A 228,571-nucleotide genomic window follows, 5' to 3' on the forward strand; every position below is an offset into this window, starting at 1 on the left:
CCAGCGAGGAGCGCATCCGCGAGGCCTTAGAGGACACGGACGCCGGCCCGGACGTCGACCGTTTCGTCGTCGCGTGCCCGATGTGCATGACGATGTACGAGGACGGCCGCAAAACGGGTGGCTACGAAGACGACATCGAAATCACGGACGTCACCGAACTCCTCGTCGAAGCAATCGACGCGAAAGAGAAATAGGCGTATACAGGAGGTAATATCGTCCTTTTCGTGACGAGAAGATGGCTGTGCAGTTGGAGACTTCTGGCATTACGTTAAACCCGAGTCCCAAGACAGAGATTCCGTGTGCTCGACGAGAGAAAAGCAAGCAGTCCCGAACACGAGAAGATGAGGTTGTTAAGCGGTCGGCGGGACTATCTTGATTCGTGAAATCCCGGTGCCGCAATCAACACGATTCTTGAGCACCGCCAGACCAAACTTAGCCGGTTCTCTCTTGGTCTTCGGTAAACGCAACCCGTCTGGCAGAGCAAATTTTTATTAGAACTTGCTGTGAGCATGTGTGATGTGTACCAAGTACTACTCCCGGTAGGAGAGAGCGAGGAACGAGCGATGAAAGCGGCGGAGATCGCTTCGAACCTTCCGAATGCCGAGGAAGCGGTCGATGTCGTCATTCTGAACGTCTTCGAAGAGTTTGACGTCACGGGTGAGGGTGGACAAGTCAAGTCCGAGGACGTGTGGGACGAATCCGACTATCCGGATAGCGTTGCAACCGTTGAGAACTATCTGGATTCGCGCGTCGCGGCGGTGTCGAAGCGACGTGAGCATGGCGACGTCGCGAAGCAGATCCTAGCTATTGCTGACGAAATCGACGCTGACAGCATCGTAATGGGCGGCCGCAAGCGGAGTCCGACTGGGAAGGTCTTGTTCGGGAGCACGACGCAGTCAGTGATGCTCTCGGCGAAGTGCCCGGTGACAGTTTCGTTCAGCTAGTAGTTCGAGTGCAGTCTGTCCGGGCGCTGTCTCTGGTTTTTCCACGTATATCGGTGGGCGGAAGTGAGATGCTATCTGGGCTGGATCAGGTATATTTTTGTTGCAATACACGAGAAGAGCGACTGTGCCATCGAAATCCATCGAAACGTTGAGGGAGACTATCGGCGAGACGTATCGAACGGTCGAAGACTTTGAGGTCGAGCGCGGGAAAGTCGCAGAGTTCGCGCGTGCGATCCACGATCCGGCAGAGATTTACTTTGACGAGACTGCCGCAGAAGAAGCGGGCTACGAAACGATTCCCGCGCCACCTACGTTTCCGCGGACATCGTACTTCCCTCGTTATCGTCCCGAGGGCGTCGATTATAGCTTAGGATTCGATCTCGGCTTTGACCGCGCCCGCGTGGTTCACGGTGAACAGAAGTACGAGTATAACCGTCCACTCTACGTAGGCGATGTCCTTGTTGGGGATACCACCATGGAAGAGATTTACCAGCGGGAAGGCCGCAATGGTGGGACCATGACGTTTGCCGTCCTATGTACAGAGTTCATGGACGAAGCTGGTGAACATGTACTGTCGGCGTATAATACTCGTATCGAGACGGGAGGAGCTATCTCAGGTGAGTCAGAATGACTGACGAGTTTACGGTGGGCGATTCATTCGAGCATACTGTTGAGGACGTTGGCCGGACGGATTTTGTGAAGTACGCTGGCGCGAGTGGCGATTTTAATCCAATCCACTACAACGAACCACACGCGAAGCAGGCGGGCTATGATTCCGTGTTTGGACAGGGAATGTTCACAGCAGGGGTCGCCTCACGCTCCGTCCGCGAAGCTCTCGGTCTCCAGTACCTCGATGAATACCAGACACGATTCAACGCTCAGGTCTGGCCCGGAGATACGCTCTCTACCACAGTTGAGATAACAGCAGTAAGCGAGACAGATGAAGGAACGCGCGTCGAAGCAGATGTCACGGTCATAAATCAAGACGGCGAAAAAGTGGTTACAGGAAGTGCTGTTGCCTTCCTGTGATATCCTCCGCGCCGTGAACCGTGGTCTTCTCGACATGGGAATACCGGCTAACCACCGATAGCTTGGTCCAATCGACCCTGGACAGGAAGATTGCTCGTTAGTTGCTAAGAACAGGTCGCAAGAGAAAGTTCGTAGGCGCTCTTGGTCTCAGAAGAGTACTGTAACTAGTGTATTTGGAATTGCCTTCTTGTTGTGTGGAGCCAAGAATAGTCTCGTTTCTTAATAGGAAACAATCTATAGATTGATTTAGGTTCGGCATATTCGATGAATACCGGATGCAGAGCGAATATATCTATAACGTTGAAAAATGGTGCAACTATTCTACTATTAATTCAAGGAATAGGTTATCTATGACGGCAGATGCATTGTCGTTACGTTATGTGTTTCTTCGCCTCCTCTGCTAGGTGATATCTTATCGGGCAGAGTTTACTACTATACCTCTAGATCGGCTCACTCAATATTTGCTTACAAGTATATGGCTGTAATTCCAGCAGTATAATATCGGCCAGTACATTCCCATTACAACCATATAGTCGTAATTCTATCGGAGAGGATGAGAGACGAGTAGTGAAAGGCATATTACAGGAACCCCGCTCATATATGGGAAAACAATATTCAGAACCTTGATCTGTTCTCCATGGTCAATTTGAACGCTCTCTAATGGACATACATCCGCTATACGCCCTAAATAACATCTTGGAACGATATCTTCCCCACATATAATATCTGTATCCGGTTTTCCTAACCAGAAACAGAATTGAATCACTCATCCCTACCGCGATTGCTGCGATTGCGTCGTCCTATGGACCGTAGGTCAAACGTGTTTGAGAACTGTGCAGCGCTGTATTCTCCACGTCACGCGCCCACTACGCTCGTTCGTTGAGGAAGGCAACTTAGCACCGCAATTCAGGCAAATCCGATAACCGAAGGTTAGGAGTGAGCAATATTGAGCTCGATCTCATTAACGAGACTCAAAAGAAGATCGGGATACTCGTCATCCATCGGCGACCCACGCATTCTGTGGTTCGGACCCGAAACGACGATTGCACCGAGTACTGTGCCATCGGGCTTAGTCATAGGTGCAGCGACAGCATAGAGACCCCGTGTGCTTTCCCCAACGCTATAGGCGACACCGCGTTCCCGGATCGTTTCAAGTTCTTCGACCAGCGCGTCACGGTCTGTGATAGTGGCTTCAGTCGCACGAGGAAGGCCATGACGGTCGATTATTTCGTCAACACGCTCAATCGGGAGTTGTGACAGAATTGCTTTCCCTGACGCGGTCTGGTGCAAGTACATCTGTGTGCCTGGCCGCGTTCGCGAGGGAACCCCATTGGTCCCAGCTTCTCGATAAAGAACGACTGATTTACCATGCTGTTCAGTCATACACTGAGCCACCTCTCCCGTTTCAACGGCGAGTTCTCGCACCTTCGTCTTGACAATATTCGTACTCGGGAACTGGTCTCGAACGTAGCCCCCCAGATCCAGAAACTGAAGGCCCAACTGGTATCGGTCACCTTCCTTGACGACGTATCCATGTGCTGCCAAAGTCGTGAGATGCTTGTGGACCGCACTCTTCGACAGCCCAGTCTCCGCCGCAATTTCGGTGACTCGACCGCCATCATTCTCTTTCAGCGCGTCGATAATTGTGAAGGCGGTTCCGAGACTCTTGATCGGTACGTCAATCTCGTCGCCCTTCGTCCGATCCGGTGTATCGTTGTTCATACCCTAGCAGTGATCTGTAGTTATGTGAGTGTTTCCCATTCAGAAACGCCTGCCAATTCTGTCTACCTGTAACCCCCTCTATCACCTACCCGAAATCAACCCAATCGTAGCAACAATTCCTATCTCAAAGAAACGTCCGCGGTTCGTTGGCTCTCGTACCCAACTAAATTCAGCGGTAGTACCCTCTTGGCCGCTACCACCTGTCGGAACGCAGGCTGTTTAAAACCCAATACGGCAGAACAAGAGTGACTCACCGCACCAGTCCCAAGCGATGGCTACTCGCCGGTAAACTCTGGGTCTCGATCCTCGTAGAACGCTTCAATACCTTCCCGCATGTCCTTCGTGGCGAACAAAGAGGTGAACAACTCCAATTCGTAGTCCAACCCAGCATCTAAATTCATCTCCGCACTCGCAGAGAGGGCACGCTTACCGTGTTCGAGTGCTTTCGGGCTCTTCTCTGCGATAGTCCCCGCCAACTCCGAGAGACGCTCCTCAAACTCACCCTCAGGATGGGTTTCCTCGACGAGACCAATCTCTTCTGCTTCCGTAGCATCTACCAGCTCTCCGGACAGTGTAAGCTTCTTCGCCTGACCCATCCCAACCACTTGTGGCAGTCTCTGGGTACCGCCACCACCCGGAATAAGACCAAGGCCAATCTCGGGCTGGCCAAGCTTTGCGCCCTCTTTGGCGACACGAATATCACACACCAACGAAAGTTCACACCCTCCGCCAAGCGCGTGACCGTTGACCGCAGCGATAACAGGAAGCGGGAATTCTGCAACACGCTCGTAAATGCGTGGCCGGGCACTCGCTTCCCGCTGGTCGAACTGATCGCGCTCCCGGAATTCGCTAATGTCCGCACCCGCGACGAATGCACCGCCTTCGTCGTCGCCCGTAATCACTAGCACGCGGACGTCCCTCTCAGTATCCTCCAATGCGTCAATCGCCGTCTTCACCTCCGACCGAACCGTCCCGTTCAACGCGTTCCGCGCATCCGGCCGGCTAATCGTAAGCGTAGCGACGTGCTCAGCGATCGTATCGAACTCAACAGTCACCGTTTCGAACTCGTCAAACTCGCTCATCGGTGATCCTCCCCGGCAGGGCGGACAGCTTCACCGTCCTCCCAGACGTAGAACCCCTCACCAGATTTCTTCCCGAGTTTGCCGGCACGGACCTTTCGACGAAGAATCTGCGGTGGGCGGAACCGCTCACCTAACTCCTCGGTCAAGTATTCCGCAATATCTAGGCGGACGTCAAGCCCGACCACGTCGGTTAGCTTCAGCGGTCCCATTGGATGATTGTATCCTTCCCGCATCGACGTATCGATATCGCTGACGCTTGCTACCCCAGTTTCGACCATCCGCATCGCTTCCAACCCTAGAATGACGCCAAGCCGGGAAGAGGAGAATCCGGCGGTGTCGCGGACGACAACTGCTTCCTTCCCGAGGTTTTCAACATAGTCGACGGTGGCCTGCTCCGTTTCCTCGTCAGTCTGTTCCGCGATAATAACCTCCACGAGTGGCATGATGTGCGGCGGATTAAAGAAATGCACACCGACGACGCGCTCGGAATGTTCAAGCGCACTCGCTAATTCCGTTACGGACAGCGACGACGTGTTCGTCCCGATAACAGCGTTTTTATCGACGATCTCCTCCGCGTCCGTGAGCACGTCCTTCTTCAGTTCGATGTCCTCTGGGACCGCCTCAATCACGAAATCCGCATCCTCGACAGCAACTTCGAAGTCTGCGCTCCCCTCAATGTTCTCTAACGTAGTTTCGCGCTCCTTCTCCGAAACCTTCCCTCGTTCGACGCCTTCTGCAAGGTTGTTCTCAATAGAATCCAGCCCATCTTGTACACGCTGTTGATTCACGTCGTTTAACGTCACATCATGGCCGGCAGCGGCCGAAACTTGCGCGATGCCGTGGCCCATGCTCCCCGCACCAATAACTGTGATACGCATGAATTGAGAGGGATTGGGGATACCGATAAACGTTACGCTCGTTCGCCGGTTGACGGTGACCGACGAGATAGTGACACCCCAGATGGCGGCGGAAACAGTGCAGCGACCTGCTTGAGACTGTCTCCGTGGAGAGTAGTCGCTGGATATCTTAGCTGCTTAGACGACTTTGTCGCTCTGGAACCGGGAGATTTCCTCGTCGCTGTATCCCAACTCTGCAAGTATTTCGTCGGTATGCTCTCCGAGCATCGGGGGGGCTTGACTCGTGTCCGTTTCAAGACCCTCGAAATTCACGGGGTTGCCGGGCGCTTGAAAGGTTCCAAGGTCTGGGTGTTCCATCTCTGTAATCATATCGGTGGCCTCGATGTGGGGGTCGTTGACGATGTCCTCAACCGTATTCAGTGGTGTCGACGGAACCCCTTCGGCGTTGAGGCGATCCATCCACTCTTCGGTCGTTTGCTGGGCGAAAATCTCATCGAGAGCTTGGTCAAGTTCGGCCCGATTTGAGACGCGGTCGGTGAATGTGGCGTATTCCTCACGGTCCAGCCATTCCTCGCGGTCGATCGCACGACAGAAGGGTTCCCAGTGTCCCTCGCTGATGACGCCGACGACGAGGAAGCCGTCTGCCGTCTCAAACGCTTGGTACGGCATCAAGTTCGGATGGCGAGTTCCCATCCGCTGGGGATTCTCTCCGGTGGCGAAGAAGGTTGTGACGTGATAGAGCAGAAACTGAAAACTCGAGTCGAGCATCGCCAACTGGATGTGTTCGCCTTCCCCGGTGCGCTCACGGTGGTAGAGGGCGGTCGTAATCGCGTACAGAGAGGTCATTGCCCCCGCGATATCTGATACTGAGATACCCACGCGCGCGGGCTGGTCTTCGGTTCCAGTGACGCTCATAATGCCGGACCGACCCTGCAGCACAATATCGAACGCTTTCTGGTCGCTGTAAGGACTGTCTTTACCGTAGCCGGACACGTCGCAGTAGATGATCTCGTCGTTTAGTTCGGCGACGGTATCGTAGTCCGCATTAAACTTCTCGGCGTCTCCTGGACTGAAATTCTGTATGAATACGTCCGCTTTTTCGAGCAGCTCGTGGAGGATATCCTGCCCTTCGTCACTGGTCAAATCGAGGGTGAGGCTTCGCTTGTTCCGATTAAGGCTGACAAAGTAGGCCGAAAGTTCGTTGTATTCGGGCGTGAATGAACGCGTCAGGTCACCGTGAGTTGGATGTTCAATCTTGAGAACCTCGGCCCCGAGATCACCGAGCGTCTGCGTGGCAAACGGTCCAACCAAGGCTTGTGTCGCATCAACGACAGTAATGCCCTCTAATGGCTGCATACTTGAGCGTAAGGACCGTTCTTCTTAGTCGTTACGACGACTGTTGACCCAGGCACCATATCCCTGAAACAATGACCGCGTGCGCTCGAATAGATGCACCGATCGTCTTCATCTGGAATCCCCCAGCCTCAATCAAGGTAGAAGTCGACCAATGGACCAAACCTTTATTGTTAATCATTCATGTGGTGGTACTATGCCTCCTGTTAGCAGACGGGATGTGGTGAAGGCATCGGGCGGTTTAACAACATTCGCACTGGCTGGCTGCCTCGGAAACGGAGACGGCGGTGGCGGCGGTGACGGCGGTGACGGCGATGGTGGCGACAACAACGGTGGCGGAGGCGGGACGACTTCCATCGGCGTCGGCATTCCGAGTGCCACTACCACGAGCGGTTCGGCAAGTAACTCCCTCCAACGCGTTGTTGAGGAAGTCTCAGGCGAAACCGAACCAGCCGGTGAAATCCGGTGGAACAACCAAGAGACCGGTGGTGACCCCCCGAGTCTTCGACAGTACAATCAGGGGAACGTGCGAGCAATGACCAGCGGGAACTTCGTCATCGCGTCAGCGATGCAGGACGCACCGCCTTTCTCGGAGCGTCCAGTAGACGAAATTCCGCATCAGCTGTTCTCCCTCGCAACGCTTCACATGCACATCCTCGCAGTCGACGGATCGGGGATCGAGACAACCGATGACCTCGCTGGGAGCAATTTCTGGCCACTTCCGCCCCAGTGGGGGCTACGCTCACAGGCAGAAGTAGTGCTTCGGAACGCTGGCATCTGGAGTGACCTCCAAGACTCCGACTCGATCGTCAACGCTGGCACGGGGCAGGTCGCCGGTCGAATCGAGGAGGGAAGCGTCGACGCCTTAATCAGCTACGGGTCTGGATTCGCTAATCTCCCCGGCTGGGCAACTGAAGTCGACGCCAGGGCCGATCTTCATCCCGTCGAATGGAGTGACTCGTTCATCGAGGGCGCCAATTCGACCCGTGGTACCAATCACAGCGAAATCGAGGCCTACGGCTGGGAAAACCAGGACTTCAACGGAGAAACCATAGACGTCTACGGTGCTGACTTCCAGTTCTTCCTGAGCCCGTCGATTTCGCGAGACGTCGGCTACGAACTCGCGCGTATTAGCCACGAGAACGCTGGATCAATCCAAGACGGACAGCCCGCCTACCGTGACCACAGCGACGCGGAGACGATGGCTTCGCTTTACCTCGAAGATCAACCGGTCCACGCAGGCCCGTACGACTTCCTTGAAGAGCAGGGCGTCGACATGAGTGCCTACACGCGTGGCGAAGTCCAGGACTAACGTCCTCCACAACACCGTCCATAGTTTATAATGAGTCAAAGAGAAAGTGAACCATCCGTATGGTCGCCGCTAGGATTTGAGCGCGAGCATCTGCTAAACAACCTCCTCACAGTAGTTTCCCTGCTTTTCTGGGCGCGGATCGTCTTATACGCCTGGAATCAAGAAGTGCCACGAGCGAAGTTTGCCGCCGTATTCCTCGCTGGCGGGATGCTGATTTACGTTGTTGAGCAACTGCGTGATTTAGAGGAGGGAAGCCTACTCGAACGGCTCTGGCTATGGTTCTGTGCAGCGATGAGCATTATCGGCCCCGCCTACGTATGGTGGCACTACAAGGTACTAGAGACCCTTCGTATCGGGTATGCACTTCCGCGAGAGTACGCCCTCGGTGCAGTGTTCGCGGTAGTCGTGCTCTACTTGACCTATCGAGCGTTCGGCACAGCCTTTGTCGGCGTCGTCATCGCGGCGATCGCTTACGCATACTTCGGCTACGCAATCCCGGGAATATTCGGGCACAGTGGGATTGGAGAGCGCCAGATAATCAATCTACTAACGATGGAGTTCGACGGGTTCTTCGGGTCGATCACACAAACTGTCGCCGTCAAGGTCTCGATGTTCCTGCTGTATGCAGGCCTGATGCGGGGATATGGCGCGTTCGACCTGATTATGAAGCTCTCATATCGAACGACGAAGTACCTGCGGTCCGGGGTCGCCCAATCAGCCGTCTTGTCAAGTCTCATCGTCGGATCTATTAACGGTGCACAGACGGCGAATGCTGCTATGACGGGCTCGTTCACCATTCCGCTGATGAAGGAAAGCGGAATGAAAAAGGAGACTTCGGGCGGTATTGAAGCCGTTGCGTCGTCCGGTGGACAAATTATGCCGCCGGTGATGGGCGCGGCAGCCTTCGTGATGGCGTCACTCGTTCCCTCCGTTGGGTACGTAGATGTCCTCGTCGCTGGTATTGTGCCCGCGCTTGTCTTCTATATCTCAGTCGCTATCGGTGTCCACTATATGGCGATCAAGCAGCTCCCAGAAGAGGGGATTGATCTTGAAAAGCGCATCAAGGAGATCTCGGACGGGTATCATCCAGTGATCGAAGCGCTGCGCTTCGGTATTCCGTTTGCCGTGCTGCTTTACACGCTTGGCATTGCGCAGTGGACAGTCATTTCCTCCGCGCTGTACACTTGCGCAGCGATGGTTCTGACAGGATCTGGTCTTCCCATTCTCCTGAGCTTCGTGCAGAGTGGGCCAAGTCCTGTTGAGACAGTCACAGATGTGTTCAACAGCACAATCTCCGGGTTCAAGTTCGGTGCAATTGCGATTGCGCCAATTACGGTTATCATCGCAGCAGTCAACGGTATTGTTGACCTGCTGAACGCAACTGGGATGCCCGGAAAACTGTCGATTGCACTGGTCAGTATCGCGGGTGGTGTAATGCTGTTCACCGTTATTCTGGCGATGATCATTTGCCTGATTCTGGGTCTAGGCATGCCGACGGTAGCAGCGTATACGATCGTTGCACTACTCATTGCCCCAACCATAATCACCAACTTCGCGGTGCCAACGTTAGCTGCACACTTCTTTGTCTTCTATGCAGCCATCCTCTCCGGAATCACCCCACCAATTGCAATCGCGGTAGTCGTTACCGCTGGAATCGCGGAGGCAGACTTCTGGCGGACAGCTCTGGAAGCACTCAAGCTTGGACTACCACTGTTCATTCTCCCGTTCACGTTTATCTACAATCCTGAGATTGTAACCGGTGGGTTCGATCTTATGACCGCTGGATCCGGCCTCGTCGTCTTGCTCGGTGCAATCACGATTACTCACGGTCTGAACTGTGCACCGAAGCCGTTCGGTATCCCGTCGCCGTTCAGTTACGGTGTCCGGGCTCTGTTCGTGCTATTGGGCACGCTTGCGATGGTCTGGCCGGGGATGGCGCCGCGCATTGGTGTCGTTGTTGCCTCGGTGGTGCTTATCCTCGCACAGACTCAGCTCCCCCGATTCCGATCCGTGGAGCGCGTCTCGGGAAGTGACTGAAGCGAGGATCATTTTCCTCGCTGATTTCGATTTACCAGAAAGAAGGCGAGAATGCCCCTTCCTCAACAAGCGAACGGCGTCAGCCGTCAGCGAGTAGGGTGGGGTAGTTCACGACGATAAATTATTTACCTAATGACCGCATCCATTCTGGCATGCGAGACGTGTACGTAGTCGGGGCTGCCCAATCAAAATTCGGCACCTTCCCCAACGAATCTTATCGGTCGCTGTTCAGCTCAGCGTTCGAAAGTGCTGTCGAAAGCGTTGATGGCGATTTCGACCGCACCGAAGTAGATGAGGCCTTTATCGGGACACTTGGCGTCGGGGGTCGTCAACTCGGCCTTTCTGGCCCAGCTGTCACTGAGTATGTTGGACTTGATGGGACGCCCTGCACCCGTGTCGAAAATGCTTGTGCAGCGAGCGGCGTCGCACTCCGTCAGGCTCTCACATCTATCCGAGCCGGAGTTTCCGACATCGCAGTCGCAGGCGGGGTTGAAATCATGACTGACATGAGTAGCGAACAAACTCGCTACTGGCTCGGTGTTTCCGGAGAGACAGAGTGGGAGCGAATGGCCGGCACGACGTTCGCTGGGGTATATGCACAAATGGCGTCGGCACACATGGATGAGTATGGGACAACTCGTGAACACCTCTCTCGGGTCGCCGCGAAAAACCACGGAAATGGCGCAAAGAATCCCCACGCACACCTTGGATTCGATTGCTCGCTAGAGGACGCGATGGAAGCAACGACGATAGCTGATCCGCTGAATCTCTACGATTGTTGTCCGACGTCAGACGGTGCGAGTGTTGCCATACTAGCGTCCCGTGAAGTGGCAGAGGAACTAACTGATTCTCCGGTCCGACTTACTGGAAGTGGACAGGCCAGCGGGACCGTCGGTCTGTTCCAACGTCCGACCATCACTGGGATTCCAGCTACAGAGGATGCAGCAGAGCAGGCCTACGAGGAAGCAGGTGTCGGTCCTGAAGATATTGATTTCGCGGAGGTTCATGACTGCTTCTCCATCGCTGAACTGATGGCCTACGAAGACTTGGGTTTCTGTGAGAAGGGAGAGGCTGGCCCGTACATTGCATCTGGAGCGACTGAACCGGACGGTGAACGGCCGGTTAACCTATCAGGCGGGTTGAAATCCAAGGGTCATCCGATCGGTGCGACTGGGACCGGACAGTGCGCCGAGGTGTTCAAGCAGCTACGGGGTGAAGCCGGTGACCGGCAGGTTGACGGCCTTGAACGAGGTCTCTCGCATAACGTCGGAGGGTCTGGTGGCGCTGTCGCTGTTCATATCTACGAGGAGGGATGGGCATGAGTGCCATCGAAAGCGCTGGGACGTACGTTCCGCGATACCGGATCACTGCCGATACCATCGCCGAAGCATGGAACGGCTTCCATGCTCGCGGTGTGCATGAGAAACGTGTGGCCGCAGGCGACGAGGACGCAGTCACCATGGCTGTCGAAGCGGCAAAAGACGCGCTCGCTGCGTCGGCTCACGGACGCGAGGACATCGAAACATTAGCGCTTGGCACGACCACGCCACCAGTAGAGGAAGGTGATATCGGGGTCCAAGTCGCTGAGATTCTTGGACTGGACAGCTCAACCGAAGTAGTGGTCCATAGTCAGTCTACGCGGGCCGGAACGCGCGCACTGGTCGCCGCGCTCCGCGCGGACACACCTGGTCTCGTCGTTGCCGCCGACTGCCCGCTGGGCGAGCCTGACGACGCTGTTGACCACGCAGCAGGTGCAGGAGCCGTAGCACTACTCGTCGGTGACGACGGCGCGCAAGTAGTCGATACAGCGACATACACAAGCGAGTACCCCGGTACGCGGTTCCGACGACGCGGCTCCGAAACGACTGAAAAGTACGATGCTACCGCTTACGAGCGCGATGCGTACACGACGGTGATCGGCGGCGCAGTCGAGAAACTTGCGGAGTCACCGGCAGCAATCGCGCCAACAGCACCCGATGGGTCTATCCCTAGTCGTGCAGCGAGCGTCGCTGACGGCGCGACTGTCTACCAGTATGCCGATGAGCTCGGTGATACCGGCGCGGCGAGTCCGCTGTTCGGCCTGATCTCAGCGTGGGAGAACAACGAGAGTCCCGTGACTGTCATCGGTTTCGGCGACGGCGCCGGGGCTGACGCCGTCACAATCGAGGGATCGCTGCCAGTTGAGATTGATCGGGCGGCGACTGATATTTCCTACGCGGAGTACCTTCGGAAACGTGGGCATATTCTTCCTGACGGAGGTGATGAGTGATGGGAGCTTATATCAGCGTCCCGACGTGGTGGCAGAATCTCGACAGCCGCTACCGGTTGACGATTGGCGAATGCGGAGAATGCGGTGCGACAAAGTTCCCGCCGGAAGGTGCCTGCATCAACTGTGCTGCCCCTGGCAGCGCCCTGGAACCGGTCGAACCGGAGGGAACCGGAGAGATCGTTGCTCACACGGTTATCGAAGGAGGAGAACCGCCAGAATTCTCGGAGCTTATCAACACCGAGGATGCCATCGGGGCGGTCCTCATCGAACTCGATGAGGGCGCGCGCGTCCCTGGGATGCTTACCGACTGTGACCCGCATGAATTCGGTCGCGGCGACCGCGTGGAGGCGACGGTTCGACGCATCTACGAGCAGGAAGGTGTTGTCCGCTACGGTGCGAAATTCCGACCGAAAAACGACTAGAGGTAGACCCCGTCGGGGTCCAACTCCTCGCGGATCAGTCGGAGTTCGTCTTCAGTTGGCGGTTCCGTTTCATCAACATCGCCCGCAAATTTGATATCCCAGCCAGTCGCCTCCTGCACATCCTCGCGATCGACGCCGGGATGAATCGACTCAACAACCATCTCCTCGTTTTGGAAGCCCATCACAGCCATATCCGTAATGACGGCCGCGGGGCCTCCCCCTTGAAGACCATGCTTCTCGCGGCCTCCCTCGCCGTCGATAAAGCCAGGGCTTGTGACAAAGTCGACTTCCTCCGGGAAGCGCTGGCGCTGGTGGGATGTGGTGATGATGGTTCGTTCGACGTTGCTCGCGATTTCGCAGGCCCCGCCGCTCCCGGGAAGGCGAACGTCCGGGTCGTCATAATCGCCGATGACAGTGGAGTTGATGTTTCCGTGCTTGTCGACCTGTGCACCACCAAGGAATCCAGCGTCAATTCGGCCTGCTTGCAGGTAGTAATTGAAGCCGCCGTGCAGGGACTCGATCGATGCCGCACCCGAAGCCAGCACAGGATCCCCGATAGAGAGTGGGAGGCTTGAAGGGTCGGAGTCGATGGTCCCTGACTCGTAGATCATCCGGAGGTCCGGCGCGTGTGTTCGCTTCGCCAGATTCGCTGCCAAGTTGGGAATCCCGATGCCAACGAGCACCGAGTCCCCGTCTCGAAGCTCCTGTGCCGCTTTCACAACCATTAGTTCCGTGTCGGAATAGCTCATTCAGTTCTCACCCATGTTGATCGGCTCTGAGTAGGCATTTCCAGTTTGCAAGTCGAGCAACCGGTCGCTGGACAGTTTACGGATGTACTCATCGCGGTCCGCTACGCTGTAAACCCACTCGTCGAGCCATTCCTGGGTACTCTCATGGGTCTGAGACACTTCATCCCAGTTCAGGTACGCATCGTTGTCGCGGTCGTAGTATCCCTGGGCATAGGAGGGATGTGAGCCATAGGGTTCCTCAACGATGTAGTCTATGTCGTCGGCTGTTACGAGAGTCCGATTGGGATCCGAGCGGATGACTGACTCGTCAACAATTTCTTCGACACTCAGGATAACCGTGTCCGACGCCAGCGCTGCCTCTTTGTGTTCACCAGAAATACCCCAGAGGTGCACGTTGCCGTTCTCGTCGGCTCTCTGCCCACGAACAACAGCTACGTCGGGGTTCAGCGGCGGGACAGCGTACACTTCCTCGTCGCCAAAGGGCGATTGAACGGAACGGATATTGTCATTTTCCGCGGGTAAGTCCGATCCTGAGAACGTTTTGAGCGGGACAAAGGGAAGTCCAACTGCGCCGGCGTATAGCCGCATTACCAACCCGAAGTGCGTATACTCCTCTAGTTCAATCGGATTCGGAACGCCGTCCTCGATGGCACGACGGAACGCTCGAAGGCTTCCAACACCTGGATTACCAGCCCACGAAAACGTGACTTTCCCGACGCATCCTGCAGCGATCATCTGGTCGTAAATGAGATCTGGTGTTGCGCGCACGACCTCGAGGTCCGTGTATTCTTGACGGATTATCTCGTGGCCGGCAGCGAACGGGATTAGGTGCGTGAATCCTGCTAGATAGACCCTATCACCGTCGCTAATGGCCGTTGAGATGGCCTGTTTCATACTTGTGACTTTACTCATTGGTATACTTCCCCATGTTGCTCAGTACACTGATGGAAAGGGCTTAAATTCTCTTGTCCGAGCTTAACTTTCCACGGGCGGAGCAGGAATGCCTCGGAGCGTGACCTCGAGGTAATTCACGCGAAAGCCTCGGGTTAATCCGCGAAGCGAGTCGCATGCCGAAAATAATAAGCACCGGTGACAGAATTTGATAGTATGGGATTTCGCCTCTCAGACGAGCATCGTGCAATCCGTAAGGCGGTCCGAGAATTCGGCGAAAACGAGATTGAACCCGTCGCTCGAGAACACGACGAGGAAGGATCCTATCCGAAAGAGATCATCGAGAAGGCTGCGGAACTCGACCTACTCGCTCCGAGCATCCCGATAGAATATGGCGGTCCCGGTATGGACTCGCTTTCCTCGATTATTGTCACTGAAGAGCTCTGGCGTGCCGATCCGGGTATCGGCTCGGCCGTCGGTTCTCGTGGATTTGGTTCGGATATGATCAAGGAGTATGGTGACGAATGGATGAAAGAGAAGTGGCTTCCCCGTATTGCGAATGGCGAATCCGCGTGCTGTAGTTGTATCTCAGAGCCCGCACATGGTTCAAACGTCGCGGGGATTGAAACGCGCGCCGAGAAGGACGGCGATGAGTACGTCCTTAACGGCGATAAGATGTGGATTACGAACGGCTCAGTCGCCGACGTTGCTGTCGTAATGACTAAAACCCGTTCCAACCCGGAGAACCCCCATCGCGGGATCACGGCGTTTCTTGTGCCGACTGACACCGATGGGTTCGAACCGACGAAGATCACGAACAAGCTCGGGATCCGGGCTTCTGACCTCGCAGAGATCAAGTTGGACGACGTCCGGGTTCCCGAGGAGAACATTATCGGTGAACTCAATGAGGGGTTCTACCAGCTTATGGATTTCTTCGCGTCTGGGCGTTCGAACGTCGCAGCACAGGCTGTTGGTGTTGCACAAGCTGCGATTGACGCCGCTGTCGACTACGCGAACGAACGTGAACAGGGTGGCAAAGTGATCAAGGAGTACCAAGCCGTCTCGCACAAAATTGCAGATATGGCGGCAAACACTGAAGCAGCGCGTTCGCTTACCTATCGCGCTGCGAGCCAGATCGAAGCGGAAAATGACCAACTCGCTACGAGGTTTGCGTCGATGGCGAAACTTTTCGCCTCAGAGAATGCTGTTGATGTGGCCGATGACGCGATTCAGGTCTTCGGCGGGGCTGGGTATGTCTCCGATTACCCAGTTGAACGATACTACCGCGACGCCCGCATCACGAAGATCTACGAAGGAACGAGTGAGATTCAGCGGAACATCATTTCCGACCAAGTGCTGTAATGGGGGCGCTTGTTTGGATGTCGGTTTCTCTTCGGCTGACGTGTGTCACCCTCTCTGACTGACTGTCGAGAGGGGTCTGTGGGGCCGGCGGATCCGCCTCGAGACCGCTGATTTGTATTGTCACTATTTGGGTAGATTTTTAGTTCCACCTTCTAAATTATACTTTATTGGAAGTCAGTTCTCATGACGAACTATGTGGAATCAGAGTTGAACCGCTGCAGAACTGTCTGGATATACCTAAGCGTGAGAAGCCACTATCATAGTTTCTATAACACCATATCTCTGGACCCATAGAAATACAATTAGCCGATACGGATCGCTAGAGAATACAAATAATACAGATTATTCGAGAGTATTTAATGGAGATATGCAGAAGTAAACTAGCCGATTCGGATGATTTTGTCAACTTATCCGAAGTTAGTTCAACGCCACTAACGAGCTGTCGGTCAGCAATCTACGCCAGGTCATAGACAGCTTTTCCTGAATGAATTTCCGCAAAGTTCTATGATTACAATACTATATTTGGATTTGATAGAGCTGCTGTTGAATAATCTCCCGGAGATCCGTCCCCCCATTCGCCCACGATAACAACTCGGTTGCATATGGTTCGTATCCACCCAAAACGTGAGAAAACCTCCAAGAGTCGCCACAACACAGATCCCTGCTAAGCAAACCGCCAACGACCAACCAGCAGTGGCCGGGAAACCCACACGACAATTCACGCTCTCGATGAGGTTCTCTTGACGCTGTCTGCCGAATTCGGGGTATTTGTGTATGACGGGGTTCTCTCCTCGAAACAAGATAGGGATTATGGCCTGTGCGAGGCTAAAATCTCGCCCTTCAGGGCGGGAAGGATGTCAGCTGTCGGATAGTAGTATCCGCACGAACCACCGCCTCAAAGCACCTACCCTACTCGCTTTTTTCGGATGCGAGGGCGATCAGTCCCATGGGGCCGACGACGAACACCTGACCGGCCGCGATGACAGGAGATGAATACGCGGCTGCGTGGACTGCCGCGAACTCCCATCGCTTCCGGTCGGGAGCAAGAATCCCGCCTGTGTCCCGGCGGAACGCACGCACGTCTCCGGATACAGCGAGGACGGATTTCTCAGTCACGACCGGGGCGGCGGTGCCCTCGCTTGGGAGATGCGCTTGCCAGTTCGTCTCGCCAGTCGCTGCGTCGAGTTCATGCAGGTCGCCGGCGATGACGTAGATGTCTCCGTTTGCGGCGACGGCGGCAGCACCACGACTGTGTAGGTCACGCCGCCAGCGGACTTCACCGGCATGATTGACCGCAACGGTCTCCTGATGGCCGGTCTGGATGACACCAGCGTCATCAATGACTGACGCAGCGTAGGCCGTATCGACGGTGACGCGCCAGCGTTCGTCACCGGTTCCGGGGTCGAGTTTCACAACCGCGTTCCGGTCAGGGACATATACGCCGTCTTCAGTCACAGCGGGGGTGATTTGTGTCGCGGTGGAATCACCGAGGTTATACTCGTCGTAGATGAGCGGGTTTAGCGGTTGTCGCCACTGCTCGGTGCCGTCTGGTGCGAGCTTGACACAGGCGGTCGCATTCCGCGCGTAGATATCGCCTTCTGCGAGACTGACGCCGTAGGTTCGTCTGTCGCCAACGCGAAACGTATGCTTGATCTCGCCATCGGAGAGCGAGAGCACAGTTACAAACGCCGGTGCCGGGTCTGGCCCGTTGCTCGTTTGGACGACCCGCGTCGGCACGTAGAGCCGCTCCCGGGATGGGTCAAGGGCTGGTGCGCCACAGACTTCGGTGTCAAGCCGCCGCGACCACTGTTCATTCCCATTGACCGCGACAACCTCGCGGCCAGCCGCGAAATACACCACATCCTCGTGGACGACCGGCGGCGCATACGGCCAATCACTCGACGCCAGCACGTCATGCGCCGCTGGCTCTGGCATCCCACTTGCGACGCGATTCGCATTCGCCGGCCCATTGCCATACGAGCGCCAGTCACCGTCGTGGAACGGCTTCTCATTCGAGTCGTTGTTCAAACGTTACAACCAGCGAGAGTGCTTGTCGCCGCCGTCCCACTGAGCGCGAGGACCGCGCGCCGCGACACACGCTCCGAGTTTGATTTACCCTGGGACGAAGGGGACTGCGACAACGAAGACTGCGTGGAGGACTGGTTACCGGGGGCCATTATGATATCCGTTCAACCAATCACGGAAAGTATCTTGTGTCTCACCAACCACGCGAACGAGTCCCCTGTGCAGGGCTCGTACGTCCCATTACAGTCCGTCTCAATCCAGTGCACAAGGATACCGATGCGTGCAAAGCATCACCTGCCATCCCATTCTAGGTGGTTCGAGAGTATACTCAGATATTCCTAGAAAATCGAAAGTACAGACTATGTGCTGAACGTAGCGAACACGAATTCGTCGAAGAGCTTGGAATAGTATCCACGTCCAGTTCGTTCCAGTCTGATACGGTGTGGAATGTCCGCTAAGTAGATGCCAGCAGCGCTCAGGCAAAGACGCTGCCGTCGGTTGAGCGACGGTCGGTGTCGACGAACTGCTCGGCGTTGTCGATTGAGAGGGCGCCGTTCGCGAACGCGAGGTTCCGGCGGAGCGTCTTCTACTCCCGTATTGTTTCTGGATCGATCTCGTCCTGTGGGGACCCGGACTCGGTGAGAGTCTGATTCGTCTGGTTGACCGCCAATTCTTCGGTTGAGTCGACACCGAATTCGGAACGATACTCGGTGAGCTGTTCGCACATTTCTTGGATTCGTGTGACAAGTTCGTCGGTCGAGACTTGGTCAAGGATGTCGGCAGCCTGTTCGACGACGAGTGATTCCGGTGAGCGTGGATACAGCGTGCCACCGTGCTCGCCGGGTGACGTCTCGACGAACCCCTCATTGGCGAGAAGTGTGTGGGATAACGTGTTTGATCTGTCTTCTCACCCACGCGATCAGATTCTACCTAACCGATAAGATCCTGAAATCATAGGTAATATAGTACTATCCTGTTCTGTACCATCTCGATTGGCGACGTTCCATCGAAATCTTGATTTGGTCTTGTCGGTTATAGTAATGTCAATATTGCTCAAGACAATTGCGGTCAATCAACTGGCTCCTCCACCTACGAATTCTGGAAGTGTTCGATTCGGCACTGTTCAGATTGAGTGATTTTGGATGAAGGCGGTGGTTTGGAGCCATGTTTCGACGGTTGCTGGCTGAGTGCGCCGAAAATGATTACCAAACTGGTTGGTTCTTCGTTTTAATTTTTTGCAGACACGTTCTGCAGCGTTCCGCTCCCCATGTGTTTCATGTCGGAAGCGGAGGCCGTGGCGATGAAGCGCAGGCTGCAGCCACGGCACTCCATCGACCAAGAATGTTGCCTCCTCGACGTGATGTTTTTCGCGGGGTTCACGGAGAAACATCTCAGTAAGAGCTTGTGTTCGTGTCGTAAACAGTCTGGTATGGGGGTATAGATTGGTTGCTGGATCGACAGCAGCAGACAGCCAGTAGCGCTGATCGTTGAGTTTGAACACGGTTTCGTCGATCGCAACGTGATCCGAGTTCTTCCCATCAGTCGGCTGTAAGCCGGCTTTCTGCACCCAATTATGGACGGTTGATCGAGCGCGATTGACACCAAACTTATCGAGAATTGAGATGGTATATGAAAGTGATAGATCGGCCGCATGGAGATCGATACCGAGTTTCATCAGCTCGCGCGGTGTCTCCTCACGCTCCACAAACGCTCACTCAATCCAGTCATTATCACCGCTGAGGCGGCTGATTTCTGGCATAGGCACCAAGAAATTCTGCCGCCTCGTCCTTCAATCCTAATCTGAACAGTGCCGGGTGTCCAACCATCAAAATTCAACTTGTGCCAAGGAATAATGTAGTATTTAAGCAATACTGATAACCGTTGATCTTGATTTCAGTTTTATCAACGGCAGCCTGCTTCGACTGTGTCTCAACCAGCCAATACTATTAAATAGGTGATGTATATGGTGGGTGGTAAATTGAAGATAGTATTCTGCATCCACCAACTCAAAGTGAGCCGCCGATTGGGCTGGACAGACGGCGGGCGCTCTGACGGCTTACCCCGTCCGCACATTCTCCCAATCCTCTTCAAACCCATACAGCTCTCGCTGATTCGGACTGCGGACATATCCAATTCTTTGACCCGCAGCTCCTTTCTCAATCTAACTCACCCAGACAGTACCGTGGCTAAAGGTGAATCTTCATTCCGAACGGGTCGTGACCGTGACTGGCCCGGAGAAGTTGAGAATGATTTTCTGCGCGACGTCACCCATTACCAGTTTACTAGCCGGAGAGCGACGCCGCCCGCTAACGAATATGTGGCCGACGTCCCGTTCGCTTGCCACTTCAAGGATATCCTCAGGGATCATCCCGAGTTCTCCTACTGCAGTGAAGGTAATGTCGTCATTGAAGGCATCTGCGCCGATTGCTTTTGCCGTCTCCTCAGCTGCAGACTCAATCTCGGTGATCGTCTCGGACGTGCGTCCCGAGCGTGCTTTCTGTTGAACGTCAGCTTCGAAGTCATCCCGGTCGTGAATACGATAGAGGATAACTTCGGTGTCCGTTCCTATAACGTACTGTTTGGCCGCGTCTAACAGGACGGGATCTGGCTCATCGCTCGTCAGGACGACCAGTATTCGCTCCATACACACTCATGTAACCCGAAGCAGTATAAGAACGGCGACGAGACCCGAAGAGTTTACGGGATGCGTGTCGTACCCATACGACGATGAAGACCAGCGTTCTCTCCGACGTGCAGGAGCTGTCCGTCAAGCAGCGAGAGGAACCAGATGTCAACGCTGACGACGTCCTTATTGAAGTCAATCGCGTCGGCATCTGTGGATCCGATCTCCATTACTACCAGCACGGCCAGAACGGCGACAACGTTGTCGACTTCCCCCACGTCCTCGGTCACGAGGCCGCGGGAACAGTCGTCGAAACCGGCACTGGCGTCACTAATGTGTCGGTGGGTGACCGCGTGGCGATCGACCCTGGCAAGCCCTGTGAGTCCTGTCGGTACTGCGAGGAAGGAAACTACCACCTCTGTGAATCGATGGAGTATCTCTCCTCGCCGCCGACGGACGGAGCGCTTGTCGAGCGACTTGCGTGGCCCGCCAAGCACGTCTACCCGCTCCCCGAGTCCGTCTCGTTACGAGAAGGCGCGCTCTGTGAGCCTCTGAGTGTCGCAATACACGCGTGTCGGCGTGCCGGCGTTGAGGAGAACGACTCCGTCCTGATTACGGGCGCCGGCCCAATCGGACGACTCGTCGCTGAAGTCGCTCGCGACTTCGGCGCGGACCAGATTGTAATGACAGATCTCGTTGAGGACAAGCTCATGGAGGCCGAGACGGCGGGAGTTGACATCACTGTCAACGTCTCCGAGGAGGACACCCTAGAGGTCATCAAGTCGGAGGTCGATCCGCGCGGCGTCGATGTCGCCATTGAGAGTTCTGGCGCTGGCCCCGCGGTGGAGACGGTCGTCGACGCCATCAAACGCGGCGGCATCGTGACGTTTGTGGGAATCCCTCCTGAGACAGAAGTCCCGCTCACGGTGGCAGAGACCATCGACGGGGAGTACGACGTACGTGGGTCGTTCCGGTTCAAGAATACCTATCCGGACGCAATTGCCGGCCTCAAAGCCGGCCGCTACGACGTTGACAGCATCGTGAGCTTTGAGGAATCCCTCGAACGGACACAGGAGGTCTTCGAGCAGGCAACGGAACCCGAGCACGTGAAGGGTGTCGTCCGTATCAACGACGAGTAGCCTACTGAGAACTGTCGTCGTAACCGCCGTCAATCGTGATGATTTCGCCGGTTGTGAACGAGGCCGCATCACTCCCAAGATAGATGGCGGCACCGCTGATTTCGTCCGGCGTCGCGACACGCCCCATCGGGGTGCGCGCGTCAACCGTCTCGCGAAACGCCGATCCTTCTTCGAGCTTTGGTCCAGCCATCTCCGTTTTCACGAATCCGGGTGCAATAGCGTTGACACGGACGTCGGGTGCGAGGTCGGCCGAAGCAGCACGCGTCAGGCCATTCACACCACTTTTGGCCGCACAGTAGGACGGACGTTCCTCCCGAGATTGGTCGGCGGACATCGAGGAGATGTTCACGATGCTCCCCGTATCCATCTCGCGGCCGAACACCTGGCACGCCCGAAAGACGCCGGTAAGACAGACATCGATATCACGTGCCCAGTCCGTTTCGGACATTTCCGTAACACTCGCCTGTGCCACAGCGCCTGCGGAGTTCACAAGGATATCTACTCCTCCAAGAGTCTCCTCCGTGGCCTCGTAGAGATCCTCGATCGACTCTGACTCTGTGACGTCACAGGTCACCTCAGTCGTCGTCGCGCCGAGTTCACGTAGTTCCGCTGCCGTCTCCGCAACTGATTCCGGATCGCGGCTGCTGGCCACGACGTCCGCACCGTCCTTTGCGAAGTCATGGGCAATCGCGCGTCCAATACCGCTCGTCCCACCGATGACAACTGCGTTCTTGCCTTCGACAGTCACCTTGGCTGCTGATTTACTAGTCACACCGGAGCGTCACGCTCGTCGTACCTTATGATTACGGTTGGTGCTAGTCCACTCCAAACTACTGAATGAGTGCTTGGAACGACGGGAAATCGGTGTGGGCGCTCCCCCTTAGAGCATGCCCATCGAACGCGGTAGCCAGAGAGCGACGTTCGGGAAGAGAATGATTAGAAGGAGTGCGATTACGAGCGGAATATAGAACGGAATCATATTCTTCGTAATACGCTCGAGGGACACGCCAGTTACAGCGTTAAGGACGAAGAGAATGACGCCAAACGGGGGCGTGAGCAATCCGATCATCAGCGTAATGATCATCACGATACCGAAGTGAATCGGGCTGATGCCGATTTGTCCGATGACGGGGAGGAAAACCGGTGTTAGAATGGTGATCGCAGCGATAGTCTCCATCATCAGCCCGACGACGAATAGTACGCCAGTGATGAGGAGCAAAACGATGAGGGGGTCGGTCGAGAACGAGGTGATTGAGGTGGCGAGGATCTCTGGAAGCTGAGCACGTCGAACAAGGAAGCCGTAAAGTGCGGCGGAGGCGACGATGAAGGTGAGTGACGCAGTCCGCGTCATGCCCTCGTCGAAGCTTGTGACGAGTTCGTCTACTGAGAACCCCTCGTAGAAAATGGGGCCGATCAACAGCGTGTAGAAGAGCGCGACGGCGCCAGCTTCAGTCGCTGTGAAATACCCTCCAAGAATTCCGCCGATGACGACCGCAGGGGTGCCGAGGGCGGGCGCTGCTTTCAGGAACGTCACGCCAATCCGTCGAATCGACCACCAGTCACCTCTCTCGTAACCATGTTTGTGTGCGTAGTATGTACAGAGCGCCATCAGACCGATCCCCATCAGAAGACCAGGGACGATGCCAGCGATGAACAGCGTACCAATTGATACCTGCGCGAGGACGCCATACATGATGAGTGGGACGCTTGGCGGAATGATCGGGCCAATAATCGAGGACGAACCGGTGACTGCGATGCTGAATCCATCCCTGTAGCCTTCCTCTCGCATCGCTCGGTACTCGATGGCGCCGAGACCAGCGGCGTCAGCTGCTGCAGTCCCGGTCATTCCTGAGAAGATAATGCTCGCTACGACGTTCACGTGCGCGAGTCCGCCCCGAACCGGGCCAACGAGCTCGCCAGCAAAGTCAAAGATCTCGTCGGTCAGTCCCATCGAGTTCATCAACAGGCCGGTCTGGAGGAACAGCGGAATTGCGAGCAACACGAACGAGTTACTCCCGTACACGATTGTCTGTGCGACGAGGAGTGGCTCAAACGGGATGCTCGTGGTGAACATCAGGATGAGGCTTGTGAGTCCGAGGGCGTAGACGACGGGCACCTCGATGAGGTAGAGGGCGAGCAGGATGCCGATGAAGAGGGCGAAGAGAACGACATCAGCCATTACGACCACCCTCCGACTAGCATCTGTTCGCGAATTTCAGCTGTGTGGATCATGTTAGTTATCATCGTTTGTCTCTCGCTGGAGGTCATTTAGAATCGTCTCCGGTGTGAAGAGGAGTTGTGCGAAATCGCGCAGGCCGTACACGATGATGAGGCATCCGCCCGTGAGGGCGGCGATGTAGAGCCAGCCTCCGGTGAACGGGGCGGTGTTTGGCAGTGTTCCGATTGATGTCGTGCGATTTGCCACGTAAAGTGGGTATGCACCTTTGATGAGAACGGCGATGAAGCCGAGGATTGCGAGTGTTCGAATGCTCGCGAGGATACGGAGTGTGCGGTCGGAGAGTCGCGAGACAAGCAGGTCGAGTGAGATGTGCTCGCGCTTCCTGCTGGCAACCGCGGCACCGACGAAGGTCATCCAGACGAGCAGGTACTGTGCAAGGTTGACCGTCCAGGGAAGACTCATGTCGAAAAGCGGCTCAAGGATCCAGCGGGCACTGATTTGTAACCCGACAGTCAGAATCATGAGCGCGTAAATTCCCAGGGCGACGGCCGTCACAGTACGGTTAAACAGGGACCCTACTGAGAGACCGGCTAATTTGGTTTCCATACGAGACACTGTGTGTGATTTCCCCTCAAATGTTTCGGACTTCCTCAAGCGTGGGTTCCCAATCCGCTTCGAACTGCTGCTGGAGTGGCTCTTTCGCGGCGGTGAGCCATGCGTCGCGGTCCGCTTCGACGACGTTCATGCCGTTGTCCTTGAGTGACTGAATCGCTTCCTCCTCGGAAGCGGCGATATTCTCGCTCAGGTTGTTGATCTTCGTCTCAAGCGTGCTGGTCACCACATTCCGGTCCTCTTCGGACATATTCGAGAGCGTGTTGGTGTTGATTGTACACCAGCCCGTGGAGGCCAAGTGCTTTGTCAACGTGTAGTAATCCTGTACCTCGTAGAGCGAAGCGGACAGCATGGTCTCAGCGGGATTCTCTTGGGCGTCGACCACGCCCTGCTGGAGCCCGCTGTAGAGTTCATCGAATGCGACCGTAGTTGGGCTGGCGCCGATACCGTCCCAAATATTGACCCACGGGTCGAGGCCGGGGACACGGAGGTTCACATTCTGAATGGCCGAGGGATCCTTGAAGGATTGATTACCCGAGGTGTGTCGGTAGCCCCGATAGACCGGCGGGCCGATGAGCGCCTGGTTCCCCTCTTCACGGAGGCGCTCGCGGCCGTCTTCGAGGTACTCCGATTCGAACGCTCGTCGCTGTTGTTCCCAGTTTTCGAAGACGAATGGGGATTCGACCCAGAAGTTCTTCGGGTCGTAGTCGATGACCCACCGTGTACCGATGAGCGTTCCCTGAATCGCGCCGATTCGGGTTTGTTCCATGACTTCCTTCTCGCCCCCGAACCCTGCTTCAATCGTGATGTCAATGCGGTCATCGGTCTCCTCAGCGACGGTCGATGCCCAGTCCTTCGCCATCTCGTTGATCGCGTGGCCGCTGGGGTAGACGCTCCCAATAAGTAGGGAGACACTCTGGCTGCCAGAGTTCGTGCTGTTCCCACTATCCGATGGCTGACTGTCGCTCGAGTTCGATGTGCAACCTGCGAGCCCGACTGCGGCGCCGGTTCCGCCGAGGACACCGAGCTGTTCGATGAAACTACGCCTGTTTAGGTCTGGCATGCGTTCCATCATGTACAATAGGGATACTTATATCTATCTGTCTATATACTTACTATTCTATTCGTGATATTAACAAGAGATGTCTCGCAACATCGGCTGAAAGTGACGTTATCAGGCAGATGGGCCAATCATAGGAATTGTTAAGAGGAGTGCGTATAATCCTGAGTTACATGCAGCGAGACGAAGCTACTGCTTTGAGCGAAAGATCGATCGATGAACTTCCGATGCGCGTGGGGGTCGGGCAGTTCATGGCACCAACTGAGGAGCGGCTCCAGTTCATCAAGCAACTCGGGGTGAACGACATTCTCCTCAACATGTACGACACACCGCTACTTGCCGACTCTGAGAAACCCCTGACCGGCGAAGAGAAGTGGTCGTATAAGGAACTGCTCCACCTCCGCACCCGCGTCAACGACGCCGGGCTTCGGCTCAACGCCATCGAGAACCTCCCGATCTCCTTTTACGACAAGGTAATGCTAGGCAAAGAGGGTCGTGACGAGCAACTACAAAACGTCAAAGACACGATCCGCAACCTGGGACGAGCTGGCATCCCAATTCTCGGCTATCACTGGTCGCCTAGTGGTGTTTGGCGGACCTCCACCAATCGGCGAACACGCGGTGGTGCGATTACGACTGCATTCGACGCCGACGAGCTCGGGGATGTTCCGCTCTCCTTAGACCGAGAATACAGCGAGGAAGAACTCTGGGAGAACTATGAGTATTTCCTCGAAGAGGTCGTGCCCGTCGCAGAGGAAGCTGGGGTCACGCTCGCGCTCCACCCGAACGACCCACCTGTCGAGGAGATTGGCGGCGTCCCCTTCCTCTTCCGGAACTTCGAGAACTTCAAGCGGGCGATGGAGATTGTTCCGAGTGAGAACCACGGGCTCGAATTCTGCATGGGAACGTGGTCGGAGATGCACGAAGACCTGCAGACGGTCATCAAATACTTCGGCGAACGCGACAAAATCGTCTATATCCACTTTCGCGACGTGGACGGGAAAACGCCTTCATTCACGGAGGTGTTCCTAGATGAGGGGAACTACGACGAGTATGAACTGCTTACTCTCCTCGACGAGGTTGGGTTTGACGGGCTTATGATCCCGGACCACGTGCCGAAGATGGAGGGTGACGGTAACTGGAAGCATCGGGGCCGGGCGTACACCGTTGGATATCTGAAGGGGATGGTCAAGTCCCGTGGCATCGACTTCTGCTGAAACGAATCGTTCGTGCAGGCTCGATTAATGTGTCTGGTGAGCGCGCCAGTCCAACGATGGTAGAATTTATCCAGTAGCGCGGTAAGAGTATGGTATGAAACGAACTGCGAATGGGGACGGGGGAAAGCAGGTCGAATCAGTACGCCGGGCGTTCCAAATTATCGACGCCTTGGATGACAATGGGCCGATGCAGCTTCCCGGACTAGCGGAGCGCCTCGATATGGCCGAGAGTACGGTCCACGTCCATCTTCGTACGCTTCAGACCGCAGGCTATGTCGTCCACAACGAGAGTGGATACGACCTCAGTCTCCGCTTCCTCGAGAAAGGGATTGCCACCCGCCAGCACAGAGCCGTCTATGCAACCGCACAAGACGAACTCGATGACCTTGCCGAAGAGACGGGCGAAGTGGCTAATCTCGGCGTCGAGGAGAGTGGACAGCGAGTTATTCTCGACCAGTCCGAAGGCAGTGATGCAGTCTATGATAACGCGCCGATCGGCGAACACACACATATGCACTGGACAGCCCTGGGAAAGGCGATACTCGCCGAACTGCCGGTAGATGAGGTCGAGGAAATCGTCGAGTCACGGGGTCTCCCGACAGCGACAGAAAACACGCTCTCGACTCGTGAAGAGTTGTTTGCGGCACTCGAGGAGGCACGGGAGCGTGGATACGCGATTGAGAACGAGGAACGACGTGTCGGCATCCGTTCGGTTGCTGTTCCGATCATGATGGACTCAACAGTTATCGGCGCGATCTCCCTGTCCGGCCCGAAAGAGAGGTTTTCCGACCAAAGAATCGAAGACGAGCTAGTTCCGGCTCTCCAGAGTACATCAAATATCGTCGAGATCCGGTATAACTACGAATAGTTGTACTTTGAGGCCTTCTTACTGTAACATACTTCCTAACGACAACGACTAGAATTACGCCCCTATGTTTGTAATACCATTCCGCCGGTTAGTCATGGCTGTTTGAACGAACAATTCGGTCAGAGCGTCAAGATCGGCTATAATGAGCACGAACTACCGACTCTGTCTCCAAGCTACCGTTCAAGTGAACTCCAAGAGGTGGTCCAAGATTATTGGATCACATACAACAGCAAGGGGTTCGAAGAAACGGACACAGAAACACGCGTAGCGCTGTCGCGCCACATCCCGGTCAGAATCGATAGAAACGGCAATCTTTGGCTGGTTATCTGCACTGACTGGTTAAGTGGTGGATGGTGGCCTCCATCAAATGCTTCGCTGTTCGCTTCCATCAGACCAGTTGTTCACTCGAAAAGACAACAGCAATTTATCGAAGTTGGATGTTCTACTTCCTCTACAGTAATTCAGAATTAGGAACATCGTATAGTTGATAGTAAATGCAATCCAACGACTACGATGACGTCAAGAATCATTTTTAACGAGTCACCATCAAAATCAACGGCGGATAGTTTTGCTCTTATATTGCAATAATACTGGTTCAAAGTTGATAACTTATGTCGCGTTATTTGGGAGATACGACACTGATTCTGTGACTGCGTTCTGCATCACTTCCAAGGAAAGCACGGCGTCACCAAGGCTCCGTTTTCACTAAATGATTCGACTATCGTCCTACTCTTCACCGGTTAGGATTGATCGATTGTTCCGACTACACTGACCAAACCCTGATCAAAAAGTAGTGTCACACGCTCAAATATGATTAACCAAGTCTATAATTCATACGGGGGGAGTCGGACAAACCACGACAGCATCTTGATTGATTGATGAACTACTATAACAGTCAGATGCCGCTCTAAGATCCTAATGGAAAATGCGGATTGAGCCCTCCATATTATTAGTTTATTTGGATGTTTATTCCAAATTTCAGTTTAGAATATTGTCTGCTTTATTTTGAGATGTTCGGGAAAGTGATCCACGACTAGGAAACCGATCTGGGTGCGGGAACACGCCTGCACCTCGTATGGGTTTGAAGCGGATAGAGACGCGAATGCAGCGTGGAACATCTTTTCTCGTGGTCTCGAAGATATAAGGTAGTGGTTCACTTCGAATCGACGCCTGTGGAGACTGCGCTCCCTGTGGCACCGTTGTGTCTGCAAAGTGTGTCGTCGAAACAGGAAGCCCCAACCTCAAGGAGCGAACCGCGTCAGCGGTGAGCGAGTAGGGTGGGGTAGTTCACTCGCAGTTCTCAGTTTTCGTCACCGAGTCCGTCGTTGACCCGGAGCAGGCGCTCCTGCAGTTCCACCGGTGACTCGGCAAACAACCGACACATAGCTTCCTTCCCGACGGCGCCGCGGTCATAAATTGCGTCGGGAACCGTTTCACGATCGGCCATCGCCCGCTCGACGGTCCAGGCCATCGTCCCGCCCTCGCGCTCCTCAGTAGGGTCGGCGTCCGGCTCGGCCGTGCGGTCCACCGCGACAGCGTCCAGTCGCTCGTCGACCACTCCAGCCACCGCATCGTCCAGCCGGACGTTCGCCGCGGCCGCAATCGACGGATCATAGTGCCGTGCGGCCAGCAGGAGGCGGGCGACGTGGCTCGACGCGCCAAGCCAGGGCGGCCCCGCCGGGACGAGACCGTCGGCCGTGCGGTGGACGCGGCCTTCGACCGCCGCCACTTCGCCAGTGTCGACGGCGTACGGCGTCGTAACGGCGACGTTCAGCCCCACTTCGGGGACGAGTACTCCGGCGTCGCGGTCCCGCAGAGCCCGCAGTACCTCGCGGACCTCGCCCAGCGCGTCGGCGCGCGCCGCGTCGTTGCGTAGCCCCGCCATGTGGTGGACGGGTCCGGCGCCCTCGCCGACGTCGAGGCCGTAGCGGACCGCCCGGTCAAGCAGCGCCTCCGCGCGCTCGACAGCGGTCTGCAGGTCCGCGCCGCCAGCGAGCCCTGCCGCGACGGCCGCGGAAAGGGTACAGCCGCTGCCGTGGGTGTTCGGGGTGTCGACACGGCGCTTCCGGAACGTTTTGGTCTCGCCGGCAGCGTACAGCACGTCGACCAGTTTGTCGCCCCGTAGGTGGCCGCCGGTGACGAGGACGGCCTCGGGTCCGCGCTCTGCGATTCGCTTGGCGACCGAACGCATCTCGGCTTCGTCCGTTACGTCAGTTCCCGTCAGCATCTCCGCCTCTGCGAGGTTCGGTGTCACGAGTGTCGCCTTCGGGAGCAACTCCTCCCGGAGCGTGCGCTCGGCGTCCTCGGCAAGCAGCCGGTCGCCGCTCTGCGCGACCATCACGGGGTCGACCACGAGCGGGAAGTCGTATCCCGCCAGCCTATCGGCGACGGTTTCGATGATGGCCGCGGAGCTGAGCATCCCAGTCTTCGCGGCGCCGACGTCGAAGTCCCCGGCGACGGAGCCGATTTGTGCCGCGACCACGTCGGTCGAGACGTCCTCAATAGCGTCGACGCCCTGTGTGTTCTGGGCGGTAACGCTGGTGAGCGCGCTGGTGCCGAAGACGCCCAGCGCCTCCATGGTCTTTAGGTCGGCCTGGACGCCGGCGCCGCCGCCGCTGTCCGAGCCAGCGACGGTCAGCGCCACGGGGGGCTGAACCACTGCTTGTCCTTCCCCGTTGCTTTCGGCCCGATCGACGGACGGTGCCCGCGGGGGACGGTCGGCATCGCGCACTCAGACCCCCTCCACCGCGACCGTCGCACGCTCGTGGGGCCAGTCCTCCTTGGCGTAGGCCATCTCCCAGAAGGCGTGCTCCAGCTCGGCGCTCCGGCGGAAGGCACTCTCCATCTCCCCGCGCAGCGACGGGTGCTCTTCGGCGCAACGGTCGACCAGATCCCGCATCCAGGCCACCGACTCGCGGAACTCCTCGCTCGTGTACTTCTCGATGAACGGCGTGTAGCGGTGCTCGCCGTCAGCGATTTCGGCCATGTGCTCGGCCACGTCTAGATACCCTTGGCCGCAGGGGTAGACGGCCGCTGCGCCGACGGGGAGCGGACGCCCCCGGGCTGTCCGCAGGAGGTAGCTGGTGTAGGCTTCGCAGGTCGGCGCCTTACGCACCGCTTCCAGGTCCTCGCCCGTGAGGCCGTAGTCCGCCGCGAACGATCGGTGCAGATCCATCTCGTCGTCCACGATGCTGTTCGCCACGCCGAAACAGTGCGCCATCGTGGATTCGTCGGTTGCCTTCGTCCCAAGGGTGGCGAACGTCCGCGCGTAGTCAAGCAGGTAGTGGTAATCCTGTTCAAGCCAGGTGCGGAACGCCGCCTCGTCGAGCGTGCCTGCGGCGAGCTCGCGGACGAACGGGTGGTCCATCTGTAACGCCCACAGCTCGGTGCCGCTGTCGAGGAGTTGGTCACTAAACCCCATGTCCGTCCCCACGGTGAAACTCCGCGAATTTATAACTGCTGTATACAACCGACTAATTTCCATGGGGTTGTGCTGGCCGAGCTGGTTGGACTCGTCCAAGAGTACAAGGACTGCGGCCTTATCGGTGCAGCCCATGAGGAGCGAGCCCGCGATGATTCCCCTAATCCCGGTCGGTGGCCGCGGCCGCGGAGCTGGCAACCTGGCTCGCAGCGGCGGCCGTGGCGTAGGCCGCAGTCACAGCTCCACGATCCGGTCAGCCCACGCCCGCAGCGCCTCGAGTGCGGCTCGCTCGTTCCGGGAGACGGGATCGTCGACGCCGAGTTCGTCGCTCTCGAAGGCGTTGCACACCGCCGCGTCCGCCCGGTCGCAGTAGCCGGTCAGTACTCCGGGATCGAACCCGTCGGGGCCATCGGCTTGAAACGGAATGGTGGCGTCGTTGACGAAGACGGCCCGCGGCGACGCGGGTGCTGCAGACACGATGCGCCGAGCGCGTCGCGCATTGGCCGCCGCGAGCGACAGCGACTCCGCGTTCGTTTCGCCGCCAGCCCGGGGCACGTGGGCCTCCAATACGCCGCGCCAGGCCTCCGCCGGCACGTCGGTGAACCGGGTGAGCCGACCGCCGAGCAGCGTGCCGTCCCGCTCTAGTTCGGGGGCGAAGTCGAGGACGACGACCCCGTCGGCGCCGTGCTCGGCCACCCAGGCGTCGAGCGCGCGGGCGGTCAGCCGCGTCTTCCCAGCGTTTGAGGGGCCGGTCACAAGCGCCGTCCCCGTCGGCGGGAGTGGGAGGTCGGTCATCTCAGTCCGCCGGCTCGGGGGTCATCCCGGTGCCGTTGAGCCGACGCCGGACGTGCTTCACGACCAGCCCTGCGATGGCGAGCCCAAGCAGGACGGCGAACGCCAGGACGCCCCCGGAGAGCGGGGTGACGCCGGCCGCGACCTGCTCGCGGACGAAGTTGGCGGCGAGGATCCCCGAAACCAAGAGCAGCGCGAGCCCGCTGAGATTCGTGAGTGTGGCGGTCGGCCGGGGTACGGCCGGTGAGTTCAGCAAGTAGAGGACGACTGCGATGGCGAAGGGAGTCCCGACGGTGCCCAGCGCCAGCACGAGTACCAGCTGGCCGAGCACCTGACCACCAATGGACGCGCCGAACGCCGAGAGCAGCGCGACCGCGGCCACCAGAGCGCGGTATCGCGCGTCCGCGACGGTTGTCCCCCAGCCCAGCTTGTCCGCGAGGACGAACGGCGGGACGATAGTGTTCCCACCCAACGAGGATATCGCCGCCCCGCCGAGCCCGAGCAGGAAGAGCCACTTGGCGTGCTCGCCGACGAGCGGGCCGAGCGCCTGTGCGGCCCCGACGGTGCTGAGGTCCGGCTGAGTGAGGACGCTGGCGGTGACCAGAAAGATGGCGACGCTGTACACGCCGAAGGCGACGAGCATCGACGCGCCGATATCGACGGTCGCAATCTCATAGTCGTCGTCAGTCCATCCCTTCGCCCGCATCGTGTACGAGTGCATCGTGATCAGGGTAATGTGGACCGCACCGCCGAGGATGCCCGCGGCGACGAGCGCACTCCCGCCGGGGAGCGTCGGGACGAGGCCGCCAGCGGCGGCGCCGACGTCAAGCGGCACCACGAACAGCGACGCGACGAACGCCAGGACCACCGCGGCCACGAGGATTTTGGCCGCGGCTTCCAACAGCCCGTAGCCTCGGCCGGCCAGTCCCAGCGCGAGCACGGCCGCCCAGACGACACCCCAGATCCAGGCCGGCGCGCCAGTGATGGTCGCGGAGACGCTGGCCAGCGTGTTCATGATGACCAGCTGCGCAACCCCCGAGGCGAGCACCACGTCGACGACAAGGAGCCACGCCCACCACTCGCCGAGATACTCCTCGACGACCTCCACGATGCCCCGCTCGGTGAGCAGGCCGAGACGCATCGCGAGGTACTGGGCGAGCGCGCCGGCGAACGCCGAGAGCACTACGACCCACAGCAGGCTGTACCCGTAGGCGGCGCCGGCGGTGATCATGGACGCCATGGTCGCCGGGCCGGCTGCGATTGCCCCAGCGACCCACGATGGCCCCATCTCGCCGGTGAATTCGCGGATTCGTTCAGCGACCGCCATCTACACGCACCCCGGGAACTCCTCGCCGGCGATGTGCAGGTTGTCGACCCACTCCGGCCGGTTGTCGGTGGTGAACCGCGACCGCGACCGCATGTACGCGACGATCATCGCCCGGCGCCAGCGGTCGCTCTCGTTGGGCGCAGTGTAGTGGGGAGCGAGGCAGTGCTGGAACAGCGCGTCCCCCGGCTCCATCGGGAGCGCAACGGTGTCGCTCTCGTCGTAGTCCCGGGAGTTAATCGTGATGTCCGTGTCGTACTCCATCGCCTCGTGTTCGAGGAGGCCGTCCGTGTGGGCCTTCGGGACGACCTGCATGCAGCCGTTCTCGGTTTTCGACTCATCGAGAGCCACCCACACCGTCACGTGGTCCATCGGGTGGATGGGGTAGTAGGCCGCGTCCTGATGGAACTTCTTCGCGGTCCCGACCCCCGGCGGCTTCAGCATGCCGGCACAGCGCAATAGCTTCAGGTTCGGCCCCTGAAGCTGGCTGACCACCTCCACGATGTCGTCGTGGTACGCCAGCTCCCGGAACACCTCGTCCTCGCGGGCCATCCCGACACCCTCGAACTTTCGGACCGGTTGCCCCTCGTGGTCGAACTCCTCGGCGTCGATCGACGGCTCCAGCATTCGATCGAATTCGGTCTCCTCTCGCTCGCCGCGGACGTACTCTCGGAGGCGATCTTTCACCTCGGTCACCTCAGTCGCCGACAACACGTCCTCGACGACGACGTATCCCTCCCGTTGATACTGCTGCATCTGTTCGTCGGACAGCGCCATACCACTCGGTGTTATTTTAAGGTAATAAAGCCTTGCGCTCCGGCGAGGCGCGGTGTTCAGATAAGGATGAAGAGTGAGGCGGTTCTTTTCTGGGTGGTTATACCGGAAACAACTCCCTCAACGGATGTTTAGACGAGATCAACGTAGCGTTTGTTGAACGAGAAGCGACACCTCGATTGCTGATGAAGCTCAGTATTCTGCTATATCTTGCTGGACTCTCGCTTTCGAAATACTGTCTTAATGATTGTGGTATTCGGTGTCAAACGCGTACGCTCCACCGCTCATAACTGGGTGCAGAAAGCCGACCTACAGCCTGAGTCTGGACGAACTCCAAATCACGTCGCCGTTGACGAAACCGTGCTCCGACTCAACGACGAGCAATACTGGCTGTACGCTGCTGTCGATCCAGAAACGACCAAATCACTCTATATAACGCTTGAACCGGTGCGTACGTACGTGATTGCCGCTCGTTTTTCGAACAACTCCGCGAAAAATACGACGTCGATAATGCTGTGTTTCTCGTTGATGGCGCACCGACACTGAAAGACGCCTGCCAACGACATGGCCTCCGATTCCAGTCTGAAACACATGGAAATCAGAATGCTGTTGAACGCGTCTTTCGAGAGATAAAACAACGAACCTCCTCGTTCTCAAACTGTTTCAGCAACGCCACAGCAGATACCGCCGACGAGTGGCTCAGATCCTTCAGCTTTGCATGAAATCAGCTAATCTGAACACTACCGATCTCGAGAGCCTGAGGAATTATGTGTCTCGGCATCCAAAACGAAGATGTACAGATGCCTCAACACGCCCCACGCGTCACGCAGAACCTCCTCGATGAACCCCACATCGAGGGGCGCCTCATTTCGGTGCTCCAGCTGCACGATCGCGTCAAGGAGCTCGGGGCGGACCCGGAGGACGTCGCCGACGAATACGCCCTAGACGTCGCTGACGTGTATCGAGCGTTAGCGTATTACTACGAGAACCCGGAGGAGATGAAGGCTGTCCGAGAGCGTCGTGAGACCGACCTGCGCGACCTGCGCGAGAATATCGCCTCGAACCGCCCGGACGGCGTCAGTCCGCCGACTTGATATCAACCGACCCGACCACGACACCTTCTTCGACGCCTACATCGCAGCCTCAACGACGCCATCACCGACCTCGTCATCAACAGCCCCAAGCTCATCCACGAACTCACCAGCGCATTCAACGACGCCCTCACAGAATACCGAAATCAGTAACGAACTCGAAGAGCGTTGAAGGTTGCATTCCCGAGGTATGTGAACTAATTTAAGAACCAGCAGTTCCCGCTTGTTTTTTCATGTGGTAGAGTCTGGACAGGTATATGACCCTTGACACCACGGCAGTGCGCGCAGACTTCCCCGTGCTCGACAGACGCGTGAACGGCCATCCACTCACATACCTCGACAACGCTGCCACCACCCACACGCCCAGACAGGTGTACGACGTCTTCGAAGAGTTCTACAAAGATTATAACTCGAATATCCACCGCGGAATTCACGAACTTAGTCATGAGGCTTCAATCGCGTACGAGGAAGCCCACGACCGTGTTGCCGACTTCCTCGGCGCAGACGGCCGTGAGGAAATCGTCTTCACAAAAAACACCACCGAGAGCATCAACCTCGTCGCGTACGGCCTCAGCCAGCATCTCGACACCGGCGACGAGATTCTCACCACGGAGATGGACCATCACGCCTCGCTGGTGACTTGGCAGCAGATTGCGAAACGAACAGGTGCGACCGTCCGCCATATCCCCGTCACGAGCGACAGCCATCTCGACATGGACGCCGCCGACGACCTCGTCACCGACGACATCGAGATCCTCTGTGCGCCTCACGTCTCGAACGTCCTCGGAACCATCAACCCGATCGGGGATCTCGTGGAGCTCGCACACGATCACGGCGCGTACGCAGTGATCGACGGCGCCCAGTCTGCCCCAACCCGGCCCGTCGACGTCGGGGAGATGGACGCAGACTTCTTCGCGTTCAGCGGTCACAAACTCGCCGGTCCCACCGGCATCGGCGGGCTGTACGGGAAACGCGCCATCCTCCAAGACCTCGACCCCTTCCTGTTCGGTGGGGAGATGATCAGGAACGTCACCCTCACTGACTCCACGTGGAACGAACTCCCCTGGAAATTCGAGGCGGGCACCCCACCCATCGCGGAAGGCATCGCGCTCGGCGCGGCCGTGGACTACCTCGACGACCTTGGCATGGAGAACGTCCGCACCCACGAGAACGACCTCGCCCAGTACCTCCTCCGCGAACTCGCTGAGCGAGACTTCGTCCAAACGTATGGCCCTGACATCGGCGAGAAACGCACCGGCCTCGTCTCATTCAACGTCGAGGGTGTCCACGGCCACGATCTCTCCAGCCTCCTCAACGACCGCGGTGTCGCGATCCGCGCCGGCGACCACTGCACCCAGCCTCTCCACAACCGCCTTGATATCCCCGGCTCCGCCCGCGCTTCCTTCTACATCTACAATACTTGCGCAGATGTCGATCGCCTCCTTGATGTCGTGGACACTGCTCGTGACGACCTCGACGACTACCTCGCCTCCGAGCGCTACCACGACCTCGTCAGCGAACACTATCACGCCTCCCACAACCAGGAAGGCCTCAGCGACCCGACGTTCGTGAAATCCTCCGAGGAAACCACGTGCGGTGATGACGGCGAATTCCACGTCACCATCGCCGACGACCGCATTGAGGCGATTGCCTTCGAGAGCCAGAGCTGTGCAGTCAGCCGCGCCGTCGCCAGCCTCCTCTCCGAACACCTCGAAGGGATGCAAGTCAGCGAAGCCGCGGAACTCAACGGCTACGTCCCGCGCAAACTTGACGGCCAGTACCCCGACCTCCGACGCGAATGCGTTGAAGGCCCCGAAGAAGTCATCCAGGAAGCCATCCGCGAGTACCTCGCAGAGGAACAGCAAACACCATCATCCGCGTAAATCCACACGTCGAACACCGCTTCGACGTGTTGCGAGGGTTAACCTGCACGACTTCGATACCGTGTTCTTTGGCCTTGTATTCGACGTACTTGGAGAGGCGTCGGAACGCCCAGACGTGTTGCCACGTCGCTTCGGGAATGTTCTCCCGAATGTGGGTCAAGTCCTCGAACACGATGTGCGAACAGTCGTTCTCGACAGCCTCCTCAATGAGTTCGTTCGCTACTATGTGCAGGTTGGTCTCGAAGCGTCCGTACTCTTTCTGCCCAACACGCTCGATGAACTCGCTGTCTAGACGGGCCAGGTAGGAAGCGAAGGATTCCCATTCTCCCAGCGAATCCCCTCTACTGCCGCCGGGAACTGCTGCAGTCGGTCATCAAGGACGGCGAGCGGGTGCGCATCAAGAAACGTCGCGCTATGCCGATCAACCGGCGTGTCTTCGTGATCGAGTTGGATGTGGCAGGGCCCAAGATCCGGATGGTCGGCGTCCTGGTGGAAGCCGAGCATCAGGTTCCGGTTCGGTTCGACCCAGTTGATGCGGTAGTATTCGTGGTCGACGCCGGCGGGGTACCAGAAGCGAATCTCCAGGCGTGCGGTCGCCGCATCGTAGGAATGACTCAGGAACGTTGTCGGATCGACATCCGTGATGACGTACCGGGGTCGGCGTCGAGACGGGCGATAGCGGACGTCCTCACACCCCGCTTGATTCGTCAATCGGTCGTGAATGTCGCAGAGGAGGGTCCGCTGTATATAGCGGTCGCGGCCGGCAAGAAAGATCATTCTGTGAGAGAAAGGATTAGCTCGTGGCGCGGTCAGCCACGTCGGTCATCTGTTCGCGGGCGGCTTCGACGTCGGAGTAGAGTTCCAGTGCGTGCTTGATGAGGCGGCGATCCTCCTCGTTCTCACGCCAGAAAGCGATGACGTCGCGGCGCTCGCGGAGTTCAGCACTTGCGAGGTCGCCGTTGGCGAGCGACTGTTCGAGGTCCTCCCACGTCTCGACATCGTAGGTCGCCTGCCACTCCTCGATTTCCTTGGTGATCGCTGCCAGTTCGTTGCGTAGCTCCTCGCGCGTGTTCTCCTCGATGAGCGTCCGAATTTCCTCGAAGAGCAGTCGTGTGTAGTCCGGCTGGTAGCGCGTGGTCTCGCCGGCCTCGACGCGGCGCAACTGGCCCTGGTCGACGAGATCCTGGAGTTCCTCGTTGGTTGTACTCCAGGCGGCGTCGGCCTGCTCGCTGATCCAGTTGACTGACCGCGGTTCGGGAAGCGTCTCGGCGACCGCTCGAATGCGGTCGCGGGCGCTCATCGACTCAGCCCACGTCTGAACGCCATCTCGCGAATATTCGGACATACTTGGCACCTCTCGCAATAGTGTTAGATCCGCACTCCCATATATGTTTGTACGCTCTCGCATAATTGAAAACCCATTGCGAGCGAAGCTGTCAGTGTCGCGTTCCCCAGCGTCCTTGATGACGGCGTCAGTGACTGGCGGACCACCCACCCAGCCAAACTCGCCTCCTACTGCGACGACCAAGCCATCCAACTCTACTCGTACAAACACGAGAACCACACCTCCGTCACCCAGCCATTCACCCCCGGCGACTACGTCATGCGGTACCACAAGACCTGCAGAAAAATAGTACGTTGGCATAAGCGTGCATACTGAATGTAGTGTGGCGGCACACTAGGTTTTTCACACCACGTCACCTACCGGGAGGTATGAGCAGCGACAGAATCGACGCCGAAAGCAAGGTGTCTGGAAACCAGGCTAACATCCCTGCTCGGATTCGGCGGGAACTCAACATCGACGATGGTGATCAGCTCCGTTGGCATCTCGAAGACGATGGGAGCATTCGAGTCCAGGTTCTCCAACAGCAAACGGGCACGTTCGCCGATTTTGACGGCTACGCTGGTGAGGAGTCGACCGATGTAACGAGCGAGCATGACGCCTGGGGCGTCGACGTCGAGTAAATGCCTCGTGCACTCATCGATACGACAGTCCTTTTTGCCGCCGCATACCAGCAGGATGGATCCCATGATGCCGCGCTTCCCGTGCTCTACGGCATCGATGATGGAACGCTCCCGGAGGCAGTCGTCCTCGACTACGTACTCGCTGAAACGCTCAACGGCCTCACGACCCACGCCGGCCACGACGCAGCCGTCGATCTCCTCGATCGTATCGAAGAAAACGCCCGCTTCCACATCGACTCACTCACCACCGACGCCCTCGCGACAGGGAAGGCCCTCTTTCGCCAACACGAACCGCTCTCCTTCGTCGATGCCTGCATTGTCGCGTATATGCAAACCGAGGGGCTCGGCTACCTGTATGCATTTGACGACGATTTTGACGCTGTCAAGGATGTCTACCGACTCGATACAGCAACGAATCCCTACGATCCGAACTGACACTGGGAGACCCCACGGCTGGTGACGATGTTCGGTCTCAGGAAAGACCATTCTGTGAGAGAAGCGGATTAGCTCGTGGCGCGGTCAGCCACGTCGGTCATCTGTTCGCGGGCGGCTTCGACGTCGGAGTAGAGTTCTAGTACGTGCTTGATGAGGCGGCGATCCTCCTCATTCTCACGCCAGAACGCATTGACATCCTCCTCCGTGTGAACGCGGAGGAATCCCGAGCGGTGGGAGTTTCAGGTGTGCAGTCCAATCACCGGACTACCAGACCTTTCGGGCGCGGGTAGTCCCACAACATCGGACTGGTGGACTGCTGGCGGTGCCAAACCGCCGTTACCCCTATCCTCAACCGTTTAGGGCGTCCCGGTGTTGTTTTGGCCACGGGGACGCCAGCGGGCGTCAGCGGACTCGGGGGTATCGTCTGGTTTGCTTTGAGCAGTCAGCACGTTGGCACACCCTTCGAAGATGTGGCGTTCACCGCCTGCTCTTCCGGATACTGCCTCGTTACGAGGGCGGACAGGCCGCCTCCGTAGGACGGTTCGGAATCCGCTCCGTTCCGACCGATTCCTCCCCTATAGTACGGCGGCCTGCCACTTAAACGCCGGTATTCTGAAACTCAAAAGAGGGCGTCGAACGTGGATTTTCTCCCAAGTTGACGGCGCGTATCCAGGCCTGAACGCCGTGGTATTGCGCCTTCTCAGCCTATAACGTCGCGGCGGTCACGGAGCTCCGGACTTGCGAGGTCGCCGTTGGCGAGCGACTGTTCGAGCTCCGCCCACGTCTCGACGTCATAGGTTGCCTGCCACTCCTCGATCTCCTCGGTGATCGCTGCCAGTTCGTTGCGTAGCTCCTCGCGCGTGTTCTCCTCGATGAGCGTCCGAATTTCCTCGAAGAGCAGTCGTGTGTAGTCCGGCTGGTAGCGCGTGGTCTCGCCGGCCTCGACGCGGCGCAACTGGCCCTAGTCGACGAGATCCTGGAGTTCCTCGTTGGTTGTACTCCAGGCGGCCTGCTCGCTGATCCAGTTGACTGACCGCGGTTCGGGAAGCGTCTCGGCGACCGCTCGAATGCGGTCGCGGGCGCTCATCGACTCAGCCCATGACTGGGCCCCCGTCTCGCGAGGATTCGGACATGCTTGGCACCTCTTACGACAGTGTTACCTCCATACTCTCATATATGTATGTGCTCTCTTGCATAATCGAGAATGCGTTGCGAGCGAAGCCTTGGCTTCCTCCCACTTCTGAAGGGGTGGGCTTCCGCTAACACCGCTGTCACCAGCGTCGACAACAACGACATCATCGTAGTGTTTGAGCACTGTATCGAGAAAGCGTATCTGGAGCCTAAGCACCTCGCTGACGTCTGCGAGAAACACGACCTCAGCCAGTACTCCTTCACTAGCGAGGAGCTAGCGTTCGAACCCCAGTACTGACCGGATCGGTGTCCCGCAGGTAGGGGAGGGGTGTTAGCGTCTGCCAGACTAACTACTAGGTTGTTTCCGAGGTGGCGGTTTGGCCTGACGAAACCAGTCCCCGGTACAAGCTTCGCTAGTTAACCCAGAACGACTAACCCGGGGGCGAACGACGTCCGGGGTATGTCTCTGCGACGACTACTCGCTGTTTTTGCGGTGGTTGGGTTGGTTGTCCTTGCGGGGTGTGCTGGTGGGATCGACAATGGTGAGCCGGCGCCGACGTCTGGTGTCACCGAGCAAGCGTCGACAACCGTCGCAACGACGGAAACAGCCACACCGACGGGTGAATTGGTCGTCCACCAGTTGAACGTCGGACAGGGGTCCAGTACACTCGTGGTTGGCCCGGATGGGGAAACAATCCTGATCGACACTGGTGATTGGATTGATGATGGCGAGGACGTGATCGCGTATCTCGAATCGCAGGGGGTGTCACGAATTGATCACCTCGTGACGTCCCACCCTGATGCAGACCATATCGGCGGGCATGCCGCGGTGATCGAGCACTTCGAGACCAACGGGGACGGCGTTGGGGCGGTGTACGACCCCGGGATTGCATCGAGCTCGGCGACCTACGAGGAATACCTCGACGCAGTCGAGGCACATAACGTGACGTTGTACCAGACGCAGGCCGGGGATTCGATCCCGATGAGTGGAGGTACGGCACGGATTCTTGCGCCACCGGAGGGCTATCTTGCGAATAAAGACCGGAACGAGAACAGCATCGTCGTCCACCTCCAGTTCGGCGCCTCAAGTTTCTTGCTGCCCGGCGATGGGGAAACGGCAAGCGAAGAATATCTCGTCGAAACCTACGACAACCAGCTCAATTCGACGATGCTTGCTGTCGGCCACCACGGCAGCCGATCCAGCACCAGCGAGGCGTTCCTTGAGGCAGTGTCGCCACGAGTGGCTGTGATCTCGAGTGCGTATGACTCCCAGTACGGCCATCCGCATGAGGCGGTCTTGGAACGGCTGGCAGCGCGGTCGATTCCGACGTACTGGACCGCAACCCACGGCACGATCACGTTCACGAGTAATGGCTCTGCAGTAACGGTCGCCACACAGCAAGACGCGCCGACGACTGCCACTGAACTCCGTTCGGGAGACCCGGTCAAGCCCGGGACTGGTGGTCTAGTCGATCGGCTCGTGATCCCGGCGGCTGGCTCCAGGACAGCCCCAATCACTGACCCAGCCGGAACGACTGAACCGCCGGAAACGACGTCGACGAGTACCGCCAATCGTCTTGATCTCGTCGAAATTCACGCTGACGCGGCCAACGATGACGCGGAGGATCTGAACGGCGAGTACGTCACCATCGAGCATACCGGGACGTCATCGCTAGAGCTCTCCGGGTGGACGCTCGCCGATGCGGCCGGGCACTCGTACACGATCCCTGAAGGGACCGTCCTTGATCCAGGCGACCAACTCACTATCTACACGGGCAGCGGAACCGATACGGAGACCGCGTTGTACTGGGGGCAATCGTCACCCGTCTGGAATAATGGCGGTGACACGGTCATCCTTCGCGATGCCACTGGTACAACCGTAATCGAGGAGGCTTACTATCGATGACCACCGAACAGTTCACTGGCGTCCTTGATCGCTTCGAGGACGGTCTCGCGGTCATTCTGCTCGAAGAAGCGGGGGACGTCGTCGATGAGATCGTCGTCGAGCGTACGGACCTTCCCGAGGAGGCAGCCCATCCGGATGCAGTCCTCGAGGTGACGCTCACCGATGGGGACGTAACTGACCTCGTGTACGATGCGGCTGCGACTGCCAATCGGAAGGAGCGCGCCCAGTCACGGTTCGATCAACTCGCAGAACGCCCGCCCAATAACGACGAGGACTCTTGATTCCCCTCACCCCTGAAAGGGCGGGATTTCCCCTCGTTACCACTGTAAACTCGCCGGTGTGGCCGCCCTTCGGCCGGAACTGGAGTCTGCACTGGGATCTGTCTCTCTTTGGCTGGTGACAAGCAAAGGTCTATATATGATTCCTCGGTTGTCACATGGTGAATGGAACGGGCGACTCGGGAACGTGAAACGGAACAGAGTGAGCAAGCACAAACGAATGACGAGGCACAGCAGTGCCCGGAGTGCAACTCATCCAACGTGATCACCGATCAGAGCGAACGAGTCTGTGAGGACTGCGGGCTCGTTCTTGAGGACGACCAAATTGATCACGGCCCGGAGTGGCGGGCGTTCAACTCCTCAGAGCGCGACCAGAAATCACGCGTGGGCGCGCCGACGACGAAGACGATGCACGATAAGGGGTTAACGACCCAGATCGACTGGAAGGACAAGGACGCCTACGGTCGCTCACTTGACTCGAAGAAACGCAACCAGATGCACCGCCTCCGCAAATGGCAGGAGCGCATCCGCACGAAGGACGCGGGCGAACGCAACCTCCAGTTCGCGCTCTCGGAGATCGATCGAATGTCATCCGCGCTTGGCGTCCCACGTAGTGTTCGCGAAGTCGCATCGGTCATCTATCGGCGCGCGCTCAAAGAGGACCTCATCCGTGGGCGCTCCATCGAGGGTGTCGCAACTGCCTGCCTCTACGCCGCCTGCCGCCAGGAGGGCATCCCGCGAACCCTCGAAGAAGTAACGGAAGTCGCCCGCATCGACCAGAAGGAAATCGGACGCACGTATCGCTACGTCTCCCAGGAACTCTCCCTCGAAATCCAGCCAACCGACCCCAAGGAATACCTCCCCCGCTTCGCAAGCGACCTCGACCTTTCCGAGGAAACCACCGCAAAGGCCCGCGAAATCATCGACACCTCCGCCGAACAAGGACTACTCTCCGGGAAATCACCATCCGGATTTGCGGCCGCCGCCATCTACGCGGCAAGCCTCCTCTGCAACGAGAAGAAAACCCAGCGCGAAGTCGCCGACGTCGCGAACGTCACCGAAGTCACCATCCGCAACCGCTACCAGGAACAGATCGAAGCGATGGGCTTGGGAGTGTAATCTTCTATTCGCATCCACCCGAGAGACGTTACCTTGTGTTCAAGCGCGTCGTGGATCTCCTGGCCCAAACCTCGATCAACCTCTAGTCCGTATTGCCCGCGATCGGCAACGCCGAGTAGTTCGTCGATAGCGACTCTCGCTCGATTGACGATGCGATCCTGCCTGAGCAATACATCGAACCCCTCCCCAAGGCCGACGGCGATTCCGCACTAGCTTCGTTTCATCTGTGGAACTAGGGACATTCCAACCTAAATGGCGAGTTTACGTCGAAGAGCGAATCGAAACGCTGTGGGAACGGCAGTAGGCAGCCAAGAGAACAAAATATTGTCCCACAGATTATTATGCTGCCCTCTCGTTGTTTGGTATATCATGTCCGAGGAGATGGCCCCAGCCAATCGAATGATTCCGGATGGCGGGACCGAACACCGCGACGTAAACGATGTCGTCGAAGAAGACTGGATTGAGGAGACGACGCCGTTTGAACGAGTGTACGAAATCATCCGCACTACCTACGACCCTGCGTCCGCCGGAGAGATCGCCGACCGCGCCCGCGTCTCGGCAACCACGGCACGGAAGCACTTGCGAACGCTCGAAAGCGCTGGCGAAGTAACAACCTCCCAAGACGGGCAGACGACGTGCTATCGACGATCGGAAACAGCGATTGTCACCGAACATGCACAGTCGCTGCTCGCGGAACTGTCCCCCGAAGAAATCGCGTCCGGTATTGCTGATATGAAGGCACAGATACAGGAATGGCGTGAGGAGTATGATGTCGATTCACCCGAAGAATTCGCCCGCGAACGAGACGTCGACGACGTCGATAGCGACTACGGTGCCCGCCTCACGGAATGGCAAACGACGCGACGCAACCTCGCACTCGCACAAGCAACACTCGCAATCGGTGAAGCAAGCAATACGGGCCACCTGACTGGCACAGATCCCGACGATGAGGGCGATAGCGATACCTCCATCGTCGTATGACCAGCGACGAGACCCCCTCTCAACAGTCTCAGCCGGTCGAGCAATCCGAGGTATTTGGGCCTATTGACCCCGGGGCGTTGCGTGAGATTCGAGACCTGATCATGGAGCAGGAGCCGCTGGCCGAGACAGCGTCACTAGACGATCCGTTGAATCCACAGACGCTCTCGGTCGAACTGTCCGATGGAGTCGGTGCAGCGTCAACCGCTCGGATCGACATCCGGTGGAGTCTAACCGAAAACTATGCGGTCCACTACACGGACGACCGGAATCAGAATTTCCGGTTCGATTGCCATCCAAAACCGGACGCGCCGAAACGACACTTCCATCCACCACCCGACGCTCCGAGTCGTCCCGTCGAGGAATCCTGTATTGCTGTGTCTGAGACCGGCCTTGTGACACGAGCGATTCTCCAACGATGGCGATACGCCTATACCAACGAGACGTTCGAAGGGATCAACGATGCTGAGAACCCGCCATAGCTTGATTCTTAGACGATAGGCGTGTCCGCCTTGTCCTACTGGCGGGGGACTCGTGTTTTCGGAACGGGTACAACTAGCCCTCAGACGATTGGTTCGAGCGATTTCATCGAGAAATCCGACTTCGAGCAGTACTGTTCTGCAAGTTCCATCAACGCTCGAGTTCGTCGGATATCGGCGACGTTGTGGATGATGAGTGGCTCGTAGGCGCCCTCCTCCCACGCAGTGACTGCCTCACTACTGTCGGTAAATGGATCGACCTCGTTCATTCCGGCGCCGATCAGTTCCTCGTAGACGCCACTCAGCGTATCCTCACTCGTATTGAAGCGTGTCTCGAAGACATCCATCACGTCGACGTATGGCAGCGTTCCAAAGGGCCACTCGAGCCCGTGGGTACAGAGACGAGTCCGGAGAAACGGCAAGTCAAATCCCCCGTTCCACCGTTCACCGTTGTACGCGACGAGCTTTGCATCGCGTTGGGTGAGTGTCGACGTGACGAACGTCGCCAGTTCGTTCAGGAGTTCCTGTTCGCTGTCGTGGAGTGAGAGCTGTATGGGTGTCTGGAGGGTGTCGTTGAGCCGATCTGTGAAGCCTGCTTGTGGTGTCGTTCCGTCTATATTGAGAAACACTCGCGACGAGACCGTCGAGTCGAACCCAACTACTGTGAGTTCGTCATCGGTCTCGAACCCCGTTGTTTCGATGTCGAAGGCGATTGTCGTCAACTCAGTCATTCTGCACCTCCAGTGTCACCTTCGGCAGGCGATTGCTGCTGTTTTCCTCCAGTTTCCGAAAGCCGTTCCTCAAGCTCTGTCAGGCGTTCCTCGTGGTCGTCGAGGCGGGCCTCCTGTTCGAGATCGATGCTAAGCAGCGACGGCAGCAGCGGATTCTGGTGGTTCAACAGCCCGCTCGCGTCGGCGTGCTCGCGGGCGTACTCGAACAGCCGGTCAAGGCGCGGCTGGTCGCGACGCCGCAGTGCCCGCCGGAACTCCGCCCACCGCTCTTCGATGGCCCGCAGTGCATCCCGGTACGTCGGGTTTGTGCGCCCCATCGCTATCGGCCTCCTGTCCCGGTCGCGGTCCACGCATCGAGCAAGGGGTCCGCGGTGGCCGCCACCGTCTTACCGTCAGCTGTGACGCCCTCCGGGGTCGGCGTCGACGGCGTCGGCGTCGTCGGTTCCACGCCGACCTGCGTGGCGCGTGCCGCGAGCAGCTGCCGCCAGTACGCGAATGTCGTCTGGTAGTACGCGCCGTCATCGACGGGATAGACGAGTGTCTCGAAGTTCTCGCCGACGACCCGTGGCCCCATCCGAGTTTGCTCGCACTCGAGGTGCTGGTCGGCGACCGTCGCGATTGACTCGGTGAATTCGTTTCGTTCGTTACGCGTAACGAGCACCGGGATGTCGTACCCCTCGGCGTAGGTCGCTAACCGGGCAAGGGTGCGGGCTTGGAGGGTTTTCGCGTGTGTTTCGCCGAGGGTATCGTCGGTGCGATACTGGGCGTCGACGGCCGGGGCGACGATGAGGGCGGGTGTGTGGGACGACGTGTCCTCGTCACGACTCGGTTCCCCTCGACCGGCTGCCCGGGCGTCGGCGGTGGATGTCTGGATTACCTTATTCACTGCCGTCGGGAGATCACAGACGGCGCCGTAGTGTTGGTAGGCGGTAAATCCACGGGCGACGTGGATTCGGTTGAGCAACCGTTGACTAGGGGCGATTTGGGCGAGTGTCGTCGTCGTCGCGTGTCCGTTTGTGTCGACCCAGAAGGCGGGCCCGTCGTGTAGGAGGAGATGGTCGAGCACGAGCGACTGCAGGATCGGGACGCCGCGGCCTCCTTCGACGTCGAGCAGGGTGATGCCGTTGTCGAGCTGCGGCAGCAGCATCTCGTCCGTAGCCGGATCGGCCTGGTCAGCGAGGGACCGATTGCGGTCAGCTCCTCGTGTCGGCTGGTCCACCGCTAATCGGTTCGACGTTGAGTGTTCTCTCATACTCGACTAGTTGTCTACGTTCCCGATAAGCCGCGGCGTGGCGCTTCCGCGTTTCAGGGAAGGCACGAGACAGGTGGGAAACTTGTTCCCAGTCGTCGGGTTTCTGTGGATAGCTAATGGTTTCCGAGAACGTTTCCAGAACTGAGTTCCCCCGTATTGGAGAGTTAACCAACAAAACGAGTTTTCGTGTATTCTGTTGGTTAATACGTCACAGCTGGTTTCGCTGCTCGGCTAGGAACGAAACGAGGTTGTCAACCGCGTCTGCTGGCAGTTCCTCTTGTCGGAAGACGCCCTTGAACGAGTCTTCGAACCCATCTTCTTCAAGTCGATTCAGGACCATCTCGATCTGTTTATCGAGCTTCTCCGGGTCGCCACGGTGGACGTGTCGCTCGATGCGGTCGAAATCCGCACGCAAGCTAATCACGACGAGGTCGCGGGTATCGGCCTTTCGCCCGCTGTGGAGTTTCATCGCGAACAGCAGGGCCGGTTCCGGGATTCGCCCGTCCAGGTCGTCGGCGACGTCAAGTGATTCGATGGTACTGTGTTCGTGAAGATAGCGGTACGACCACTCCGCGTCCGTCTGTCGACATCCCATCGCATCTACGAGTGCCTCGAATTTGACGGTGTTCGCTCCGACCCCCTTTGTGTATTGAACAATTCGCCCGTCGTACTCGTTCGAGACGTCCTGCTCGAACTGTTTCTCGTATCCGAGGTCACGAAGGAGGATATCGTAGTCGTCGAGTGCAGTGTCCGGAATCACGGTGTCGATATCGGTCGTAAACCGTGTTTGGAACGCGGACACTGCCCAGCCGCCAACGAGAACATACGGCAGTTCGGCATCCTGGACCGCGCGATGCGTGTCAATCAGCTCGGATTGTCGCTCGGGAAGACTCATTCCATCTGTTCGTTCGCACTTATGGCACTGTGATGTGATGCATCGATGTCCCTGTTGTACTCGTTGGCGATGATCTCCAAGGCGGGCTCGTATGCTGGCCGATTCTCCATCATCTGGCTGACGGTATCGTCCAACGGGATGACGGGGTTACCGTCGACCCACTCGGCGTCGATCTCGCCGGTCTTGGGGAACAACACGTAGTGAACGTTTCCGTCGACGTCGTTGGCATCCGGGCGCTCGTTGATCGTCGTGTCGACGCCAAACTGCTGGAAGAACGCAATCCACCGTTCGACGTCACGGTCGTGCACTTCGATGAACACCGGATAGTCGTCGTGGCTCCGCGCGATCTGGAAGCCGCCGTGTGTCCAGACGTATGCCGCGTCAATTTCCGTGTACGCGAACTCCATTCCGGCGAAGTGTGGAATGACGTACGCGTCTTCCTGCGAGATGGTGTCGCGGCTGTACAACGCAGCCATCATCTCGGCGTACTGCTGGCGCATCTCGTGATCGACGACCTGGATTCCATTATCAGTATTAGCGATAACTTTTGCGTCATCTAATCGCTCAATCCAGTCGTACACCCACGAGTACGAGACGTCGATTTTGCTCGCGATACGGCTGATAGAATCGCCACGCTGGACTGCTAACACAATTTTCGCAGCTGTGGCATCCATTAACTCGTTCATTATTGAAATCGCCTCTTGCTCGCGCTGTCGGTATCGCTTCTAGCTATCTCTAAAGAGATACCACTACATAGAATTTCCGCCTAAATCGGCTACCTGCGGGACGTGCGTACGCGACCCTTTTCCGGTCACTGCATCGGCGACGCGGCTGCTGAATCGACGAGCGCGTACTCCCGATCCCGACTCGTGCCCTCTGCCTCGATGAGATTGTATTGCTCCATTTTCGAGAGGTACGTCCGGACGGTCCGTTTCGTCCGGGGGTCATCGACCTCCTCTGTGTAGCGGTCGTGAATCTCGCTTGGTCCGAGCGGGCCGTGCTCGCGAACGATGTCGTAGACAGTCCGCTGGTGCGGCGTGAGCGAATCGAGACTTCGTTGTTTAATCTGAGCACGGGCGTCGTCGGCTGAATCGCGGAGGATGTCGTCAGTAATCTGTTCTTGATTTTCGCGGTCGGCCGTGCTGGCTGCCGTCCGGAGGATGCCGATTGCGAGGCGGGCGTCGCCGGCGGCCGCGTCGGCGATTCGGTAAAGCTGGTCGTCGGTGATGACGTCCTCGTTGAGGCCCCACTTGGCGCGAGCACGCAGAATGTCGTACAGCTGCTCGTCGTGGTACTTGTCCATCCGGACGTGTTCGCTGGAGCGCAGGCGACTCACGAGGCGGTCGTCGACGCGGCTGAACAGCTCCTCTTCCTTGTTCGCGATGCAGATGATCGCGAACTGTGGGAGGCTGTGGAGGTCGTAGATGACGCTGGGGTCTTCGAGCTGGTCGACCTCATCGAGGATGACGACGGTTCGTGCGCCGTCGTGCTGTTGGAGGCGGTCGACGAGTTCGTCGTGGGGCGTCGACTGGCGGTGGATGTCGATGGTCGCGCCGAGGTCGTCGAGGATTTGGTAGAGCGTGCGGAACCGAGTGTAGTTGCGCCAGCAGTTGACGTAGATGGCCTCAACGTCGAGAACTTCTTCCCGAAGTCGTTCCGTGACGAATTTCGAGATACAGGTTTTCCCCGTTCCGCTGGGTCCGGTGACGATAGCTGTGTCGGCTGGTTCTCCGTTCGTGATGGGCTCGAGAACGCTGGAGAGGTGGTTGACTTCGGCGTCGCGATGCTCGACTTCTCGAGGGACGAACCCGGCGCGGAGGACGCGAGCATCGCGGATCATCTGTCTGTGGTCGTCTCATTTTTCGTCTACCCCTAAAAGCGTGACCGGGTCGTTTCCGGAAACGACCCAAGTAACACCACAAGAGCAATCTCAATTCCTACGCTGTCACTCGATTCCTGTTTACGGAAAACTAGGGCTTCCGGGAATTTCAGGAATCGGATCTCAGCCAATAAGCATCTCATCAGATGGGGAAGAACGCGTTACATCAGGGGCCCTAGTCGGCGGCTTTGTACCCGATAGTGTGGCTAAGGCCACCAATTCAAAACACTCCCCACGCCCCGCTCAGCCTCCAGCCGAAACCGGCCCCAGACACGCAGTCCCCTCGGAAATCCTGCTGAAAGAAGCACGAAATAGAGAACCTAACTCCATAGGGTGGACGTTTTTCCACGGCCGTATATTGTCCGTGGATAATGGCGTTTGCGACCTGTCCAAACTGCGGGTATCGGCTGGTGAAGGCGAAACGCCGAGAGATTATTGAGCAGGAACCGAGCTATATTTTCGAGTGCTCCGAATGCGGACACGAATGGTCAAAACCGATTTTGTGACCGTGAAGGCCGATACGTAACAGCACTTCTCTACAGGACTCCACGGGGTTGCGCGTCGTGGCCGGCGATTTCTGGTATGTACACACGAAACCACGAATCTCGTGTGAACGAGATATCTTGTAGATCGACCCGGAGATACGCTTTCACTCTTGTTTTCAGAAATGTATGGCTGTGGTAGTTCTGCTGTTCACACGACGGGCAATCCACGAGTAATTTGAAGCTATTGAGGTAAACCGAACTTAACCAACAAACTGAGTGAACTACACCAGATGTTGGTTAAACTCTCTATGGGTATCTAACGGCTTCGTGCTCCCTATCACTTACCCGTCCGGCGTGGCAATCGACGATCTCAGATGGACCTCGGAGACTCGCTGCACCACGACTCAGCTGTAAACCAGGATCTTCCCCCGATGCAGTGCGATGCGTGCGAGTCAGCCCTCCAGTCCCCAGACCGGCATATGCTGTCATTCCTGCTTCTCGACCAGCTTACAGCTCCACTTATCGGCTGTGACGACCACCTACAGCAGTTCGCTTCGACCTGTGGATACACGTCGGAGGCATCCGCTGACCTCCTCAACCACCGGCCTGCTGGCGGCGTGAGCTGTCCCAGTTGCGGCCTCGCAGCACATACGCCACACCAGCCGCTCGTCCCGGTTGGGGACGGTGCTGTCGCGATTCTCACCTGCCCGAAGCATCAAACCGAGATTATCAACCGATTCCATACTGGTCTCGACACACAGCAGCAACTGACAGCCCAAATTAACACGGCTGCCCACCATGACGTTTCATAGCGAGGTTGTTCACTCGTCTGCTAGCATTTCTAGGTCTTCAGACATGTCCGCAGAGCTCCGCCACTGATGCATAGTCCTCGTCATCAAGTGCTAGCAGAAATGCGAGAAGGTCATCTCAAAGAGAAGGCTCACGTTGTCAATGTTTTCCAAATCTATCGATGCGATTTTCGTGAGTTCATCGATTTGGACGAGTGGTGCAGAATCTTTGTCAGCCATTTTGTTCAGGGCTACCGTCACACTGACCCGCGGTAGTCTATCCGCTATTCCCCCCCTCTATATCGAGCGACTGTTTTAGGTTGAACTCTGAATAAAACCTCAGCAGTCCCGGGGTGAAAGTGAAAGACGCCGGTGCTAATCGAGTTCGCCGTACCCGTCCTCACGCATCAATTCTGCCACCTCTTCGACGTTGTTGAACGCCGCGAGAAGCGCATACTCGCGAGCATCCGTCTTCGCGATGTCATCGGCCCCCAATTCCGACGCGAGTTGACTCCGAAACTCCGATTCCTGGGAGACGACCTCGTCGCGTGCGAACAATTCCAGACGGTTGTCTCGCTCGTCTCCGACGTTGCTCCGACGCACGAAGTATGGGTACCTCGACGAACCCTCGCTGGAATTTGACTTCGTTTCCTCCGTGGCCGTCGATGCACCCGGTCGTCCTGCATCATCTCCATTCGGGCCATCGACCGTCACGTCGGTCTCCTCCTCGGTGCTGGTTGCTTCGGACTCTTCGTGTTCCTCGCTAGACTCGGGTTCTGGACTCTTGTCCGAGTCGTCGTCCTCTTCTCCGAAATCGAGGTTGCCAGACCCCTTCTTCATACCCCCCATCAGTTAGTCACCTCAGGCTCTTCACCGAATGAGGGGCGGAGAGTCACATTCTCGTGGTCCTGAATCTCTAGCGTGAGCTCTTCTGGGATGTCCGCATCGAACGTCTCTGTCCCGATGAAGTACGCCAGCGTCCAGAGATCTTCCAGGGTATCTATCTCACGGTCAGGAACGCGGCGCTGGCCCGGTTCAGAAACCATCTTGCCGTCGACCTCGTGGGTCTTCCAGCGTTCTTCGACTACCTTGAACGCCGACCCACGTGCTTCCCACATCTCGTCCATCATACTCTCGCGGTCAGCTATCGAGACTGGCGTCGCGAACTCTTCAGTCCCCTCGAACTTTTGCTGATACTGTTGGTGGGCGTTCGTCTGCCCGACGCCGCTCGGAACCACACAGGAGAGTCCGACTTGGATATCCAGTTTGTCCTCCATGCCAGTGACCAGCTGTTCTAGGCCGTCGAGACTCAGGTTCCCCTTCCCGGCTGGTTTGACAGGCGCAACGAGAGTTCGAAGGGCGTAGATCGCGTTGTAGAGGAGGTCTTCTGCACGCGCGTTCGGGTCGATGAGAACAGCATCATACTCCTTCTGGAGTTCCTCTTGTTCCCAGAGGAGGTTGTAGAGAAGCTCGAACCGCGGGTAGTCCTCTTTGTCCATCCCCTCCATCTGAGCCTCGTAGGATATCTTCTGTTCGAGATTGCTTGTGAAGTCACCGAGCATATCGTGACTCGGGACGACGTCGACGCCTTCACTGCTCGTCTTGATCAGGTCCTTGAATGGCCCCTTTGGTCGCTCCAGAATGTGACGAACGATGTTGTCTGCGTCGGGGTCGCTACGGTCTTCACCGACGTCGAAGAGGGTGGTGAGGTTCCCCTCTTGGGGGTCCAGGTCGATGACGAGAGTATCAAGACCTGCGCGCTGGAACGCATCTGCGAGGTTTCCGGTCGTAGTGGTCTTGTACGTGCCTCCTGATTCGGAGTAGACGACGAGGGATATCATACACTCCTTCTATTTGGGTGCCTGTTACATATATCTGTGTCAGACAATCGGGCCAGCAATCTGTAACAGCAGTCTGTATCAGCCATCTGTAATAGAGGTAATTTATGCTATAGTACGTCCGAGCGGCCCATATGAGTGCATTTCCCGAATATTGGAAATTAAACCCTCTGTCTGGAATTGTTGACTGTAATGGTAGTCTGTAATTTGTCTCTGGGGCCTATTGCTGTAATCTGGCACGCGACCGCGGGACGAGCTGTCTGATACAGATGGGCGTTACAGATATCTGTAACAGCCAGTAGTTACAGCCGTCCGTTACGAACATTCGGTGACGATAGCCAGCTGGGTTCTCTGTGCGGGGCAAGACGGGACAGAGGCCTGTTACAGAAATTCGGTACAGACGCTCGTCTGGAACTTCACGTCCACGGGGCCGGGGCTGACGCTGGATAGAGGCGAGATGCAGAAACCCCTTACAGACGCCTGTAACAGGCAACGTATTCTGGATTGGTTCTGAAGATGTGGATCGGTCTGCTTCAATTCTCGAGAGTTCTAATGCCGAGCAAGGGTTCAACGCCGGCGGTCGAGAGTCACTTTCGAGGGCGAGGCCTCTGTACCCGCTCTTCGTCCATCTCCAGTGGGAAAACGCCGGAGTAGGCTGTTGTAGCCGCTCAAGACCAGCTTTCTCGGGATTTCGCCGTATCTGACGCTACCAACAGAAGTTGAGACTGGTTGTCTCAATGCATACGGCTTTGAGGCGGATCAATCCCAGAATCTATCAATTCCTCTGGGTCCGTCGTAGGCGCTATTCAGGTAATACACTCGGCGGAAGGTTTTCCTTTACCGCTGTCACCGCTTCGCCCGGCGTGTCTAGGTCGAGTCCCGGCACTGTGTACACAGGCAGGTCGACCATCGATTCGAGTACGTCGGGGTTCGTCCGCTCGGCGAGCGTTTCGCCAGCGTAATCGTTGAGGACGACACCGCACACGTCAAGACCGCGCCGTTCGAGAGCCTTGACGGTCAGCGCGCTATGATTGAGCGTGCCGAGTCCCGAGCGTGCGACTACGAGCGTCGGTAACCCGAGATCGGCGGCTAGGTCGACGACCTCCATCCCCTCAGCGAGCGGCACCCGGAGACCGCCAATCCCTTCGACGATACCCGGGTCAGCAGCCTCTAGTTCGCGCCGACAACCCTGTAGGATCTCGTCGTAAGAGAGGGCGACATCTTCTACATCTGCGGCAACTGCCGGGGCAAGCGCGGGTTCGAGATAGCGCAGGCAGACACTGGCGTCCTCGCTTCCCGCGGCTTCGGCGACGAAGCCAGCGTCGTCGTCCGGTGGAAAGCCAGTCTGTGCGGGCTTGATACCGACTGCATCGCGGCCGCGGTCGCGGAGCCAGCCCACGAGGCCGGCAGTGATGACAGTCTTGCCGACACCTGTCCCGGTGCCAAGCACGAAGAAACTCATCGCAGCCCCACCTCCTCGCCGGCGGCCTCGAACGCGTCGAGACAGCGGTTGAGTTGCTCGCGCGTGTGTGCGGCTGTGGGAGCGACGCGCAGCCGTGACATCCCCACCGGAACGGTCGGCGGGCGGATGGCAGGGGCGAGCACCCCGCGGTCGCGGAGCGCTTCATCGAGCGCGACCGCATCCTCCCGGTCTCCGACCAGCACGGGCAGGATGTGGGTCTCACCGAGCACCTCGAAGCCGAGGTCCTCAAACCCCGACCGGAGGTAATCGGCGTGATTCTGGAGCGTCTGGGGCCGGTCCGTCTCCCGTGCGATACGTAGCGCCTCCTGTGCGGCACCCGCCGCAGGCGGGGAGAGCCCGGTCGAGAAGACGAACGAACGGGCCGCATTCGCCAGGTACTCGATGAGCATCTCATTCCCGGCGACGAACCCGCCCTGGGCACCGAGCGCCTTCGAGAGGGTCCCCAACTGGACATGAACCCGATCTTCGAGTCCCAGCTGACCGACCATGCCGCCGTCGTACACGCCCGTCGCGTGGGCTTCGTCGACCATCACCCACGCGCCGTGGCGCTCGGCGGCCGAACATATCATTCTGAGTGGAGCGATGTCGCCATCCATGCTGAATACCGAATCTGTCACGACCAGCCAGGATTCCTCCCCATCTGCTTCGCGGGCACGGCGATCCATGGTCGCCCGGAGGTCGCTGGCGTCACAGTGGTCGTACACCTCGATATCGGCGCCGGAGAGCCGACAGCCGTCGATGATGGAGGCATGGTTGAGTTCGTCGGAGAAGATCGCGTCGGGGGCGAGCGCCGTAATCGTCCCAATGTTGGCGGCGTACCCCGAGGAGAACGCCAGCGCACGCTCGGTTTCTTTCGATTTGACGAGTGCGTGTTCGAGCTTGCGGTGAGCGGATGTATCGCCCACGACGAGCCGGCTGGCGCCCGCGCCAGTGCCGACTTCATGGGCTGTCCGGGCGGCTGCCTCGGCCAGTCTGGCGTCTCCCGCGAGCCCGAGGTAGTCGTTGGCTGCGAACACCAGCATTTCCTCGGCATCGGCGTCGAAGGCCGGTACGTCGGCACCGGGGTCGGGCACCCGGCGAGCCCTCGGCTCGACACGGTCGACAGGAGCGAGGTCGCGACGGAGCCCACGCTCTTCCCGGGACTGGAGGCGTGCTTCGAGGTCGAACCCTCGATCCATCTGCTGCTGCACGGTTCAGAACCCGGGCATGAGCTCGGCAGGCCCGTAGACGCCGTAATCGCCGGTCCAGTTGCGGCGGACGGCAGCCTTCAGGTAGCCGAGTGCAGGGCCGTTCACGTTGGCTTCCATGCTCGTGTCGTCGTCGAGTTCGAACGTGTTGGTACCGACCTCGCCATCGAACGTGCGACCGGTGACTTTGACGGTCGTCGTTGTGGGCTTCTCGTCGTTGCGAAGGTCAAGGACGCCGCCGACGGTCACGTCCTCAGCGTCGCAGATACCCGCCCGTTCGAGAAGCACGTCGTCGGCGTGCTCCATGTCGTTGAACTCGATGACGCCGTCGTGAGCGTCGACGATTTCCTCGATCTCCTCGTCCGAAAGGGCGCGTGCCGATTCGATGTCGTAGTCGGGGAGGTGGGCGATGTCCTCGCGGACGGTGCCGCGGTTGTCCTCGTAGCCGGATTTGAGGCCGACGCCCCACCAGATTTCGACCTCCTCGATCTCGATGAACGACTGGGCGGCGAGTGCCGCCGCGCCCGTGAGGAGGCCGGGTGTCGCGCCCGCACCGCAGACAAATGTGATGCCTGATTCTTCCAGTTGTTCCTCGCGGTCGTCGAGCATGACGATGACACGTGAACGCTTGAGCACGTCGACGAGGACGCCCTCGTAGCCTGCGTTCGCGAAGCGCTCGGCGACAGTCGGAATGAAGTCGTGTTCGAGGTTCGGAAGCGCGATGAGTACCGCGTCGATGGCCTCGTGTTCGGCGATGATGTCCTCGATGGGCGTCTCCGTCGGCTCGGCCTGTGCGGAGGCGACGACGCCCTTGTCGTCGCCGTGTTCCTTGATGTCGTCACCGCCGGATTCAACGGTAGTCCCGCCGTCGGAAGCGATGTTCCCCTCCGTTGCGGCCAGCAGTTCGTCCACATCAAGGCCGTCGTGGTTGACGGCAACTCCATGGCGGTCGCAGGCTGCGATAGGGGTGAGTTCGTCTTTGTCCGCGGAGACTTCGAGTGCGCGACGGCCGATACCACCAGTGCCGAGAACGGCGAAGTTGATGTCGTTCATAGCTGTTGCTGTATCTCTGTGTTAGTCATCAGACAGTTCCGCCTTGCTCGTGGCTGTCCCGACCGCCGTACCCGCGGGGTCGGCCGAGTCGCCATCACGGGATTTCACTTCTTCCGGGTCGAAATCGTTGACCTCGGTATTGGGCTCCATGCCGGCCTGCTCCATCATCTCGATGTCGTCGCCGGGGGACTGGCCCTCGGTTGTGAGGTAGTTCCCGGTGAGGATGCCATCCGCGCCGGCCTCGAAGGGAAGGTGTTGCTCGTCCTCAGCGAAGTTGACCTCGCGACCGCCGGTGAGCCGCACTCGCGCGTGCGGGTGGAGCAGTCGGTAGACCGCGATGGTCTTGATGGTCTCCGCCGTGGAGATGAGTGCTTCCTCTCGGTCGTCGAACATCGTCCCGGCGACCGGATTGAGGATGTTGACGGGGAGCGAGGAGACCCCGATGTCCTGGAGCGCGATGGCCGCGTCCACGCGGTCGGTAGGCGATTCGCCCATGCCCAGGATAACGCCGGCACAGAGGTCCATACCGGCTTCCTTGGCGACTTCGAGCGTCTTCACGCGGTCTTCGAAGTCATGGGTCCCGACGATTTCGGGGAAGAAACGCGGCGAGGTTTCGATGTTGTGGTTGTAGTGATTGAGCCCTTCGTCCGCGAGAATCGCGGCCTCTTCTTCGGTGAGGATCCCGAGGGAGGCGTCGACTTCGACGTCGGTTTCGTCTCGTACTAAGCGGATTGCGCGGATGACGTCGTCCCACTCGTCGGGGCGTTTTTCCTTGGAGACGCCTTTCTCGGCGACGACGACGCCAAAGCGCTGGGCGCCGTCGCGTTCGGCTTGCTTGGCCGCCTTGAGAATTTGTTCGGGGTCGAGAAAGCCGTAGGTGTCGATACCAGTGTCGAAGTGGACTGACTGCGCACAGAACCCACAGTCCTCTGCGCAGTTGCCCGCCTTCGCGTTCACGATGGAACACGCGTCGACAGTGTCGTCGCCGAGCTGGGAGCGGACGTAGTCCGCTCCCTCGGCGAGGGGCTCGACCGTCTGGGCAATCAGTGCGAGTCCATCCCGGCGGTCGAGTGTCTCGCCGTCGAGTACGCGGGCGACAGCGTCGTCGACGGTGCGATTTCCTGTCTCGTAAACCATGCTAGCCAAGCCAGTTGACGAAGATATAATTCTTGGGTTTCCATTCACGGCAGTGCTCAGATAAGGATGGAGGGTGAGGCGGAGCGAGGTCGAGGCGATTGATCTTGCGGAGACAGTGAGTGCTGGCAGACCATTCCAACAGCCGATACGACGCTGGTCACCGACACAGAGCAAACAATTCAGGCTGATGCGAGTCGGCTCCGGCAAGGGTGGAGAATTTGATTTGGAATGCGGTCGAATACGGGATTGCGGACGTGCCTATGACGATTGGTGAGTTGGAGGACGGCTTCTACGTGGCAGCCGCTGGGCCGGGTATCTCTGAAGACGTAGGTGAGCAGGTGTTTGAATTGGAGGACTCAACCAACGGTGAGGGCCTGGGCTGTATATCGTCAAGCAGTTCGTTGACGCTCACGGGTGGGAGATCACCGTGACCGACAGCGACGAGGAAGGCGCACGATTCGAAATTACTAGTGTCCAGACTGATAGATAGACGCTCTGAGTCGGTCACGCTACAATGGTTGAAATAGACCGAGAGGAATCGGTAAGTACAGGATACATAGTCAGCACAGGTTTCGAAGTCGCGATCACTCGTATTGAGTGGCCCAAAAATAAATTTCAGAACTGTTGAAGGTTAATCGTCTGCGTGTGATTCTGCAGGAGTAAATGTGACACCATTGATTTCGACTTCATCAGGAACGCGACTCGTGTCATGGGTTCCAACCGGCGGGAGATTCACATCCGCAGCAGGCGAAGCGTCAAGGTTAGTCTCGTCATCAATCGAAGACATCTCACCGTCGGCATCCCGTGCGTCCTGATCAATTCGCATCGAGCAGAACTCGACACCACACATCGAGCAGAAACGAGCTTCCTTGTAGTTGTCGCCAGGCAATGTCTGATCGTGGTATTCTTGGGCACGCTCGGGATCCAGTGCGAGTTCGAATTGCCTGCGCCAATCGAACTCGTAGCGCGCTTCGGAAAGTGCATCATCCCAGTCACGTGCACCCGGAAGATCATTCGCGACGTCAGCAGCGTGGGCTGCAATCCGATAGGCTGCGAGACCGTCTCTCACGTCCTCTTCGTCAGGGAGACCGAGATGTTCCTTCGGTGTAACATAACACAACATCGCCGCTCCTGCACGAGCAGCCTCGGTCGCCCCAATCGCGCTTGTGATATGATCGTAGCCCGGCGCGACATCGGTGACTAGCGGGCCGAGGACGTAGAATGGTGCACCGTCACAGACGTCTTGTTGGCGTTCGACGTTATCGGCGATCTCGTCTATTGGGACGTGTCCGGGGCCTTCAACCATGACTTGAACGCCGTGGTCCCATGCGGTCCGAGTCAGTTCGCCGAGTGTGTCGAGTTCGGCGAACTGGGCTTCGTCGCTCGCATCTGCGAGACAACCGGGACGGAGGCCATCGCCCAATGAGAACGTCACGTCGTGTTCCGCGAAGATTTCGCAGATTTCCTCGAATTTCGTGTACAGCGGGTTCTGCATCCCATTCTCTTCGATCCACTGGGCTAATATAGACCCCCCTCGCGAGACGATTCCAGTCTTTCGGCCGTCTGTCAGTGGAAGATGTTCCATCAGCACGCCTGCATGGATAGTCATATAATCGACGCCCTGCCTGGCTTGCTTCTCGATAATGTCGAGCAGCAGTTCGTGGGTGATCTCGGCGGGACTGTCAACACGCTTGACAGCCTCGTAAATCGGGACGGTTCCGACCGGCACGGGTGAATGCTCGATATTAGCGCTACGGATGTCATCAAGATCCTCGCCGGTTGAAAGGTCCATCACAGTGTCGGCACCATAGTGGACCGCAGTGTGGAGTTTCTGGAGTTCGCCTTCGATACCACTAGTCGTGTCGCTATTGCCAATGTTCGCGTTGACCTTTGTAGAAAATTCCCGTCCGATAATCATCGGGTCAAGCGATTCGTGCGCATGATTGTTCGGAATGACGGCTTGTCCGTCGGCAACCTGCTGTCGAACAAAGTCCGGATCACAGTTTTCGCGCTCGGCAACTCGTTTCATAGCAGATGTGATTTCGCCTGCTTTGGCCAGCTGGATCTGAGTCTTTGCCATCAATAACCAAGTTATACTACTAAGTAATATAGCCTATGGGAAGGACGACTTGTATTCGCCACTCTGTAGCGGAGTGAGATTTGAGTAAAACTACTTTCTGCGAGCGTGTCATAGAAAAGTTCACGCACAGTTTCTTTCGGGGTAGTAACTAGCGAATCTCCTGCTAAACTCTCCCGCACACCGACCTCTTGCTGCAGTCGCTCGCGTTGCTCGCTCCTTGGAAAAAGCTCGACCAAAAGCCTGCGAGCCTCCCGATGGTCGGCTCTTGGCCTCGCCTTCGGCGAGCGAACCGGCGACCTTCCGGGTCCTCCGGACCGCTCGGTCGCCGGACAGCTGCGGTAACTAGATCCTCTATACTGATCAGTTAGACGGATTCTTGGCCGGGTCGTGGCCAGTATCTCGTAGTGGTTGCGACCTGGGAGTCACAGCGCACGGTCTTTCGACGAATCGCTCAACAGCCGTACGTCCAGTGGCCAGTCTATGATTTGACGCCGTTGTACGATCAAACCTCACTCGCCGGATTAGAATCGGATATTCAAATCGTCTCGGAAGTCTGGTTTACTCACCACGAACACGACTCACTGGAGCAGTTCATCTGCACACTCCCAATAGCCTACTTCAGATTCGAGGCCCACGACCGCTACAGAAGATCGACATGCTACGAGATGGATACCCTCTTTCGTGTGTTCATGCTGAAAGAACTCCACGGATGGAAGAACGAAACAGCACTCCTCGAGTACCTTGATAGCCATCCCGAACTTTGTGAACGCCTAGAGTTGGGGACGGTTCCCGATCAATCGACACTGTGGCGCACATGGAACGAGCGCTTCACGCGAGATCTTCGGGACACTGTCCAGAAAGCGGCTCGAACAATCCTGATCAAAGCACAGAACGCAGGTGTCGCGGTACCACGCGAACCAGAACGAAACCTCCCGGGGCGAGGCGACGACGCTACTGAATCGGACCCAAACGACCAAGCCATCCTCGACAAGGCAGGGAAGATCACCGACCACATCAGTCGCGTCGTGTTCCCCGCGTTCTCGCTCAACCGGGGCGAGGGCTGTGAGATTCCTGAGAACGCCTACTGGGGCTTACAGACCTATCTGGGGCTCCGTGAGAACTTGGCCGCCAACGAGGGCGCTCAGAGCTTCATCCACGAGTCGACGCGTGATCGAACACCACTCGGACACGGCCACCGCGACCAGATTCGTGACCTCCCTATCGAGCAGATCCGCGAGATGTACCGACAGGCCGTCCAGCAACTCACCAACGAACTTGCGGGGACGGAGGAGTTCTTCCGAGCTGGAATCGTCGCGATCGACATCACTGAGGACGATCCCTTCACGGGCGACCGAACCGGCCACGAGGACGAGATAATCGGAACGAAGGAGAAGAACGACGAGTACGCCTACCAATGGGCGACCGTCCAGCTGGTCGGCAACGCTGTTCCGCTCGTGCTTGATGCCCGCCCAGTTCGACGAGGCGAGTCACGAAAGGAGATCGTCAAGGACCTGCTCAACTCCGCTGAAGAGCTCGTTCACGTCGATAACGTGCTAATGGACCGAGAGTTCGATAGTCAGCACCTCTTGGAGATGATTAGCCAGCGGGGACTCTCCTCTGTTGTCCCAAAGCGGATGCAGGCTAGCGAGAAAGCCCAGGCAAAACGACTCCTCCAACGGGGGCAAGACCGGTACGAGACCGACCGGAAGCTCCATCTCGGGAAGAATGAGTGGCACGAGACGACGCTGATCTACCGACGTAAAGAGAACTCTGAACACGACGATCACCGGCAGTACTCGGTGTTCATGTCCAACCGAGGTGGCGGCTTTCTCAGTGAGTACGGCCATCGGTGGGAGATTGAGAGTGGCTATCGGTCGATCAAGCGATTCATGGCTGCCACGACGTCGACGAATTTCGGACTGCGGTTCTTCTACTTCGCGTTCGCCTGTTTATTGTACTCGATTTGGCGAGCAGTCGACCTACTCGTCCAAGTCGAGTTGACGGGTGAGTACGAACACTCACCCATTGTGACGGCCGACAATACGCTGACGCTGCTGAAGAAGGAGACTGGAATTGGATAGGGCGGTACTCGGTCCGGGGCAATGCGGATTCCTGAGTGGCAACGCTGTCGGGGATCTCGGAAACTCACCGATCTGGTCGGTAGTACGACACGAGAAGATCCTCGAAAGAGGATTCGAAGCGTCCTCCCCTCACAAATTCGCCCGAAACCACGCATTACAGCCCCGCTAAACCCGCCGTAGTCTCACCTTCCAGGGCCCGACAGTAGTTGAGACAGGTCGTCTCAATGCATATGGCATTCTGGCACAGTTCATAAATAGTATGAAAACGTAGTCTCGGATAGAACGATGGCACGAATCACCGGCTCCTATCCAGACGATCTCGACCTCCTCATCGAGGGTGCTGTCGAGGCAGGTGTGTTCGGGGGAAAGAGCGATGCGCTGCGAGAGTTCGTGCGTGAGTACTTCGAAGACCACGAAAACGAACGCATCGCTGCTGCAGTCGCCCTCTACGAACGCGAACGAATTACGCTCGGTGATGCTGCGAGGCTCGCTGATGTCGACCGCTGGACGATGCGGGATATTCTCCGTGAGCACGGTGTGGAACTCCGACTCGGGCTCGTTGACGAAGACGACGCAGCCTACGAGGTAGAGGCAGCACCCGAACTCGAATTCGATGATGAGGACTCATCTGATGAGGAGTCACGTGTTAAATGACAGGTGACGATCTCCCAGCGAACCCGAGCGTCTTGAACACGACTGTACTCTCGAATTTTGCGTACATCGATCAGCTGTGGGTAGTTGCTTCCCTCTCTGGAATCTGTACGGTACCAGTCGTCCGTGAGGAGCTCGAACACGGCGTTGATAACCACTCATATCTCCAGTCAGCACTCGATACGCTTGACGACGAAATCCCAGTCGCGACTATTTCGGATACTGTCGCAAACAGAGAAGCCGTTGTTGGTGGGCATCTCGACCCCGGGGAAGCACAGGCGTTCGCCCTCGCCGACGCACACGACGGTCGACTGCTGACAGACGACGGAGATGCCCGGTCGTTTGCGAAAGACCAGGGTGTGACCGTTGTCGGGTCAGTTGGCGTTCTGTTGGCTGCAATCGATGCGGGGAAGATCGATGAATCAACCGCTGACGAGTGGCTGTCGACGTGGATCGACGAGATCGGCTACTACGTCCCGTATCGAACGATCTCCGAGTATCGGTGACTGATTTAGAGTTCGAAACACCTGATTAGTGTGCTCGTGAACACGTCTATTACCGATGAGTGAAGCCGACAGACGGCTGTCCGAGGAGAGCGAGCAACGGTTTCTAGACCTGTACGCTCATCTGTTGGTGTATGTCAACGACCGATTCGAGGTCATCGAAGAGATTGAAACGGTCGCTGATCTTGAACAGCACTATACTGACGAGCTTCTCCCGCTCCGAAACACGCTGTACAACGAGTCGACGACGGACCTGATAGAAGACTTTGTTGAAGAGAATCCTCCCGACCTGTCGGAGACTGATCTCGAACAGGTCGCAGCGTGGACTGACTTCGTCGCCGGAGAGTTCGTCGTCGTCCGCTATCGCGAGGACGACGCGATCTTTCTCGATTGGACAGAACCGCCAAAAGCATACGCAGTCCGCCCGGCTCGGCTTCCGTTCGCCGAACTATGGGACGAGTCCGCACTTCCAGTCCCGGTTTCGAGTGTCGTCCTATTGCCGTTCGAGGACCAGATCGTCTACGATGGATGGATCGGTGTCAAGAACATCATCTTCGGGGGCTCGCTCAGCACTGACATCGACGACGAGTATGAGGAGGCCAAACATCGCTTCGGCATAATCGACTCGCTTCCAGCACCCGAGGAAGCCGAAAAGACGGATGCTGAGAAGTTGCGCTTCTACATGAAGAACAAGCGCAACCGAGAGCGATACGCGTCGGAGATCGAGCAGTTACGGGAGAAAACCGACAAACTGGAGCGGATTTACCATCAAGAGATGGGGAAGGCCCGAGCTCGAAGTTTGGGTCGCGAACTGCGCGAGTTGGAACTCAACGAAGCCTATGTAGCGATCTACGATGATCGGATCATCACCAGTGCCCCCTCCGAATCCGAGGTTCGCGAGCTACTCGAAGAGATTATGCCCGCTGGGAAGGCTGACCACCCCTACATCTACCACTTCGATCCCTGACCGAGAGTCCACAGCCTACGAATGGAGTTGCGTGACAGTCGATGCGATTTCGCTCTTGGTCGGTTCGCTTGAGAACTCGAACACGCTGTCCCCGACACCGAAGGCGTACCTCTGGTAGGGGACGTCGACGTGAATCCAGCATTCGACATCGCTGTCTGTCCCCTTATACTCGGCTTCACCTGTATTCTCTCCGTGCTTCAGCACATCGAGCAGGTACTCTTCGATATGTGGCGCATTCGCGATCCGCAAGAGATGGTCGGCAGCGACGTTGTCCAACACGTCTGCTGGGGTTCCGTATCCGTCGCCGACGAGATAGAACTTGCCGTCGTACTCGTGTGACTCGATCTGAACACGGAGTGCGTACGTCTCAGCCATATCGGTATTTCCGAAGAGCCACGTATCAGACTGTCTGTTGAAGAGATGACCCGCTAGTGGCCGTGTCGTGAACAAGATTTAGTCGGAATGGCACGCAACCACTGTATATGTCTTTCACCGCCAGCTGGCACACGCTTCTCGAGGAACTCGACGACCTCCCCGAGAGTGCGACGCTCATCACGTCACTCTCCCATCAGCGATTTCGTATTACTGACGTGCAGGACGCTCGCGTCATCATTCAGTTCGAAGACAGCAACGAGACGCGGCCACTCCAGCGCGACCAGTTCGAAACGCTCTATCGACGAATTGAGGACGCCCCCGACGGGTTTGACCTTGATCGTCTCCCGCCGGATGCCGACCCATACCCGGCGGTGTGGAGTGTCCATCCACGATTCGAGGTTGATGAGGACGCTGGCATCATCACACAATCAGCGGTTGCGACGGCAACGCAGGTGATGGGTGCAGAGCAGGAACCAACGGACGAGGAACGAACTGAACCCGACGGACTTGATGTCTACTCGGATGCGCTCCTCCTCATTGACGCACTCGAACGTCACGATGTGACTGATCTCTCTGAACTGGAGACGGACGCGTTGGTGAATCTCTACACTCTGCTTTCGGATGTCCAGCGAGATGCTAACGAATTCCGCAAGGAGATCGCGGATGTCCTCCTCGCTCGGCTCCATCACGACCGTCCGGTTTCCGGGCAGTATGGCTCCGTCCAACGGACGAGTCGCCGTAACCGCTCGCTCAAAGACGATGAGGAGGTACTGGAACGCCTCGAGAACGCTGGCATCGACCGCGAACGTGTGCTGAGCGTCGACCGCTCGAAAGTCGATGAAGCGCTTGAAGTCACCACGCTCTCCGAATCCGATGTGTATGAGGTCGAAGAAAGCGAATACGTTCGCAAAGCAGAGGTCGATGAAGATGTCAAAGAGTCCCGATTGCAGGGGTTGAAAGACCGCCTTGCTGCCAGCGAGGACGACGAGGCGAACCAGCTCCGAGAGGAGATCGAGGACCTCGAGCAGCGTATCGACGACCTCACCAGCTTCCGCACAGGTACGGAGATGCAAGGATGACTGCCTACCGCTTTCGCGTCAAGTTCGCCCCCGACCCCACGTCGCTGTGGCGGGATATCGTCGTTGGTGCGGACAGAACGATCGCCGAGTTTCAGTCGGCGATCAACCCTGCGGTCGGACTCGATCAGGGCCACCTCTGGTTCGTCGGGGAGGATGAAGACTACTGGGACAGCGCCGTCAAATACCAGTGTCCGCAGGAGTACGAGGAGTCGCTTGGTGGTGATCCGGTATTGCGTACGGAACGGATTGAGAACGCTGACGAGGTGACGATCAGCGAGATGACTCGCCAGCTCGGCCTCGAACAGTATGACCGTATCTGCTACCTCTATGACTACGGCGACGAATGGCGGTTCTACGCAATCTTGAAAGAGATTCTCAGCGATGATCCGAGCGACAAACCACCCGAGGGTATGAAAGAGAAAGGCGAGTCCATCGACGACCAGTACGACGCACCAGGAGCCGCTGAAAGCGATTCGCCTCTCCCTGACCCACTCTATTCAGTGCTCCCTGAAACTGCTGTCCCTGTTACGGATCTGCGTGAGTTGGAGAAGCGAAATGGTATCGTCCACGTCATACCACTGCTCAGTCTCGAAACCGGATTCGGGGCGGTCTGCGAGCGGTTCGCGATTCAGTTCGAAGAGAGGGGATACGTCCTCGAAAACTTTCAGCCGGGGTGGCAGGTCGTCGAGGAAGTCGACGGGGTAGACAAGACGGAGGAAGAACTCCTCGCGGCCCTTGCGGACGCAGTACGTGGATGGCACGCTGAAATCGCGGAGATATCGGGGGCGATGACAGGGCAGCATTTCGACGAGGAGACTGTCGAAGCGATGCACGTCGAACTGGAAGCAGAACTCGAGCGCATAGGATACGGCCACCTGTAGGCTGCTCTCTTGACTGTCTGCCGAAGAGAACGAGTTCTTGGCTGTGAAATGTCCAGCGTCTCGTAGTGGCACCAACCTGTGAGTCTCGCCGGAGTGTCTTTCGTGGGATCGCCCGAAAATCGCACGTCGCGTGGCCGAAGTACGACTCGACACCGTTGTATGACCGAGGTTCGCTAGCCGGACTGGAGTCGGACGTTCGTACTGTTTCGGAAGCGTGGTTCGATCATGACGCCCATACCTCCGTTGAGCTGTTCGTCTGTACGGTTCCGCTGGCCTACTTTCGATTCAACCCTCACGATCGCTACGCGAACTCGACACGCTATGAGATGGCCACGCTCTTTCGCCTGTTCGTGCTGAAAGAACTCCACGGGTGGGACCACGAGACAGCACTCGTTGAGTACCTCAAACGTCGTTCTGACATCCGTGAGCAACTGAGTATCGAGTCGATTCCCGATCAGTCGACGCTGTGGCGAAGTTGGCACACACGCTTCACGGAAAATCTCCGAGAGACTATCGAAACGGTTGCTCGAACGATCCTCATCACCGCTCAGAACGCGGGCATCACGGTCCCGCGTGAACCGGATCGAACGCTCCGGCACCACGATACTGAATCCGGTCAGCCGGCGCCAGACGATGGAGACGTTCTCGACCAGGCGAGCAAGATCACCGACCACGTCAGCCACATCATCTTCCCCGCGTTCTCGCTTAATCGTGGTGAGGGCTGTGAGATCCACGAGAATGCGTTTTGGGACTTGCAAACGTATCTGGGATTGCGAGAGAATCTCGCCGCGAACGAGGGAGCTCGCAGTTTCATCCACGAGTCGACTCGTGACCGGACTCCGATGGGACACGCGCACCGTGACCATCTTCGTGATCTCTCGATCGAACAGATTCGAGAGATGTATCGGCAAGCGGTGGGTCGCCTCTTAGAAGAGGTCGCAGCGACGGAGGCGTTCTATCGTGCCGGGATCGTAGCGATCGATATCACTGAAGCCGATCCCTTCACAGGTGACCGAACGGGCCACGAAGACGAGATTATCGGGACGAAGGAGAAGACCGACGAATACGCCTACCAGTGGGCGACAGTCCAGCTAGTCGGCAACGCTGTCCCACTCGTCCTCGATGCTCGTCCCGTGCGGAAAGGCGTTACACGCAAGGAAATCGTCGAAGACCTGCTTGACTCTGCGGAGGACCTCGTTCACGTCGATAACGTGCTGATGGATCGAGAGTTCGACAGCCAGCACGTCTTGGAGATGCTCAGCCAGCGCGGGCTCTCGTACGTCGTGCCGAAACGAATGCAGACCAGCGAGAAAGCCCAGGCCAAGCGCCTTCTGCAACGTGATAAGGATCGGTATGAGACCAGCCGGAAGTTGCATCTCGGCGATAACAAGTGGCACCACACGACGCTGATCTACCGTCGAAAGGAGAACTCCGAGCATAACGATTACCGACAGTATTCGGTGTTTATGACGAATCGGAGGAGTGGCCACCTCACCGAGTATGGGTATCGGTGGGAGATCGAGAGTGGGTACAAGTCGATCAAGCGATTTATGGCCGCAACCACGTCGAAGCATTTCGGCCTACGGTTCTTCTACTTCGCGTTCGCGTGTCTCCTGTACTCGATCTGGCGAGCGGTGGATCTGCTCGTACAGGTTGAGTTGACCGGTGAGTACGAGCATTCGCCCATCGTCACAGCCGACAACACACTGACGCTGTTGAAGAAAGAAACGGGAATCGGATAGTGAGGGGACTCTCCCCGTGGTAGCGCGGCGTCTGAGTGGCTACACTATCCGAAGCCTCGGAAATGCCCCGGGTTAGTTTCCAGTTCAACAAGAACACGCGTTTCGAGAGCGATCTGAGGCAGATTCCGTTCGTCAAATCGGTCGAAACTACGCATCACAGGCCCGCTAAACCCACTGTAGTCTCAACTCCACGGGCCCGAGATTTTGTATAGCGATATACGATATACAATTTCCTGTAGTGCGGAATTCCGACGGTAAGAGACTCTAGACTCCCGAATTCTTCCGGTGAGCCGAATACAGCAAGTGGTCCTGATTATGCCAATAATCACGACCACTTTGAAGTACCCCGCCGCCGTCGGTGAAGCACGAATGCTGCAACCGCCTCACGACGGCGCTTCCCCCAGGGTAGAGGCACCGAGACCGGGCCCGCAGGCCGGTGGAGGGCCGGTGGATGCCTGATCGAGCGCTTTCGACGCCGCTCGACGACAGCTTCGAGCGCTACCTCCAGGACAAGGGGAAAGGCCGCGGTGGCGACGGCGGGAACTATCGACGCAACGCTGCACGCGAACTCGAGCGGTTCGCCGAGTGGGCCGCCGGCGACCGCGGCGACGAGGACTGGGCCGGGATCGTCCCTGACGACGTCGACCGAGAGCCGACCTTCTATGACCTCGACGAACGCGTGTTCCGGAAGTACGCCCGGCATCTCGGCGGAGATCGAGGACTCAAGCAGAACACGGTACAAACCTATTACCGCTATATCTCTGCGTGGTGTGGCTGGTGCGTCAACGAGGGGTATCTCGAGGCGCACTACGCGCAGCGGGCGAGCGCGATGGCGCCGCTGCCAGAGGATGACGGCCGCAAGCCCGGCGACCAGCAGGCCTGGACGTCCGAGCAGCGCCATGTGCTTACCCGCCACGTCGACGAACGGGCCCGCGACGCCATCGAGGCGTACACGACACTCCCAGAGGGCACTGACCCCCTCGACAAGCAGCGAGCGCGCTACGCGGCGCTGAAGGCGGCTCGCGACCGCGCCCTCGTGTTTGTCCTCGCGTACACGGCCGTCCGCGTCGGTGAACTCCTCCGGGACCCGAACGACCCGCGTCGACGCGGTGTCCGCTGGGAGGACCTCTCCCTCGACGAGGGGGTAATGGACGTCTACCGGAAGAAACAGCAGTGGGACGCCGCGAGTCTCCCTGACCCGGTGATCTCGCCGCTGCGAAGCTACCGCCAGCTGATGGACCCCCCTACAGAGCGCTGGCCAGTGTTTCCGACGTTCGACCAACGGACGCTTGCAGAACTCGTAATGGATGAACTCACCGACCGAGGGGAACGCTTTGAGGCAATTACTGAGCATCGTGAAGAATACGCTCGAGACCTACTGCTGGCGCTTGATGAGGATATCCGGCCCCCGTCGATTACCACGGACGGCGCACGGTCGATTCTCCAGCGACTCTCAGAGGCCGCAGAGATCGACATCGACCATCCGAAACACGACTATCTGGCGCCCCACGGTGGTCGACGTGGGATGGGTGAAGTGCTCGTTCGAGCCTTCGGATATACCGTCGCCGCCCGGTATCTCGATAATTCGGAGGAGATGGTTCGTGAGCGGTACTCGCATATCGAGGCCGGCGAACTTGGCGATGTGGCGACAGAAGCACTCGACGAAATCGAACCACGACCACAGAGCTGAACGACCGAACTCAGCCCTCAGTTCTCACTCGTCGGGTTCCCTCGTAGAGGGCCGGGAGACCGAGGGGGAGTGCCAGTATGCCGAACCCAATTAGTGCATACTTGGTTCCGCGTGTACGCTGCAGCATCAGAACCGTGGCAACGGCGCCGAGAAGCGCAATCAGGAACGCTGCGTCACTCCAAATAACGTCGTAGGTCGAACAGTACAGCCAGCAAACGAACGTGTATGCCGGGGCGTTCCAGGTCGGAGGCTGGAGTTTCGGCCAGAAGAACCGACAGTACGTCGTCCAGCCCAACATCGCGATGGTCGGCAACCCGATGAGCCACACCGCTGCCCCTCGGTTCCCGTCACCGTATCGCCGGTATCCAGCGAGGAAGAGTGCGGGAAAGCAGAAGACCCACAGCCAGATGCCGACCGTATACGTGACCGGCCAGTGCTCGATCCGGGGCTGTGTAATCGGCAGGCGTAGTGACTCGGGCAGCGTCGCCCACGGAAACGAGGGGTCAGGAATCGGATTCGTGAGGAAGGCGATCAGGCAGAGTCCCGTCCCGACGAGGAGGCCGTATACTCCCAGCGTCGTGTATCGGTCAAGCCATGCTGGAAGCTGCGGACGGGTCGACTGTTGACGGTGATCAGGGAAGCTGGCCATGCTTCATCTGTGTCGGGTCAAGTGTCTCGTTCGAGTGCCTCGCGTCGCTGTTCGTATTCCTCGTCAGTCAGCTCCCCGCGAGCGTAGGCAAGCCGAAGCTCTTCGAGTGCGTGGTCTGAGTCACTCGCATCTCCCGTGACCGCGCGATAGATGAGGTACCCACCACCGACGAGGGCGCCGAGGAACAGGAACTGCATCACGATGCCGACGATGAACATCCAGCCTGGCATCGTCCCGTCGCCCCACATATGACCGCCCCACGTACCACCCATCATCGGACCGAACCCCATCATCCCGAAGCCCATGAAGAACAACGGGAAGATGAATACGGCGCCGATGATGGCGAGGGGGAGCGTAACAAGTCGCGCGTGTGAATTTGTCGGCATACTGTGATCCCTCCGTGAGTTTGGGTTCTCAGGTTATACTACGCACTAACTATTTAATGCGGTTGTGCCTTTTACCTGCGTGTTCCACCCACCGCTATTCTTTTGAATTCCTACTTACTACGGCTCTGGCCCGAACTATCTGAGGGAAAACTGCAAAAAATGACCCCGCCGATGATACATCTATGCAGGTGACGATGGTCGAGGGCATCTTCGAAGCCCTCCGAATCGGTGTCGGATTCCTCTGGACGGCGGCGTGGGCGATCATCATGGGCCTCACGATCACGAGTCTCGTCCAGATCTACGTCTCCAAGGAGCGGATGGCGCAGGTCCTCGGCGACGGTGATCTGAGTGGCCTCACCAAGGCGACTGCGTTCGGCGCGGCCAGTAGTGGCTGTAGTTTCGGCGCCGTCGCTATCGGGAAGGGCTTGTTCAAGAAGGGGGCGCACGGGGTGAACTTCCTCGCGTTCATGTTCGCGTCGACGAACCTCATCGTCGAACTCGGGTTGATGATTCTAATTCTGCTCGGCTGGGAGTTCCTGGTCGCAGAGCTACTGGGCGGACTCATCCTCATCGCCGTGATGGCCGTCATCGTTCATCTCACGCTCCCGGAGAACCTCTTCGACGAGGTGCGAGCGACGCTCAACGAGCGCGACCGTGAGGCGGGCGTCACCGAGGATCCAACCTGCGGGATGGAAGGAAAGGACGAGTACGCGCTTACGACCGACGGCGGTGAGACGCTCAAGTTCTGCTCGGAGGGCTGTATGGAGACCTACCGCCAGGAGATGTCGAGTCGCGGCGGGTGGCGCGACGAGTTGCTGTCGTGGGGTGGCTGGTACAAAGTCGGGAATCAGTACCGCAAGGAGTGGTCGATGATCTGGAAGGACGTCATCGCCGGCTTCCTTATTTCGGGGTTCGTCATCGTCTTCGTCCCCCAGTGGGTGTGGAACACCCTGTTCATCCAGGGCGATGGGCTGCTTGTGACTGCCGAGAACGCGATTATGGGCGTCGCCATCGCCGTCATCAGCTTCGTCGGCAGCATGGGCAACGTCCCGTTTGCCGTCGCGCTCTGGGGCGGCGGTATTAGCTTCGCGGGCGTCATCGCGTTCGTCTACGCCGACCTCATCACGATTCCCGTGTTGAACGTCTACCGGAAGTACTACGGCTGGAAGGTCATGCTGTACATTCTCGGCGTCTTCTTCGTCACGATGGCGTTCACTGGCTTCCTCATGGAACTGCTGTTCGACGCGCTGGGAATAGTCCCGGATTTGGCTGGTGGGGAGACAGCGACCGAGCAAACGTACTTCGAGCTCAACTACACGTTCTACCTCAACCTCATCGCTTTCGCGCTCTCCGGGTTCCTCCTGTACGTTTATCGTCGCGGCCTCGGTGCGCCTGGCCAGTACCGTGACCCCGTCTGCGGGATGCGGACTAACGACAGCGAGCCATCGGCGACCCACGACGGTGAGACGTACTACTTCTGCTCGCAGACCTGCAAGGAGACCTTCGAGGAGGATCCAGACGAATACGCCACCGGGCATCCGATGGTGATGGAGGGACACGACCACTGACGGACAGCTCGTCGAGGGTTCACAGTATCGATTGAGTCCGTCCGTCGTATTTGGACACATCCGCTGACGTGGCCATAATGAACATGCTCCCGTGACTCTTGAGCGGAGAGAATTGGAAGCCGAATTTATGGTACCCGCCTTTGAATTCCGACTGAATGTACGACCGAATTCTCCTGTCGACCGATGGAACCGTTGCGTCTGAAGAGGCTGAAACACACGCACTCGAGCTCGCAGCCGCCCACGACGCAGTCCTTCATGTGCTCTACGTCGTCGACGAGGATGTCGTGACTGCATACAGCGGGGACGAGTACGTCGACGAAGCCGAAGGTCCCGAACACGGCCTCGAAGAACACGGCGAGGAAACGCTTTCCGAACTCCGACGTCGAGCCGCAGAAACCGATGTCGACGTCGAGACGTCGATGCAACATGGCCGCCCCGCTGAGACTATCGTGAATCACGCAGACGACTGTGACGCCGATCTCCTCGTGCTCGGTACCAAACGCCGGCCGGACGAATATCGTGCGTTGCTCGGAAGTGTCACCGACCGCGTTCTCCGATTGACAACTCGTCCGGCCACCGTCGTGAAAACTGAAGCCAGCGAGTAGGAAACTACCGTCAGCTACCGTTCATTATCTGGTATGAGATGGGGGCGCGGTATCTCGCTCAGCAGGTCGATCGTCTGGCAATAGGACTTCCCGGGTTTGATTCTGAGTGCGTGGAGCGTGAGTATCGTCCATTCGGCGAGGTTGGATCCTCGGAAACTGTTTTAGTCCGAAGATACGCCTGTGGAGACTGCGACCGCTGTGTTAACTGACGGTGGCGATTGCTCGTCCGTCGCTGGGTAGGGCGGGGTCGTTCACAATTTTGTCCCTGTTGTATGGTAGCTATCTGTGAGGATTATGAGAAGGAAATTGCAACGGATCAGGGATGCTCCATCGAGGATTTGAACCTCGGTTCTGGGCGTGAGATGCCAAGATGATTGGCCGAGCTACATTAATGGAGCACTTGTAAAGTTATCCGCCGTGGAACAGATTAATACTGTTGACTGTAACTCCGGAAGTATTCGCCACCAGGGGTAGCAAATTCATTCACGCGCTTTGAGACAATATTATCACTCTATTCATATTTATCCGAATAGCAATACAAACAACAAGAGTGCAAGGACTAATACAATAATGGCAATCGATTGCCTGATTCCTGCTCTAAAAGTACCTAGTGTTACATTTTCGTCCCGAGGCTTAGCAACGTTTGATTGTTTCACAATAGCCGTGATACGTCGGACTCCTAACTCGGGATTATTAAGGAGCCATCGAGTCCCTGTGGTGAGATGCACCACAAATTGATCGATGCGAGCAAACGAGTTGGTGGCTCCGTAAACTATTGCTTTGGTCCCAAAGAAAACGGCGGGATTGTAAACATCGTCGAAATCTGGAATGCGACCAATTCGCTTGAGTGGCCGACGTAAGATAGCGAATCCAAGAACACCCGCTATCGCAAGCGCGAGACCCTCACCGATATGACCCAAGGTGAATGTTTCATAATGAATCTCTGACCCGAAGGGGACGATACTGAACAATCCACTGGGGTACACTCCAAAGAGAACACACAGTCCTGCTACTATCCCCATCGCAACTTTCTGTCCTCGGGTTGCGTCGTGGATCTCGCCGTCGTAGTTGCCGTGGAAAAACACATAATAGCCCAGTTTGATAAACGAAAGGAATGTTCCTACGCCGCCAAGTATCAATAGCCACCAAAGGGTCTCCATCTCCCCGTACTCGGCGGCTGATAGAACCATTCCTTTGCTGACGAATCCATTCAAGCCCGGGAATCCTGCGATTGAAAGTGCCGCGATAGAAAAGGCTACGGTCGTCACTGGCAACTTCCTCGCGAGCCCGCCGACGCGTTCCAGACTTTCTTCGCCAGTTCGATAAATCACGACGCCGACGGTCATAAACAAGAGACTCTTGTAGAGGATGTGATTGAAGACGTGACCGAATGCACCAGCAGTGGCGAGTGTTGTTCCTATCCCGACCCCTGCTATCATGTATCCAACCTGTGATTGAATATGATAGGAGAGAAGCCGTCGCATATCACTCTGCATCAGAGCCATGAATGCCCCGAAGACGGCCATTCCGCCACCCATATAGGCAACTGCGAGCTGTCCCTCCGGAAATATTCGATACATCACATAGACTCCTGTTTTCGTCGTATAAACACAGAGAAAAACGCTCGCAGCGATGTGGGGCTTAGGATATGTGTCAGGGAGCCACGTGTGGAGGCCAATGAATCCGACCATAGTGCCGACACCCACGACAGCTAGTACTTGAGGGACAGTGCTGACGATGCCATCAGCCGCCGTAAACAGAAACGAATTAACAGTTGCGTATTGCCAAGCTATCGCTGCCAGTAACAGGCTCCCACCGATTCCATGCCAGAGTGCATACCGGAAGCCCGTTCGAACCGCTTGCCGGCCGTAATGCCAGACAAGCAGCGTACTTCCGATCGACATTAACTCCACAAAGAAAACAAGCGTCAACCAATCACCTGCGAACACGGCCCCAATGCTAGTTCCAACGTAACTGAGGGCAAATGCTGTCTGAACGGTATCGGCATCACTCGCATATGAATAAATAATCCCGATTGAGCCAATGAATGCGAAGATCCCGCCCATCAACCGAGTGAGTGAGTCGACGTACAGGAAAATGGTCGAAAAGCCGAATAAACTTCCAGATATAAGTGCGCCCTCCGGGAGGAGCCATATGTACGGTACAACGACAGCAGTCGCGACCAGGCCGAGAGCATGACTAATCCGGCGGGAGAAAAACGGCGAAAGAATCGCGACGAGCAAGACAGGCACGAACGGTGGTATCAGTGGTAATGTCATTGGCTAGAACCGTCCCGATTAGCTGGTAGTAACTCGTTTACTCCACTGAAGGCGGCGGTGTGCATCTTCGCGGAACAGGAGTTGGCCAAGCTCAACATTGTCTTATTTTCACTTGTATATAACGTGGCGTTCAATCAATTCATTTATGTTGTAAAAAAGGATTCCGACCGAGACAAGTGTCGTGACGAGGTAGGTGATCAGACTGAGCGGCCCACCAACTGCTGTCCCAAGGATTCCACCTGTGAGGCCGACGATTGTGAGTTCAATCCATGTTACGATGATCCGAGACAATAGTTGCGGTTCGGGAGAGAAACGCGTTGCAGTCATCGCACTTGGTCTCGGTTGAACGCAGTCCAAGTGTTATAGTCCCTAGACACCATATTGTTTCTCCATACACTGGTCGGTCGTTGGGTCTGAAGTCGTCTCATTAGTATGTTTCCTCGATATTGATCGGTCCGCTGAACGCTGAATAGAGCACGACAAAGTACACGAGTACGATCGGGAGCAGCACGCTCGCCATGATCGACATGAGATTGAGCGGCAGCGTGGAGATGATCGCCTCTCGGATAGTGAGTCCCGCGGTTCGATCAACGAAGGGGAACAAAAGGGTTGCGACGAGCCCAACGAGTCCGAAGACGAGTGCGGCTGTCGCCGCGAACGCAGCGTAGTACCGACGTCTGCGAAGCGCGACGACATAGATCCCCGTCAAGGTTGCAGTAAGGATCACAAGTGCGACGATGAGGGGTGATCGGAACGAGGAGCGCAGCCCTGGTTCGGTCACGTATATCGCCCCGAGAGTACTGATCGCCACACCAAGATAACCCACGGCAGCTTGAACACCGTAGGTCCGCATTTCGCCTCGCAGCGCGCCGCGGGTTTTCACCCCGAGGAACGCCGCCCCGTCGACGACCGTGAGGACAAGGACTGTGACACCGCCGAGGACCCCTACTGGGGTGATGAGGCCGGTCGCTCCGACCAGCCAATTCATCACGAACAGACCCAAGAGGAACGGCGTAACGGCACTTCCAATAACGAACGAATAACCCCAGAACGTTCGCCAGCGGTCGTCCTCACGTTCCTCATACATCTCTGGGGCGAGTCCTCGGAGGCCAAGTCCTGCGAGAATCGCGAACATCAGCAGGTAGTACCGGCTGAAGAGGTTCGCGTAGACGGACGGAAACGCCGCGAATAATGCCCCACCGAAGACGACGAGCCAGACCTCGTTCCCGTCCCAGAATGGCCCGATGGCGGCCAACAGATGTTCTTTCTCGTGGTCGTCGTCACGGGTCGCAAACAGGATTCCCACACCAAAATCGAAGCCGTCGAGAAAGAGGAACATCCCAAAGATGAAAAACAGCAACGTGAACCAGAGCTCGGCGAGCGGCAAGCCGAACAGCGGCTTCGTGGCCAGCCATCCGAGGTTACTCACCGGACGTCACCTCTGATTCTAAGCCACGGGAAGAATCACTTTGCGTGAGTTCGTCTTTCGAGGGTGGCCCCGATCGGATGATACGACCGACAACGTACGTGTAGAGGCCCAATAACAGGAGGTATCCAGTAACGAATCCGAGGAGGGTGAACGTTGCTTCTGCACCTGTGAGATTTGGAGAGACGCCGGCACCCGTCTTCATCACCCCCTGAATGACCCACGGTTGTCTCCCGACCTCGGTGACGATCCAGCCGACCTCTACGGCGACGAATCCTAGGAGAGAGGACGCCATCAACGCTTTGTGTAGTAGGTCGTCCTCGAAGAGTTCCCCACGCCACCATCGATAGACACCCCAGACGGCCAGCAGAATGAACCAGAACCCGAGCGCAACCATAATCCGGAACGCCCAGAAGACGATCGCTACAGGTGGGGCTTTCGTCGAGAAAGAGTCGAGGCCGCGTATCGTCGCCTGTGGATTTCCGCCGCTAGCGAGCCACGAGGCCCCACCCGGAATGCCAATACCAAAGAGATCTTTCGTGCGTGGGTTCAGCAGATCGCTGACGTCCGTCGGGAACGCAACGATATACTCGGGGACGTAGGAGTCGGTTTCCCAGACGGCTTCCATCGCGGCGAATTTCTGCGGTTGGGTTTCGGAGACATGGCGGGCATACTCATCCCCTTGAATCACCTGTAGTGGGGCCGTGATAATCAGGACGACGAGCGCGATTTTGAGCGTCTTCTCCCAGACATCGATGTGTTCAATCGGGTAGTCCCAGACGTGGTGGCGGAACACGTAGTAGGCGGCGACGCCGGCCATGAAGAGCGCGACCGATTCAACGGCCGCGTTCTGCATGTGGATGAACATATAGGAGAACCGCGGATTGAGATAGGCTGCGAGCGGGTCCGTAAGCTTCACGATTCGCTGGCCGTTCTCGACGACGATTTCGAACCCACGCGGCGTCTGCATCCAGGAGTTTGCGATGAGGATCCAGACGGCCGAGAGCCACGTGCCGAGCCCGACGGCGATACTCGACAGGAAGTATAGCCAGTCTGACACACGGTCACGGCCGAAGACGAATATTCCAAGGAACGTCGCTTCCAGCATGAACGCCATCATCCCTTCGAGGGCGAGTGGTCCACCGAACAGCTCTCCAGCGGTTGTCGAGAATGCGGCGAAGTTCGTTCCGAATTCGAACTCAAGAACGAGTCCCGTTACGGTTCCGACGACGAAGCTCACCGCAAAGATTCGTGTCCAGAACCGACGAAGCTGCTCGTACACTGGCTGTCCCGTCCGAACCTCTTTCCATGTGAAATAGATGAGAAACGGTGCGAGGCCCATACTCATCACTGGGAAGATGATGTGGACGATGGTGGTGAGCGCGAACTGGAGACGGCTCGCAAGAACGGGATCAACCATCGGTTTCCCCTCGGCGGATATTTCTATTGGTCTGAACGATGATCCGCAGACCGAGTGAAAAATGGACCCCTGTCGGATGGAATGCCATCATTCCGACTTTGCGACTTCGGTATGTCAAATGAGGGCGGTGTCCTACGTATTGGGAATCCGCGTTAGCCCCTTATGCTGGGGTCTTTGATAACGAAGATATGGAGCGTCGTCAGGTGCTCAAGACAGCCGGACTTCTCGCAACAGGTGGCGTAACCAGTCTCGCAGGATGTAGTAGTTCAGGGAACGGAGATGGTGGTGAGTCGACCACGAGTGAGTCACAGGCGACCGATGGCTCGAGCGGTTCGAATACGGTTATGATGGTTACCGAGGGTAGCAACTATTACTTTGATCCCATCGGCCTATTCGTTGAATCCGGGGAGACGGTCACGTTCGAAATTCAGAGTGGGAGTCACTCGGCGACTGCCTACAAAGAAGGAACAAGTTCGGCATCGGTAACTCGGATACCTAACGAGGCAGAAACGTTCAATAGCGAAATATTGAGTGAACAGGGCGCGACCTACGAGCATACGTTCGAAACTACAGGTACATACGATTACTTCTGTATCCCACACAAACCTATGGGGATGGTCGGTCGAATCGTCGTCGGCGAACCAGAGGGTCCTGCCGAAGGGAGTATGCCGCCGGATGGAGATGTTCCTGAAAGCCAGACTATCGTCGATCAGGGTAGCGTCTCGTACAGTGAGTTCTCTGGGTAGGTCAGTAGTAGCTGGCAAACACGCCTTGCCCGCGTAGCCACTGGTCGAAACTGAGGATACTGTGTACACAACCATAAATTAACCCCGGCTATGACTTCCGGATCCCTTTCTTGGCCGACGTGTTTGGAATCTGCCTTTGAGAGCGTTCGGAGAGAGCGACGCGAGGTTGAACGTGAGTGCCGGGCTTTTCGACGGCTTCGCCAGCGCATCCGGAGTCTCGAAACAGATACGCACAAATTGAACAGCCATCCGACGCGCCGTTCAAGCCACTAACGGCTGCGTCAAACACTGGAAACAGGGCAAGCGCGTGAGCCAACCGGAGTTCACGTCGTGGACCATGCTCTACGATGAACGGAGTGTTACGTTCTACCGGGACAAAGTCTCACTCCCAACCGTCAACGGATGTGTCGAGTGTAACTACCACTCCCGGCGGATAGTTCGACGCCATACGAACGGTATGTGGTCTCGGAGGCGTTCGCGTTCCGAGCAAGCACGCTCCAGTACGATGCACTCACATGCCAAAACCAAATATATCCGACAGCAAGAGGGTGTCAGTCGTCGTTTAGATCAACGCCCTGGTCTTCGTCTTCTCCGAAGATACGCCTTGAGATGATTGTCCCGTCGGACGACGTGTCCGTTTCCTCGCGGCGGACGAAGCGCTTCTTCAATACATCATAGCAGAAGATCCCCGACCCGAGAATGATCAGGATGTCACCTGGGAGCCGCGCCCAGAAAAGATTCTGGACGATGCTCTGGTTGTAGAACGCCAACGAGCGTGCGGCGTCGTATCCTTGTGTAAAGACAGTCTCGAGCTGGAGGAATCCAATAGGTATGTCACCGATAATTACCATCCACGCAAGGCCGATGTTCAACAGCCAGAACGAGCGACGAAGGTTCGTCTCTGTCCACTGTCCGGGCTTCGTGGTGAACCGGAGGATGTAGGTTGCCATCCCTAAGGCGAGGAATCCGAACGCACCGAACATCGCTGCATGGGCATGTCCGACTGTCAGGAAGGTGCCGTGTTCGTAGTAGTTGACCAGTGGGAGATTAATGAAGAATCCGAGGACACCCGCACCGACGAAGTTCCACACGCCGGAGGCGATTATAAACATGAACGGAAGCGTGTACGGGAAACTCTCGTCGGCAGTGGACATCACCCGATATTCGTTGAGCGCCTCGTAGAGGATGAAAACCAGTGGGATGAACTCAAGCGTCGAGAAGACTGTTCCAATCGGTACCCAGTATTCCGGGAGGCCGATCCACCAGTAGTGATGGGAAACCCCGATAACGCCTGCGCCCATCACGAAGAGCGCTTCAAATATCACCGCTTTCTCTGCACTCCGTCGCTTGAGGAGGTTCATCGAAACAAGCGTCACGCTGATGATTACTACGATAAAGAACTCGAAAGCACCTTCAACCCACATGTGAACGACCCACCACCGCCAGAATTCGGTGACGACCATCGACGTCTTCGGCGTGTAGAGCATGCTCGCCGAGAACAGGAGTCCAATTGATCCACCTGCGTACAGAATGAGGTGGGCGAGCCCGTACCGACTTTCTTCACGTAGCATCGGCTTGAAACCGCGAGCGACGAGGGCTGTCCAGAGGCCGAAGCCCGCGAGTAGGCCAATCTGCCAGAGACGACCAACTTCGAGATATTCGAGCCCCTCGTTGCCGAGAATCCACCAGAGTGCGCCATCAATATACCCCTGTGCGCCAAGCCAGATTCCAAGTAAGCCACCAACTACGACCACGAATAGCGCACCTAGTAGGACGTGAACGTATGACTTCTGGTTGTCTGGCTCAGTTCCGGTAAGTAACGGCGGCAAGAAGAGGCCGATACCGAGCCACAGTGTTGCGATCCACAGGATTGCCAGGTCGATGTGCCAGGCCTTCGCGATGGAGAACGGGAACATCTGCACAGCGTCGAAGCCAAGAGCTTTTGCGATGCCGTAGAACCCCTGCCGCTCGATATAGTAGTGTGCCATTAGCCCGCCGAGCAGGGTCTGTACAACGAAGAGAACTGCCGCGACAGGAACAAATCGAACTGCTGCAAACTGACTTGGGAACAGTTCGATTTCCTTGGGATGGGGGACGTCGACCCCGTCAATCTCTGGCTCCGGAAGTTCAACCGATTTGTATAGCCAGATTCCGAGGCCACCACCACCTACGAGAAGAACCATCGATACTACACTCCATACCAACGATGAAACAGGCGGCGAATTACCTGCACCCGGATTGTACGGCCACTCGTTTGTCCAGGAGATGTCGCTGTTTGGACGGTCGATAGACGAGAACAGCGCGGTCCAGAGTGCGAAGTCAGCAAACCGCTTTGCATCGGTTTTTGACTGAACGAATTCTGCGGGAATGCCGTGTTCGGGTGCACCGCCGTAGTAACGCTCAATATACGATTGACGGACTTGTTTATACGCGTATGTTTCTGCGCCAGTGAGCTGAACGGCTTTCCCGAACTCACCGTTCTGGAGTTGGCGCTTCACGGTCGAGTTTACCGCCGCTTGTTTCGATTGAGTGAGTTCAGCGTACGCCGTTCCGTACCGCTCTCGCGCAACGTATCGACGCATGTTCGTCACTAACCGCTCCTGAGCATCTGCCGTGTAGTCAGCCCCGAAGTAGGCGCCATTACCAAGGATCGATCCCAGGTTCATCAAGCCATTCTGCTGAAAAGCAGCTTTTCCTTGGACGATATCTTCGTTTGTGGCAAGGGTATCCCCCTGGGCCCCAACTATTTGATCGGGGCGTTCGGGCGACTGCTGGTATGCGAAGTACGCACCTGTTCCCATAAAGACGAGATTGAACACGAAAATTGCTAAAAGCGCCTTCGCGAGCGTTTCTTTACGCACTTTCATTCTCACTACCCGTGTACTCCATGAGCTGTTGGAAGATGTCCGCATCCATGACGGACCGATAGACCAGGCCGGTGAGCATTCTGCCGGGATAGAACGTTCCGTTCATGACGTGGTTGACTTTGTGGCAGTGCATGAGATATATGCCAGGGTCAGCGTCAGCTGTGAACTCGATCGCGTTTCGTGCCGTGCCCGTTGTGTTCGCATCGTTACTTTCCCGCCCTGGTCGTCAACGTCGACGACTGTCAGGGAACTGGTAACGGGGAGATTAGCCGGTACGGATTGGGTTCCAGTTATTGTCGTTGAGGCCGCCTCTGGCTTGGTTGCTCTGCCTGCTTTACAGCCAGCTAGCGCTGAGGCGATGGTGACGCCAGTTGCGGCAAGAAATTCTTGACGTGACAGCCCGGCTCTGGGAGTCTCAAACCGTTTCATCATGGAACAGCCAGGATTTTGGACTGCCTAACTATAGGCTCCGGGTGGTATCCCAGTTCACGGGACAGTAGCCGGACATATTCGACAAAACTCGGATAATAGTCCAGTAGCCCAGTGCCGGTTCAAAAAGCACTTAGACGCGGGCGCGGTGGTTCACGGTGATGGAATTCCTGGTGCTGGTGTCTTGGTTACTCATCATGGCGGTGCTCACCACCCTCGGGGCACCCCTGGCGGTCTTGGCCTTCCGATCGCTACCCCGGAGAGGAGCGGCCTTTGCACTTCCGGCAGCGCTGATCCCCTTTGCGATACTGGTTTTCTGGGTCGGTCAGTTCACGTTCGGAATCAACACCATCCTGCTATCGGTTGTTATCATCGCTGGCGGAGCGTCCCTTGCCTATCGTCTCGGCGGACAGCCCGATTGGCGGGCTGTCGCGCGGATGTATGGCGTCTTCGTCGTTGGCTTCGGGATTATGGTTGTTTTCAGGGCGTCCAGTCCTTCGATCACGCCCGCCGGCGGCGAGCAGTTCCTTCACTTTGGGCTCGTCAACGCCCTGGAGCGGGCACCGTCACTGCCGCCGGAGGACTTCTGGTTTGCCGGGAAATCCCTCCGGTACTACTACGGGACGCAGCTGCAGGTCACTAGCTGGTCGATGTTGTCGGCGACGCCTTTGCGCTACGGATTCAATCTCGGCATCGCGACGTTCTACGGTGTCCTCTTTGTCGCCGCCTACGGACTAGTTGCGGACATCGTCCATATTCGGGGGTACTCCTACCGTCTCGGCGGCACGCTTGGTGCCGTCTTCGTCGCCTTTGCGGGGCCGATGACAACGCCGATCCGTCTCCTTACGCCGTACCTCCCCAACGGTATCCAAGGACCCGTCGCACAGGGCGCCTTTGGATTCGTCGCCGCACGATTTTACGGCGGCAACCTGACCAAGACCGTATCCGAGATCGCGAATCCATTAGACTGGTCGTGGTGGTACACCCGTTACGTGGTCCCTGGCACCATCCAGGAGGTTCCGCTTTACTCCTTCGTCAAAGGAGAACTCCACGGACACACCCAGTCGACGGGCTACGTGCTCTTTGCTGCGGCCTTAGCCTATGCCTACTACCGGACGCCCAAGGAGGCGCGGCTCCGGCGCGCAGCCATCCTCTTCGGTGGCCTCGGCTCCGTTGCTGGCGTCTTTGGTTTCATGAACACGTGGTCGCTGCCGACGGCGGGCGGCCTCGCTGTTCTTGCGGTCGCAGCGGCCGACCCACATCCGGCAACTCTATTGCCCTCGGCGGTCAGCGATGTTCTCCAGCCTTGGAAGGGTCGTCGAGAGAGAGTGTTTCGGGTCTTCAGCGAAGTGTGGCGGCTGGTCTTGGCAGGCGCCGTCGGCGTCGGGGTAATTCTAACCGGCGTCGCTATCGCTTCGCCGTTTCTCGTCTTTGGCCAAGTTCCACGAAATAACGGTATCGGCTTCCTGCCGCCACGTAGCGCGCTCGGTCCGTTTCTAGTCATCTACCTCGGCCTGCTGTCCGTAGTTGCTACGTACGTGGCGCTGCAATACTGGCCGCGGTTGCGGCAGTATCGCCGCGGCGTCTTAGCAGCGGGTGCAGTGGTCCTCTTTGCGGCTATGGCCACGACGACCATATTCTTCGACTTCGCCGTGCTCGCGATTATTGGTCCGATCCTCGTCGGGGCCTGGCTGCTGTTGCGAACCGGTAGCGACGACTTTGCGCTAGTCCTGATTGTCGCCGGATTGGGGCTGTTACTGTCCTATGAGGTCGTGTACGCCCGACTCCCGGCCACAGATCTTGCGCGGTGGAATACCGCCATGAAGGTCTCCGTTCAAGGTTGGATCCTCGGTGCCGCGGGTGCGGGTGCAGCGGCTGCCACAATCATCTCGCGGGCTAGCGATCGGATCTCTTCTGACCAGCCCCCAGTGGATGGCTCCGGTGAATCCGCGGATACCGATGGCTTGTCTCTCGGTGCTACCTTCGCCGTCGTTGTTGTTGTCCTCGCGCTGGTATCTGGCCTAGTCTTCCCGACGATGGTTGTCGGTCAGGAAATCGGCGGCGAAGTCGCGGAGGGGTCATGGCAGCCGACACTCGATGGGCTGGACAGCCTTGAGCAGTGGAAACCGGCCCAGGCCGAAGCCATCCACTGGCTTGACAACCGCCCCGGGACGCCGACCATCGTCGAAGCAACCGACGATTCCTATCAGTTTACTAGCCCTGCATCGGTCTTCACCGGATTGCCGACTGTCGTCGGATGGGATCATCAAGCCGAGTATCGGGGCTTCACTGCGTATAACCGACGGGTTGACGATGTCCGAGAAATATACACCGGCACTTGGCTGACAGCCGCAAAAAACCTTGACCGGTACGATGTCCAGTACATCTACGTCAGCCCAAATGAACGGGAACGGTATGGAGAGGATCTTCGTTCCTTCAGCCGGTCATCTCTCTCGGTCGCCTTCAGCAACGACAAGGTGACGATCTACGCGGTAAATCAGACTGTTCTCCCCGACGGATGACGTACGTACTCTACCGCAAGCAACAGTGACATGAATCCGCTGGTACCGATGGTGTCGAAGTAGTCCCGATGTCCCAGGCCTCCTCTTCGATTACTCGCTCCCGTCCGCGGCGTTCACCTGCACTTGTTCGAACTCGATAGTGACTGGCACGTCCTCTCGAATCAGTTTGAGAATGTTACAGGAACGTTCCGTATGCGTGAGTACTGTCTCTATCTGATCGGCGGGCTGCTTAGTAGCAATCTGTATAGCGAGGTAAATCTCCTCGACGAATCCGGTCTCAGGCCGGGCGTTTCCGGTAATGTCTAAGTGGTTGAAATCGAAGTCGTGTTTCGAGGCTTCCGTGCGAAGCGTTACGGCAAAACACGCGCTCAACGACCCGAGGAGGTGATCGACCGGGGTCGGTGCTGTCGACGAACCACCTTTCTCCGGCGGTTCATCGTAGTGCCAGACGTACTCACTCAGTTCAACTCGGCCCGATACGCCGTCTTCAGTCAGCAGCCGTGCCTGACGCCCTGGCATCTCCATCTCATCAAGCCGGTCATTCATATCAGGCTTGTTTGGTTGTTTCGTCGTTGTATCTTCGGGCCAGCGTCGGACAGATCAAGTTGACGTTCGCCCCGTGAGCGTTCGACCGAACCGACATTCAGCTGGGGAATGTTTCGGCGGATAGTAATCAGTCGCCATGTTCGGTTGGGCGAGCGTACGAATACTCACTGAGAATATCGACGGTAACATGATTGATGTCGAATTCATCGTGGAGCAGTTCCGTGATCGCTCGCTTGAGCTCATCACGCTCCTCAACAGTTTCGACATCACTGGTAACGTGAACTGTCGCCACGTCGAGTCTACTGGACAGCGACCAGACGTGGACGTCCGAAACCGCAGTCACGTCGTCGAGGGCTTCGATGCGTACTTCGAGGTCCTCGACTGATATCGGGCTGCGCTGGAAGAAAATAGCGCCACTCTCCCGGAGCAGTTTGATCGCCGACCAAATGATGATAACAGCGATGAGCACCGCCGTAATCGGGTCCGCGATGTAGTAACCGCCGAACTCCACGAACAGCATCGAGACGATGACAGCGATTGATGCGCCTGCATCCCCGAGGAGGTGATAGAACGCGCCACGTTCGTTCAGCGACATTTCACCGCCCTGGACGACGTACACGGACGCGAGATTCACGACCAGACCTCCAGTTGCGAGGAGGATAGTCATCCGAGGGTTGATGTCTACTGGTGAGAGGTAGCGCTGGTAGGACTCCCAGACCAGGAATATCACCATCGGAACGAGTAACACGCCGTTCAGGAACGCTGCGAACGGCTCGACGCGTCTCAGGCCATAACTCCAGTATTCGCCGGGTTCGGATTTGGTTCCCATATAGGCCGCGACGAGAGCCATCACGTACGCCAGCGAGTCGAAGAGCATGTGGAACGCGTCCCCGACGAGCGCGACGGATCCGAACGCCAAACCCCCCAGGAGTTCAATAACGAAGCCGGCGAGATTGATAGCTGCTACCGCGCCGAGAGTACGAACACTGGCATCCTCGCCGTGCCCGTGACTGTGGCCCTTGGAATCCATACTATATCTCGTGCGAGATTCCGGAACGCCTTCAATCCCACCGACGGAGGGCAATCCGTACTCCGGTAGTAGTGATATTCCCCGCACACCCAATACCATAGGACACCCGGTTGGGAACACCGTGATCAGAATGATGGTTGCGTTGGGGCACCAGCAGTTAGTGCCGCCGGCAACGAGACGTTGTTTCATCCGAGCGTACTGTAAGCCGCTGCGTACGCGATGGCCCCAACTGTGACTGCGGCGAGCCCTGTCACGAGCGTTTCACCGCGTCTGTGTCGAGCGAAGGGTCGGGCCGGAATCCCAACTCCGACGATAGCGAGCGCAAGAATACTGAAGACGAAGGGTGGAGCCGTATGAATCGTCGGCGTAGGAATCACGAGGACAGCAGCCGCGTACCCGCTTCCGGCCACGGCACGCGGGCGAAGCAACCCGCGGATTGGAATCCGCTGTAACCGCGTGTACGCGACTATCGCTAGCCAAATCGTCCCGAGTTCGAGGAGGAACGCGGCCAGCAAGTGCACTGTCGGGTCCGGATGCAACGCAATCCGACTGGTCACCAGCACGATGTCGAATGGATAGAGAAAGTCGGCAGGACCGCCCGTGAATAGGTCTCCGAATGGATGCGATACCAGGCCGATTAGAGCCGCTCCAAACAGCCAGCCCGTCGAGCTTCCCTTCCGACGTGCCCACTCTCCGATTGCGAGCCCTGTAGCTACGTACACGACTAACACCCCAGCGTTCACGAGGCCATCGATGACAGCTCCGATAGCGATGATGGACAGGAAGCCGCCGACAGCAGCAATTCGGCTGACGCGCGCCGGAACATTCCATGCTGCGACCGCGGCAGCGAGAATCGCACCGATAACGAGCGAGTGTGTGGCTCCGCGATGAATCGTATTCGCAGTCCCCCAGAACACATCAGGCGACACAGTTTGGACCGACCGTACGAGCAATCCGATGGGTGCGTACACGATATCCACGTCGGGGACGAATGCGAACAGTCCGGCGACGACGCCCAACTGTATCGCTCGCTCACGGCGACAGCCCGCCACCGTCGCTAGAAACGCAACGAGGGCAAACGCTCCGAGGCCGTGCCCGACGAACATGGGGCTACTACTTCGCTGATAGCAATAAGTGGCGTGTGACACGGGAACACACGAATTATTTCAGAACTGAACTTGCCGCCGAAGCGATTGTGGATTCTTAAGACCCGAAAACGTAGCTCCTAGCCGCAAACGTGGAACCAGAACCGTTTCAAACCGCTGGACAATAGTATGAGATAACTGGCTAAGGGCTATGACAACTGTTCAAACTACAGTCCCGCCGAACGACTCGTCCGAAGTCTGCCAATACTGCGGTGAGCCCTTCCCGACTGTGGAACGCCTCACCCTTCATCGAGGTCTCGAACACTGGTCTGACATCGGTGAAGCAGAACGAACCGCCTTCCACGATGCACGAGCAGACGAACAAGATGCACTAAGTTCGTTCCGGCTGCGGGCGCTCGCCTGCATCGTCGCCCTATACTTCGGCTTCCTCTTCCTCTATGCCACCTTCGCCATCTAACGCTGGGGAAGCGTCGGCCGACGAGCGAGACGCTGAAAATGACAACACAATACATACGATTCTGGGCACAGTGAGGTCGTACAGCCTCCGAGTCGGAACCCAAGCGCTGGTCTGGACAGTAGTGCTGGCAGCGCTCATAGACGTGGTTGCGGCCTCGAACGGGATGACGCTCTCCAAGCAGCCACGGGAAACGCTAGCTATCCCTCGGTGGTTGTATCTGGCGACGGGGGGTGCTACGATCGGCGCGTCGGCACTTCTCGCTAGTTTCGTCACCGATCGGGCATTCATCTACGCGCTCCACTCATGGTCCGTCCGCCTTCCCGGTGTCCCAACTATCCGCCGTTGGGCGGCTAGATTCGGCCGGCTGCTGGCTCTAACTACCCTCGGTTTCATCGTCTACGTGGGATACACTGGCCCGCAACTCCCGGCTGCGAGTCTCACAGTTCTCGTAACGTTCGTCGGTGTACGCGGTGGACTCCCGGTTATCGCGTATCTCATCGGGAATCCGTGGTCCGCGATTAACCCATGGCGTGCTCTCACGACGTTCCTTCCGATTCGTTTCATCGAGTATCCCGACTCGTTCGCTCGCTGGCCAGCTGTCGTGGGCGTCCTCGCGCTCGTCTGGGCGGAAGTCATCTTCCCCGTCAGCACCGTCCCACGAGTGCTGGCGACAGCTATCCTCGGCTATTCGCTGTACACAGTAACCGGGGCAATCGTCTTCGGCTCTGACGCCTGGTTCGAGCACGCTGACCCACTGGCCGTTTTGTTCCGGTTCTACGGGGCGGTCGCACCGATTCAGGTACGCGACGGATCATTTGAGGTGTCGCTCCCGGGGAACGACCTTGCAGACTCGGACATCGTGACCGACGAATCTGACGTCGCCTTCATTATCGCCCTCGTTTGGGAACTCACGTACAGTGGATTCATCACGACGACCGCCGGTGCGCAGACTATCACGACTGTCGTGGAGTCCCCACTTGGTGAAGTGCTTCCCACTGTCCCCGTCGCTGTACTCGCCTATACGATTCTCTTCGTTACAGGTTACGTCGTGTTCCTCGCGGCGTACTGGTACGCTGGCACAGCCGCTCGGCGACTGACAAACACGTACGTTACCGGCCGCTCAATCGCAATACGATTTGCACCGCCGCTTCTGGCTATTGCTGCCGGCTATCATCTTGCTCACTACGCTGGCCTAGTCGTCTCATTAAGTCCTGCGCTCACGATGGCCGCTGTTTCCCCGCTTACGCCACCTGCAAATCCACTGGTGCTCGCACCACCTGGCTGGTTCACCGGCCTTAGTATCGGATTCGTACTTGTCGGTCACTTGCTCGCCATCTGGGAAGCGCACGCGTCCGCTTACGATCTCTTCCCAAGCCGACTTGTTGCGATCCGGAGCCAGTACCCGTTCATTCTCGTGATGATTGGATATACTATCATCAGCCTCTGGATTCTCTCACTCCCCGGCGCAACACCACCGTATCTCGGATAGACGCCGTCGGTTGCGTCCGGACGCACACGAAAATCGGGTCTTATCTACCACATCGCTGCGAATCCTCCTGAGTTGATTTGTGGAGAAACAGCCGCTCCGTGGGTGATGTCGGTAGAGTAAACATCTTCTACCCATTAGGCAGATTATGACTGTTTTGCAGGTGTCCCCAATTTTCCTGCTTTACGTTATAACGTTCCTCGTAGCTGCTCTGGCCTGTTTTGCAAGCCTTGTACGCCTTCAGCGTATCACTGACTCCGATACCCGTCGCGGGTTGCGGGCACTCCTCTTGACCAGTGGTGGCTGGGCAACCGCTCACGTTGGATTTCTCCTCTCCCCAACAACACAAATGAAGACCGGATGGTATCTTCTCGGCTTGGTAGTTGGCCTCGCTGCCGTCGGCGCATGGCTGTACTTCTGTTCTGCGTACACTGGCCGAAACTACCACCGGAACCCGACGTATCGCCGTCTCGCCATCGCTGTCTATCTCACACTTGTCGCAGTGAAAGTCACGAATCCGCTCCACCACGAATACTTCACCGCGACGGTCATCGCCACGCCATTCCCACATCTGTCCGTGTACACCGGGCCACTTCACTGGACGGCGATGGGGCTGTCATACGCGCTTGCGTTCGTCGGCTACTTCATGCTACTCGAACTGTTCACCGAGATTGACCTCAACACACGACCCCTCTTCGCGCTCGTCGCCATCACCGGCCTCCCCGTCGTGTTCAATCTGATGGGCTACACGACGCCATACCTCATCGACATCACCTACGAGCCCCTTGGGGTGGCAATCTTCGCTGTTGGAGTCACATTCGTCTACATCGACCGATTCGACGCAGTCCAACTCGCCGCCGAACGGGACGCTCCCATCATCGCGGTTGATGCAGACAACTACATTCGAGACACGAACCGCGCTGCCCGAACCGCCTTCCCGAACCTTGCCGATGCAGAAAGCGCCCAGCTGGATACCACACTCCCACAGATAGCAGACTGCCTCGACAGTGACGACCCGATTCTGAAGCTCCAGCACCACGGAGAAACACATTATTACCACGTTACCGGCACCCCCTATGGGACGGCGAACGCCGGGCTTGGTCGAACAATCGTATTCACGGATGTAACAGACCGCGAGCGGTCCCGCGAGGAGATAGAGCGACAGAATGAACGCCTTGAGCAGTTCGCCAGCTTGGTGAGTCACGACCTTCGCAATCCACTCAACGTCGCCCAAGGTCGCTTTGAGCTACTGCGCGAAGAGATCGACGGAGTAGCAGAGAATGATAACGCAGCGGCTGTTGAGCGGGCGTTAACCCGGATGGACGAACTGATTGCCCAAATTCTCGGACTTGCCCGTGATGGGGAACCTGTCGAACAGTGGGATGCAGTGTTGCTCTCGTCGGTCGCCCGTGAGTGTTGGGAGATGGTTGAGACACACAGTGCTGAACTACGGATTGCTGAGGAGTTAACGTTTAAAGCAGATGAGGCGCGGCTACAACGCCTGTTCGAGAATCTCTTCCGGAACGCTATCGACCACGCCGGTCCGGCCGTGACGGTTACTGTCGGAGCGCTTGCTGACGAGTCAGGATTCTACGTTTCCGATAACGGCCCCGGCATACCGATAGAGAATCGTGAGTCCGTGTTTAATCCGGGATATACGACCCGCGAAGAGGGAACCGGGTTTGGACTCGCAATCGTCGCCGAAATTGTGACTGCACACGGGTGGGAGATTCAGGTGATAGAGAGTGATACCGGCGGAGCGAGATTTGAAATACGCGGCGTCGAAGCCCAAACAAACCAGAATTAAGGCGTTCTAATATTGGACCGCCTTGTTTGTTGATCTATTACTTCGCAAATCAACCGCTTGGTGAGGGTGCGAGTCTCGCTCTTGAAGGGAAACCGTCTTACTCGCGGGGAGGGCGAAACCACAGGGATGTATCTGGTTACGTTTCGCCTCGACCCCGGGGAGTACGACGAGGAGTTCCACGAGCTAAATGACGCGATACAAGAAGCTGCTGAGGACACGGAAGGCTATCTTGGCAAACGGACGTGGCACGCTCCCGAGAGTGAGGAGGTTCTCGTCGTGTACTACTGGGAGTCATTAGACGCGCTTGAGACGTTTGGCGCATATTCAGAACATAAAGAGGCGAAACAGCGGTGGACGGAGTGGTACGACGCTTACGAGGTCACCATCACGGAAGTTATCGAATCGTATGGAAGTGGATTCGGTGACGACGCAGACCCACCTGCGTAGTGTATTACCTGTACTTACCGCTGCAATCCAGTGTGCCGACGGTTCGATGATACCTTATCGAAGCAACCATGCTTCGGGGAAGTGAATAACTGGATACGATGGTCTCTCGTTACGTCCCCGAGGCGCTGTCCTCGCGGTTGTCACGGCGACAGGTCCTCGCGACGGGTAGCATCGTCGCTCTGAGTGGATGTCTCGGCAGCGGTGGTTCGGATGGGCCGTCGGGAGCAAAGGTAAACGAGGACGTCGCTAATGCACCTGTTCCAGATTCACCGGATTCGTTCACGTACGCGACAACAGGGTCTAGCACCTCCACAGTCACCTACTACGGGAGTTGGAAATGCCCGTATTGTGCGGAATTCAGTACAGGCCTCCTCGGAGAGCTGGTCACCGACTACGTAGAGAGCGGTGATATCAGTCTTCAGTTCCGCGCGCTCGCATACGTCGACGACAAGCCGTTCCTCGGGGCCGATGCCTCTCGGGCTGCTCGTGCTGGTCTTGCAGTCTGGAACGTAGATCCGGAGATGTACTGGCGCTACCACGAATACGTCTTCGCTAATCAACCTCCGGAAAGTGAAACATGGGCAACGACCGAAAAACTCGTTTCGTTCGCCGAATCCGCAGATGTGCGTAACCTTGCCCGCGTTCGAGAGCAACTCGATGCACAGACGTACGAACCCGCAGTGCAGAAGACGAGCGAAGCGGCAGCAGCGGCGAGCGTCTCCGGGACGCCCACGCTCATCATCGACGGTGAGACTGTCAATCCTCTGAGCGACGAGTCACGGGTTCGAACGCTCATCGAAGACCTCGCCGATGGCTCCTGACCAAGACCGAATTATACTCGGTGTAGCGACACTCGTCGCTGCTATCGCCACGTCAGGTAGTCTCTGGTTCAGTCTTGGTTTAGGATTAGTTCCATGTGACTTCTGTTGGTATCAACGCATCCTGATGTATCCACAAGTAGTCATCCTTGGCGTGGCGACGCTCGAAACCCGGATCGGAGTCTGGCGGACTGTATTACCGCTCTCAGTACTCGGGGTCATTATCGCCACGTATCACTCACTCCTTCAGGTGACGACAACAACATGTACATTTGAAGGGTCTTGCGCCGTTGTGCAGTGGCAGTCGCCGATACTTGGGTTGGCCATCCCGAATCTCTCGTTAATCGTGTTCGTACTGTTGACTACACTTATTCTGTCGTTCCCTCTGGCGAAAACGCCCTCTAATCAGCATTCAGGCGAGTGAAGCAGTTGCCCGTCGCATTCAGACGGTAAACTGGACCGCGGACATCTGCATGAATGCGGTTTCGTAGCCGTCGTGACGAGACACCTGTGGTGGTGTCTCAATTCGAACGGTGACGGTATCGCCGCGCTCGACTTCCGCAGCTGTCGTCCCGTAGTAGTAGCCGAGATCAGGGTCGAGTGTGCCGTCCAGTCCCGTCTCCAGAACCGCTTTTCCGTCACGCTCAACTACCATCGAGAGCGACATTCCCGGGAGCAGAACGCGGTTATAGGGCGTCCGGGGAGAGACGACGAGATACGGTCCGTCTGTCTCCGGGAATCGCCGTTCTTCATCGACCAGACTCGTGCAGAACACAGCATCGTCAGCGGACGCCTCGCCGAGTAGTCGTCCGGGGAGCTGTTCTTTCGGTGGCGCGACCGGGGCCGGTACGCCGTCCATTTGCATCAGTTCTACTGTCCCACGGGTGCCCGCCTTGTCATCGAGACGGCGGATCGGGAGGTCATACGTTTCTGACGGCTCAAAGGTGAACTGGAGTTGCGCGGTTCGCGTCTCCGTAAACCGACCCTTGAACGGGCTGGTCCGTGCTGCCTGAACGGGCGCAATCCGGACTGTCACCTCATACTCACCGCTCCCCGATAGTGCCACGTTATCCCCGTAGTGGAACCCCATATTTGGGGAGAGCATCGACCATAGATTCGTCGTCGAGACATTCCCTTCCTCATTCTGAATATCCACTGAGACTGCGGTCGGGAGTACCGTCCCGGATTCGACATCCCAGACGCTCGCCATCAAATGCAGCGAGTCGTCCGACGAGACAACGACTTTTGTTTTGTTCGGCCCGGTCACCGTCCAGAATCGGTGGGGGAACGAGTGCATCAACGCGACGCCGATACCATTGACGGTCGTCGTTTCGTATACGCCCATCCCCTCAACAATCGCCGGATAGTAGACACCGTCTGGCCGGTCTTCGACGAGCGGTGGATCTCGCCACGCGGACTGTGTCTCGAATCCGAGTCGCTGAAGACACCCGGAGACGCCAGCTACGCCGACCAGCCCACTCGTGGTTTTCAGAAACCGCCGCCGGTCCATGTATTGTAATTCTCTTGGAGATTGAGTAGGTGTTGCGATTTTCGTTAGGCCGTCGCTATCATCCCTTGATATGAAAAAAGGCAGCGAGAGTTCCACGGGTCACCTGACTCGTGGTTGTTAACGTGCGAATAGAGCGCCCGGATGTGCTGGATCCCGAGGAAGCAGCAACATCAGCGGGGTCGGTTGGGTAACGTGCCAGCTTAATCAAACCAGAGTGATCTCGGCGGCTAGAATGTGTAATCCCACTCGTCTTCGTCGTCGAATTGCCCCGGCGGATGCTGGGTGTCTTCAAGCTGCGCCAACACAGCTGGACGGACCGGACTTGCTCGTGGGGCTTCATCCACGACGCCCCCGAACCGAATCCCCGGCATCGTCTGCTGTAATTGTCGTATCAATTTGAGTGCCGGTGCTCGTGCCAACGTCGGTGCCCCAGCACCCCCATCTGCGACCATTCCGACCGGTCCTGTCGCGCGGAACGACCGGGAAAGTGAGCCGTCACCGTCGGTATCAATACCGGGTGCGCCCCGCCAGTAGTTCCCCTCCCAGACGTGCAACACGTTGAACCGTGCTGTCGCGGCGTACCGTCGGTTATACGCGATGTCGTTGTCGGTGACGCGGTTCGTCGGGAACAACGACATCGCTCGAATCCCAACCCGATTGAACGCTGCGACATTCTCCTCATAGACTGAATATTGGCCTTGCACGACGACGCCGTGCTGGTTATGCGTCACAACATTCTCCGCGACGTAGCTCGACCGCCCGAAGACGAGGACGCCGTTCTTGCTGTTTGTGACGGTATTCCCTGTCACGACGTTTCGGTTCGATCGGTCGTGGATGTAAACGCCGACGTACGTGTCCTCGATATCGTTGTCAGCGGCGAACGCTCCTTGAGCGAACACGCTGAACACGCCGATCATCATCCCCTCCATCGAGGAATCTCGAACAGTGAACGACTGCGTGTCGTGGGCAAACACACCGACTTTCCCGCCGTAAAACGTCGAGTTCTGGACGAGCGCGGGCGCGCCGAGAATCGAAACCCCGAGGAACCCATCCTCCCAGTCTCGCGTTCCCCGAACCGTGAGGTTTGACACGGTGAGATTCGGGCTATTCCGCGCGATAATACCATTTGCGCGTGTCCGTATGTGAACGTCAGAGACCAGTGATCGGGTGGACTCCTTGAAGACGATACCTGCGTCACCGTAGCCATGCGTCGTCCAGTAGCGTTCCCGGAACGACTCATTCCTGACCGGAACGCCCGTAATGTTCGCTCGGTCGCGGGTCCGCACTGTGCCGATGCCGGACATCGAAAGATCCGTAATCGCAACGCGTGATGCGTTCACGTAGATGACACTGCGGTTTTCGTCCCCGATGATGCGCGTCTGGTTGACCCCATCGCCACGAATCGTCAGGGGTTTGTCCACCGTGACATTGGAGACAGAGTGATTCCCGCTTGCCAGCTGGATGGTCGTGTTGGGTGCGGCACGCCGAATCGCTGCAGTCAGCGACTCGTTTGATTCTACGGTGGTCGAAATCGGGCGGTCGAGGAGCGACCGCGCACGGGCGGCCGTCCTGTTCCCACGTGCGCTTCGTGCATCACTAGTCCGCTCCCATTCAGCGGAGGTGCGGCCCGCAGCGCCGATAGCTAGCTGTTGGACCGCGTCCCACTGTTCGACGCGACCACCGTACTGTCGAGCGAACGCCGTGGCATCACTCCGGTTCGAGAACGGGACTAACGCTTGCCTCCGAGTAGGGATGCTGGCAGTGCTGTTGACGACGAAGTACGCCGTACTGGCCGGCATCCACTCCGTATCTGCGTCCATCGGGGCTCTGAGTAATTTATCTTCTCCGACGTAGACGCCAGTCCCGGAGAAATCCGAGACGTACACAGTCATCGGCCGCCCGAATTCGCGCTCCGTGCTCTCCTGCAGCCCTGCGACCATCGACGTGATGCCGTAGTATCCAACGGTGAATTTGAACTGGGAGAACGAGACTTGCCCAGTCGGCAACGCAATCGTCGATTCGTAGGCACTGACGACGACGCTTTCTGGAACACCCGTTGACTTCGTATCTGACATCGGAACCGCAGCTGCCTGCTGGCTCCCACCGCCCACGGCGAATGGCCCGACGACCGCCGCGAACACGAGGAGGCCAACAGCAGCCACGTGCCAGAATTCCATAGGCGGCGATACGTGGGGAGCCGCAAAGAATGATGGGGCAATACATTTTTTCGAGTGGCACAGGAATCGCTATCCGTAATGAGTGATCGTGGGGCGACAGTCCGCGATAACGACGATACTGAGACGGCGGCTTCGGCTGTCGTTGAAGCGTCGGCACTCTCGAAATCGTTCGGTGACGTCGATGTTCTCAACGGTCTCTCCTTCTGGATTCCGGATGGTGAAGTCACCGCGATTATCGGGCCGAATGGATCTGGGAAGACGACGCTCGCGGAACTTGTTACGGGCGTAGAGAGTACGACGGCGGGCGAACTCACACTCCACGCCGGTGGGGAGCGCCCCGTCGGGTATCTCCCCCAAGACCCGCGGTTCCAGCCGTCGGCGACGGTCCGGGAGACGGTCGCGTTCTACGCCGCCCTGCTCGCCGGAGAGACCGACGTCGATGCCGCACTCGCTCGCGTCGGCCTCGAAGCCGCGGCCGACCGCCGAACGGACGCACTCTCCGGAGGTATGCGCCGCCTCCTGGGAATTGCAGTGAGCCTCCTTGGGTCACCCGAACTGGTTGTCCTCGACGAACCGACGAGTGGACTCGACCCGGAGATGACCCGCCACGTATACGACGTGATTGCGGGGTTGACCGAACGTGACCAGGCCGTCGTGCTGACGACGCACGACCTGTCGCGCGCAGCAGACGCTGATTATCTTCTCGTGATGTCTAATGGTAACATCGTCTCAGCGGGGTCCCCAGAAGAAGTGCTTGCAGACACGGAGGCGGAGACCCTAGAGGACGCGTTTGAGACAGCAGTAAGCGGTCGCACGGTCACCGCCGAGGGAGGCGATGACCATGAGTGACGCCACCCAGCAGTTCACTGCGGTCTTCGAACGGGAGTTGCGAGCACTCGCGCGGTCGCGGTCAGTCTGGCTGCTGGCCGTCGGGTTCTTCGCACTCGTCATGGCAATTGCAGCCCTCGGCGGGCAAGCCGGCTACGTACCGCTCGTGCTGGCGCTCCTCACGCCGGCCGAGGTCCTGGTGCCGGTGCTGGTGGTTGCGCTCGGATATCGTGCGATTCTCGGCGACCGGTTACGGGGCGAACTGAAAGTCCTCGATACGTTTCCGATAACGCCCATTCGGTACGGGCTCGGCGTCTACTGTGGCCGACTCGCAGTCGCACTCGGGATTATCGTTGCGACGCTGCTCGCAGCAGGGTTCGTTGTTCCACTTTCGGGGGGCACGCCGAACGTGCTCGCACAATCAGGCGGATTAGACTCGCCAGTGTACTACGCGCGGTTCGTCGCGGTGACGATGGTATTCGCGGGCGTTGTTCTCGCCATCACACTATTGATTTCGTCGGTCGCTCGGTCTGCCCGTCGTGGGCTCGTGTCCGCGGTCGGCTTGTTGCTCGTGGTCGTCATCGGCTTTGACCTCGTGGTGATTGCTGGGGTCGGGCAAGGCTGGATCGTCGAACGAGGCCTAAGCGAAGCGCTCGCAGCCAGTCCAGTAAGTGCGTACCGTGGACTTGTGATGACGTATGCTGTCGAACCGGCAGTGACGATGACGGTTCGGGCGGCATCGCCGATTGCAAGCGTGTTCTCGCTGGCTGTGTGGACGTCCCTGTCGCTGCTCACCGCCGCGGCGTTAACCGGAATCGAGTGATTGCCGAACGGCTTAGTGATGACGAGGGCGCGTCAATCCAGCCGTAGTAAACAGCGACTGTAGAAAAGGTTAGGTGAACGCGAGATACGCGACAGCGAACTGGCCGGCGTTGTACGTGCCGTGCACGACGACCGGCGCGAACAGGTCGTCTGTCTGCTCGTAGGTAGCTCCGAGTACGACCGCGACACCGAAGACTCGTGCGAGCGTGACGAGGATCGCACCCGGTGTGGTACCCGTACCGCCGTACGCGAGGATGTGGCTGGCAGCAAACACGAACGACGCGGTGATAACAGCACTCCGGCGTGAATACGCACCGTACAGGTATTTCTGGAGGGCATTTCGCGCGAGTAATTCTTCACCTGGTGCGACAACAACGAACGAAAGGACGATTAGGGGAAGCAGGATTTCGGGAGTCGTTTTTGCTGCCTCGATGAGAGAGTGGGATGTTTGTGGAAGTGAGAATACAGAAACCGTGGCGGCCATTATTGCATGTAGAGTGAAAATTGCGAGTATCCCGCCTGCTGCCACGACAAGGTCGCGCTGAGTCAGCGTGCTCACGTCGATACTACTGTTGGTAGATTTGATGAACACGACGCCAACTATCGCATAGGCGATACTTGCGACGGCAGTGGAAACTGAAACGCGAACCACCGGTGTCGAGGGGACAAGAGAGACGGCAATACTATTGAGGAGACCCCCCACGACGAGCGCGAGTGCGGAGACGGCGAGTGCGAGGAGAGTTCGACGCTCCCGTATTTTGACTGCTGACTGGTTCAATTTGGTGATGGCAGCACCACCCGCTCCCAGCCCACTGAAGCCAGCCAGCAGCGAGATAATCGGTCCGAGTACTGTTGCTGTTTGGAGCTCGAGGACCGCAGCCGCTGCTCCGAGCGTCAGGCCAGCGGTGGCCGCCGTTGCGACAGTGTCGACCCACGGCGGAGCAAGCCCGTGACGTCGGACAGTGAAAGCCAGTACGGCGACCACTCCGGACACACGAGTAGCTTGTACCGTGAAGTCTGTTGTTGCAGGCCACGAGAGGAACGTCCCAACCAGTCCGATCCCAGCAAGTACAACCCCAACTGAGTGCGCGTACTGTTGTTTCATAAGACGAGAGCTACCACGTTTTCCGGCAGCACTTCCGCTCAGTATTCATTTCACTCATTCTTAGTTAGGTGAGTCGGAGGACGAATCCTGTGAGGAATAGTGCGAAGACGATCCCTACAAGAACCGCCATCATGAGGAATTTATCGTTCATAGCCGATGGTTAGGGCCACATGTACCTCTTCGTTTCGAAATAGTGAAAACCGAGCCGTTTTTGCTGTTGTACGGAGAGAATCGCTGAAGACCCTTGCAAAGACGGGCGCAGAGAAACCGCCTATCAACAGGGTAAGATATACACCTCACTTCTGAGATGATCCGCGACTGAGCGGGAATACTACGAACTTGTACGATATTCGTCGTGTTTCATTCCGAGGAAGAACGCCAAGACCGAGAAGACAATCATCGAAGGTAGCACCATCAAGAAGACTGTCGAGGCAGCCATCACTGACGTCAGTGCGACCGCAGCGATGGCGACGATCACGACGAGCGGGACTACCGAGCGCGGGAAGTGGAACTCCACACGTCACGTTGGGACTGGACGGACACAGTCCTTAACCTGGGTTGGTGACTACTGATATCGACTGGTAGTTCTGTCGTTGTCACACGGTAGTGTCGTCGTATCGGCTGGCATACGAGATAGCGAGCAGTCCGAGACCGAGAAGTCCACCTACTGCCACTAAGCCGAAAATTGCCAAATTTGGCGGGTTTAGTTCGAACACAATTGGGCCGATTTTACCGTACTGTGCTGCTGGCCCACCGTCGGTAAGTGGTCCCGACGGCCCACCATTCCCGTAGATGATAACTCCCAGCACGTACCCGAAGATACCCGCGACGGCAACCGCGCTGAGATACATCCACATAACGACTCCGCGCCCGTTGGTTACCTGACTGTCTGCCATTTGTCTAGACCTATCGTGGGGTTCCAGATGCAACAATAGCCCGGTTTCAGTTAAACGTTCGATGACATATCTCCGGAAACTCCTTCCCCCTTCTCGATACTGAGAGCAGGTATTAGGACTTCTTAGACGTTGATAGCGTAACATGAAATGGATATGCTTGCGAAACCAGATTGGGACGAGAAACGCAAGTCATACACCAAATGCAAAACTGCCAGTTGCTGCTCAAGTAACCTGTGCGATAGCTATATTGAGAATTAACACCCAATTATACGCAAGGGCCCTGACGGCAATTTCCGTTCGTTCTTGTGGCCAGATGGTTACGTTAAACCGTTTGCCGCCATTTTGTCCTTTCTTAATTGCCGTAATCAATCCTGTAACTCCGACGAATGCCCAGCCAAGCAGTCTAATAGAACCTAGTTTAAGTGATCAGGTAGCAGCAAGAATCCCTGTGGTCGGAGCTATAAGGAAAAACGTCTGCTGTTGGTCGTTGTGGGGGTGAATTTAATTCGCCCCATTACTTCAAACTTCCAGAGTAACCACTCCGAATATCCGAAACCGTGAGACAGAGTTGGCGTAGTTATGCCTGTGAGTCAGACGATCCCGTGGCTAAATCCCGGGTTACCATTGCTATAAGTGTGAATAGTAGAATTAACAACATCACAATGCTGGCCACGACGAACATGCTAGCTAACCCACCTTGGGTGTATCCGGGGGTCCTAACGTATATAAACGTAATTGCAACCAACAGAATCAGCATCGTGACGACGATACCGTCTCCTAATCTCTTTCTCATATTCGGACAAAGGCGGTCAATCAGTATAATAGGCTCGGAAACGGGTAGCGAGAACGCCGGACCGTAGTGATAATCACACGATTGTCGGGTGAAGTTTTGCCGCCAGCGTCGTCGAGAGCAGACAAAGAAGAATGAGGATGGCGACGCCAAGATGGGCTGTGACGATTATTGGTTGGAGTTCCCGGGTAACAGTCAGCCCGCCTAGTAGCACCTGAATTGGAAGCAGAATAAGAGCGGTCATCGCTGACCACTTGATGAGCGATTCTTGTGGGCGAAACAGCCATCCTGTAACTGCTGTTGCCAGAATTAGCAGTCCCGCAATGAATGCGAGTCCGCGGTGGGCCCACTCGGCGAAGATTTGGAGCGCGGAATACGGCGAATTAGCGATAATTTCGGGCTGGAGAAACGGGAGCCAAGTCCCGTAACAGGTCGGCCAGTCAGGACAAGACAGCCCAGCGCCAATCGCGCTGGTATATGCGCCGAGAAGCATCACAATATAGGTTACCACCAGTGTTCCTCCAGCAAGGTGTACGTATCGTAGTCGAGAACGCCGTATACGACGCGGAATTGTAGTTTGTCTCATCTTTCTTTGAGCGGTTTTTCGATAAACGAGGGTTAGAAGGGGCTACTGAAACGTCTGAACCGGTATCCCAAATTCTGGGATACCGCCCCACACTCATTAGCTGAGACTGCTTGTCCCTGAATCGGAGCAACGCTACTGTCGAAACCGAGTAATGCCGAGGAATGATGGAGAACCGGAAGATTCCCACACGAATGAGATGACAAAACCGCCGCAAAATCAGGGTTCAGAAGAACGATCAGTCTGCCCGGAGTGTGGTGGGCAGATTCGTTACGACGATTCGCAGAGTGAGGTAGCGTGTGAAAGTTGTGGCTTAGTCACCGACGAACAAACTATCGACCATGGTCCAGAGTGGCGATCGTTTAGCGACGAACAACGACAGAATAAAAGTCGGGTCGGTGCACCGACGACGCCGCTGATGCATGATAAGGGGCTCAGCACAACTATCAGTTGGCAGGACAAAGACGCGCGTGGCCAATATCTCTCCAGTCGGAAACGAGAGCAACTGCAACGTCTCCGCCGGTGGGACGAACGATTCCGCACGAAGGATGCCTCAGAGCGGAATCTCAAACAGGCATTCGACGAAATTGATCGGATGGCATCGGCACTTGGCCTGCCTGAAGCAGTTCGTGAGACCGCCGGCATTCTCTATCGGCGTGCCGTCGAGGAAGGGTTGCTTCCGGGCCGATCCATCGAAGGGATGGCAACGGCTGCGCTGTACGCGAGCGCGAGGCAGCATCAAACTCCGAGGTCCCCTTTTGTCGTCGAAACGGTAAGCAGAGTCGAAAAGAAACGCTTTCAGCGAGCATACCGATACCTCTCCCGGGAGCTTAACCTTGAAATAGAACCGGAGTCCCCGGATCAACATCTGCCGCGGCTCGCGTCGTCGCTTGACGTGACCGACGAGGCACTCCGACGTGCGCGAGAACTGCTCGACGTTGCCCAGCGGAACGGCATCCACAGCGGGAAAAGCCCGGTAGGCATGGCGGCATCCGCGCTGTACGCAGCGACGTATCTTACAAACGAGAAACTCACCCAAGAGACTGTGAGTTCAGCGGCAAGCGTGAGCAAGGTCACGATTCGAACTCGTTACCAAGAACTTCTCGATGTCTACGCCGAGCACGAGTAATGAACAAGCATACGAGCCAAATAGAGACGGACATCGTGGAGTCACTTGCTGGCGAATCAGAGACTCACGCGGTTGAAATTGCGGCCACGATAAATCGACACCCAGTGCACGTCGAGCAGGTATGCATCCAGCTTTGCGAACAAGGAGTTCTCAACTCGAACCGACGCGGATTCTACGAACTCACCGATGGTAGTTCCCAACAGTTCGAATGCCGGTGACCCAGATTCCGATAGGCAATGCGCTGCCAGTATGCGTATCAACCAAACTGCCACGAAGAGGCGCAGCTATCAACTCACGGCGAACAGTTGGATATTGTCACGCGGAACGGCGGCCGGGAATCATACAACGTATCCTACGAAAAACCGAGGAATTCAGCATGGTGGATGATACAGCGACGTCGGACGATCAGCCATCCCCTGAACTCGTCCTCGACGCGCTGGATGATCCGGGCTGTCAATCAATACTCCGCGAAACCGCCGATCCAATGACTGCTACCGAACTCGCCGAAGCGTGTGACATCCCCCGTTCGACGCTGTACCGGAAGCTTGAACAGCTCAGTGACGCCGCACTCCTGCGGGAACACGACAAAATAAACCCTGACGGTGGGCGAACGTCGTACTATCAGCGAAATTTCGAGAACGTGAACATCACGATTGACGAGGACGACACATTCTCCGTGACAATCGAACATGGACGGCAAGGAACTGACGAGCGACTTCGAGATATCTGGTCGAAGATGGGTGACGAGCTATGAATGAGATCATGGCTGCGATTGTCGCCGTGAAAGCGCTCATTCTGGGCCTTGGAGGTGGAATTACGTATATCGCACACAAAGCATACCGTCGGACGGGTGACCCCTCACTCGGACTCCTCCGAGTTGGATTCGGGATTGTGACGTTCGGTGCACTGTTCACCGGTATTGCTAACGTGGTCTATTCGGTATCGCTCGCAGTCGGCGTCCTCGTCAACAGCACCTTCGTGGCCGCCGGTCTCGCTGTGATTCTGTATTCGCTGTACGTCCAGGACTGACGACGCTCGTACATAATCATGCTACAGGGATATTTCCAAAATCAAAGCGAACGAACCACCGCTGTTGCACAAAAACTGAACGAACGCAGTTCAACTCCCGCACAAAGTGGAGACAATCGCGGTACGGCTCGCTTCGGCTCTCTTCTCGCGTTAGTCGTCCTAGTAGTTCTTGCACAGATTCCGGTTGTATCAGCCCATGGCGGCGAAGGCCCACTCGTCATCTCGCAGCAGGCGAGTATCGCCGTGACCCTCGGCGGAATTGGACTTGTCGCTGGCTGTGCGTTATTGAAGCGTCACGAACAGGTCTCGCCGACAACAGCGCTATACGGAATTGGAGTCGGACTGTTCGTCATTATTCTCGGGATCATCATTTTCGACGGGGTCACACCAGATCCGACCTATGCGGCCAGTTCGATGCCGTTCCCCCGCTCGTGGTACGAAGTGCTCGGGCTCGGTGTCGGCGTCAGTGTTGTAGTAGCGAGTTTCGGTATTGGAATGCTTCGGTGGCCGACTCGCCCACGGTACACGTTCCTCGGCATTCTCATGGGCTTGTGGATCTCGTACCCATACGTAATCCGTGGCTCAGCGAGCTACACCCACCCGCTGGGGTATCTCATCGTACTGGGCACACCGATTCTCGTCGGATATGTTGTCTGGACGGATCGAGGGGATGTCGTCCGTGCAGCTCTCCGGGATCGTGTTGCGCGACGGTTCGGTGCCATCGTTACGCTTCTCTCCGGGATATTCTTCCTTTCGTCAAGTGGGTATCTCTCGTTCTTCTGGGAGGAGGGGCTGCCGCGTGAGCGCGTCATCACGGTCTTGCCAGTCAATTATCAGCTTGTCCAGTGGGACACGCTCGAAATCGTGCTCCCGCAGATTCCCTTGACGGTGGCTCTCTCGATTGGGGTAGTTACGATAGTCGGGCTGTTGAGCGTCCTGATCGGAATGAACGCCCTCCTGATTGCTTGGCAGTGGCGACTTGAAGAGGGTGCGGGAATAACCCAGGGAACAGCCGGCACAGGGTCTGTTATTGGTGCCTGCACGTGTGGCTGCTGTGGTCCACTCGTCGCCAAAATCGCCGTACTAGCGGCCGGCCCCTCCGTCGCAGCACCACTATACTGGGTGTTCGTTGATTCCTCTTCCCCACTTAGCGCGTTATTTATCGTGGCCACGGTGGTCATCTTCACTGCCACGCTCGTCCATTCAACTGAGAAAATGGACACAGGAGTGTCCTAACCACGACTTTCACGAGAAAGACGCAGTTATATTGGATGCCTCCTCGATTCGGCTGGTTCCTGTCCTGCCCCAGCGCTCCTAAGATGCGGTGCAGGCGGTTAGCGCTCGGAGGTCGAGCGTCGATGTGTTACGCCCCCTGCATGTCCATCGGTCGGAGCCAGTGGTACCACACGAATAGTATCATCCCACCGTATCCCGCCGCCCAAACAATCTGGCCGAGCGTATCTGCGCCGACCTCGGAGAGGAAGTAACTAGTTACGCCAGGGATAGCGACACCTGCGAAGACGATTGCGCCGAATACGACTCGGTCGTCGAGATCCATTAGGCGACACCTCGTCCCCGAATCAGACGAGGACCGATACTCGCCACGCCAATACTGATGCCGCCTGCAATCAATAATGATGCCCCACGGAATGCCACGTTGTAGCGGACTAACAGCAGGCCGGCAATTGCTGCGAGTGCGCCGAGCGTCGCCACTGTATAAAATGGACGTGTAATATGCTGTGACTCCGTTAGAATCCCCGCGATAGATCCAATAAACAGCAGCAAGCCGCCGACGGTTACTGGGCGCAGTCCGAACACAACACCCAATTCCGAGGTGACGAGACCGAGCGCGACGAGTGGTGGCCACGGACTTGCGCGGGGATAGACGTCACTTAGTCCTGCTTCACTCATGCTGACACCTCGTCAGAATCCGCCTTAGTAGGCGTGATACGGGAGAGCCGCATCGCATTCCCGGTAACGCCAAGCGTCATGCCAGCATCCCCGATCAAAACAGCAGCCCAAATCGGGACCAACCCGAACGGCACACCGAGTGCGAGCAGTCCTTTGGCGCCCAGACTCGTCCAGATGTTCTGCCGGATGACGCTGTTCGCGTCGTGGGAGAGTTCGTAGAGGTACGGCAGCTTCGACAGGTCGTCGCTCATGAGCGCGATGTCTGCCGTTTCGAGGGCAGTATCCGTGCCAGCTGCACCCATCGCAACGCCGACGGTCGCCGTCGCGAGCGCGGGTGCGTCGTTAACCCCGTCGCCGATCATCGCGACCCCGTCGTACTGCTCGTCGAGTTCCTTGATCGCTGTGACCTTCTCGTCGGGCAGGAGTTCCGCACGGAACTCGTCGACGCCGACCTCATCGGCAATCGCCCGGGCGGTCCGCTCGTTGTCGCCTGTGAGCATGACGACGTGCTCGACGCCCAAGTCGTGGAGCTGCTGGATCGCCTGCTTCGCCCCGGGGCGAATCTCGTCGGCCACGGCGATCACACCCTCGATCTCATCCTCGGTTCCCACGAGGATGACGGTCTTTCCCTGTGACTGGAGTTCGGGGACAGTCTCTTCAAGAAGGTCGAGGCAGTCATTCTGCTCACACATCTGCTGGCTCTTCGTCGTAACGACACCGCCGTCGGTTGTCGCGTGGACGTGTTCGAGATCGAAGCCTAACTCCTCGAAGAATCCAGGTTTGCCTGCATAGTGTTTCTTGCCGTTGAGAGAGGCTTTGACGCCCTTTCCGGTGATACTATCGAAGTCATCGACTGTTGGCGCTCCGATATCACTATCCTCGGCGAACTCGACGATTGCATCGCCGATGGGGTGTTCGGACCGCGATTCCAAACCACGGGCACACTGGAGGACATCGTCTTCAGTGTTATCGTTCAACGGAACGATATCGGTGACGGTGAGTTCGCCTTTGGTGAGCGTGCCGGTCTTGTCCATCGCAATCGCCTCGACTGCACCCATTGCTTCGAGATGGTTACCCCCCTTAATGAGGACGCCGTTCTTCGCGGCGCTGGTGATCCCCGACACAACGGATACGGGCGTGGAAATGACGAACGCACAGGGACACGCTAGCACGAGCAATGTGAGCCCATAAACGATGAACGTCGGCCACGATGCCCCGAACAGGAGTGGCGGAACGACCGCAACCAAGACCGCGAAGCCGACGACAACCGGCGTGTAGTACGAGGAGAACCGCTCGACGAACTGCTCGCGTTCGGTCTTGTTGGACTGGGCGTCTTCGACCATCTGGATGATACGCGAGAGCGTGTTATCGCCCGCTTCAGAGGTAACCTCAACCTCAAGATACCCCTGTTCGTTGATTGTCCCGGCGTACACCTCATCACCCGGTGTCTTGTCCACCGGCACGCTCTCGCCTGTGATCGGGGCCTGATTGACAGCACTCTCCCCGTCGAGAACCTCGCCGTCCATCGGGATTTTTTCGCCCGGACGCACGACGACGATGTCGCCGACAGCCACGTCATCGACTGGAACCGTCACCTCTTCACCGTCTCGTTTGACCGTTGCCTCATCAGGCGAGAGGTCCATCAGCTCTTGGAGTGAGTTCCGGGCGCGGTCCATCGAGTAGCGCTCGAGCAGCTCCGCTATGCTGAACAGGAACGTAAGCGTGGCGGCCTCGAAGTAGAGCGCTTCCCCGAAGACGAGGCTGGCGATGATGGCGCCGCTGATGGCGATGCTCATCAACAGGTCGATATCGAGATTACGGTTCAGCGCGGAGTAGTAGCCGTTGCGGAAGATGACCTGGCCAGCGGCCCCAACGGCAACGAGGAAGAGGATATCGGCGAGAAGTAACTCGCGACCGACGAGTTCAGCCACGAGGACGTTCTGGCCGGTGAGGAAGAACTCGAAGAGCAGGCCGAATGTGACGACCCCTCCGCTAATCCAGGTTTTGATCGCCCTCGAACTGGTCCAGACGCTCCCCCGGTCGTCAGTAGCACTCTCCACAGTGTCTGCGTCGGTCGCAGTTGAGTCAGTCACCTCGTAGCCAGCATTCTCGATCGCAGCAGTGATCTTCGATGGTGAAATGGAGTCACCATCGTAGGTTGTAACTACCTTCCCGGTCGTCGGCTGTGTCTCGTAACTTGAGAGCTCCTGGACGTCATCAAGCGCATTTTCAATTTTCCCCGCGCAGGAAGGACAGTCCATCTCCGGGACAGTGAACGTCGCAGTCGTTTCACTCCGGTTCTCGATGGTATATCCGGCCTTTTCGACGCGCTCGGCAATCGCGTCCGGCGACGTTTGATCTTCCTCGTAGGAGACCGAGAGCGTTGCCGTCGTTACCTTTGGATCGACACCGATGATCCCGTCAAGCTTCTCGACGCTATTCTCGACTTTCCCCGCGCAGGAGGGACAGTCCATCTCCGGGACGGAAAACTGGACAGCGCTGCCCTCCTCGAACGAGGCGTCATCGTGGTCGTGGTCGTGATCGTGGTCGTGGCCACCTTCTTTTGGTGGTGTCATTATGTAAGCGGAGGGGCCACAGTCTTATTAAATCAGGTGCTATAGAACGGCCATTTGTTAATTGCTATTATTAAATAATGAAGGGCGAGATAATATATCTAATGCCTTATAGTTATCCGCGGCACGCCCTCCAAAGCTTAATTCTACAATTGCAGCCGGCAATTCGGGGATAAACTACGAAGCAAAACCCGTTCAGCGGTGCTAACAACGATAATCTAGGCGTACCGAAGTGCGAGATCCTCGACGCGCTGGGGGAGTGGGGAAAGATATCTGGGCAGACGAGTCGTGGTTGCTGTGGGTGTGGAAGGCATTCGTCTCACCCAATTACATCCCGGCACTGTCGTTTCGCCGGTTCGTCATGATGACCCCACTGAACAGCATCAGGACTGCGAGCGCGACCATCCCGAGGTCCCAGCCCATCCCGGCAGTCATGGTTGAGCCCATACCGCTGCTCATTCCGCCACCCATCCCGCCGTTCATCCCGGACCCCATTCCACCGCTCATCCCCCAGTTCATACTCCTAGTAACGCCGACGACCGCCTGATTAAGCAACATCACCAGCGAGTACCCGATCATTAGCGGCCCACTCGCGTTCCCGAGCCGACTCGCGTAGGGCGTGAGCAACACGACACCGTGAACAACGACTATCACGCCGAGGAGCGCCATGAGGAGGCCGCTGTTAGAGCTCATCATTCCGCTGCCGGTGGTCGCCGAGAGCAGCGAGTAGACTCCCGAAACGAGTGCGATTGCGGCTCCGTACTGCCGTGTCGTACCGTCTGTGTTCATCGTATCCATATCAGACCCCGAGCATCATCCGAAGTGTCCCACGGACGCCCATCGGCAGTCCGATTGCTCCGGTGAAGAACGTCATGAGCCACCACCAGGTGTGATTCATCTCGTCTTTCGCGTCCGCGAGGTACCACACGATGCCGCCGGTTACGAGGAGTTTGAGGACGAACGTCGACCCCGAGAATCCAGTCGCCTGATACACGAGATTCGTGACGACCAGCTTCGGGGAGTAGCCGAGGAACGTGACACCGATGAGGTTCTGCGCTCCGTCCCACGTTTGTCCAAAGACGGCCAGCAAGAACATCGGATGGCGGAGATGTGCGACGTCAACGAGACGTGCACTCCAGTAGTAGAGTGCGGTCACGCCGAGGGCGATCCCCGTCGTCGCAACAGGAACCCACAGGCGGAATGTCGCCGCCGTTGAGAGTCCATACCAGAGTGCCCACCCGACGGCACCGATCGCCCAGACCGACCCAACGAGACCGACTATCGACGGGATGGACCCGATATTCCGGTCACGACCGAGTGCGCCGACGCCGAGTGCGAGGACGGTGACGGCGGTGACGACGAAGTAGATCGAGGGTGTGATGAACCATACTGCGTAGTCGCCGAGCAGTCCGATGTCCTCGAGGGCACGCATTACTCCGCCGGCGACGATAATCGGCGCGAACCCGTATGCGAGCCGGGCATCGAACGTGACATCGAGGTAGTCGAGATATGCCCAGAGTCCTGGGAGGCTGTACACGACCGCCGCGAGATAGGTCACCGTGTTCACGGTGTTGTATCCGCGGACGGCCTGTATTCCCTCGTGTGTGACAGGCTGGCCGGCAGCGTCGGCGACGACCGGACCCCAGAGATACTGCCAGACGAACCGGTCGTAGACGAGCGACGGGAACGCGAGGAGTGCGGCACCGACGAGGACGACCGGGGCAAGCAGATACAGCACCCACCATTCTCGGGTTCCGGTGTCGGGGAGGACGGTTTCGACGCGCCGCGCAACGATACTCACGACTCATTCACCTCGACTCGCCACGTCGTGCTCTTCGAGCGTCCCCACTGTTCGAGTGACATAGCTGAGAGATCGTCCTGAAGCTGGCTGAGGTACTGTGCGACGGCTTTCGGCGACCCGTCGAGGTCACTGGCGATATCCCGAGCCCGGAGGTACGTGGGCTCAGTATCGGCTTTCTCGACGATATACGCGTGTACCGTGCGGCGGGAAATAGCTGACATGGATCGAGGGCAGTGGTGTTCAGCGGAGTTTTCCGAGCAGTTTGTAGTCGTGATCCGGGGTGTACCGCCGGAACAGCAGGCTGTTCGACAGCACCGACACGCTCGAGAACGCCATCGCCCCGGCCGCCAGCACGGGTTGGAGTAGACCCAGCGACGCCAGCGGAATCATCGCCGTGTTGTACCCCAGCGCCCAGACGAGGTTCTGCTTGATTTTCTGGAGCGTCGCGTCCGAGATGCGGATTGCCTTCACCACGTCGAGCGGGTCGTCGCGCATCAGCGTGACGTCCGCAGCTTCGATCGCAACGTCGGTGCCAGAACCGATGGCGGTTCCGACGTAAGCGACGGCGAGGGCGGGCGCGTCGTTGACGCCGTCGCCCACCATCATCGCCTGCCGCCCCTCGTCCTGAATGGCCTCAACGGCGTTGGACTTGTCCTCGGGGAGGACCTCCGCGCGGACGTTCTCCGGGTTGATGCCGACCTGTTCGGCGACGGCGCGGGCGGTGCGCTCGTTGTCGCCGGTGATCATCATCACGTCGACGCCGCGCTCCTGGAGCTGGCTCACCGCGTCTTTCGCGCTCTCTTTGATCGTGTCGGCGTCGGCAACCACACCCACGAGTTCGCCCTCGTAGGCGACGAGCATGGCTGTCTTCCCCTCGTTTTCCAAGCGCTCCATCGTGTCCTGCGCGGGCGACGGGTCGATTCCGTTGTCACGGAGGAGCTTCCGATTCCCGACCAGCACCTCACTGTCACCGACGGTCGCTTTGATGCCATGACCGGGGACGTTCTCGAAGTCATCCGGGTCGGTCACGTCGATGCCGCGCTCTCTGGCTCCGTCGACGATTGCGCGGGCGAGTGGGTGTTCGCTCCCGCTCTCTGCGGTGGCAGCCAGTCGCAACACGTCGTCCTCGCTGAGGCGGTCATGGGCGGTCAGTTGGCCGCCATCAGCAGTGGGTTCACCACCACCATCCGAGACGGGCTGGCCGTCGTTATCGAAGACGACGACGTCGGTCAGCTCCATCTCCCCCTTCGTCAGCGTCCCGGTCTTGTCGAAGACGACCGTGTCCACGTCTTTCGCTCGTTCGAGGATGTCACCGCCCTTGAACAGGACGCCGTTCTGTGCGCCGATGGTCGTCCCGACCATCGTCGCAGCGGGCGTCGCCAACCCGAGCGCGCAGGGACAGGCGATGAGTACGGCCGACGCGAACACGATGATCGAGAACTCGAAGACGGTGACGGTCCCGCCGGCAATTGCAGGTCCTCCTGCCACGGCACCCCACAGCGGAAGCCACTCAACGAAGCCTGCGAGGGCTCCGGGGAACAGATACCAGACAACACCCCAGAGAACGGCGTTCGCGATGACCGCAGGGACGAAGTACGCCGAGATGCGGTCGGCAAGGTTCTGGATGTCGGGCTGGCGCGACTGGGCTTCCTTGACCGTCTGGACGATCTGCTGGAGCGCAGTGTCGTTCCCAACCTTCGTCGCCTCGACGACGAGCACGCCGTTCTCGTTGATCGTCGACCCGACCACCTCGTCGCCCTCACTTTTCTCGACGGGGACGGATTCGCCGGTGACCATCGACTCGTCGACCGCCGACTGACCGTCGACGACGACACCGTCGGTCGGAATCTTCTCGCCGGGTCGGACCTTCATCCGGTCGCCGACCTCGACGTCTTCGAGCGGAATCTCCTCCTCGTTACCGTCTTCGTCGACGACGGTAGCCGTCTCGGCTTCCATCTCCAGCAGTTTGCGGAGTGCTTCGCCGGCCTGGCCCTTCGAGCGGGCTTCGAGGTAGTTCCCGAGCGTGATGAACACAAGGATGAGCGCCGCCGTGTCGAAGTACAGGCCGCCCGCGATCAGTCCGGAGAGGACGGCCACGGAGTAAACGTACGCGGTGGTCGAGCCCAGTGCGATCAGCACGTCCATGTTGGCGCGGCCGTTCTTCACGAGTGCCTTGTAGGAGTTCTTATAGAACGGCCAGCCGAGCACCAGCTGAACGGGCGTGGCCAGCAGGAACTCAACCCAGCCGAACTCGAAACCGAAGACCGTCTCGGGAACGACTCCGCCGCCAAGGAGGAATTTCTCAAGCAGGAAGAAGAGAAGCGGAGCGGCGAGTACCGCACCAAACAGGGTCAATCGAAGCTGTTTGCGGATTTCGGCCTGTCGTGCGGCGTCGCGCGCGTCCTCACCGGAGTCGCTGTCGTCGCCGTCCTCTCGGACGGGCGAGTAGCCCGCACTCTCGATGGCATCGTAGAGTGCATCCAGCGACGTGTCCGCGGGGTTGTACCGGACTTGGGCTTCGTCGGTGGCGAAGTTCGCCTCGGCCGCGATGACACCGGGTGTGTTCTCGAGAGCAGTCTCGTTGGTCTGTACACAGTTGGCACAGGTCATATCGGAGATGCCGATGGTCACCGTGTCAGACACCGCACCATATCCGGCATCTTCGATCGCTTCGTATATCTCTTCGAGCGATACCTCGTCGGGATCGTACTCGACGGAGCCTTCATCCGTGGCGAAGTTCGCGTTCGCCTCGACGACGCCGTCGAGGGACTCTAGCGCATCGCCAACTGTCGCCGAACAGTTAGCACAGGTCATCCCTGTGATGTCGAGATGTGCAGTTCGCGTTCCCATTCTTGTCCTATACTACGTGGTCCTTCCTTAGTGCAGTTACTGTTTCGAGACCAGTGCTTCAGACCAGTATAGAGTTTAGATTCAAAGGTTCAGTTCCGTCCCACTACCGAAGGATACCCATATCGACTCTCTCGACCTGGAGCGGAAATCGCGGCTACAACTAGACTCCGTCTTCGAGACGTTGATACTGGTCTTCGAAGCGGCCACGGCACGACGGACAACAGAAGTGATAGACATCATCGTCGATTCGAACGGATTCACCCTCGCTGTCGACCGTATTCCCACACTCGGCGCACGTGATTGCGAACTCGGTGCCGTCGAGTGAGGGTGTCCATTCGAGGTCGTCGACGAGCGTCACCGAGTAGTCCGTCGATGGCGCGTCTTCGAGGAGGCCGTCGATCCACCGGCGAACGTTCTGCCCTTCTGCTCGGCCGTAGAACCAGATTTTCCCTTCGGCAGTGACGAAGAGGTGTTCGATACCATCTGCATCTCGGAGTCGGCTTCGAAGTGACTCGATGGCAGCTGTGTCGTTTTCGAGCTGGACGAACACCGGAACGCCGGCTCGCAGTTGTGCGCGGTTCACGTCGATGGTGAAGCCGTTGATGATGTCGGCTTCCTCCAACCGTTTCACGCGATCCGACACGGCTGGCCCCGAGAGATCTACCTCCTCACCGATGCTGCTGAACGAGCGCCGTGCGTCCGCTGCCAGTAGCGAGAGGATCTCCATGTCCGTCTCGTCTAAATCACGCATACCTATCCGTAGAACCCCCGCATCACAATATGGTTTCCCAGCGGTTGGCTTTCGAATTCCAGTTTCCTCCCTCAGGTAGACTTTGGATTCGAAGCAGAAACTGACAAAGATGTCCCTCACGTATGTACTATGTGTATAACTCAGACCATCACTGTCGAGGGAATGACGTGCGGTCACTGTGAACAGACCGTCGAGGAGGCGCTTCGAGAAGTGAGCGGCGTGACCGACGCGACTGCCGACCGCGAGGCCGAACAAGCGAATGTCGATGGCGATGCTGACGTCACGGCACTCGTGGAGGCCGTCAAAGACGCAGGATACACCGCTCACGCCTGAGTATCGCAATCTACGGATAGCACGGACCGCTTCGAAACGACGGCTTAGCATTATCTTTGGGGTTTGCCTACGCTGGTCCTGCTTGTACTATTTCAGGGGGTAAAGATTCAGGAAGCCGGCGAATCCACTTTAACAGAGAACATGACCCATGGACGATCACAAAGATACACCTGAGAATTCCCCCGAAGGGAAAGACCAGCAGGACACCAGCAGTCACCAGCACGGACACGACGAGCACGATGAAGCAACCGCCGAGTCTGACGAGCAACGGGTAGAACAGGAGTTACTGGAGGACGAGACTCACCCTGCTGCGGCAGGTGAGATGGCGTCCAACGAGCAGCACGAACACGCCGGACACGAGGGCGACGGGCACGCCCACGGTTCCCACGAGGGACACGGCGAGGGTCATGGCGGAATGCACGAAGGCCACGAACAGATGTTCCGCCGGCGCTTCTTCGTTTCGACGCTCCTGTCGATTCCCGTCCTCCTGTACAGCGAAATGCTGCAGGAGTGGCTCGGCTTCTCTGTCCCTGCATTCCCGGGGAGCGAGTGGATCAACTCCGTCTTCGCGGTCATCGTCTTCGCGTACGGTGGGATCCCGTTCCTCCAGATGGCACTCCCGGAGCTGAAAGACCGGTCGCCGGGGATGATGACGTTGATCTCGATGGCAATCACCGTCGCGTTCGTCTACAGCCTCGCGAGCGTGATTTTCCCCACACAGTCGGCGTTCTTCTGGGAACTCGTCACGCTGATCGACATCATGCTACTCGGCCACTGGATCGAGATGCGGTCGGTCCGGCGGGCCTCCAGCGCGCTCGACGAACTGGCGAAACTGATGCCAGACACCGCCGAGCGCATCACCGACGACGGGGAGACCGAGGAAGTCCCCGTCAGTGAGCTCTCCGAAGGCGACCTCGTGCTCGTCCGGCCGGGCGCGAGTATCCCTGCTGACGGCACCGTCGAGGAGGGCGATTCGGACGTCAACGAGTCGATGATCACCGGCGAGTCCAAGCCCGTCTCGAAGGAGCCCGGCGACGAGGTCATCGGCGGCACCATCAACGGTGACGGCAGTCTTCGTGTTCGCGTCGGTGCGACGGGCGAGGAGACCACACTCGCGGGCATCATGCGCCTGGTCGAGGAAGCTCAACAGAGCAAGTCCAAGACGCAGGTGCTGGCCGACCGCGCGGCCGGCTGGCTGTTCTACGTCGCGCTCGGGGCGGCAGTCGTGACCGCAATCGCGTGGACGGTCGCGGTGTCCTTCGATGCGACCGTCATCGAGCGCGTCGTGACGGTGCTCGTCATCGCCTGCCCACACGCCCTTGGGCTGGCTATCCCACTGGTCGTCGCGATCAACACGTCGCTCGCCGCTCGGAACGGCATGCTCGTCCGCGACCGCATCGCGATGGAGGACGCACGGAATCTGGACGCCATCATCTTCGACAAGACAGGGACGCTCACCGAAGGCGAGCACGGCGTCGTCGACATGGCGACCGTCGACGGCGTCGACGAGGACGACGCACTCGCGCTGGCCGCGGCCGTCGAGATCGACTCCGAGCACATGATTGCCCGAGCGATCCGTGAGGCCGCCGACGAACGAGACATAACTACTCCTGACGCGACCGCCTTCGAGGCGATCAAAGGACGAGGGGTCCGGGCGAACGTCGACGGAAACGAGGTGTACGTCGGTGGGCCGAACCTGTTGACCCAGCTCAATATCGAAATCCCCGACCATCTCCAGCACTTCGCTGACGAGGCCGGCCAGAACGCCCAGACAGTGGTGTATCTCGTTCGTGACGGAGAGCTGATCGCCGCCTTCGCGATGGCCGACGTGATCCGCGAGGAGAGTTTCCGCGTCGTCGACGCACTCCACGATCTGGGCATCGAGGTGGCGATGCTGACTGGGGACTCCCATGACGTCGCCAACGCCGTCGCCGACGAACTGGGCATCGACACGGTGTTCGCGGAGGTACTCCCCGAAGACAAAGACGAGAAAGTACAGGAACTCCAGGACCAGGGCAAGCTCGTGGGGATGGTCGGCGATGGTGTGAACGACGCGCCGGCGCTGACGCGGGCCGACGTCGGCATTGCGATCGGGAGCGGCACCGACGTTGCGGTCCAGTCGGCCGACGTCATCCTCGTCCAGAACAACCCGATGGACGTCGTTCGGCTGGTGAAGCTCAGTAAGGCGAGCTACCGGAAGATGCAGGAGAACATCGTCTGGGCGGCCGGCTACAACGTGTTCGCGATTCCGCTTGCAGCAGGCGTGTTGGCACCGGTCGGGATTCTGCTGTCTCCCGCCGTGGGCGCGCTCCTGATGTCACTGAGTACGGTCATCGTTGCCATCAACGCTCAGCTGCTCCGCCGCGTGGACTTGTCCATTCCCGAGCTTCCGGGCGGGACACCAGCGACTGACGCACAACCTGCAGACTGAAACGCTCCCGATCGCTTCGGTGCTTCTTTCAATTGAGTTCGGTTGGTGGACAGCAAATGGCGACACTGCGTAATTTCGGTGGGTATCGCTACGTGGTCACCGGTTCCACAGTTTTCCCGAAGGGTGCATAGTTCGGTATACACAGACGCTCGTCTGATGGGCTACATTGCTGCGTCAGCACTAGGTTTATACCGCTTGACGGACTTCTTTCCAATATGAGCCTCGAAGAGACGGTTGACTACCTCGCCGAGGAACTCGACCTCGAGCGAAGTGAACACGTCCGTGAGGTTGGTCAGTCAGTCGCCGAGCTTCGCGACTGATCAGAACATTTCTCTGAAGTCCCGTTCGACCAGTCCGTCCTCCAGATACGTGATGAACTCTTGTTTCGTTGGTCCTTGACGGTCGAGCAGATCGTCCCGCTCTGCTCGTTCGAGAACTGACTGTGCAAAGTCCGTACAGTGGGATTCGTGCTGCTCAGCGTACTCTGAGAGGGCTTCTCGCCAGTGCATATCCAGCTCGAACTCGGCTAATCGGATTTGGATCCCGTCTTTCCGTTCGACGAGGTCGACGTTCAGCTCTTCGAGTTGCTTGAAACGGAGGTTGTTCCGGCGGACCGTGATGAGCCGCTTAGAATCAACAATATAAGGATCAACCCACTCTCGCCAGGTATCGTCGTCGACGTGCGTTCGTGGCATCTCAAAATCCGGCTCCACACTCTCAATACAGAACTGCAGCATCGCGATGCCAGTTCGATGATTCGCATTCGGGAGGGAATGTCGTAGGATCAAATTCGACATCACCTCTCCAGCGACGGTCGGAAGTGGTGCTCCCCAGGAGACGTGATCGAGTGCCTGCTGGATCTTTTGTGGTTCGAACTCCTTGTAGAGCCGGAACTCATCCTCATCGCGAACATCGACCGCGGCTTCGAGCAACTCTACTAATCGGAATGCGACAACCTGCCCAGCACGGGGGAGGTCACGAATACGGTCGCTCAGCCATTCCTGATCGAAGTCGATGTCTTGGGCAGATTCGATCTCTGAATCGCCTTCGTAGAGCACATAGACCGGTGTTTCAAAGGGGTACCCGATGAGCTTTGTCGACTCGTCGGATTGCTCTCGCTGAGACAGGATTTCTGCCACCGATGCCGAGCTAAATTTGAGGGAGAAATTCTCGGCCTGTGGGTGGTGATAGAAGACGAGCCGAGCCATCTTACTGTGGATTCGTGGGAAGTGGGTAAAGCAGTCCCGCTTTTATAATGATTCTACGACGTAGTGGGTGCGTTCACATCTTCTAAATACTGACTTTCCCACTCACGTCGCGCCTCGATTTCCCGCAATCCGCGTTGCGTGACTGTGTACACGTTCGTCCGCTTGTCGAGTTCGCCCTTCTCCAGCAGTCCTTTGTTGACGAGATCGTCGAGATTCGGATAGAGGCGGCCATGATTGATCTCCTGCTCGTAATAGTCGTCGAGTTCGTCCTTGATTGCGAGGCCATGTGGTTCCTCGAGCCCGGTGGTTACGTACAAGATATCCCGCTGGAACCCAGTCAGATCGTGCATCTGTCTGTTTCCTGTTTTTGAGGGGTGGCATATGTTCTCTCTGGTGCTCAAAGGCCAATATTCGATACGACGAGGCGAGAACCCTGCGTGAGAACTTCGAACCTTTATATGGTGGACAAGAGAAGTCCGCGATGGAATGTCTGACCTCATCGTCAAAGCAGCCGTGAAGGACGCACTTTCGGACCACAACGTCTCGGCAGATTTCTACGACGCCCTCAACGAAGAGGTCGCCGAACTGCTCGCCGACGCCGCAGAGCGCGCCGAGGCCAACGACCGCAAAACGGTCCAGCCCCGCGACCTGTAGCACCGCCGTTCGAGAACAGCCACCTTCTCCGAAATCGACAGTATCAGTCCGTTCGTGCGAAAATACAGCCATGTATCCGCCAGTTTCCGGCTATCTTACGGAAGTGCAAGGAGAAAGCCCCGCCGTTCACAGTAGTTGCCGAACCTGACTGAAGCTCTTCACGCTGGGCTGTGTTGGTCAACAGATGATCCAGACAGCTGAGGCGAAACAGGTTTGCCGTGCTGCGTCGACGGTGCTGTTTCCGAAACTCGAATGCGGCGTGAAACCGTGTGGGAAGTACATGAGAGAGGATTCCAAGAAATCCTCTCTCGGATCACTTTTGATCAGAAGTTTGTAAATACGGGCGGGAAAACGCTCCAGCTTGAGCGTGACGAGCATGTCGATGTCACCGCTACGGCTCGAAATTCGCTCGCTAAATCGCTGCTATACCACTTGCGAAATCTCTCACCAGACGCTATCACCGACCAGTTCGATGGCGTCCGAGATCGATTATTCGAAGTCCTCCGGTCTCAGCGCCGACTTCCTGCGTTCGTCGATGTTGCCATCGATCTCCACGAGTGGCGATTCTACGGGTCTGCCGACACTGATCAGAGCGGGGCGGATGTCAAGGCTGGCGAGCGAGAAGCAGAACCATTTCAAGCGAATGTACGGTAGCACAACGTGATCTATCGAGGGAATGTCCACTGTTCAATCAACCGTTCCATCAGGCGACTCACCGGAGGTCTGCCAGTACTGTGATGAGCCGTTCCCAACTGAGGACCGCCTCACCCTCCACAAGGGCCTCAACCACTGGCCAGCCCTCACTGAAGCTGAACGAACCGCCTTCCACGATGCGCGAGCGCACGAACGCGACGCCCTCAGCTCGTTCCGGCTGCGGGCGCTTGCGTGTATCGTCGCAGTATACTTCGTCTTCCTGTTCCTCTATGCCATCTACGCCATCTAACCCCGAGAACCCTTCTGGAGACGAACCAACGCCGGAGACGACCACCCTGGCAGACGCCAGTTCGAAGCGGATGCCGTCGTTCGGCATCCGCTTCGGCGCGCAAGTACTCGCTTGGATAGCAATCCTGACCGTTCTCGCCGATAGTGTCGCCGCTGCGAACGGGATGACTCTCTCCAAGCAACCACGTGAAGCGCTCACTATCCCGCGGTGGCTGTACTTAGCGACGGGCGGTGCGACAATTGGCGCGTCGGCACTGCTTGCCAGCTTTGTCACTGATCGCGCGTTCATCTACTCGCTCCATTCCTGGTCGGTGTCTCTTCCAAGAATGCCTGCGGTTCGACGGTGGATTGCTATCCTTGGCCAGATACTGGCTGTGGTCGGGCTCGGTCTCGTGGTGTTCCTCGGGTACACCGGTCCACAGCTGCCATCGGCTAGTCTCACCGTCCTTGTCACATTTGTCGGCGTTCGCGCCGGCCTCCCTGCTGTTGCGTATCTTGTCGGCAACCCATGGCCCGCTCTGAATCCCTGGCGCACCATTACAACGATTCTCCCAACCGGTTTCTACGAGTACCCGGATTCATTCGACAGGTGGCCAGCCGTCGCCGGCATCCTCACGCTCGTATGGGTCGAGGTCATCTTCCCTGTTAGCACTGTTCCGCGTGTGCTCGCAACGGCTATTCTCGGGTACTCGTTGTACACCATCGCTGGCGCTGTCGTCTTCGGCTCCGACACCTGGTTCGAACACGCGGACCCGATAGCGGTTCTTTTCAGGTTCTACGGTGCGGTTGCACCTATCCAGCTCCGTGACGGGTCCGCGGAGGTTATACTCCCGGGGAGCGACCTCGCGCAATCAGATGTCGTAACCGATTCCTCGGACATCGCCTTCATCATCGCGCTCATCTGGGAGCTCACGTACAGCGGTTTCATCACGACGACAGCCGGCGCACAGACCATCACAACGATTGTTGGGTCACCGCTTAGTGCCGTGATGGCAGCCACGCCGCTCGCTGTCCTGACCTATACGACTCTCTTCGCTATCGGATACGCCGTCTTCCTCGCGGCGTACTGGTATGCTGGCACTATCGCTCGCCGGCTCACTAATACCTACGTTACGAGCCGTTCGATCGCCTTACGGCTGGCTCCTCCACTTCTGGCGATTGCGGCTGGCTACCATCTCGCCCACTACGCAGGACTGCTCGTCTCGTTGAGTCCGGCGCTGACGATGGCAGTGGTGTCGCCGCTGTCACCGCCTGCGAATCCACTCGTACTTGCGCCACCCAACTGGTTCACTGCCCTCAGCATCGTGTTCGTGCTCGGAGGCCACTTGCTCGCGATCTGGGAGGCGCATGCGGCCGCGTACGACCTCTTCCCCAGCCGGCTCGCCGCCATCCGCAGCCAGTACCCATTCGTCCTCGTGATGATTGGGTACACCATCGTCAGCCTCTGGCTGCTCTCATTACCAGGCGCAACGCCCCCGTATCTCGGGTAGTGTTCGTTGGTGGTCGTCAGACCTGGAATTGGATGGCGGTCATTTTCATGAATGCAGTTTCGTAGCCATCGTGGCGAGACATCTGCGGCGGTGCCTCGGTTTTGATCGTGACTGTATCACCGCGTTCGAATCGATCCGCAGTTGTTCCGTAGTAGTACCCAAGGTGGGGGTCAAGTGTACCAGTAAGTCCGGTTTCCAATACGGTCTTCCCGTCGCGTTCGACGACCATAGAGAGCGACATTCCCGGCAGGAGAACGTGATTGTAGGGTGTGCGCGGAGAGACAACGAGATGTGAGTTGTCTGTGCCCGAAAATCGCTGCTCGTCAGTAACGAGCGTTACGTAGAATAGGGCGTCGTCAGCTGAGGCTTCCCCAAGTAGCTGTCCGGGAAGCTGTTCTTTCGGTGGCGCGACCGGAGCTGGCACGCCGTCCATCTGCATCAAGTCTACTGTCCCGCGGGTGCCTGCCTTCTTACTGAGCCGGCGAATCGGAAGGTCGTACGTCTCAGACGGCTCAAAGGTAAACTGGAACTGCGCAGTCCGCATCTCCGTAAACCGACCTTTGAACGGGCTGGTCCGTGCTGTCTGAACGGGCGCAATCCGAACTGTCGCCTCGTACTCGCCGCTCCCCGAAAGTGCCACGTTATCCCCGTAGTGGAACCCCATATTTGGGGAAAGCATCGACCACAGATTCGTCGTCGAAACACGACCCTCCTCATTCCGAACATCAACTGCAACCGCAGTCGGGAGCACCGTCCCGGATTCAGTATCCCAGACGCTCGCCATCAGATGTAGGGAGTCGTCTGATGAGACAACGACTTTTGTTTTGTTCGTCCCGGTCACCTTCCAGAACCGATGGGGGAACGAGTGCATCAACGCGACGCCGATACCATCGACACTCGTCGTTTCGTACACGCCCATCCCCTCAACAATCGCAGGGTGATAGACACCATCCGGTCGGTCTTCGACGAGTGGGGGGTCGCGCCACGCGGACTGCGTCTCGAATCCGAGACGCCGAAGACATCCGGAGACGCCGGCCACGCCAACCAGCCCACTCGCAGTTTTCAGAAACCGACGCCGGTCCATGTAGAAGATATGGACTAGCGACCGAGTAGGTGTTGCGGTTCTCAACAGGCGCAGCAAGCCCAGCGCCTCCACGTCCTCTTGGTGCCTTCACATCGTCAGCTACGGTGATCTGACCGAGGACGAGGTATCTGAGCAAGGTTCGCCACAGGGAGTGTATTGATACGTCGCACTCAACATACTCACTATCATAGGTGGGCGCAGTGAGCCAGGGCATTATTTCAATTCTCTTCGGCGATCCGTTCGCGGTGATGAACACAATCGGGCTGGTGGCGTTCGCCCTCGTCGGATCTTCGAAGGCGATTCGCGAGGAGTTCGACGTGTTCGGGATTGCTATTGTGGGGTTAGCGATGGCGTTTGTCGGTGGTGCAACCCGCGACCTGCTCGTCACACGAGTGCCGTTAGTTCTTCAGTCTCCAATCGAAATCGTACTGGGGCTCCTCGGCGTCGGGTTAGCAATGGTTCTGAGCGTCGTCTTAGAGTCACCGGACACTCATCCAGTTACGCTCGTCGCAGACGCGATCGGCCTCGCTGCCTTCGCGACGACGGGTGCTATCGTCGCGACTGATGCAGGTGTCTCGGCGTTTGGTGTCGTTGCAATTGCAATGATCAACGCTGTCGGCGGCGGAGCATTCGCTGATATACTGCTTGATAGAGCGCCGTTCATCCTCTTCGAAGACTTCTACGCGAGTTGCGCCGTTCTGGGTGGCGCGGCATATTGGTTGACCGGCGTGGTCGGCGCAAGTGGCAGTACGGCTGCCGGCGCGTGTGCAGTCGTGACTGTCGGAATGCGGTTAGTCGCGGTCACGTACGATTGGCATCTCCCGACCGTACAACGATTAGAACTGCTCCGTGAATAATTGAATACTCAGGCGAGTTAGGGCCAAAGGCCGCGCGTTTCGTGGGCTTCGGCAATCCGTGAGAGCGCGACGATATACGCCGCGTCGCGCCACGTGACGTCGCGTGTCTCGAATTCTGTTTGGACATCCTGCCAGGCTGCCAGCATCTCTGTTTCCAGTTCATCGTTGACGCGTTCGAGCGACCACGCGCGACGATTGATGTCTTGGAGCCACTCAAAGTAACTCACCGTCACACCGCCAGCGTTAGCCAGAATATCTGGAATGACCGGGATGTCTCGTTCAGCGAAGATCGCGCTCGCGGCGGTCGTCGTCGGCCCATTAGCGCCCTCGATGATGATGTCGGCAGCAACATCGTCGGCGTTGGCTTCCGTTAGGACGTTCCCGATTGCCGCTGGAATCACCACATCGACGTCCAGTTCGAGTAACTCGTCGTTGGTCACCGTTTCTGGTGCCTCGTGAGTCATCACCGCTTCTGGCTCCTCGTGATGCGAGGGAATCGAGTGTGTATCGAGGCCGTTTGCGTCGTAGATGCCACCATTAACGTCACTGACGGCGACGACGTTTGCGCCCCAGGTGTCGAGTAATTTCGCTGCGTTCGACCCGACGCTCCCGAAGCCCTGGACGGCAATCGAGGTTTCTTTGATGTCTTTGTCGTAATAGTCGATCGCTTCACGGGTGATGATCGCGACGCTCCGCCCTGGCGCTGCATCACGGCCTTTGCTCCCGCCAACGATCGGTGGTTTGCCGGTGACGACGCCGGGGATTGTTTCGCCTTCCTGCATGGAGTAGGCGTCCATCAACCACGCCATCGTTTGCGGGTCCGTCCCCATGTCGGGTGCGGGGATGTCCGTGGTCGGCCCGATAACCGAACGGATTTCGTCGGTGAATCGGCGTGTCAGCTGTTCTTTCTCGTCCTCGCTGAGGTCTTTCGGGTTGACGGCGATACCGCCTTTCGCGCCGCCGAAGGGGATGTCCATCACGGCGCATTTCCACGTCATCCACATGCCGAGGCCGACGCATTCCTCGCGGGTGACCTCGGGGTGATAGCGGAGGCCGCCCTTGAACGGGCCGCGGACGCTGTCGTGTTGCGCACGATACCCAGTGTAGACCTCTACGTCGCCGTTCTCGCGTTCGATTGGAACGGTGACTTCCTGGACTTTCTTGGGGTGTTTGAGTCGCTCGACGATGCTCGGGTCGATATCGAGGTGGTCAGCGGCGTGCTGGAGTTGGCGACGTGCGGTCTGCAGCGCCGACTCCGGTTCACTCGGCTCTTCGGCCGTCTCGTTGTCGTCGTGCTGGGTTTGTGTTGAGGCCATTATTCGATGGGTGTGCGTCGGTTTCGCATATCGCCAGCGCAGTCGGGGCACTGGCCAGGGTTGTCCTCCGCAAGCACGACGTTCCCGCACTCGAAGCACTCGTACGGTGATTCCTCGGTTGAATTCTGGTTGACGTCCCTCATGGATAGGTGAGCGTCCCGGCAGTGCGTTGCGGGATGCTCTACATACGGATAATGAGTGTATAAGGGAATATTCGATAGTTGAGTACCGAACCCCACGCCAGCCAGCATGGTTTACTATTCAACCATTTGCGAAATCGGGGCGCGGAGGGAGCCCTATCGCGCGATTACACTGCTAGCGTCCGCTTCGAGAGTGATCAGTCCGCGTGTCGAGTGACCACCGGGGCGTGGTCGTCGATCAGCGCCGCGAAGAGTTTCCGCTGCACCGTTCGGATATGCTGGTAGAACGCCTGTGGGGAGATGTCCAGTGACTCCGCAACGGCTTCACCAGTCACCGTCCGCGGCGACTCGAAGAACCCACTGTAGTACGCTGTCTCCAAGACCTCCAGTTGCCTGTCAGTCAGGCTATCCAGCACTGACGCGTAAAACCCGTGTTCGGACGCCTGTTCGCGCGTCTGCTTCGACGTGAGCTCAACGTCCTCGAAGCGCTGAGTGACGAACTTCGTGACGTTTCTGGCCTCAACACTCCCGGGGACGTCAATAACGAATGCTGTTCCCGCCTGCGAGGCCGTCGCGCTCTGCAGGACAGCACCGTGGTCGGCCAGTTCCGTCGCAAGGAACGGCTCGGCCAACCGGAGCCGCAACACGCCTCCAGTCTCACCACCACGAATCCGCTGGACGTCCTCGATCACGCGGAGGTCAGCCGCCACGTCGACGACTGCGTCAAGCGGCGCGTCCTCGACCGTGACGAACACGTAGTTCCCATTGACAGTCTGCTGGACACCGCCCTCATAGGTAATCGTGCAGTCGGCAGCCTGCACCAATTGCGCGAGCACAAACGACGGATCAGCAACCGTGTACTCGACGCGAGTCATCGACGTGGTGAGCAACGCGCGCTTGCGCTCACTGGCGCTAATCGCGGAGGCAATCGTCTCACCGAGCTCCGCCAGCACTGTCTGAATCGTTTCATCGAAGGCGTCCGGCGTCTCCGCGTACACTGTCAGAACGCCATACGAGAGGTCGTTGTACACGAGCGGAATACTCAGCACGGACAGTAGGTCGCGTGCAATCGCGTCCTTGCGCCACGAAGCCGCCCGGAGATCAGCCGCGACGTTCGAAACATGCGTCACCTCACCAGTCGCCGCAGTCCGACCCGCCGGTTCAACAGCCTCAGCGGCAACCGGAAACGACTGCGTATCGAGATAGCCCTGATCAGTTCCAGCCCACGCTTGGGGAGTTACGGCGTCGTTCGTGCTATCGTGGGTGCCGATCCAGGCGAACTGGAAGCGGCCATCCGCAGTGAGGCGTTCACAGACCGTGTGGTCGATTTCCTCGCGGGTCTCCGACTGCACCAGCGCCTGGTCAATCTCGCGAATCGTCTCGTTAATTTGGTTGAGTGTCGTAAGTTGGTCGTTCTGTCGCTGGAGTTCACGGTCCTGCTCGCGAAGCTGGGACTCACGGTCGACGCGGTCCAGTGCTGCCTCCGCGGTCGCCGCCAGAAGGTCCGCAAGTTCCCGCGTCACATCGTCGAAGGCACAGACATCGGTCGATCCAGCGACGAACACGCCGTGGCTCCCGAGCGGAATGTACGCGACACTCCGGAGATCAGTCGCAGGATTGGCGAGGCGGTCGGCATCGTGGACATCATCGAAAAACCGGGGTTCGTTCTCGACGAAACTGTGAGTAGTGAGATCGCGGCCGTCCGCATGCACATCTGGGAGGGGGCCGTGGGCGTCCCGCATCGACTGGGAGTACGCAGTCGGCTGGAGGTGATTGTCATCCGCGTCGAAGAGGTAGACGGCACTCGCATCGAGGTCGAGAACGTCGGGAGTATCGTCGACAACGTGGTGGGCAATTTCGTGGTGTGTTTCGGCATACAGGAAGTCCCGCGCGGTCTCCTGAAGGGTTGCGAGTGCACGTTCGCGCTGCTTGCGCTTCGTGATGTCACGACAACTGTACAGCAGCGTGCCGTCCTGAATGGAGACTTCGCGAACGTTCACCAGCAGCGTGTGTTCGCGACCGGCTTTGTCCGTGGCCGTCGTTTCGATGTTCTTCAAGACGCCGTCGTCAGCGAGATCCTCGCGGTCAAACAGGTCGTCGCCGAGCAAGTCCTCAATCGTTCCCAGGTCTCGGATTTCCTCGGCGGTGTACCCGAAGATGAAATGGACGTTCGGGCAGACATACGTGTACTCGCCGTCCTCGTCGGTCATGAGGACGGTGTCAGTCATGTTGTTGAGCGTGACGCGGTGGAGTTGCTCGGATTGGCGGAGTTCCCGTTCGAGGTCCACACGCTCAGTGATATCGACGCTATCGACGATGATTGAGACGAGGTCGCCGCGTTCATCAGTAACCGGCTGGACGGAGAGTTCCAACACTTGCTCACCAGTCACACCATTCTGAGTGATGACAGCGTGCCCGAACTCACCGCGTTTTGCTGACTCAACAAGGCGACGAATGTCAGCGCTCGTTTGGCCCTCGTCAAGCCACCATGGCAGCGTCCAGAAGGGGTCGCCAACGACGTCGTCGGCGTCCACATCGATCATATCGCGAGCGGTTTGGTTGACGCGCGTGAGCGCGCCAGCAGGGTCAAGCACCCACGTTGCGGATCGAGTGTCGTGAAATGTCGCGTCGAACTGTCGTGCCCGTTCGCGCTGTGTCTTCGCCCGTTGGGCGTCCCGGAGCGCCTGCTCGGTTCGCTGCACGGCATCGGTTACAGTCTCGTCTAGTGAGTCAGTGACAGCGATGTAGTCGGTAACGCCCGCTTCAATCGCTGTACTAGCGATTGTTTCGCTGCCTTCGGCCGTCCCCAGAATAATCGGGAGTGTGGCGGTTGTCTCCCGGATGCTGCGAATGAAGTCAATCCCCGTTGTTTCGGGCAGGCGGTAGTCAGCCACGACGCAATTGATTGCCCTCTGTTGCAGCATCTCGTGGGCTGTTGCTGGCGAAACGTGATGAACAGTCGCGTCAGACTGTTCTTGGAGCGCATCAACGTAGGCCGTTAGCCACTCTGTGTCGCCAACAGCGACGATCACAGACGTATCGAGAATACTCCGTGATTTTGGGTTCATATGTGGAACACTCGGCCCCGATATCAGAACGCGATTCCATACGCGTAAGGGGTAGTATTATCAATTACTTACTGTAGATGCAAAACGCTCGTTGTTTATTGTTCAACCCTACGTCCCCCTCATCGTTGTAGATCAAAAGGCGATCGAGAGGTCCCCGACCCAGGATAGTTTGCGTTACGTCCGTGTCTCGCGGACGCCGTTCCGGTCCCGAGTCATGTCCTCGCAGTTCGGGCACACGCGAGGGTCTTCGACTGTGTCCGGCGTAAATACGCGCACGTAGACATCCGTGACGTGGCTGCCACAGTTCTGGCACTCCGGCATACATGTAGCAGCCGCTTCCTCTTCCATAGACTTTCTGACGACGTCGAAAGGATTAGGGGAACAAATATCTATCCGCCGAAATTTAAGTATGGCATTCACCGAATACTTCATGTCAGGAACCCACGACTCAAGTCGTGGGTTTCCGCCTCGAACTTCTATGAGATCGACGTAGAAGCCACTGAACGTCTCAACAGACGAGAAAATCAAACCTACTTCCAGCGGGGCCCGTACGTGCTCGCCCATTCCCAGACAAATTCGAACGCAAGCCAACATAATGCCCACACGCTAAACACACCAGCCACGAGTAGCACGCCGGCAAACGGTACAAATACTTGGGTGAGAACAACCAGTTCGGCGTAGAGAAGACCGCAGAGAAGCCCCGTCACAGCCAAGCCAGCGAGACTACAAGTGTAGTGTTCGATAGCGCTAACTGTTTCACTCGTGTTTGGGTCTGTTCGTGGCTGTCGACGACCACTTCCACCGTGTGTTGTTACCATCCCTCACACCTTGCTGGGGACTATGTACCCCACACGGAAATTCTTACCGGACAATCATTAACGTATTTTCGAGGGCACCGATCGAGAATCGGAATAATGCCCTAATTCTTGGAGGATATCTGGAAAAACCTCCCAACTCTCGGGCAACCGCGCCGTGAGCGGCGCGAAGGATGTCATCACGTACCTTCGCGTTATCCGTCAGCCTCAATCTTTCTTCGAGGAGGGATTTCCAACGGCCACGGCGAGTCGGGGGTCACCTCTTGAAAGCTGCCTTGGGCCGCTTCGTTGTTTGGAGGACGTCAAGACAGTGTTCGGGTACCTCCACCCTACAGTGGTTGACCAAGTGACTCTTCTAGCTGCCTGTGAAAATGCGCGAATGACGCGGCCCAGAGTTGTCGTATAACCCAGATGGCTCAGAATGGGAGGCGTGCTTCGAATTGTTGGACAAGGTCTTGGATCGTGTCCTGGTTACGATAGCCGACTACGGAGAGGACAACGACCACACCCACAAGGAGTAGTCCACTCGTTAGTTGGTCGTCTGCGAATTCACCGCCCGCAAAGACCGTGAGAACGTATGCTGGAAGACGACCGATACTGATGACTGCGATGAATGTCCGGAGGCGCCACGTGGTGAGCCCAGCAAGAAAACAGATTACGTCATCCGGAAGGCCAGGAATGAGGACAAACGCGAGCAGCCCTGGAAGTCCAACTCGCGACACAAACCCATCAAACCTCGTTACCACGTCCTCGTGGAGCATCTCTTCGACGAGCGCTCGGCCATATCGCTTCGCGAGACTGAACGCGACGGCACTCCCGATCAGGACGCCAGTAAGACTGTAGATGGTCCCCGGGATGGAGCCGAACAGATAGCCGGAGACTAGCGCCACAACTTGCCCGGGAATTGGCGCGACAACCACCTGGACGGCCTGAACCACGACGAAAACGAGCGGCGCGAACACACCAAACTGGCCGATCCACGTCCGAAGTGCAACGACATCAAACATGAACGGCGCATATCGACGAACAGCTACATAGAGGGCGGCCAGGCTGGCAACACCCACAACAAGGATGAAGAGCGCGCGCCGTCGGTCGTCACGCGAGGAGAAGACCCTCATATACGTTCGGCTAGCATCAGCTTCGCGTTAAAACCCGTTGTCCTGATCACAGTGAGTATTCACGAAGTTCCGAAGTGGCTCGACGTCTGCCGAATCGCTGAGTCGGTCGAGAGCATGCGTGGCCTCTCTGAAGTGTCGTGCGCCGTGCTGACGGAGTGCCGCCTCATCGAACCGTGGTGGCGCAATCGTCGGCACGGCACCGTCACTGTCTGCATTAAGGATTCGGCGGACCTGATATGCTGTACTGAATCCGCGTCCAAGCGTCGCAAAGTCCTCCTTCTGGGTGGTATCCCCGCCTGCGAGCGTGATGCCGATGACCGCGGCGCCCTCACCAATACTGCCGACCGTGTCATCAAGGAACGAGTGATCGTCGGCTGATCGGACGTACCTCGCGTCGAATGCGTCCACGAGTGACTCGGAGACAGCGATGAGCGCCTGGAGAGCGTCTTCAAGGTGGTGGTTACCGGTTTTGGCGAGGGCTGTGTAGGCCGCCGAGTTGAGGTAGTCTCCTGCCAGCAGCGCGTTCGCTGGGTCTCCAGTCAGTGAATGGGCGCGGTTGTCGGCAAGTTGGATGAGCAGCTCGGTGCGCAGTCGGCAGTACCCGCGGAGCAACTCGATAGCTGCAGATGCGGGCAGTACTGCGTCGGCGGTCGGTTTGTCCGCAATTGCATCGTGTGTGAGACAAACCAGCTGTCCGTACCACCGGTCTGGACATGCATCCATGGTTGAAACCGCTGCCAGCGGGCACTCGTCAGTTCGCTCTAACGTAGCGTCAAGATATCGGTCGATTTTGGTACGGCGTTCCGCGATTGTTGTTGCTGGTGGCATGATCCGTTAATCGTCGGTTGCCGACACGTCGACAGCAGGGTTGTCGACGTCCACGTTCGATTCGGTGAGGTCAGCAGTACGCCACGTTCCACGCTGGAACCACGCGTACGCGATAATGGCACCAGCAACGTTCGAGATAGCGAACGACAGCCAGATGCCGGTCTCGGCAAGTGGGCCGGAAGCTACCCATGCAACGGGGAACCGAATCACGCCGAGCGTCAGCACCGAAATCGCAGCGGCGGTAAGCGTCTTGCCGGCACCGCGGAAGCTCCCGGTGTACGCCCGCATGATGCCGATGAACCCGAAGGTGAGTGCGACATAGCGCAGGAACTGTGCGCCAGCCGAGACGACCTGTCCAGCGGCTGCTTGGTCTGCGCCGACGAACACTGAGACGATCGGTTCGGGGAACACGAAAACGATGACGCCGGCGACGCTAAGGATACCGAAAAGCACCTTCGCTGCGAGGGTTACGGCCTGTTCGGCGCGGTCGGGTTTGTCGGCGCCGATGTTCTGTCCAGTCATCGTCTCTACACCGCGCGCGACCGCGATGGCTGGGAGGAAAATGACCGAGAACACGCGCGTCCCGATACCGTATGCTGCGACGATCGGGTCGGAGAACGTCGCGACGATGAACAAGAGGAGATTCATCGAGAGCGCACGCCCAGTCCCCTCAATAGACGCGGGCACGCCGATACGAGCGAGGCGGCGCAGGTAGGCGAACTCCGGAACCATATCTCGCAGGTGGATTTCGACACCACGGCGTCCACGGAACATGATAGCCAGCCCGACGACGAGCGCGAGTGCTCGAGAGAAGACCGTGGCGACGGCGGCACCCTGGATCCCCATCTCGGGGAATGCCCACCAGCCGAAGATGAGGAACGGGTCGATGATGATGTTCAGAACTACTGACCCGAACATCACGAGCATCGGCGTAATCGTGTCGCCGTACCCGCGCATTAGCGCGATGAACACGGCGAAGCCGAACATGAATGTCAGACCAAGTGCGACGACTTCCATGTAGCTTGATGCCAGTGGCAGGACGTCCGTGGATGCCCCCATCAAGGAGAGGAAGTCCCCGACGAAGAAGTAGCCGACACCACCTAACAGGATCGACGCGATCACAGCGAACGTCATCGTCTGTGAGGCGGCGAATTCGGCCTGTCGTTCCTCGCCAGCGCCGGTGTACTGGGCGACCAACACGCTGCCCGCTACGGAAATCCCCATCCCCAGCGAGATGAGCAGGAACACCATCGGGAACGCGAAACTGATAGCGGCGAGTGCGTCCGTGCTGTACTGGCCCAGCCAGAACGTGTCCGCGAGATTGTACGCCGTCTGGAAGAGGTTCGTCACGACAATCGGCATCGACAGGAAGAACAGTGGCTTCCCAATGCTACCGGCGGTCAGATCGAACTCTTCGCGGCCTTTGAATAGCGAACTGATACTACTTCGAATGCTCATGCTGGCGGTGCCTCCGCTGGGTCGTTGGCGAGCAAGTAGGTCTGGATGTAATCGGTCATCGGGACGGAGAGGTGCTCAGGGGGATGATTGACGGTGACTTGGCGTGTATGCGCGCCTTTGATTATTGTCGTGAGGAAGTCAGCTGCTGTCGACGGGTCTACTTCGTCGTTGAACTCACGGGCCTGGATACCCGCTTCAATAATCGCTTGTAATCGGTCGGAGAGATACGCGTCGAATTCAATGAGTTGTTCTTGAACGGAGTCGTCGTACGGTGCTTGTGCTTTTACCTCGAGTATCGCGGTCTGGAACGCCTGCTTTGCAGGTTCGGTTGGGTTCCACAGGAGGATGTCCAGCAGCGAGTGAAGGTGCTCGAGAGGTGTTTCGCCGCTGGCGGCGTCGATTTGAGCGGTGTACTGGTCATAGAGGTAGTCGAGGAATGCCGAAAAGAGGGCTTCTTTCGTTCCGTAGTGATAGTGAATCGTGGCTTTGCTTTTGGCTGATTCGGCAGCGATGTCTTGGATTGTGAGGTCAGCATAGCCGTGTCGGCAGAGTGCGCGGTGAGTTGCCTCCAGAATGTCAGCCATCGGGTTGTCTTCCATCTCGGTTGATACAGTACTTACTAACCAGTTAGTCAAAAGGCTTTGGAATGGTTAGGTGTACACACACCGCGGTAACAGGTAATTCAACGAGACAAATTCCCAACCCGAAAAAGGAAATCTGACGAGAAGGTCAACAGCATTATCCCGGTAACGCCGAATATACGACGTAATGGCTGATTCGCCGAACCGCACCGCCGCTGATCCAAACGAGGAGATCATGCGTGCGACATACCGAGCTCTCCAAGAGCACGGCTACGCCGACTTAACGATCAAACGAATTGCCGAGGAATACGGCAAGTCGACAGCTGCCATCCACTACCACTACGACACGAAAGACGACTTACTCGCGGCCTTTCTAGACTACATCCTCGACCAGTTCCAGAATACTGTCCACGAAGTCGAAACTACCGATCCTGAACAGCGACTGGACCTACTGCTCGACAAACTACTCGTCGACGCACAGGATCACCTGGATCTATTAGTGGCGATACTAGAGATGCGGAGCCAAGCACCATACAAGGAAGCGTTCAGGGAACGCTTCCAGCAGAACGACGAGTACGTCCGCTACATGCTCAGCACCGTAATCGATCAGGGCATCCAAAACGGCGTATTCAACGATGTGGATGCCGAGCATGCCGCACGCGCGCTAATGACGATTGTCGACGGAGGCCGCACTAGGGCGGTCGTTTTCGATGAGGAAGCGTCGCTTGCAACGGCGCGACAGACCGCCGAAGAATACGTCACAGCTGTACTGGCAGTCGAGCAGAGCGGAGACGGCTAGGTGTACTTGTCCGGCCGTTCCGCCGGGCTCGCTGTTTCAGTGTGCGTGAGGTCTGCGGAACACCACTGACAGAAATCCAAATCAAGGCCAAGTTCCTTCCCGCAGTGAGGGCAGTGCGTGAGTTCCCCATTTTGGTTCGGAGTAAACCTGGCCATCATATTCTGTGCGTGTGCCACGAAATAGGCGTCCACGACGCTCAGAGCCCCGACGACGAGGACTGGCGCGACCGACAGTAGGTCGATCGATTGCCCGCGCATGAATGCCTCAAGTGCTGCCGGGTCGACGAACAGGGTCGCCGCGCCGAATAGGGCTGTGATCCACCCAAATGCGCGCCACCAGCGTCGTAGGTACGCGTGCCCTAAGCCGATTGCAAGAACGTTGAGCAGGGCGGCGAGCCACGGTCGCTTTCCGGAGAGTGACTGGCTCATATGATTACTAATTAGTTAGTAAGTTATAAGCCTTCTTGACCAACCCGATTTGATTGGTGACGAGATGATGTGGCGCCATCTGGAATGCCGAATTGATGACGTTCTCCGCGCCGTGAACAGCGAGGCTTCCGCAAGCGTTGGGATATTCGCCGGTTTACGGGCGAACCTGTTCTTGAGGGGCGACTTGCCCCGTTGATTTATCGAACAGGCGCACCGCTGGCGGGGCCAGACAGCCGTTACACCTATCCCGTGAGGGACTCGGAGTTACCGTCGCTCGCATATTCTTCGCCGCGTTCAGGTCACTATTGGCGACCAACTCGCAGTTCTCACAAACGTACAACCCACGTTCAATACGGTTTGCATCCGCTTTCATCCCGCACTCACAGCACGTTATACGCGGAGCAGGCGCAATACCACGGACTTCAGGCCGTGGATACGCGCCGTCACCCAGTGGCCCAGTCCACCGACACTAACAGGGCTGGATATTCCACGCCAAACACAGACTTTAATATACTCTGTTCCATAACTAGTTATGAACACAGTACGATGCTGGAGACAACCCGCACCTACGTTGCACGCATTACGAACCACAGTCAGGTTCGTGACGACCTCGACCAGTGCGGGTTCGCAGCATCCAAACTGTGGAACGTTGGACGCTACTACATCCAAGAACGGTGGGACGACGGCGGTGAGATACCCGACGAAGCCGAACTGAAATCGGAGTTGAAAGACCACGAACGCTACAGTGACCTCCATTCGCAGTCAAGTCAGTGAGTTCTCGAAGAACTTGCTGAAGCGTTCACTGGTTGGTACAACTCTGACGACGGCAACAACCCACCGGGCTACCGGAAACGTGGCGACCGACACCCCCGCTCCACCGTGACGTGGAAGCAGAAAGGCATCAAACACGACGATAAACACGGGCAACTCCGCCTCTCGAAAGGCTTCAACCTGAAAGAGTCACGGTCTGACTTCATCCTCGCGGAATACGAAACTCGACCCGACGTAGTAGTCGAGAACATTCAGCAGGTGCGTGCCGTCTACAACGGCGACAAGTGGGAACTCCACCTCGTCTGCAAGACGGAAATTCCCGTTGAGGACGCTCCCGGTGACAAGACGGCGGGTATCGACCTCGGCATCAGCAACTATCTCGCCATCGACTATGAAGACGGCCCTTCGGAGTTGTATCCGGGGAATGTGCTGAAAGAAGACAAGCACTACTTCACTCGCGAGGAGTACCAGACCGAAGGCGAGAATGGGCCAGCCAAGCGGGCGTTGAAGGCTCGGCGGAAACTCTCCCGCCGCAAAGACCACTTCCTCCACACCCTCAGCAAACACATCGTTCAACGCTGTGTCGAAGAGGGCGTGGCAGAGATAGCAGTTGGCGACCTTAGTGACATCCGCGAGGATGAGAACGGCGACTCGCGGAATTGGGGTCAGTCGGGGAACAAGAAGTTGCACGGATGGGAGTTCGACAGATTCGCCCGTCTCCTTGAATACAAGGCCGAGGAATACGGCATTCTCGTTGACCGCGTAGACGAGGAAAACACCTCGAAGACATGTTCGTGTTGTGGGCAGATTCGTAACTCGAATCGTGTGGAGCGTGGGCTGTACGTCTGTTCGTCCTGTGAGACGACGATAAACGCAGACGTCAACGGTGCAGTGAATATTCGGCGAAAGATAACTCAGAGTCCCCCGACGGGGGATATGAGTAACGGCTGGTTGGCACAGCCTGGAGTCTTCCTGTTCGACCGCGAGAGCGGCCGGTTCACACCGAGAGAACAGGGAAACTGCAAACCCTAAGATCCCAACGCTCGGGAATCCTCCGCCTTCAGCCGGAGGAGGATGTCAAGCGGATAGAATCCCGATCCGACTTCTCCCGTAGAGGTTCATTCCCGTTCGAGATAGAGCGAGTACATGATGATGCCCAGACCGATCGCCACCAGGACGCTGTTGATCAGGATTCCCATTTCCAGCGATACAGAGAGGATTTGATGGGCGATACCGGCGAGCAACGCGCCGAACGTAATAATGCCGAACCCGATCCCAAGCATCCGAAGCGAGGGCACCCCCGTGCGACGATAAGCCCGATACGCGATATACGTGATCCCGCTCCCTAGCAGTAAGATCACCGTTTTCACGACGACGATAGCCGTTCCCACCCACATCATAGTTCATCCCCCATCTTCGACCAGATATCCTCAAGCCGTTCGTCGGCATTCCGCGGCGGTCGTTCCACTGTCACCGAGAAGCCGTCGTCATCCATGGAGATCATCACGTCGTCAAAATCTCGCTCGTATGTCGTGGTTCGACCCCCGCCGGGGTTGATCGTATCCTGTTCATGGACCAGCGAGGCGTCGCTGAGGCGGTCCAGTTTCCGATACACCGTCGATTTGGGGATGTCACATACATCCATGAGTTCGTTCGCGGTCATGGGTTCAGCTGTTTCGCGAAGAATCGCTCGACAGTCGGCGTCGTCCAGCGCATCAAGGATATCCCGCAACGATGGCGAGCCCTCGGATGACGCTGAATCGCGCACCATTATCTGAACTTGGGACGTATCTGGGATATGCTATCCGGTTGATGTACCTAGCGGCGAGACGAGCAAGCCTGCGACTCTTCTCACCGCTCGCTGTCTGTATCGGACTCAGCCTCGAGCAAGCGACGTCCGGCGTCGGTCAGATCATATCGTCCTCGATCGACTGGACGGATCAGCCCCTGCCCGTGGAGTCGCGCACATGTTTGGTCGACTGTAATCGGGTGGTATTCCGCAGTGGTGGCGATGTTCATGACATCACGAGGTGACACAGCGACGAAGCACGCGAGGATCTCCCGGTCGGTTTCGCGACCGAGCGCACGCAGTCCGTCACCCCTTGACTATCGGTCGCTACCTCTGCGTAGCCGGGTTGTCTTGGCTCGGTCATCACGCAGACTCCCCGTGTTCCGCGTAGACATCGAGCAATTCCTGATAGCGATTCCGGATCGTCATCAGGCTCACGTTGGCTGCGTTACTCACTGTCTTCTGTGTCAGTTGCTCGTTTGTAAGATGGGTTGCAGCATAGAGGGCGGCCGCTGCGAGACCTGCCGGGCTCTTGCCACTGTGTGCGTTCTGTGCTTTGGCGGTGGTGAGCAAATCGCGAGCCTGACGCGTTGCCTCGTCGCTCACATCGAGTGCGGACGCAAACTGCGGCACGTATTCTAACGGATCCGCCGGTTCAATTTCGAGGGCGAGTTCCCGGGAAACGTACCGATAGGCCCGCTGAATCCGGAGCTCTTCGACGCGGCTGACTTCAGCGAATGCGGCCAGCTGCCGTGGCGTTCCGTGTTGTCTGGCTGCGGCGTACAGGGCAGCTGTTGCCATGCTCTCAATTGACCGGCCCGGGAGGAGATTTTCGTCGACCGCTCGGCGGTAGATCGCCCCTGCTGTCTCTCGAACTGGGTCTGAAATATCGATAGCAGATCCCATCCGATTGATCTCGCCAAGTGCTTGTTTGAGATTCCGCTCGTGGGCGTCTTTCGTTCGGAATCGTTCGTCCCACCTCCGTAGCCGCTGTAGGCGCGCTCGTTTCCGATCGGAGACCGATTGCCCATACGCATCCGTGTCTTTCCTGCTAATTGTTGTGCTGAGCCCCTTGTCGTGCATGAGTTCCGTGGTCGGCGCACCGACGCGACTTTTTTCGTCCCGTTCGTCGCTGTTGAACGCTCGCCACTCGGGTCCTCGATCGATTGACTCTTCGTTGAGGACTAGCCCGCAGTCTTCGCAGGTCGTTTCCCCGTGCTCATCGTCGCGAACGATCTGGCCGTCGCACTCCGGACACGACGACTGTAACCGGGACTTGGCGGTCGAATGCTGTTCGTCAGTGTCCGCTTCCCGAATGTCGAGTGATGTGTTGGACATACGTGCTGGACCTTGAATTTCTGCTCTCGGTGCATCCGAGTGGTTCTCGCTAGCATACTGTGGGTGGCCATCCGAAGAGCACGATGCGGGTTCCCAAGATCTGGGAATCCGCCAATCTGGGTTTGCGAGTGCCGAATACATGGAAGTAGAGCGACCGAGCGCCCTCGACTCGAGAAGCATGACCCAAGTAGATTCGATCTTGACGCGGATTCAGGAACGTGTCCGGGCTTCTCCAGCCTCATACGTCCATCTATCGGCCATCACCGCTCACATAGAATTTGCAATCCATCCCTCAAATCAGGGCGCAAACGGAGACTAACTAGTAAGATGGATACCACTTCACGCACGAACCAAGAGTATGACCGGTGACGATGGACCCCGCCCGGATTCGACATTCCTCCCGGATGTGAAGACCGTCGAAGTCCTCCACATCGATGACGACTCGAGCTTTGCCGATCTCGTTGCGACGTTTCTCGAACGTGAACACGAAGCGTTCACCGTCCACACTGAGACCGATCCCCGAGACGCCCTTGCAGTCCTTGAAACGAGTGAGCGCTCTGTTGATTGTGTCGTCTGTGACTACGATATGCCAGGCTTGGATGGACTGGACGTCCTCGAACGTGTGCGAGATACTCACCCGGACCTCCCGTTTATTCTCTACACCGGCAAAGGCAGCGAGGAGATCGCCAGCGAAGCGATTAGCGCAGGTGTCACCGACTACCTCCAGAAAACCGGTGGCACAGAACAGTATAGCGTCCTCGCCAATCGGATTCTGAACGCTACCGAGGGATACTGGGCTGAGCGATACCTGAATCGTGGCCTCGAAGCCATCGAAACCGCACAGGACGGCATCAGTATCCTCAACGAAGACGGCTATATCGAATACGCGAACACTGCCTGTGCAGAAATGCTCGGCTACACCCGGGAGGAGATTATCGGTCTCCACTGGGAGACGTTCTATCACGACGACGATGTCGAGGACGTCTACGATGTGCTCCTCCCGGAAGCACGCGACGGTCGCTGGCACGGGACCACGACGTTCGTCCAGAAGAACGGCGAGAAAATCGATATCGAACATACGCTCTCGTACACGGAGGATAGGTCACTGATCTGCACGCTCAGTCCACAACCAACGATTGACGCAGACACGACGAATTTGTCTGCAAAAGAGCAAGCGATGGACGAAGCGCCTGTCGGGATCCTCCTGACCGACCCCCATCAGGAGGATAACCCAATCATCTACGCGAACGACGAATTCACGGAACTCACTGGCTACGAGAAACGCGACGTTATCGGCCGAAACTGCCGGTTCCTCCAAGGCGACGCGACTGCTGACGAACCAGTTCAAAAATTGCGGACTGCGATCGACAATCGGGAATCGGTAACCGTCGAGTTACGGAACTACCGGAAGGACGGCACTGAGTTCTGGAACCGCGTCCGCGTCGCACCGCTATTCGATGACGACGGAGAGATCGACCTCTTCGTTGGGTTCCAAGATGACATTACGGAACGTAAACAGTACGAGGAACAATTGCAGTCCCACAGCGCACGGTTGGAGGCGGTGTTCGAACACTCGCCGGACATGTTCGCAGTCCACGACATCGACGGTGTGATTCGGGATGTTAACCAGCGGCTGTGTGACGAACTCGGCTATACCGAATCAGAACTTCTCGGACGAAAGGTCTGGGACATCGACCCAACAGCCGACCCGGGTCGGGCGTCGTCGTTCTGGGATACGCTCCCACCGAATACCCCACACCGCTTTGAGGGCGAACTCGAACGAAAGGATGGGTCGACGTTCCCCATCGAGGTGCATCTCATCCGTCTGAACTTGGATGGGGAAGACCGGTTTGTGGCGATGGACCGCGACATCAGCGACCAGAAGCAACGCGAACGCGAGCTCGTCCAGCAGAACGAACGCTTGGACCGGTTCACGAGCGTGGTGAGCCACGACCTGCGAAATCCATTGCAAGTTGCGGAGGGGCGTCTCGAGTTACTGCGTGAGGACTGCGACAGCGACCACATCGACGAGATTGACCACGCGCTAGGCCGCATGGATGCGTTAATCGAGGATTTGCTGGCGCTCGCGCAAGCAGGCGAAGAAGCGATGGATCTTGAACCCGTCTGGTTGCCGGAGCTTGTCGAATCCTGCTGGGAGACACTCCCGGAGACGACGGCAACACTAACAATTGAGACGGAGCGGACTGTCAAGACCGACCGCGATCAACTCCGTCAACTCGTGATGAACCTCCTTCGGAACGCGATTGAACACGGCGGACCAGACGTGACAATAACGGTCGGTGATACAGATGACGGGTTCTACGTTGCCGACGATGGAGTTGGACTCCCTGAACCAGTGAGTGGAAGCGTGTTTGAAGCAGGCTATACAACTGCTGACGACGGAACGGGATTCGGGCTCAGTATTGTCGCGGAAGTTGCCAGTCGACACGGTTGGAAGATTTCGGCAGCAAACGGACGGAACGGCGGTGCTCGCTTCGAAATTACTACTACTTGCTGATTCGACGGTCTTGGTGAGACAGACGAGAAACCGAGTTCAGAAACGTCGTTCACTCACGAAGTCCGACATCCCTCTAGGCTGATAATATTGTGAAGTGCTAGTCTGTCAAGAGCCGGCCATCGGCTTTTTCGATATCGGGATGCGCGATGGCTTGCATCATGTTCGTTTCTCTCGGACTCCTTCGCGGCTGCGGGTCATGTCTTCGCAGTTCGGACATACACGTGGCTCGTCGATAGAGTCCGGGGTGAATACACGGACGTAGACGTCTGTGACGTGGCTGCCACAGTTTTGGCACTCCGGCATACCAGTAGCAGTCATCTTATCGGTCATAGGCTTTCTGTCAGCGCCGAAACGACCGAGTGGAACTGCAGAAGCGTCCACAACCGTTCCAGACTTAGTCTTGGGAAGCTCACAACTCAATACCTTGTCGCATAGATCGCCTGGCTATGGAGTGACACATTTGGCGCTGTTGAAATCCTATTGATCAGATACTATGTGCGGTGAAACAGCCGGTAAGTGAGGATGCGTATCGTTCTCCGATTCAGTCCTCTTTCCAGATGAGCCCGTCGATGGACGCCTCCATCACCGTCTCGCCGTCGTCATTGGTACAAACAACCAAACTCGTCACCGTGTAGCGGTCTGCTCGTTCCTCGACGGACTCGTTCGTCCACTCGCACGTGATTGTGTTCCCCGTATAGACTGGTTTCCGGAACTCGAACTCCATCGTCCGAGCGATATAGCTCAAATCACCTCCGATTTTCGTCGGAAGTGTCGCTGTGAGCAATCCTTGGACGACGAGACGTCCCTCGTCGTCAGGATCGGTGTGAATCGCCTGTTGGTCACCCGAGACCTCGCCGAACTGGCGAACATCCTCTTTCGTAAACGTTCGTTCGAAGGTGTACACTTCATCTTCTTCCGGTGGCGAGGATATCGACATGAGTGCTTCATCTCGAAGTCGAGGCGCACCGATTAAAAGTCACGGCGCGTCAGAGGTCTGTTCTCCAGCGAACGGGGAATGACTCGTCTGTACGTAGCGAGAATTACACGCTAGCTCCTCAAGGCCAATAGCTGGGACAACCGTCCATAGACTGGGATGAGATGGATATCAGGGACTGGGAAACAGTTATACCGGCGAGCGCGTAGGTTTAGTTGAACTATCTATCGCTCATTGTGGGCGACAAAAGCCGTCGCCAGAGCTCTTCTGGCGAGTAATCAAATCCGACAGTCCCAACCCACGAGTAATGCCAGCATTCCCAACCAACGCTCCGCCGTCCAGAGCTACGAGTATCCACCCGGTCAGTCTACGTGAAGTCAGTACGCCACCACGACGCTTGACGCGACGTACGGCCTCTACTGGGGACGCAATTGCTCGCCAAGAATTCGGTTTCACTGACGTTGAAGCCCTTGACGACGTGACAATCACCCACTACGGCCCCGGGACAAATCAGGCGATCAACTCGATTCTTGTCCCTATCGCGGGCGGCCCGAACAGCGATGCTGCTGTGACGCTCGCCAGCAGTATCGCCTCGGAGTGGGCCGCGTCAATTACGCTGCTGACAGTCATTCCAGAAGGCGCAACCGATACTCAACGACAGGCAGCCAACCGGCGACTAGAGACGTACGCTGAGAGTGTGGCTGACAGTTCGGTTGTGACAACCCTCGTTCGTAGCGACGATGTCGCCTCCGCAATCGCAACGGAAAGCGTCGCGCATGAACTCCTTGTCATCGGAGCGTCCGAACGGTCACTGTTCAAACGAGTTTTTCGTGGGACAATTCCTGAGCAACTCAGGCAAGAAACACACGCACCAATATTCGTAATCAGTCGGTAACTCACCACCGCTGAATACTGCCGAACGAATGGAGCCCCCAAATATTCCCCTCGGCAGCGACAACCCCTTGGTATGGTTGAGTACTGTGATAAGTGTGGGACGGAACTTGACTCATCTCAGGAACGCCACCAGCAGTACCGAATCGAGCATCCGTCGGATTCCGTCGAGACACTGAAAGGGCGTCTGTGCTCGGATTGTTTCTGGGAGCTCAAAGAGTGGCTCGAAACAGAGAAAGTCACGTAACGGCGTTCCCCGATTGAGCGATACAGCGTCTGCCCTTGCCAATCTATGCTCGAATTTAATAGACGTTAAGGGTTTCAACAGAGCCACGAATTCTCACCCGCCGTACTTTAAGTGAGTTGTCCGACGAATACCCTGTATGAGCACGCTGGCGGACACAATCCAAATCGAGAACGTCGTTGCATCCAGTGATCTCGGCCAGGAACTCGCCCTCGACCAACTCTCCACAGACCTTCCCGGCGCCGACTACAACCCCGAGGACTTCCCTGGCATCGTCTACCGCCTCCAGGAGCCGAAGTCAGCCACGCTGATTTTCCGCTCGGGCAAAGTCGTCTGCACCGGCGCGAAAAGCGTTGACGATGTCCACGAAGCCCTCGAAATCGTCTTCGATGACATCCGCGAGTTAGGCATCGATGTCGCGAGTAATCCGCCGATCGAGGTGCAGAATATCGTCTCTAGTGCCAACCTGAAGCAATCGTTGAACTTGAACGCGATTGCGATCGGCCTGGGGTTGGAGCAAATCGAGTATGAACCCGAACAGTTCCCTGGTCTTGTCTACCGGCTTGACGACCCCGATGTCGTCGTCCTTCTGTTCGGCAGTGGGAAACTCGTGATTACCGGCGCAAATGAATCTGAGGACGCCCAGCACGCGCTAGTACACGTCAAAGACCGCCTCACCGAACTCGGCCTGCTTGAGTAATCCCCCGTCTATAGAACGACTACCACGCGAAAGGAGCTGTGTTGCTGGGGCGAGTGGCATCCACCCGTCCCTGATCGCTGGGGACAGGGGTGTTACTCGCTGAAGTCGACGTACTGGGTTTCCCAGTCACGACGAGCAGCAATTTCTCGTTCTCCACGCTGTGTGAGTGTGTACACGTTCGTGCGCTTGTCGAGTTGTCCCTTTTCGACGAGGCCTTTGTCGACAAGGTCGTCGAGATTCGGATAGAGTCGGCCGTGATTGATGTCTTGCTCGTAGTAGTCCTCAAGTTCGTCCTTGACTGCGAGTCCATGTGGTTCGTCGAGCCCGGCGATCACGTACAAGATGTCCCGCTGGAATCCGGTTAGATCGTGCATTCGTCTATTTCTCTTCTTTTCGTGGGTGGATTAAGTGTTCTCTGGTGCTCGGAGGGGAATATTCGAGACTATTTGGCGGGAATTCCGCGTGAGGATTTCGAACCTTTATCTGGTGGGCGGGCGAAACCTGCGATGGAATGTCTGACCTCATCGTCAAAGCAGCCGTAAAGGACGAACTTTCGGAGCACAACGTCTCGGCCGATTTCTACGACGCCCTCAACGAGGAAGTCACCGAACTGCTCGATGACGCCGCCGACCGTGCCGAAGCGAACAACCGGAAGACGGTCCAGCCCCGCGACCTGTAACCCCGGATTTCGCGAGTTAACTCGTCACTCGAAGATACCGTTTTGTTGGGCCTGTACGAATTACCAGTAGTTGTCAATACGGCATCTTTGTTCAGAGTTGGGAATATAACCGCCGCTACGTACAGAGGAGCGATGTAACAGGTCATTTAGTCAGTTTCATCTGAAAGGAAGAATACAGAGAGAAAGTATTTACTGGACCAAGGCAGAGTCCCAATATGCCCTCTACATATACGCGCAGACGCTTGATTTCGAGTTCCGCGCTCGCCCTCACCACAATACTCACCGGCTGTTTGACGGACTCACCATCAAACAGAACCTCGCTGTCAGATGCGGAGGCGAAAGAACAGGCGCTCCAGGCAGAAGAAACCTATCTTGAGCGCCACCTCTCCAGCGCGAGTTGCCTCGACGATTGGGGCACAACTTCAACGACAGTTCGCAAAAGCGCGACTGTTACTGACCAACCAGCAGAGGGAGTTCGCGTCGAGGTGGTTCATCCCTACTGGTTCACGAGAACGCGGACTGAAGCAGGGTCAAACAAGTCCATTAAGACACACGCAGACGGCGGTTCACGCGCTCAGTACCTCGTGACACCGGAAACTATCGAGCGACTCAGTGGCGACTCTCTGTCTCCTTGTTAGGTTCAACAGCTCTCGCATTGATTTCACCCTATATATCATGAAAACTGCCTAGTCGTCGGATTTGACATCGATGATCTCGAATCGCGTGCCGCCATTAGGCCCCTCAGTAACGTAGATACCCCAGTCGTGTGCCTCAACAACTTGGTTAACGATTGCTAGCCCTAATCCGGTTCCGTCCGTCGCCGTTGAGTACCCGGACTCGAAGATATCCGTCTGCTCCTCCGACGGAATACCGCAGCCATCGTCCTCAACGTAGAACCCGTCTGGAAGACCACCAACAGTAACGGTTACATCATCTCCACCGTGTTCGACGGCGTTCCGAAAGAGGTTCACCAAGAGCTGTTTGAGTTGACTTCGATCTGCTCGAATTCGCTTCGTACTGGCGTTGTCTAAGGTGGCACGCTTCGTTTCGATATGGTCCCAGCACTCCTCACTGAGATCGTTAAGCGATACTGACGTTCGATCCTCAACCGGATCTGGGTTACGCGCCAACGTCAGGAGATCATCGATCAGAGCACGCATCCTGCCGTGAGTCTCGGCAACAGTGTCAATATGGTCGCTCTCGCAGTCCTCCTGGGCAAGTTCGAGATGACCTTCGGCGACGGTCAACGGGTTCTGCAAGTCGTGTGAGACGAAGCTTGTAAACTGCTCAAGGCGTTCGTTTTGTCGTGCTAACTCAGCCTCCCTGTTTTGGAGTTGCTCCGTCTGTTTGAGGGTATCTACCGCGACTGCAATCCCTTTTGCAAGTAACTTTCCGAGGACGAGATCTTCCTCATCGAACGCAGCCACCGTCGGCGATCCCGCGACCAAGATCCCATGTTCGTCGAGTGGGAGATAAAGTTCACTCCGTATCGGTGTCTCCGGATTGTATATATCTGGATCCGTACGTATATCGTCAATCGCCTGTGCCTCTCCCTGCTCAAAAGCCCGCCACGCAATACTATCTCCATTCGAGAACGCTGGGGGTGACCCGATAAGGTCGTCAACCTCCGACGTGCTACTTATCGGTACTAAGACATCGTGATCGTCGTCGTAAAGATTGCAGACGTTTGCATCCAACCCAATGATGTCTCGGGCGGCTTCGACACCTATCTCTGCGATCTTCTCGCGAGAATCGGCGGCCAACAATTCGTATGTCGTCTCGTGGAGGGCTTCCAATCGACGCTCGTGTTCTTTTCGCCGAGAGATATCTCGCGTCGTCAGTACATACCCATCAATCGAGGTCTCCGTCTCATTGCTACCGACGGTCTCGACCCAAACCCACGACCCATCCGCATGCTGAAACCGATACTCAACCCGTTCGGCTACTGGATCGGATTGTTTGATCATCTCGAGGAACGCCTCTGAGACACCTTCTCGATCGTCGGGATGAAAATAGTCGAAAGCGTTCTCGCCCTCTAAGTCTGCTGGCAAGTAGCCGAACAGTCGTTCCGCGGCAGGACTCACAAACTGCAGTTCTCCGGTCTCATCAACGACAGAGAGGAGATCGGAAGCGTGCTCGATAAATGCTTGATAGCGGTCTGTGAGCCGGGCAAGTTCCTGCTCACGAGCTTTCCGTTCACTAATGTCGCGTGAGAGTACAACGAACCGGTCGTTATTAGCTAAATCAAGCCGCACAACGTGGACCTCGACTGGGACCGTCGATCCATCTCTCCGCCGGAATTCAGTTTCTACCCGAAACCGTTCGCCGGTCTCTGTCGTTGCTAACTGTGCCTGGAGTTCATCCGGCTCGATAGTCGGATCGATTGTCCACACACCATCCCCCAGAATCTCTGACTCATCATATCCGAGTTCTTCGCAGAAGCGCTGATTTACATCGCAGATGACGCCATCCGCGTCGTGGGTATTGATCATATCCGGCGAATACTCGAATAATGCTTCGAGACGGGCTTGTGCTTCCTTGAGTTCTCGTGCCTGTTTGATTTCTGTGGTCGCATCACGAACCGTACAGACAAGTTCGTCGTTGTCGGTCAACGCGAGAGCATGATTCTCGATGAATGTTTCCCCACCAGCTCGAACGCCGATTGTCTCCCCACGCCAATACCCCTCTGAATCAACGGTTGGCAGAATTTCGGTCCGGATTTCTTCGGTATCTTCATCACGATACAGCAGCTCCCAACTCTCACCGATAAGGTCGTCAGAGTCATAGCCATAGAGGTTGGCGTACGCTTGGTTTACATAGACGAAGCGGCGATCTTCGTTGAGAATACTGATCCCTTCGCGTGCTGTTTCAATCGCGTCAAGCTGGCGTTGCTGTTCAGCCTGTGCCCGCACTCGATCGACGGCATTTCGAATGCGGTTAGCCAAGACCGTGTACTGGTCGGTTCCGGCTTCTTTTTGAAGATAGTCAGTAACACCGCCAGAGATCGCATTACTTGCGACTTCTTCAGAACCTTTTCCAGTAAATAAGATGAACGGAAGGTCTGGATAGTCGTCGCGGACAGCGTCAAGAAGTTCCAGGCCGTTCCGTTCGGGCATATCATAATCGGAGATGATACAGTCGAAGCGATTCTCAGTAAGCTTGTCAAGAGCGGTATCCGCGTTCGATGCTGTGTCGACGCTGAAGCAGTTATCCTCTCGTTCAAGAAACGTTGCGGTGAGGTCCGCAAGGTCATGATCGTCGTCGACGTGGAGGACACGAATGGTTCCGGAAGCCATACTCATAACTGGTCTTACTCTGGGGAAATAGGTGAGTCAACATATAAGACTTCGATTGATTCCCATAGAAGAAGAATTGGAACCCGAAATCCGTCGAGAATGTCGTAGCCATGAATCGCTTGATCGACCGAAATCCACTCACAGTCTCCGACTGATACTGCCTTGTTGCACGCAATACAGCATCGGGAGCAGGCAGTTTTCTACAGACTCACAGCATCAAAGAAGAGTTTTTGAACTCAGAAAATGCAGTCAGCCGGCACTCGCCGAGTCTACTGAAAGGGCAAAACCATGGTATCTAGGAGAGGGTGACTGAAAGGATGTGTCGCCGACGGATGGGTGGATGACAGGTAATATGACGGCAGTGGTCTCATTTCTGACGCCGAACTGGCGACACACTCGGGTAGTAGCTACTAGGGTATCGTAGGTTTTCGGACTACTACAAGTGTTTCCACGAACTGCCAGTATCGGGCATCAATCCGGGTAACAAAGCGGGTGTCGCTGGAGGTTGGGGGTGACAGGCGATGCCGACGTCAGAGGTATGTCAGCCGTTAGCGTCCCTCCAGCGACACGATACACTGCACGGTCGCTGTATGTAGGCGTTATGGTAACAAACTACCCCACCGCGCCTCAAAGAGCGTCCACCGCCGACTCTCCACACTCACACATGGTGTCGAGAGTTCCGCAAACTCGTAGTGACCGCCGCAGTCTACAACCTCGACAAGCACTCAAACAGTGAACCCCCGCCATCATCGGATTCAACAAAGCAGACGTATCAATATCCTCACTCCTTGAAGCCGGAGGCTCCGCCTCAAAACTGGTGAAATCCGGTGATCGTTCTGTCCGCCCCACCAACGATATCCTGCCACAGTAACGTCGGACCGGGGTCGAACTTGACGCGAAAGCGGTAGGCAGTCATCCCTGCATCTCCGCTCCCGTACGGAAGCTGGTGAGATCGTCGATACGCTGTTCGAGCTCCTCGATCTCCGCTCGGAGCTGGTTCGCCTCATCGTCCTCGCTGGCAGCAAGGCGGTCTTTCAACCCCTGCAATCGGGACTCTTTGACGTCTTCATCGACCTCCGCTTTACGAACGTATTCGCTTTCTTCGACCTCGTACACATCGGATTCCGAAAGCGTGGTGACTTCAAGGACTTCATCGACTTTCGAACGATCAACGCTCAGGACACGTTCACGGTCGATACCAGCGTTCTCGAGGTGGTCCAGCACCTCCTCGTCGTTTTTGAGCGAACGATTTCGGCGACTCGTCCGCTGGACGGAGCCATACTGTCCAGCGACCGGACGGTCGTGATGGAGTCGAGCAAGGAGGATATCCGCGACCTCCTGGCGGAACTCGTTGGCATCTCGCTGGACATCTGAAAGCAGGGTGTAGAGATTCACCAACGCATTCGTCTCCAGTTCAGAGAGATCAGTCATATCGTGACGTTCGAGTGCGTCAATAAGGAGGAGTGCATCCGAGTAGACATCAAGTCCGTCGGGCTCAGTCCGTTCCTCATCCGTGGCTTCCTGCTCTGCACCCAGCACCTGCGTTGCCGTCGCTACCTCTGATTGAGTGATAACGCCAGCGTCCTCATCAACCTCGAATCGGGGATGGACACTCCACACCGCTGGATATGGGTCGGCATCTGTCGGGAGACGATCAAGGTCAAACCCATTGGGGACGTCCTCAATTCGTCGATAGAGCGTTTCGAACTGGTCGCGCTGGAGCGGCCGCGTCTCGTTGCTGTCTTCGAACTGAATGATAACGCGAGCGTCCTGCACGTCAGTAATACGAAATCGGTGATGGGAGAGCGGCGTGATGAGCGTCGCACTCTCGGAAAGGCCGTCGAGTTCATCAAGGAGCGTGTGCCAGCTAGCGGTGAAAGACATATGCAGTAGTTGTGCGCCATCCCGATTAAAACCCGCTTGCTGTTCGAAACGTATCCGAAGTATCGTCGCCCATCTCGCACCGGACCGCCTACATCTCGCGGGCGTCGCGGTTTTCGGCCCGCACGCCGATTGTGCCACATTCGGTCAGCAGCGGTCAGAGTCACGGCGGCCGTGATCACAGTAGTTACGAACGACAGAGTTTATGAACTGCACCAGGCTGTCATATGTATTGAGAAGAGCGCCCTCAACTTCTGAGCGGTAGGATTTCCGATAGCAGCATTTGATTATTGGGGGATGTATTCAAGTTCGATGTCGGGGAGACCATAGGTTGGGGGATGAAGCTCTGCGAACGATTCATCGGCAGTGTAGATGGTCGGCTTTTGGTGCTGCCATCGATACGCCAAGCAAAACACGGGGACATCTTTCGGTTGGATATCGAGCAGATGTCCGAGCAGGTTTACTGGTGGGGCCTCTCGGATTGCCTGAAGGTCCATCTCTTCGACAGCTGCTTGATCGGGTTCCACAATTGATTGCGGTTTAGCAATTCGAACAGCGAAATTGGAGATCGTCTGTTCAACATCAGCCGCATCGACATGCTCAGATCGGTAGAAGGCTTCTCGCACCTCCTCAAAAATGTATGCGTCCAGCACGACTTGGCGGTCGCCGACTTCCGCACCGTTCACAAGCCCGGTAGCTTTTGGATGTGCTTCAGTGATTCCTAAAACCCAAATATTACTGTCGAAAACGTCCATCTAGGAGCCCGGCGTTACTCGTCGATGGATACGCGTCGCTCTTCGTCGCGCAGCTCGGGTAGCATCTGGTGAAGGTCCCACTCCACCCTCTCGTTGATCTGGCGCTGGGATCGCCGTGCTTCTTCAGTAGTACGGGTCGTCTGTTGCGCCGCCCGCAGTACTTCAGCGCCCTGTTCGGTCATAGTCATCTCATCCTATTAGGTCAAGATGCATTATTCTTGTGCAACCCGGCTTGACATCCTCCTCCGCGTGAACGCGCCACCCTTGCCCGCTACGACTTCCAGCTATTTCTGAGAACCCTTCAACAATCTGCTACCCAAGACCGTGCTGGTGGACTACCCCCTACCTACTCGCCGCCTTCGGCGGTTCCTTAAAGAAGGGGGGCTTACCGCCTGTAATTTGCTGAAGTATTTGACGACGTCGTCGTGTGGGACGCCGGTCGCGATAACGCTTGAGATGGGTACGTTCGTATCAAGAACCGGCTTCATTCACCAGATCCCCGCGCTTCATGCACTAACTCATCAACCTCCTCCATCGACAGTTCGACTGTTTCGGCTCGCTCTTCGACCCGCTGTTGGAACTCTTCGACCGATGGGAGTTCAAGTTTCTTCAAGACGAGCCCGTAGTCGGTTGGGACGACCATCAGCTTCGTGCCTCTTTCGAGGCCGAATTCCTCCCGTAGCCGGCTTGGAATCGTGATCTGGCCTTTCGATGTTACGGTGGTTACTTCAGGATCGTCAGTACTCATTAGATAGTTCTACGTAAGGATTTCTTACGCATTGGCTTGGATCCATCGGCCATCCACTACTACGAGCCACCACGGCCACGCACCGACAGACACCACCTGTAGTCAGCGACCCACCGCTGAAGGGGTGGGCTTGTCGGTGGACTCCCGTTCTGCCGACACCGGGGTGTCGGACGCCACTTCAGTAGCGCTCACGGTCATGATCCCCGACTTGAGGGCGTACTGACAGAACGCCCCTCCAGCGGGGGACTTCTGCCCCCGCTGGAGTTTGAGTGCGAGCTTCCGCGCCACATTCTTCGCCGCATTATAATCCGCGTTCACCGAGTACGAGCAATCCAAGCACACGAACTGTTGGCCGTCACGATTCTCCTCCAGCGTACACCCGCACTTCGAGCACTGCTGGCTCGTATACGACGGTTCGACTGTCTCGACAACGATCCCAGCCAGTTCTGCTTTATTCGCTGTCTGTTCCTGCAGTTCGCGGAACGCCCACTGCTGGAACTTCGCGCCGTCGCTGATGCGCTCTCGAATCCGCTCCAAGTTCTCGAAGGCGATATGCGTGCAGCCGTGGCGCTTGGCTTCCGCAACGAGTTGTTTGGAGCACTGATGGAGGTAATCCTCACTCCAGCGGCCGAACCGGTCACCGATGCGCTGATACGTCAGGTGGGCACTTCGCGTGCCAGTTTGTTGGAGGCTGGCGCGGCGCTTTTCGAATTCGCGGCGTTGGTGGTTGAGATAGTCGGCGTTGCCGATGAACGCGCCAGTGCTGGTGGTGGCGATGTGGTCGTCGACGTTGCAGTCCACGCCCAGGACTCTCGAATCTTGGGCTTTCTCAGGACGACTCGCGTCGACCTCTTGCTCCATCGCCGCGTGCAGGTAGAACTCGTCGCCCTCACTATCGTAGTGGACGGTGCTTGTTGAGAATGAGTAGTCGTCGTTCAGGAGGTACTGGCCGTGTGGTGTGCCTTCGGGGTTGTCGGGCAGGATGTAGTCGCATTCGACGCGGCCGTTGACGGTGGCGAGACTCACCTTCTCGCGGTAGTAGGTTGCCGCGCGCTTGTCGTAGACGATGCTGAACGTGTCGTATTCGGGCTGGCTGGTGTTCTCACCCTCGGCTAGTCTATCCACGCAGTTGCCAATATCGTCGGTGGCGCGTTTGATGGCCTTCTGGACGAGGTTGGCGTGGAGATAGTCGGTTTCTTCGCGGAGGTCGTCGTAGATGGCGGCTTCGGCTTTGTTTTTGCTGGTGATGCAGTCCTCGTCGGGATAGCGCCACGCCCACTCACTGGTGCGGTTGGCACAGTACTGGAATTTCTTGTTGGTGGCGTGGAGGTCGCTCTTACGGTCGTCGGGTACGTCAAGGCGAACCCGCACCGTTCGCGTTACCTCCCACACCATGTACGTCACAGAAATCTCTATACCTTATTAATAGCTTTGAATCCATTGGGGGAGTCGGCAATGCCGGTATCGGCGGGTTGTCGCACAAAACGTACGCGCTTGCTCCCACCCCTGAAGGGGTGGGCTTCCGCGCTGCTACCGCTGTGAACCCCAACCCAAGCCATCACCAAAACGACAGCAAACTACACCCCTTCCTCGCTTACCGCTGTGGCGGTTCGCTCGCCGGGAGCTTCTTGCTTCGTGCGACACGATCCCGCCGCATTTATCGGATTCAACAGAGGGGAGGGGGTGTCGGAGTGTAACGAATCGGGCTACTCGAGTTGTGTGGTGATCTTACTCAGTCGGTCGTCTTCACCGACCTTATCAATGACTAGGTCTGGATCAACCGAGAGACTGTACATGTTCGTCATGCCACGTCCACGACCTCGGCCACGACGGTCGCCTTCGAGGATATTTCCATGGACAAGATCGTTGAGTTTCTCCCGGAAGGTTCCTTGTTGATACGTAGCCGCGCCGATCTGTTTCGTGAAACGCTTGTATCGACGATAGAGTTCTGTCGTTCCTTCGGGGGCGTCTCCGGCGCGCTCTGCTTCGAGAACAGTAAGAAGAGCAATCTTCCGCTGCGTCGTCTCACCGCGAATGCCTTTCCCGATGGTTTCTTCTTGGATTTCTTCGCGGGCCTCACGGACGTGGGACTCCTCAACAGTGTCACTGCCGTTGTCCAGAGCGAGGTCACATGCGGTCGATAGGAGATGAATTGCTTGGCGGGCGTCACCGGTGTCTTGCCCAGCAAGCGCAGCACAAAGTGGTATTACATCGTCTGAGATTACGTCGCTACGGAGATACTCGGAGTCTCTAATGTCGTCCTCAAAGTACGTATCGCGAAGTGCACGGCATGCGCGTCGGGAAAGAATATCGCGAAGCTGATTAGCGTCGTACGGACTGAAGACGACTTCGCGACTGCCGAGCGATGACCGGATATCCGCGTCAAGGTTCTCGTGGAACTGGTAGTCATTCGTGATGCCAATCACACCGATTGAGATACCGTCTATCGACGCGCGAGGGAGCTCGTAGAGGACGTAGTTATCCTCTTGAATGCCGTCAATCTCGTCGAGGACGATGATGACCATGCCACCAATCGCCTGAAGGTCGTCCGAGAGCATCTCGAACAACTCGACTTTCGTTGGGCCGCGCGGTTTCTCGACCGTCTTGTCGTAGCGCGCTTCACGAGCCTGTTTGACGAGATCCGCGAGGACGTTCCACGATTTCCCCGCGCCCTTACAGCTAACCCGAAGGACGGTGAGCGTGACGTCACCCTCCGTGTCGGCCCATTCCTGAAGTTGTTCCGTCTTCAGGTTGACCCCTACTGTCTTCCCCTGTCCCGTTGGACCGTAGACGAGGATGTTCCGAGGCGATCCACCGAGAGTGATTGGCCGGAGAGCAGAATGAATGCGGGAGAGTTCGTCCTCTCGCTCCGGAAGCTCGGTCGGTTTGTATGTATCCGGCTCCGGGTCGAGGACGTCGACATCTTCGTAGATTCCCTGTTCGGCGCCGAACGGTTCCATGATACCGACCCAATACACTACATTATGATAAAACCATGGGAGTGAACAGAGTGATGAGAGTGAACAGAGTGATGGAGGGGGTATCGGAGTGTATCAGGATCTGCACGAAGACCGAAGGGACAAACGGGGAGGTGAGACTGATCCGACTGGATGCTTGAGATTGAGGGTACCGGAGGGGGAGGGGGTATCGGAGTGTAACTCTCACGAAGGTCTTTCCCAGTAAGGACGAAAGAACGAATGCAATAGAAGCTGTGAAACGGCTCAAAAGAGCTATTTAGGGACTGTTCTCTACGGAACAGTTGTTTCTCCATGCATGGTAGCATGAGCACAGTTATATTATTATAACGTTTTCTATTAACGTTAAGTAAGTAAGTAATAGTGTAGAGTAATTATAGAGCCTAGAAGACCTATTCTAACCAGTATTAGAATATATACAATGTCCCTGTTTTCCCGCTATTCTACTGGTCTTTATATTATCCGATCATTCGGTCCGAATTCCCTCCACTCTCGCTTTGATTTACACTCCGATACCCCCTCCCCCTGTCACCGGGCTGATTAACCAACAAGCCTGTCTTTTCGCAGATCTGTTGGTTAATCCTGATCCGATATCGTATTCAGGAGTTACCGCCAGCTCGTTGACCGTCTGGAACTCACACTCGGTGATATCGGCATCACCGTCGAGCAAGTGACTGAGTGTGCGTCGAGTAGCGAGTGCCCCGCGTGTGGCAGCGATAATGTCACTCGTGAGGGCAACGCGTTCCGCTGCCATGAGTGCGAGTTAGACGCGCATAGTGACGTTGTCAGGGCGTGGAATCTGCTAGAAGCAGAGGTTGGGCCGATGGCGCGGCCCGCTGCCCTCGCAGCTGAACGCCCGAGAGATGCACCCAATCCTGGGGCGTACTGGGAGTGGAATGGATACGACTGGACACCCATGAATTTTGGGGAACAGTCGAGCATCGTGTTTAGTTTAGTGAGTTCCACCAGACGGCGAAGGCTTGCAACCACGATTCCGCTGTTGTTGGCTCGACGTGGCTGAAACTATTACTGAACGAGGAAGTTCGACGTTTTATCTCTCGAAAGATACGTTCGACAGCATTCCGATTCCCATGCCGAACGGTCTGGAATCGAAGCCCGACTCGCTGGAGTGCTGTTTTGAGATGCTGGGCGTGATCAACTAGAAACACGGCATCTTCAACGTCGTGTTTCTCGCGTAACTCCTGCAGGAATCGTTCAGTCAACGCCGTTGTTGTCGTCGGAAACAGCCGTACGTGCAGGAATCTGTTTGATTCGGGATTGACGGCAGCGTACAGCCAGTACTGCTGGCCGTCGATGCGGATCACCGTTTCGTCAACCGCAATCTGATCCGGACTGGCATCGCTGGCGGGCTATAGATCAGCTTTCTGCACCCAGTCATGGATGGCTTTCCGCGAGCGTTGGACACCGAACTTCTCAAGTTCTTTGACGGTATTCGAAAGTGAGAGTCCAGCCAGATGGAGGCGAATACCAAGCTGCATCAGCTCGCTCGGTGTCCGCTCTCGCTCCACAAACTCTAACTCGATCCAGTCGCTACAGCCACTGAGGCGGGTGATTTCTGCCATGAACCAGCTGAAAATCACTCTCGCCTCACTTTTCAGCCTTAACTAAACACGACCGTGCTTCCCTACCCCACATTTTCCCCTCTGCGTGGTGATAATGTATTGTGAATCACCCGTCTCTCCGGGGTTATGGAGCGGTCCTCGTTGTTGGTGTCGCGGTCATCTGTATGGGCGTGATTGCGCTCGGCTTCATCATGCCCACCCGACTCTTCGAAAGTACGGTGGGATTAGTCGCCTTCTTCGCCGCCACCCTCCTGATGGTCATCTGCGCAGTTGTTGCGAACCTCTACAATCTACGGGAAATTCTCCACGAGGAATTCGGCTGAATCTGCTTATTTAGGCGGTGTGGTAGAGCCTTCTCGATAGTATTTCTTATATAAGCAAGCCCATATATTATTCACTAGAAAATAACTCGCACAAAAAGCATATATGGCAGCATGGAACAATCCCTGATATCGTTCAAACACACATACCCAACTAACGAATGTCACAGCATACCGTCAACGCCACTGTCCCAATCAAGCCCGCCGATGCCTTATTCCCCAGCTGGGCAACCAGCATCAACGCATCCGGGCTCTTCCGTGAAGCAGTGGCCGAGCAAATGATGTATCGAGACATCGACCGCGACGAACTCTCGACGCTCACCGAAGAGACACTCACTGAAACCAGTCGGGGACCTCGACAACCTCCTCGAACAGACCTCCAGTATCGAGGACTTGGACACCCTGCTCGAAACGGATCCCAACTCCGACTAACAGATACACCACCAGATGAACAATCCACCCTCTGACTCGGCGAGCGATGCACCGGCCACTCAGTCGCTCTCGGCTAATGCCCAGTCGTCCCAGTCCCTAAGCAGTAACCGTTTCAAACCGACTCTCACACAGGCGCGTCCACGAGTTATATCCCTCACGATGGGGCTCGCGTTCCTGGTCGTTGCCGTCGGTCCAGCCGCCGCACAGAGTCAGATCGGCAATGTGTACTGCGACACTGGCGTCGCCACCGGTATCGATCTCGTATTTGGGGCGATCGCAGGCCTCGGCCTGCCCGCAACCGGCTTCTACACTGGGAAAGCTGGTCTTTCATATATGCGCGCCGGCGGTAACCCTGAGAAGAAGAACGATGCCAAAGAAAAACTCGTCATGTCCGGTATCGGTTTTGGCATCGTCGTCCTCGCATTGATCTCGCCCACGCTCATCGACAAGGTCGGCAGTCAGATGGGGTTCGGGTTCTCGGGCTGCGTGAAGCCCTTCTAGCCCCCATCTGAGATAGCTAGCGAACTGTCCCCGCTCCCCTCGCCCGGAATAGAATGCACGCTCGAACGACAGGCGCCGCACTTGCCCTACTCCTTGTGAGTGGCACTGTTGGGATTGGCGTTGCAGGAGGCATAAATGTCGAAATACCATCTGATCCCGGGGATGTAGTTCCTGACGATGGACCCGACTACGGCGTGAACAACAGCACCTTCCAGCGGCTCTGGTCGGAAGACGTCGACAACGGTAATCTCTCGGCCGACGATTTTAATGGGGCAAACGTCTCATCACGCGCCGAATTCGCTCACCGACTTGCCCAGTCGACAGACATCCCGTTCGCTCGCCCACCTCAAGCCGCTTCAAACTGGAATAGTGGCGACTTCAGCGATTACAATCCTGGCGGCCAAGATACGTCTGTCTACCCTGCTAGTGCCTCCCTCGAAGACGGCGTGTACATCAAAGATGCGTATGCCAGTATCTTCGCCGTTCAACCCTCAACAGTTCTCCATCAGACAAACGGGGCGACACAATATGTTCCCCCAGAGGGACAGGTCCGGGCACTCAGCGACTACCGCGTTGCTGTTCCTGAGGGAGACCAGACCGGCCCACACCGTGAACGCTGGTCGATCGACCGCACGAGTATCGAGTCTATGGAACTCTCCACAGATGGTCGAACTATCGACACCGGAAGCGGCCATCAGACTACGCTGCAGTACACCGACCTCTCGGGATCACCGCAGCTGATCGTCGAGACCAATATCACGGTAACGCTTCGTCATGTCACACTGGATTGCCCATCCTGGAACTCCACGAGATCCAGTTGTGGCGGGGATTGGAATCGCGTTGTCGAAACCGTTGAAGCATCAAAAACGGTATCGGCATCACAGACCGTCGTCGTTAATCAACTCTCCGGCATTTCTGGAAACCGCGTCCAGTTTGAGGCACGCGAGAACCAGGTCGGTGCTGTCGTCCATCCGAATACGGAATGGTCGACGATTACGATCGACGGCGATGTTCGGGCCCGAAGCAATTGGTGGTTCTACACGGCCGGACGATCCGGCTGGCAGACGATGTTCACGGGCACCGCGACCAACACGTCACGTGCTGAGTCGTCGGTGCGTCCCGTCCAAGTTCACGCGTTCCCGAGCCAGCAAGCGCCGTACGTACCGACCGAACCGACTGACGACGGGAAGCGGCCACTCGTTATCGAGGAAACGTGGGGCACAAAGCAGTCAGGGCCGTCGCTGCCGGCGAATATTGACCTCGGGTCTGCCAATCCGTACGTGAATGCAGATTCGATTGCCCTGAGTTCCACAACCCTCGACGAAAGCGCCTTCCGCGAGGTTACGGTGCAAGGAATCGTCCGCGGGCAATCACGAACGGTGTCCCTATCCAAGCAGCAGACCGTCCGAGAGACGAATCTCACCCTATCCGTCACCGAAGCTAATGCAACCCAGGCGGTCGTTCGTGCGATGGTCACCGAGAACGCAACCGGCGATGCTGTCACGACTGGCCGCGTGACAATCGGCAACCAGACCACGGCGCTCAACAGCAGCGGAATGGCCGCCGTTACCATCTCGAATCCGTCCCTGCTCGTTCGAGGCCAGTACACCTCGGATGCTTGGTGGCGGACTGACCAGCCCTATGCAGCGTCGAAAGACGTCGCGAAAACTCCCGCTAACTTCCCCGAGTTCCAGACGCTCATCGACCTCGTCGTTGTGACGATGCTCTGGTTCATCCCCGTTACTGTCCTGGTCTTCGGCTTCGACTACATGTCCGGCGGCACGCTGCTCGGACTTACAAACCGATCATGAACGACAACACAAGCTCACTTAGTCACGACAGGTGTGTCGACCGTCGAACAGTTCTTAGTGGCCTCAGCGGCGTTCTCGTTGCTCTCGCTGGCTGTTCCTCCTCGCCATCCGATACCAATAGTCCTAGTTCCGGGACATCGACACCTCCCGAAGGTGAAAGCAATACCTTTGCGAGCGTCGCGATGAACGAAACCGACCTCGTCGTTGAACTCGCCAGCGACACCGACGTGAATTCGGTGAATCTCATCAACCCGAATGGTGAGATGAATTCGCTTCAGCGGGTCCAAGAGGGAGCGACCCAGGTTACATTTCAGCTGCTCGGTGAAGCTGAAGACGGGTACACGCCTGGTGACTACCGCGTCGTCGCTGTCGCTGATGACGAGACAATTGGTGAGACGACAATCTCCCTCCAGCCCGAGGTCACGATTACAGATATCATGTGGGCGCAGAACCACCCAGATCTAAACTGGGATAAAGACCGGTCAACGTGGCGGCAATTCGCCGCTCTTACGGTCGAGAACACAGGGAACGCGCCGACGTATCTCACGGCACTTCAGTGGGCAGATTCGCCGCATACCAAGGTATCTCCGTCGGAGACGCTGACGCACAATTCTACTACCCTTCTACCGCCTGGAGAGACAACTATCTACTCTGCTGCTCCGATATATCAGACGGAAGATCCTACTGGTGTTCACGGGGCCATCGATTGTGGCAATCTGGAGACGGATGCGCTCACCGTCACAGGAGTCGTCCAGGCCGGGACGAATCCGTCGTACTCACAGACAATCGAGTATGGTGGGGAGAAATACTCGTGTGAACTAACCATCGTGGACGGCAGCCCGGCTGGCTCGACTCAAACGTCGTCGAACGGGAGTGGTACCTGATGGGGTGGATGGAAGAGCAGGTTGAGGACGCTATTGAGAATGTACTTACGAGCATTAAAGAGGCGCTCCTCGGGTTCGTGAACGACATTTTCGAGGCGCTTCTCAACCCAATTGTCGGCGTCCCCGCGCCGAAATCCAGCTCCCGGTACATCGTCGCCGGTACTCCCGATAATGCACCATGGCAGAGCTTGTACGCAGATTTCTATCTTCAGTACATCCTGCCGTTGACAATCATGTTACTGGTCGTCGGACTCGCGTACATCGGCCTCCGGTCGGGATCGATCAGTAGCTACCGTCGCAAGCGGCTGCTCCGACGGATAGGGCTCGTGTTCATGGGGTCGTTCGTCTGGTTCCCACTTGTATCGATTCCACTCCAGTTTGTCAATGCGGTAGGCCTCACACTTGCCCCAATCGACAGTATGTCGGCCGGATTCGGGAGTCTCATCGAGTCAGCAGTCGGTGGCCTCTTCGTCGTTCTCGCCATGGTGACCATCTCGAACTTCCTGCTTATTGTCGCTGCCATCGTCTATGGTCTTCGGTGGCTTGGCATCCTCGTTCTGACGCCGTTAATGCCGTTACTCGGTGTCTTCTGGGCCCTCGACGTCTGGCCGCTCAGCCCGGTCTCGGAGATCGCTCGCCGCGCTGCTGGCATCTATCCGGGTCTCGTTCTCGCGGGACTTCCTGCTGCAGTCCTCTTCCGAATCGGCTGGCAGATGGATCTCACAGCGAGCGCAAGTGGAATCTTCTCGCTGTTCCTCGGACTGGTACTCATTCCCGCAGCCTGTATCGCTTCGATTATGACTGTCTACTGGTCTACCCCTGCGGTCCAGACGATCGCCCGACAGGGAACGACCAAGACAAATCCAGCGGCTGCCGCCTCAGCCGCGAAGAAAGGGGCAGGGAAATCGGTTCGCGGTGCCCGAAACGTGCATCGAGGATACGCCCGGAACGGGCGCGGCCCGGTGACACAGAGTGGGCAGACCCAGATCGGGAACGGCGATTCAAAAGCCTACAAACTCGGCTCGTCCGCACAGTCAGCGAAAGACCACGCAGGCCGCTACAACAACCTCCGGAAATCAAGGACAGGCCGGATGCGCGATAAGACGAAAGAAGACGTGAGTCAGGCTACACAGGCAGCGAAAGCCCGGTCGAAGCAGGCGTTCAGGAATACGAAAAACAAGGTTTCGCGGTGGTGACGATTCATGAGTACAAACACTGACGATCACGAGTATAGCGCACGACGGATTCATCAGTCTCTCGGCGGGACGACCGCGTTCTTCCGGGGGTACACCATCGGCGAGATCATGCTGTTCGTCGGCGTGGCGTTCGTCACGCTCGTCGGTGCAGCCTTCGTCCCGGCGACCTTTACGATCCCAATCCTCGGGTTCGGCATCATGCTCGGACTCCTCCTGGGATTACTCCACAAAGTGAAGCCCTCCTACCTGTGGCTCACCGAGTGGCTGGCCGCCCGCCTCGGCTGGGCAGTCAAGAACAAAGAGTACACTCACGGTGAGGACAATCGCGAGGTCCGTTCCCTGACCCGCGTTGGGCAGGTCTTTCCGCACGCTATCGAGCGGTCGGACGGCGCGCTCGTCGGCGCAATGAAAGTCGAGCCAGCGAACATGGCCCTCGAGGATGGCGAGGCGTGGGCGAAAGCCGTGGACTCGCTCTCGGAATTCGTCAATGCGACCATCGACTTCCCCGTGAAGTTCTATATCACTAGCCGGGAGGTCGACCAGGACGACACCGTCCGCGATCACCAGCGTCGCCTCGGTGACGCTGACGTCCGCTCGCGACCCGTGCTCAAGCGATTGCTCGAAGAGTATATCACCACCAACACCGACAAGAACGGCGATATCGACTCCGAAAGCACGACCATCCGAGAATACTACATCATCACCGCCGTTCGCGACGCTGATGTCGACCAGCTCGACGAAACCGGTGATAGCGTCCTCGCCTACCTCGCCGACATCCCTGTCGTGGGGCACGTGTTTGGCCGATTCCAGCCCGATGGTTTCCCCGAGGCCGAACGCGACCGTCTCAAAGAAGACAAGCTGGAATCCCGACTTGGACAGATCCGCCGCGGTGGGTCCTCGCTGTACCGCTGTTCGGTCAGCCCGGTCGACGCCTACGACCTCACCCGTGTAACCAAAGAATACTGGACCGGACGCACTGAGGAGTACGGCGACATCACTGACGCAATCGGTACGTTCCCGGTCGTTTCACACGGCATTAGCGACGACGTGCCGTCAACGCCCGACCCAAACGACGTTGTCGACGCGATGGACGATAGTCAGTACAGCAGGCATAGTCCTTCGACCAACGGTCACGACCAAGGGAGCGACGAGTCGGACGTCGTTGTCGATGACCTTGGCAGTGAAGACAGTGAGGCCGCAGAGACGGACGACGAGGCGGACGTCGACTATGAGGACCGTCTCGATGACACGTCGACGATCCACCAATCGATTATCGCGCCGTCGACAGTCGACTGGGAAACAACCTACGCCGTCATCAACGACGAGACATACGTTCGGACGTTCTGGATTGAGCAGTTCCCGGAGGAACCTGCTGACGGGATGCTCGAGCGATTGCTGCTAGAGACCGAACTGCAGACGGACATTAGCATCCATCTCGACCCGTTCGACAATCAGTCGGCCGAGGACATGATGGCCGACTGGATATCGGACTTGAAGGTCAACCAGCACGACTCGAACAGCCTCAAAGCCGAGGATCTCCAGGACGATATTGACCGTGGGAAGTTCATGCGGTCGCTTGTCCGCGCGAACAAAGCGTCGTTCTACCGTGGCGGCGTGTTCATCCGACTATCCGCCGAGAGCAAGCAGGAACTAGACAACCAGTCGACGCGCCTGCGCTCGATTGTCAAGGACGCTCCCGCGAACTGTACGCTCAAAGTAGCGAACCGCTGGCAGGAGAAGGGGCTTGCGACAGTCTCACCCCTCGGTCGGAATGAACTTGGTCGCGACCGGATGTCGACGCTAACGAACCAGGCAGTCGGCGCGATGTTCCCGTTCAGTTCGAACTACATGATGATGGAGGAGGGTGTTGAGTACGGCTACCACGGACATAACGGCTCACCGGTCCAAATTAATCCGTGGGAACTCGAAACCGGCCACAGTGAACTCGTCGTCGGGATGCCCGGTGCGGGGAAGACGTTCGGCGACATCATGCGCCACTTGCGGATGATGAAGCGCCAGCAGGAGACGATGCTCGTCATGATTGACCCGGTCGGCGGGTTCAAAGGCATCGCTGACGCTCTGGACGCGAAGACGATCACGGTGGGTGGCGACACCCAGCTGAATCCTCTGGAGATACGCGAGACACCACAGGAAGTTCTCAACGCCGAGGACGGCATCTCACCGCTGTCCGCGAAGAAAGACGAGGTGTACGCTGTGCTCGAAAACTTCCTGACCGCTCGCGATATCAATCTCGGAACCGAAACGGGTGTGCTCTCGTACGTCATCGACGAGGCGTACCGGCAGGCCGGTGTCGTCGAAGACGACATCTCGACGCACACGCCCGAGAACTCGCCGACGATGACCGACGTCCATCGAATTCTCGCTGATGTCGCGGAGAACCCGGACGAGCACAACATCGCTGCGTCCGACTCTGCTCGTGAACGCGCCGCAGAGTACGCTGACGAGTTGGCGATCGCATTCCAGCCCTTCCGTGAGGGCGGATCGTACGACAATCTCGCGGAGCGCTCGGAGGTCGATATCCTCGAGGGCGACAACAAGGTCGTCTATATCGACCTCGGGCAGATCGAGGGGAGTGCGTCGGGGATCGACCGCCAGACATTCTTGATGCAGTTGCTGTTGTCTACGGTCTACCAGCAAGCGAAGAAGACTGACCGCAACGTCGAGCTCGCTATCGACGAGGCGCACTACCTCTTCGAGGATCAGGCAAATCTTGATTTCCTCGAAACGGCGTTCCGGCACCAGCGCCACGCCGGTCTGCGGATGGTGCTGCTGTCCCAGACTGCCCAAGAGTTCTACGAGACTGACCAGGCCGAGAAAATTCTCGGCATGTGCCCCATCAAGGTTTTCCACAAACTACCCGATTTGGATGACGAGACGGCCGACAAGATTGGATTGACGCGTGAGCAGCGCCAGTATATTCGCGGGGCCGACGCAGGCAAGGAGGACCTTGGCTACAGTCAGGCGCTCGTTCGCGTCGAAGAACACGGAACATACCCGCTGCACGTCGTCGCTGACGAGTTCGAGAAGCGCGTCATTGACTACGAACCCAACGACCGCGCGTTCATCCAGCAGGCGATTAGTGCCGAGCCCGAGGATCTTGTCGACTTCGAGGGCTTCGTGGAGGATCAGGCGCAGATGAACGCGCTCACCAACCGCTACGACCTCTGCGAGGAAGAGGCCACTCGCATTCTTGATGAGGGGTTCACCGAGGACGAGATCGTCGATGCGGTCGTCGCGAACGCACGGCAGAACGACACGGTGGAGGCATCCGCATTCACTGACGACGGAGACGACGCTGTCCAGTCCGATGAGGAGGGTACTGACGATGTTTAGGCAACTCCTGGGCGGCAACCCGCAGTACGACGCCACACAGTTGGAATTCGAAGAGCCGTTCGTCCAGCACCCAGAGAGTGCGCCGGGTATCTTGCTCAGGATTCGCCCGTTCAAAGAAAATCAGGGAGTCGTCGATGGCGCCGGACTGCTCCAGTCTGTCCACGACGTGACGACGAACTATTGGGGGAAGAACACGAGCGACCACCATTCCTTCGAGGTCTGGTTCGACGAGGGCAAGATCAAGTTCTACGTGCACGCTGCGACCGAGGCTGCTGCCGACAAGTTCCGTCGCCGTGTCGGAAACAACTACGCCAACAGTGAGGTGTTCCCTGTCGAAAGCGGGAATGCATTCCCCGTGATCGATCCTGGCGAGTACGTCGCTGGTGCGTGGCTCGAAATGGAGAAACTCCCGTACTACCCGATTCGCCACCACAACAGCGACGAATGGGCGAACGACCCGTACGGCGAAATCACGAGCGAGATGCTCTCACTCGACGACAGCACAGTCATCACGCAGGTTGTTTTCCGTCCCGCGAAGCAGTCCTGGACTGACGGCGACCGGTTCAAGCACAACAGCGTCGACGACCTTGCCCACGCTCTCCGCCAGGGAACCTCTGTGGGCTGGTTGAATCCCCGCACGCGGCCAGCGAGCGAAAAGGACAAGCAGGCCGCCAAAACCATCGAACAGCAGCGCGGCCAGCAGGCGTTCCACGTCAACATCCGCGTTCTCGCAGCGTCCACGGACAAAGACGAAGCCGAGTCCCGTGCCCGCGGTGTCGCCGGAATGTTCAGAAAATACTATAATGCAATTACTGAGCAGGGCCTCAACGATACGCCAGTATGGCATCGCAAGGACGGCAAGCGTGCGAACCAGCTCCGGCAGCACGTCGACAAAATGGCTAACCGCGAATGGACTGACCGTCGCATGATTATGACCGTCGACGAACTTGCTGGCGTTGCCCACATCCCGAACAACGAGATTGAGACGCCGAACATCGACTGGCGCTACACCCAGCGCGGCGACCGCGTTCCCGCCGATACGGACCAGTACGAGCAATCTGGGACCAGAAGGTGGACTGATGAGCGACCGGACAGACAGGGAGGACAGGATAGTGTTTGACCGATTCTTTGGTCGCGACGACAACCAAGACGCTACCTCGGATGCCACATCAGAGAGCGACGACACGCCACGGGAGGAGGGGACTGACGGAAGCCTCGAGGTTGACGCAGGTACGATGGCTGATACAAGTCCGAATCAACAGTCACTGCTTGGCGAAGCGTACGATATCACCGAGCAAGACACGGACTACGTAGGGAGTAAGCCTGTCATCACTGAAACGCTAAACGAGGGTACCGTTGCCGGCCCACACATCCGCGAGATGCTCGAATCAGGCGTCGATACAGCTCCATCACCACTCTGGATTGGGTACGATGAGGATGCCCAACGAGGGTTCCGTGAAGCCCCGCTCCGCTTCGAGTCGCTCTTCCGGCACATCTGGATTACGGGAACCACCGGCTACGGGAAGACCACAGAGTTGCTGAACATGATGGTCCAGTGGGCGTATTCAGGGTATGGGTTCGTCTACTTCGACCCGAAAGGCCGCGACTCACGCGAACTCCTGCGGATGCTGCCCGAGGACCGGCTCGATGACGTCGTCTGGATCGAACCTGGTTCATCCGAGCACGACAAGACGGTCGGGCTGAACTTCCTCGAAGTCCCCGACTGCGAGACCGAGGAGGAGCGTGAGAACGAGATCGAGAATCGCATCGAGAACCTGAAAGCGATCTTCGATACGGACGAGTACTGGGGAATCAACATGGAGTCGATCACCGAATCGATGGGCCGGGCAATGATGCAGTCTGACCAACCGTTCTCGGTGATCGATATGTACTTCACGCTGTTACACGCCGAGCGCCGCGAAGAGTTCGCCCATGATGTCGAAGATCCCTATGTCAGGGAATTCTGCCTCGAAATCGCGCGAATGGACGACGAGACGGTCCGCCCGCTGCTCAAGCGCATCAAGTCGTGGGTCGAAAACTCGGTCATCCGGCGGATCATCTCCCATCGCGAGAGCACTATTGACTTCCGCGACATTATCGACAACGACCGGATCGTCATCGTCCGGACGCCCGTCGAGAACACGGACATCAAGAAGATGGTCACACTCGGCGTGATGCGAAACCTCTGGAGCGCCATCCAACAACGCTCCTACGAACACGATACCGATCCAGACCCCTACTTCGTGCTCTGTGACGAGTTCGACGACATCGCGAGCGAAAACCTCGACATCGAGTCGATGCTCGCTCGCGCCCGGTCGATGCGACTCTCCGTAACCCTCTCCTCTCAGTACCCCTCGCAGTTCGGTGAGGACACGCGCAAGGCGATGCAGAACAACTGCGACAACCTCATCGCCTTCTCCGTGAACGATGTCGACGACGCCCAGCTCTTGATGAAGCGATTCCGTGACTACACTGCCGAAGACCTCATCTCGACCGACCAGTACCAGGCCTGGACGAAACTCCCACTGGATGGCGGCCGGTACTCCGAACCGGTTCTCCTCCGGACGTTCCCACCGTATCCTCCGCTACGGTCATCGGATGCAGTCGACGAGATCATCGAAGCGAGTTTGGACCGGTATGGAACCGACCCGTTGACTGACGCGGAAATTATGCAGAACCTCATCTACAGCGACGCCAACGAAGCAGCGGATCCGACGAAAATCCTGGCCGAGACGATGGCCGACGCGATTCGCGCTGTCCAAATCCGGAAAGACGTGCGGGAAGCGAACGGCTGGGTGGATGTTACCGCCGTCGACGAGGAACTCTTGGTCCGCCTCGAGAACGCCCATCCCGACATCGACTACGCGGATGACGATCTGCCGGAGATACGTGATGCATCGCGGTTGATCGACGTCGAGTTACAGGACGGCGATGTCATGACGCGGCTATCCGAAGCCGGCGAAGCAAAAGTCCAACCTGGGACGGGCGACGTCGAGTCGGCAGGCGGGTCTGACCACGATGCGGTGCTCGTGGAGACCGAGCGGGCACTCACCGAGCGCGGGTTCAGTGTCGATATCTTGGAACAGGACGGCAGCGAGCAACCCGACGCCATCGCGACGCACCCAGATCACGACGTCGTGTTCAACATCGAGGCCGAGACGACGACACCGGATCGGCCCGCGAAAGTCTTGCAGAACCTCAAACGAGCACACGATTCGGATCGCGTCCCGATCTTTGTTGTTCGGCCCGGTGATCCTGAGACGGAGTGGGCGTCACGGGTCGAGAATATCCTCTCGGTACCGCTGCAAGAGCGGGCGGACGGCACCGAACAGTTCTACAACTGCGACGAGGTCGTGACCTTCGGCGGTGGTGCAACAGCCCACGGTGGCGTCACCGCTGTTCGACCCTGTACGTCCGACACGAATCGGACAGTCTGGAGACGCAAGAACGGTGAGCGTGTGCTGTCAGATGGTGAGACGGAGTTCGCCCGCGTTCCAGATGATGGCCCGCTCTCGAAAGATGACGTGCCAGCCTACTACAGCCACGACCGCGAATCCGGCCAGTACACCGTCCATCAACCCGGCGAAACGCGGACGTACGAGTCGAGCGAGGAGTTCGAGGCGGAGTGGACACCTATCAAACGGCCGTTCCTCCTTGACGTCGACCTGCCAGACGCGGAGTATTCGCGCGACAGTTACCTCGTGCTGATACTGCCAAACGACGGCAGTCCCACACTCTTCCAGCAAGGTGACACACACGAACTGCCTGCATCACCGGACTACGAGGAACTATGGCTCGACAATAGCACCGGTGAACATAGTCAAACTCCAGACTCAGGGGAGGCTGCGGAGTCGGGCCCGTCGGCTGGATCAGGTTCATCAGCAGCAGAGGGAGTGGAGATCGAACCTGATAGTGACGGCATCGAGGCGTTCGCGGCGATGTACATCAGAGAGGCTGATGGGGCGCAGGTTCCGAAGGCGACTCTGTTTCAAGCGTACTCGAAGTGGACTGACCAGCATGACATCGATGGGACAAACGCGAGCTGGTTCGGTCGGAAGCTTTCGAACGTCATCGAGTATGAGGATGACCGTGTCAGAGACGGCGACGATTTGGTGACGGTCTACTCTGGTATCGATCTGACCACAGACGGATTACAGCTCCTTGAATGACTCCTCCTTTCAGAATTATGAATCCAATTCACGCGGGTCACCGACTGGCTCACTTTGCTGCATCGCCCTTATCCCAATCATCCCTTGTTATCCGTTCTATCCACCAATCTCGGGTTCCTTATCGGGTTTGTTCAGGGCAGCGCAGCCGTTCAGGCCAGGAATCCAAGGGTTGTTCAGGGGAAAACCACAGTGCGGGAGTAATGTTCAGGGCAAATCGAAGGCCAAAACCAACTAGTATAGAACGGGATGCCCCCGTTGGACAGGACAGCGAACAGCCCACCGGGTGGTTGGGTGTTTATCAACATCGTGATAGTGAGTGGACGATGTCCAGATGGACGCTCACCGCGAGGGGGATCGGTGGTGTCTGAGTCGTCGCTTGCTGTCTCGGGGCTCCCCGAGGGGGTACGTGAGCGCGAGCAGTGGGTGTGCTGGCGCGAAGAGGAGCGAGATGGAAAACCGACGAAGATTCCGGTGACGCCGGGGGCTGGTGGGTTCGCGTCGTCGACGGAATCCGATACCTGGAGTGATGTCGAGACGGCACTCGAGTACACCGAGACAGAGCATGCGGACGGCATCGGGTTCGTGTTCACCGACGACGACCCCATCGTCGGCGTCGATCTGGACGACTGTCGCGATCCCGAGACCGGCGACGTCGACGATGCCGCGCGGGACATCATCGAGCGACTCGACTCCTACACGGAGGTGTCGCCGTCCGGCACCGGCTACCACGTCCTGATTACCGGCACACTCCCCGAGGGGCGGAACCGTCGCGGGAGCGTCGAACTGTACGACACGGCACGCTTTTTCACCGTCACTGGCGACCGCGTCGAGCGGACCCCCACGCGCGTTGCACGCCGGCAGGACGCGCTCATAGCGATTCACCGCGAGTACGTCCAGAACATCGAGCGTGACACGACTCCCGAATCCAGGCAGCGTGGTGACGCTGACGGCCAATCAGCGACGAATGATGCAGACGACGTCGACCTTGAGGACGAGGAACTCCTCGAGAAAGCGCGAAACGCGTCGAACGGTGAGAAGTTCGAGCGGCTCTGGAACGGGAATATGGGTGGCTACGACAGCCAGTCTGAGGCTGATATGGCGCTGTGCTGTCTGCTGGCGTTCTGGACCGGCGGCGACCGGACGCAGATGGACCAGCTGTTCCGTCAGTCAGGGCTTCACCGCGAGAAGTGGGACGAGGTCCACTACGCCGATGGGGCGACGTACGGCGAGAAGACCGTCGAGCGAGCGATTGCGAACACCTCGGAGTTCTACGATCCGGACACCGGCGATGATACCGAAGACCGCGACACCACCTCTGCCGAATCATCTGTCGACACCCGTGACAATTCAGAGCGGAGTCGCGCGTACCTGACCGAAAAGAATCGACTGTTGAGCGAGCGCGTCGACGAACTTGAAGCGACGCTCGAACAGAAAGTCGAGCGGATCGACACCCTCGAAGCAGAGGTTGAACGGCTCACCGACGAACTCGCTGCCCGCGACCGAGAGCCCAAGCAACCCCAAGACGAGCAAGCCGTGACTGCGAACGAGAGTGAGGATGAGTCAGCAACTCACTCCGTATGGGGGCGATTATTCGGCGACAGTTCAGAATAACGATGTAACCGCGATAGAGCGTTTTTCACCCCGTTATGGGTGACGGGGTTGTCGAACTGCCCCGGAACAACACATGCATTCTGAGCGACAGCGAGACCCAATCCGTCGTATCGACCCCCACCCGGACGAATCTGACGCAGCGACAGCGCCATGGGCCGACCTTCGACTCGACGTCCCCAACGACCGGCGTGACGAGTCGATCGTGGCGTTCGTCGAGTGTGTCCTCGTTGAGCTCACCCACGAGGACGTCGGTGCCGAGTACCGGTCCTCGAACGCGTGGGGTGCTAAAATCGATCAGTACGTCGCCGCCGAGGCGACTGGCCAGCAGTTCATCAAGCGTCGGTACGACGAGCGCCTCGGGTGGGACGAGACGCAGATCACGCGTGAAGCGGTCCGCGACAAGCTGGTCTGGCAGCTCTCACGCTCCGAGTCGCTGGCAACGAATCGAAGCCACGCCAAGCCGGCCACCAACCCCGATACGTTCGTTGTGAAGCCCACGCAGCAACTGCGAACGGATTCAGGATGCGAGGAGTGTTAACCAACAAATGCGAGAGACTTCAGCGATTGTTGGTTAATCATAGAGAGTCCAAGTCAGCCACCTGCCTGTCCGCTCTCTCCAGCCTGCGAGTTTATCCGCGCCGGAAGGCGTGAGGCGCGCTCGAAGTGCGTGCCATAGTTGAGTTCCCATGACTGGATCCGATATCCTCGACGACACGACAGCCGATCACGAGCGGCTTGAAACCGAACTTGTTGCACAGGACCGGGATGCGGCCCGGGTCGCGACGGCAGACATCGACGAGCGGAGTGCCCGCCGTCTCGTGAATGATCTCATCGAGGACGATATGGTGAGGCCGATCCCTGACCAGCATGTCCTGGTTCACGACCCCAGCGGCGAGGCCTTCGACTCGATCACCCAGCTCGCCGTGTTCCATCGCGGCTGGCGGGCCGCCAGAGACGCGGAGGACGACTGATGCAACAGACGCTTGCTGGGTGTGCCTTCTGCGATGCACGTCCCGATACAGAGATGGGCGAGGCACATACCTGGGGGAAAGACGAACGGGTGACGCACCCGATCTGCGTCGACTGTGCGCTCCAAGAGCGGCCTGATCCCGAGGAGCGCGATCATCACGCCTGCGACGGGTGTGGCCTCGTCGTCGACGCCCTCGCGGCGCTCACGCGGTTCCGGGTGGAACTCGGCCATCTCGAGGGGCCGTTGCAGCTGTGTGGGCGATGTAGTCCCGGCGGGCCCGCGACGTACTGGACGCGAGATTTCGAGTTACACGTTGTCGAGTAGCCGGTTAACTCGGTGGAGCGTCCCTCAGCGTCCGTTCACATAAGCCAGTAGCACGTCACTTGCCGCACCGATAGTCTGAAGTACACGGACTTCGGACTAACTCCTATGGCTCCTGATCACGAGCACATTCGCCCAGATGGTGGAATCGACACGCTGGACCCGCCACCGATCGACATCCTCACCGAAGACACGCTCGAGCCGGAGACGCTGGCCGAGAACGCGCCCCGGCTCGAAACAGTCGTGGAACTGCTCAACCGCCCAGCACTCGCCCGCGTCTACATCTACATCTGCTACTGGGGCCCGGTCACCCCACCGGAAGCTATGGAGGCGCTCGATCTCTCGAAATCGACGGCCTACGAGTACGTCGACCGACTGGTCGATCTCGGCCTCGTCGACCGCGACGACTCGACACGCCCCCAGCAGCTGACCGCCGACCCGATCATCATCGTCGAGCAGTACGTCCCGATCGTCATCACGCCGACCGCCCTCCACGCCCTCGGGCTCCAGGAGGTCGATGAGGACATCAAGTACTTCGTGGACCGGTACGGCCTCGGGAAGCTCATCGCTGCGTTGCGCGGCGCCGGGCTCCACTTCGCGGGGAAGACGACTCAGCGGATGGTCGCCAGCGACATCGACGTGCGCGAGACGGAAGCGATGATGATCATCTACGCGCTCAAACCCGCGCTTGCCGTCGGCCGGGAGCACGATCCGTTCTTCGAGTACCTCTTCCCGGATGTGCATGACGAGATGGATCTTCCCGATCTTGACGAGATAGCTGGTGCCCCGACGGATTCGTCGGACCCCGATAGGTGAGTTCATCGGATGGGTCGAGACACGCCATTATCCGCTGACCAGGACGTCCTCGTCGACGCGAACATCTTCTACGCGATCGGCCAGCCCTCGAATCCGCAGTACCAACGATTTCGCCGAGCCATCCAGCACGCCGGCGTCGTCTGCAAACTCCCCCGGCGCGTGATCGGCGAACTCGGTGGCTCAGAGACGGATCGTGTCCGGACGGCGCTCGACGAAGGATGGGCCGAGATCATCGATGCGCCATCACCAACGGACGGGGACGCTGTCGCGGCAAGCGATATCGCCAGACGGACCATCGCGAGTGAAACGACTAAAGCCGAGCACGAGGTCGAGAAGACGGACGCAATTCTTGCGGGCCTAGTCATTCAGTATGTGAGAGACCGCTCGACAACGGGTGTCGTCGTGCTCACAGACGATCAGCCCGCCAGGAAAGGCATCAAAAATGCCGTTCGAGCGCAAGGGTACACGGACGCGATCACGGTCTACGGCTTGGCGGACATCATCGGCGACGACCCGGGCGACTCGATGCGGCTGATCTAGACCGAGTAGTGACCCTCATTCCGAAAGCCCTCAGCCGCTCGGCATCCCACGCCCCACGCTGCGCGCCTCGTCCCTCGGTGCTTGCGGAGTCGGGGGACGACCGAAGCGGCCTCGCCCTTTCTGAGTCCACCAGGTAGTGGCTGGAGCACAGAGCGTCGAGAGTGGATGAACAGGTGATTCGTAACGGCTCGCCCCGCTCGCCGCTGCCGCCCTCCGCGTCGCTCGCGACCGACCATTCCGGGCATGCGGGCGCTCTCTGCACCGCCCGCGCCCGTTCCGGGCTAAAATGAATATGGTCTCGACGCCAGCGCTTCACCCGTCCGGGTCCTCCGGACCTCGGCTCCGCCGACCGCGACGGACAGTGGTTGCGTCGCGGCGAACGGGGAATGCGCTGGCCGCTCGCTCCGGGCGGGTCGGCGCGCGCGGCTGGATGGTTGGCCGCCTCGGGCGCGCTCTCGCTCGCGCCCAAGAGGGCGCTCGCGAAGGCGCGAGCGAGAGCGCGCAGACGAGTCTATTGGCCGTTGTCGTCGTAGAGAAATCCGCGATGTAGCAGCATCGCGGTGTCGGACGCGTGAGCGCCTTCAGGAACCAGTGAGTTCCAATGTCAAGTAAGAACGTCTCCAGTGAAGTAGTTTCGGTCGATGAACAGGCATTCGAGAAACACGATGAAGCGACAGTCGATGAGGACGGTTTCGAAGTCGTCGATGAGACCCCGGAGTTCCAGGCGACGGTCGACATGGAAGTGCAGGCGAAAGTCGATTCAAACCATCCGGACGCGCGAGTCGAGGAAGGACCGGATCACATGTTCGGGAAGACCCTCGAACAGGAAGAGCGTATCAAGGCGCAAGAGGCTGAGCTGGAGCGCATCAGTGCCCAGGCCGAACTCGGGACGCAAGAGGGGCGAGAAAAACGAACGCGAGACATCGCGGCGAAACGGAGCGCTGAGCGGCGTGCAGAGTTCCAGAAGCGGCGAGCGAGCGTGGACCCGCTGGCAGACCCAGAACGGGCTGACCCGCGTGCAGAACTCGAACAGGAGCAGTTGGCAGCGGTGAACGAACAATCGATGCGGTTGGCCGAAAAGCTGGATGGATGGTCGCGGGCGGCGATCAGTCGGCGGCTGGCCGAGGCGGTCGTCACGGGGAAAGACATGATGAGTGCGGTCGTCGGGGTGTTCGAGGAGTTGCAGACGGCGCCAGGACAGGTGATCCCGATAGAAAAGGTTGAGGACGTGAACCGAAAGGAGGTGAGCATCGAGGGAACAATTACACAGCTTTGGGAGTCATCGAGTCCGGCTATTGCCCAAGTGGGACTCATCGAGGACGAGAGCGGACGAACGAAGGTGACCGTCTGGGAGAAATCGAATCAACCCTGGATGGAGGAAGGCGAGCGTGTGCGGATTCACGGGGCGGCGCGGAACTGGTATCAGGGGCGCGTCTCAGTGGCCCTGACCGGGTGGAGCACCGTGCTGTTCCCAGAGCGCGGCCAGTGGTGGGAGTAGTCAGCTAACGCGGCCTTCTTTTTTGCTGATGCCCGTTCACCCGCTTCCCGCCGCCCCACCCAACCTCCACGTTCCGGGCGGCTCACACAGCCGCCGGGCTTTCGCCACAGCATCGCACTGCGCCGGCTCCGCACCGCTCGGTGTTTATCTGCCCCTGACGGGTGAGGGGCGCTCTGAGAGACGCGATTCATTGTAATGTCCCTCGTGAGTATCATGGCAACCAGCGAGATCTACGAGACGACGTTCGACGAAGATGTACAGACGGAATCAAGTGCGAACCAGTGTCCCGAGTGCGACGGCCGAGTCACCACGAACGCGGTCGAAACGGTCTGCGAGGACTGTGGCCTGGTCATCGACGAACAGCGCATCGATCACGGGCCGGAGTGGCGGGCGTACGACGACGAGGAGCGCGAGCGAACGGGCGCCCCACTCACTGCGGCCCGCCACGATCGCGGCCTGTCGACGGAAATCGGTCGCGGTACCGACGCAAACGGGAACGAGATCTCTGGGCAGAAGCGACGGCGACTCGCGCGAATGCGCCGTGAACAGACCCGGGGCCGCTGGCGGTCGAAAGCGGAACGGAATCTCGCCCATGGCCTGGGCGAAGTACGTCGGTTGGCAAGTGCCCTCGAACTCTCCGATTCGGTCCGTGACCAGGCGTGCCAGCTCTTCCGGAGCGCCCAGAACGAGGATCTGCTTCGTGGCAGATCCATCGAGGCCATCGCCGCGGCCAGCGTCTACGGGGCCTGCCGGTGCAACGGCCTCTCGCGGTTAGTGGACGACGTCAACGAGCAGGTCAAAGCGGACTGGAAAGACGACGCCACGCCGTTCGAGCGGGTGTACGAAATCGTCGAACAGACCCACGACGGGCAGTCAGCGGCCGAGATCGCCGACCGCGCTCTCGTGAGCGAGCCGACGGCACGTCGACACAGCAAGACACTCGTGAACTCTGGATTCGCCGAGACGGAACAGGACGGCCAAACAACGCTGTACAAGCGAAACAGCGACCGGGTCTTGATGTCCCGGATCCGCGAGCTTCGTGAGGAAGTCGATCGGCCGGAGTTGCTTGACAGCATCAAGGAGATGAAGACCGAGATCCGGCGCTACGAGGACCGCTACGACGTGGTGTCACCGGAGGAACTTGCCCAGCAACTCGACGCCGACGAGACGGAGGGCTGGGACGATCTCACGGCATGGCGCACGACGCGGCAGAATCTCGCCGTCGCGCAAGCCGCACTCGCCTACGATGAGGCCAGCCACCAGCTCGTCGTATGAACGACGACGACCGCGCCGGCGAGTACGGACCGATCTATTCGTATATCTCGCTTCTATACCGGAAGCAGCGGAGCCCCGGTACGTTGTCGACCGGGGTCAGAACAGGCCGGGGACCAGAACGTACGTCAGTAGCATCCCGAACAGGCCGGCGAATACGGCGAACAGCGCCATTGGGATGATCGCTTTCCGCAGGAGGTCGCCTTCACGCCCAGTGATTCCAACGACACCACAGATAGCGGCCACATTCAACACCGAGACCATGTTTCCAAGGCCGCCGCCGACGTTCTGCAGGCTGACGGCGATCACCCGGGAGACGCCGACCGTCTCGGCGGCGTTGTACTGGAGTACGCTGAAGAGGATGTTCGAGGACGTGTTGCTCCCCGTCATAAACGAGCCGATAGCGCCGATCCACGGCGAGATGAGCGGGAGTAGGCCGCCGGCGCCCATCGCGAGCGCACGGCTGAGGGCCTCCATCATGCCGAGGAGATCGGCGGTGTTCGTCTGCGACTGAATCATTATCTGCGTCATCGAGACGGCGATAATGAGCGTGAGGGCGGCCGGAGCGATCTGCTGGATCGACCGTCGCCACGCTGCCCCCATCTGTGTGGTGTCCATCTTGTGAAGGAAGCCAGTGAGAATCGCGATGGGGATGAACGGCATCGTTCCGGGAAGATAGAGGTACTGAAGGGTGTATCCAAGTTCAGTACCGAGGATCGAATCGAGACCGACGGAGAAACTCTGGATCCAGTCAAGGACAGCGACGCCGGCGACGGTGAGGTCCGGCCACCGCGTGACGAGCAGTGCGAGCGCAACGAGCAGATACGGTGTCCACGCCAACAGCACGGACATCTCCTGTTTGGGTTGATCACGGGACACCTCGTCAAGATCGAGGCCGCCGAGCCACGTGTCGCTCCATGTCGATTCCTCGGGGAAATCCCACTGGTCATCAGGGATGAGGATATCGTTGTTTGCGAGCAGGAGACCGATGCCGAGCACCACGAACCCCGCGGCGATATCGGGGAGTGCAGGCCCGACGAACCACGCGATTACCAGCTGTGTGCCACCAGTGACGACGCCGAGTACGAGCGCGAACGGCGCGATGGGGAGAGTACTACGCATGGCGGCTCCAATGCTGCGTTCACCGTCACCGCTCCCGAACCAGTACGTCAGGAAGAACACGCCGAGCAGTCCCCAGAACACGTACGTCAGTCCCGTGATGACGCCAGTCCACGCAGAGACCATCGAGAGGAACTCGGATACACTCACCGACCCGGACAGCGCTGGGTTGATGACGGCACCGGTGCCGCCGATGACAGGCGTGCCGGCGGCACCGAACGGCGGGTTCGGGGCGTTGAAGTAGAGCCCGAACACCGCAGCGGCCAATGGGGGGAATCCGAGGCCGATAAACAGCGGTGCGGCGAGCGCACCCGGGGTACCGAACCCCGCCGCCCCCTCGATGATGGTCATAAATCCGAGACCGACGAGCAGCAGCTGGACGCGCCGGTCCTCCTCGATCTGGCCGAAGTACCACCTGATAGTGGCGATGGCGCCGCTGCCTTCGAGGTAGTTCATCAGGAGGATGGCGCCGAAGACGATAAGGATGATGTCCACGGCCTGCAGCGCACCATAGATCGCGGACGCCAGCAGCCAGTTTGGTTCCATACTCCAGTACGTGAGTCCGATTCCGCCCGCGAGCAGCCATCCGACCCCCATCGCGCGGGCCGCTGACCACCGGAGTCCAGCGAGCAATACGAACGCGACGCCGATCGGAACCACACCGACGAGCGCCAATGTTAGTACATTTGACATGGTTACGGATGTCGGCTATGTTTCGTCGTCGCATAACCACGTATTTGTAACTTTCTTTCTCGTGATATAATATCCCAGATCACGGTGAGGATAGCATGGTCTATTAATAATAGAATATGATATATACTGTCGATCAGATACGGAGAGGGAAACATCTATTAGGCTGTTTCATAATCTTCCGTTATATGTCTGCCGAGCCAATCACGACCTTCGAGTCGTCCCTCGACGAGGTCGGGGTCGAACTCGTTCGGACGACGTCCGATCAGTTCGAGTCAACGCTTCCTCCGCTTCTCGACGCTCCCGCGGTCGGCACTCCGCTTCCGTTCGAGAACGTCTCCCTGCCGGACACCGTGGCGACCGATCCGACGGTGCAGGAACTCGAGGCCGCGGAAACCGGCGTCACCGCTGCCGGATACGGCATCGCCGACTACGGATCCGTAATCGTCCAGGGTGGGCCCGACGGCGAGGAGCCGGTCAGCCTCTACGCCGACGAACACGTCGCCGTCGTCGCCGCTAGCGATGTCCTACCGGACATGGACGCGACGTTCGATCGGCTCGCCGAGGACGTCCGTAGCGGTGCCGGGCAAGCCGTCATCGCGACCGGACCGAGCGCCACCGCGGACATGGGCGCGCTCGTGAAGGGGGCTCACGGCCCGATGGAGGTCACTGTCGTTCTCCTGGAGGACAGATAGATGAGCGTCGATGACCGGCAGCGGAAAGCCGAACGCATCCGCCACCTCCTCGACACCGAGGGCGACAGCGTCCACGAGAACACGCAGGTCTTCAACGACGGTCGCTACGAGTCCACCGCGGATCTGGAGGACTACGAGGGCCTCAAAGACGAGGCCCGTGCGATCAAGGAGGACGCCATCGAGCGCCTCCCCGAACTCATCGATCAGGTTACCGAGGCGGTCGAAGCCAACGGCGGCACCGTCTACATCGCTGACGACGCCGCCGACGCGAACCGATACATTACGGAGGTCGCCGACGGTCGCAACGTCGTGAAGTCGAAGTCGATGACCAGCGAGGAGATGGAGGTAAACGAGTCCCTCGAAGCCAGCGGCGCGGACGTCTGGGAGACCGACCTCGCCGAGTTCGTCCTGCAGGTCGCCGACGAGGCGCCCTCACACATCGTCGCCCCGGCGATCCACAAGTCCCGCGAGGAGATCGCTGAGCTGTTCAACGAGGTGTTCGAGCCGGAGGAGCCCCTCGAAACTGCCGAGGAGCTGACGCAGTTCGCCCGCGAGTATCTCGGGGAGAAAATCCTGGACGCCGAAGTCGGTATGACGGGCGCGAACTTCGTCACGGCGGACACCGGCACGCTCGCGTTAGTCACGAGCGAGGGCAACGCCCGCAAGTGCGTGCAGGCGACGGACACTCACGTTGCGGTCGCGGGCGTCGAAAAGATCATCCCGACCATCGAGGACCTCCAGCCGTTCGTCGAACTCATCGGCCGGTCGGGAACCGGACAGGACATTACCTCCTACGTCTCGCTTTTCACCCCGCCCGGCGACTCACCGACCTTTGGCGAGGGTGACGAACTTGGTCCCGGCGATGACCGCGAGTTCCACCTCGTGCTCATCGACAACGGTCGGATGGAGATGCGCGAGGACGACCAGCTCCGGGAGACGCTGTACTGCATTCGGTGTTCGGCGTGCGCGAACTCCTGTGCGAACTTCCAGCACGTCGGCGGGCACGCGTTCGGCGGCGAGACGTACTCCGGCGGCATCGCCACCGGCTGGGAGGCCGGCGTCCACGGACAGGACAGCGCCGCGGAATTCAACGACCTCTGTACTGGTTGTAGTCGGTGTGTGAATCAGTGTCCGGTGAAGATCGACATCCCCTGGATAAACACCGTCGTCCGCGACCGCATCAACCGTGGGAAGGACGGCGACCTCGACTTCCTCGTCGAGGGGCTCACCCCGGACGAGGAACCCGGCGGCGTCGACCCGCAGAAGCGCTTGTTCGGAAACTTCGACACGCTGGCGAAGCTCGGGTCGGCGTTCGCGCCACTTTCGAACTGGGTCGCACAAACCGGCACCGCCCGATCCCTGATGGAGCGAACCCTCGGTATCGATAGCCGCCGCGAGCTCCCGGAGTTCGAGCGCGAATCCCTCGTCGAGTGGTTCGAGGACCGTGGGTCGCGGGTGGACCCCGACGAGGCGCGCCGGCAGGTCGCGATCTATCCCGACGCGTACACGAACTACGTGCGCACCGAGCGCGGTAAAGCTGCCATCCGCGTCCTCGAAGCCCTGGACGTCCACGTCGACGTCCCGGCCGCCGGGGAGAGCGGACGCGCACCGCTCTCACAGGGAATGGTGACGACCGCCCAGGGCAACGCCGAAGCCGTCTACGACGCGCTTGCCCCCGCCGTCGCGGCAGGCCACGACGTCGTGGTCATAGAGCCCTCGGACCTCGCGATATTCCATCGGGAGTACGAACGGCTCCTCCCCGAGGACGACCACGCTGCGCTGAAGAACAACAGCTACGAGATCATGGAGTACGTCTACGGCTTGCTCGAGAACGGCGCGGACGTCGACGCACTTCCCGGCGGCGACGACGATCAGATCGCCTATCATAGCCACTGCCAGCAGCGCACGCTCGATCTGGAGCCCTACACGGTTGCGGTCCTCGAGGACTGCGGGTTCGACGTCACGACCTCGGACGTGGAGTGTTGCGGGATGGCCGGGAGCTTCGGCTACAAGTCCGAGTACTACGAGCTCAGCGTAGACGTCGGCGAGGAACTCGTCGACCAGTTCACGACGGAGGAGAATGCGGACCGCACCGTCGTGGCCAGCGGCACCTCGTGTCTCGAACAACTCGACGCACTGCTCACGCGTCGGCCTGCACACCCCGTACGGCTACTCGACACGCAGTGACGAGCCGAGAGCGGAGAGACCACAACGGGTCGTTCCTGGAGGGACTCCGTGGATGGCGGGTTCCGGGAGCGGGCATACGCTATCGGGGGTATCCGCCGTAATTGTGCGAAGAGAGTTCGTTTCGCACCCGCCGCAAAGCTGTGCGGGTTCGACGGTCTGATATAGGTAGTCACGACACTGCGGGTATGAGCCGGTTCACTACAACGATCGACGTTCGGTTCCGGGACATCGACGCGATGGGGCATGTGAACAATGCGGTGTACGCGACGTATCTCGAACAGGCGAGAGTCGAATACTTCGCCGAGGTACTCGGGCGGTCACTCGATACTACCGCGTCGGTCCTCGCATCGCTCTCGATCGACTACCGGGCGCCCGTCGAACTCGACCAGGGGTCGGTTACCGTCGCGGTCGACGTGCCGGAACTCGGCACCTCGAGTATCCCGATGGAGTACGAGATCCGAACGGAGGAGGAGATCGCGGCGACGGCGGACACCGTTCAGGTGCTGTACGATGCCGAAAACGAGGAATCGCGGCCGATCCCGTCCGACTGGCGGGGGACGATCGAATCGTATCACGACCTGTAACCGCCGAGGCTGCGAAGCCCGACGTCGACTCCTCCTGCCGTGTGTCAGTCCCCGTCCTCGGTCTCGATGGCTGGGTCGTGCCGCCGGAACCAGTCAGTCAGTTCCTCGACGCGATGGGTCGCACGCGACGGATCCCCGATGTTGTGGTGTTCGTCCTCGTAAATAACCAGCCGCGCGGGGACGTCCTGTTTTTTCACGCTGACGTAGAGCTGCTCGGCCTGGGACGGCGGGCAGCGCCAGTCCTCGCCGCCGGCAGTGACGAGGAGCGGGGTGTCGATGTCGCCGGCGCGCGTGAGCGAGGAAATTTCGCGGTACGTCTCGACGTTTTCCCACGGCATGCCGAACTCCCAATCGTGCCAATTGTGATTATCATCGGTGCCAAATGTCGAGTAGAAATCATAAATGCCGTGTTCGGGCGCCGCGGCGGCGAACTCGTCGGTGCGGGCGACGATGTGAGCCGTCGTGATCCCGCCGTAGGAGAAGCCGGTGACGAACAGTCGGTCCTCGTCGGCCCAGCCGCGGTCGACGAGGTGCTGGACGCCGCCGATCACGTCGTCGCTCTCCAGCTCGCCACGGCTCCCGTAGAGCGTCTCGGCAAATTCGCTGCCGTAGGAGGTCGAACCGCGGTAGTTGACGCGGATTACGACGTAGCCGCGCGAGCACCAGTAGGCGTGCGGGAAGTAGAACGTCGGCGCGTCGTACGACATCGGGCCGCCGTGGATGGCGGCGATAGTCGGCGCCGCGTCGGGGTCCTCGCGGTCGAAGCCGGGCGGCAGGTAGACGATGGCCTCGACCTCGCGGCCGTCCTCGTTCTCGAAGGTGACGCGCTCGGTCATCGGGTGCTCGTACTCGGTGAGGAACGATTCGTTGAGCAGCGACACGCGGGTGAGGTCCTCCTCCTCGCCGGTTTCGAGGTCGTCGGTGGCGACGGTGTAGACGTCCGATCCGCCCTTGGGACTCGCGAGCGTGCAGGTGACGGTGCCGCCGGCCAGGTCGAATCGCCCGAGGTCACGGTCGCGGCCCTGCGAGTCGAACACGCGCGTCGGGGCGTCCTCGTCGGGGTCGAGCTCGACGAGACGGGTCCTGCCCTGGTCGGCAAACGGGCAGACGATCGTGTCGTCGTCCTGCCAGCGCGGCGCGCCGAAGCGAGCGACCGTGCGATCCAGCGACGCGGAGACCGAATACGGGATCGCCGTCTCGTCGTCAGGCGCGACGTACACTTCGGTCGGCTGGTACCAGTTCGTCGGGTTGCCCGCGGCAAAGGCCAGCCGGTCGCCGTCGGGCGACCAGACCGGGTCCGAGCAGCGTTGCTCGCCGACGGTGACCGTCCGTCGCTCGGAGCCGTCGGGCGCGATGGTGAACACGTCGACGACGAGCGTATCGTCGGGGTCGTCGGCGTCGACGTCGGGAGAGTTCACGTCGACGGAGACGTACGCGATACGCTCACCCGGGCCCCACGCGGGCTGGAGCCCCATCAGGGGTTCCGAGGAGCCGGCGCCGTAGGCGTCGTCGAGCCGCCTGCGCTCGCCGGTCGCGACGTCGACGACGAACAGGTACGTCGTCACCGTGTCGGTGAAGCCGACGCCGTCGAACTTGTGCTGGAGGCGTTCGGTCTCGATCGGGCCGCCCTCCTCCCGTTGCTCCAGGTACTCCTGTTCCGCCTCGGTCGGATCCCGGGCGGAGACGACGATGCGGTCGCCGTCGGGCCCCCAGTCGAACTCCCGCACGCCCTCGTCGAAGTCGGTGACCTGTTCAGCGTCGCCGCCCAGCGACAGGTCGAAGCACCACACCTGCGTTTCGGGTCCCTCGTCCCCATCGTCCCCGCCAGTTCCGTCGTCGGAGCTGGCCTCCTCCTCGTCCGCAGCGTCGTCCTCGCGTCCCTGGCGACGGGCGTAATCGGTCTCGCGCGACGCGAGGAACGCGAGGCGGTCCCCCTGCGGCCCCCATTTCGGTGACTGCGCCTCCGAAACGCGCGTGAGTCGGTGCGGCTCGCGAGAGCCGTCGGCCGGGGCGACGTACAGCGTGCTGTGGCGCTCGTCGTCGGCTTCGTCGAACTCGTCGGCGACGAACGCGACCCGGTCGCCATCCGGGGCCACGGCGACGTCATTCGGCAGCTGGAGGTCGTAGTGGGTCTCGAGCGGTATCTCGTCCGGCATGGGGTCGCGTACCGAGCGCGGGGATTTGGTGTTCACTCCTAGGAACCAGGACAACGTGACAGCCATTCTTCTCACCGAACCGTTCGAATGTTTGGATTACCTCGTATCTTCGAGGAACACCGCGTCAAACTGTTGCGTTTTGGCGTTAGTGAGTACTTCTCGATACGCCGACGCTTGTTCGAAAGACGGTTGTACGCTCGCGCTAAGTGTGGTCTTGCCTTGGTCCAGTTGTTCGATTCGTATTCCCTCGAGCGCTTGATTCCATTTCTCGATTCAAGCGCGTTCTACTTGCTCGTCTACCGGAACGCTTGGCTGTCTGCGTCGTGAATGAACTTCGTGATACCGAGGTTAATCCCGACGGTGTCTTTCACGTCGGTGTCTTCGGCGGTAGATTTCTCGGGTGGTCCACATCATAGTCAACGATGATACGAACTGTCTAGTCACCGATTTTCTACTTTTTCAGAATGACTTCTTTGATTGTGGCGTCGTCTGGAAGTTGCCGGTGAAAATTTTCAGCCGGTGCTCTTCATGCCGGCGGCGATTCCTTTGACCGTCAGGCGGAGTGTGCGTTCTGCCTGATTGGTACGGTGGCTTTGGTTGAGAAGGTCAATCTGGAGGTAGTTGAGTGGGTCAACATAGGGATTGCGGCGGTTGAGGCTCTCTCGGAGCCACGGGCGGTCGACGAGGTCGTCGCGCTGGGTGGTGGCGAGGACGTGGCCGCTCGCATTCTCGTACTCGGCCTGGATGCGTGGGAAGAATTCCTCGCGGAGGTCGTCTTCAGCGAGGTTAGCGTACTCGCTGGCGATCTCCATCTCGGTGCGGGCAAGGCTGAGCGCGGCGTTGTCGAGGGTAGTCTGGAAGACAGGCCACCCCTCGTACATCTCGCGGAGTACTTGGAGGTCGCCGCCTTTGTCGAGGTAGGTCTGGATGCCAGTGCCGAGGCCATACCAGCCGGGAATGATGCAGCGGGACTGGGTCCAGGAAAACACCCAGGGGATAGCGCGGAGGTCCTCAACGCTGCGCTCTCCGCTTCGGGAGGCGGGGCGGGAGCCGAGGTTGAGCTGTTCGATGACGGTGATTGGGGTGGCTTGCTCGAAGTAGGAGACGAATCCCTCGGTTTCGAGGAGGTCGCGGTAGGCATCGCGGGCGGCTTCGGCCATGATGTCCATGGCGTCCTCCCAGTGGCCAGGGAGACGGTCATCTGGCTGGGTGACAGCGGCGTGCCGGGACCGGACCTGGGCGTTGAGCATCTGTTCGAGTTCGCGCTCAGCGATGCGCGGATTCCCATATGTTTCGGCGATGGCTTCGCCCTGTTGGGTGAACTTGACCTCGCCGGAGACGGTCTCTTTGGGGAGGGCGAGGAGGGCTTCGTTCATGGGGCCGCCACCACGGGAGATGGAGCCGCCGCGGCCGTGGAAGAAGCGGAGACCAACCCCATAGTCGTCGGTGATCTGGGCGAGGCGACGCTGGGCGCGGTCGAGCTCCCAGTTCGCGGCGAGGAAGCCGTTCTCCTTGTTGGAGTCCGAGTATCCGAGCATGACCTCTTGGACGCCGTCGCGGGCTTGGAGGCTCTGGGTATAGGCGTCGTTCTCGAAAAGTGTGCCCATGATGCGGCGGGCGCCGGAGAGTGCGGATTCGGTCTCAAGGAGGGGGACGATGTCGATACCGGCGTGGTCGGGGAGGCAGGTGACGCCAGCCTGGTCGGCGAGGAAAAGGACTTCGAGGACGTGGCTGGGTTCCTCGGTCATGCTGATGGCGTACATGTCAATGGCCTCGGGGCCGTACTCGCGCTGCCAGTTCTCGAGGGCGTCAAAGCGGCGAAATACGCGGCTCGCGTCGTCGTCGAGCCCCTCGGTATCGGTGAGGTCGAGGACGGGTTGGTCCTGGAGGATGGCCTCCGTGAGGAACTCCACGCGCTCACCCTCGTTCATCCCGGTGTAGTCGATGTTCTTCTGAGAGAGGGCCTGTTCGAGGGCGCCGGTGTGCATCTGCTGGTGGTCGCGGAGGTCGAGGGCGGCGAGGTGGAAGCCAAAGGTCTCGACCTGCCGAATGAGTGGGTCGACGTACTCCGTGGCGACGTCGTCGAGGCTGGTGTTCCGGAGTGCCTCGGTGAGGCGTTCGAGTTCGCCGTGGAAGGCCGCCGAATCCTCGTAGCCTCCGGGTCGGACGTCGTCGACGCGGGAGACGCGTTCGAGCATGACGGCGACCTTCTGGCGGAAGGGTTCGTCGGGGTAGCGTTCGTTCGCGCGTTCGACGACGCCGGGGACAGCATGGGCGTCGGTTTGGAGGGATTCGGGGAGGCCGTTGACATCAACGCGGGTGGCGTCCTGGCTGAGGACGCCGGCGATGTCGGCGAGGGCCTCCTGATAGCGCTCAAGGACGAGTCGGCGCTGGCGGCCGAGGGTCTTCTCGGTGACTTCGGGAGTGACGTAGGGGTTGCCATCGCGGTCGCTGCCAGCCCAGGATCGGAAGTCAAGGACATGGGGAACCTCGGGTGGATCGTCGTACTCGGCCTCGAGTGCGTCTTCGAGTTCCTCGTAGACCTGGGGAACGACGTCGAAGATGACGTTAGCGAGATACCAGTGGACATTTCGGGATTCATCAAACGGTTCCGGCCGTCGTTCGCGGACTTGGCGGGTCGTCCACAGGCTCTCGACGAGGGCGTCGAGGCGCTCGAGTTTGACTTTGCGTTCTTGGTCGGTGAGGCGACGTTCGTCGAGTTCCTTGATGAGGTCGCTGACGCGCTGGAGGGAGGCCTTCACGGTCTTGCGACGTGCCTCGGTGGGATGCGCGGTGAAGGTCGGTTTGACGCGAACGTCCTCCAGGACGCGGGCGACGGTTTCGGGTGGTGCGCCCTCGTTGGCGAGGGTTTCGACGGCTGCGCGGAGACTGTCCCCAAGGCTCCCCTCGTGTTCGCCGCGGCGCAGGGCTCGGATGCGTTCGCGTTCTTCGGCGAGATTGATGAGTTCGAAGTAGTTCGTGAACGCGCGGGCAATGTCCGTGTTGACGTCTTCTGGGTTCTGTCTGAGTGATCGCTCGAGTGGTCGTCGGTCCGGTGCGTCACCGCTACGATAGTCGATGGCGGCGGTACGGGCTGTTTCGACGGCTTCGAACGAGATATCCGATGCGTGGCCGGCGATGACATCCCCGAGAGTCTCACCGAGTTCGCGGACGTCCTGCCGCACGCTCCGACCATGTAACTCCATGCAGTCAACCCGTAATTCCATCCTAATGGATGTTTGGTTGTAGCACCGCCAGATCAACTAGATTGTGGCTCACAGCTTTCGCCGCTCTTCACCGTCGTGTTAAGGAAGAGGCGGTCAGAGTCTCAGATTCCTATGACCGAAACCGACCGCCTCAGCGAGTGTCCCGAGTGGATTAACTTTGGTTTTGTGGAGCGAGAGCGGACACCCCGCGAGATCATTGAAACGGGTATCCGCCACCATCTTGCTGGATTATCACTTCCAAATACAGGTATTCTTCTTGAGGAGTTGGGTGTCAAACGGGGTCGCACTGCAGTTCACAATTAGGTTTGAAAGGCCAATTTACAGCCAGCCGGAGTGGATCTGGGTCAACGACGAAGAGCACTCAAGGAACACTGGCTGTACGCTGCAGTCGATCCGCAGACGAACAGAATCCTTCATTCGCGGCTCTTTCCGACGTATACAATCCCGATCGGTTGAGCGTTTCTCATCGAGTTGTGTGAGAAACACGATGTCTCCGGCTCTGTGTTTCTCGTCGATGTCGCAGCCGATATCGCGGGCGCGCTCCGTCGAGAAAGGCTTGAATACCGCGTCGAGATCCACAGCTACAGAAATCAAGTCGAACGTGTCTTTCGTTCAGCCACGTCGATTCATCGACCGCGGAAACGTAGTTACAAGCCTACACCGTCTAGTGGAATCATGCCTAAGTTAACACGACCTTCTATCGAGGATATAATTTTCGGAGTAGTAACTTAATTACGTTGGAGGGATTCCGCTTGAATGCTGGTAGTTGAGTTCGTGTTCGTAGGTTGTGTCCTACTTCCGAGGGCGCTGGCTCCTTAAAACCCATAAATCGCTATAACACTATGATTCAATCACTCTAAATTCCTCAGTAGGTGCATCAGTCTCTCCCCATATTCTATTTGCCCCTCAATGGGTGAGGGGCTCGCTGTACTGGCGAGTTCCCTGAACACGGTGAGAACGATGGCAACCAGAGACATCTACGAAACGGGCTTCGACGAGGACGTCCGAACGGAATCGAGTGCGAACCAGTGTCCCGAGTGCGACGGCCGGGTCACCACGAACGCGGTCAAAACGGTCTGCGAGGACTGTGGCCTGGTCATCGACGAACAGCGCATCGATCACGGGCCGGAGTGGCGGGCGTACGACGACGAGGAGTGTGAACGAACGGGCGCCCCACTCACTGCGGCTCGCCACGATCGCGGCCTATCGACGGAGATCGGTCGCGGCACCGACGCGAAGGGGAACGAGATCTCTGGGCAGAAGCGACGGCGACTCGCGCGGATGCGCCGTGAGCAGACTCGGGGTCGCTGGCGGTCGAAAGCGGAACGCAACCTCGCACACGGGCTTAGTGAAGTCCGCCGGGTCAGTAGTGCGCTCGAACTGTCCGAGACGATCCGTGACCAGGCCTGCCAGCTCTTCCGGAGCGCTCAGAACGAGGACCTCCTGCAGGGCCGGTCGATCGAAGCGATGGCCACCGCGAGCGTCTACGGCGCCTGTCGGTGCGACGAACTCTCGCGAACCCTCGAGGACGTCACCGACCCGGCGCGCGTCGAGCAATCGCGAGTGACGAACGCGTACAAGACGCTGAATACGGAGCTTGGCCTTCCTGCCCAGCCCGTGACGCCCAGTGCGTTCGTTCCACGGTTGGCGTCGGAGCTCGACGTCTCCGATCAGATCCGGCAGCGGGCTCGGCAGCTGGCGGAAGCATCCGAATCGACCGGGGCAACCACGGGGGTTCAGCCGTCCGGGTTCGCTGCAGCCTGTCTGTACAAAGCCGGACGCGAAGACGGGCGGTGGCTCACCCAGTCGGACATCGCTGAAGTAGCGAACGTCTCAGCGGTCACCGTTCGGACCCACCGCGACACACTGGACGAACTGGCTGTCTAACGCCTCTACTGTTGATTTTCAGTTGTCTGTAGAGGCTGTCATAGAACGCTTTCAGCGAAGTTGATTTCATCTATCTCTACGGTGAACACGCCGATAAGCAAGCCTGCTTATCGAACGCGAACTCCACTGAGGTACAAGCCGCTGAGGACAAAAATGCCGCCGAGAGCAACATAGAGAATCATCGCAGTACTGGAGATACTGTAAACGGCAGGGAATGAAACACCAAATCCAATGAACACCAGTATGACCCCGAGTAGTTGCCAACCGACTGATGCCGGCACAATCCGTATCGGTCCGAAACTGCGATCGGTGTGAACAGACGGTTCGTCTGAGGTCATTCGTGTTGGTCGCTCTCGGAACGAATGGATAGTTCTTCTGTCTATGCTGAGCGATAGGTGCTTTCCCTGTACTTACCGTTTGTCGGGGTAGTCATAGACGGTGTGTGTGCCGTTTGATGACGCTCGCTGCCGAGGAGCACGATCAGTTACTCGGAAATCCGGTGGTGCCCGATCTCGTCTGATCCACAGTCAGGACATTGATCTGCGTCTGGTGGGAGCTTCGTTCCGCAGTGGCGGCACTCAACGACGACCTCCGGCTCGTCACCGGGGAGTAGCTGAGCGAGTACCGCACGGACACTCATGAGTATCCGATATTCCGGCAGCAGTGAGTTAATGGTACTGGTGCGGGATTTTCTCCGGAAATCCGGGGGTGTACAACCAGTAAACCCGCCAAAGGCTTATCTTCCAACCGGAGTGAACTCCACGTGGAAGGACCTGTCACACGCTCCTTTCACCCCTAGGCATGCCTACCGATGACTCGTCGCTTGGTCAGTGTCCGGACTGTGGCGACCCGATTACCTCTGCGTGGCTGCTTGTTGAATACAATAAAGACGACGGGACTGACGGCGTTTGGGCAGAGTGTCCATCGTGTGGAGACGTCGTCGCGCCGGAGTAGCCAGACCGCAGCCTCAAGTGGGCTTCACTGCGTATCTCGATCAGAACACGAGTAATGGAGATTCCCACCCAACTGCGGTGTCTATTCGCTGGCGCTGTCGAACAGCAAGACGGGACGTATCTCATTAAGATTCCCGAGCGCGAGATAGACCGTGGCGAGCTGCAGCAGGGCGACACGTACCGCGTGGCTGTTCTCGGAGCATCAGCCACCGACGACGCTGCCGAGACTCCCACCGACTCACAGCGCGGGCAGACGCCGAGCACGCCACCGGTTGCCGAAGGCGAGCAGCGTACCGTCGAAATCGAAGATATTGGCGATCAAGGAGACGGCATCACGCGTGTCGAGCGTGGCTTCGTCGTCATTGTCCCTGATACCGAGCGCGGCGAGCGTGTCACCGTCGAAATCACCGACGTCACTGAGAACGTTGCCTTTGCCGAGATCACCGAGCGCGAAAATCACGACTAACAATTCCCGGGTCCGATATCTGTCTGAGCGAGTGCTGGCCCGTGAGCTCGTCCTAGTAGACGATTGGTGTGGTGCAGCCACACACTCAGTGACACTTTCGGGGAGAGGGCGTTCCATATACAGTAACTACTAGTAGACTCGGAGAGAACGATATCAGTCGTATCACTGGCTCTTATTGGTGAAATCCTGGAGGTATAGTGTGCCGACGATTAACTTCTAGTGCGCTTCTCTTCACCAGTGTGTCCGGTGCAATAGCCGCTCAGTAGGTGGCGCATTTTGTATACTCACACTTAAAGAAGACAGTACAAGCTACACAAAGATAGGGCTACTCGGAGCGGAACGCTGTCACCCGTTCTACGGTAGCCGTACACTTTTTATGCGGTAGTACGTAGACTAATTCAGTATGTCACGGTCAAAGCTCATCGCAGGTGTCGCTATTGTTGCTATCATTAGTATTCTTCTCCGTCGTCGTGGAGATGGAGCAGCGGAATCCGATAACTGATTCAACTGTACTTACCGAAGCTACGCATCACATCGAGGCGGATTCTTACCAGCCTATTTGGAGTGAAACAGCCGCTTAGTCGGTGTGCGTACTGAACAGACTGCATTTACTGGGGCGTTTTGTTCCGGAGCCAACGCTCCCCACCTGCGAGGAGAGCGTACGCGACGAGGTAGAACGGTGTCAGGTAGAACACGAGGGAGAACCCCGGGGCATCACCGTGATTGTTCCAGAGTGGGAGTGTGTGACAGAACAGGAGGATGCACGCCAGTAACACGGCGGGGCTTCTCAGGTCGAATTGTAGCCAGAGCAGGATCGGGATGCCCACGGTTCCGAATCCCAGGAGTGAATACCAGAGCACAGCCCACCAGACTGGCCCATGAATGGTGGTCGAGGGAGACAAGAGGTACACGTAGCCGAGTACGAGCCCAGTGTAGACGAGACTGGCTACGGTGCTACTGAGGAGCGACCGCCCCCAGCTTTCAGTCTGTTTAACACGCCCGAGGTTCGGTCGCATATATTATGAAATGTCCGTGATTAGTAAATATTTTGTCTGTACTTAGCGAAGTCACGCACCACAGCAAGGTAGGTTCTTACCAGCGAATTTGGAGTGAAACAGCTGCTCAATAGGTGTGCGAATATATCGAGTCAGTTGCTTAGGAGAGCATCGTATCCGCCTTTGTAGCTCAGGTAGTACGCGACCACTACGAGGAGTACGAGGACGAACAGCTGTCCGAATATATCGGGTGGCGAAATAATCGCTGAGAGCGGAAACGCGACGAGGAAGCTGATAATAAAGCGAACGTGTGGGGAGTCAAGCATATTTCGACCGAATACCCAGCGCAGTAAATAGGTTGTCCATATGAAACGATGCGTGTTCCACCTGTACTTACCGAATCTGATCACCACATCGAGGCGAGTTCTCCTCAGCTGATTTGGACTGAAACACCCGGTAGGTGAATGTGCGAATCTAACGCTGATACCTCCTTCAGTTATGTGTGATGTTGGTAGAGTCGTGCTGCAATACAAAGCGCGTATCGCGCAGCGGTGAGAACTTATTCATCCCCGAAAAGTTATAACAGTCAGCTATGATTTCGATCCATGGGACGAGTCACCTCTTCATATATGAAATTACTCGAACAGTGGAGTCCGACGCTATTTCTCCTTGGTGGGGTAGTCCTAGTCGCTTTCGCGGCGAGCTTGGCCGCCATCGGGCTCATGGATATGTCTTCCCCGCGGAATATCTTGGCTGGTGCTGGATTCACTCTCGCTTTCCTGGGCCTCTTTGGGTTGTGCGCCGGGCTCACGGACCGAAGTCCCCGGCTGGCACGCGCCGGTAGTATCTTTGCAGTCCTCGGCGGGGTAGGATTCACTCTGACGTTCGTGTTAGGTATCGCTGAGTTCGTGGAGATAACGCCCCCAGCCTGGGTTGAAGCCGCCCAGCTACTGAATATCGCCTCGATTGTCCTCGGATTTCTTCTCGTCGGTATCGCAAGCCTGCGGACTGACGTATACCCACAGTCCCTCGGAGTTCTATTATTCGTGCCGGCAGTCCTCTTCGCTGCGAACATAACCCGTGTAGCGTTCTTGGGCCCGTGGACTCCCTCATGGGCACCATTCCTCCTCGGAAGTCTACAGGCCATGGCCATGTTAGCCATTGGCTACATTCTCCATGACGAGTCCACTCCGACCGAGCCTGCGGAGCGACCGATCGACAGAGCTGCGTAAAGCACGTCGGGCTACTCCCGTTTATTGGCTCTCTGCTATATGTTGATCCAGTACTGAACTACTGAATTCACCCTCTGTATCCGCCACGATTCTTGACAAGGACTGGGTGGTTCCTACTCCGTAGCGTCACATCCGTCCCCTGTACTTACCGACCTGCGTCAGAATATGTTATCGGTTGAGGATTTCAATAGAGCCGAACCGTTCTATGACACCTCCTGTCTGTAGGCTAATTGATGTGAGAGCTATTGTTTAAACCCGAAGACGAAGCATGATACGGCCAGAATACTCTATGACCGATCAGTACGCCGACTACGAAGCCCTCCGACCGCTCGGCGAAGCGACCCACGTTCCCGACGACCAACTCGCCAGTAGTAGTGGCCAGCCCCGGCGGCAACGCTCTGGTGGCGTCGACGCGAGCTATCCAGACGACCCGACTGCAGATGAGACCGAGTGCAATTCCTGTGGAGCGTCAATCCCCGCTGGCCAGTCGAAGTGCCGGTTCTGTCTCACGAACCATCTCGAAGCAGCCGATGATCAGGACACATCGACTGCCGAACGGACTCACCGCCACGTCATCCAGCTGCTCGTTGAGGCGTCGACGTTCTACGGCGCCGTCGGGAAGGGATCTGCTTCGGCCACCCTCCTCGCGAAGGGAGATGATGACCCAGTAGTCGATGACTGCAAGCTAATCTACGATCTCGACGAGGAACCGGCCCCACAGCTTGTCGATCAGTGGCCCTCGCTCCTCTCGGCAACACGGATCACGTCTGAATGTGGTAATCAGCTGCTCGCGGCTGCTCGCGACCAGACATCGCCGACAGAGACAATGACGTCGGGTCACGACGGCGAGCACGCGACGTTCCTCTACGACGAAACCGGGAGTGAGGTTCACTCCGAAGATCATCTTGCAAGCCTACGTGAGGACGTAGACGACGACCTCTGGCTGGTGCCAGCGATTGCGCTCCAGGAATCCGTTGACAAGACCGATACCGAACAGCCACGACGCGAGCGCCCAAACAGAACTCACCTCGAGTGTCGGGAGTGTGATCGGGAGACCAAGCATCGATTCCGCGAACTCGAGACGGTCCCCGATGACGAGTGGACCGGGCAGCCTATGTGGGAGTGTCAGCGGTGCGGGACACCTCGCTATGGGCCCGAACCCGAAGCCAGTCAGTAGAGACGGTGCCAGTTTAACCAACGGATCCTGATATCGATTCGTTCTGTTGGTTAACTGGAGGCCAGTCCGTGATCACTCCCGGACCGCCCCGCTGACTGCCCGCCGGTGTTTTTTGCGCCGTAAATTGGCGGAGGCGCACACATGGACCCACGAGACACCCCCGGCTATCGACTCCACCGCGCGCTCAGCAGCCTCACCAGTATCGACGTCGACCAATTGGATCCCGCTGATCGAGAGCGAATTAGCACCGCGACGACGCTCCTCGAGCAGGTGGATGTTCTCACCCAACCGAATACGACGAGGGACGGTGACGCCAAATAAGAATCCGGACAGCACGACGCGTCGGCAACGCAGTGTCCTGTGGCCGTCACAGCGTGAGCGGTTGTTTGCCCCCTTGAAGGGGTGCGGGGGCGCGAGACCGCTCCCGAGAACAACCCATGGCAACACTCCAAGCCGCAACGACATCGACCGGCGCGCTCGTATCGGATCCACAGGCAGTCCGCGAGCTCTGTGAGAACCACTGCTTCGGGACGCTCAACTGGGAAGTGGACGACGACGGCGAACTCGTTATCTGGGGCTACGACAGCTTCGAAGTGTACGAGGCCCGTGAGAACGGTCTTCCTGACTACGACGGTGGCATCGTCACTCACGAGTTCCTCCGGTCGCTCGCGGAGTATCTCGAACCGAACGAAGAATTCGACATCCAGACAGCCGGATTTACCAAGTGCCGGTTTCCCGTGCTGGCGAAACGGTACGTCGTTCGCGACGGCGAAGTCCTCCACGCGGACCTCAGTTCCCCCGACCCGATCGACGAGTAGCGTTGTTCGTCCCCCGGGAGGGGTGCGGGGCGATCCAGTCGTGGGTCGTCCTGCAAGGAGATTGTTCAATGGGCCACCGCGCACTCGTTGCGTACGAACGCACAGACGGACAGTACACGCTCCACTACAGCCATTGGGGTGCAGCGAATCTCAAGCTCAAGCACCGAATCTCGGCCGAAACACCGTTCGGTGGCGACGACACCGACTCGAAGTGGGCGAAACAGCTGCTGGCGGAACTGGCCGATGGCCTCGAAGCAGATGGCGTCGACGGCTACCTCGCCGGCGAGGATCGTCCGTCGTCGGTCGTCAAGCCGAAGCCCCGTGCCACCGGGCTCACCCTCGACGAGATCGTCGCGGACCACCTCGACTATCTCCACCACGAGGCGATCTTCGTGGTGTCACCCACCTTCGAGGTGACCGCCTATCGGACGCTGTGGTTCGGGCTGCAGTACGACTCGGAGACGGTCGAACAGGGAGAGACCGTCGGGAACGGCGCGCTCGCGACGGTGCGCTGGTACGACGGCAAGCCGGTCGGCGACGGCCACCTACAGGGACAGTTCGCGGCCCTCAAAGACGTCGTCGGCGACATGCTCGATAAGGGCGTCTTCACGCCGTCAACGGCGATACAGTATCTGAAACGGAAGCTCGCTGAGCGGGTCGGAGACCGACAGGAGCTGCTCATTCCGACCGGAGAATCACCCTTCGAGACAGCGAGTCTCGGCAAGCCGTAACACCAATCCCTTAGTGGATATCGGGGGACGTCTAAGTATGTCAAATCAGTCTGAAGATGACGTTCGTGTTTGGCTTGTCGAACGGACGTACTCCGATGACGAGCAGAACCTGATCATCCTCACCTACGCAACACCCGATGGAGAACAGTACTATCGGAAGGAACGCGCACTCACGTCCTTCACCGACGTCCGAGATACGACAGCAGCAGTCGATGCTGAACCCGGCAATCTTGGCATGGTCGATGACCCCGACCTCCAGGAGCAATACGCGGCCGAAGCACAGCGAATGCAGGAGGTTCACGACCCGGACGACGTGATCTGATACCCGCCAGTAGACATCGCCCCAAGCCATGGGTTATGTCGTGGCAGGCCTTAGTCGGGGTATGCGCGAACTCGTCTTCGCTCTCGAATACGAGCCCGGCTGCAACAGGGTGGCGGACGCCCTCGCAGACCACCCCGACGCTCGCGTTCGTTCACTCTCGCTGCACGCCACTGCCGACCAGCTCTGGCGAGTCGACCATGCCACCGGCACTCCGGACGCACTCGACGCCATCGAGGACGCGTTTCGCAACAGCGACTACTACGCCGACTGTCTCGCCACCGAGGACTGCGGCGCAACCCAGACCACCCGTGTCCTCGACCGCACGGACGACACGCTCATCCTCTACTCCGACTGGGAGCGGACCCCTGCCTGTGCCTCAGTCCCCCACATCGCCCGCGACCACCTCGGCGACGGTGTGCTGTTCGAGACCCGTCACGAGGGCCGCCACTACACGTGGCGGCTCATTCACTCCGACGAGGGCGATGTGGCGGCGTTCTTCGATTCCCTCGGGGTTGCCGTCGGGGAATGCGCCCAGATGGAGATGCTCCGCACCGCGGATACGACGACATCAGCTGGGGGAGGCGACGGGACACCGAGCGGCCTGCCGCCAGCACAGGAGGCCGCACTCCAGGCCGCTGTCGAACACGGCTACTACGAGTCACCCCGCGAGGTCGACGTCGGCGAACTCGCCGAGCATCTCGACGTGCCACGGTCAACACTCACCTACCGACTCCGTCGGGCGGAAGAACATTTGGCGAAGCAACATGTCGCCGGCGAGCGGGTAGCGGAAGAACGGCTGGCATCGCACTGAGGGCCGCAGTTGGAATATTCCAACAAAGACATATGGAACTCCCACTCCTACCGTGAGGTAATGACAGAGAATCCGGACGCAGCAGGAGAAACGAGCGGCGGCGGACAGCGACGTGAGCTGACCGCCCGCCTCGCCGTTCCCGAGATGGACTGTCCCTCTTGCGCCCAAAAGGTGGACAAGAGCCTCCAGCGTGTCGACGGCATTACTGACGCCACGCTCCAGCCGACCACCGGCACGGCCAACGTCACGTACGACCCTGATCGGACTAGCGAAGCCGACGTAATCAAGGCGATTGAAGGCGCCGGCTACGAGGTCGTCGGGGGCTCGGACGCTGAGGGCGATGATGAGGACAACCAGGCGACCGACGGCGTCGACATCGCGCCACCATCGGAGGTCTGGACGAGTCCTCGCGCGAAGAAGACGTGGCTCGGCGCGGCGTTCGTCACGCTCGGCCTCCTCTTCGAATTCCTCCTCACCGGACAGAACGTCACGGTGGCGAGCGTCCTCGAGTACCCGCTCCACATCGCAGATGTCCTGTTCCTCGGCGCCGTCGCCGCCAGCGGCATCCCCGTCGTCCGTAGCGGGTACTACTCCGCGAAGAACCGAAGCCTCGACATCGACCTGCTGATGGGGACGGCGATCATCGCGGCGACCGGTATCGGCTACTTCGTCGAGGCCGCCACGCTGGCCGTCCTATTCAGCATCGCCGAGCTGCTCGAGGACTACGCGATGGACAGGGCACGGGACTCCCTGCGCGAGCTGATGGAACTCTCGCCCGACGAGGCGACCGTCCTTCGCGATGGTGAGGAAGTGACCGTTCCCGCCGAGGAGGTCGACGTTGGCGAGACCGTCGTCGTCCGCCCCGGCGACAAGATTCCGCTCGACGGAACGGTCATCGACGGCGAGAGTGCAGTCGACCAGTCGCCGATCACGGGCGAGAGCGTCCCCGTCGACAAGACTGCCGGCGACGAGGTCTACGCCGGCGCGATCAACGAAGAGGGGTACCTCGAGGTAGAGGTCACCTCGACCGCTGGCGATTCGACGCTCTCGCGCATCATCGAGATGGTACAGGGCGCACAGGCGAAGAAGACCGAGTCTGAGCAGTTCGTCGACCGCTTCTCCGGCTACTACACACCCCTCGTCGTCGTGCTGGCAATCCTGACCGCCGCTATCCCGCCGCTGGTTATCGCCGACCCCATCTCGGTGGACGTGGCCGGGTACGGGTTCACTTTCGCCGGCGACTGGCAGACCTGGTTCATCCGCGGGCTCACCCTGCTGGTAATCGCCTGCCCCTGTGCGTTCGTCATCTCCACACCCGTCTCGGTGGTGTCGGGCATCACCAGCGCCGCGAAGAACGGCGTCCTGATCAAGGGCGGCAACTACCTCGAAGCGATGGGCGAAGTCGATGCCGTCGCGCTCGACAAGACGGGGACGCTCACGAAGGGCGAACTCGCCGTCACCGATGTCGTCCCGGTCGGCGACACCACTGAGGATGATCTGCTCCGTCGCGCCGCCGGGCTGGAGCGGCGCAGTGAGCACCCCATCGCTGCGGCGATTCTCGCCCGTGCTGAGGAGGCGGGCGTGGGCGACCTGCCCGACCCGAGTGGCTTCGAGAGCCTCACGGGGAAGGGCATCCGGGGCGAGATCGACGGCGAGACGTACTATGCGGGCAAGCCCGCGCTCTTCGAGGAGCTGGGCTTCGACCTCGCTCGAGCACGCCGCGAGACAGACGGCGGCGTCGTGGCGGAAGAGGCGACCGAGGCCGACGACGGGGCGTTCGCCGAGGACGCGCTCACCTCACTGGAGCGGGAGGGCAAGACGGTCGTTATCGTCGGGACGGAGTCGGAACTGCTGGGTGCAATCGCCATCGCCGACGAGGTGCGCCCGGCCTCGAAGCGGGCTGTCGAACGCCTGCACGAGCTGGGCGTCGAGCGCGTGGTGATGCTGACCGGGGACAACGAGGGCACCGCCCGCGCCATCGCCGAGCAGGTCGGTGTCGATGAATATCGCGCCGAACTCCTACCCGACGAGAAGGTCGACGCAGTCGAGGAGTTACAGGCGGAGTACGGGGAGGTCGCGATGGTCGGCGACGGCATCAATGACGCCCCCGCGCTGGCCACTGCGGAGGTCGGCATCGCGATGGGCGCGGCGGGCACCGACACCGCCCTCGAAACGGCTGATATTGCGTTGATGGGCGACGACATCGGGAAACTCCCGTACCTGTACGACCTGTCGCATACGGCCAACGGCGTGATCCGGCAGAACATCTGGGCGAGCCTCGGCGTGAAGCTTCTGCTCGCGTTAGGCGTGCCGCTGGGCCTGGTCAGCGTTGCGCTGGCAGTCGTTGTCGGAGATATGGGGATGAGCCTCGGCGTCACCGGGAACGCGATGCGGTTGTCACGAATCGAGCCCGACCGGTTCTCCGACACCTGATTCTGCGGCCGAAAAGGCGGGCAGGGCGCTCTTCTTTCGGGACTTACCTCCGCTACATCGAGACAAGTTGTGGTTTGTCTGGGGCAGAAAGGACTGAGCCCCACCGTTGGCTCGTGATTTGATGCCCGAGAATCCAGACAACGATCCGTTTCACGACTGCGAGTTGGATCCCGAGGCGATCCTCGGGACACACACCTTCGAAGACGCCCTGTTCACCGACGAGACGGAAACACCGGTGAACGTGCTCACTGGCGAGACACCAGCCCATTCGCAAGCCACCGTCGAGGAAGCGAAGGCGTTCGCTGCGAGTATCGACACGGACACACCACAAATCGCGCTCCCCGCATCCGTCGAGTCGCAGGTCGAAACACAGAGCAAGCCCTACACGGCGGCCGCGTTCTTCCACTTCAAGGCGACAGGCTCACTCCAACGCCACCGCGCCTACCACGCCGCCTACGAGGCGGACGCGTTCGTGGTCGACTTCGAGGCTGACTACGCGTCGGGCGACCTGACCATCACTGTCGGACGAGCGGACGAGGCCTGAGAATCCTCCGTCACGAGGAGAGTTTTTCGAGCGCCGGCGATGGGTGCCGGCGCAGCAGGAGCGAGCGAGCAATCACTCCCGGTGCGTCGGCGTTTCGAGGTGTTCGAGATGCACATGGTAATTTACGCTCTGGTAGAAGAATCGACCCACGACGACGCACTGGCCACCGGAAAGACGGTGTTCGACCGCCTGGTCGGCGCGGACCCACACGCCGGCGCCGTCTTCGATTACTACATCACGTTCGATGAGGAGGATACGTCCGTTGCGGGGAAGGCGCGATGGGGTGAGTTGCCGACTGCAGCCCCCATCGACTCCGATGACGGCCAAGACCTGCTTGAGCGTGGCTGGGAGGCGACGAAAGAGGAGTTCGAGCGGAATCTCAGCCGGGTGAAGGAGGCCATCGACGAGCTCTCCGACGAGGAGATCATGCGCGACGAGGACCTCGCCCGGCACGCCTTCCACAAGGTCGGTGCGTACGATGGTCCGACGATCTTCCTGTACAACGAATACGCGAACGGGATCCGTCACCGTGACCACCTGGATCGAGTGCTGGAGGTGAGCGAGGAGCTCTGGATCGTGCCCGCCGACGTCCACTTCTAACAGATGTCCCGGATCACAAATTGGAAGCGCGAGAGCCGCACGCCCACACTCGCATACCGGAATACGGAGACCGGCGCTCGGGCTGTCCTACACCGAGCCCCGGACTCGTACCGCTACAAGTGGCGTGGCGCAATCCTCGTCGACGGCTACCCGGTGTGGTCGCGGGGGTACGAGACGAAAGACGCGAAATCGTTCCGTGACGAGCTCCGTGACCGGCCAGCGCCCGAGCTGAGCTGTCCCGAGTGTCCGAGTAGCGACGTGGCAATCGGTGGGAAAACGGCTGACGGCGCGAAAGTTCAGCGCTGGTTTGAGTGTCGGAGCTGTGGGTACGAAGCATCCTCGAGAATCGTGTACGGCGCCGAGCGCTGATTGATAAGGGTGCATCTGCGAGGGCGTTTATTTTTGGGCCGAGAGGGGTGGCCCGTCTCAATCGGGCCAGGTTCACAGATGAGTCTGGAAGTCATCGACCGTCACAGCGAAGCACTGTTCGAGTTCCTCTGGTGTCCCGTCTGCGGGCACGAGGTATTCAGTCACATTCTGTTCGAGGGTGTGTTCTGCAAGAACTGCAACACGCAGGTCGAACTCCAAGAATCCCGAGAGACACGCGGCTACGAGGAGGCCGTCCTCGCCTGCTTCGACACCCACTCGACGTGGAACCTCCACGTCGACGAGAAGCTCCGTCGCGACCTACCCGATGGGTCGGCACGGGTGAAGGTCCTCGGTGCCCCAGACGACTATGAGGTCGACTGGTGGAGTCCGAAGCCAAATGAGGACTGGGAGCCGGTCGAACGTGGCGAATTCGACGATGTGGAGGAACCAGATGAGGTGTCACATCTGGCTTAGCGATGTTCGCTCCCCATTCAGATAGTAACTCAACAGATCATTGGAGACTGCGCTCGCAGATCGCATTGACGAATCGTTGTTGAATCGATTGTCGTCAACCTAAATCAGCAAACGTATTTATAGGTATGGTTCTTACAGTAGACACAGATGCTCACTAAGGCTGGACTCGCCGTCATCGACGCGTTGAGCACCGGCCGGGAAGCCACAGCAGCTGATCTCGCGATGGAAACCGAATATTCGCAGACTCATCTCTACGACGTACTCGACAAGCTACTCGAATCGGGGTTGCTCGCCGAACACCGTGGGGCAAACAACCAGCGGGAGGTCTCCCTCACAGACCACCCAGTCGTCGAAGCGTACCGGGCCCTTCGATCCGAACTTGGACACGTCGAATGGCCCGACCTTCTCTCGCCGGCTACACTCCGGGTATGCTGGTATCTCGACGAGCCCCGACGTGTGTCTGAGATTGCTGAGCGACTCAAGATTACTCGGCAAGGCGCCCACAAGGCGCTGTCACCGCTCAAACATCGCTCGATGCTATCCCCCTCCGGCCCGGAGTACGCGTTGAGTGAGGACCTCTCGCCGCTGCTGACGTTCGCTCGTGCAGTCGTCCGGCACGAGCACCGGTCGCGCGTCCGAAGACTTGCACCGAGTGCGACCGTCGAATGGTGTGATCCGAAGCGAGCACTCGTCCGCGTGCAGACAGCCGAGGATACGGAGGCACTCGAGGGCGCCACCGACTGGCAACTGACCGGGCTTGCTCGGTTTGCCGAGTACGGCCTGCAATTTTTCCTCGCTGGCGAACCCGCGTTCTGGTATGCTCCAGACATGGAACTCACACCTGCCGACGTAGTGTGCCACACGCTCGTCCTCGATAGCGGGTCCCGCCGTGTCAGTTATGCAATGCTCTTGATCGAGACATCGGACATCGGCCAAGAGACGCTGACAAGGACTTCGCAGTGGTATGGTCTAGAGTCTACGGTGACTGCGATGTATCGGTCACTCCAAGGAGAGTTCGACATCGCTGAGGACCTTCCTGTCGTCCTCCCGAGTGAAGCAGAATTCAGGGCACTCAAAGAGCAGTACGGAGTCGCATGACTGTATTTAGTGGTAGCGAGGCAATCAGGGCGTTTCTCGAAGAGTTCGACAGCTGGCTGTCAGAGTCCGTAACTGTGTATCTCCTTGGGGGATCGGCGATGACAGTTCACGGGTTGAAAGACCAGACGGAGGATATCGACCTCGCGCTTGGTGTGGTCTCTGAGTTCGAACACGTCTATCAGACGCTCACATCCAAGGGATTCTCAGTGGTCGGCGAGCCAACAGAGTCGTTTGAGGGCGTCGGGAAAACCGTCGAACTGCATCACGCAGAGCGTGGACTCCAGATTGACCTCTTCGAACGGCAGGTCGTCGGGAAAGTGTGGATCACCGACCGAATGCACGACCGGGCTGAAGAGTTCTGGACCGGCCGTCACGCAACAGCACACATTCTCTCCGATGAGGATATGTTTCTGCTAAAAGCGGTCTCCGGCGGAGATCTGGGGAGTGGCCGACGCCGCGACATCGAAGATATGCGAACGTATGCCCAGCGTGGGTTAGACTATGAGGTGATTCTGACGGAGATTGACGATCAGCGACCGTTCAATACTGGCTCCACTGAAGCACGACAGATCCGTGACCGCTCCCACCCGCTATTCGCAATCGAAATAGCGGTGAACTCATTGTCCGGGCTCCCGGATGCGTTCATCGACCGCATCGAAACGTTCGCGACAGCATTCGAGATCGAGTACACCATATTGAAAGCTGTTGACGAGGGCATCAACGGCGTCGAAGCAATTCAAGAGCGGGCCCTTTCGAATGTGCGGGCGCTTTCTGGCGATCAAGAGGACGCCGTCAATGACGCGATTGAGCGACTGGTCACGAAGGATATTCTCGAGTATGATGGTGAAACGGTTCGACTTCGGTGACGCAACAATTCCATGAGAGGGGTGCGGCCGCGGCACCGGCAAGGCTGAGGTTACATCTGAATCCTCTGTAACCACTCAGTCACTTCCGCCCTGACTTCCTCCCGCCGATCGTCTTTGATTGCCAGGTACACACCATCTCTCTCCAACCCACCCCTCGTGGAGAAGCCCTCCCGTACATCGGCATCTGGACAGCGGTCTTCTATCGTTTGAAAGCTACTCCCGACGCCATACCCACCATTCGTATTGAACGGGACCACAGTCTTCCCGCCCAAATCGTGTTCACTCAGAAAGGTCTTCATCGGCGGTGGCAACTGCATATCCCACGTCGGGGCACCGAAAAATACGGTGTCATACGCCTCGATATTCTCCACGTTACATTGGAGAGGCGGGGTGTAGCCCTCTTCGTTTTCTTGGTCTACCTGTGAGACGAGCGTGTCGTAATCGACGGGGTACGGGTCTGCCGGCAACACTTCGAACAGCTCTCCACCCACTTCTTGCTGAATGATTTCAGCGACAGCTTGGGTGTTTTCCGTACGAGAGAAAAACACGATCAGTACGCTGTCCTCATCCGCAGTTTGGGAGGGGGTATTCTGCTCTTCCGTCTCGGACCCGCTCTGGTGTATACATCCCGCAAGGAAGCCACCTCCTGCCACTGCAGCTGCCCCTAGCAGTTTACGCCGACTCGTTCTATCGATCTCCGAATCGTCCGAAGTACGTAGGGTATTCTCTCTCATTATGGAGTGACTGAAGCCACAGATCATCGAGCTCTAGTTGGCTTCCGACCCAGGGACAGGAGTGCCGGCAATCGGCAGGGGCTCGTACGGTTCTTCCAAGTACTCTAGCTCTGAATCCGTCAGGTCGATATCGAGTGCGTCGACGGCTTGTTCGAGATGTTCGACGCTCGTGGTGCCGACGATCGGTGCATCAACGACGTCCTGGTAGAGTAACCACGCCAGCGAGAGCTGTGCCATCGTCACCCCCTTCTCCGCAGCGAGTTCCTCGACGCGCTCGTTGACGGCCGGTCCGCCGCCCATCCGGTATTCCTCGTGCGTCTCGGTGAGCTCTTCGCCGCGGGTCGTCGCCGTCATCTCTTCGTGGGGGCGGGTGAGGTATCCTTGTGCGAGCGGACTCCACGGGATGACGCCGATGTCTTCTTTCTCGCAGAAGGGGAACATCTCCCGCTCGCCTTCGCGGTAGACGAGGTTGTAGTGGTCCTGCATCGTCATGAACTGTTCAAGATCTAGGTGCTCGCTGGTGTACAGTGCCTCGGCGAACTGGTGAGTCCACATCGACGACGCGCCGATGTATCGAACGTTCCCGCGTCGAACTGCGTCATCAAGGGTACGCAGCGTTTGCTCGATGGGTGTCTCGTAGTCCCACCGGTGGATCTGGTAGAGGTCGATGGTATCCATCCCCAGTCGGTCTAGCGAATTCTCCAGTTCTTGCTCGACAGTCTTCCGGGAGAGTCCCGACGCGTTCGGGTGCGGTTCGTCTGCATCGGAGAAGAGGTTCGTGGGGAAGTAGCATTTCGTGGCGACGACGTGTTCGTCGCGGTCGTACTCTCCGAGAACATTCCCAATGATCTCCTCGGACTCTCCATTTGAGTACGCGTTGGCCGTGTCGAAGAAGTTGATACCGAGGTCAATCGCGCGTTCGATAATTTCGCGCGAGCCCTCCTCGTCGAGCGTCCAGTCGTGGAAGTCACTCACGCCGAAACTCATCCCGCCGAGACAGATGCGGCTGACCTCCATTCCGGTCGAACCGAGAGTCGTGTATTCCATGGTTATGGTTCTTCGAGGGCAGTTACTTCAGATCCGTCCGGTTCAGCCATGAAGGCGAGGTGGCTGAACGGCGAATCGGCATTCCGTGTGTTCCCGTGCCAGTGCTCTTCATCAGGCTCGAAGACGATCAGGTCGCCCTCCGAGACCTCACGTTCTCCGTTGCGGGTCGCGACGATTCCTTCGCCTTCAGTGACGTACAACACCTGTACGCCAGCATGCGTGTGGAATTTGGTTCGTTCTCCCGGTCGGAACGTAACTTCCACCGAGCGGACGGTGTTCCCGTCGAACTCGCTCGAAACACCATCCGAAACGAGCGCCGTCGTCACTTGGGCCGGGTGATCGGATTCTTCTCTATTAGCGGCCGGAACGTTTGTCACATCCATGTTTTGTACGTTTGCGAATTGCGGGTTTGATATCCAAGACTTCGATGCTATCTGGAAACCGTATTTAACTCCCGTCGTCTCTGAAGTGGCGAAGGGGATACCGAAGATCGCGTCTGAAAGACGGATAGGTCACGTAGGGAGAGCGCTCAGATCAGCTCACGTGTCCCGTTCAGCCTCCCCCAACCACTTCACCATCTCCGGGTCTCGGTGGTCGAAGAACTGGCTTTCGCCCTCGTTTAGTTCGGCGATCGTCTCCATTTCCTCCTTGGTGAGTTCGAAGTCGAAGACCTCGAAGTTCTCGGCGATCCGGTCGGCGTGGACCGACTTCGGAATGGCGACGATTTCGCGCTGGATGAGCCATCGAAGCACTACCTGTGCAGCGGATTTGCCGTGGCGGCCTCCGATCGTGGTCAACACGTCGTGCTCGAAGATGTTGTTCTGGCCTTCGGCGAACGGCCCCCACGACTCGTGTTGGATGTCCTGTTCCTCGAGGAATGCTGCATCCTCGGTTCGCTGGTAGAAGGGATGCGTCTCGATCTGATTCACTGCCGGGACGACGTCGTTGTGGACCATGAGGTCCATCACCCGGTCGGGGTGGAAGTTGCTGACCCCAATGGCCCTGATTTTGCCGTCCTCGTAGAGGTCTTCCATAGCCTGCCACGAACAGTGGACGTCGCCGTAGGGCTGATGAATCAGAAACAGGTCGAGGTAGTCGAGGCCCAGTCGGTCCAACGATCGCTCGAACGCGTCCAACGTAGCCTCGTAGCCGGTGTCCTGCACCCAGAGTTTTGACGTAACGAACACCTCGTCTCGCGGCACGTCGCTCTTCTCGATTGCCCGCCCAACCGCCTTCTCGTTCCCATACGCCGCCGCGGTATCAATGAGTCGATACCCCGTATCGAGTGCTTCCGAGACACTTCGTTCGCACTCGTCGAGGTCCTCGATTTGATACGTGCCGAATCCGAGAATCGGCATCTCCACACCGTTGTTGAGTTCAACTGTCTTCATAGTAGGTCTCTGTCTACAAAATCAGAGGGACTACGGCCAGATAGCGACGGTGCTAATTGGAAACCGTGTTTAAGTGCTCCTGTGTTTGGAGTGCCGAAGAGAGTAGCTGACGCTCACCCCGCCTGAGGAGTCTCGAGAGCGAGGGTTGTGAGATGCCGAGTTCCGTAGCGAGCTCCTCAGTCGAGGTCTGTCGTGGGCTCTCGTAGTAGCCACGAGAGAGTGCGAGTGTCAGCGCCTCGTATTGCCGTTCAGTCAACCCAAACGGGATAGCATCGTCCGATGCAGCGGAAGTGGAGGTCATCGAGATGAGGTCGAGCGAGATCCCGTAGTTCTCACAGCGGATCCGGGACTCCATGAACGCATCACGGTCCTTGTACACTTTCCTTTCGTACCATCCGTCCGGTGTGACGACGGTCGGCTCGAGTTTGGCCGCTACGGAACTGCCACCACTGAATACTTCCGAGATCGCGTCGGCGAGGTCTATCGTAAGGTTGTGGACGGTTTGCTCGCCCGCGTAGCCGATCGTTGTCGCCTCTTGGACTTCGTCCAGCGATTCCAAGTCGGCTTCTGAAACGTTGACATCGGAATCGATTTTGACGATGAACATCCGGGCGTCCTGTTCGAAACAGAGCCCATGGACGCACTCAATTTGGTCCGGTGGGAGTCTCTCAGTGATACTGACCAGCGGGAGAGACGGTGAACTGAGGGAAAACTCAGTCGTAATTGTCATACATAGACGTATGCTTCCCCGGTAGTTAACGTTCGGGACTCCCGTGTTTACAGGAATTACTCCAACAGGAAATGGTCTGAGCAGCTCCACCCTCGTAGAGCAAATCAGCGGATCCGTTGTAACTCAAGGACAATTCTGGGCTGGTGGTGTTTATTGCCCCCGAGAGGGGTGCGGGGGTCACCGAACCGCCCGCGAGCAACGAATGAACGGGAATGTACCTATGGCCAGTTCGGAATCGGTTCCAGTCGCATCGCCAGGTCAGGCTCACCGAGACGCAGTCGAATACGTCGGCTTCCGCGTCGACGGCCAAGCCGTCGTCCTGAACTTCTCGGAGCATCGGCGGCTCTCCCTCGCACGCAGTCTCGACCTCGTTAACCACAGTTCGCGTATCCAACCGAAGCTACTTACGTGATACAGGCGTATCACAGCATATGAGCACTGACAGCGATGCCGGCGGCGACGGTGAAATGGAGAAGATCAACGTCCGGGTGCCCCAGTCGCTGCTGGCTCAGGTCGACGACGTCTGGGAGGAGCGTGGCTACGCGAACAAATCCGAGTTCATCCGCGACGCGCTTCGGGACGCTGTCAACCCGCCAACGCAGCTGTCCGAGGAAGCCCTGGATCATCTGGCCGAGAGCCGCAAACAGCGGGAGCAGGGCGAGACGGTGTCGCAGGACGACGTGAAGGACCGGCTGGGCATCGATGACTGAGGTCGAGTGGACGCCAAAAGCACTTGATTTGCTGGAGGGGCTCGAATCGGAAGCCCAAGAGCGGTTGGTGAAGAAACTCGACGAAGCAAAGGACTGGACCTCTCATCGTCTCGAAAAGCTCACCGGGTATCCATACTACAAGCTTCGTGCTGGCGACTATCGTGCGATCATCACCTGGGACCGGGATGAGGATGTCCTGATCGTTGAGGCGGTTGGGCATCGCCGGAATATCTACGACCGTCACCTCCCACCATAACTTGCATTTGAACCGGCGCGAGAATGTGTCGCCGATTCTGACCCCGAAATCGAGCTGATTCTAGCCGGTATACGAACCCTGAAACGGATACAATAGTCAGGGTGTACGCTTCGTAATGCGGTACGCTTGCTCTTCGTATCGGAACTGGGCTGTCCCATCGTCGTAACCAGCGGTCCAGTCAGCCGTTCGGTCGTCTGTGCGAAGGACGACACGCTCCACGTCCGAGGCAACAAACGCGAGGGTATTCCGATACCCGCGATAGCGGCGGCGCATCACCTGTTCGGCGATAAGCCGTCGGTTAGCATTGCCTACCGGTTCGAGCACAAGGGACACGCGTGAACGTCCCTCAGAGTCGGGAGCCGTTCGCCAGCGATCCGAGGTCGCCGTCACTGTTCCGCTGTCACGCTGGGTCGTGACATCATCGGTCGGGACGACAGTCACTGGTGGCGCGTCAATCTCGACGAGGGCTCCACTTTGGGCTGTCGCGTGGCCGTAGCCCGCGACGGCGGCGTAACGTCCGCCGCCGAGGAACGGATAGCTCTGCGCCTCACACGGAGCCATCTCGGAAGTCGCAGCCCGCAGAGCCCAGGTTTCTGCATGTCCGGGTGAGAGGCGATGGCAGACAGCATCCTGAACGTACGGACCGAGGTGGAACCATTCTCCACCCTGAAGTTTGTAGACGTTCCAGTGGCCACACCCCACCGCCTCCCGAGCCCGATTAATGAACGTGAACTCGATACGGGCTGGTAAACTCGTCTGCTCGGTGCTTGGGCGGACGAACGTCGGTGAACTCGCGTCAGCGTTGTGGAACCATGCCGTATCGCTGTCACCCGGAAGCGCAGGAACCGACATGCCTGCGAACTGCGAGTCGGTGGCTGGGCCGGGCGAGTCGGTCGGCCAAACAGCCACTCGAAGCGGCCGCTCGCCCGCTCGGGAGAACTCGTAGACGCCTGGTGGCCGTCCACGTCCCACCCCTTCGGCGCGACCGACCAGAGCGTACTCTCCATGGATAGTTTCACCCGGCGAAAGGCGAACTCGCTCGGGGAGTTCCGGGGTTGTATCAGAGGCAAGTCGCCAGTAGCCATCGTCGGCACGCTGGATGTCAGGCGGATCCTCGACGAGATCGTGGTTCGCCGTCGGAGCAAATATCAACCCGACACGATACGTAAAGTCGCCACTCCGTTCTCCCATCGGATGGGGGATATCGCTAAAGAGTCGCCCGAAAGGGGGCGTCCAGTCCAACCGAAATGTGTTCTCGAAGGGGTTCTCGTTGGTGAGCGTTGCTTCGACCGTCGCAGGTCCCTCCGATGTCGCCGTCGACGAGAACCGCATCCTGATGCTTGCGCCATCGTCGGAGCGATAGCGGAGAGGCGCAAGTGCATAGGTACGGTTGGCTGTCGTCAGGTCGATGATGCTCGCGGCCCCGAGCTCCCATTCCTCGTTTTCACTGGGATCATTGGAGGTCGGTGTCGGTGATTCAGTTGGCTGTTCGGTTGGTGTCGTAGTCGGTGTCTCCGTTGTCCCGCCGAGCGTTGTACTACACCCGGCAAGTGATCCGATGCCGGCAGTGAGACTTGCGAGGACAGTGCGGCGGCGCATAGTTCCCTGTTTTCAAGCGGCTGATAAACGCTTTCTGGAGAGTCAAAGAGCCGCTTGAACAGCCGCCATTACTGCGGCAGAGAGGTTTATTTCCCCCTTGAAGGGGGCGGGAGTCCCTTAACGGACACTTTCGAACACAGCTATGACAGATGCACATCACCCCTGGCGAGACGAATCGCTCCTCCACGAACTCTACTGGAAACAGGAGCTGAGCACGGTCAAGATCGCGGATGAACTAGGCTGTACACAACAGACGGTCTCGAAGTGGATGCAGAAGTTCGACATTCCTCGTCGAGACCCACGCGAGGCGGCCCCGAACCGGCGAGGAGCTCGACGCCGCGATGGCGACCCTCCCGACGATGTCGTCGACCTCCCCGACGGCGGACGGCCGTCGCCGACGCTCCCCGAGAACTGGCGAACCGTCTCCCGTCCGGACCTGCGGGTCTTCCAGCGCGCTGATCGCGACCACTACATCGTACTCGGGGATGGAAGCGACGAGTGGCTGGTCGTGCTCTGCAGTCAGGGCGACCGTGCATATCCTGCCCTGCTCGCACATCGGACGGTTGCCGAGGATGCTGACGTAGAACGGGTAATCTGGGAACTCGCTGGAGAGAGCAACGACCTCATCGAACCTCCGAAGGGGGAGCACTGGTGGAGACGCTTCGACTGGCGCGAGCCACCCACCAGCTCCTCGAACGTGGTGTCGAGGCGCTCGAGAAAATCGGGCGCGAACTGAGCGGTACAACGACCGACAGGAGCGCACCGACGACACTGGCTCGCGACTCTACACAGTCTCTAGACCAAATTCAGAGTGCCGGCTTCCAGTATACCCCCACTCCCGAGCAGATTGCCCGTATACAGAGAAACTGAAGAGCAAAATCTGACCAGATTTGATACAATATTGTGATTTCTTTGGCTTAAACCTATGTTGAAAGAGACACGAGTTGGTAATATGGCGACAAGGATGGCCACCCGGCTCGAGAACTTCTTCGAGCAACGAACTGACGGGAATCTCCGGAGTATCGTGAAATACGAGGGAGACACGTACGAGATCGTCCATCTCAGGGATGACGTCGCTGAGCAATATACGACAGACGAACTCGAATCAGCAATTGACGAGTCCCGAATGGAATCGTTGACGGCGCCAATATACGAGAATACCTTTTCAGAAGATCACGGACAGCTCACCTGCCTTGTGCAGTGCTTTGAGAACGTTATCGAGATGAATTTCGTTCTCGAAGACGGGATTGGAGCCGCCGTCGCTCTTGATGCGGAAGCAATGTCCGATGCCCACGGACTTGTCGCTGAAGCAAGGCGGATCGCCCTCGAAGAACGAGAATAGTCGCGGGCAGAAGGCCATCCAACTGTCTTTTGTGAAATTCGTCACGCCTATCAGCGAAGTATTCGATTAACCAACAATTCCCGGGTTACAGAGGTGATGTTGGTTAATGAGGTGTTATTATTGCGCTCGAGAAAAGGCGCCCAGGGCACCAGACAATGCAATCGCGAATCGGTGGGCGTTGCTGCTTCAGGTGACCGAAACGACAGATCAAGAACCCATATATTCAGCTTCCGAGCCGTAGACCTCTACAAAGGACTGAATCACGCGGTGTAGGACGATTCTATCCGGAGACTTCCCTTATGTTTATGAGATTCGCATTAGGTGGTTGTTATAGATTCACGAATGGACGCTGAAGATCAATTTCTCCAAAACGTGTTTGCGGGCGAGAAGCAGTTCGTCATACCGGTTTTTCAACGGAACTATTCATGGGGACAAGAGGAATTAGAAGCCCTCTGGTCTGATATCCAGAATCTCTTAGAAGCCGACTCAATCTCGGAAGAACACTTCATTGGAACCTTCGTCGTTATGCCCGGCAACCACCGACCCGGGACAGTTCCCGAATATCTCGTGATTGACGGACAGCAGCGCCTCATTTCACTCACGCTGTTTTTGAGCGCCATTCGTGACTACGCAGCCGAAATCGGGGGCGAACAGTACACGAACTTCGCTGAGGAGATCAACAAGAAGTATCTTATTGACGAGTTCAAAGACGGGGTTGAGAAATTCAAGGTCGTCTCCCGCGCTGAGGATCGAGACGCCCTCTTCGCAATCGTTGAGCAGGAATCGGTGGATGGGGATTTGGCGGATACTTCAATCTATAGCAGCTACGAGTTCCTCTATGAACGGATTGACGACCTCAACGGCGACGACGAACTACAAACCTTAGATCGGCTCAAACAAATCATCATCCAGCAGCTTCCACTGGTGATGATTACGACGTCAGAAGATGAGAATCCCTATGCGATTTTTGAGACGTTGAACGAGCGTGGACTCCAGCTTGAGGAATCGGATCTTATCCGGAATCACGTCTTTATGCAGCTATCTCTGACCGAACAGGACCAGTTCAACGATGATCACTGGATGCCATTCGAGCAAAAATTCGAAGAAACAGACCGTCATGGCGGGGTGGATCTCACTGAGTTCTATCGGGATTACATGATGCGAAACGGTGAATACGTCCAGAAGAATGAGATCTACCATCAGTTCAAGCAACGAACCGCAGACCTGACTCCCCACGAATTGGTTGACAAATTATCGTACTATGCCGATCTGTACCTCTGGATCCATCGGCCTGGAACAGCCCCCCGTGAGGAGCTGACGGATGCGCTAGAACGCATCCAGTATCTGGAAATCGGGACTGCCCACCAATTGATTCTGAATTTGCTTGACCGGTGGAACTCCGATGAGCTCAGCCTCGATGAGCTCCTCGACATCTTTCACGGGCTAGAGAGCTTCGTGCTCCGTCGATTCATCTGCGGTCGTAGTACCCGGGGGTACTATCGGACGTTCCCAATTGCGGCCCGCTCAATCGAGGATGGCAACGAGAAAGAATCGCTGTTCGCCTATCTGAAGAGTCAAGGGTGGCCTGATGACGCAGAACTCTTCGATAATATCAATCGGTTCGATATGTACAACCGGGATAAGAAGAAAACGTGGCTTATTCTCTGGACGCTCGAAGAGCAGTTCGGCCACCAAGAGCCAGTACAGTACGATGAATTAACGATAGAGCATGTGATGCCTCAGACCATCGATGACAACGAGTGGGGTGACGAATGGAAGGATATGCTCGGCGAAGAGTGGGAGCGTATTCATGACCAGTGGTTACACGCACTGGGTAACTTGACTCTCAGCGGGTACAACCCCGAGCTCTCGAATCGGCCGTTCGCGGAGAAGCGAGAACTGCTTATGCAAAGCCACGTCGAACTGAACGGCTATTTCGAGGATTTGGAACGCTGGACTGAGGTCAATCTCAGGGAACGTAATCAAGACCTCGCCGAGCGCGTCGCATCAATCTGGACAACTCCAGATATCGACGATACGTAGCGTTTGTTTTGCGCCTGCGATGGGTGCAGGCGCGGTTCGGAACGCATTGCGCCTGTGGAATGGAATCCATGAAAGACCCAGAGACAGCTACGGTCTTCGCAGGCCTCGATGGGCGAACCGACACCGAACTACCCGACTGGTACGCCGAGCAACACGGGGGTCCCGAACCGATCAGCTTCAGTGCGGCGATTCGAGAGCTTCCCCAGGCAGTCGACACAGCAGTCGCGTATCGCAATCCGTACACCGACGAGTGGGTCGAAACAGAGCGGTTCAACGCAATTGTCGAGCCCTCGCGGTTACAAGCAGAAACGAATGGGGGCACCGAGGCGGAGTCGCTATTTCACATCCCGACTGACTCGTACTCGATCATCAACCCCGTCGACGTCTACAGCCCGCTGGAGGAGGTCCTTCGCGAGGAGACCATCGACGGGACGCCATTGGGCGACGTGATGTTCGGCGAAATCCGACGCTACCGGGGTGGCGGCGAGGTCCACATGGACATTATGTTCGACGGCCTTGAGGTGCGTCTCCCCGGCCGGTCAGACCCGATTACGATGGGAGTCACGTCGGGGTACGACTTCTTCGGCGAGCACGCCGTCTACGTGGAAGGCTTCGCGCAGGACGGTTACTGTTCGAACACGATGCGCTCGCTCACCGACAAGGAGGTGATCAAGCACGTCGGCGACGTACGGAACTTCCAGACGTGGTGGGAGGAACTCCTCGCACAGGTCGAACTCATCGCCGACGACCTTTTCGAGTTCATCCGGGACGCACAGGACATCGACCTCGACTTCTCGGAGCTCCCGTTCACCGTCACGGAGTTCTACAGCCTGCTTGGTTTCCCGGACTACCTGGCCGAGCGTGCCGCCGGCGATGCAGAAGCAAATGCGGCGTCACCCTTCGAGATCGATATGTGGACGCTGCATTCCGGCGCGACGTACGCGCTCACCCACTTCTTCCAAGGGAAGGAAGGCGCATCCCTCGATCAGTACGTCCGCACAGCCAACGACATCCTGTTCAATCCGGAAGGCACGATCGAGCGCGTCGAACGAGCCTACGAGGAGCAGCTGGAGGCGGACGGAGATGAGGGATCGCAGGCGTCGCTGGCCGGCGAGCGGGCGCTCGCGAGCATCGAGCGTGTGAACGAGGACCTGCAGGCCAACGTTGAGCAGTTCGAGGAGCGTGAGGATGCGCTCCGTGAGCGGTTCCAAGATGCGATGAGCTGATTGTCGGAGCGGCGTTCACTGAAACGATCCTCAAATAGCAGCTTACGTGAGCGGTTCCGGTTCCTCGTTATATTCGACTGCTAATTCGACATCCTCAGGACCGGGTTCATCGCGTTCCGCTTCCAGCGTCTCAAGAGCGTCTTTGACCGGGAAGAAATCCGGCTTCTCGAGTGCATCTTCTGTCGCCCAGGCGTATCGAATCGTTTGCTCGGAATCGATAAGGAACACGGCACGCTGCGGGACGCGCTCGTGGTTCTCCCATTCGTCATAACAGACATCATACGACTCGGCAACCCGCCCGGAACTATCACTAAGTAACGGGAAATTGAGGCCGTATTCCTCGGCGAATGCTCGGTGGGCGTAGACGCTGTCACCAGAAATTGCCCAGACATCGAGCGCCGGCGTCAGCTGAAACCACTCTGCATCGCGAATCGCACACAGTTCGTTTGTACAAACAGGACTGAAATCAAACGGGTAAAATACCAGCAACGCAGCCCGATCATCCGCAGTTGTCTCATCCAGGCTGTACTCGGTTTGTTCTCCGTCACGGAGACCTGGAAGAGTAAATGACGGTGCAGACGCTCCCTCGTTCATCATGCGTCACAGTAGCACACGAAGAAACGATAGTCTTGGGGCTAACACCCCCACCTGAATGGAGGAGCCTCAGATGTGGGATGTAATTCACTGGAGTCCGTATGTCAGGAGTTCGCCGTCGCCCACTCAAGAAGGGGTTCTAATCTCGAACGAATCTCATCCCCCTCGTCAGTTAGCGCGTATTCGACGCGTGGCGGAATTTCGTTGTACTGCGTCCGTGAGACGAGTCCTGCCTCCTCGAACTCGTCGAGACGTTTCGAGATTGTCGAGGTGCTCGCTGTCGGAAGGTGGTCTTCGATCTCCGCGAACCGCAGTGAGTCGTGTGCGCCGATGATGCTGACGAGTTGCATCGCGTATTTTCGGCTCAACGTGTCGATAACTCCTGTGAGCGGACAGTAGCACGTCCCCTCAACATCGCACGTTGGCGCCGGTGAAGTAGTATCTGCCATAGCTTCGTAGCCTCCAACCTACTCCATAGCTTCGGACTCTGGAGTATAAGAACTTCCCGTCATAAAGTATCAGTATAGATGACTCACACCTCCGACTATGATCTCGTGATTCTCGGTGGGGGCGCCGCAGCCTTCGCCGCGATCACTGAAGCGAGCCGACGGGACCTCTCGACGGCGATGGTGAATACCGGCTTGCCCATCGGCGGGACATGCGTGAACGTCGGCTGTGTCCCGAGTAAGCATCTACTCGCCGTCGCCGAGAGTGGCGCTGCAGCGTCGGAGAACCCCTTCGACGCCGTCACATATCCCGAAGAGCCGACTGTCGACTGGGCCGACGCCCTCGACGGCACCAACGAACTCGTCGAGCGGTTCCGGCAGGAGAACTACGTCGACGTCGCCGAGCACTTCGAGACCGACATCTACGAGGGCTACGGCCAGCTGGTGGACGACACGACCATTGAGGTCGTCGACGGCGCCGACGAGGGCGCGCACATTACTGGGAAGAAGGCGCTCGTCGCGACTGGAAGCTCACCGTGGGCGCCACCCATCGACGGCCTCGACGACATCGACTACTACACGAGCGAGACAATCCTCGAGGAGCGCGACCTTCCCGAGAGTATTCTGATAGTCGGCGGCGGGTACATCGCGCTGGAGTGGGGCCAGATCCTCCACCGTGTCGGCGTCGACGTGAGGGTTCTCCAGCGCTCCGGTCACGTGCTCTCAGGTATGGAAGGCCAGCTCGGCCGGGAGATGGAACGAGCCTTCCGCGAGGAAGGGATCGACATCATGACCGGTAACGACTTCCAGCAGGTTCAGGGTGTGGCTACCGACAGTAGTGCTGACTCTGGTCAGCAGGGCGTCGCTGTGGAGACTGTCATTGAGGGCGAGAAACGAGCGTTCACCGCCGAGGCGTTGTTCGTCGCGACAGGCGTCCAGCCCAACAGCGAGGACATCGGCTTGGAAGCAGTCAGCGTCGAGACCGAATCCGATGGCGCGATTCGCGTCGACGAGCATTTCCAGACGACGAATCCCGACGTCTACGCAGCGGGCGACGTGATCGGCGAGCCCGAACTGGAGACGGTCGCCGCCAAGGAGGGCAATCACGCCGTCAAGAACGTCTTCGGCAACGAGGGCGTCAGCATCGACTACGATACAGTCCCCGCAGTCGTGTTCACCAGCCCGGAAGTCGCAGCCGTCGGGACGACAGAACGCGAGTATATGGACGAGCACGGCACCTGTTCGTGCCAGACCATCCAGATGGCGGATGTCCCGCGGGCGAAGGCAGTCAAGAACACGGATGGCCTCGTCCAGGTCGTCAAACACCACGAGACCGACGAGATCGTCGGCGTCCACATGGTCGGACCTCGTGCCGCCGACATGATCATGGAAGCCACGCTGGCGGTGACGTTCGGCCTCACCGTCGACGACATCATCGACACCGTCCACCCGTTCCCGACGTTCAGCGAGGCGTTCAAACACACCTGTCAGGCGTTCCGACGGGACACGTCGACAATGAGCTGCTGTATCGAATGAATCTCACTCCGGGTCGGCCGGCGCAGTACTGCGGAGGAGCATCGTCTTCACGCGACCGACCCCATCGAAATCACGGAGCCGATACACGAGTTCCCGCACCCGCGCCGCATCGCCATGACAGAAGACGGTCTCTAAACACCACTCGCCCTGGTGGGTGTGGCTCATCGTCTCGATGACGTCCTGAAACTGGTGCTGGGCAGTATGGAGATCGTGAATCACCTCGTGGTGCTGGTAATCGAACGCCAGTACAGCGACGACCTCACCCGAAACCGCTTCGAGTTGTGAGTGCCCCTCGATGTATTCCTGCATCGCTTCACGAATCGCCCGCGAGCGGGAATCCAACCCCTCAGCCTGCCACGTCTCGTCGAACTCCTCGAGAATGTCCTCAGACACGTTCAAGCTCGTGCGCATACTCCCCAATTGATCCCCTACTGTCTTGAACGGGACGAGCGGAAGCCCATCTCTTCGGGGGTGGGTCTGAGCGACAGCACGGCCCGTCAGTCTACGCGCTACGATTCATCTGGATGTGCCACGCTTTCAAGTCCTCGCTCAAGCAGTTCGGAGTACGCTTCGGATAGCTCCATCTCCTTGTCCTCGGCGTAGTCTTTGATTCGACCGTGCAACGTGTGGGTGATGTCTATGTTGGGACGCATCGACCAATAGACTTTAAGACGTTGAGACGTAAATAGATACTGTCGTGAGGCGAACCAACACGTTCGCGATCCGCCCACTCTCCGAGGAGGACGAGCACCTGCTCCGCGAGTTGTTGGATGCCTCGGCCAGCCTGTGGAACGAGTTGAACTACGAACGCCGCCAGCGTTTCTTCGACGGCGACAGCGTGTGGGACACCGCCGACTACCGCAAACAGTACGTCGGCGTTCTCGGCTCTGCCACCGCACAGCAGGTGATTCGAAAGAACACATCGGCTTGGCAGTCGTTCTTCGCCGCCCGCGAAAACGGCGAGGACACCGCCCCACCGGGCTACTGGGGTAACGAAGACGATGGCAGGGAATTGCGGACGTACATCCGAAACGACCAATATACGCTGGAAATCAGCGAGCGCTCACGGCTGGAAATCCCGGTCGGCCAAGCCCTCAAAGACGAGTACGGACTTGGCTATCACGACCGCCTTCGCCTCGAAGTGTGCGGCGCTCCGAAATGGGACGGCGAACAGGGCCGCTTGGAGATACAGTACGACGAGGTGACCGACACGTTCAGGGCCTTTCAGCCTGTTACTGTGCCCGATTCTCGACAGGATTCACCACTGGCTTCAGAAGCAGCCGCGCTGGACGTGGGCGCGAACAATCTCGTCGCCTGTACTACCACCACCGGCCAGCAGTACTGCTACGACGGCCGCGACCTGTTCGCCCGCTTCCGCGAAACCACCGAGCACATCGCCCGCTTGCAGTCGAAACTCCGCGAGGGACGGTATAGTAGTCGCCGGATTCGACGTTTGTACCGCAAGCGAACGCGACGGCGTGACCACGCACAGGAAGCCCTCGTGCGAGATTTGATGGAACGGTTGTACGACGAAGGCGTGGCGACGGTGTACGTGGGCGACCTCACCGATGTCCTCTCGACACACTGGAGCGCCGAGGTGAACGAGAAGACCCACCAGTTCTGGGCGTATCGCTCGTTCATCGACCGGCTTGCGACGACCGCCGAGGAGTACGGCATCACAGTCGAAGTGCGATCGGAAGCGTACACGACGGCGGAGTGTCCGATGTGTGGTGAACGCGACGATACAAACCGAGACGGCGACGTGTTTCGGTGTTCGTGCGGCTACAGGGGACACGCCGACCTCGACGCTTCGCGGACGTTCCTCGAACGACAGGCTGGCGAATCGGACGTCGGGCCGATGGCACGGCCCGTGCGCCTCAAGTGGGACGACCACAACTGGTCGGAGGCATCATCCTCTCCCGAGAGGGTACGTCCCAACGAGGAGCGCACAAACCGGAGTACCGGCAACGGGAAACTTGCCTCCATGAGTGGATAGCCACCATCCCCACCGGAGGAATTCCACGGCTTCAGCCGCGGGAGGATGTCAACCCTCGATTATTACGGAATTCCCATTTCGGTCTTAACAACCGCTATACAGCGCAGGGATAGAGAGATAGATGAATGCTCCACGGCGAGGCGTTACCAGTATTGGTCGGCGCGATTGCTCTCGGATTTGTACACGGCATCGAGCCCGGACACGGATGGCCGGTCGCTGCGAGCTATGCGCTCGATCAATCCAACAAGTGGCTCTACGGACTCGCCAGCAGCTTGCTAATCGGCATCGGCCACCTCATTAGCAGTCTGGCGATGGTCGGCGTGTTCTTTTACGCGAAATCCTACTTTCAGTTGACGCAGGTGAACGAGCCGATCTCGATTCTTGGCGGCGTTTCCATCGGCGGTCCGGTCAGCATCGTCGCAGGCATCTTACTCATCGGACTCGGGATTCGAGAGTACACACACGGCCATTCTCACCAGCACGAGGACGACCACGATGGGCATACTGAGGAGCAGTCGACCCACCACAGTCACGGCACGTCACCCACGCACGAACACGCCTCGGATGGGCTTCTTATACGGGTGAAAACTCGGCTTGGAGAAATCGGAGGGGACTCCCACGAGCACAGGACCGATCCGGCTACTGACACCGACCACGGGCTACTCGGAATCGCCTGGTTCGCATTCGTCCTCGGGTTCGCTCACGAGGAGGAGTTCGAGATTATCGGCCTCTGTGCCGGTTCGACGTACTGTCTGGAACTGATGACCGCATATGCGCTGACGGTCATCGTCGGCATCGTCGGGTTAACGATGCTCCTCATCGCCGGCTATCAGGAGTACGAAGAAACGGTGGAGAAGTACACACCGTACCTGCCGCTGTTCTCAGCGATCGTCCTCGTCGTCATGGGACTCGGCTTCATCGCCGGCGTCTTCTGAATCACGCCGAACGCTCTCCACCGTCCCATTCTCAGTGAGGTCTATAAGCGCGCGATTTAGCAGTTCCCGGAGGACGAACTCCTCGTAATGCTGTGTTGCACAGTACTCGCAGGGCTTCATTTCTCGTGCCACCGCTTCGATGTCGTCGCCGTGCTCCCCATAGAGCGTCTCAACGAGCCCTGCTAATTCGGCTGTCGCGGTTTCCTGCGCCCCAGCGAGCGTCTGCTCGGCGTCCTCTGGAAGGTCGTACGAGAAAATCCGCGTGTTCGACTTGTAGAACTTCCGCGTTCCGCCGCCAGCTTCCTCAAGACGGGCGATTTCAACCATCCCTGCGTCCTTCAGGACGTTCACGTGGTGGCGCACCGTCGTCTCGGCCTTCTCCTCACCGCGACGATGCAGTTCGTCGTGAATCTCTTCGATCGTCATTTCTTCGGCAGCGAGCATATCGAGGATCTTCGCCCGGACGTCGTTCTCCAACGCTTTCGCTTTCTCCGGGGCCGTCGTCACGACTTCACGGATCGGCACGTCGGATTCGAGGAGCGCCATTCTTGTGAGGACGTAGGGGAACGACGATAGTAAGAGTAACGCTACACATTCGATAGCAGTCTTAGTTGTTCGATACCGCTATAATACTAGTCGTAATGATTATCCACTTCGCTGGTTAACTAGCGACCACGATGGGAACGACACACGAACAATTCAACGTCGGGGGAATGTCCTGCTCCTTCTGTGCCGAGAGTATCAAGAAGGCCTACAGCCGGACCGACGGCGTCGAGGACGTCGACGTAAGTCTCGCCCACGAGGAGGTCCTCGTCCAGTACGACGATGACCGCCTGAGCGAGGTCGAGGTGAAGGACACGCTTCGGGATCTCGGCTATACCATCCGCGACCCGGACAAAGCGAAGCGATACGAGCAACAGCAGGCCGAGCTCGCTGACGGCAAGCGCCGCCTCCTGCTCGCCGGCGGCGCATCCATCGTCGTTGCTGTGCTGATGGGCTGGATGATCCTAGTGATGGGCCGCTTCGAGTCGACATATCTCATAATGGATCTGGTGACGCTAGGGCTGGCGCTCGGGACGATGTTCGGGCCTGGGCGCTACATCAAACAGAAGGCGTTCCAGAGCCTTCGCCGGGGGATCTTCAACCAGCACGTTCTCCTGGAAGCGGGCGCATTCGCAGGGTTACTTGGTGGGCTGCTCGGTCTGTTCGTGTTCTCTGGCTTCCCGACCGTCCACTTCTTCGCCGTCTCCGTGTTCATTACCACTTATCACATCCTCTCGGAGTACACCAGCCTCATCGTCCGCACACGAGCCTCACAGGCCGTGCAGAACCTGCTCGACCTCCAGCCCGACACAGCACGCCGCGTCAGTGATGACGGTGACGTCGAGGAAGTCCCCCTCGACGACCTCGACGTCGGCGACTACGTCCGGGTCAAGCCCGGCGAGAACATCCCCGTCGACGGTGAGGTCGTCGAGGGTAAATCCACAGTCGACGAGTCGGTTGCCACCGGTGAGTCCATCCCCGAGGAGAAGGCGAAGGGCGACGGAGTGATCGGCGGCAGCGTCAACGAGACCGGGACGCTGCTCATCAAGGTAACTGCAACGGGCGAGGACGCGTTCCTGAACCAGGTGGCCCGCGAAATCGAGGAAGCACGCGCTATGAAGCCCGGCATCATTCAGCTCGCCGACCGCGTCCTCAAGTACTTCGTCCCAGGCGTCTTGACGATTGCCGCGCTCTCGTTCCTCTTCTGGGTGGTCGCACCGCTTGCGTGGGGTGCAGCCCCCAACGTCCAGCGCGGGGCGTTCGCAGCGCTGGCGGTCCTCGTGCTCGGCTATCCATGTGCCCTCGGGATGGCGACACCGCTCGCGCTAATTCGGGGCGGCGGGAAGGCCGCTGACCGAGGCATCCTGATGCGCTCCGGTGACGCCTTCCAGATTTTCCCCGACGTCGACCACATCGTGCTGGACAAGACTGGCACGATCACCGTCGGCGAACCCGCCGTCAGTGAGGTCGTCGCCTTCGGTGCCGACGAGGTGGATGTACTCACGACTGCGGCCAGCGCGGAGGCGTTCTCCGAACATCCACTTGCCGATGCGATCCTCGAGGCCGCCGACGAGCAAGGCTTCGAGTACGGAGACCCCGACGCCTTCGATTCCGTGACCGGCAAGGGCGTCCGGGTAACCGTGGCCAGCGACGACGTGCTGGTCGGGAAACCGGGATGGCTCAGCGACGAGGGGATCGACCTGTCGAAGGGAGACGCCGATATTGAGCGACTCCAAGGCCGCGGCCTCACCGTTGCTGGAGTTGTTCGTGGCGGTGACCTCATCGGCCTGATCGGTATCGGTGACGAGGTCAAGAGCGACGCCGCTGCGACCGTCAAGCGGATGACAGAGGTCGGCATTACGCCCGTGATGATCACCGGGGACAACGAGCGCACCGCGAACGCGGTCGCCGAGGAGGTCGGCATCGACCGCGTTATGGCAGACGTGCTGCCCGACGAGAAACGCGAAGAGATCGGTCGCCTGCAGGACGAGGGTTACCGCGTCGCGATGGTCGGCGACGGCATCAACGACGCTCCCGCACTCACGCAGGCGGACATCGGCATCGCCATCGGCGCAGGGACCGACATCGCCATCGAGTCAGCGGATATCGTCCTGATGGGCGACCGGCTTGGTGGCGTGATGGACGCCTACGAGATCGGGAAAGAGAGCTACCGGAAGACCCGTCAGAACCTCGCGACGGCCTTCGCGTTCAACGGCATCGGCGTCGCCGCCGCGACCACAGGGCTCGTTCACCCAGTGTTCGCGATGCTTGCGATGGTGTTGTCCGTCTCGGCCGTCCTCGCCAACAGCTTCGCTGGTCAGCTCCTCTCCGGCGAGGGTGTCAACACCAAGTTCGCCCTAGAAGAACGGACCGACAGCGAACGTGGAGACAGCCGAGTGACGGCCGACTAAGCCACGACGTCGTAGCCAGCCTGTTCGATTGCCGCGTTCACGTCATCGTTTGAGACTCCATCCTCGAGGACCACCTCAACCGTGTCAGCGTCGTGATTGGCCTCGACCCGACTCACACCGTCGAGGTTTCGCAGGGCGGTCTCCACGTTCTGTTCGCACCCGTTGCACGACATCCCGGTGACGGAGATCGTCTTTCGCTCCATACGGGGCTGTAAACACTCGCGGGGGATGACCATTACGGTAACTGTTGTATCGGTTTTATCTCTATTAGAGATGGGGCGTCATCGTCCGGAGAGTTGTTTGTGTCGGCCCCAAAGGGGTGGAGGCTCTTCGAGATGGGAACCACTAACGACGAAGAGAGCGACGAATTCCCGCCAGAGAAGCGGCTTGAAGCATCGAACACGCACCTGATCAAGGCCGGTATCGCGACGATTCCCGATATGGAGACTCTTCAGGAGTGTGTTGCCTACGAGAACGCCCATCAGAACCGGACGCAGATTCTGCGCCAGCTCAAGTGGAAGGCTGAAGAGCTGCGTGAGGACGAAAAGTAAGCCCTATTCTTAACCAACACACTCTGCGTGAGTTCCCCCTATTGTTGGTTAATCCGCTGTGCCTCGGTTTTTCGGGCCCCTGAAAGGGTGCGGGGCAGCCAGCAGCGGCCTCGCGAGCCTAATCATGTCTCTCGAGCTGAGCTCCAGCGCCAGCACCGCCCGCGAAATCGCCGCCGCCAGACAAACAGACTTCGTGGCGTTCCTCCACCGAGATCCCTTTGCCGGCGATGCTCTCGCCCTCGGATTTCTCCCTGGGTTTCGGGAAGACTGTGGGTATCAGACGGATCAGTACCTGAATCTCGAGATTCCCGTTGGGATGCTCGACAACGACTTCCGGAATCCCGACCTGGAGCGGTTCGTCGACCGCTTCTTCGAGCACGAACCAGAGGTCGGGGTCATCGGGGACGTCGACGAACTCGACGACGTCGACGCCCACGTCGCTGCGGCTCGTGAGATCCGAGCGAGCTATCCAGAGGCCGAGCTCATCGTCGTTCCGAAGTCGCGGGCGGTGATCGACGCGATACCCGAGAACCTCGTCTTGGGGTATTCACGGGGATACGCCGACCGCTTGGCCCATGAGTTCTCTGACCCAGCCGATTGGAGAGGGCGGCGCGTCCACATCCTCGGCGGGAGTCCACCCAAGCAGCTCGACGCAATTCGACAGCTGACCAGGCCAACACTCACCGACGAGCCACCGGCCGACATCGTCGGCATCGACTGGAACGGCCTACATCGCGGCGCACAGTTCGGTGAGTTCTGGACGGCCGACGGCTGGGACGACAGCGGTCGCGACGCCGACCACGTCACCGTCCGAAAGACGGTGCGCCACAGCCTCGCTCGCGTCCGTGAGTTTTGGAGGACCCACGGAATCTGGCCCGAAACGACACCGCGAGACGAGGGGCTCGACGTCGAGTACAAGGGACCGAGTCCTGCCGATCTCGAGGACGCCGCCTGTACCGAGTGCGGGACGAACGTCTGGCGAACTCGCCGCGGCCCGTACGTCGCCGAATACGATACCGGCGCAATCTGTGGATACTGCAGCTACGAGTGCTACTTCAGCCACCGTCACCGAAACAACCTGGAGGAGATCGCTGGCGAGCAGAGCATCTACCTCCCGCCGGCGTGACTTCGCGACCTGTTTTTCGTGCCCCCAGAGAGGGCGAGGGCTCCTTCGAGAGTCCTCAGAGGTGACTTCCAGTGAGTCAACAACAGCGTCCCGACAACGTCTCGATCGACGAGATCCCGGTCGATATCGACAACACGCAATCAGCGGAGGTCGATTCCGCCGACGTCCCCGACGAAATCGAATCCATCACCCGTGGGCTCGCCGGTGAGCAGCCACCTACGAATCCGCTGGTCGTACTAAAAGCGGCCCGGTGGTGGTACATTCACGGCAAGGGCGGTACGGATCCCGCCTTCCAGTGGGCCATCGAGTGGGCGCGTCATCTTGCGACTGACACGCCTAGCGACGTCGAGCGGTTCGACGAGTTCCTCGAGTACCTCATCACGGTCGGATTGGCCGAAGAAAAACGCTCTCTACGCGATGCCAAGACTCCCTAGAACTCTGGCAGTTCGCCTAGATTGTCGCTCGCGATGTTGTTCCCGTCAGTCCGAAGGTAGGTTGTCCCGTCAACTTCTACTGTCCCGACATCATCACCCTTTGTCCATTTCCCGTTGTCATTCTTGTACGCCGTACAGTACTCTTGTCCAACCGATAAGCTGAGGATGACGGCCATTCGCGATTTGGTATCTCGGTTGACTAGTTGATCTCCATCGTCCTCATATACCTGAACTTGTTCGATAGAGTCACCACTGTATCTAACTGCAGTGATTACGTAATCTGCCCATTTGCTCATGCCACAGCGTACTCAGACGTGTAGTGTAAAATGTTGGAAAGTGGAGTGAAACTGAACACGTTGCTGACGGCTGGAGAGCTAGTTGGTGAATTTCTGTTTTTGCGCCCCTGAGGGGTGCGGCGCGTTCTGAACTGCTGCAGTCGCCGTGAACTCGATTCGGAGAACACAATGGCTACGACTAGTGACTCGTCGGTCTCCTTCGACCAGACCGACACGCGATCCGACGAGATGAACAGTACGATCAAACAGTGGATCGACGACCTCGTCGCCGGCGTCGACGACGCACAGGCCAGCGAAGAGTTCCAAGAGTGGCTCGATGTCCAGAGTCGTTTCCACGACTACTCCTACCGAAACACGCTCCTCATCAAGCGGCAGTGTCCCGAGGCGAGCCGGGTGGCGGGCTACCGGACGTGGCAGGAGGAGTTCGACCGCCACGTCACGGAGGGTGAGTCGGCCATCTGGATCTGGGCACCTATCATCTCCAAGCAGTGCCCGGAGTGCGAGAATTCACCGAGCTACCACGAGGACAGTGACTGTGAGTACGACGAGACGCCACCCGAGGAGTGGTCCGAGGGCCTGGTCGGGTTCAAGCCTGCTCCGGTGTTCGACGTCTCCCAGACCGAGGGCAAGCCGCTTCCCGACCTCGACACGGAAGCGACCGGGGACGCCGGCGACCTCGTCGAACAGTTGACTGCCACCGCTGACGACCTCGGCGTGACGGTGCGGATCGTACCAGCTGAGGAGTGGACCCACGGCGAGGCGAAGGGCATCTGCGAGCAGCTGAGTCTCGTCGACGTCCAGCCGCTCGTCGAGGTGCGCGATCGGGAGAATGAGGCCGACCTCGCGCGGACGCTGATTCACGAGTACGCCCACGCCCTGCTCCACTTCGACGTCGACGACGACACCGAACGGTCGAAACGCGAAGTCGAGGCCGAAGCCGTCGCGTACGTCATCGGGCGGTACTGCGGGCTCGACACGAGCGGATCGGCGTTCTACCTCGCTGCGTGGGAGTCGGACGATCCCGAGGTCATTCGCGAGCGACTCGGGCGGATCAGTCGAACGGCAGAGGAAATCATCGATCTCCTCGAGGAATAATTCTCTCGCCCATTCGATTAACCAACAGTTGGATGCGTTATTTTGTATTGTTGGTTAATCCAATTGTGATGTCGCCATTCTTTCTGACAATTCTACGCCCTAATCAGGAGATCAAATTCGGGGACTGGTTCCTGTTATTGTTCAATGAGCTGTTTTTGCTCTTCGAGTGTTTCCTCGTGGTCTTCAACAGCATCTTCCCGAGCCTCAGCATCACCACTGAGCCGGTCTGACAATTCTTTGAGACGGTCTTGTTTCCCATAGAGGACGAGCGTGTCGTCCGGTTTCGTCTCCGTATCTGGTTGTGGCGCACCAATATATGAATCATCACGACGGATGCCGAGTATCAACACCCCTTCGCGTGGTAAATCCAGCTCCGAAATCGACCCCCCTGCCAGCCAATCCCCCTCGCTGATTTCCACCTCCGCCACACGATATTCACGTTGCAATCCGAGTAACTGGGCATAATCCGAGATCTCCAACTCTGTCGTCTCACTCAGCGCCCACTCAATAAGTGGCGTCACGAGGCGGTTGAACCACCGACTCCGTGCGAACAGAATGATCACACCGGCGCCACCGAGAATGTACAGTAAGTTCAACAGGTCGTCGCCACCAGTTCGCGTGAATGAAAGGATAAGTGACGAAATTGCACCGAGGAGCCCAATACTGCCGAGCCGAATGAGCGCCTTCACGGTTTTGCGGCGGCCGACGGTGGTGATAGCCTGTTCTGCCTCTTCGGTCGTATATCCGGCTCCAGAGAACGCCGACGTGGCCTGGAAGGAGGCCACATCTGGTGAAAGGCCCGTCATTTCCAGCGCAATCGAGCCGGTACGCACAATCAACAACGACAGCGCGAAGATGATCAGTAGTGACAGTATTGAGTACGTGGCAGCCATACCTAGTGGAGCGTTCCCATATCTGTAAATAGCACCGCCTACGCGAACACTACACCCTTCGTGTCTATAAGCAGTCATTCTGAGTGAAAACCAGTCCATCAGCTACACGGAATTTTTTCTGCGCCCGCGGAGGGGCGGAGGCGCGTTCTGACCTCCGTCGAATAATGACTGAACCCTATCTCACGACGGTCCTCGAGGAATCCGAGCACGTTGCCGAGCAGCACGACCAGGTCGCTCGTACGACAGACAACCAAGCCCACGAGTACCTCCGATACGCCGTTCTTCGGGTACTCGAAGGCGAGGCGGACCACCTCCCAACAGACTGGACGCCGATCGACGGCGTGACCGTCGGCTACGGGAGCGACGAGGCGATGTTCAACAGCTGGGGCTCCAGCGAAGACTGGTGGGAGACCGTCCCGCCGCAGGAGGCGTGTACCCGCTTCCGGGTGTTCTTCCCGGACGACCACCAGACGGTTCCCCGCGATATCGTCGACGTGATGGCTGCGCTGGGTGCCTGGCGCGTCTGGACTGGGTGCGCAGCCGCGTGCGGCTCCTACGACCATCGCGAGCGCCGCGAGGTCCACTACCTGTGGCCGGAAGGCCATCCGGTGGAGGAACTGCTCCACGAGCGGCTCAGTGGCCCTGCGGAAGCCGTCGCTCCGGACGGGGGTCGAACGGGCGACGTTCGCGACCGACTGGTCGTCGACGAGAACGCACAGTCGGAGGACGATCTCGAGCCCCGCACGAAGCGTGCCGTCGCCGAAGCGATGGACGTCTCGCTCCTCTCGAAAGGTGGCCGCTACGAGGTGCAGTCCGCGTCCGGCAACAGGTACGAAGTCGACGTCATCGACGAATCGTGTACCTGCCCCGACTGGCAGCAACGTTCACCCGAAGGCGGATGCAAGCACCTGCGCCGCGTCGATCACGAGATAAAACAGGGCCGCGTGCCCCGACCAGACGGCCGCCTTCCCTCCCCGTAGTCGTGGCCAGACTACTCCACGGGACGGACTGTGTCGCCATCCCGACGGACCCGGTCGAACGTTGAGAGATACGCGATCCGGTCGTGAACCTCGTCAGTATCCAGCTCCAGTTTGGCGGCCAGTTCGTCGACGGTCATCGGCTCGTCGAGTGCCTGGAGGACTTCGAGCCCCCGGTAGTACCTGTTCGTGAGCTCCTGGACGCGGGCCTCGATCGGCGTGGTCACCCCGTACCGCTCCTCGAGTTCGACTAGAGCCTCGTTCGCGAAGGTTGCGAACTGGTCGTCGCCGAGCCGATCGATCTGGGCTTCGAGTTCTTCTCGGACGACGTCGTAATCGAGGCCGGCCTGCACGAGCATATTCATGTCCTCGATGTCGTCATCGCGGCCGGCGATTGCCTTGAACAGGAAGATATCCTCGTTGCTGACCAGCCGGACCGTCAGTCGATCCGTGTCGAGGAACGGCTCGCTGCGCTCTTGCATCCCGTCGGTGAGCACGAGCTTGTTCGCGACCTGTTGGTTGAAGATATCGAGGCGACACCCATCGTCGTTCTCGACGCAGCTCGTCGCGCCCAGCGCCCGGTAATCTGGATCCAGGGATTGGACCTCTGCATACCCGAGGTCCATCAAGACGGCCCACAACTGCCCGTATGCGTCGCCATCCGGGACGACCAGGTCGATATCTTTCGTCGCCCCCTTGAGGTCGCGCAGCGACATCGCGCCACCACCGATCAGGTATACCGTGAGCGGGGCTGAGAGGGCATCCGCGATTCGCTGGAACTCGTTCTCGATGTACTCACGTCTGAATGTTGGTCTCATGGTAGTGGCACCTCGTAGTCAGCCGCCAGCTCCTGGAACTCGTCCCACTCCGGGAGCCGGTCGTCGTCGACCTCGCCGTGCGTCTCCAGGTAGCGCAGCAAGGCGTCGATTTCGTCTTCGAGGCCATACTTCGCCGCCTGCTCTCGGAGGTCCGCCTCGTCGACGTCGACGTGGCTGAGCAGGAGGAGACAGTACGAGCGGTGACGGCTGCCGTCGTCGATCAGTAGCGTGTGACAGCAGAGCTCCGCCGGCGAGACTGCGTCGAGATCCTCGGAGTAGACGTAGTAGCGGTGGCCGGTGAGCAGGAACTGGAGGTCGAAGGCCGCGAACCGAGCGAGGCCGGTTTCGTGGAACCCCTCTGCGTCGATCTCCGTCTCGGTCTGCGCGAGGAATTCGTCGTAGTCCTCCCAGAGAATCGTCCCCTTCGGGGCGACGGCTTCGAGGCGCTGGCGATGCAGCTGGTGTACGAGTTCACGGGCGAACTCGTGGAGGCGGTCGAAGTCGGCGTTGAACTCGTAGTGGCCGTCGGCCGTCCCGATGAGACCACGGTCACGAAACCGCTTGAGGACGCGGTTAACCGTGTTGCGGTAGTTGTCGCTCCGGTCAGCGATTTCGGAGACGGTTCGCGGCTGGTCGAGGTAGTACAGCACTTCGAGTGCCTTGCCCGTCAGCAGTTCGGGGAAGTCGATATGGGAGTGCTGGCGGACGAGGTCCCGGTAGAGTTCGACGGCGCGAGCATCCGACGGAACGACTCGTTTTCGCCGCCCGTCACGTTCCGTGTAGACGAGTCCCTTTTCGACGAGGTCGGCGACGGCACGAGAGAGGTAGCTCTCGCTGTGGTCGAGCTTCGTCGCGAGTTCGGAGATTGTGTCGCCGCGGTCGACCGTGGCGAGGACCTCGAGTTCGATGCGCCGGAGCACGGTGTAACATAGTACGAAACTTGTATATAAAGAAGTTTCGAGTAATGTTACAGTCAACAGGCACGAGAGTCGTCTCCATCGCCTTAACCAACAAAACTATGGATTCGTGGGACGTGTTGGTTAACACGAGAGTAGCCGATGTCCTACGAACCCCCGACCCCACCGGCGAACCTCCCGACGGAGATCGTCAACCCGCTCAACGAGTCGGACCCGGAGCAGCTCCGAGACGTTGCGACGTACGCTGAAGCGCTCGCCGAGCACAAGGAACGAGAGGCCCGTCTCGAGGAGTCAGCAGATCAAGAAGAGGTCGAGGAGCGCCCCGATGACCTTCCAGACGACGTGCCGGCGAAGGCGACGATCACGATCAAGGAGATCAACGACAACCGCTACTACTACTGGCAGTGGCGGGAAGGCGATTCGGTGACGTCGAAGTACAAAGGGCCGGTGAATCCCGACGAGTAAACGAGATGGAACTGTAGCCTGATGTCGTTTCAACGTGATTCGTAGCGTAGCAGATGACACCCCCCAGAGTGTGAATGGGATCGGTTTACCCCACACCCCTCGGTGTGAATGGGCTACCAACCGGCACTCTCTAACGAGACTTCACGTCGAGAGAAGACAGAGGAACACGCGGATAGATTACGCCTCGTTTACCCCCACACCCCTCAGTGTGAATGGTCCACCACCCAGGGTACCGCGATTAAGAAGCCCTTAACAGCAGAAGTCCTCACGCCGTAGGGAGGGTTCTCGCCTCAGTGGCGAACCTTCGGCTTCGGCACAAGGCCTCGCCTTTCAGAATAGATCTACTCGGAGGACTGTTTTGACTGTAGTATAATAAAGATAACTACAGTTGCGGTGCGGTGCAGTAGCGGACCGGGGCAGCTACCGTGGCAGAACGTGTAAGCCGCTCTCCGTACCGTTATCGCTTCTTCAGATGAACGAACCGTCTTCTGCAGGCTGAGTCCGGCTTCGTCTTTACAACAGTCGTAGCCTATGGCATACCATTCACACCGAGGGGTGGGGGTGTCACCATCCCATCAACGTCTGGAGCTCCGCCGTTGAGTTGATCAGTCCAGTTCGTGTACTCTCCACGTCTCCTTGGAGAGCATACGACCTGAACTTCCCCTGATCTCCGCCTTCCTTCTTCTTCGATTCGAGAACTCCTGTTGTCACGTGCTTGTTCAGCAATTCGAGCGCACGATTGTACCCCTTCGGCTCTACTTCGACATCCCGTGCTACTGTTTGATACACCTCGTGGATCTCCGAGGTTCGGAACCATTCTTTCTCCGGGTTATTCCGATCAAGACGTGTGAGTGAAAAGAGGAGTAGCTTTCCAGATAACGGCGTTCCCTTCACCATCTCCATGAACAGTTCGACTTCGACGAGTTCGTCAGCCTCATGAACATGTTCGCCTGTCACGATGTCGTCCCCTTCCTCGTCGGCTATTTCACCTGCATTCCGGAACAATCGGACTGCGCGTCGAGCGTCACCGTGTTCTTCAGCTGCGAGTTCAGCTGTGGTTGGAATCACCTCCTCATCGAGGACACCGTCGTAGAATGCGTCCCGTCGATTTTCGAGGATTGCAATGAGCTGGTCTTCTTCGTACGGCGTGAACGTTCGGTGTTCTGGCTGGAGAGTCGATTGGACCCGCGACTCGATTTCTCCCTTGAATTCGATGTCGTTCGAA

The 228,571-nt window shown here is 58.2% G+C and carries 214 protein-coding genes and 14 pseudogenes (1 of these 228 cut by a window edge); 117 read left to right on the forward strand and 111 right to left on the reverse strand.

The window, feature by feature from the left end; translation table 11 throughout:
- From LPA46_RS09790 to LPA46_RS09805, 4 genes are all read left to right on the forward strand, one after another.
- A partial coding sequence (locus LPA46_RS09790) for a hypothetical protein (protein WP_230892366.1) occupies positions 1–194 on the forward strand: 194 nt, incomplete at its 5' end.
- 324 nt (positions 195–518) lie between these two features.
- Positions 519–944, forward strand: a complete 426-nt coding sequence (locus tag LPA46_RS09795) for a universal stress protein (RefSeq protein ID WP_230892367.1) — start codon at positions 519–521, stop codon at positions 942–944.
- Between the two features lie 124 nt (positions 945–1,068).
- On the forward strand, positions 1,069–1,575 hold the full coding sequence (locus tag LPA46_RS09800; protein WP_230892368.1) for an FAS1-like dehydratase domain-containing protein: 507 nt from the start codon (positions 1,069–1,071) through the stop codon (positions 1,573–1,575).
- The gene (locus tag LPA46_RS09805) at positions 1,572–1,973 is read left to right on the forward strand and encodes a MaoC/PaaZ C-terminal domain-containing protein (protein WP_230892369.1); all 402 of its coding nucleotides are present in this window, start codon (positions 1,572–1,574) and stop codon (positions 1,971–1,973) included. The genes LPA46_RS09800 and LPA46_RS09805 overlap by 4 nt, the downstream gene beginning before the upstream one ends.
- 930 nt (positions 1,974–2,903) lie before the next feature.
- On the opposite strand, the gene LPA46_RS09810 is transcribed toward LPA46_RS09805, so the two are convergent.
- The 4 genes from LPA46_RS09810 to LPA46_RS09825 all read right to left on the reverse strand — a co-directional run bounded on the left by LPA46_RS09810 (position 2,904) and on the right by LPA46_RS09825 (position 6,990).
- Positions 2,904–3,695, reverse strand: coding sequence for an IclR family transcriptional regulator (locus LPA46_RS09810; RefSeq protein ID WP_230892370.1), 792 nt, complete (start codon positions 3,693–3,695; stop codon positions 2,904–2,906).
- Positions 3,696–3,970: 275 nt separating this feature from the next.
- On the reverse strand, positions 3,971–4,777 hold the full coding sequence (locus LPA46_RS09815) for an enoyl-CoA hydratase/isomerase family protein (RefSeq protein WP_230892371.1): 807 nt from the start codon (positions 4,775–4,777) through the stop codon (positions 3,971–3,973).
- Positions 4,774–5,655 (reverse strand): 3-hydroxyacyl-CoA dehydrogenase family protein, encoded by an 882-nt coding sequence (locus tag LPA46_RS09820; protein ID WP_230892372.1) that lies wholly within the window; start codon positions 5,653–5,655, stop codon positions 4,774–4,776. Before LPA46_RS09820 ends, LPA46_RS09815 begins: the two co-directional genes overlap by 4 nt.
- Positions 5,656–5,811: 156 nt before the next feature.
- Positions 5,812–6,990, reverse strand: coding sequence for a CaiB/BaiF CoA transferase family protein (locus LPA46_RS09825; RefSeq protein ID WP_230892373.1), 1,179 nt, complete (start codon positions 6,988–6,990; stop codon positions 5,812–5,814).
- A gap of 193 nt (positions 6,991–7,183) precedes the next feature.
- Here LPA46_RS09825 and LPA46_RS09830 point away from each other — a divergent pair, with 193 nt between their 5' ends.
- The 5 genes from LPA46_RS09830 (at position 7,184) to LPA46_RS09850 (ending at position 13,027) form a co-directional block, all read left to right on the forward strand.
- Positions 7,184–8,299 (forward strand): TAXI family TRAP transporter solute-binding subunit, encoded by a 1,116-nt coding sequence (locus tag LPA46_RS09830; RefSeq protein ID WP_230892374.1) that lies wholly within the window; start codon positions 7,184–7,186, stop codon positions 8,297–8,299.
- Positions 8,300–8,329: 30 nt separating this feature from the next.
- Complete coding sequence (locus LPA46_RS09835) at positions 8,330–10,336, forward strand: TRAP transporter permease (protein ID WP_230892375.1); 2,007 nt, start codon at positions 8,330–8,332, stop codon at positions 10,334–10,336.
- A 152-nt stretch (positions 10,337–10,488) separates the two neighbouring features.
- Entirely contained in the window at positions 10,489–11,658 is a 1,170-nt protein-coding gene (locus LPA46_RS09840) for a thiolase domain-containing protein (RefSeq protein ID WP_230892376.1), read from the forward strand.
- Positions 11,655–12,605, forward strand: coding sequence for a hypothetical protein (locus LPA46_RS09845; RefSeq protein ID WP_230892377.1), 951 nt, complete (start codon positions 11,655–11,657; stop codon positions 12,603–12,605). Before LPA46_RS09840 ends, LPA46_RS09845 begins: the two co-directional genes overlap by 4 nt.
- Positions 12,605–13,027, forward strand: coding sequence for a Zn-ribbon domain-containing OB-fold protein (locus LPA46_RS09850; RefSeq protein ID WP_197425414.1), 423 nt, complete (start codon positions 12,605–12,607; stop codon positions 13,025–13,027). The genes LPA46_RS09845 and LPA46_RS09850 overlap by 1 nt, the downstream gene beginning before the upstream one ends.
- On the opposite strand, the gene LPA46_RS09855 is transcribed toward LPA46_RS09850, so the two are convergent.
- Entirely contained in the window at positions 13,024–13,776 is a 753-nt protein-coding gene (locus LPA46_RS09855; protein WP_230892378.1) for a CoA-transferase subunit beta, read from the reverse strand. The genes LPA46_RS09850 and LPA46_RS09855 overlap by 4 nt on opposite strands.
- Complete coding sequence (locus tag LPA46_RS09860; protein WP_230892379.1) at positions 13,777–14,670, reverse strand: CoA transferase subunit A; 894 nt, start codon at positions 14,668–14,670, stop codon at positions 13,777–13,779.
- Between the two features lie 213 nt (positions 14,671–14,883).
- On the opposite strand from LPA46_RS09860, the gene LPA46_RS09865 reads away from it, so the two are divergent.
- Positions 14,884–16,029, forward strand: a complete 1,146-nt coding sequence (locus LPA46_RS09865) for an acyl-CoA dehydrogenase family protein (RefSeq protein WP_230892380.1) — start codon at positions 14,884–14,886, stop codon at positions 16,027–16,029.
- Positions 16,030–16,938: 909 nt separating this feature from the next.
- Here the strand turns inward: LPA46_RS09865 and LPA46_RS09870 are convergent.
- The 4 genes and pseudogenes from LPA46_RS09870 to LPA46_RS09880 all read right to left on the reverse strand — a co-directional run bounded on the left by LPA46_RS09870 (position 16,939) and on the right by LPA46_RS09880 (position 20,698).
- Positions 16,939–17,964 carry an outer membrane protein assembly factor BamB family protein gene (locus LPA46_RS09870; RefSeq protein ID WP_230892381.1) on the reverse strand — a complete coding sequence of 342 codons (1,026 nt, stop codon included), beginning with the start codon at positions 17,962–17,964 and terminating at the stop codon, positions 16,939–16,941.
- A gap of 565 nt (positions 17,965–18,529) precedes the next feature.
- A pseudogene (locus LPA46_RS19120) lies at positions 18,530–18,928 on the reverse strand (DUF7342 family protein); the annotation flags it as partial.
- Between the two features lie 249 nt (positions 18,929–19,177).
- On the reverse strand, positions 19,178–19,759 hold the full coding sequence (locus tag LPA46_RS09875) for an IS6 family transposase (RefSeq protein WP_230892382.1): 582 nt from the start codon (positions 19,757–19,759) through the stop codon (positions 19,178–19,180).
- A 495-nt stretch (positions 19,760–20,254) separates the two neighbouring features.
- Positions 20,255–20,698, reverse strand: a complete 444-nt coding sequence (locus LPA46_RS09880; protein ID WP_230892383.1) for a universal stress protein — start codon at positions 20,696–20,698, stop codon at positions 20,255–20,257.
- Positions 20,699–20,781: 83 nt separating this feature from the next.
- Between LPA46_RS09880 and LPA46_RS09885 the strand changes: the two genes are divergently transcribed.
- Positions 20,782–21,816: an NAD(P)-dependent alcohol dehydrogenase gene (locus tag LPA46_RS09885; RefSeq protein WP_230892384.1), complete on the forward strand. Its 1,035-nt coding sequence runs from the start codon at positions 20,782–20,784 to the stop codon at positions 21,814–21,816.
- Position 21,817: 1 nt separating this feature from the next.
- On the opposite strand, the gene LPA46_RS09890 is transcribed toward LPA46_RS09885, so the two are convergent.
- From LPA46_RS09890 to dctP, 4 genes are all read right to left on the reverse strand, one after another.
- Positions 21,818–22,588 (reverse strand): SDR family NAD(P)-dependent oxidoreductase, encoded by a 771-nt coding sequence (locus LPA46_RS09890; RefSeq protein WP_230892385.1) that lies wholly within the window; start codon positions 22,586–22,588, stop codon positions 21,818–21,820.
- A gap of 108 nt (positions 22,589–22,696) precedes the next feature.
- Positions 22,697–23,995 carry a TRAP transporter large permease gene (locus LPA46_RS09895; RefSeq protein ID WP_230892386.1) on the reverse strand — a complete coding sequence of 433 codons (1,299 nt, stop codon included), beginning with the start codon at positions 23,993–23,995 and terminating at the stop codon, positions 22,697–22,699.
- Positions 23,996–24,049: 54 nt separating this feature from the next.
- Positions 24,050–24,601, reverse strand: coding sequence for a TRAP transporter small permease (locus LPA46_RS09900; protein ID WP_230892387.1), 552 nt, complete (start codon positions 24,599–24,601; stop codon positions 24,050–24,052).
- Positions 24,602–24,626: 25 nt separating this feature from the next.
- Positions 24,627–25,670, reverse strand: a complete 1,044-nt coding sequence (dctP, locus tag LPA46_RS09905; protein ID WP_230892388.1) for a TRAP transporter substrate-binding protein DctP — start codon at positions 25,668–25,670, stop codon at positions 24,627–24,629.
- Positions 25,671–25,840: 170 nt separating this feature from the next.
- Between dctP and LPA46_RS09910 the strand changes: the two genes are divergently transcribed.
- From LPA46_RS09910 to LPA46_RS09920, 3 genes and pseudogenes are all read left to right on the forward strand, one after another.
- On the forward strand, positions 25,841–26,884 hold the full coding sequence (locus LPA46_RS09910; RefSeq protein ID WP_230892389.1) for a mannonate dehydratase: 1,044 nt from the start codon (positions 25,841–25,843) through the stop codon (positions 26,882–26,884).
- A gap of 94 nt (positions 26,885–26,978) precedes the next feature.
- Positions 26,979–27,752, forward strand: coding sequence for an IclR family transcriptional regulator (locus LPA46_RS09915; RefSeq protein WP_230892390.1), 774 nt, complete (start codon positions 26,979–26,981; stop codon positions 27,750–27,752).
- Positions 27,753–28,781: 1,029 nt separating this feature from the next.
- Positions 28,782–29,028 (forward strand): annotated as a pseudogene (locus LPA46_RS09920) (RNA-guided endonuclease TnpB family protein); the annotation flags it as partial.
- A gap of 24 nt (positions 29,029–29,052) precedes the next feature.
- On the opposite strand, the gene thiD reads toward LPA46_RS09920, so the two are convergent.
- From thiD to LPA46_RS09945, 5 genes are all read right to left on the reverse strand, one after another.
- The gene (gene thiD / locus LPA46_RS09925; protein ID WP_230892391.1) at positions 29,053–30,396 is read right to left on the reverse strand and encodes a bifunctional hydroxymethylpyrimidine kinase/phosphomethylpyrimidine kinase; all 1,344 of its coding nucleotides are present in this window, start codon (positions 30,394–30,396) and stop codon (positions 29,053–29,055) included.
- 87 nt (positions 30,397–30,483) lie between these two features.
- Positions 30,484–31,173 (reverse strand): thiaminase II, encoded by a 690-nt coding sequence (gene tenA / locus LPA46_RS09930; protein ID WP_230892392.1) that lies wholly within the window; start codon positions 31,171–31,173, stop codon positions 30,484–30,486.
- Between the two features lie 234 nt (positions 31,174–31,407).
- Positions 31,408–31,968, reverse strand: a complete 561-nt coding sequence (locus LPA46_RS09935) for a hypothetical protein (RefSeq protein ID WP_230892393.1) — start codon at positions 31,966–31,968, stop codon at positions 31,408–31,410.
- A gap of 1 nt (position 31,969) precedes the next feature.
- Positions 31,970–33,292 (reverse strand): Nramp family divalent metal transporter, encoded by a 1,323-nt coding sequence (locus LPA46_RS09940; protein WP_230892394.1) that lies wholly within the window; start codon positions 33,290–33,292, stop codon positions 31,970–31,972.
- A complete protein-coding gene (locus LPA46_RS09945; RefSeq protein WP_230892395.1) occupies positions 33,293–34,066 on the reverse strand; it encodes a phytanoyl-CoA dioxygenase family protein in 774 nt (257 codons plus the stop codon).
- 89 nt (positions 34,067–34,155) lie between these two features.
- On the opposite strand from LPA46_RS09945, the pseudogene LPA46_RS09950 reads away from it, so the two are divergent.
- The 3 genes and pseudogenes from LPA46_RS09950 (at position 34,156) to LPA46_RS09960 (ending at position 37,037) form a co-directional block, all read left to right on the forward strand.
- A pseudogene (locus LPA46_RS09950) lies at positions 34,156–34,785 on the forward strand (IS6 family transposase).
- A gap of 78 nt (positions 34,786–34,863) precedes the next feature.
- Entirely contained in the window at positions 34,864–35,157 is a 294-nt protein-coding gene (locus tag LPA46_RS09955; protein WP_230892396.1) for a DUF433 domain-containing protein, read from the forward strand.
- Positions 35,158–35,411: 254 nt separating this feature from the next.
- On the forward strand, positions 35,412–37,037 hold the full coding sequence (locus LPA46_RS09960) for a SufS family cysteine desulfurase (protein WP_442908233.1): 1,626 nt from the start codon (positions 35,412–35,414) through the stop codon (positions 37,035–37,037).
- Here LPA46_RS09960 and LPA46_RS09970 read toward each other — a convergent pair.
- The 3 genes and pseudogenes from LPA46_RS09970 to LPA46_RS09980 all read right to left on the reverse strand — a co-directional run.
- Positions 37,033–37,320 (reverse strand): annotated as a pseudogene (locus LPA46_RS09970) (IS200/IS605 family accessory protein TnpB-related protein); the annotation flags it as partial. The gene LPA46_RS09960 and the pseudogene LPA46_RS09970 overlap by 5 nt on opposite strands.
- A 5-nt stretch (positions 37,321–37,325) precedes the next feature.
- On the reverse strand, positions 37,326–37,814 hold the full coding sequence (locus tag LPA46_RS09975) for a hypothetical protein (RefSeq protein ID WP_230892397.1): 489 nt from the start codon (positions 37,812–37,814) through the stop codon (positions 37,326–37,328).
- 16 nt (positions 37,815–37,830) lie between these two features.
- Entirely contained in the window at positions 37,831–38,382 is a 552-nt protein-coding gene (locus LPA46_RS09980; protein ID WP_230892398.1) for a DUF7342 family protein, read from the reverse strand.
- Positions 38,383–38,466: 84 nt separating this feature from the next.
- On the opposite strand from LPA46_RS09980, the pseudogene LPA46_RS19125 reads away from it, so the two are divergent.
- From LPA46_RS19125 to LPA46_RS09990, 3 genes and pseudogenes are all read left to right on the forward strand, one after another.
- Positions 38,467–38,646 (forward strand): annotated as a pseudogene (locus LPA46_RS19125) (hypothetical protein); the annotation flags it as partial.
- A 104-nt stretch (positions 38,647–38,750) separates the two neighbouring features.
- Positions 38,751–39,002, forward strand: coding sequence for an AbrB/MazE/SpoVT family DNA-binding domain-containing protein (locus tag LPA46_RS09985; RefSeq protein WP_230892399.1), 252 nt, complete (start codon positions 38,751–38,753; stop codon positions 39,000–39,002).
- Positions 39,003–39,437: a PIN domain-containing protein gene (locus tag LPA46_RS09990; RefSeq protein WP_230892400.1), complete on the forward strand. Its 435-nt coding sequence runs from the start codon at positions 39,003–39,005 to the stop codon at positions 39,435–39,437. It begins immediately after the preceding gene.
- Positions 39,438–40,143: 706 nt separating this feature from the next.
- Here the strand turns inward: LPA46_RS09990 and LPA46_RS18990 are convergent.
- A pseudogene (locus LPA46_RS18990) lies at positions 40,144–40,570 on the reverse strand (DUF7342 family protein); the annotation flags it as partial.
- Between the two features lie 71 nt (positions 40,571–40,641).
- Between LPA46_RS18990 and LPA46_RS10000 the strand changes: the two are divergent.
- From LPA46_RS10000 to LPA46_RS10025, 6 genes are all read left to right on the forward strand, one after another.
- Positions 40,642–40,866, forward strand: coding sequence for a hypothetical protein (locus LPA46_RS10000; RefSeq protein ID WP_230892402.1), 225 nt, complete (start codon positions 40,642–40,644; stop codon positions 40,864–40,866).
- 162 nt (positions 40,867–41,028) lie between these two features.
- Entirely contained in the window at positions 41,029–42,474 is a 1,446-nt protein-coding gene (locus LPA46_RS10005; protein ID WP_230892403.1) for a lamin tail domain-containing protein, read from the forward strand.
- Positions 42,471–42,755, forward strand: coding sequence for a DUF3006 domain-containing protein (locus LPA46_RS10010; protein ID WP_230892404.1), 285 nt, complete (start codon positions 42,471–42,473; stop codon positions 42,753–42,755). The genes LPA46_RS10005 and LPA46_RS10010 overlap by 4 nt, the downstream gene beginning before the upstream one ends.
- Positions 42,756–42,917: 162 nt before the next feature.
- On the forward strand, positions 42,918–43,871 hold the full coding sequence (locus LPA46_RS10015) for a transcription initiation factor IIB (protein WP_230892405.1): 954 nt from the start codon (positions 42,918–42,920) through the stop codon (positions 43,869–43,871).
- A gap of 369 nt (positions 43,872–44,240) precedes the next feature.
- On the forward strand, positions 44,241–44,852 hold the full coding sequence (locus tag LPA46_RS10020) for a DUF7342 family protein (RefSeq protein WP_230892406.1): 612 nt from the start codon (positions 44,241–44,243) through the stop codon (positions 44,850–44,852).
- Positions 44,849–45,331 (forward strand): hypothetical protein, encoded by a 483-nt coding sequence (locus LPA46_RS10025; protein WP_230892407.1) that lies wholly within the window; start codon positions 44,849–44,851, stop codon positions 45,329–45,331. Before LPA46_RS10020 ends, LPA46_RS10025 begins: the two co-directional genes overlap by 4 nt.
- A gap of 80 nt (positions 45,332–45,411) precedes the next feature.
- On the opposite strand, the gene LPA46_RS10030 is transcribed toward LPA46_RS10025, so the two are convergent.
- The 13 genes from LPA46_RS10030 to thiC form a co-directional block, all read right to left on the reverse strand.
- On the reverse strand, positions 45,412–46,059 hold the full coding sequence (locus LPA46_RS10030) for a ribonuclease H-like domain-containing protein (RefSeq protein ID WP_049983653.1): 648 nt from the start codon (positions 46,057–46,059) through the stop codon (positions 45,412–45,414).
- Entirely contained in the window at positions 46,056–46,376 is a 321-nt protein-coding gene (locus tag LPA46_RS10035; RefSeq protein ID WP_049983654.1) for a hypothetical protein, read from the reverse strand. Before LPA46_RS10035 ends, LPA46_RS10030 begins: the two co-directional genes overlap by 4 nt.
- A 2-nt stretch (positions 46,377–46,378) precedes the next feature.
- Entirely contained in the window at positions 46,379–47,311 is a 933-nt protein-coding gene (locus tag LPA46_RS10040) for a hypothetical protein (RefSeq protein ID WP_196219626.1), read from the reverse strand.
- A 208-nt stretch (positions 47,312–47,519) separates the two neighbouring features.
- A complete protein-coding gene (locus tag LPA46_RS10045) occupies positions 47,520–48,206 on the reverse strand; it encodes a hypothetical protein (protein ID WP_049983655.1) in 687 nt (228 codons plus the stop codon).
- Positions 48,203–48,880, reverse strand: a complete 678-nt coding sequence (locus tag LPA46_RS10050; protein WP_330166333.1) for a helix-turn-helix domain-containing protein — start codon at positions 48,878–48,880, stop codon at positions 48,203–48,205. Before LPA46_RS10050 ends, LPA46_RS10045 begins: the two co-directional genes overlap by 4 nt.
- A gap of 137 nt (positions 48,881–49,017) precedes the next feature.
- On the reverse strand, positions 49,018–50,046 hold the full coding sequence (locus LPA46_RS10055) for a Cdc6/Cdc18 family protein (protein WP_230892409.1): 1,029 nt from the start codon (positions 50,044–50,046) through the stop codon (positions 49,018–49,020).
- Between the two features lie 1,687 nt (positions 50,047–51,733).
- On the reverse strand, positions 51,734–52,207 hold the full coding sequence (locus LPA46_RS10060) for a hypothetical protein (protein ID WP_049983659.1): 474 nt from the start codon (positions 52,205–52,207) through the stop codon (positions 51,734–51,736).
- Positions 52,207–53,199 carry a ParA family protein gene (locus tag LPA46_RS10065; RefSeq protein WP_049983660.1) on the reverse strand — a complete coding sequence of 331 codons (993 nt, stop codon included), beginning with the start codon at positions 53,197–53,199 and terminating at the stop codon, positions 52,207–52,209. Before LPA46_RS10065 ends, LPA46_RS10060 begins: the two co-directional genes overlap by 1 nt.
- A 799-nt stretch (positions 53,200–53,998) precedes the next feature.
- On the reverse strand, positions 53,999–54,658 hold the full coding sequence (bioD, locus tag LPA46_RS10070; RefSeq protein ID WP_049983661.1) for a dethiobiotin synthase: 660 nt from the start codon (positions 54,656–54,658) through the stop codon (positions 53,999–54,001).
- Positions 54,655–55,857, reverse strand: coding sequence for an aminotransferase class I/II-fold pyridoxal phosphate-dependent enzyme (locus tag LPA46_RS10075; protein ID WP_049983662.1), 1,203 nt, complete (start codon positions 55,855–55,857; stop codon positions 54,655–54,657). Before LPA46_RS10075 ends, bioD begins: the two co-directional genes overlap by 4 nt.
- A 15-nt stretch (positions 55,858–55,872) precedes the next feature.
- On the reverse strand, positions 55,873–56,919 hold the full coding sequence (locus LPA46_RS10080) for a hypothetical protein (RefSeq protein ID WP_049983663.1): 1,047 nt from the start codon (positions 56,917–56,919) through the stop codon (positions 55,873–55,875).
- 21 nt (positions 56,920–56,940) lie between these two features.
- Entirely contained in the window at positions 56,941–58,056 is a 1,116-nt protein-coding gene (gene bioB, locus LPA46_RS10085; RefSeq protein WP_049983664.1) for a biotin synthase BioB, read from the reverse strand.
- Positions 58,057–58,687: 631 nt separating this feature from the next.
- Entirely contained in the window at positions 58,688–60,136 is a 1,449-nt protein-coding gene (gene thiC, locus LPA46_RS10090) for a phosphomethylpyrimidine synthase ThiC (RefSeq protein WP_049983665.1), read from the reverse strand.
- Positions 60,137–60,540: 404 nt separating this feature from the next.
- Here thiC and LPA46_RS10095 point away from each other — a divergent pair, with 404 nt between their 5' ends.
- The 4 genes from LPA46_RS10095 to LPA46_RS10110 all read left to right on the forward strand — a co-directional run bounded on the left by LPA46_RS10095 (position 60,541) and on the right by LPA46_RS10110 (position 64,338).
- Positions 60,541–62,217: a transposase gene (locus LPA46_RS10095; RefSeq protein ID WP_080506105.1), complete on the forward strand. Its 1,677-nt coding sequence runs from the start codon at positions 60,541–60,543 to the stop codon at positions 62,215–62,217.
- A 285-nt stretch (positions 62,218–62,502) separates the two neighbouring features.
- Positions 62,503–62,871: a UPF0175 family protein gene (locus LPA46_RS10100; RefSeq protein ID WP_089649976.1), complete on the forward strand. Its 369-nt coding sequence runs from the start codon at positions 62,503–62,505 to the stop codon at positions 62,869–62,871.
- Positions 62,868–63,374 carry a twitching motility protein PilT gene (locus LPA46_RS10105; protein WP_089649977.1) on the forward strand — a complete coding sequence of 169 codons (507 nt, stop codon included), beginning with the start codon at positions 62,868–62,870 and terminating at the stop codon, positions 63,372–63,374. The genes LPA46_RS10100 and LPA46_RS10105 overlap by 4 nt, the downstream gene beginning before the upstream one ends.
- Positions 63,375–63,429: 55 nt before the next feature.
- A complete protein-coding gene (locus tag LPA46_RS10110) occupies positions 63,430–64,338 on the forward strand; it encodes a hypothetical protein (RefSeq protein ID WP_089649978.1) in 909 nt (302 codons plus the stop codon).
- Between the two features lie 15 nt (positions 64,339–64,353).
- Here the strand turns inward: LPA46_RS10110 and LPA46_RS10115 are convergent, their stop codons facing one another.
- Entirely contained in the window at positions 64,354–64,713 is a 360-nt protein-coding gene (locus tag LPA46_RS10115) for a hypothetical protein (RefSeq protein WP_089649979.1), read from the reverse strand.
- A 107-nt stretch (positions 64,714–64,820) separates the two neighbouring features.
- Here LPA46_RS10115 and LPA46_RS10120 point away from each other — a divergent pair, with 107 nt between their 5' ends.
- The 4 genes from LPA46_RS10120 (at position 64,821) to LPA46_RS10135 (ending at position 70,105) form a co-directional block, all read left to right on the forward strand.
- Entirely contained in the window at positions 64,821–65,792 is a 972-nt protein-coding gene (locus tag LPA46_RS10120; protein WP_089649980.1) for a hypothetical protein, read from the forward strand.
- Positions 65,789–66,673: an IS1096 element passenger TnpR family protein gene (locus LPA46_RS10125; protein ID WP_089649981.1), complete on the forward strand. Its 885-nt coding sequence runs from the start codon at positions 65,789–65,791 to the stop codon at positions 66,671–66,673. The genes LPA46_RS10120 and LPA46_RS10125 overlap by 4 nt, the downstream gene beginning before the upstream one ends.
- Before the next feature lie 65 nt (positions 66,674–66,738).
- Positions 66,739–68,415 (forward strand): transposase, encoded by a 1,677-nt coding sequence (locus LPA46_RS10130; protein WP_089649982.1) that lies wholly within the window; start codon positions 66,739–66,741, stop codon positions 68,413–68,415.
- Positions 68,416–68,866: 451 nt separating this feature from the next.
- Positions 68,867–70,105: a phage integrase SAM-like domain-containing protein gene (locus LPA46_RS10135; protein ID WP_230892411.1), complete on the forward strand. Its 1,239-nt coding sequence runs from the start codon at positions 68,867–68,869 to the stop codon at positions 70,103–70,105.
- A 10-nt stretch (positions 70,106–70,115) separates the two neighbouring features.
- On the opposite strand, the gene LPA46_RS10140 is transcribed toward LPA46_RS10135, so the two are convergent.
- Together LPA46_RS10140 and LPA46_RS10145 are read right to left on the reverse strand one after the other, a co-directional pair.
- Positions 70,116–70,754, reverse strand: coding sequence for a hypothetical protein (locus LPA46_RS10140; protein ID WP_230892412.1), 639 nt, complete (start codon positions 70,752–70,754; stop codon positions 70,116–70,118).
- Between the two features lie 17 nt (positions 70,755–70,771).
- Positions 70,772–71,140 carry an SHOCT domain-containing protein gene (locus tag LPA46_RS10145; RefSeq protein ID WP_230892413.1) on the reverse strand — a complete coding sequence of 123 codons (369 nt, stop codon included), beginning with the start codon at positions 71,138–71,140 and terminating at the stop codon, positions 70,772–70,774.
- A gap of 182 nt (positions 71,141–71,322) precedes the next feature.
- Here LPA46_RS10145 and LPA46_RS10150 point away from each other — a divergent pair, with 182 nt between their 5' ends.
- Both LPA46_RS10150 and LPA46_RS10155 read left to right on the forward strand, forming a co-directional pair.
- Positions 71,323–72,708, forward strand: a complete 1,386-nt coding sequence (locus LPA46_RS10150; protein WP_230892414.1) for a permease — start codon at positions 71,323–71,325, stop codon at positions 72,706–72,708.
- Between the two features lie 155 nt (positions 72,709–72,863).
- A complete protein-coding gene (locus tag LPA46_RS10155; RefSeq protein WP_230892415.1) occupies positions 72,864–73,313 on the forward strand; it encodes a universal stress protein in 450 nt (149 codons plus the stop codon).
- Positions 73,314–73,360: 47 nt separating this feature from the next.
- On the opposite strand, the pseudogene LPA46_RS10160 reads toward LPA46_RS10155, so the two are convergent.
- From LPA46_RS10160 to LPA46_RS10175, 4 genes and pseudogenes are all read right to left on the reverse strand, one after another.
- Positions 73,361–73,462 (reverse strand): annotated as a pseudogene (locus LPA46_RS10160) (IS5/IS1182 family transposase); the annotation flags it as partial.
- Between the two features lie 372 nt (positions 73,463–73,834).
- Complete coding sequence (locus LPA46_RS10165) at positions 73,835–75,592, reverse strand: Na(+)/H(+) antiporter subunit D (protein ID WP_230892416.1); 1,758 nt, start codon at positions 75,590–75,592, stop codon at positions 73,835–73,837.
- Positions 75,593–76,019: 427 nt separating this feature from the next.
- A complete protein-coding gene (cydB, locus tag LPA46_RS10170) occupies positions 76,020–77,021 on the reverse strand; it encodes a cytochrome d ubiquinol oxidase subunit II (RefSeq protein ID WP_230892417.1) in 1,002 nt (333 codons plus the stop codon).
- A complete protein-coding gene (locus tag LPA46_RS10175; protein ID WP_230892418.1) occupies positions 77,014–78,438 on the reverse strand; it encodes a cytochrome ubiquinol oxidase subunit I in 1,425 nt (474 codons plus the stop codon). The genes cydB and LPA46_RS10175 overlap by 8 nt, the downstream gene beginning before the upstream one ends.
- A gap of 188 nt (positions 78,439–78,626) precedes the next feature.
- Between LPA46_RS10175 and LPA46_RS10180 the strand changes: the two genes are divergently transcribed.
- The 3 genes and pseudogenes from LPA46_RS10180 to LPA46_RS19135 all read left to right on the forward strand — a co-directional run.
- On the forward strand, positions 78,627–79,184 hold the full coding sequence (locus tag LPA46_RS10180) for a plastocyanin/azurin family copper-binding protein (RefSeq protein ID WP_230892419.1): 558 nt from the start codon (positions 78,627–78,629) through the stop codon (positions 79,182–79,184).
- A 90-nt stretch (positions 79,185–79,274) separates the two neighbouring features.
- Entirely contained in the window at positions 79,275–79,457 is a 183-nt protein-coding gene (locus LPA46_RS19130; RefSeq protein WP_442908234.1) for a DUF7260 family protein, read from the forward strand.
- Positions 79,429–79,730: pseudogene (locus LPA46_RS19135) on the forward strand (RNA-guided endonuclease TnpB family protein); the annotation flags it as partial. The gene LPA46_RS19130 and the pseudogene LPA46_RS19135, both read left to right, overlap by 29 nt.
- A 5-nt stretch (positions 79,731–79,735) precedes the next feature.
- Here LPA46_RS19135 and LPA46_RS10185 read toward each other — a convergent pair.
- Together LPA46_RS10185 and LPA46_RS10190 are read right to left on the reverse strand one after the other, a co-directional pair.
- Positions 79,736–82,051 carry a nitric-oxide reductase large subunit gene (locus LPA46_RS10185; protein WP_230892543.1) on the reverse strand — a complete coding sequence of 772 codons (2,316 nt, stop codon included), beginning with the start codon at positions 82,049–82,051 and terminating at the stop codon, positions 79,736–79,738.
- Positions 82,038–82,232: pseudogene (locus tag LPA46_RS10190) on the reverse strand (multicopper oxidase domain-containing protein); the annotation flags it as partial. The pseudogene LPA46_RS10190 and the gene LPA46_RS10185, both read right to left, overlap by 14 nt.
- Before the next feature lie 409 nt (positions 82,233–82,641).
- On the opposite strand from LPA46_RS10190, the gene LPA46_RS10195 reads away from it, so the two are divergent.
- On the forward strand, positions 82,642–85,002 hold the full coding sequence (locus tag LPA46_RS10195) for a DUF2298 domain-containing protein (protein ID WP_230892420.1): 2,361 nt from the start codon (positions 82,642–82,644) through the stop codon (positions 85,000–85,002).
- 90 nt (positions 85,003–85,092) lie between these two features.
- Here the strand turns inward: LPA46_RS10195 and LPA46_RS10200 are convergent, their stop codons facing one another.
- The 3 genes from LPA46_RS10200 to LPA46_RS10210 all read right to left on the reverse strand — a co-directional run bounded on the left by LPA46_RS10200 (position 85,093) and on the right by LPA46_RS10210 (position 87,684).
- Entirely contained in the window at positions 85,093–85,548 is a 456-nt protein-coding gene (locus LPA46_RS10200; protein ID WP_230892421.1) for an OsmC family protein, read from the reverse strand.
- A gap of 127 nt (positions 85,549–85,675) precedes the next feature.
- Positions 85,676–86,578: a cation diffusion facilitator family transporter gene (locus tag LPA46_RS10205; RefSeq protein ID WP_230892422.1), complete on the reverse strand. Its 903-nt coding sequence runs from the start codon at positions 86,576–86,578 to the stop codon at positions 85,676–85,678.
- 185 nt (positions 86,579–86,763) lie between these two features.
- Positions 86,764–87,684 carry a metal-dependent hydrolase gene (locus tag LPA46_RS10210; RefSeq protein ID WP_230892423.1) on the reverse strand — a complete coding sequence of 307 codons (921 nt, stop codon included), beginning with the start codon at positions 87,682–87,684 and terminating at the stop codon, positions 86,764–86,766.
- 268 nt (positions 87,685–87,952) lie between these two features.
- Between LPA46_RS10210 and LPA46_RS10215 the strand changes: the two genes are divergently transcribed.
- The 6 genes from LPA46_RS10215 (at position 87,953) to LPA46_RS10240 (ending at position 93,123) form a co-directional block, all read left to right on the forward strand.
- Positions 87,953–88,141: a C2H2-type zinc finger protein gene (locus LPA46_RS10215; RefSeq protein ID WP_230892424.1), complete on the forward strand. Its 189-nt coding sequence runs from the start codon at positions 87,953–87,955 to the stop codon at positions 88,139–88,141.
- Positions 88,122–89,630, forward strand: coding sequence for a hypothetical protein (locus tag LPA46_RS10220; protein WP_230892425.1), 1,509 nt, complete (start codon positions 88,122–88,124; stop codon positions 89,628–89,630). The genes LPA46_RS10215 and LPA46_RS10220 overlap by 20 nt, the downstream gene beginning before the upstream one ends.
- Positions 89,631–89,775: 145 nt before the next feature.
- Entirely contained in the window at positions 89,776–91,434 is a 1,659-nt protein-coding gene (locus LPA46_RS10225) for a sensor histidine kinase (RefSeq protein WP_230892426.1), read from the forward strand.
- Between the two features lie 126 nt (positions 91,435–91,560).
- Positions 91,561–91,881 carry an antibiotic biosynthesis monooxygenase family protein gene (locus LPA46_RS10230; RefSeq protein ID WP_230892427.1) on the forward strand — a complete coding sequence of 107 codons (321 nt, stop codon included), beginning with the start codon at positions 91,561–91,563 and terminating at the stop codon, positions 91,879–91,881.
- 98 nt (positions 91,882–91,979) lie between these two features.
- Positions 91,980–92,702, forward strand: a complete 723-nt coding sequence (locus LPA46_RS10235; protein WP_230892428.1) for a DsbA family protein — start codon at positions 91,980–91,982, stop codon at positions 92,700–92,702.
- Positions 92,692–93,123 (forward strand): disulfide bond formation protein B, encoded by a 432-nt coding sequence (locus LPA46_RS10240; protein WP_230892429.1) that lies wholly within the window; start codon positions 92,692–92,694, stop codon positions 93,121–93,123. Before LPA46_RS10235 ends, LPA46_RS10240 begins: the two co-directional genes overlap by 11 nt.
- 18 nt (positions 93,124–93,141) lie before the next feature.
- Here LPA46_RS10240 and LPA46_RS10245 read toward each other — a convergent pair whose 3' ends face one another.
- Positions 93,142–94,209: an iron transporter gene (locus LPA46_RS10245; protein ID WP_269073670.1), complete on the reverse strand. Its 1,068-nt coding sequence runs from the start codon at positions 94,207–94,209 to the stop codon at positions 93,142–93,144.
- Positions 94,210–94,436: 227 nt separating this feature from the next.
- Positions 94,437–96,386, reverse strand: a complete 1,950-nt coding sequence (locus LPA46_RS10250; RefSeq protein WP_230892431.1) for a NosD domain-containing protein — start codon at positions 96,384–96,386, stop codon at positions 94,437–94,439.
- Between the two features lie 78 nt (positions 96,387–96,464).
- On the opposite strand from LPA46_RS10250, the gene LPA46_RS10255 reads away from it, so the two are divergent.
- Positions 96,465–97,235, forward strand: a complete 771-nt coding sequence (locus tag LPA46_RS10255) for an ABC transporter ATP-binding protein (protein ID WP_230892432.1) — start codon at positions 96,465–96,467, stop codon at positions 97,233–97,235.
- Positions 97,228–98,037 (forward strand): ABC transporter permease, encoded by an 810-nt coding sequence (locus LPA46_RS10260; protein ID WP_230892433.1) that lies wholly within the window; start codon positions 97,228–97,230, stop codon positions 98,035–98,037. The genes LPA46_RS10255 and LPA46_RS10260 overlap by 8 nt, the downstream gene beginning before the upstream one ends.
- 69 nt (positions 98,038–98,106) lie before the next feature.
- Here LPA46_RS10260 and LPA46_RS10265 read toward each other — a convergent pair whose 3' ends face one another.
- The 4 genes from LPA46_RS10265 to LPA46_RS10270 all read right to left on the reverse strand — a co-directional run bounded on the left by LPA46_RS10265 (position 98,107) and on the right by LPA46_RS10270 (position 101,338).
- A complete protein-coding gene (locus LPA46_RS10265; protein WP_230892434.1) occupies positions 98,107–99,141 on the reverse strand; it encodes a CPBP family intramembrane glutamic endopeptidase in 1,035 nt (344 codons plus the stop codon).
- A 331-nt stretch (positions 99,142–99,472) separates the two neighbouring features.
- On the reverse strand, positions 99,473–99,658 hold the full coding sequence (locus LPA46_RS19140) for a DUF7333 family protein (protein ID WP_442908235.1): 186 nt from the start codon (positions 99,656–99,658) through the stop codon (positions 99,473–99,475).
- Between the two features lie 79 nt (positions 99,659–99,737).
- Entirely contained in the window at positions 99,738–100,181 is a 444-nt protein-coding gene (locus LPA46_RS19145) for a DUF7520 family protein (RefSeq protein WP_442908236.1), read from the reverse strand.
- A 722-nt stretch (positions 100,182–100,903) separates the two neighbouring features.
- Positions 100,904–101,338, reverse strand: a complete 435-nt coding sequence (locus LPA46_RS10270; protein WP_230892435.1) for a COX15/CtaA family protein — start codon at positions 101,336–101,338, stop codon at positions 100,904–100,906.
- 271 nt (positions 101,339–101,609) lie between these two features.
- Between LPA46_RS10270 and LPA46_RS10275 the strand changes: the two genes are divergently transcribed.
- The 4 genes from LPA46_RS10275 (at position 101,610) to LPA46_RS10290 (ending at position 104,804) form a co-directional block, all read left to right on the forward strand.
- Complete coding sequence (locus tag LPA46_RS10275) at positions 101,610–102,539, forward strand: transcription initiation factor IIB (RefSeq protein WP_230892544.1); 930 nt, start codon at positions 101,610–101,612, stop codon at positions 102,537–102,539.
- 376 nt (positions 102,540–102,915) lie between these two features.
- Positions 102,916–103,293, forward strand: coding sequence for a winged helix-turn-helix domain-containing protein (locus tag LPA46_RS10280; protein WP_230892436.1), 378 nt, complete (start codon positions 102,916–102,918; stop codon positions 103,291–103,293).
- Between the two features lie 8 nt (positions 103,294–103,301).
- Positions 103,302–103,568: a DUF7521 family protein gene (locus LPA46_RS10285; RefSeq protein ID WP_230892437.1), complete on the forward strand. Its 267-nt coding sequence runs from the start codon at positions 103,302–103,304 to the stop codon at positions 103,566–103,568.
- Between the two features lie 243 nt (positions 103,569–103,811).
- A complete protein-coding gene (locus tag LPA46_RS10290) occupies positions 103,812–104,804 on the forward strand; it encodes a hypothetical protein (protein ID WP_230892438.1) in 993 nt (330 codons plus the stop codon).
- 127 nt (positions 104,805–104,931) lie between these two features.
- On the opposite strand, the gene LPA46_RS10295 is transcribed toward LPA46_RS10290, so the two are convergent.
- The 8 genes from LPA46_RS10295 to LPA46_RS10330 form a co-directional block, all read right to left on the reverse strand.
- Complete coding sequence (locus tag LPA46_RS10295) at positions 104,932–105,126, reverse strand: hypothetical protein (protein WP_230892439.1); 195 nt, start codon at positions 105,124–105,126, stop codon at positions 104,932–104,934.
- Positions 105,126–105,479 carry a DUF7541 family protein gene (locus tag LPA46_RS10300; RefSeq protein WP_230892440.1) on the reverse strand — a complete coding sequence of 118 codons (354 nt, stop codon included), beginning with the start codon at positions 105,477–105,479 and terminating at the stop codon, positions 105,126–105,128. The genes LPA46_RS10295 and LPA46_RS10300 overlap by 1 nt, the downstream gene beginning before the upstream one ends.
- Positions 105,476–108,055: a heavy metal translocating P-type ATPase gene (locus tag LPA46_RS10305; protein WP_269073663.1), complete on the reverse strand. Its 2,580-nt coding sequence runs from the start codon at positions 108,053–108,055 to the stop codon at positions 105,476–105,478. The genes LPA46_RS10300 and LPA46_RS10305 overlap by 4 nt, the downstream gene beginning before the upstream one ends.
- Before the next feature lie 324 nt (positions 108,056–108,379).
- Positions 108,380–108,850: a hypothetical protein gene (locus tag LPA46_RS10310; protein ID WP_230892441.1), complete on the reverse strand. Its 471-nt coding sequence runs from the start codon at positions 108,848–108,850 to the stop codon at positions 108,380–108,382.
- Position 108,851: 1 nt separating this feature from the next.
- Positions 108,852–109,853, reverse strand: coding sequence for a DUF63 family protein (locus LPA46_RS10315; protein ID WP_230892442.1), 1,002 nt, complete (start codon positions 109,851–109,853; stop codon positions 108,852–108,854).
- A complete protein-coding gene (locus LPA46_RS10320) occupies positions 109,850–110,074 on the reverse strand; it encodes a DUF7123 family protein (RefSeq protein ID WP_230892443.1) in 225 nt (74 codons plus the stop codon). Before LPA46_RS10320 ends, LPA46_RS10315 begins: the two co-directional genes overlap by 4 nt.
- Before the next feature lie 19 nt (positions 110,075–110,093).
- Positions 110,094–112,703: a heavy metal translocating P-type ATPase gene (locus LPA46_RS10325; protein WP_230892444.1), complete on the reverse strand. Its 2,610-nt coding sequence runs from the start codon at positions 112,701–112,703 to the stop codon at positions 110,094–110,096.
- A 160-nt stretch (positions 112,704–112,863) separates the two neighbouring features.
- The gene (locus LPA46_RS10330) at positions 112,864–113,454 is read right to left on the reverse strand and encodes an AsnC family transcriptional regulator (RefSeq protein WP_230892445.1); all 591 of its coding nucleotides are present in this window, start codon (positions 113,452–113,454) and stop codon (positions 112,864–112,866) included.
- 135 nt (positions 113,455–113,589) lie between these two features.
- On the opposite strand from LPA46_RS10330, the gene LPA46_RS10335 reads away from it, so the two are divergent.
- Together LPA46_RS10335 and LPA46_RS10340 are read left to right on the forward strand one after the other, a co-directional pair.
- Positions 113,590–113,787: a heavy-metal-associated domain-containing protein gene (locus tag LPA46_RS10335; protein WP_230892546.1), complete on the forward strand. Its 198-nt coding sequence runs from the start codon at positions 113,590–113,592 to the stop codon at positions 113,785–113,787.
- Positions 113,788–113,935: 148 nt separating this feature from the next.
- Complete coding sequence (locus LPA46_RS10340; RefSeq protein ID WP_230892446.1) at positions 113,936–116,218, forward strand: copper-translocating P-type ATPase; 2,283 nt, start codon at positions 113,936–113,938, stop codon at positions 116,216–116,218.
- 320 nt (positions 116,219–116,538) lie between these two features.
- On the opposite strand, the gene LPA46_RS10345 is transcribed toward LPA46_RS10340, so the two are convergent.
- Together LPA46_RS10345 and LPA46_RS10350 are read right to left on the reverse strand one after the other, a co-directional pair.
- Positions 116,539–117,426, reverse strand: a complete 888-nt coding sequence (locus LPA46_RS10345; RefSeq protein WP_230892447.1) for a hypothetical protein — start codon at positions 117,424–117,426, stop codon at positions 116,539–116,541.
- 53 nt (positions 117,427–117,479) lie between these two features.
- Positions 117,480–117,776 carry a PadR family transcriptional regulator gene (locus LPA46_RS10350; RefSeq protein ID WP_004048633.1) on the reverse strand — a complete coding sequence of 99 codons (297 nt, stop codon included), beginning with the start codon at positions 117,774–117,776 and terminating at the stop codon, positions 117,480–117,482.
- A 136-nt stretch (positions 117,777–117,912) separates the two neighbouring features.
- Between LPA46_RS10350 and LPA46_RS10355 the strand changes: the two genes are divergently transcribed.
- The 3 genes from LPA46_RS10355 (at position 117,913) to LPA46_RS10365 (ending at position 120,512) form a co-directional block, all read left to right on the forward strand.
- Positions 117,913–118,080 carry a DUF1931 domain-containing protein gene (locus tag LPA46_RS10355; RefSeq protein WP_230892448.1) on the forward strand — a complete coding sequence of 56 codons (168 nt, stop codon included), beginning with the start codon at positions 117,913–117,915 and terminating at the stop codon, positions 118,078–118,080.
- A gap of 676 nt (positions 118,081–118,756) precedes the next feature.
- A complete protein-coding gene (locus LPA46_RS10360) occupies positions 118,757–119,023 on the forward strand; it encodes a DNA-binding protein (RefSeq protein WP_230892449.1) in 267 nt (88 codons plus the stop codon).
- Positions 119,024–119,093: 70 nt separating this feature from the next.
- Positions 119,094–120,512: a hypothetical protein gene (locus tag LPA46_RS10365; RefSeq protein WP_230892450.1), complete on the forward strand. Its 1,419-nt coding sequence runs from the start codon at positions 119,094–119,096 to the stop codon at positions 120,510–120,512.
- A gap of 16 nt (positions 120,513–120,528) precedes the next feature.
- On the opposite strand, the gene LPA46_RS10370 is transcribed toward LPA46_RS10365, so the two are convergent.
- Positions 120,529–121,596, reverse strand: coding sequence for an iron transporter (locus LPA46_RS10370; RefSeq protein WP_230892451.1), 1,068 nt, complete (start codon positions 121,594–121,596; stop codon positions 120,529–120,531).
- Positions 121,597–121,844: 248 nt separating this feature from the next.
- Here LPA46_RS10370 and LPA46_RS10375 point away from each other — a divergent pair, with 248 nt between their 5' ends.
- Positions 121,845–122,453, forward strand: coding sequence for a trimeric intracellular cation channel family protein (locus LPA46_RS10375; protein WP_230892547.1), 609 nt, complete (start codon positions 121,845–121,847; stop codon positions 122,451–122,453).
- A 17-nt stretch (positions 122,454–122,470) separates the two neighbouring features.
- Here LPA46_RS10375 and gdhB read toward each other — a convergent pair whose 3' ends face one another.
- The 8 genes from gdhB to LPA46_RS10415 form a co-directional block, all read right to left on the reverse strand.
- On the reverse strand, positions 122,471–123,769 hold the full coding sequence (gene gdhB, locus LPA46_RS10380) for a glutamate dehydrogenase GdhB (RefSeq protein ID WP_230892452.1): 1,299 nt from the start codon (positions 123,767–123,769) through the stop codon (positions 122,471–122,473).
- A complete protein-coding gene (locus LPA46_RS18995) occupies positions 123,769–124,020 on the reverse strand; it encodes a rubrerythrin-like domain-containing protein (protein WP_330166331.1) in 252 nt (83 codons plus the stop codon). The genes gdhB and LPA46_RS18995 overlap by 1 nt, the downstream gene beginning before the upstream one ends.
- 86 nt (positions 124,021–124,106) lie before the next feature.
- Entirely contained in the window at positions 124,107–126,977 is a 2,871-nt protein-coding gene (locus LPA46_RS10390) for a bacterio-opsin activator domain-containing protein (RefSeq protein ID WP_230892453.1), read from the reverse strand.
- A 174-nt stretch (positions 126,978–127,151) separates the two neighbouring features.
- Entirely contained in the window at positions 127,152–127,298 is a 147-nt protein-coding gene (locus LPA46_RS10395) for a DUF7563 family protein (protein WP_197407812.1), read from the reverse strand.
- A gap of 910 nt (positions 127,299–128,208) precedes the next feature.
- On the reverse strand, positions 128,209–128,910 hold the full coding sequence (locus tag LPA46_RS10400) for a TVP38/TMEM64 family protein (RefSeq protein WP_230890656.1): 702 nt from the start codon (positions 128,908–128,910) through the stop codon (positions 128,209–128,211).
- Between the two features lie 27 nt (positions 128,911–128,937).
- Positions 128,938–129,633 (reverse strand): polyprenyl synthetase, encoded by a 696-nt coding sequence (locus LPA46_RS10405; protein ID WP_230890655.1) that lies wholly within the window; start codon positions 129,631–129,633, stop codon positions 128,938–128,940.
- 111 nt (positions 129,634–129,744) lie between these two features.
- Complete coding sequence (locus tag LPA46_RS10410) at positions 129,745–131,196, reverse strand: MATE family efflux transporter (protein WP_230890654.1); 1,452 nt, start codon at positions 131,194–131,196, stop codon at positions 129,745–129,747.
- The gene (locus tag LPA46_RS10415; protein WP_230892454.1) at positions 131,193–131,780 is read right to left on the reverse strand and encodes a TetR/AcrR family transcriptional regulator; all 588 of its coding nucleotides are present in this window, start codon (positions 131,778–131,780) and stop codon (positions 131,193–131,195) included. Before LPA46_RS10415 ends, LPA46_RS10410 begins: the two co-directional genes overlap by 4 nt.
- A 184-nt stretch (positions 131,781–131,964) precedes the next feature.
- On the opposite strand from LPA46_RS10415, the gene LPA46_RS10420 reads away from it, so the two are divergent.
- Positions 131,965–132,576 carry a TetR/AcrR family transcriptional regulator gene (locus LPA46_RS10420; protein ID WP_230892455.1) on the forward strand — a complete coding sequence of 204 codons (612 nt, stop codon included), beginning with the start codon at positions 131,965–131,967 and terminating at the stop codon, positions 132,574–132,576.
- Here the strand turns inward: LPA46_RS10420 and LPA46_RS10425 are convergent.
- Both LPA46_RS10425 and LPA46_RS10430 read right to left on the reverse strand, forming a co-directional pair.
- Positions 132,573–133,004 carry a DUF7575 domain-containing protein gene (locus tag LPA46_RS10425; protein ID WP_230892456.1) on the reverse strand — a complete coding sequence of 144 codons (432 nt, stop codon included), beginning with the start codon at positions 133,002–133,004 and terminating at the stop codon, positions 132,573–132,575. The genes LPA46_RS10420 and LPA46_RS10425 overlap by 4 nt on opposite strands.
- Positions 133,005–133,158: 154 nt before the next feature.
- Positions 133,159–133,395 (reverse strand): annotated as a pseudogene (locus LPA46_RS10430) (zinc ribbon domain-containing protein); the annotation flags it as partial.
- 155 nt (positions 133,396–133,550) lie between these two features.
- On the opposite strand from LPA46_RS10430, the pseudogene LPA46_RS10435 reads away from it, so the two are divergent.
- Positions 133,551–134,807 (forward strand): annotated as a pseudogene (locus LPA46_RS10435) (RNA-guided endonuclease InsQ/TnpB family protein).
- A gap of 86 nt (positions 134,808–134,893) precedes the next feature.
- Here LPA46_RS10435 and LPA46_RS10440 read toward each other — a convergent pair.
- The 3 genes from LPA46_RS10440 to LPA46_RS10450 all read right to left on the reverse strand — a co-directional run bounded on the left by LPA46_RS10440 (position 134,894) and on the right by LPA46_RS10450 (position 136,902).
- Positions 134,894–135,175: a DUF7521 family protein gene (locus tag LPA46_RS10440; RefSeq protein ID WP_230890650.1), complete on the reverse strand. Its 282-nt coding sequence runs from the start codon at positions 135,173–135,175 to the stop codon at positions 134,894–134,896.
- Positions 135,172–135,546 carry a winged helix-turn-helix domain-containing protein gene (locus LPA46_RS10445; RefSeq protein WP_230892457.1) on the reverse strand — a complete coding sequence of 125 codons (375 nt, stop codon included), beginning with the start codon at positions 135,544–135,546 and terminating at the stop codon, positions 135,172–135,174. Before LPA46_RS10445 ends, LPA46_RS10440 begins: the two co-directional genes overlap by 4 nt.
- A 381-nt stretch (positions 135,547–135,927) precedes the next feature.
- Positions 135,928–136,902, reverse strand: coding sequence for a transcription initiation factor IIB (locus LPA46_RS10450; protein WP_230892548.1), 975 nt, complete (start codon positions 136,900–136,902; stop codon positions 135,928–135,930).
- Positions 136,903–137,260: 358 nt separating this feature from the next.
- Between LPA46_RS10450 and LPA46_RS10455 the strand changes: the two genes are divergently transcribed.
- Positions 137,261–139,420, forward strand: a complete 2,160-nt coding sequence (locus LPA46_RS10455; RefSeq protein ID WP_230892458.1) for a PAS domain S-box protein — start codon at positions 137,261–137,263, stop codon at positions 139,418–139,420.
- Between the two features lie 156 nt (positions 139,421–139,576).
- Here LPA46_RS10455 and LPA46_RS19150 read toward each other — a convergent pair whose 3' ends face one another.
- Together LPA46_RS19150 and LPA46_RS10460 are read right to left on the reverse strand one after the other, a co-directional pair.
- Positions 139,577–139,723, reverse strand: coding sequence for a DUF7563 family protein (locus LPA46_RS19150; RefSeq protein WP_353635594.1), 147 nt, complete (start codon positions 139,721–139,723; stop codon positions 139,577–139,579).
- 238 nt (positions 139,724–139,961) lie between these two features.
- On the reverse strand, positions 139,962–140,357 hold the full coding sequence (locus LPA46_RS10460) for a MaoC/PaaZ C-terminal domain-containing protein (protein ID WP_230892459.1): 396 nt from the start codon (positions 140,355–140,357) through the stop codon (positions 139,962–139,964).
- A gap of 304 nt (positions 140,358–140,661) precedes the next feature.
- Here LPA46_RS10460 and LPA46_RS19155 point away from each other — a divergent pair, with 304 nt between their 5' ends.
- Together LPA46_RS19155 and LPA46_RS10465 are read left to right on the forward strand one after the other, a co-directional pair.
- Positions 140,662–141,249, forward strand: a complete 588-nt coding sequence (locus LPA46_RS19155; RefSeq protein ID WP_442908237.1) for a universal stress protein — start codon at positions 140,662–140,664, stop codon at positions 141,247–141,249.
- Between the two features lie 379 nt (positions 141,250–141,628).
- The gene (locus LPA46_RS10465; protein ID WP_230892460.1) at positions 141,629–142,189 is read left to right on the forward strand and encodes a TATA-box-binding protein; all 561 of its coding nucleotides are present in this window, start codon (positions 141,629–141,631) and stop codon (positions 142,187–142,189) included.
- 92 nt (positions 142,190–142,281) lie between these two features.
- Here LPA46_RS10465 and LPA46_RS10470 read toward each other — a convergent pair whose 3' ends face one another.
- On the reverse strand, positions 142,282–142,563 hold the full coding sequence (locus LPA46_RS10470) for a PadR family transcriptional regulator (protein ID WP_230892461.1): 282 nt from the start codon (positions 142,561–142,563) through the stop codon (positions 142,282–142,284).
- Between the two features lie 137 nt (positions 142,564–142,700).
- On the opposite strand from LPA46_RS10470, the gene LPA46_RS10475 reads away from it, so the two are divergent.
- Entirely contained in the window at positions 142,701–142,868 is a 168-nt protein-coding gene (locus tag LPA46_RS10475) for a DUF1931 domain-containing protein (protein WP_230892462.1), read from the forward strand.
- Positions 142,869–143,554: 686 nt separating this feature from the next.
- Here LPA46_RS10475 and LPA46_RS10480 read toward each other — a convergent pair.
- From LPA46_RS10480 to LPA46_RS10510, 8 genes and pseudogenes are all read right to left on the reverse strand, one after another.
- Positions 143,555–146,164, reverse strand: coding sequence for a PAS domain S-box protein (locus tag LPA46_RS10480; RefSeq protein ID WP_230892463.1), 2,610 nt, complete (start codon positions 146,162–146,164; stop codon positions 143,555–143,557).
- 820 nt (positions 146,165–146,984) lie between these two features.
- A pseudogene (locus LPA46_RS19160) lies at positions 146,985–147,080 on the reverse strand (IS1096 element passenger TnpR family protein); the annotation flags it as partial.
- Complete coding sequence (locus LPA46_RS10485; protein WP_230892464.1) at positions 147,077–148,048, reverse strand: hypothetical protein; 972 nt, start codon at positions 148,046–148,048, stop codon at positions 147,077–147,079. The gene LPA46_RS10485 and the pseudogene LPA46_RS19160, both read right to left, overlap by 4 nt.
- Before the next feature lie 284 nt (positions 148,049–148,332).
- Positions 148,333–148,800: a hypothetical protein gene (locus LPA46_RS10490; RefSeq protein ID WP_230892465.1), complete on the reverse strand. Its 468-nt coding sequence runs from the start codon at positions 148,798–148,800 to the stop codon at positions 148,333–148,335.
- Between the two features lie 14 nt (positions 148,801–148,814).
- Complete coding sequence (locus LPA46_RS10495) at positions 148,815–148,982, reverse strand: hypothetical protein (protein ID WP_230892466.1); 168 nt, start codon at positions 148,980–148,982, stop codon at positions 148,815–148,817.
- A 302-nt stretch (positions 148,983–149,284) separates the two neighbouring features.
- Complete coding sequence (locus LPA46_RS10500; RefSeq protein ID WP_059059218.1) at positions 149,285–149,548, reverse strand: AbrB/MazE/SpoVT family DNA-binding domain-containing protein; 264 nt, start codon at positions 149,546–149,548, stop codon at positions 149,285–149,287.
- Positions 149,549–149,650: 102 nt separating this feature from the next.
- Positions 149,651–150,943 (reverse strand): RNA-guided endonuclease InsQ/TnpB family protein, encoded by a 1,293-nt coding sequence (locus LPA46_RS10505; protein ID WP_230892467.1) that lies wholly within the window; start codon positions 150,941–150,943, stop codon positions 149,651–149,653.
- A gap of 311 nt (positions 150,944–151,254) precedes the next feature.
- A complete protein-coding gene (locus tag LPA46_RS10510) occupies positions 151,255–152,508 on the reverse strand; it encodes a Cdc6/Cdc18 family protein (RefSeq protein WP_230892468.1) in 1,254 nt (417 codons plus the stop codon).
- Positions 152,509–153,115: 607 nt separating this feature from the next.
- Here LPA46_RS10510 and LPA46_RS10515 point away from each other — a divergent pair.
- On the forward strand, positions 153,116–153,544 hold the full coding sequence (locus tag LPA46_RS10515; protein WP_330166334.1) for a zinc ribbon domain-containing protein: 429 nt from the start codon (positions 153,116–153,118) through the stop codon (positions 153,542–153,544).
- On the opposite strand, the pseudogene LPA46_RS10520 reads toward LPA46_RS10515, so the two are convergent.
- Positions 153,471–154,106, reverse strand: a pseudogene (locus LPA46_RS10520) (IS6 family transposase). The gene LPA46_RS10515 and the pseudogene LPA46_RS10520 overlap by 74 nt on opposite strands.
- 101 nt (positions 154,107–154,207) lie before the next feature.
- Here LPA46_RS10520 and LPA46_RS10525 point away from each other — a divergent pair.
- From LPA46_RS10525 to LPA46_RS10605, 16 genes are all read left to right on the forward strand, one after another.
- Entirely contained in the window at positions 154,208–154,429 is a 222-nt protein-coding gene (locus LPA46_RS10525; protein ID WP_230892469.1) for a hypothetical protein, read from the forward strand.
- Between the two features lie 444 nt (positions 154,430–154,873).
- Positions 154,874–155,359, forward strand: coding sequence for a pilin (locus LPA46_RS10530; protein WP_442908238.1), 486 nt, complete (start codon positions 154,874–154,876; stop codon positions 155,357–155,359).
- Positions 155,360–155,412: 53 nt separating this feature from the next.
- A complete protein-coding gene (locus LPA46_RS10535) occupies positions 155,413–157,170 on the forward strand; it encodes a hypothetical protein (RefSeq protein WP_269073665.1) in 1,758 nt (585 codons plus the stop codon).
- Between the two features lie 182 nt (positions 157,171–157,352).
- Positions 157,353–158,054: a hypothetical protein gene (locus LPA46_RS10540; RefSeq protein WP_230892472.1), complete on the forward strand. Its 702-nt coding sequence runs from the start codon at positions 157,353–157,355 to the stop codon at positions 158,052–158,054.
- Complete coding sequence (locus LPA46_RS10545) at positions 158,054–159,250, forward strand: hypothetical protein (RefSeq protein ID WP_230892473.1); 1,197 nt, start codon at positions 158,054–158,056, stop codon at positions 159,248–159,250. The genes LPA46_RS10540 and LPA46_RS10545 overlap by 1 nt, the downstream gene beginning before the upstream one ends.
- A gap of 6 nt (positions 159,251–159,256) precedes the next feature.
- On the forward strand, positions 159,257–162,604 hold the full coding sequence (locus LPA46_RS10550) for a VirB4 family type IV secretion system protein (RefSeq protein ID WP_230892474.1): 3,348 nt from the start codon (positions 159,257–159,259) through the stop codon (positions 162,602–162,604).
- Positions 162,597–163,724, forward strand: a complete 1,128-nt coding sequence (locus tag LPA46_RS10555; protein ID WP_230892475.1) for a hypothetical protein — start codon at positions 162,597–162,599, stop codon at positions 163,722–163,724. Before LPA46_RS10550 ends, LPA46_RS10555 begins: the two co-directional genes overlap by 8 nt.
- Positions 163,684–166,773, forward strand: a complete 3,090-nt coding sequence (locus LPA46_RS10560; RefSeq protein ID WP_230892476.1) for a TraM recognition domain-containing protein — start codon at positions 163,684–163,686, stop codon at positions 166,771–166,773. The genes LPA46_RS10555 and LPA46_RS10560 overlap by 41 nt, the downstream gene beginning before the upstream one ends.
- A 357-nt stretch (positions 166,774–167,130) precedes the next feature.
- Positions 167,131–168,384, forward strand: coding sequence for a phage NrS-1 polymerase family protein (locus LPA46_RS10565; RefSeq protein WP_442908239.1), 1,254 nt, complete (start codon positions 167,131–167,133; stop codon positions 168,382–168,384).
- 73 nt (positions 168,385–168,457) lie between these two features.
- Positions 168,458–168,922 carry a hypothetical protein gene (locus tag LPA46_RS10570; protein WP_230892478.1) on the forward strand — a complete coding sequence of 155 codons (465 nt, stop codon included), beginning with the start codon at positions 168,458–168,460 and terminating at the stop codon, positions 168,920–168,922.
- 148 nt (positions 168,923–169,070) lie between these two features.
- Positions 169,071–169,355 carry a hypothetical protein gene (locus LPA46_RS10575; RefSeq protein ID WP_006183563.1) on the forward strand — a complete coding sequence of 95 codons (285 nt, stop codon included), beginning with the start codon at positions 169,071–169,073 and terminating at the stop codon, positions 169,353–169,355.
- Entirely contained in the window at positions 169,355–169,678 is a 324-nt protein-coding gene (locus LPA46_RS10580) for a DUF7558 family protein (RefSeq protein ID WP_230892479.1), read from the forward strand. The genes LPA46_RS10575 and LPA46_RS10580 overlap by 1 nt, the downstream gene beginning before the upstream one ends.
- Positions 169,679–169,783: 105 nt before the next feature.
- Positions 169,784–170,491 carry a DUF7437 domain-containing protein gene (locus LPA46_RS10585; RefSeq protein ID WP_006183561.1) on the forward strand — a complete coding sequence of 236 codons (708 nt, stop codon included), beginning with the start codon at positions 169,784–169,786 and terminating at the stop codon, positions 170,489–170,491.
- Between the two features lie 9 nt (positions 170,492–170,500).
- Positions 170,501–171,031, forward strand: coding sequence for a hypothetical protein (locus tag LPA46_RS10590; protein WP_006183560.1), 531 nt, complete (start codon positions 170,501–170,503; stop codon positions 171,029–171,031).
- Positions 171,032–171,632: 601 nt separating this feature from the next.
- Entirely contained in the window at positions 171,633–172,529 is an 897-nt protein-coding gene (locus LPA46_RS10595; RefSeq protein WP_230892480.1) for a DNA-binding protein, read from the forward strand.
- A gap of 213 nt (positions 172,530–172,742) precedes the next feature.
- Positions 172,743–173,804: a DUF7342 family protein gene (locus tag LPA46_RS10605; RefSeq protein WP_330166332.1), complete on the forward strand. Its 1,062-nt coding sequence runs from the start codon at positions 172,743–172,745 to the stop codon at positions 173,802–173,804.
- Between the two features lie 96 nt (positions 173,805–173,900).
- Here LPA46_RS10605 and LPA46_RS10610 read toward each other — a convergent pair whose 3' ends face one another.
- A complete protein-coding gene (locus LPA46_RS10610; protein ID WP_211313275.1) occupies positions 173,901–175,613 on the reverse strand; it encodes an L-lactate permease in 1,713 nt (570 codons plus the stop codon).
- Between the two features lie 185 nt (positions 175,614–175,798).
- Here LPA46_RS10610 and LPA46_RS10615 point away from each other — a divergent pair, with 185 nt between their 5' ends.
- The 3 genes from LPA46_RS10615 (at position 175,799) to LPA46_RS10625 (ending at position 179,076) form a co-directional block, all read left to right on the forward strand.
- Positions 175,799–176,305, forward strand: coding sequence for a LutC/YkgG family protein (locus LPA46_RS10615; protein ID WP_006183376.1), 507 nt, complete (start codon positions 175,799–175,801; stop codon positions 176,303–176,305).
- A complete protein-coding gene (locus LPA46_RS10620; RefSeq protein ID WP_006183375.1) occupies positions 176,306–178,492 on the forward strand; it encodes an LUD domain-containing protein in 2,187 nt (728 codons plus the stop codon). It begins immediately after the preceding gene.
- A 185-nt stretch (positions 178,493–178,677) separates the two neighbouring features.
- On the forward strand, positions 178,678–179,076 hold the full coding sequence (locus LPA46_RS10625; RefSeq protein ID WP_006183374.1) for an acyl-CoA thioesterase: 399 nt from the start codon (positions 178,678–178,680) through the stop codon (positions 179,074–179,076).
- A gap of 44 nt (positions 179,077–179,120) precedes the next feature.
- Here the strand turns inward: LPA46_RS10625 and LPA46_RS10630 are convergent, their stop codons facing one another.
- Together LPA46_RS10630 and ppc are read right to left on the reverse strand one after the other, a co-directional pair.
- Entirely contained in the window at positions 179,121–181,232 is a 2,112-nt protein-coding gene (locus LPA46_RS10630; protein ID WP_230892481.1) for a S9 family peptidase, read from the reverse strand.
- Positions 181,233–181,744: 512 nt separating this feature from the next.
- Positions 181,745–184,438, reverse strand: a complete 2,694-nt coding sequence (ppc, locus tag LPA46_RS10635) for a phosphoenolpyruvate carboxylase (protein WP_230892482.1) — start codon at positions 184,436–184,438, stop codon at positions 181,745–181,747.
- 981 nt (positions 184,439–185,419) lie between these two features.
- Between ppc and LPA46_RS10645 the strand changes: the two genes are divergently transcribed.
- The 3 genes from LPA46_RS10645 (at position 185,420) to LPA46_RS10655 (ending at position 187,765) form a co-directional block, all read left to right on the forward strand.
- The gene (locus LPA46_RS10645; RefSeq protein ID WP_230892483.1) at positions 185,420–186,346 is read left to right on the forward strand and encodes a transcription initiation factor IIB; all 927 of its coding nucleotides are present in this window, start codon (positions 185,420–185,422) and stop codon (positions 186,344–186,346) included.
- An 801-nt stretch (positions 186,347–187,147) separates the two neighbouring features.
- Complete coding sequence (locus LPA46_RS10650) at positions 187,148–187,300, forward strand: phage terminase large subunit family protein (RefSeq protein WP_230892484.1); 153 nt, start codon at positions 187,148–187,150, stop codon at positions 187,298–187,300.
- 54 nt (positions 187,301–187,354) lie between these two features.
- Positions 187,355–187,765: a TRAM domain-containing protein gene (locus tag LPA46_RS10655; RefSeq protein WP_230892485.1), complete on the forward strand. Its 411-nt coding sequence runs from the start codon at positions 187,355–187,357 to the stop codon at positions 187,763–187,765.
- Positions 187,766–188,373: 608 nt separating this feature from the next.
- Here LPA46_RS10655 and LPA46_RS10660 read toward each other — a convergent pair.
- Both LPA46_RS10660 and LPA46_RS10665 read right to left on the reverse strand, forming a co-directional pair.
- On the reverse strand, positions 188,374–188,781 hold the full coding sequence (locus LPA46_RS10660) for a hypothetical protein (RefSeq protein WP_230892486.1): 408 nt from the start codon (positions 188,779–188,781) through the stop codon (positions 188,374–188,376).
- A 131-nt stretch (positions 188,782–188,912) separates the two neighbouring features.
- Complete coding sequence (locus LPA46_RS10665) at positions 188,913–189,086, reverse strand: hypothetical protein (RefSeq protein ID WP_230892487.1); 174 nt, start codon at positions 189,084–189,086, stop codon at positions 188,913–188,915.
- A gap of 279 nt (positions 189,087–189,365) precedes the next feature.
- On the opposite strand from LPA46_RS10665, the gene LPA46_RS10670 reads away from it, so the two are divergent.
- From LPA46_RS10670 to LPA46_RS10735, 14 genes are all read left to right on the forward strand, one after another.
- On the forward strand, positions 189,366–189,992 hold the full coding sequence (locus tag LPA46_RS10670; protein ID WP_230892488.1) for a hypothetical protein: 627 nt from the start codon (positions 189,366–189,368) through the stop codon (positions 189,990–189,992).
- 289 nt (positions 189,993–190,281) lie between these two features.
- Positions 190,282–191,169, forward strand: a complete 888-nt coding sequence (locus tag LPA46_RS10675) for a biosurfactant protein 1 (RefSeq protein ID WP_230892489.1) — start codon at positions 190,282–190,284, stop codon at positions 191,167–191,169.
- Between the two features lie 141 nt (positions 191,170–191,310).
- The gene (locus LPA46_RS10680; protein WP_230892490.1) at positions 191,311–191,490 is read left to right on the forward strand and encodes a hypothetical protein; all 180 of its coding nucleotides are present in this window, start codon (positions 191,311–191,313) and stop codon (positions 191,488–191,490) included.
- A 116-nt stretch (positions 191,491–191,606) separates the two neighbouring features.
- Positions 191,607–191,987 carry a hypothetical protein gene (locus tag LPA46_RS10685; RefSeq protein ID WP_006183452.1) on the forward strand — a complete coding sequence of 127 codons (381 nt, stop codon included), beginning with the start codon at positions 191,607–191,609 and terminating at the stop codon, positions 191,985–191,987.
- A gap of 68 nt (positions 191,988–192,055) precedes the next feature.
- Positions 192,056–192,718: a DUF6735 family protein gene (locus LPA46_RS10690; protein ID WP_006183451.1), complete on the forward strand. Its 663-nt coding sequence runs from the start codon at positions 192,056–192,058 to the stop codon at positions 192,716–192,718.
- Between the two features lie 37 nt (positions 192,719–192,755).
- On the forward strand, positions 192,756–193,040 hold the full coding sequence (locus LPA46_RS10695) for a hypothetical protein (protein WP_006183450.1): 285 nt from the start codon (positions 192,756–192,758) through the stop codon (positions 193,038–193,040).
- A gap of 61 nt (positions 193,041–193,101) precedes the next feature.
- The gene (locus tag LPA46_RS10700; protein WP_006183449.1) at positions 193,102–193,851 is read left to right on the forward strand and encodes a helix-turn-helix domain-containing protein; all 750 of its coding nucleotides are present in this window, start codon (positions 193,102–193,104) and stop codon (positions 193,849–193,851) included.
- A 60-nt stretch (positions 193,852–193,911) separates the two neighbouring features.
- Positions 193,912–196,284 (forward strand): heavy metal translocating P-type ATPase, encoded by a 2,373-nt coding sequence (locus LPA46_RS10705; RefSeq protein WP_230892491.1) that lies wholly within the window; start codon positions 193,912–193,914, stop codon positions 196,282–196,284.
- A 121-nt stretch (positions 196,285–196,405) separates the two neighbouring features.
- Entirely contained in the window at positions 196,406–196,828 is a 423-nt protein-coding gene (locus tag LPA46_RS10710) for a hypothetical protein (RefSeq protein WP_230892492.1), read from the forward strand.
- A gap of 108 nt (positions 196,829–196,936) precedes the next feature.
- Entirely contained in the window at positions 196,937–197,428 is a 492-nt protein-coding gene (locus tag LPA46_RS10715) for a hypothetical protein (protein ID WP_135806952.1), read from the forward strand.
- A 3-nt stretch (positions 197,429–197,431) separates the two neighbouring features.
- On the forward strand, positions 197,432–197,797 hold the full coding sequence (locus LPA46_RS10720) for a DUF7568 family protein (RefSeq protein ID WP_135806878.1): 366 nt from the start codon (positions 197,432–197,434) through the stop codon (positions 197,795–197,797).
- Between the two features lie 78 nt (positions 197,798–197,875).
- Positions 197,876–198,271 carry a DUF7567 family protein gene (locus tag LPA46_RS10725; RefSeq protein WP_135806877.1) on the forward strand — a complete coding sequence of 132 codons (396 nt, stop codon included), beginning with the start codon at positions 197,876–197,878 and terminating at the stop codon, positions 198,269–198,271.
- A 147-nt stretch (positions 198,272–198,418) separates the two neighbouring features.
- Positions 198,419–199,369, forward strand: a complete 951-nt coding sequence (locus LPA46_RS10730; RefSeq protein WP_135806876.1) for a helix-turn-helix domain-containing protein — start codon at positions 198,419–198,421, stop codon at positions 199,367–199,369.
- A complete protein-coding gene (locus LPA46_RS10735) occupies positions 199,366–200,235 on the forward strand; it encodes a hypothetical protein (RefSeq protein ID WP_135806875.1) in 870 nt (289 codons plus the stop codon). The genes LPA46_RS10730 and LPA46_RS10735 overlap by 4 nt, the downstream gene beginning before the upstream one ends.
- A gap of 50 nt (positions 200,236–200,285) precedes the next feature.
- On the opposite strand, the gene LPA46_RS10740 is transcribed toward LPA46_RS10735, so the two are convergent.
- The 5 genes from LPA46_RS10740 to LPA46_RS10760 all read right to left on the reverse strand — a co-directional run bounded on the left by LPA46_RS10740 (position 200,286) and on the right by LPA46_RS10760 (position 204,137).
- Positions 200,286–200,969, reverse strand: a complete 684-nt coding sequence (locus LPA46_RS10740; RefSeq protein ID WP_230892493.1) for a flavodoxin — start codon at positions 200,967–200,969, stop codon at positions 200,286–200,288.
- Positions 200,970–201,002: 33 nt separating this feature from the next.
- Positions 201,003–202,016: an aldo/keto reductase gene (locus LPA46_RS10745; RefSeq protein ID WP_230892494.1), complete on the reverse strand. Its 1,014-nt coding sequence runs from the start codon at positions 202,014–202,016 to the stop codon at positions 201,003–201,005.
- Positions 202,017–202,018: 2 nt separating this feature from the next.
- Complete coding sequence (locus LPA46_RS10750; protein ID WP_211313650.1) at positions 202,019–202,399, reverse strand: cupin domain-containing protein; 381 nt, start codon at positions 202,397–202,399, stop codon at positions 202,019–202,021.
- A 156-nt stretch (positions 202,400–202,555) separates the two neighbouring features.
- Positions 202,556–203,407 (reverse strand): aldo/keto reductase, encoded by an 852-nt coding sequence (locus LPA46_RS10755; protein ID WP_230892495.1) that lies wholly within the window; start codon positions 203,405–203,407, stop codon positions 202,556–202,558.
- Between the two features lie 52 nt (positions 203,408–203,459).
- Positions 203,460–204,137 carry a helix-turn-helix domain-containing protein gene (locus tag LPA46_RS10760; protein ID WP_230892496.1) on the reverse strand — a complete coding sequence of 226 codons (678 nt, stop codon included), beginning with the start codon at positions 204,135–204,137 and terminating at the stop codon, positions 203,460–203,462.
- 431 nt (positions 204,138–204,568) lie between these two features.
- On the opposite strand from LPA46_RS10760, the gene LPA46_RS10765 reads away from it, so the two are divergent.
- Both LPA46_RS10765 and LPA46_RS10770 read left to right on the forward strand, forming a co-directional pair.
- On the forward strand, positions 204,569–204,847 hold the full coding sequence (locus LPA46_RS10765) for a ribbon-helix-helix domain-containing protein (protein ID WP_135806871.1): 279 nt from the start codon (positions 204,569–204,571) through the stop codon (positions 204,845–204,847).
- Entirely contained in the window at positions 204,840–205,103 is a 264-nt protein-coding gene (locus LPA46_RS10770; RefSeq protein WP_058984726.1) for a type II toxin-antitoxin system RelE family toxin, read from the forward strand. Before LPA46_RS10765 ends, LPA46_RS10770 begins: the two co-directional genes overlap by 8 nt.
- Before the next feature lie 96 nt (positions 205,104–205,199).
- Here LPA46_RS10770 and LPA46_RS10775 read toward each other — a convergent pair whose 3' ends face one another.
- Positions 205,200–206,702, reverse strand: a complete 1,503-nt coding sequence (locus tag LPA46_RS10775) for a hypothetical protein (protein WP_135806870.1) — start codon at positions 206,700–206,702, stop codon at positions 205,200–205,202.
- 317 nt (positions 206,703–207,019) lie between these two features.
- Here LPA46_RS10775 and LPA46_RS19165 point away from each other — a divergent pair.
- The 4 genes and pseudogenes from LPA46_RS19165 to LPA46_RS10795 form a co-directional block, all read left to right on the forward strand.
- Positions 207,020–207,351: pseudogene (locus LPA46_RS19165) on the forward strand (DUF6166 domain-containing protein); the annotation flags it as partial.
- 303 nt (positions 207,352–207,654) lie between these two features.
- Positions 207,655–208,044: a hypothetical protein gene (locus LPA46_RS10785; protein ID WP_230892497.1), complete on the forward strand. Its 390-nt coding sequence runs from the start codon at positions 207,655–207,657 to the stop codon at positions 208,042–208,044.
- Positions 208,045–208,386: 342 nt separating this feature from the next.
- The gene (locus LPA46_RS10790) at positions 208,387–210,087 is read left to right on the forward strand and encodes a DUF262 domain-containing protein (protein WP_230892498.1); all 1,701 of its coding nucleotides are present in this window, start codon (positions 208,387–208,389) and stop codon (positions 210,085–210,087) included.
- Positions 210,088–210,155: 68 nt separating this feature from the next.
- Positions 210,156–211,313: a hypothetical protein gene (locus LPA46_RS10795; protein ID WP_230892499.1), complete on the forward strand. Its 1,158-nt coding sequence runs from the start codon at positions 210,156–210,158 to the stop codon at positions 211,311–211,313.
- Positions 211,314–211,355: 42 nt separating this feature from the next.
- On the opposite strand, the gene LPA46_RS10800 is transcribed toward LPA46_RS10795, so the two are convergent.
- Both LPA46_RS10800 and LPA46_RS10805 read right to left on the reverse strand, forming a co-directional pair.
- On the reverse strand, positions 211,356–211,910 hold the full coding sequence (locus LPA46_RS10800) for a peroxiredoxin (protein ID WP_230892500.1): 555 nt from the start codon (positions 211,908–211,910) through the stop codon (positions 211,356–211,358).
- Between the two features lie 101 nt (positions 211,911–212,011).
- Positions 212,012–212,356 (reverse strand): winged helix-turn-helix transcriptional regulator, encoded by a 345-nt coding sequence (locus tag LPA46_RS10805; protein ID WP_080505578.1) that lies wholly within the window; start codon positions 212,354–212,356, stop codon positions 212,012–212,014.
- A 78-nt stretch (positions 212,357–212,434) separates the two neighbouring features.
- On the opposite strand from LPA46_RS10805, the gene merA reads away from it, so the two are divergent.
- A complete protein-coding gene (gene merA, locus LPA46_RS10810; protein ID WP_230892501.1) occupies positions 212,435–213,889 on the forward strand; it encodes a mercury(II) reductase in 1,455 nt (484 codons plus the stop codon).
- A 3-nt stretch (positions 213,890–213,892) separates the two neighbouring features.
- Here the strand turns inward: merA and LPA46_RS10815 are convergent, their stop codons facing one another.
- Positions 213,893–214,300: a CopG family ribbon-helix-helix protein gene (locus LPA46_RS10815; protein WP_230892502.1), complete on the reverse strand. Its 408-nt coding sequence runs from the start codon at positions 214,298–214,300 to the stop codon at positions 213,893–213,895.
- A 286-nt stretch (positions 214,301–214,586) separates the two neighbouring features.
- Here LPA46_RS10815 and LPA46_RS10820 point away from each other — a divergent pair, with 286 nt between their 5' ends.
- Both LPA46_RS10820 and LPA46_RS10825 read left to right on the forward strand, forming a co-directional pair.
- On the forward strand, positions 214,587–215,885 hold the full coding sequence (locus LPA46_RS10820; protein ID WP_230892503.1) for an RNA-guided endonuclease InsQ/TnpB family protein: 1,299 nt from the start codon (positions 214,587–214,589) through the stop codon (positions 215,883–215,885).
- Positions 215,886–216,010: 125 nt separating this feature from the next.
- The gene (locus LPA46_RS10825; RefSeq protein WP_230892504.1) at positions 216,011–216,820 is read left to right on the forward strand and encodes a hypothetical protein; all 810 of its coding nucleotides are present in this window, start codon (positions 216,011–216,013) and stop codon (positions 216,818–216,820) included.
- Here LPA46_RS10825 and LPA46_RS10830 read toward each other — a convergent pair.
- Positions 216,767–217,366, reverse strand: a complete 600-nt coding sequence (locus LPA46_RS10830) for an ArsR/SmtB family transcription factor (protein ID WP_230892505.1) — start codon at positions 217,364–217,366, stop codon at positions 216,767–216,769. The genes LPA46_RS10825 and LPA46_RS10830 overlap by 54 nt on opposite strands.
- Positions 217,367–217,497: 131 nt before the next feature.
- Here LPA46_RS10830 and LPA46_RS10835 point away from each other — a divergent pair, with 131 nt between their 5' ends.
- The gene (locus LPA46_RS10835) at positions 217,498–219,774 is read left to right on the forward strand and encodes a heavy metal translocating P-type ATPase (RefSeq protein ID WP_230892506.1); all 2,277 of its coding nucleotides are present in this window, start codon (positions 217,498–217,500) and stop codon (positions 219,772–219,774) included.
- On the opposite strand, the gene LPA46_RS10840 is transcribed toward LPA46_RS10835, so the two are convergent.
- Positions 219,771–219,977, reverse strand: a complete 207-nt coding sequence (locus LPA46_RS10840; protein WP_230892507.1) for a heavy-metal-associated domain-containing protein — start codon at positions 219,975–219,977, stop codon at positions 219,771–219,773. The two genes, LPA46_RS10835 and LPA46_RS10840, sit on opposite strands and share 4 nt — an antisense overlap.
- Before the next feature lie 132 nt (positions 219,978–220,109).
- On the opposite strand from LPA46_RS10840, the gene LPA46_RS10845 reads away from it, so the two are divergent.
- From LPA46_RS10845 to LPA46_RS10855, 3 genes are all read left to right on the forward strand, one after another.
- Entirely contained in the window at positions 220,110–220,325 is a 216-nt protein-coding gene (locus tag LPA46_RS10845; protein ID WP_230892508.1) for a hypothetical protein, read from the forward strand.
- A gap of 124 nt (positions 220,326–220,449) precedes the next feature.
- On the forward strand, positions 220,450–221,451 hold the full coding sequence (locus tag LPA46_RS10850) for a DUF6610 family protein (RefSeq protein WP_230892509.1): 1,002 nt from the start codon (positions 220,450–220,452) through the stop codon (positions 221,449–221,451).
- 71 nt (positions 221,452–221,522) lie between these two features.
- Positions 221,523–221,885 carry a hypothetical protein gene (locus tag LPA46_RS10855; RefSeq protein ID WP_121538230.1) on the forward strand — a complete coding sequence of 121 codons (363 nt, stop codon included), beginning with the start codon at positions 221,523–221,525 and terminating at the stop codon, positions 221,883–221,885.
- Here the strand turns inward: LPA46_RS10855 and LPA46_RS10860 are convergent.
- On the reverse strand, positions 221,882–222,181 hold the full coding sequence (locus LPA46_RS10860) for a DUF3892 domain-containing protein (RefSeq protein WP_121538228.1): 300 nt from the start codon (positions 222,179–222,181) through the stop codon (positions 221,882–221,884). The genes LPA46_RS10855 and LPA46_RS10860 overlap by 4 nt on opposite strands.
- 168 nt (positions 222,182–222,349) lie before the next feature.
- Between LPA46_RS10860 and LPA46_RS10865 the strand changes: the two genes are divergently transcribed.
- Complete coding sequence (locus tag LPA46_RS10865; protein WP_230892510.1) at positions 222,350–223,276, forward strand: ArdC-like ssDNA-binding domain-containing protein; 927 nt, start codon at positions 222,350–222,352, stop codon at positions 223,274–223,276.
- 134 nt (positions 223,277–223,410) lie between these two features.
- Here LPA46_RS10865 and LPA46_RS10870 read toward each other — a convergent pair whose 3' ends face one another.
- The gene (locus tag LPA46_RS10870) at positions 223,411–224,169 is read right to left on the reverse strand and encodes a potassium channel family protein (RefSeq protein WP_230892511.1); all 759 of its coding nucleotides are present in this window, start codon (positions 224,167–224,169) and stop codon (positions 223,411–223,413) included.
- A 164-nt stretch (positions 224,170–224,333) separates the two neighbouring features.
- Here LPA46_RS10870 and LPA46_RS10875 point away from each other — a divergent pair, with 164 nt between their 5' ends.
- On the forward strand, positions 224,334–225,149 hold the full coding sequence (locus LPA46_RS10875) for a hypothetical protein (RefSeq protein WP_230892512.1): 816 nt from the start codon (positions 224,334–224,336) through the stop codon (positions 225,147–225,149).
- Positions 225,150–225,160: 11 nt separating this feature from the next.
- Here the strand turns inward: LPA46_RS10875 and LPA46_RS10880 are convergent, their stop codons facing one another.
- On the reverse strand, positions 225,161–225,964 hold the full coding sequence (locus LPA46_RS10880) for a DUF6036 family nucleotidyltransferase (RefSeq protein ID WP_230892513.1): 804 nt from the start codon (positions 225,962–225,964) through the stop codon (positions 225,161–225,163).
- The gene (locus tag LPA46_RS10885) at positions 225,961–226,884 is read right to left on the reverse strand and encodes a MarR family transcriptional regulator (RefSeq protein ID WP_230892514.1); all 924 of its coding nucleotides are present in this window, start codon (positions 226,882–226,884) and stop codon (positions 225,961–225,963) included. The genes LPA46_RS10880 and LPA46_RS10885 overlap by 4 nt, the downstream gene beginning before the upstream one ends.
- Positions 226,885–227,022: 138 nt before the next feature.
- Here LPA46_RS10885 and LPA46_RS10890 point away from each other — a divergent pair, with 138 nt between their 5' ends.
- Positions 227,023–227,346, forward strand: a complete 324-nt coding sequence (locus LPA46_RS10890) for a hypothetical protein (protein WP_230892515.1) — start codon at positions 227,023–227,025, stop codon at positions 227,344–227,346.
- A gap of 564 nt (positions 227,347–227,910) precedes the next feature.
- Here LPA46_RS10890 and LPA46_RS10895 read toward each other — a convergent pair.
- Positions 227,911–228,571 carry the 3' portion of an orc1/cdc6 family replication initiation protein gene (locus LPA46_RS10895; RefSeq protein ID WP_230892516.1) on the reverse strand. The gene runs 608 nt beyond the window's last position, so only the last 661 of its 1,269 coding nucleotides appear in the window; the start codon falls outside the window, past its right edge; the stop codon is at positions 227,911–227,913.

The sequence above is a fragment of the Halobacterium sp. KA-6 genome (assembly GCF_021029015.1).
GTDB lineage: Archaea > Halobacteriota > Halobacteria > Halobacteriales > Halobacteriaceae > Halobacterium.

What these genes read in the sequence shown, in the direction of transcription:
- LPA46_RS19145 (WP_442908236.1), bottom strand. Translation starts at nt 100,181, where the DNA reads ATGTTACGCTATCAACGTCTAAGAAGTCCTAATACCTGCTCTCAGTAT.
- LPA46_RS10715 (WP_135806952.1), top strand. Translation starts at nt 196,937, where the DNA reads ATGCACATGGTAATTTACGCTCTGGTAGAAGAATCGACCCACGACGAC.
- LPA46_RS10120 (WP_089649980.1), top strand. Translation starts at nt 64,821, where the DNA reads ATGTCTTTCACCGCCAGCTGGCACACGCTTCTCGAGGAACTCGACGAC.
- LPA46_RS10370 (WP_230892451.1), bottom strand. Translation starts at nt 121,596, where the DNA reads ATGGACCGGCGTCGGTTTCTGAAAACTGCGAGTGGGCTGGTTGGCGTG.
- LPA46_RS10570 (WP_230892478.1), top strand. Translation starts at nt 168,458, where the DNA reads ATGCATTCTGAGCGACAGCGAGACCCAATCCGTCGTATCGACCCCCAC.
- LPA46_RS10330 (WP_230892445.1), bottom strand. Translation starts at nt 113,454, where the DNA reads ATGCGTGATTTAGACGAGACGGACATGGAGATCCTCTCGCTACTGGCA.
- LPA46_RS10725 (WP_135806877.1), top strand. Translation starts at nt 197,876, where the DNA reads ATGAGTCTGGAAGTCATCGACCGTCACAGCGAAGCACTGTTCGAGTTC.
- thiC (WP_049983665.1), bottom strand. Translation starts at nt 60,136, where the DNA reads ATGGCAAAGACTCAGATCCAGCTGGCCAAAGCAGGCGAAATCACATCT.
- LPA46_RS09830 (WP_230892374.1), top strand. Translation starts at nt 7,184, where the DNA reads ATGCCTCCTGTTAGCAGACGGGATGTGGTGAAGGCATCGGGCGGTTTA.
- LPA46_RS10055 (WP_230892409.1), bottom strand. Translation starts at nt 50,046, where the DNA reads ATGATCCGCGATGCTCGCGTCCTCCGCGCCGGGTTCGTCCCTCGAGAA.
- LPA46_RS10745 (WP_230892494.1), bottom strand. Translation starts at nt 202,016, where the DNA reads ATGGAATACACGACTCTCGGTTCGACCGGAATGGAGGTCAGCCGCATC.
- LPA46_RS10050 (WP_330166333.1), bottom strand. Translation starts at nt 48,880, where the DNA reads ATGGATGCCACAGCTGCGAAAATTGTGTTAGCAGTCCAGCGTGGCGAT.
- LPA46_RS10245 (WP_269073670.1), bottom strand. Translation starts at nt 94,209, where the DNA reads ATGGACCGGCGGCGGTTTCTGAAAACCACGAGTGGGCTGGTCGGCGTA.
- LPA46_RS10495 (WP_230892466.1), bottom strand. Translation starts at nt 148,982, where the DNA reads ATGACCGAACAGGGCGCTGAAGTACTGCGGGCGGCGCAACAGACGACC.
- LPA46_RS10590 (WP_006183560.1), top strand. Translation starts at nt 170,501, where the DNA reads ATGGGTCGAGACACGCCATTATCCGCTGACCAGGACGTCCTCGTCGAC.
- LPA46_RS10200 (WP_230892421.1), bottom strand. Translation starts at nt 85,548, where the DNA reads ATGAATGACCGGCTTGATGAGATGGAGATGCCAGGGCGTCAGGCACGG.
- LPA46_RS10870 (WP_230892511.1), bottom strand. Translation starts at nt 224,169, where the DNA reads ATGGCTGCCACGTACTCAATACTGTCACTACTGATCATCTTCGCGCTG.
- LPA46_RS10080 (WP_049983663.1), bottom strand. Translation starts at nt 56,919, where the DNA reads ATGAACGACATCAACTTCGCCGTTCTCGGCACTGGTGGTATCGGCCGT.
- LPA46_RS10840 (WP_230892507.1), bottom strand. Translation starts at nt 219,977, where the DNA reads ATGGAGCGAAAGACGATCTCCGTCACCGGGATGTCGTGCAACGGGTGC.
- LPA46_RS10750 (WP_211313650.1), bottom strand. Translation starts at nt 202,399, where the DNA reads ATGGATGTGACAAACGTTCCGGCCGCTAATAGAGAAGAATCCGATCAC.
- LPA46_RS10420 (WP_230892455.1), top strand. Translation starts at nt 131,965, where the DNA reads ATGGCTGATTCGCCGAACCGCACCGCCGCTGATCCAAACGAGGAGATC.
- LPA46_RS10195 (WP_230892420.1), top strand. Translation starts at nt 82,642, where the DNA reads ATGGAATTCCTGGTGCTGGTGTCTTGGTTACTCATCATGGCGGTGCTC.
- LPA46_RS10040 (WP_196219626.1), bottom strand. Translation starts at nt 47,311, where the DNA reads ATGAGAGAACACTCAACGTCGAACCGATTAGCGGTGGACCAGCCGACA.
- LPA46_RS10165 (WP_230892416.1), bottom strand. Translation starts at nt 75,592, where the DNA reads ATGACATTACCACTGATACCACCGTTCGTGCCTGTCTTGCTCGTCGCG.
- LPA46_RS10015 (WP_230892405.1), top strand. Translation starts at nt 42,918, where the DNA reads ATGGAACGGGCGACTCGGGAACGTGAAACGGAACAGAGTGAGCAAGCA.
- LPA46_RS10275 (WP_230892544.1), top strand. Translation starts at nt 101,610, where the DNA reads ATGACAAAACCGCCGCAAAATCAGGGTTCAGAAGAACGATCAGTCTGC.
- LPA46_RS09860 (WP_230892379.1), bottom strand. Translation starts at nt 14,670, where the DNA reads ATGAAACAGGCCATCTCAACGGCCATTAGCGACGGTGATAGGGTCTAT.
- LPA46_RS10250 (WP_230892431.1), bottom strand. Translation starts at nt 96,386, where the DNA reads ATGGAATTCTGGCACGTGGCTGCTGTTGGCCTCCTCGTGTTCGCGGCG.
- LPA46_RS10115 (WP_089649979.1), bottom strand. Translation starts at nt 64,713, where the DNA reads ATGGCTGAGACGTACGCACTCCGTGTTCAGATCGAGTCACACGAGTAC.
- LPA46_RS10860 (WP_121538228.1), bottom strand. Translation starts at nt 222,181, where the DNA reads ATGAGCAAATGGGCAGATTACGTAATCACTGCAGTTAGATACAGTGGT.
- LPA46_RS10450 (WP_230892548.1), bottom strand. Translation starts at nt 136,902, where the DNA reads ATGTCCAACACATCACTCGACATTCGGGAAGCGGACACTGACGAACAG.
- LPA46_RS10660 (WP_230892486.1), bottom strand. Translation starts at nt 188,781, where the DNA reads ATGCGACCGAACCTCGGGCGTGTTAAACAGACTGAAAGCTGGGGGCGG.
- LPA46_RS10325 (WP_230892444.1), bottom strand. Translation starts at nt 112,703, where the DNA reads ATGGGAACGCGAACTGCACATCTCGACATCACAGGGATGACCTGTGCT.
- LPA46_RS10730 (WP_135806876.1), top strand. Translation starts at nt 198,419, where the DNA reads ATGCTCACTAAGGCTGGACTCGCCGTCATCGACGCGTTGAGCACCGGC.
- LPA46_RS10735 (WP_135806875.1), top strand. Translation starts at nt 199,366, where the DNA reads ATGACTGTATTTAGTGGTAGCGAGGCAATCAGGGCGTTTCTCGAAGAG.
- LPA46_RS10550 (WP_230892474.1), top strand. Translation starts at nt 159,257, where the DNA reads ATGAGTACAAACACTGACGATCACGAGTATAGCGCACGACGGATTCAT.
- LPA46_RS10805 (WP_080505578.1), bottom strand. Translation starts at nt 212,356, where the DNA reads ATGGCAGATACTACTTCACCGGCGCCAACGTGCGATGTTGAGGGGACG.
- LPA46_RS10845 (WP_230892508.1), top strand. Translation starts at nt 220,110, where the DNA reads ATGGGAACCACTAACGACGAAGAGAGCGACGAATTCCCGCCAGAGAAG.
- LPA46_RS10205 (WP_230892422.1), bottom strand. Translation starts at nt 86,578, where the DNA reads ATGGATTCCAAGGGCCACAGTCACGGGCACGGCGAGGATGCCAGTGTT.
- LPA46_RS10585 (WP_006183561.1), top strand. Translation starts at nt 169,784, where the DNA reads ATGGCTCCTGATCACGAGCACATTCGCCCAGATGGTGGAATCGACACG.
- LPA46_RS10365 (WP_230892450.1), top strand. Translation starts at nt 119,094, where the DNA reads ATGCCGTCGTTCGGCATCCGCTTCGGCGCGCAAGTACTCGCTTGGATA.
- LPA46_RS09910 (WP_230892389.1), top strand. Translation starts at nt 25,841, where the DNA reads ATGCAGCGAGACGAAGCTACTGCTTTGAGCGAAAGATCGATCGATGAA.
- LPA46_RS10665 (WP_230892487.1), bottom strand. Translation starts at nt 189,086, where the DNA reads ATGCTTGACTCCCCACACGTTCGCTTTATTATCAGCTTCCTCGTCGCG.
- LPA46_RS10575 (WP_006183563.1), top strand. Translation starts at nt 169,071, where the DNA reads ATGACTGGATCCGATATCCTCGACGACACGACAGCCGATCACGAGCGG.
- LPA46_RS10610 (WP_211313275.1), bottom strand. Translation starts at nt 175,613, where the DNA reads ATGTCAAATGTACTAACATTGGCGCTCGTCGGTGTGGTTCCGATCGGC.
- LPA46_RS10295 (WP_230892439.1), bottom strand. Translation starts at nt 105,126, where the DNA reads ATGGATCTCGACGACCGAGTCGTATTCGGCGCAATCGTCTTCGCAGGT.
- LPA46_RS10480 (WP_230892463.1), bottom strand. Translation starts at nt 146,164, where the DNA reads ATGGCTTCCGGAACCATTCGTGTCCTCCACGTCGACGACGATCATGAC.
- LPA46_RS10265 (WP_230892434.1), bottom strand. Translation starts at nt 99,141, where the DNA reads ATGAAACAACAGTACGCGCACTCAGTTGGGGTTGTACTTGCTGGGATC.
- LPA46_RS10700 (WP_006183449.1), top strand. Translation starts at nt 193,102, where the DNA reads ATGCGCGAACTCGTCTTCGCTCTCGAATACGAGCCCGGCTGCAACAGG.
- LPA46_RS09805 (WP_230892369.1), top strand. Translation starts at nt 1,572, where the DNA reads ATGACTGACGAGTTTACGGTGGGCGATTCATTCGAGCATACTGTTGAG.
- LPA46_RS10800 (WP_230892500.1), bottom strand. Translation starts at nt 211,910, where the DNA reads ATGATGAACGAGGGAGCGTCTGCACCGTCATTTACTCTTCCAGGTCTC.
- LPA46_RS09940 (WP_230892394.1), bottom strand. Translation starts at nt 33,292, where the DNA reads ATGGCGGTCGCTGAACGAATCCGCGAATTCACCGGCGAGATGGGGCCA.
- LPA46_RS10645 (WP_230892483.1), top strand. Translation starts at nt 185,420, where the DNA reads ATGGCAACCAGAGACATCTACGAAACGGGCTTCGACGAGGACGTCCGA.
- LPA46_RS09815 (WP_230892371.1), bottom strand. Translation starts at nt 4,777, where the DNA reads ATGAGCGAGTTTGACGAGTTCGAAACGGTGACTGTTGAGTTCGATACG.
- LPA46_RS10815 (WP_230892502.1), bottom strand. Translation starts at nt 214,300, where the DNA reads ATGCGCACGAGCTTGAACGTGTCTGAGGACATTCTCGAGGAGTTCGAC.
- LPA46_RS10445 (WP_230892457.1), bottom strand. Translation starts at nt 135,546, where the DNA reads ATGGTGCGCGATTCAGCGTCATCCGAGGGCTCGCCATCGTTGCGGGAT.
- LPA46_RS10065 (WP_049983660.1), bottom strand. Translation starts at nt 53,199, where the DNA reads ATGATATCCCTCGTCGTCTACTCCGAATCAGGAGGCACGTACAAGACC.
- LPA46_RS10465 (WP_230892460.1), top strand. Translation starts at nt 141,629, where the DNA reads ATGAGCACGCTGGCGGACACAATCCAAATCGAGAACGTCGTTGCATCC.
- LPA46_RS19155 (WP_442908237.1), top strand. Translation starts at nt 140,662, where the DNA reads ATGCCAGCATTCCCAACCAACGCTCCGCCGTCCAGAGCTACGAGTATC.
- LPA46_RS10035 (WP_049983654.1), bottom strand. Translation starts at nt 46,376, where the DNA reads ATGGGGCGCACAAACCCGACGTACCGGGATGCACTGCGGGCCATCGAA.
- LPA46_RS10390 (WP_230892453.1), bottom strand. Translation starts at nt 126,977, where the DNA reads ATGAACCCAAAATCACGGAGTATTCTCGATACGTCTGTGATCGTCGCT.
- LPA46_RS10765 (WP_135806871.1), top strand. Translation starts at nt 204,569, where the DNA reads ATGAGCACTGACAGCGATGCCGGCGGCGACGGTGAAATGGAGAAGATC.
- LPA46_RS09895 (WP_230892386.1), bottom strand. Translation starts at nt 23,995, where the DNA reads ATGGCTGATGTCGTTCTCTTCGCCCTCTTCATCGGCATCCTGCTCGCC.
- LPA46_RS10540 (WP_230892472.1), top strand. Translation starts at nt 157,353, where the DNA reads ATGAACGAAACCGACCTCGTCGTTGAACTCGCCAGCGACACCGACGTG.
- LPA46_RS10310 (WP_230892441.1), bottom strand. Translation starts at nt 108,850, where the DNA reads ATGGATACGATGAACACAGACGGTACGACACGGCAGTACGGAGCCGCA.
- LPA46_RS10580 (WP_230892479.1), top strand. Translation starts at nt 169,355, where the DNA reads ATGCAACAGACGCTTGCTGGGTGTGCCTTCTGCGATGCACGTCCCGAT.
- LPA46_RS10305 (WP_269073663.1), bottom strand. Translation starts at nt 108,055, where the DNA reads ATGACACCACCAAAAGAAGGTGGCCACGACCACGATCACGACCACGAC.
- ppc (WP_230892482.1), bottom strand. Translation starts at nt 184,438, where the DNA reads ATGGAGTTACATGGTCGGAGCGTGCGGCAGGACGTCCGCGAACTCGGT.
- LPA46_RS10145 (WP_230892413.1), bottom strand. Translation starts at nt 71,140, where the DNA reads ATGCCGACAAATTCACACGCGCGACTTGTTACGCTCCCCCTCGCCATC.
- LPA46_RS09865 (WP_230892380.1), top strand. Translation starts at nt 14,884, where the DNA reads ATGGGATTTCGCCTCTCAGACGAGCATCGTGCAATCCGTAAGGCGGTC.
- LPA46_RS10675 (WP_230892489.1), top strand. Translation starts at nt 190,282, where the DNA reads ATGACCGATCAGTACGCCGACTACGAAGCCCTCCGACCGCTCGGCGAA.
- LPA46_RS10825 (WP_230892504.1), top strand. Translation starts at nt 216,011, where the DNA reads ATGCTCCACGGCGAGGCGTTACCAGTATTGGTCGGCGCGATTGCTCTC.
- LPA46_RS09820 (WP_230892372.1), bottom strand. Translation starts at nt 5,655, where the DNA reads ATGCGTATCACAGTTATTGGTGCGGGGAGCATGGGCCACGGCATCGCG.
- LPA46_RS10405 (WP_230890655.1), bottom strand. Translation starts at nt 129,633, where the DNA reads ATGGATGCATGTCCAGACCGGTGGTACGGACAGCTGGTTTGTCTCACA.
- LPA46_RS09850 (WP_197425414.1), top strand. Translation starts at nt 12,605, where the DNA reads ATGGGAGCTTATATCAGCGTCCCGACGTGGTGGCAGAATCTCGACAGC.
- bioB (WP_049983664.1), bottom strand. Translation starts at nt 58,056, where the DNA reads ATGGTTTACGAGACAGGAAATCGCACCGTCGACGACGCTGTCGCCCGC.
- LPA46_RS09855 (WP_230892378.1), bottom strand. Translation starts at nt 13,776, where the DNA reads ATGAGCTATTCCGACACGGAACTAATGGTTGTGAAAGCGGCACAGGAG.
- LPA46_RS09870 (WP_230892381.1), bottom strand. Translation starts at nt 17,964, where the DNA reads ATGCCAGAGCCAGCGGCGCATGACGTGCTGGCGTCGAGTGATTGGCCG.
- LPA46_RS09835 (WP_230892375.1), top strand. Translation starts at nt 8,330, where the DNA reads ATGAGTCAAAGAGAAAGTGAACCATCCGTATGGTCGCCGCTAGGATTT.
- LPA46_RS10755 (WP_230892495.1), bottom strand. Translation starts at nt 203,407, where the DNA reads ATGAAGACAGTTGAACTCAACAACGGTGTGGAGATGCCGATTCTCGGA.
- LPA46_RS10240 (WP_230892429.1), top strand. Translation starts at nt 92,692, where the DNA reads ATGGCTCCTGACCAAGACCGAATTATACTCGGTGTAGCGACACTCGTC.
- merA (WP_230892501.1), top strand. Translation starts at nt 212,435, where the DNA reads ATGACTCACACCTCCGACTATGATCTCGTGATTCTCGGTGGGGGCGCC.
- LPA46_RS10045 (WP_049983655.1), bottom strand. Translation starts at nt 48,206, where the DNA reads ATGAGTCTTCCCGAGCGACAATCCGAGCTGATTGACACGCATCGCGCG.
- tenA (WP_230892392.1), bottom strand. Translation starts at nt 31,173, where the DNA reads ATGGGGTTTAGTGACCAACTCCTCGACAGCGGCACCGAGCTGTGGGCG.
- LPA46_RS09985 (WP_230892399.1), top strand. Translation starts at nt 38,751, where the DNA reads ATGAGCAGCGACAGAATCGACGCCGAAAGCAAGGTGTCTGGAAACCAG.
- LPA46_RS10150 (WP_230892414.1), top strand. Translation starts at nt 71,323, where the DNA reads ATGCAGGTGACGATGGTCGAGGGCATCTTCGAAGCCCTCCGAATCGGT.
- LPA46_RS10280 (WP_230892436.1), top strand. Translation starts at nt 102,916, where the DNA reads ATGGTGGATGATACAGCGACGTCGGACGATCAGCCATCCCCTGAACTC.
- LPA46_RS10720 (WP_135806878.1), top strand. Translation starts at nt 197,432, where the DNA reads ATGTCCCGGATCACAAATTGGAAGCGCGAGAGCCGCACGCCCACACTC.
- LPA46_RS10795 (WP_230892499.1), top strand. Translation starts at nt 210,156, where the DNA reads ATGAAAGACCCAGAGACAGCTACGGTCTTCGCAGGCCTCGATGGGCGA.
- LPA46_RS10415 (WP_230892454.1), bottom strand. Translation starts at nt 131,780, where the DNA reads ATGGCTGACATTCTGGAGGCAACTCACCGCGCACTCTGCCGACACGGC.
- LPA46_RS10830 (WP_230892505.1), bottom strand. Translation starts at nt 217,366, where the DNA reads ATGGCGCTCCTCGAATCCGACGTGCCGATCCGTGAAGTCGTGACGACG.
- LPA46_RS10475 (WP_230892462.1), top strand. Translation starts at nt 142,701, where the DNA reads ATGTCTGACCTCATCGTCAAAGCAGCCGTAAAGGACGAACTTTCGGAG.
- gdhB (WP_230892452.1), bottom strand. Translation starts at nt 123,769, where the DNA reads ATGGCCTCAACACAAACCCAGCACGACGACAACGAGACGGCCGAAGAG.
- LPA46_RS10615 (WP_006183376.1), top strand. Translation starts at nt 175,799, where the DNA reads ATGTCTGCCGAGCCAATCACGACCTTCGAGTCGTCCCTCGACGAGGTC.
- LPA46_RS10695 (WP_006183450.1), top strand. Translation starts at nt 192,756, where the DNA reads ATGTCAAATCAGTCTGAAGATGACGTTCGTGTTTGGCTTGTCGAACGG.
- LPA46_RS09980 (WP_230892398.1), bottom strand. Translation starts at nt 38,382, where the DNA reads ATGTCCGAATATTCGCGAGATGGCGTTCAGACGTGGGCTGAGTCGATG.
- LPA46_RS10880 (WP_230892513.1), bottom strand. Translation starts at nt 225,964, where the DNA reads ATGAGACCAACATTCAGACGTGAGTACATCGAGAACGAGTTCCAGCGA.
- LPA46_RS10005 (WP_230892403.1), top strand. Translation starts at nt 41,029, where the DNA reads ATGTCTCTGCGACGACTACTCGCTGTTTTTGCGGTGGTTGGGTTGGTT.
- LPA46_RS10545 (WP_230892473.1), top strand. Translation starts at nt 158,054, where the DNA reads ATGGGGTGGATGGAAGAGCAGGTTGAGGACGCTATTGAGAATGTACTT.
- LPA46_RS10060 (WP_049983659.1), bottom strand. Translation starts at nt 52,207, where the DNA reads ATGGGGGGTATGAAGAAGGGGTCTGGCAACCTCGATTTCGGAGAAGAG.
- LPA46_RS09825 (WP_230892373.1), bottom strand. Translation starts at nt 6,990, where the DNA reads ATGCAGCCATTAGAGGGCATTACTGTCGTTGATGCGACACAAGCCTTG.
- LPA46_RS10835 (WP_230892506.1), top strand. Translation starts at nt 217,498, where the DNA reads ATGGGAACGACACACGAACAATTCAACGTCGGGGGAATGTCCTGCTCC.
- LPA46_RS10790 (WP_230892498.1), top strand. Translation starts at nt 208,387, where the DNA reads ATGGACGCTGAAGATCAATTTCTCCAAAACGTGTTTGCGGGCGAGAAG.
- LPA46_RS09955 (WP_230892396.1), top strand. Translation starts at nt 34,864, where the DNA reads ATGCCTCAACACGCCCCACGCGTCACGCAGAACCTCCTCGATGAACCC.
- LPA46_RS09975 (WP_230892397.1), bottom strand. Translation starts at nt 37,814, where the DNA reads ATGATCTTTCTTGCCGGCCGCGACCGCTATATACAGCGGACCCTCCTC.
- LPA46_RS10235 (WP_230892428.1), top strand. Translation starts at nt 91,980, where the DNA reads ATGGTCTCTCGTTACGTCCCCGAGGCGCTGTCCTCGCGGTTGTCACGG.
- LPA46_RS10670 (WP_230892488.1), top strand. Translation starts at nt 189,366, where the DNA reads ATGGGACGAGTCACCTCTTCATATATGAAATTACTCGAACAGTGGAGT.
- LPA46_RS10260 (WP_230892433.1), top strand. Translation starts at nt 97,228, where the DNA reads ATGAGTGACGCCACCCAGCAGTTCACTGCGGTCTTCGAACGGGAGTTG.
- LPA46_RS10185 (WP_230892543.1), bottom strand. Translation starts at nt 82,051, where the DNA reads ATGAAAGTGCGTAAAGAAACGCTCGCGAAGGCGCTTTTAGCAATTTTC.
- LPA46_RS10505 (WP_230892467.1), bottom strand. Translation starts at nt 150,943, where the DNA reads ATGGTGTGGGAGGTAACGCGAACGGTGCGGGTTCGCCTTGACGTACCC.
- LPA46_RS10410 (WP_230890654.1), bottom strand. Translation starts at nt 131,196, where the DNA reads ATGAGCATTCGAAGTAGTATCAGTTCGCTATTCAAAGGCCGCGAAGAG.
- LPA46_RS10770 (WP_058984726.1), top strand. Translation starts at nt 204,840, where the DNA reads ATGACTGAGGTCGAGTGGACGCCAAAAGCACTTGATTTGCTGGAGGGG.
- LPA46_RS10560 (WP_230892476.1), top strand. Translation starts at nt 163,684, where the DNA reads ATGAGCGACCGGACAGACAGGGAGGACAGGATAGTGTTTGACCGATTC.
- LPA46_RS10485 (WP_230892464.1), bottom strand. Translation starts at nt 148,048, where the DNA reads ATGTCTTTCACCGCTAGCTGGCACACGCTCCTTGATGAACTCGACGGC.
- LPA46_RS10775 (WP_135806870.1), bottom strand. Translation starts at nt 206,702, where the DNA reads ATGCGCCGCCGCACTGTCCTCGCAAGTCTCACTGCCGGCATCGGATCA.
- LPA46_RS10510 (WP_230892468.1), bottom strand. Translation starts at nt 152,508, where the DNA reads ATGGAACCGTTCGGCGCCGAACAGGGAATCTACGAAGATGTCGACGTC.
- LPA46_RS10625 (WP_006183374.1), top strand. Translation starts at nt 178,678, where the DNA reads ATGAGCCGGTTCACTACAACGATCGACGTTCGGTTCCGGGACATCGAC.
- LPA46_RS10555 (WP_230892475.1), top strand. Translation starts at nt 162,597, where the DNA reads ATGTTTAGGCAACTCCTGGGCGGCAACCCGCAGTACGACGCCACACAG.
- LPA46_RS10605 (WP_330166332.1), top strand. Translation starts at nt 172,743, where the DNA reads ATGGCAACCAGCGAGATCTACGAGACGACGTTCGACGAAGATGTACAG.
- LPA46_RS10140 (WP_230892412.1), bottom strand. Translation starts at nt 70,754, where the DNA reads ATGGCCAGCTTCCCTGATCACCGTCAACAGTCGACCCGTCCGCAGCTT.
- LPA46_RS10230 (WP_230892427.1), top strand. Translation starts at nt 91,561, where the DNA reads ATGTATCTGGTTACGTTTCGCCTCGACCCCGGGGAGTACGACGAGGAG.
- LPA46_RS10210 (WP_230892423.1), bottom strand. Translation starts at nt 87,684, where the DNA reads ATGTTCGTCGGGCACGGCCTCGGAGCGTTTGCCCTCGTTGCGTTTCTA.
- LPA46_RS10285 (WP_230892437.1), top strand. Translation starts at nt 103,302, where the DNA reads ATGGCTGCGATTGTCGCCGTGAAAGCGCTCATTCTGGGCCTTGGAGGT.
- LPA46_RS10105 (WP_089649977.1), top strand. Translation starts at nt 62,868, where the DNA reads ATGACAGGTGACGATCTCCCAGCGAACCCGAGCGTCTTGAACACGACT.
- LPA46_RS10680 (WP_230892490.1), top strand. Translation starts at nt 191,311, where the DNA reads ATGGACCCACGAGACACCCCCGGCTATCGACTCCACCGCGCGCTCAGC.
- LPA46_RS10010 (WP_230892404.1), top strand. Translation starts at nt 42,471, where the DNA reads ATGACCACCGAACAGTTCACTGGCGTCCTTGATCGCTTCGAGGACGGT.
- LPA46_RS09935 (WP_230892393.1), bottom strand. Translation starts at nt 31,968, where the DNA reads ATGACCGACCTCCCACTCCCGCCGACGGGGACGGCGCTTGTGACCGGC.
- LPA46_RS10865 (WP_230892510.1), top strand. Translation starts at nt 222,350, where the DNA reads ATGGCTACGACTAGTGACTCGTCGGTCTCCTTCGACCAGACCGACACG.
- LPA46_RS10650 (WP_230892484.1), top strand. Translation starts at nt 187,148, where the DNA reads ATGCCTACCGATGACTCGTCGCTTGGTCAGTGTCCGGACTGTGGCGAC.
- LPA46_RS10345 (WP_230892447.1), bottom strand. Translation starts at nt 117,426, where the DNA reads ATGGCTCGGCTCGTCTTCTATCACCACCCACAGGCCGAGAATTTCTCC.
- LPA46_RS10785 (WP_230892497.1), top strand. Translation starts at nt 207,655, where the DNA reads ATGGCGACAAGGATGGCCACCCGGCTCGAGAACTTCTTCGAGCAACGA.
- LPA46_RS10180 (WP_230892419.1), top strand. Translation starts at nt 78,627, where the DNA reads ATGGAGCGTCGTCAGGTGCTCAAGACAGCCGGACTTCTCGCAACAGGT.
- LPA46_RS10025 (WP_230892407.1), top strand. Translation starts at nt 44,849, where the DNA reads ATGACCAGCGACGAGACCCCCTCTCAACAGTCTCAGCCGGTCGAGCAA.
- LPA46_RS10375 (WP_230892547.1), top strand. Translation starts at nt 121,845, where the DNA reads ATGAACACAATCGGGCTGGTGGCGTTCGCCCTCGTCGGATCTTCGAAG.
- LPA46_RS10360 (WP_230892449.1), top strand. Translation starts at nt 118,757, where the DNA reads ATGTCCACTGTTCAATCAACCGTTCCATCAGGCGACTCACCGGAGGTC.
- LPA46_RS10690 (WP_006183451.1), top strand. Translation starts at nt 192,056, where the DNA reads ATGGGCCACCGCGCACTCGTTGCGTACGAACGCACAGACGGACAGTAC.
- bioD (WP_049983661.1), bottom strand. Translation starts at nt 54,658, where the DNA reads ATGAGTTTCTTCGTGCTTGGCACCGGGACAGGTGTCGGCAAGACTGTC.
- LPA46_RS18995 (WP_330166331.1), bottom strand. Translation starts at nt 124,020, where the DNA reads ATGCTGGCTGGCGTGGGGTTCGGTACTCAACTATCGAATATTCCCTTA.
- LPA46_RS10460 (WP_230892459.1), bottom strand. Translation starts at nt 140,357, where the DNA reads ATGTCGATATCCTCGCCACCGGAAGAAGATGAAGTGTACACCTTCGAA.
- LPA46_RS10350 (WP_004048633.1), bottom strand. Translation starts at nt 117,776, where the DNA reads ATGCACGATCTGACTGGGTTCCAGCGGGATATCTTGTACGTAACCACC.
- LPA46_RS10425 (WP_230892456.1), bottom strand. Translation starts at nt 133,004, where the DNA reads ATGAGCCAGTCACTCTCCGGAAAGCGACCGTGGCTCGCCGCCCTGCTC.
- LPA46_RS10110 (WP_089649978.1), top strand. Translation starts at nt 63,430, where the DNA reads ATGAGTGAAGCCGACAGACGGCTGTCCGAGGAGAGCGAGCAACGGTTT.
- LPA46_RS10225 (WP_230892426.1), top strand. Translation starts at nt 89,776, where the DNA reads ATGACTGTTTTGCAGGTGTCCCCAATTTTCCTGCTTTACGTTATAACG.
- LPA46_RS10740 (WP_230892493.1), bottom strand. Translation starts at nt 200,969, where the DNA reads ATGAGAGAGAATACCCTACGTACTTCGGACGATTCGGAGATCGATAGA.
- LPA46_RS10710 (WP_230892492.1), top strand. Translation starts at nt 196,406, where the DNA reads ATGCCCGAGAATCCAGACAACGATCCGTTTCACGACTGCGAGTTGGAT.
- LPA46_RS09885 (WP_230892384.1), top strand. Translation starts at nt 20,782, where the DNA reads ATGAAGACCAGCGTTCTCTCCGACGTGCAGGAGCTGTCCGTCAAGCAG.
- LPA46_RS10125 (WP_089649981.1), top strand. Translation starts at nt 65,789, where the DNA reads ATGACTGCCTACCGCTTTCGCGTCAAGTTCGCCCCCGACCCCACGTCG.
- LPA46_RS10890 (WP_230892515.1), top strand. Translation starts at nt 227,023, where the DNA reads ATGTCCTACGAACCCCCGACCCCACCGGCGAACCTCCCGACGGAGATC.
- LPA46_RS10440 (WP_230890650.1), bottom strand. Translation starts at nt 135,175, where the DNA reads ATGATGTGGGTGGGAACGGCTATCGTCGTCGTGAAAACGGTGATCTTA.
- LPA46_RS10030 (WP_049983653.1), bottom strand. Translation starts at nt 46,059, where the DNA reads ATGACTGAGTTGACGACAATCGCCTTCGACATCGAAACAACGGGGTTC.
- LPA46_RS09960 (WP_442908233.1), top strand. Translation starts at nt 35,412, where the DNA reads ATGACCCTTGACACCACGGCAGTGCGCGCAGACTTCCCCGTGCTCGAC.
- LPA46_RS10685 (WP_006183452.1), top strand. Translation starts at nt 191,607, where the DNA reads ATGGCAACACTCCAAGCCGCAACGACATCGACCGGCGCGCTCGTATCG.
- LPA46_RS10630 (WP_230892481.1), bottom strand. Translation starts at nt 181,232, where the DNA reads ATGCCGGACGAGATACCGCTCGAGACCCACTACGACCTCCAGCTGCCG.
- LPA46_RS10535 (WP_269073665.1), top strand. Translation starts at nt 155,413, where the DNA reads ATGCACGCTCGAACGACAGGCGCCGCACTTGCCCTACTCCTTGTGAGT.
- LPA46_RS10155 (WP_230892415.1), top strand. Translation starts at nt 72,864, where the DNA reads ATGTACGACCGAATTCTCCTGTCGACCGATGGAACCGTTGCGTCTGAA.
- LPA46_RS10355 (WP_230892448.1), top strand. Translation starts at nt 117,913, where the DNA reads ATGTCTGACCTCATCGTCAAAGCAGCCGTGAAGGACGCACTTTCGGAC.
- dctP (WP_230892388.1), bottom strand. Translation starts at nt 25,670, where the DNA reads ATGCCAGACCTAAACAGGCGTAGTTTCATCGAACAGCTCGGTGTCCTC.
- LPA46_RS10220 (WP_230892425.1), top strand. Translation starts at nt 88,122, where the DNA reads ATGCCACCTTCGCCATCTAACGCTGGGGAAGCGTCGGCCGACGAGCGA.
- LPA46_RS10300 (WP_230892440.1), bottom strand. Translation starts at nt 105,479, where the DNA reads ATGAGTGAAGCAGGACTAAGTGACGTCTATCCCCGCGCAAGTCCGTGG.
- LPA46_RS09840 (WP_230892376.1), top strand. Translation starts at nt 10,489, where the DNA reads ATGCGAGACGTGTACGTAGTCGGGGCTGCCCAATCAAAATTCGGCACC.
- LPA46_RS10400 (WP_230890656.1), bottom strand. Translation starts at nt 128,910, where the DNA reads ATGAGGGTCTTCTCCTCGCGTGACGACCGACGGCGCGCGCTCTTCATC.
- LPA46_RS10500 (WP_059059218.1), bottom strand. Translation starts at nt 149,548, where the DNA reads ATGAGTACTGACGATCCTGAAGTAACCACCGTAACATCGAAAGGCCAG.
- LPA46_RS10255 (WP_230892432.1), top strand. Translation starts at nt 96,465, where the DNA reads ATGAGTGATCGTGGGGCGACAGTCCGCGATAACGACGATACTGAGACG.
- LPA46_RS10000 (WP_230892402.1), top strand. Translation starts at nt 40,642, where the DNA reads ATGCGTTGCGAGCGAAGCCTTGGCTTCCTCCCACTTCTGAAGGGGTGG.
- LPA46_RS10455 (WP_230892458.1), top strand. Translation starts at nt 137,261, where the DNA reads ATGACCGGTGACGATGGACCCCGCCCGGATTCGACATTCCTCCCGGAT.
- LPA46_RS10620 (WP_006183375.1), top strand. Translation starts at nt 176,306, where the DNA reads ATGAGCGTCGATGACCGGCAGCGGAAAGCCGAACGCATCCGCCACCTC.
- LPA46_RS10320 (WP_230892443.1), bottom strand. Translation starts at nt 110,074, where the DNA reads ATGTCAGCTATTTCCCGCCGCACGGTACACGCGTATATCGTCGAGAAA.
- LPA46_RS19130 (WP_442908234.1), top strand. Translation starts at nt 79,275, where the DNA reads ATGACTTCCGGATCCCTTTCTTGGCCGACGTGTTTGGAATCTGCCTTT.
- LPA46_RS10395 (WP_197407812.1), bottom strand. Translation starts at nt 127,298, where the DNA reads ATGCCGGAGTGCCAGAACTGTGGCAGCCACGTCACGGATGTCTACGTG.
- LPA46_RS10020 (WP_230892406.1), top strand. Translation starts at nt 44,241, where the DNA reads ATGTCCGAGGAGATGGCCCCAGCCAATCGAATGATTCCGGATGGCGGG.
- LPA46_RS10850 (WP_230892509.1), top strand. Translation starts at nt 220,450, where the DNA reads ATGTCTCTCGAGCTGAGCTCCAGCGCCAGCACCGCCCGCGAAATCGCC.
- LPA46_RS10175 (WP_230892418.1), bottom strand. Translation starts at nt 78,438, where the DNA reads ATGGTTGATCCCGTTCTTGCGAGCCGTCTCCAGTTCGCGCTCACCACC.
- LPA46_RS09880 (WP_230892383.1), bottom strand. Translation starts at nt 20,698, where the DNA reads ATGGAGCGAATACTGGTCGTCCTGACGAGCGATGAGCCAGATCCCGTC.
- LPA46_RS10875 (WP_230892512.1), top strand. Translation starts at nt 224,334, where the DNA reads ATGACTGAACCCTATCTCACGACGGTCCTCGAGGAATCCGAGCACGTT.
- LPA46_RS10135 (WP_230892411.1), top strand. Translation starts at nt 68,867, where the DNA reads ATGCCTGATCGAGCGCTTTCGACGCCGCTCGACGACAGCTTCGAGCGC.
- LPA46_RS09990 (WP_230892400.1), top strand. Translation starts at nt 39,003, where the DNA reads ATGCCTCGTGCACTCATCGATACGACAGTCCTTTTTGCCGCCGCATAC.
- LPA46_RS10340 (WP_230892446.1), top strand. Translation starts at nt 113,936, where the DNA reads ATGGACGATCACAAAGATACACCTGAGAATTCCCCCGAAGGGAAAGAC.
- LPA46_RS10470 (WP_230892461.1), bottom strand. Translation starts at nt 142,563, where the DNA reads ATGCACGATCTAACCGGATTCCAGCGGGACATCTTGTACGTGATCGCC.
- LPA46_RS09845 (WP_230892377.1), top strand. Translation starts at nt 11,655, where the DNA reads ATGAGTGCCATCGAAAGCGCTGGGACGTACGTTCCGCGATACCGGATC.
- LPA46_RS09945 (WP_230892395.1), bottom strand. Translation starts at nt 34,066, where the DNA reads ATGGCGCTGTCCGACGAACAGATGCAGCAGTATCAACGGGAGGGATAC.
- LPA46_RS10490 (WP_230892465.1), bottom strand. Translation starts at nt 148,800, where the DNA reads ATGGACGTTTTCGACAGTAATATTTGGGTTTTAGGAATCACTGAAGCA.
- LPA46_RS10595 (WP_230892480.1), top strand. Translation starts at nt 171,633, where the DNA reads ATGTCAAGTAAGAACGTCTCCAGTGAAGTAGTTTCGGTCGATGAACAG.
- LPA46_RS10075 (WP_049983662.1), bottom strand. Translation starts at nt 55,857, where the DNA reads ATGGATCGAGGGTTCGACCTCGAAGCACGCCTCCAGTCCCGGGAAGAG.
- LPA46_RS10530 (WP_442908238.1), top strand. Translation starts at nt 154,874, where the DNA reads ATGAACAATCCACCCTCTGACTCGGCGAGCGATGCACCGGCCACTCAG.
- LPA46_RS09900 (WP_230892387.1), bottom strand. Translation starts at nt 24,601, where the DNA reads ATGGAAACCAAATTAGCCGGTCTCTCAGTAGGGTCCCTGTTTAACCGT.
- LPA46_RS19150 (WP_353635594.1), bottom strand. Translation starts at nt 139,723, where the DNA reads ATGCCGGAGTGCCAAAACTGTGGCAGCCACGTCACAGACGTCTACGTC.
- LPA46_RS10655 (WP_230892485.1), top strand. Translation starts at nt 187,355, where the DNA reads ATGGAGATTCCCACCCAACTGCGGTGTCTATTCGCTGGCGCTGTCGAA.
- LPA46_RS10760 (WP_230892496.1), bottom strand. Translation starts at nt 204,137, where the DNA reads ATGACAATTACGACTGAGTTTTCCCTCAGTTCACCGTCTCTCCCGCTG.
- LPA46_RS10705 (WP_230892491.1), top strand. Translation starts at nt 193,912, where the DNA reads ATGACAGAGAATCCGGACGCAGCAGGAGAAACGAGCGGCGGCGGACAG.
- LPA46_RS09915 (WP_230892390.1), top strand. Translation starts at nt 26,979, where the DNA reads ATGAAACGAACTGCGAATGGGGACGGGGGAAAGCAGGTCGAATCAGTA.
- LPA46_RS10100 (WP_089649976.1), top strand. Translation starts at nt 62,503, where the DNA reads ATGGCACGAATCACCGGCTCCTATCCAGACGATCTCGACCTCCTCATC.
- LPA46_RS09810 (WP_230892370.1), bottom strand. Translation starts at nt 3,695, where the DNA reads ATGAACAACGATACACCGGATCGGACGAAGGGCGACGAGATTGACGTA.